Genomic DNA, 230,686 nt, shown 5'->3' with positions numbered 1-230,686 from the left:
TAAACTCCCATTGCATAAAAAATGAGGATAAAAATTATTTTTTGGAATCTAAGTCCTGAGAATAATCCATTTTTCGAACACGAACCTGAATATCCTCCAGAATTTTTCGATTTGCGGCAATCATATCCCCTTGTAATCCAATAACAAACGTCTGAAAGCCAATCATCATCAAAGTACTCGATAATATGAGAGACTGTATGTGTCCATTACCTGTTCCTTGAAAAAAGAAAAAGAGGAAGCGCAGACCAATTAATCCACCCACTGCAAAAATAATACCGCCTAATAATGAAAAAAATCTCAACGGTTTGTACATCATGAATGCACGTAAAATGGTTAACATGGATTTTTTTACATATCCAAACATACTCGAAAACAGTCTTGACGGTCTTAGCTCTGCGTTAGTTCTAATTGGGACTGAAGTTTGCGCAATTTTATTTCTACCAGCTTGGACAATAGTTTCAAGAGTATAAGTATACTCGTTAGCAACATTTAACTGTATAGCGGCATTTCGACTATATGCCCTAAAACCACTTGGCGCGTCAGGAATATCCGAGTTAGATGCTTTTCGTACAACCCAACTCCCAAACTTCTGTAATCGTTTTTTCAAAGGAGAAAAATGTTCAGTATCCATAATTGGTCGTTCACCAATAACAATATCAGATTTTCCATCTAAAATTGGTCGCACAAGTTTTTCAATATCTTCTCCAGCATACTGATTATCTGCATCGGTATTAACAATGATATCTGCTCCATTCCTCAAGGCTGCATCTATCCCTGCCATAAATCCTTTAGCTAAACCTTTATTTCGTTTGAAATTAACAACATAGTTTACGCCCCAGTTTTTTGCTACCTCAACCGTATTATCTTTACTACCGTCATTAATAATAAGTACTTCTATTTCATCAATACCGTCTATTTTTTTGGGAAGATCATTTAACGCAATTTCCAATGTTTCGGCTTCATTATAACAAGGTATTTGAATAATTAACTTCATTTTATAAAACTCCTCTTTTAACATCTCAAATCCAATCAACGCAAGGACACTTTGATTATCGTTCTTATAACAACTCGTTCTGCTTATCAAATTCAGAATAGCATTGAACAACTACAACAAAGCCTATCGACCAATTACAGTAAAAGGTGCTGCATTTAAGGAGAAGTTTTCATTATACGCAGGATCGTGCAACAATTCTTCTCCATATCTTACTTGCATCTTTTCTATTTCTCGATTGAAGCGTTTCACCTTTTCTGGTGTATCCTCATAACCTCTAGACTTTGATTCATAATGATACAATTCAGCATCATGTGCCCAAACATTATCTCTTCCAAGTGCTTTTACTCGTAAGCATAAATCAATATCATTAAACGCAACTTCAAGAGTTTCATCAAAACCGTTAACGAGATTGAAATCTGATTTACTAATCATTAAACACGCAGCTGTAACTGCAGAATAATTATAATCTGTATAAAGCCTACTAAAATAACCAGGATTATCTTTTCCTGCATTTAGGAAAGTATGTCCAGCGACACCCCCTAAACCAACTATCACCCCACCATGTTGAATAGTATCATCCATATACCAAAGTTTAGCACCCACACAACCAACTCTGTCAAATTGACAAAAACCAAGCATCGTCTCAATCCAGTCCGAACTAATAATTGATGTATCGTTATTTAGAAACAACAGATACTTTCCAGATGATGCTTCTACTGCAAGATTATTAATACGTGAGTAATTAAATGGCATATCTAAAAGAACATTCTTGAATCGACTTCCCAATAATTCACGATATGAAGCAAACAATTCTTGCATTTTAGGATCATCACTCCCGTTATCTGCTATGATAATTTCATAGTTTGGATATGATGATTTATTGATAATGGAATCCACACATGTTTTCAAATCTTCATAACCATTCCGAGTAGGAATGACTATTGAAACTTTTGCTTCTTCCACTAAATCATACTTCACATCGTAAACCCCAGGATACCTACCTTTTTTGACAACAGCGTTAATCTTTCTTCTTTTTAGTGCTTCTTGAACAGATTTAACACCAATATCGTAAGCATAATTTTTCTCTCCAGAAGCTAAAGCCGTAGATCCAGTAATTGCACGCCAATGATATAAAATCTTTGGAATATGGGCAATTTCGTTACGATTAATTTTTTCAACAAACCTAAGCAAGAAATCGTGATCTTGAGCTCCTTCAAACCCTTTTCTAAATCCATTAATTTCTCGTGCAATAGAGGTTCTATAAATACCAAGGTGAGAAACATAATTTTGATTTAAAATTAAATCTGGAGACCAATCTGGTTTAAAGTGCGGATCAAAACGTTCACCATATTCATCGATTTTGTCTTCATCAGAATATATTAAAGATAAGTCTTGGTTCTCATTAAGTATTTTTACTACTTCGTATAGAGCATTTGCTGGAAGTTCATCATCATTGTCCACCAAAGCGATAAACTCACCTTTAGCTAAAGCTAAAGCAGAATTGGTAGCTTCAGAAATATGTCCGTTTTCTTTTCTAAATACAACTTTAATTCTATTGTCCAAATTTTGAAGCTGTTTCAGAGTTTCTTTCGTTTCTTTTTTTGTAGAGCAATCATCTGCCAGACAGATCTCCCAATTTTTGTACCATTGATTTTGTATCGATTCTACACATTTGTTAAGCCACTCTTTTTCAACATTATAAACGGGAATTAAAATAGAAATCAAAGGCTCATATGCAAGCTTGGTTAAATCTTTTCGATCTCCAGATACATCTCTAGACTCTCTATTTACAATCCAATCTTTATAGCTACTATCTCTTTCAACTTGCTTATTTTTAATCTTATTGATTACGCCTTTAGTCCCGGAAACTCGATATACACGAACGACCTTATCAATATATTGTTTTGAAAGCTTCAATACTCTGACAGGAGCTGTTAGCGCCCGTCCTACTTTCCATGTTTTTGATCGCATAATATCCGCGTATTGATTTTCGATGTTAAAAATATGAGTATCTTTATCCTCTATCATCATTTCCTTGACACGAACAGTCTTTTCTTTTAATTTTAATTCCTTTAATTGTTCTTCTATTTTTTTTGATTGTTCTTCTATTTTTTTTGATTGTTCTTCTATTTTTTTTGATTGTTCTTCTATTTCTTTTTGTAATAAATCATTAATTCGATTCAACTTGTCAGATTTTTCTTGCAGGAAAGAATGCTGAATGGACAATTCATCCAGTTGATTCTTATTTTGATTACTTTCTTCGACTTTATGCTCATATTGATTGTTAAGTTCCCGATACCAACTACCCATATGGGTTGTTTGATTATTTAAATATTCTGGGTACTTTTGAATAATATAGTTATAAACTTCAATCCACTTGATTCTTTTTAAACGATCATCACCGCGATTTCCTTGAGAGTTATCTAATACTCGGTAATTTAAGTAAAGATTCGGTACTTTCGTGGCTTTAGCTCCAGAGTGTATTAAGCTTAAAAAGAAATCATAGTCTTGCATAAACAGCCGATTTAGTTCTGGATCGAAGCGGTGACTACCAAGAATCCCCTTCTTGAAAAGAGAACAGGTATCAATAAAGTTTACTGTTATTAACCGTCCCAGTGAAAAATCTGGTGCTTCGATTAAAACTTCTCCCGTGTCAGAGTTTTTTAAAGAACAGTATACAATATCAGAATCTGATTCAAGTAGGGTGTTTAAAGATTTTTCGATATGGTTTGGCTCTAAATAATTATCTCCATCGACAATTAAAATATATTCTCCAACTGCCCAATCTAACCCAATATTTCTCGACAAACAGGCTCCTAAATTTTTCTGATTAACATAATCCGTTTTTTTGAAAGGGGACTTCTCTATCGTCTTACGAATAATTTCATCCGATTCATCCGTCGAACCGTCATTAATCACCAATAACTCAATGGTTTGTATTGACTGGTTAAAGATGCTCTCAATACATTGCTTTATAAATGGAGCTTTATTATAACATGTCACAATAACTGAAACTGTATTCATCATTCTCTCCTAACTTCTGTAAATGATTATTTCGCTGTCCATTGTCCATTTTTCTTGATAACGCCACTACTTGCAATTCTTTCACTTTTAGTCATATTTGCTTTCGGCGAAATTATAAGCACTGGTGAATTTTCTGTATCAGAAAAAATCATTGGTTCATCTTCGTCATTTCGAACGGCCACATTTAATTTTAGTTTGCATTTGTTAAGTTCAGACAAGTGACAGGTATAGCGGAAAAGTTTTTCCCCAGCTTTAGAAGTTTTGAAATCATACGAATTATCATTGTAAATCCACACGTTACGGTCGATATCTACCATGGAAAACGCAATATAAGTAGGAATATCTTCTAAAACGTTATAAGAAATTTCAAATTCTACCACTCTATCTGAATCCTCCAACAACTTTTTAGAAAGTAACCTAACTTTTAAATCACGAACAGGAGAAAGGTTTTCCTTTTGGTTTTGGACATTATTTATCCTTTCTTCAACTTCCTCGATTGGCTCAGGAGTGTTTTGAGTGACGACCTCTTCAATAACAGTCGCAGATCCTTTTTGTGTAACATTATCTAAAGAATATTGATTGGCTACTTCGTCAGGAGACCCAATCACTTTTATTTCTCCTTTATCGATTAATATTGCTCGGTTGCAATACTTACGGACAGAATCCATATCATGGGTAACCAAAATAATTGTTTTTTTGTCACGTTTCGCATTCAAAAAATAATCGTTACATTTCCGTTGAAACGCTTCATCACCCACAGCTAAGACCTCGTCTAAAACCAAAATGTCACTTTTTGCTTGAATAGCCACTGCAAAAGCTAGTCGGACTTGCATACCACTAGAGTAATTTTTTAGTTTTTGGTGCATGAAATCTTCTAATTCGGCAAACGCAACAATATCTCCATACATTTCATCAATTTCTTTTTCAGGAAACCCCAGCATCGCGCCATTCAAGTAAACATTTTCTTTTCCAGTCAGCTCAGGATTAAAGCCTACTCCCAACTCAATAAAAGATACTAATTTTCCATTAACTTCTACAGTGCCACGCTCTGGAAAATAAATTTGTGAAATGATTTTTAATAAGGTAGACTTACCACTACCATTACGTCCTACAATTCCAAAAAAATCTCCTTGATTCACTTCAAAGGAAATGCCTCTCAAAACTTTTTGATCTCGGTAGCCTTTTATCCCCTTAAAATAGTTAACAATTGTCCTTTTTAAACTGGTACTATTATCAGTTGGTAAATGAAAAGTCTTGCTCACATTACTTACTTTTACTGCTACGTTATTCTTCATTTAAATAATCTCCGCAAATTTCTTAGAATTTCTATTGAATATTAAAAATCCAACAATCAATAATACAAAGGGTAAAATATAAGGAAACGCAACTAACGCTTTATTTCCCACAAGCTGCCACACAGTGAGATTTATCGTGCTAGTAAGCCCATGACGAGCATCTTGAATAATTTGTGCCAAAGGATTCATCATCAATATTTTTGCTATCTTAGGGCTCATATTAATTACAAGAGTTATCGGATAAATAATTGGTGTCAAATACATCCCAGCTTGCAATAAGACTTCCCAAATTGGACCAATATCACGAAATCTGACGTAAACTGTAGCTAATATGAATGCTACCCCCAAAGAAAATGCATACAACTCTACTAGTAAAAACGGGAGAATCATCGCAAACTTCGTTATTTCAACCCCATTTATCAAACCAAAAATAAAAACAATAATCAAATTAATTACCAGGTTTATCAGAGCATTGATTGAAACAGAAACCACGACAATATGAGAAGGAAAACTCAGTTTTCTAAGTAAATCCCCCCGAATTACAATTGATTGCATTCCTTGGCTTGTAGTTTCTGTAAAAAATTGCCATAAGACCATTCCTAAAAGTAAAGCCACAGCAAAATGAGGAACATCGTCCCCAAACCTTAGGAAGTAGATAAACACCACATACATAACTGCAAAAAGCATGAGTGGCTTCAAAACGGACCATAGATACCCAATCACACTACCTTGATAACGCAATTTAAAATCCGTCTTTACAAGTTCCCGCAGTAAAATACGATTTTTTTTCTCAAACACAGAATTGACACTCCTATTCATTAACCTGAAATTTTAATTTGTATAATTTCAGCATTATTTCCAAAATGACTAACTCTCCAAATCAAATTGGTACATCAGCTATCAAGAATTTTTTACAGCTATGTATTAGTATTTTCTAAAAGGATAATTGCTGGAGCTTTGGTTATTGCCCCAGCAATTACAAAAAAGCCAAGTTTTTTTCAAACCAAGAGGACTGCATCGAATATAATTACTCAACTATTAATCTCGTCGAAAAATATCACGGGTGTACACTTTATCCATCACATCAGATAAAGATTCTTCATATCGATTAGAAACAATTACATCTGAAATATCTTTAAATTCATCTAAATCTTTCAAGACTTTAGAATTAAAAAAGGTATCTTCTGATAAAGTTGGCTCATAAACCACTACTTCAATTCCTTTTGCCTTTATTCGTTTCATAACGCCTTGAATTGAAGAATATCTAAAATTATCGGAATTAGATTTCATTGTCAATCGATAGATTCCAACAACTTTTGGATTTTTTTCTAGAATTTGTTCAGCAATAAAGTCTTTTCTAGTAACATTGGCATCCACGATTGCACCAATGATATTGTTTGGCACATCTTCGAAATTAGCACGTAGTTGTTTAGTATCTTTTGGTAAGCAGTAACCACCATACCCAAAGGAAGGGTTGTTATAATGGGAACCAATGCGAGGATCTAAGCCAACACCTTCAATTATTTGACCAGAGTTTAAATCCCGGACTGCTGCATAAGTATCAAGCTCATTGAAGAAAGCTACTCGTAAAGCTAGATAAGTATTGGAAAATAATTTAATCGCTTCAGCTTCAGTAGAGTGCGTCAACAATACCGGAATCTCATTATCTACCGCGTTTTCCTTAAACAAATCAGCTATTTGTTGCCCACGGTCAGAACACTCACCAATTACGATTCTTGTTGGATGCAAATTATCATACAGTGCTTTTCCTTCACGTAAAAACTCTGGTGAAAAAACAATATTTTCTGTTTTGAATTTTTCTTTTATCTGATTTGTATAACCAACCGGCACAGTCGATTTGATAATAAAAGTTGCATCTGGACGAATTTCTAATGCTTTCGAAATAACATCCTCTACAGTAGAAGTATCAAAATAATTTTTTTTCTCATCGTAATCAGTTGGGGTTGCAACAATCAAATAATCAGCAAATTGTACAGCTTCCAAGAACGATTTCGTAAAATGAATATTCAAATCTTCTCTTAGTAAAAATTTATGGATTTCCGCATCTTCAATAGGCGATTTTCGATCATTCAACATATCTACTTTTTCGCCAACAATATCATACGCTGTGACATTCTCATTCTGAGAGAGTAGCAATGCGTTTGCGAGCCCAACATATCCTAATCCAAAAACGGAAATTTTTGTCATCTGAATTCTTCTTTCTAGCAATCGCTATTTATTTTCCTTGCGCCAACATTTGCGCCAATGCTTCTTCCCAAGTCGGGATTTCAAAGCCCAACGCCTTAGTCTTACTCAAGTCCATGACTGCATATTGAGGGCGTATAGCTTTTTGAGGATATTGTTCTGAAGTCACTGGTTGAACATCTACATCTGTATCTTTTAAAATTTCTTTGGCAAATTCGTACCACGAACAACTGTTGTCATTAGACAAATGATACACGCCATAAGGCGCTTGTTTTTCTACCGCAAAAGTCATGAATTCTGCCAATGTCCGCGTCCAAGTTGGTCGACCAAATTGATCGTTGACCACTGTTAATTTCGGATGAGTTTCCGCCAAGCTTTGCATGGTGAAGACAAAGTTGTGCCCGTATTGACCAAAGACCCAAGAAGTCCGGATGATGTAATAGCGCTCCATGATCTCTTCCACCGCTTGTTCTCCGAGTAATTTCGTCCGACCATATTCGTTTAACGGATTCGTCGGCGCATCCACAGCATATTCCCCGTCTTTCAACTTTCCATCAAAGACATAGTCGGTACTAACGTAAACCAACAATGCATCCACCGCTTTTGCTGCTAAGGCAACATTACGGGTGCCATCCACATTAATTTTTTCGTCTAGTTCTTTGCCTTCTTCTTCGGCTTTGTCCACCGCAGTATAGGCCGCACAATGATAAATAATCGTCGGCTGAAGTTTTTGGATGTACTCCATGGTCGCTTCAGCATTCGTAATATCTAATTCTTTCACGTCTGTGGCCACGAATTCTTGACCTTGTTCGTTTAGTAGATGTTGGAGTTCTGTGCCTAGTTGACCGTTGCCCCCTGTTAGTAAAATCATTTCGTTGCCTCCATTATTCAGACTGTCTCCTGCCCCAAACTTGCCCAACTAGTTTAACTCAGTTGGGCAAGTGGACAGAATTTATTGACCGTTTTCAGCATATTTGGCTTCCACAGCAGCTTTTTCTGCTTGCCACCAGTCTTCGTGCTCCGTATACCACTCGATGGTATGGGCCAAGCCGTCTTTAAAGTTAGTGAACTCTGGTTGCCAACCTAATTCTTCTCTTAGGCGAGTGGAATCAATAGCGTAGCGCAAATCGTGCCCCGGACGGTCGTTCACATGATCGTAATCGTCCTTGTCTTTGCCCATCATTTCCAAGATTAATTCCAAGACAGTTTTATTGTCTTCTTCTCCATCGGCACCGATTAAGTACGTTTCGCCAATTTGGCCTTTAGTCAAAATCAACCACACTGCGGAAGAATGATCGTTGGTATGAATCCAGTCTCGGACATTTTTACCGTCACCGTATAATTTTGGCCGAATCCCACTGAGGATATTGGTAATTTGGCGTGGAATGAATTTTTCGATGTGTTGGTAAGGACCGTAGTTATTGGAACAGTTGGAGATCGTCGCTTGTAGGCCAAACGAACGAACCCACGCGCGCACCAACAAGTCCGAACTAGCTTTTGATGCAGAGTAAGGACTGGAAGGATTGTAAGGTGTTTCTGCGGTGAATTTCTCGCCGGGGCCTTCCCCATGACCTGGCAAGTCTTCTCGTAGTGGTAAGTCCCCATACACTTCATCCGTGGAGACGTGGTGGTAACGCACGTTGTATTTCCGGCACGCTTCTAATAACGTAAACGTCCCGACAATATTGGTTTGAATAAAAGGAGATGGATCTTGCAAGGAATTGTCATTGTGAGATTCCGCTGCGTAATGGACCACCGCATCCGTGTCTTTCACTAAGCTTTCCACGAGTTCGGCATCGGCAATGTCCCCAACCACTAATTTCACGCGATCTTCTGGAAGGCCATCTAAGTTGGCCCGGTTGCCTGCGTAAGTTAATTTATCTAAAACCGTCACGTGGACTTCTGGATGATGATTTACCACATAATGTACAAAGTTTGAGCCGATAAAGCCGGCACCACCAGTTACAATAATCTTTTTCATGAGTTTTCTCCTTAAATTTCACCATAGACGAAAGGATTTTCCGCTGAAAATTCTTTCAAGGTTGGATGATGTTGGTCTTTTTCAGAAAGAATAGCTTTTTTGATATTAATCGGCCAGTCAATGGCCAAATCAGGGTCGTCAAAGGCGATGCCACCGTCTGCTTCCGCATTATAGTAGTTGTCACACTTGTACAAGAAGTTGACATTATCTGTCAAGGTCACAAAGCCATGGGCAAAACCTTTAGGTACCAACAGCTGACGATGATTGGCTTCGGATAAGATGTAGCCTTCCCATTTGCCATAAGTTGGACTACCTTTTCTGATGTCCACGATTACGTCTAAAACAGCTCCAGTGACCACTCGAATCAATTTTGTTTGCGCCGCTGCCCCTTTTTGGAAGTGTAAGCCGCGCAAAACGCCGGCTTGGCTGGACAAGGAATGGTTATCTTGCACAAAGTTCGCAGTAATTCCTGCTGCTTTAAAGTCTTCTTCAGAATAGCTTTCCGTGAAAAAGCCTCGGTGATCCCCAAAGACTGCGGGTTCCACGATAAGTACATCGGTTAAGTTGGTTTTTGTTACGTTAATTTGTCCCATTTTCTTACGCCTCTTCTGCTAAACGGAGCAAATATTGCCCGTATTGATTTTTCTTTAGTGGTTGTGCTAATTCCAACAATTTGGCTTGATCGATATAGCCCATGCGATAGGCAATCTCTTCTAAGCACGCGACTTTTAAGTTTTGTCGTTTTTCAATGGTTTCGATAAAGGTGGACGCTTCCAGTAATGACTCATGGGTGCCCGTATCTAACCAGGCAAAGCCTCGACCCATGACTTCTACTGCCAGTTTGCCCCGCTCCAAGTAAGCTTGGTTCACATCTGTGATTTCCAATTCCCCTCGAGGAGAAGGCTTGATGTTTTTCGCAATTTCTACCACGTCATTGTCGTAGAAATACAATCCGGTAACCGCATAATTGGATTTAGGTTCCGTTGGTTTTTCTTCAATGGAAACAGCATTCATGTCATTATCAAATTCCACCACACCAAAGCGTTCTGGATCATTTACATGGTAGCCGAAAACGGTCGCGCCACTTTCTTTCGCCGCCGCCCGTTGGAGCATTTTAGACAAGCCACCACCGTAGTAGATATTGTCCCCTAGAATCAAGCAGACACTGTCATTACCGATAAAGTCTGCTCCTAGGATAAAGGCTTGCGCCAAGCCATCTGGACTTTCTTGGACCGCATATTCAATGGATAAGCCTAAATCAGAGCCATCCCCGAATAGTTCTTCAAACCGTGGCGTATCTTGTGGAGTGGAAATGATTAAGATTTCCTTGATTCCCGCCAACATTAATGTAGACATCGGGTAATAAATCATGGGTTTGTCATAAATGGGCATCAGTTGTTTTGATGTCGCTTTGGTTAATGGATACAGACGGGTGCCACTGCCCCCGGCTAAAATGATTCCTTTCATAGAACCGCTCCTTTTAAAAGGTATTTTAAAGCACACTTCCGTATTATCTCATGAAGCTTTTTATTTGTCACAACTTAATGCATTTTGAAATATAACTGTAATGAACAAAAGGCTTTCATAATCCATGTTTTAAGCTATTGCGAATAAGACTCATGATTAAATCCAGGCGCCAGATAAATTTTTGATAAAAGCTACTAGTAGATTGAATTTCACTGGCGTTTTCATTATGTCGGCGATAAAGTGTTAGCTGTTTCTTTACAAAAACTACTTTGTTGCGTGCTAACAAACCAATCCACATATCATGCATTGGTAATTTCTCAGGAAAAGGCAAAATTTTCTTTTTTAAATTACTACGAAACGCCATTCCCGCTCCGATATAGCCATTGCGTAGCAAATTATGAAAAAAGCCAATTTTCACTTGTCGATAATCAAAATACGAAGGTTCAATTGTCTCCAACTGGCTATCTACAATAGTTAAATCTGAAACAACTACTAAAGTATCAGGAGACTCAGTAAAAACTCGCACCATTTCTTCTACCTTATCTGGTAACCAAACATCATCTTGATCTGCTAAAAAGATCATGTCTCCCTTAGCATGAGCAATAGCCGATTCAAAATTTTTCACTACACCCAATCCTGGACCGGGATAGACCTTTACAATAGGATTATCTGAATAAGACGCCAAAATGTGACTAGTGTCATCTTTTGACCCATCATCCGAAATAATCAGCTCATCTTCAAGAGTTAATTGAGGCAAAATGCTATCAATTTGCTGACGAATATAGGCTTCTCCATTATAAGAAGCAAGACAAACTGAAATCATCTTTTTCCTCCTATTAAGTGCCACCATTCGATAATCGTACATCTCCAAAAACGTCGATTAGTGACAGTTAAAAATTGTTTTAGCGCACGTTTCAGCAAATGTCGACGATGCTGCTTTTTTAATGTCACAGCATATTCCCCATAAAACAAACGTTCCGCAGCTAAAATGGATTGGTAACGTGTAAACTTCAAGGTAGTATAATCGAGAACCGACAAACTATGCTGAATTTTTACTGGTAAAATTTGTACTTTTTTCCCGACATCGTTAATTTTCCAATACAACCAATGATCAAGAAAATCTAGAGGAAACTCTTCATTGAAGCCCCCGATTTCTTTTAAAAAACTCACTCGAAGAACGGATGCTGAGTTAATCGCCATTATTTCAGAGTATGAGCCTTCTTTAGGATAGATAGATTTTTTTGAAACATACTGATTAGAAAACACAGGCGAAATTTGCCGGTTACCAGAAAGAATTTGTGGAACCAATGAAACTACTTGGTCTGTAGGCTGCGCTTTTGCTATCTCATAAAAGAAAGACGAGGACAGCTTAGTATCTTGATCTAAGAGAACTAGCCATTCGAAGTCCTTAGCAAAAGATAAAGCTTGATTGTAGGCCGACGCCAGTCCGGGGTTCATGCTATCATGAATGTAAGTCACAGATTGTTCTTCAAAAAAAGATACCGTTTGTTCTTCTGGACTATTGTCGTAAATGAGCATTTCTACAGCATCCCGATGAACTAGGTTTTCTATACAATCACGGCTGGGAATATCAACCCATTTTTGCTTGTACAATACAATTACAATGTAAATTTTTTTGCCCATTAAAAAAAACGCCATCCCCACTTATTAAAGAATTTGATCATCGACTGAATAAAAATGACAAATAGTTTAAAACTACGGTGAGACCCCTTTCCATAATGATGCACAATTTTAGCTGAAGGTACATAAAGTAGAGAATCACCATCTGAAGCCAAGCGCAAGCATAAATCATTATCCTCAAAATACATAAAAAATCGCTCATCAAAACCACCAATTTTTTTGTATTTTTCTAGATCAACTAACATCAAACACCCAGATCCCATCTTAATAGCCGTATCTTCTGTATTAGATAAATTTCGACATTCAAAATCGCTCAACCGTTTTTCAAAGATTCGTTTAAGAGTTTTGCTAGGTAAAAACCGAAGAAGGTAATCAAAGACCGCTAATCGCTTTCGAATCAAATATTGCGGTGTGCCATCGGAATTATAAACACTCGGAAAGGCTGCCACCGTATTCGGTGTTTCCTCGATTTTTTGTAGCAGTACTTGAAGATCAGCTTCCTCGATAACAATATCGGGGTTACAAATCAAAGCATACTTTCCTCTTTGGTGTAAGAGAATTTCATTGTGCCCATGACCGAATCCAGTATTCTCACTACCTTCTATAATGTTTGCAAATTTGAATGACTTGAGTTTCTCAACATAAGCCGACTCCGAATGATTATCATAAACAAACAGTTCAAAGCGATCGTTCTTTTCCACAATACTTTGAAACTGATTCAAGGTCTCGAAAGCATCCGGACTATTATAAGTGACAATACTGATGATTATTTTATCCATCTACTTCTTCCTTATTTCAATCTCGTCGTTCAACAAGGGCTATTATACCATACTCATTCTTGTAGTAAATAAAGGCCACGAAATCACAAGTAAAAGCATAAGTTTTTCCTAATTTCCTTCTTTAGAATCAAAAAAGCCTGCAAGTAACCACTTGCAGGCCACGTAATAATTTAAAAGTAAACCTAGTAATAAATATGAACCGGTGTGTTATATGGCATATTGTAATAGAACCACTTCGCATCTGGAACCGATAAACGGATACAGCCATGAGAGGCCCGTTGTCCTAATTTTGCTGCTTCACGCAAATTAAAGACTGTTGTTCCCGGAGTAGCAATCGGAACCGTATGAAATAGATACACACCATGTCCATGGAAAGATCGATAAAAAGCTCCTCCAGATCCAGAATTCCAGAAATAGCTTCCTTTTTCAGCCTGAATTCTAAAATTGCCGTATGGCGTGCTATTTGTACTTGGCCATAAATTCATACCGGTCGAGCACAGCATCGTATACAAAGTCCTTGATCCTGAACGAATACGTACTCGCTGTTGACTAACCGAAACTGAAATATTTAGATTTGAAACATTCAAAGATGGGTATGGGCCATCTGTATTATACATCCAAAAGTTACTTTGAACATTTTCTGTTTCACTCGCTTTAACCCATCCTAAGTTTCCTCCAGGTGCCACAAGGAAGTAATAGCGTCCGCTTGTAGTATCAGCTTCTTTTATCGCTCGTCCCATATACCCCCGAAAGCGTGCCACACTAGCATTTTTGGTAGAAAATGGAGTTGGTTCATTGGAAAAAGCTGAATTACTGTTGTTATAGACCCTCACATAACGGCTAACTGCCTTAATGCTATTTATTTTATGAGTTACATAGCTTTGACTATTTTGAACAAGATTTGACCTTCCCTTCAAGAATAATACAACTTGAAGCCCTTCCGCTTGGTAGCGCATCCCTGTAGTTCCAGCATGCTCACCATTTTTAGCCCAACCTAGCCAACCTAGATTTTCAGTGTGAATACGGTAATAAACATCAAAATGCTTCGCAACTTCACCAGTCAACCGGATGTTCACCGCCTCAACTCTCAAACCTTGTCCAGTAGTACCAGCAATTTCTCCATTTTTTCGATAAGTTTGCCAACCATAATTAGCTCCATGAACGCGATACTCAACTCCTCCAGACATCGGCAAGTTATCTACAGACATTTTTAAAGCTTCAATTCTTTTGCCTCGACCAGTCGTGCCTGCAATATTTCCGTTAGTTTGGGTGCCTAAAGTCCAACCATAATCTTGCACATGAGCACTGTATCTGATATTCGGCTGTTTAAAAATGACATTTGGACGTGTCGTCGTGCCTGGAGCTATTCCTGTTTTTTCAACTAATCTAACTTCATAAGCTTCAATCCGATAATTAAAGCCTGTTGTTCCAGCAATCACATCATTTTTAGCCCAATCCAACCAACCAAAGTCTTTCACGTGAACTCGATAATAGACATCGTATAATTGTGCTACTTCACCTACTAAGCGAATTTGTAAGGCCTCCAGCTGCAACTTTCTACCGGTAGTCCCAGAAATTGCTCCGTCTCTACTATAGGAAGACCACCCTAAATTCTCAATGTGACTGCGATATTCTATATCACCTGTAATACCAACTAAAGATAAATTTAGCTTTATCGCTTCTATCCGTCTAGCAACTCCTGTTGTCCCAGCAGTTGCACCATCTTTCACAGTATTTTGCCAACCAACAGACTCCACATGAGCTTGATACTGTACACTAGCGGAAATTTCTTGAATCGTCGCAGTATTTTTCACAGCAACTTGTTCGACAAAGGAATCCTTTCCGTTAGTCGGTGCTTCTTCAGATGCTGGTAGAATACAGATATTAATCTTTTCAATCCCACAACCGTATCCCATTGAACCAGCTATCTCGCCATTTTTTGCCCAGCCTAACCAGCTAAACTCCGAAGTGTAAACTTGATAGTAAACTGAATATTCTTCCCTTAGATTTTCTTTTAAGCGTAAAGCAAACGCCTCTAGAACATGCGTTTGATTGATTGGCTCTGAAAAAATAGCTTCATCACTGAATCCTTCCGCGTTCCAACCTATTTCACTGTAATGTCCCCGAAATTCCAGAATTGACTCTTCGCTACCTGCTTCCTGGTCGATTCCTCGCAACTTTAAACCTTTTATTGCTTCGCCATGATTATCAATATTCAATTGATTTTCTATTGCGTAATGCCAAATTTCATCCTCTAACTGATAAGCTAGTTGAAATCTAGTTTCATTTAGAGGCGAATCTTCAGAAGAACCCTGTGCTTCATTTTCTACTGATTCGCTACTAACTTGCGATCCATTACCAACTGGGGGGGTGATGGTATCCTTACTTGAGCTACTTTCCACAGCTTCGTTTGTGATAATGCTACTAGTTTCATTTTCTTTTTTTTCAATAGATGAGTCGGCCTTTGAAAAAATCTCCGAGCTCTCCTCCTGTAACTTTTCATCTGTAGCCCCTAACACAGGTACCACACCTTGCATCATGACCAAAAAGACTGCTAACCAACTAATTAACCTAATCCCTCTTTTCATCATTAATCCTCCTATCTGGAATACTCACTCATTTTCCGCAGAAACCCCTTTCACTTAATTATAAACGATAATAACTTATTTCAAAAACAATGAGAGTATTCTTTCTTCTAAATTACTTCTTTTTCTGCAAAAAAAACCCCTCAGCCAAAGCTAAGGGTTCTACTACACACTTTATTAAGGATAAATCCGGTTCAACAAGCGTGGGAATGGAATGGCTTCCCGCACATGTTCAATACCGGCTAACCACGTAACCGTACGTTCTAAGCCTAGACCGAAACCGGCGTGAGGAACGGAACCGTATTTCCGCAAGTCCAAATACCATGCGTATTCTTCTGGATCTAAGCCATGGGTTTTGATTTGTTCCAAAAGGTACTCATAATCCGTAGCCCGTTCGCTACCGCCGATGATTTCGCCGTAACCTTCTGGGGCAATCATATCCGCACAAATTACTACATCTTCTCTCGTTGGATGTGGTTTCATGTAAAACGGCTTGATTGCTTTTGGATAGTTCAAGATGAACACTGGGCGATCGAAGGAGTTAGCGATAAAGGTTTCATGTGGGGAACCAAAGTCATCGCCCCATTCAATTCCCTCAAACCCATTTTTCTTCAATAGTTCAATGGCATCATCATAGGAAATTCGTGGGAATGGCAACTGGGTGTATTTTTCGAGCACGTTGCGATCTCGTTCCAAAACATGTAGCGCATAGTCGCAGTTGTCTAAGACGCTTTGGACTAAGAATGCCACATACTGTTCTTGGACTTCTAGACTTTCTTCTTGATGAGCAAAAGCCATTTCTGGTTCAATCATCCAGAATTCAATCAAGTGACGACGAGTCTTGGATTTTTCAGCCCGGAATGTTGGACCAAAGGAGAAGACCTTGCCAAAAGCCATAGCCGCAGCTTCCATGTAAAGCTGACCAGATTGAGAAAGATAGGCTTTTTGATCAAAGTAGTTGGTTTCAAATAGGTCGGTGGTGCCTTCTGGAGCAGAGCCGGTTAAGATTGGGGGATCGATTTTCACAAAACCGTTTTGATTGAAGAATTCGTAAGTTGCCCGAATCAATTCGTTACGAATTTGCATAATCGCGTGTTGTTTTGAAGAACGCAACCACAGATGACGGTGATCCATCAAAAAGTCGGTCCCGTGTTCTTTTGGTGTAATCGGATATTCGTGGCTTTCCCCTACGACTTCAATACCGGCAATACCGATTTCGTAGCCGAATTTAGAACGGGTGTCTTCCCGAATTTCACCGGTGATTAGCACAGCGGTTTCTTGGTTTAAGTTTTTAGCTAATTGGAAGGTTTCTTCCGCTACTTCACTTTTTACCACTACCCCTTGGAAATAAGCGGTACCGTCTCGTAATTGGAGAAATGCGATTTTCCCACTGGAGCGTTTATTCGCCACCCAGGCACCGATTTGCACGGTTTGGCCTACGTGGTTCTTGGCATCAATAATTTGAATTCTTTCCACAGTTGTCTCTCCTGTCTTTTTGTTATCAAAATCGATTGTAATCGTTTCGCGGCTATTTTTCAACAACCAGTCCTTTTTTCTTCAGGATAAACCGGGGATTTTCCTCTTTGCTTCCTATTCCTACAAAAAAACCGCCAACTATTTTGGCGGTTAACAAGATACGTTATTTCAAGCGTTTTTTCTCGACAAAGGCAGTAATGCGACGAACGGCCTCTTCCAAGGTATCCCAGTCTGCAGCGTAGCTAATCCGGAGATTTTCCGGAGCGCCAAAGCCGGCCCCGGTTACGGTAGCCACCAGTGCATCTTCCAACAAATCATTGACGAAGGTCGTGACATTGTCATAGCCACACAGTTCCATCGTCCCTGCCATATTGGGGAAGAGATAAAAAGCGCCTTGTGGCTTGGTCAATTTCACCCCAGGAATCGCCGCTACCAGTGGATAGAGTTTATTCAATCGTTCTTCAAAGGCTTGTCGCATGAGTTCCACGGAGTCTTGCTCTCCTGTTAAGGCTTCTAAAGCCGCGTACTGACTGGCAGCTGTTGGATTACTAGTAGATTGGGATGTGATTTTAGCCATGGCGGCGATGATTTCTTTATTCCCAATAGCAAAGCCAATCCGCCAACCGGTCATGGCATAGGTCTTAGAGACCCCATTAATGACGATGGTATTTTTGCGAATCTCCCGGCTAACTGTGGCCATTGGTGTAAAAGTATTGCCGTTATAAACCAAACGACCGTAAATATCGTCGGCGATAATCAACAAGCCGTGCTCCACAGCCCATTCTCCAATCGCTCGCAGTTCGTCCTTCGTATAAATCATCCCCGTGGGATTTGATGGAGAATTCAATAAAACTGCCACGGTTTTTTCGGTACGAGCCGCTTCAAGCTGGGGCACAGTGACTTTAAAATCTGCTTCTTGCAGACCTTCCACAAAAACCGGCACCCCTTCTGCCAACTTAACTTGTTCCGCGTAGCTGACCCAGTATGGCACCGGGATAATCACTTCGTCTCCTTTATCCAAAATAGCTTGGAACAAAGCATACAAAGCGAACTTAGCCCCATCCGTCACGATAGTTTCTTCAATCCCGTAATCCAAACCGTAATAGGTCTTCATGTAATCGACCACCGCCCGACGCAATTCGGGAATCCCGGCAGCTTGCGTATAAAAGCTTGCTTCCCCGCTGCGAATGGCTGTCACAGCTGCTTCGCGAATGTTTTCCGGCGTCGGAAAGTCCGGCTCTCCCACAGTCAGGCTCAAGACGTCATAGCCCTCTGATTTTAATTGTTTGGCTTTCGCTGCTGCTGCCAAAGTGACCGATGGTTCCAATTGCATTGCCCGTTTGGATAATTTCATGAAGATCCTCTCCCTTTTAGATATCGCTGACTTTCTTGATTTCTTCACCTTTATCAAAAGATACTAACACGTAATTTACCTTCCCAGAATCAGAAGTCGTGGTGACTTCCCAGACGGGGGCTTCTTTGTAAATCCCTAATTTGGCTTGTTTGACCTTTTCTTTTGGATAAGCTTTAGCCACATTTTGCATAGCGGCTAACTCACTAACACCATCTTTTTGGTTTAAAACGGTGACTTTATTGCCGTCTTTGGGCACGATGACCGCAATCTCATTGCCCTTTTTGTCTGCTCCCAACAAACTAAAATACGTCTCATCTCGAGTAAACCAATAAAAATCCGAAACTTTCGTTAAATCGGTGTACTTCTTGGCAATAGCCGTCGCCTCTTCTTCTGCTTGGGCATAGGGGCGATTGCTGCGGTACATCACTGTGACGAAACCGACAATCAAAGCTAGTAACACCAAGATTAGTGTCACCAAGCCCCATTCTAAACGACGATCCTTCTTTTCTGTTGTTGTCATCTAAATTCTCCTGACTACTGGCAAAAGCCTGAGAAAACACGAACATTATTTCGAAAACAAATTATTTCAGCCGTATTTTCAGGTGATTTCATTATACCAGATTTTTTTGCATATTTACTCATTTTTTTCGCTGTCGGTAGCTTTTTTTAACCAAGATAGCTTTTCTTCTAGCTGTTTGATGGAGCATTCTTGAGCTTTGACCTTCTTAGGAAAGGCCTTCGTCAAGCGGTGCCCATAATAACTGGTGACCAACCGGCGATCCAAAACAATCATCACACCACGATCCTGAGGGCTGCGTACCAAGCGTCCATATGCTTGGCGTAAACGCAGAGCCGCCTGAGGGAGTGCAACTTGACTAAAAGGATTCAAGCCTTGTTCTTCCAAATAACGATTGCGGGCTGCCACCAAAGGCCGCTTAGGATTTTCAAAGGGGAGTCTGGTCACAACCAATACTTCCAGTTGCTCTCCCGGCAAATCCACCCCTTCCCAAAAACTATCCGCACCTAACAGGACACTGTCTTTGGAACGACTGAAGCGTCGCAACAGTTTTTCCCGACTGCCTCCCATACCTTGGGCCAAAATCTCCCGTCCTTCCACAAGAAACTGTTTGTGTAACGCACTGTACACCTTTTGCAAAACATCGTGAGCGGTAAAGAGGATCAAAATTGGTCGAGACACACTGCGAATCAGTCCTTCAATGGTTCGAATCAAGTACGCGTCGTATTCTTCTGGGCTTTGTTCATTGATGAGTGGTCCTTCTGCAGGCACCAATAGCTGAGTTTGTGTTCCATAATCAAAAGGTGCCGGTACCACTTTTAAAGGCGCCTCCGGGATGCCCAAACGACGACTGATATAGTGCTGATTGCCACTGACTTTCAAGGTACCCCCAACGTACAGAATCTTTTCATATCGAGGATACCACTTAGTGCGTGGCAACAAAGGAGCGGCCAAGTCCAAAAGCTGACACTCCCCTGTCAGACGATTTTTATCCGGTACTAAAAAGTGAACAAGTTCTTGCCGCCAGTCTGTTAACCAGTTTTTCATCATCAGTCCTTGCTCATTGACACTAGCCAGGTACTCCTGAAAGTCAGTCACGAGTAATTCTTCAGTAGTGGTCATGGTCAGCTCGGCATTTTGACTGGCTTTGCGTAGTTCTCGGCTCAACCAAGCCGCTTCTTCGTAATACAACAAGATTTTACTCTTGGCTTTTTGAGCTTCTAAAGGCAGCGACATCATTTGCTCTTGGGTGATTACGATTTCCTCAGAGGTAGTCGTTTCCTCCAGTAATGCGGTTAAGAGGATTTCTTGATTTTCCACTAAACCTTGTAACTCTTGGGCGTAAATTCCCAAGTGAGATAGAAACTGCGGTTGGCTTTCAAAAAGTGCCGCCACTTGTTCAAATAAGCCCTTTTCCGCGGTCACTTGATGCATACTTTTGCGAAATGCCCCCGTGGCCACGCACTGGCGCTCTGCTTGCTCACAACTTGTGGCCAAGTGATGGGCCTCGTCGATAATCAAATAGCGACTTTGGGGTAAAAAGGGTTCCTTGCGCAAGGATTCCCGAGCTAAAAAGGCATGATTGACGATTAATAAATTACTAGCTTTCATGCGTTTACTTAAAAAACGCAGAAAATCATGGGCATAAAAAGGACTGTCCTTTTCCAAACTAGCCAATCCACGATGACAGACATCTTGAAAGAAAGGATGTTTCAAGGAAACGAGGTTTAACTCATCAAAATCCCCTGTGGTCGTTTGGGTCAACCAAACCAAAGTTGCCATTTGATACAATTGATACTGTTTTTGTTGGGGAGCCGTTGTGAGCTTGGCTTGAAAGCGAGCCAAGTCTAAGTAATGCCGCTGCCCTTTAATCACCGTACCTACTAAAGGCTGCGGTAAGACGGCATTGACCTTAGGCACATCTTGGGTCAGCAGTTGATCTTGCAATAACAAAGAGGCCGTGCTGACAACTAAAGGTTGCTCTGGTGTCGCCAAATACGCCAAGGGCAACAGATAGCCGATAGTCTTCCCCATTCCGGTAGCAGCTTCAATCAAGAGATCCTTTTGCGTCGGCTTTTTATCTGGCGTATCACTTGCAGGGGCTACTTCAGGGGCAAAATGCCGGTACACCAAGTTCATCAAGCGAGCTTGTTCCTTATAAAATACCAACTTGTCTCCAAATAGTTTTTCTTTGCCTCGCTTTTTCAGAGGAAAGTTTTTTTCATATAGATTATAGGAAAAAAACGGCACGGTTTTCCTCTTTAATGCAATCCCAGAAACAACCATCAACTCCTCAGGTAACGGTGTCGTCAACTGGCGCATCTCTTGGGTGACTTTTTTAATAAAGGTTCCCGTCTGCATCCCCATATGACTGGCAAGGCGTGCAATCTGCTCCATGGTCACCAAAGGCAATGAGCGCATAACGGACTCGATATACAGGAGCAACATAGCCGTCACTTCCGCATCACTATCGGCTTGGTGGGGATTTTCATGGGTCAAGCCGAAACGATTGGCCAAGTCCATTAAGCGAAAGCTCGGTTCTTTCGGCAAAAAAATCTGGGCCAATTCCACCGTATCAATGCCGGGAATCGTAAGTTTCGGCATCCCACAGCGCAAAAGCTCATGGTTCAAAAATTGATAATCAAAATAAATATTGTGGGCCACAAAGACCGTATCCGCTAAAAGGTTTGATAAAGTCGGAGCGATATCTTCAAAATACGGCGCCCGTTGCACTCGGGCATTGGTGATTTTCGTTAAATTTTGAATCTGTTTGGGAATCATCTTATTGGGATTCACATCGGTGGCAAAGCGATTGATGATCTCCCCATTTTTTACCAAAACGCAGCCAAATTGAATGATCCGATCCGTTTGTGGATCTGTTCCGGTAGTCTCAATGTCTACCACCGCATAGATTTGATCATTTTTCACGATTGGCCACCTCACTTTCACATCGAGGAAAATTATACTACAGCATGTTGGCTACAAGCAACCAATGGTCCAACTGCTCGCCCGCAAATCCGGGGCAAATAAAAAAAGCCTGACGGGAAAAAACCGCCAGACTCATGATTGACAAATAAAATTACGCTTTAACAACGTTTGTTGCTTGAGGGCCACGTTGACCTTCTTCAACATCGAAAGTCACTGCTTGACCTTCTTCTAAAGTTTTGAATCCGTCGCCTTGGATAGCTGAGAAGTGAACGAATACATCGTTGCCGTCTTCCGCAGTGATAAATCCGAAGCCTTTGTCAGCGTTGAACCATTTTACAGTACCTGTTTGCATGTTAAGTATCCTCCTGGTGGGGTTTTCCCACGTTTTGATTGTGCAATTTCATGTATCGGGTGTTCATGGGAAAGATGTTTACCAAACAAACCTACCATAAGATCCCTTAACAAAAACTACAACTCATATTGTACCATAGAAAATAGTCCCTGCCCAATCTTTTTGCACTTCCTTAAAAAGCTAGCCCGAGAAACAAGTTCTCGGGCTAGCTCAAAAGTGACTTTTTAGTAACGGAGAATAGCTGTTAGGCTCTTTTCATCCGGCGCATCTTTTTGCGCTAAGAGATGGGCTTCCCCACCGTTTTTCAAAGTATTGATAACCAACGTATTCAACACTTGCCGGCGGTCGTACTCCGTATCGGGATCTTCCCCGAAGCCATCCACCAAGTTCGATGTGGCAATAAATAAATTAGCCACCCGCCCTTCTTTAGAAGCCGGTAAAATATCCACCAACTGATCCATGAATTTCTTATCCAAAAGTTTTTGATAACCCGCTACTTCTTTTTCAGCCAATTGCTTACTAATTTCTGCAATCACTTTTTCCCAGTCGCCATTACTGATGTTAGCCGGAGAACTATCAACGGCCGCGTCGGTACTAAAGAACGGTGCTTTGGCATACTTTTTAAACATGGTTTGGTTTTCCGGTAAAGCAAAGAGGTACAAAGGGTAACCGGCAGCATTGTCCAAGTCTTCTCGTAAGAAGGTGTCGACAGCTTGGTAGTAATTCTTCCAGTCGATTTCCACCTCTTCATCTTTGGCATTCACCCCGTGATAAGCCGCTTCTTGGGCGCTATTTTGCCCCCCTTGGGAACGATAATTCAAGTTGCCTCCAGTGATTTCTTCCCCTAAAGCCGTGGGTACATCCACCGGTGCCCCTTCTGGTAAGTCCACTGAATGAATTTGACCATTGTCCACGAAGTACAAGGCCATGGAGTCACGATTTAAAGCCAAAAGATAATAGGTATAGTTAAACTGGGCATTGCGAATCGCCCCTAAAACATAAGGCGTATCCCCCACATAGTATTGATCATCAATCGGGATTTGCAAGCGATGAATCCAAGTATCTTGCGCCGTCACAAAGACCGCTACACTTTTAGAAGCACTGCGCCAGAAGGATTGGTCAGCTAAAATGGCATCGAGCTTCGTCTGATAGTTGTTCCAGTCTTCAGCGGGATACTTTTTCTCAAAACGCTTTTTCGCTTCTTTTGCAAAATTCTTAAACTTGATCTGATCTTTTTCCACATCTTGATGGGCCACGTGGGTGTTGAGCATGATTGACACAAACGGTCCCAATGTATCTGCTCCGGTCAGTTCTGCCAGTAATTCTTTGCCTACTTTCGTCATAAGCGATTCCCTCCTATTGTGGATACTCTCAGGTGAGCCACTTCCTCTATCAAGCAAGAAAGCCTCACGCTAATTAAAGTTTAACACGCTTACATTTTTCAAGAAAGCAAAACGATTAGCGCCAATCAATCAGCCACTTTTCAATGCTTTCCTTGTGTTTCCTGAGATTTTTTCCCACTGTTCGCTTTACAGAACAAACATACGTTCGTATAATAAACCCAGAGGCTTAGTTAACTAAGAAAGGAGGTTATGGGAATTGTTGAATTTCGACTACGAAAAAGAGCCCTTGCGCGACATCCTCTTTGTAGACGTGAAATCTTTTTACGCCACCGTGGAGTGTGCGGTTCGCGGCCTTGATCCCTTAACAACGATGTTAGTGGTAATGAGCACGGCGGACAATACCGGTAAAGGACTGATTCTTGCTTCTTCTCCCGCTGCCAAAGAACGCTTAGGCATTTCCAATGTCACTCGGGCAAACAACCTGCCCAATCATCCCGATTTATGGCAAGTTCCCCCGCGGATGAATCTCTATATCCAAGAAAATGTCAAATTCAATCAATTGCTCAAAGAATACGTGGCAGAAGAAGACCACCTCGTCTACTCCATCGATGAAAGTTTGATTGATGTGACCGACTCCATGCAACTGTTCTTTCCAGATACCGGCTTAAGTCGCCAAGAAAAACGCTGGCGCTTTGCCAAACGCATTCAAAAAGAAGCAGAAGAAAAGCTGGGTTTAGTGCTTTCCGTAGGCATCGGGGACAATCCGCTTTTGGCCAAATTAGCTTTGGACAACGGCGCCAAGCACAATCCTAAATTCCGAGCCCAGTGGCAATACCAAGACATCCCGGAAACCGTCTGGAAAATTCCGAGAATGCAAGATTTTTGGGGTATCGGTTCCCGGATGGAAAAGAACTTCTACCGCATGGGCATCGACACCATCTGGCAATTAGCCCATACCGAGCCCGAGCTACTCTACCAAAAATTCGGCGTCATGGGCCAGCAGCATTACTACCACGCCAATGGTATCGATCGCACCATTCTCTCTGAAGCGTCCCCTGTGGCCAAAGAAAAATCCTACAGCAACAGCCAAGTTTTACCCCGTAACTACACCGATGCTAGTGAAATCGAGTTGGTAGTCCGAGAGATGGCGGAACAAGTCGCCGCTCGCATTCGCCGCCACGGCTGTTTAACCCAGTGTGTCAGTCTTTTTATCGGCGGCGCCATGGGCGAAAAAAGTGGTTTTTCCCATCAGATGAAAATTCCCGCCACGGACAATACCAAGAAATTAATGAACTATTGCCTGCAACTCTTTCGCAAATACTACACCGGCCAAGTCGTTCGCCACGTGGGCATTAGTTATTCCCGCCTGATTTTTACCCAGAGCCGGCAATTGGATCTCTTTTCCTCGCCAGAAGAAAGTGCCAAGGAGGAGCATCTGGATCAGATTATCGATCGCATTCGCGAAAAATACGGCTTCACCGCAATCGTCCACGCAACAAGTAAAGTCAATGGCGCCCGTAGCATCAAGCGAGCCGGCTTGGTTGGCGGTCATGCCGGGGGCGGCCCAGGAGGATTGGATGGTTTATGAAAAATGAATTGCACCCTTATCAAGATCGCAAAAAATTAAAATGGAACGGCTTCTACCTTTCCGAACACACTAGCCAATTGACCAAAGAAAAAAAAGAACAAGCCGTGCTTTGGCCCCAAAAACCATTGATGATGCAAGGAGAGATCAACCAAATTTTGACCACCGCTTTAACGAAGAATCAACCGATTACTTTGCAAAAAGAAGAATTGGATCAAGAAGGTCATTATTTGCCCAATATCGTCGGCGTAATCCAGGCCTATGATGAGCTGGGACTCTTTATCGCCGGGGAGAAAGTTCATTACGATGAAATTCGCCACGTGGCTTTAGGACGAGCAGTAAAATGGAGTGATTTGACCTAACCAAAAGCGCCTAAGACACTTTTTCCTCAAGTCACAAAAAACCGCCTGACAACCTTTTGTCAGACGGCTTTTTTAGTTTTTCCTTTTTTAAAATTCAATCAAGCTGAAATTAGCGGTTCACGGATTGCGCACAACGGTATAAGGTATGGCGCATCCCCCGAATGGCGATTGACATTTCAAAGATGTTTTCCGCTGGTGCTAAACCACCGTACCCGGCATCCCCAATATGCTGAATATCCACCCCGCACGTTTTCGCGGTTAAAGCGATTTGGCGCAACGTCTCCGGCCGAGCACTTTCTTGACTCGTACCGATGGCAGTCATCGTCAATAAACCCCGTTCTTTCGCAAACTTCACGGCCTCAATTAAATCACTTTCCAAAAAGCCTTGAATCGTCCCTACAGCTGGCAGCAGTAAAACATCCGCTCCGGCATTAACATAGGCTTCAATCGCTTCTTTGGTCACCACTGGTTCACTGGAGCCGGCACTGTGCATCTTCCCAGCGATAATCAAACCAGAAAAATGTTCCTTTGCCGTCTTCACGGCTTGGGCGATTGCTTCATTTGTCACACCGGTTCCTGGATTCCCCGTAAAGCAAATAAAATCCACGCCCATTTCTTCTGCTTTTTGAATCGTTGCCACAGAACTGGTACGACCGGCAGAGATCACCACTTGTTCACTCATTAAGTCACTGTTTTCTGCCACAGGTTCCAAATTGATCCCAATCGGCCGACCGGTTAAGTGCTTCAAAATCGGAATTGGATTTTCGATTTCTTCTTCTGGTCCCAACACACGATCAAAAGGAATTCCTGGAACCCCCATCACAATCGGCCGGAAACAATCGAAGCCATTTAACAAGATCAAGTCCGCACCAAAAGCTTTGGCCACTTCTGCATTGGTTAAATCCCCTGATTGGGGCATTGCACCTACTACATTTTCCACACAGATGGTTCGTCCTTCACTGGCTTTAATCGCTTGCTTCAATTCTGAACCATTCATCTTCGCCACATCACTGGGATTGGCGCTAATCAATCGTTTTACCATAAAAAAATTCCTCCAATAGCTTGCTAAAGCATTTTAATCACGTTAAAATGAGTAAAGTGTAAAAATAATCGTTGTTGTCCTCGTACCTCAGTAGGATAGAGGGTTCGCCTCCTAAGCGAAACGTCGCTGGTTCGATTCCAGTCGGGGACGTTTGTGACGCCTTTTTATCAAAAAAGGCGTCTTTTTTGTATTCATTTTTGCTTAGAAGTAATCCTCTAAGATCGGTTTTTCTGTTGGCAGAATGGCTTTGAAGTCTGTTAAAAGCTTTTCATCCGTCTTTAAAAAGTCATAAGCCACTAAAGTTTCCGGTGTCAAATAGCCCATAAACAACTGGGTAAAATGCTGAATCGTCATGCGTAATACTGGTAGCTCCGTACTTTCTACCATCTCTACCTGAACCGTATCCCCTTGTTTTTGCAACTGGAAAATGCCATTATTCCACGGTGCATAATGGTCATCATGAATTTCAATAGCCAGACTTGCAGGAAGGCTTTGAACCTTTTTAGAGTTTTTTAGAAAACTTTCCACATCTACCACTCGGGCCATCATTTCTGGACGTACACAGTACGCTTCCATGGGATTGGCAGCTAAAAATTGTAAATTGTGTCCATCGAAGCCCACATCGTAACTGATTTTGGCCACGGATCCTTTATGGGAAGCTACAAAGCGATTCAACCCTCGATAAGCGTCTCCTGTTAGCCATGTCCACTCCGCAATGGTCAATAGACCGGGTTCCAAAAGATAGACCAGATACCCTTGAGGTACTCCTTGTTCATCGTAGTACACTGCATATTGGTAGTCTTTACGCAATGGAAACTTGAACGCTTCCCACCAAGCTGCTCGCACTAAGCCACCTTTGTGATGCCGAGGTGCTTTTTGATAAAGCTCGTGCAGTACTTCTTGGGCACTCTCCCATAAAAGACGACGGGTTGTCCCAGGAACTTTAAGCGAATCCGGCCATTCCATAGCAGGCACTTCATAGACTGCTCGCTCAAAGGTCAACTCATAGCCATAACGGCGATAAAAGGAATAGGAAAACGGCGCTAAGTAAGAAAGTGTGACTCCTTCCTTGCGACAGTCCGCCAATAATTGCTTCATGATACGATCAATCCGCCCTTGGCTCCGGTATTCCGGATAAGTCGCCACAAAGCCAATTCCTGCCATAGTGTGTTGGTCTCCAAACAAGTCTACTTGAAAAGGAGTAGCCATCACTTGACTGGCTAGCTTCCCCTCTTCATCAAAGGAACCATAGTTCCAAGAATTTGCCGCTAAAGACGTAAAGCGTTGTACATTTCGCTCAGAAAGCTGCCACTGAAAAGCGTAAGCCACGATATTCAGCATGTCTCGTAGGGATTCTGTTCCCATTTGTCTAATCTCTGACATCACATTTCACCTCACAAAAAAATAAAAAAAGGCGTCATTACGACCCCTTTAGTAAGATTGTTCAATCATAGTCAACATTTTCTTGAAATGCCGCCGTTTAAACATCCCCACGACGATTCCCAGGACCATGTCATTCATCTGTTGCATAAAACCAAAGGACTTCATCGTTTCGGTGTAAGATACCTTACAGCTAGAGTCGGTCAACGGTTCAATGTCATAACGAGCAACGAAGTCATTCTTGGTCGTGGACGTTTTGAATTGATAGGTTTGATTTTCAACGACCTCATCGATCTTGATTTTCGCCCGGCTGTTTTTTGAAAAAGTCTTCACATATTCAAAATTTTTCAGCTGTTTGCGAGTAAGGTCTTTTCCGGTTGCTTGACGCACATCAAAGATTACCGAATCGATTACCTTGTTGTAAAAAAACTCGGCGGGTATATTCAATGTTTTTTCGATTTTCATGATGATTTTCCTCCATCTTTTAACTTCGCTTTTTTGGCACTCTTACGAACCATTACAATTCCTGCCACAATAAAGGTGATTCCAGTCACCAGACTAAGGAAATCCCAATTCATATTCGTTGCATCTGTACTGAGTAATGTAATCAACAACCCCACACTACACAATCCTAGCCCCCATTTATCCATTGTCATCATTCCTATCTTTCAAAAGTTACGCTGGGACGGATTGGAAATACAAGACAGAACCCCAAGGTTGCGCTTTGATCAACGCTTTTGCTTTCGCTGCTGCTGCCTCTGGATCTCCAGTTACTTCAAAAAACATTTTAATTCCTTTTTTTTCTTTAAAGCTGTAGGTAAAGTCCCCTTCGCCATAGCCTTCTAATAATTCTTTAATTGCATCTTGTTGCATTGCACTTGAAATTGAAATCATGATACTTCCTCCTTTTATGGTACGTTCACTACAATCTAGTATAAACGAAATTAGAAAAGAAAGAAACCGCTCCCGCCTCAAAGGACGGGGCAGTTTCTAAAAGGTGCTTATTCGCCTTCTTGGATCTTATTCGCAGAGATAACGAATGGTACCCAGATGAAGAACGCCACAACCATACACACAATCGTAACGATTGGTGCCCGCCAGTCCATTGTTGCCAAGAATGACATCAAGATTGGAGGAACTACCCAAACTACTTGTTGTGTTACTGGCGCTACCAAGTGAGCGGTAGTTGCAAAGTAACCAATAGCAGTTGTTACAAGTGGTGCTACGATGAATGGAATTACCATGATCGCATTCAATACGATTGGCAAACCAAACATAACTGGTTCGTTAATGTTGAAGATACCAGGTCCAATTGACAATTTCGCAACGGTCAAGTAATCAGCCCGTTTTGAGAAGAAGAAGATTGCCAACAAGAGTACCATGGTACCACCGGAACCACCAAACATGGTGTATACGTCGAAGGAACCACGTACCCAGTAGTAAGCTTTGCCGTCTTCAATAGCGGCATAGATTGCATCCAAACCTTTCAAGCCATCGTAACCATTTTGGTAAATGTTTACGTTAGACAATTGGGCAACACCCCAGATACCTTCTAGAACCGGTGCCATTACGTTGGTACCGTGAATCCCGAAGAACCAGAAGATTTGAATAAACAACTGAACGATAACCAATGCTCCGAAACCTTGAGATAGGTTCAAGAATGGTTCCGCGATGAATTTTTGAATCAAGTCGATCAACAATTGACCGTCTGAAAGTTTACCTACGATGAAGTTAATGATTGCTACTACATACAAAGCAATTGCTGCTGGTAAGATAGCGGCAAAGGCTTTTGATACTGCAGGTGGCACTGAATCTGGCATTTTGATGGTAATGTTTGCCAACATCAATTTTGCGTAAATGATTGTTGCCAAAGCACCGATGATCATGATGGTGAAGTAAGCATTCGCATCCAAGTGACCAAGTTTCAACCAGCCCCAACCGCCGACAGTCAAACCGTCAACTGTTGCAGACCAACCAGTGTCAGCAGAACCAGCATTGATTGTATCTACTACACTTTGAGGAACTTCTGTTGCCAAAGTGTTCGTGTAAGAGAATGCAACCCCTTGCAAGAACGCAGCCAAGGCAACGATACCACCGGCTAAGTCATTTACTTTGTAAGCCCGGGCTAAGTTGTAACCCCAAGAAAAAGCAAAGATCAATCCGGCTACGGCTAATGTACCATTCCATACATAACCGTTGACACCAATAATTTCACGAATAACTGGAATCGAATTTCCATCGTACCCGTCAATAAACTGTGTCGGTAAATCACGAATAATTGCATTGATCATTACGGCGACCGCACCGGCCATTGTTGCTGGCATTGTACCGATAAAGGCGTCACGGAGTGCAACTAAATGTTTTTGCGCACCGATTTTCGCAGCTACCGGAAGGATGTGTTTCTCCATCCAAGCTGTTAATCCATCCATTTTTATCCTCCTATGAAACATATTTTTTATATGAAAGAATTACTTCTTCATATCAACCTTTAAAACACGAAGACCAACAATCGTGTTTTTGTACTGCTTTTCATTATTCTGCGTCGATACGACGGTACAGATCAATGATTTCTTTTGCCAAATCAGTAAAAGCGATAGATGTCATCAAGTGGTCTTGGCTGTGAACAGTCAAAAGTGTCACTTGTACGTGATCTCCTTGCGCTTCTTGGGTCAACATCCCCGTTTGCGCATGGTGCGCTTCAGTCAATGACTTTTCAGCGTCCGCAATTTTTTGATCTGCTAATGCAAAATCACCTTGCTTAGCTGCTTGAATCGCTTCCATTGCATCACTTTTGGCATTGCCACCATACATGATTAAGCCCATGATGGCTTCTAAATTTTGTTGATCTTCCACGAATACTTCCTCCTCTAGCGCTTGATTTGGCTATTATTTATCGCCAATCAATTTTTCGGCTTGTTCCAAAACTTTTTCCCCGTTCATCATGCCGTAATCGGCCATATTGATGACATCCAAAGGAATTCCTTTTGGCGCCAATTTTTGTTCGAACTGAGCTTTCATAAAGCGGACTTGTGGGCCTAAAAGCAAAACATCCACATTTTTCTCTTCTAAGCTGTTGTCTGCATCTGATGCGGATACCGCAAAGATATCAGTCTCAAGACCTTTCTCTTCTGCAGCTTTTTGCATCTTTGTTACCAACAAACTGGTACTCATCCCCGCCGAACAAACCAACATAATTGTTTTTTTCGCCATTTCTTCCTCACTCCTCTCTAATATTTTTTACACTTAATTATAATGCAAGAAGCGTGCCAACTTTTTTATGACAAAAAAAAGAGCAAAACCCTCATAAAACAAGGTTTTGCTCTAGACCTTTTGATTACACACTAGATTTTCGGTGTTTACACACTAGTTTTCTGTGTAAACGTTATCGCGGATTGCAGTTTATTTTCCAAAAACATCTGGGTAATAAAGGCAATTTCGTCTTCCGGGATAACAATCTGGTATTCTTTTTCCAAAGGCATCAGATGTGTCGTGACCACATCGTTTTCAATCCGATATTTTTTGCTAAAGGCACCTAAGTCCGCAAAGGTCCGGGTAGCCTCTCCTTTTAATAATCCTTCTATTAAAAAGGCGATGTGAATCAGCATGCCCCCTTCAACGTTTGGTTCGACGATGGCGTGAATTTGATCTTGAATCGAACGTAGACTCTTTTGCAAACGATACAGCAAGCTGTTGACGTCCTCGATTTCCGTTAACGTATTGCTTAGAGATGCCGCAATTTTGTTAATCGGTACTTCATCGGAAATCACCCGTTGCACCAATTTAATGCCTTCATTGTCAAAGACTTCGTAAGCGGAGAAGAAGGGAATATTCTGATACTGAATTTCCACTGTGCCACAAATCGCCTTGATTTCATACTCATCTAGGAGTTCATCAATATGTTGGATAAAGACTCCCCGTTCGATGAATTGCATCTGAATAATTTCCACCTCGGCTTGATTGACAATGGGCTCGATTCGTTGGAATAGCTTGTGGGCTACCCCTTCGCCGGTAAAGCAAGTCACCACTACCGCTTTTTTCAACTTAGTCGTGCTCTGATGCAATTGGCCATTTTCTTTGATAATCGCCCGAAACGACTGGCGGATGTTTTGATAGATGTCTTCTAAGCTACGGCCAGCATCCGCCATCCGCAATGCTTCCACCACAATCATGGTACTGGTCATGGAAATGGCCTTCGTGCGGATACCGGTTTCTTTGTAAATTAAATCGGCAAAGGAATTTAAAGAGCCCATATCCGTTAATAGTAGCAATCCGTTTTGCAAGTGCTCTTTTTCTGATAAAACATAGTCCAGTAACAAGCGATACATCTCTTGCACTTCCATGTCCAAGCGCATGTTCATCCCCACGCCACTGGTCGTTTCCAATAATTCTTGGGCGGCTTCCAGCATACTTGTAGCGGTCAGTTTCCCGTGCATTAAGACCACCACTTCGACTCCTTTGTCGGCGGGTTTATCCGCCTCCGATACTTGAATCGATAAAAACATACTGATAAAGCCGATTTCATCAAAGGGAATCTCCACATGACATTCCTCTTCTAAAATCGTGGACAAATCTAAGGCGACTTGAAATTCTTTCTTTAAGTTTTTCCGCACATTGTTTAAATCCGGGTGGACGATGGTATGCCCGTCTTTTAAACGCTCCAATGTACTCTGCAAGTGCAACGCAAAAGCAAAGCGGGCTTTGGCATTGAAATGTCGCTCTAAGCGTTTTTCCGCTAGGTCATAGAGTTGATTGGTCAAACGCCATAAATCTGGTGGCAACAAATCCTTGTGAATCGAGTGTTCCGCCAGTTGCTCCACGTAAGTTTCAAAATACGCACTAACGTCTTTTAAAATCAGATTTTCCAAATCGATACTGGCCACACCTGTTTCACTAAGGTTGGTGACTTTTTCTTCAATGGCATTGTAGACTTGCATATTACGCTCCGGATCCTGGGACCAGACGACTTCCCGCTCCCCAGGTTCAAAGCTTAAGTACTCCCCTTTACCGGCTAAAAACTGCTCCAAACGGTCGGACTGTTCTTTGACTTTTAAAAGCCCCTTTTGGACTTGCAAAGTACAGTCTTCCTTACGAATCAGTAATTCTCGCTCCTTGTGCGTCCGATAGTGTAAAAAAGCTTTGGCACAGACGAGTTTGAGATCACGCTTCACCTGGCCGATATTGCCTTCTGCATCATAGAGCATAAAGGCGATAATGGCATCTTTTTCCACTTGAATCCGTTGATTTAAACGATTGGCTTCTTGTTTGATAAACAAAGTGATGATTTCGTAACGCTCGTCTAGCATTCGCTCGGACAAGCTTGGTAAAGTCACCGAAACGGGAATCCTGCGTTTAAAGGTCGCTAGAAAATTATCCGAAGATTCCGTAGTCGCTCCGATGATCTGAACGGAGGCCTCGTAGGTCTGAACACTTTCCCCTAAAGGACGATAGCTTCCCTTGTCGATAAAGGTAAAAAGCATTTCTTGACCTTCTGGGGGGAGGCGGTGAATTTCATCTAGGAACAAAATGCCCCCGTCTGCTTCCGCCATCAAGCCGGGTTGATCGGCTTCCGCTCCGGTATAGGCACCTTTTTTGACACCGAAGATATGCCCAAAAAGCAATTGAGGGTTTTGTGCATAGTCCGCACAGTTAAATGACACAAAAGGCGCATCCGGGGCAATCGAATGGGAACTCAAGGCAAATTGATACATACACTCGGCAAAAAGTGATTTACCCGTCCCTGTCTCCCCAAAAATAATCGTATGTAAACCGCGGGGTGGATACAAAATCGCCGCTTTCGCTTGTTGCACGGCAACCTTCAAGGAACCATTCTCCCCAACCAGACTGTCAAAGGACACGGCAGAAGACACGTCTACGTGGACTTCTTCTTCCGTTAATGGTTCGTAGATGACTGGCCGACCATTGAGCTTCTTAATCCGGCGTTCCTTGGCAAGTTCATTGAGATGACGGCTCACATTGCTGCGGGCAACCCCTAGCAATTCGCTGATTTGAACCGCTGTCATTCCTTGCTTCCGGGATTCTAACGTATGCAAGATCTCTTCTTTCCGGGAATTCATGATGGCTTTCTCCTCATTCCTTTAACTTCGTACAGTAATTTTAACACAAAAAAAGGCGCTTAGGAGCGCCTTTTCTGTTTTGTTTTTGGCTTTCTTTTGGTTGTTTTTTTAAGTTTTTTTCGTGGTTTATCCTGTGACGCAATGGTCTGGTTGCGGTTCTTTTTAGGACGTTTCTCAGAGATCTTGTCCTGATGGGACACAGGCGTAGTTTCAGGATTTTCTTTTTGAAAATGGCCTGCATATAAAAAGACTTCTTCACCGACAACGCCGGCGGTCTTCAATAGTTTTTTGTATTCTTTTTCCTGATGATCCCCGATAATCGTCACCACGCTACCGGTTTTTCCCATACGACCGACGCGACCTGCCCGATGAAGATAGCTAGCCGCATCCACAGGCAATTCTGCATTCACCACTAAGGATAGGCCGTCAATGTCTAATCCTCGGGCAGCCACATCGGTACTCAATAGGCTACACTTGCCCTCTCTAAAAGCACCTAAGGCTTGTTTCCGCAACAGTTTCCCTTGGTCACTGGCTAAAGAAGCCACTGGCAGGCCATGGTACAGCAGTTTTTCTTCCGCCGCACCTAATTCGGCCACTTGATTAAAGAAAATCAAACAAGGTTGGGCTTCTTGATTTAAAATTCGCCGCAGGGCATCGACTTTCCGGCGCAAAGGATACCGCAAAAAGTAATGATTGGTGACCCCTTTACTGCGGTCTTCCGTGGTGACATCTATCACCGTCACAGGTTTTGGCGACAACTTTTCAATCTGAGCCAAAACATTCGTTGCCGTAGCTGAGAAAAAGTTTAACTGGCAGTCCCGGTTCAAGTGCTTCAATAGACGTAGGAGTAACGCTTCGCCCCCTTGACCGAGAATCTGGTCCACTTCATCCACGACTACACTTTGAATCTGGTGGGCTTTTAGCTTGCGACTGTCCATGAGCTCCACCAAGCGCCCAGGGGTTCCGACCACCACTTCTGGATGGCTTTTTAATTTCTCTTGTTGGCGTTTGAGATTGGCCCCACCGATTAAGGAAACAGTGCTCAAGCCTAAATCCTGTCCCCATTCCCGAGCTACCGTTGCTACTTGCATGGCCAATTCTTGGGAAGACGTGACGATTAAAAGCTGACTGCCCTCTTTCGGTTTGACCTGGGTCAACAATGGCAATAAATACGCAATCGTCTTGCCGGTACCGGTTGGAGAAATTCCCACCACATGGGCTTGTTTGCGCAAAGGTTCAAAAACCGCTTCTTGGATGGCTGTGGGAGTAGTAAATTTCTGCTGCCAGCGCTGTTGCCAGCTCTCAGAAAATTCTGTTACGTTCATAGTTTTCCTCATTCTTCATTCGTAGTATCTGCGTCAAAAACCACATGGGCTTGTTTGCGCAGTTGATAGATGACCTCATTGACATTCCGAGACAATTCCACCCACTCTTCATAGCGTAAGCCGAGTTCTGGGTCTTTGGGATGGTTCATTATTTTAGCAAAGTCTAGGGCTTCTTCAATCATCGGATTAGCCGCTTGCATGATATCCAAAGGCCGCTTTTCCCCGGAATCTCGGTCATAAAAAGTCGCTTCTTCAAAGGAATTAATCCCGCTTAAAAGTAAAGTCCCATTTTCCAAATAAATCTCGGAAGGCAAGAAGGAATCTGCAATCTTTCCTTGTTGGATGGTAACATCAAACAAATCGTAACGCAAGATGATCGTGCCAATCCCATCTACTCCAGTGGCGATTTTCCGCGCAAAATAATGAACTTCTTCTGGCATACCAAACCAGCCCAAAGCCGCATACAAGGTATAAATGCCTAAATCCTGCAAAGAGCCTCCGGAAAAATGCGGAGAAAAGATATTCGGTTCTCCCCCAGCCAAAACCTGGTCGTAACGAGAAGAGTACTTCATATAGGTGAAGTTGGCTCCTAGGATGGCTTCTTGTACCGGGAGAAAGTCCCCCACTTTGCGGAAAGCTTTTTCATGTAGATTGCGGGCGGCTTCAAAGTAAAACAAACCTTGTTGATTCGCCAGCTCGATGATTGCAGCCATTTCTTGCGGATTGGAAAAGGCTGGCTTTTCTACAATGACGTGTTTGCCTGCTAGTAAAGCCGCTTTAGCCTGAGCAAAATGCAAACTATTAGGCGAAGCGATGTACACCACGTCAAACTCTCGGGCAAAGAATTTCTCCAAGTCCGTCTCGTAAAAACACTCGCCCTCGTATTTTCCACCGAATTCTTCTGCAGTGGCTAATTTCCGGGAATACACCCCTTTTAATTGATACTTGCCACTGGCCAATGCCGCCTCTACAAATTGATGACTGATCCAGTTGGTTCCAATTACACCTAATGCTAGCATTTTGGTCACTTCCTTTTTTTATTTTTATTGATTAGGATCTACAAAAGGATAATCCAAATCAAAAGGTATTGCTTCTTTTACGGTGACACATTCCGGGGTCACTTGACAATTATATGCTAAGACCTGCACCCCACTTTTTTGAGCTGCGTCAAGGGCATCTCGCAAACTTGGCTGCATCTCACTGTGAATCGTGGCTAGTTGCAAATGCTCAAATTGCACGATAAACAAGACATAGCTTTTAAAGCCGGCTTTTTGGCTGTCCGTTAATTCTAAAACGTGTTTTTGCCCTCGTAATGTAGGTGCATCGGGAAACGCGCCAATGCCTAAGTTTTCCAAGGTCAGACCTTTCACTTCCACAAAGCCTTTTTCTTCTTGATCCGTTTCATAATACAGATCAAAACGAGACGTTTCGTATTTGACTTCTGGCTTTAAAAGCGTCAAACTCCCTTTAATTCCCGGTAGCGCAATTTTGCCTGACTTTAAACCTTCATAAGCCAAGTGATTGGGTAGCTGTGAATCAAGATTGATCCACTGATTGCCCTTTTTCACGGCTACTAAATCATAATCCGTCTTACGCTTTGGGCTGGGACAGTAATTTAAGCTGACCCAAGCATCCGGTAGCAATACTTCTTTTCCGCGACCGGTATTCTTCACATGAACGACGACTTCTTTGCCATCTGCTAGCCGAGCCCGGGCCACAAACCGATTGTCCCGATTGACAAAACGCGCCAACACACAATTTTGATACTTCATTTGCTCACCTTTTTCCTCATAGCCCTATCATCCCGTAAAAAACTTTTAAAATCAACCCTAAGACCGAGGAAGTCCCCACTGCCTCATGCTATACTGATTAGCAAGTAAGGAGTTGAGGTGACGATCATGAAAAAAAGAGTGCCAATTTTCTTAGGACTGTCTTTACTCACCGGTGCCATCGGTTCAATCGTTTTGAAACGCCGGCAGCCAGCGGTGAAAGATTACTACAAACAATACGTTGGTCAATGGGCCTATCAAAAAAAGCCCCATCAACGACCGGTAATGATTACAGTAACCCCGGAGTACAAATTGCTCTTTCAAGATCGCCAAGAACCGGTTTCCATTGTGGAATTAAGTCCCCAACGACTGGTTTTCTTGGATCGTCTCGGGTACTCCATTATTTTTGAATACAAAGGCGAGCAGCTCACCTTCTATGATGAAACCGAGGGTACTAGCTATCCTTTGAATTCGGCAGAAGAATAAAATACCTTTTGTTCGTTTCTTTTGTCCATAACTGCTACAATAGTTTTGTAGAGTTGTATTTCGTCACTTAGTCAAAATCAGTCGCCAGTCATTTGCTGGTAAAAGGAGGTTTTTTCGATGTTTATGACATTTATCACGTTGTTCTCCCTGATTGGACTCTTGCTTGTTTTAGGGATTTCCACTTATGCGGTTTTCCAATACGTAAACAGTGAAAGCCAAATGGAGAAAGTTCCCGTACGAATCCGCGACGAACACCGCCGTTAATTTACTTTTTTTGAATCGTTTATGTCGAATCTGACTACCGCAATTTTCTGCGGTAGTTTTTTTATTTTTAAAGTCCCGGAGAAATGATTGAATGTGCCTTTGAACTTTGCTAAAATTTGTTGTTGAATGCACTACATGTCGATACTATTAAAGGAGCTTCATTATGACAAAAAGATTTCGTTTTTTGATTACTACTCTACTGGCCTTGGCAATGACCATCGGCGCTCTCTTACCAATGCAAGAGGTACACGCTGCCGAAACGGATTTCAAGGTAGCCAGTAAAGCTGCTCTTTCCGTTGATTTCGAAACCGGAAAGATTTTTTATGAACAAGACGCCGACACTCCCATGGGCATCGCTTCGGTGACGAAGATCATCGGATTATATATTGTAGAAGAAAAAATTAAAAACGGCGAACTTTCCTGGGATGATCCCGTAACGATTTCCCAAGCCGCCGCCGACCTCTCTGTGACCCCTGACCTTTCCAACGTGGCCTTAAACGTAGGCGAAGATTACACGGTCAAAGAACTCTTCCACGCGAGTTTGATTGCTTCTGGGAATGCAGCGATTATGGCTCTCGGGGAAAAAGTTGCCGGTAGCGAACCGAAATTCGTGGACATGATGCGGGAACAAGTCAAAAAATGGGGCATTACCGATGCCACTTTGGTAAACTCTTCTGGTTTGAATAACTCCTACCTAGGAGACAACATCTATCCTGGAACTGCTAAAGATGATGAAAACTTGATGTCTGCCAAAGATGTAGCCATCGTGGCTCGTCATTTGATCAAAGACTTCCCTGATATTTTAGAAATCAGTAGCACTCCTACCGAAACGTTCGCCGCTGGTACCACTTCAGAAGTGGAAATGGTCAACTGGAACTGGATGCTGCCTGGCTTCTTGAATTACAAAGAAGGCGTGGATGGCTTGAAGACAGGGACGACGGATTTAGCTGGTGCTTGTTTTGTAGGTACCATGGTAAAAGACGGGCAACGAATCATCACCGTAGTTTTAAATGCTACAAATCATGCAGAAGACCCTAGTGCTCGCTTCGTGGAAACTAGCAAATTGATGGACTATACATTCGACAACTGGAAACAAGAAGAAGTCGTCGCAGCCGATAGTCAGATTCCTGACTTGAAGACCTTGGCAGTTAAAGACGGCAAAGAGCTCACTGTTAAAGTTGCGTTAAAAGATCCCGTAAAACTGTGGGTTCGCAGCGACATGGATAAGAGCAAGGTCACCATTACCCCTGAATTAAATAAAAACGCCAAGGACAAAGAATTAACCGCACCGGTGGAAAAGAACACCGAAGTCGGTACCGCCACTGTAGCTTTGACTGAAGATGACTTAGGCTACTTGGAAGAAAGCGACAATACCGCTTCTACCAGTGCTATCGAAACTACTGCTAGCGTGGAAAAAGCCAACTTCTTCGTCATCGCCGGCCGTAGTATCAAAAACTTTTTCCAAGGATTATTCTCATAAACCAAAAAGGTTCTGCGCTTCCTGCGCAGAACCTTTTTTTACTCTTTAGCAATAGGAAAGTATAACACGACTTCTCCGGGGCCGAAGTCTGCTTCGTAGTACTCTTGCACTGCCGCTACTAGTTCCAGATTATTTTCCGGCAATACTTTGGTAAACATCAACTCCATGGTCTCTCCTAGTTTGTCAACGTCAGTTTTGACGGTTAAGTATTCCATAGATGGCATTTCCCAGCGAATCCAGCCTTCTGGCGTTGGCGTATCTCCAGGGACTTCCAGCCCGGCTAAGTATCGCCCGACTTCTTGCCAAGGAGCCAACCAACTGGATTGATCACTCATTAAGCCCCAAAGATGAAACGTCGGTACGCCATCTTCCTTAACTACACTGGCCAGTTCTTCAAAATGCTCATTGGCTAACTGCCACAAAGGCGGCACCCAAGAAGGCCCGTCTTCCGCTAATCCTTCCCCCAATTTGCCGATTACGGTAAATGCTGGGTAATGAACTCTTTTAACCTCATCAAACTCCATGTCATCTCACCTTTTCTTACATTTTCTTCTATTGTACCCGAAAAAATGCAAATCAGACACCGAGAGCCGTTTTTCCAGTGAGCAAAAGCCAGAAGTTTGTTATACTAGGAACAGATTCTTACACAATCCTGCCAAAGGAGTTTTTTTCATGACCAATTTCATACCTGCTATTCTTTTTATCCTTCTTTTTTTTATCGGCCTGATACTAGTGCTAAAGTGGCGCAAGGGTCAAGATGATCCAGACCGTTTCTTTTTCAGCATGATTTGGGCGCTAATCAGTCTTTCCGTGTATTTGCTGATTTTGGAAATTATGCACGGCTCCTGCTTTATCCTCATCCCTTTAGGCTATCTGACTTTTGTTTTATGGATGTACTTCAGAGACAAGACACGCCTGGTTAACGGATTTTTATTCAACAGTTTTGTCGTGGTTTTTGGAACTTACTTAGTTTACAACGTTTCGGTTACTAGCGACCCGATTGCATTTGGTTTGTTGATTGGCGCCCTGGCGCTATTTTTGCTCTTTGGATTCTTCGGCATCTTCAGCTTAATGATTTTCCTATATTGGAATGCCGCCGTTGTCCTAAAGAAAGAACGCCGCTCCCTGCCGAATCTTTTGACCTTACTGTTGGCCATTTTCTTGACCGTAGTTTTAATTTACGATCTCTTTATCGCCCAAAACTTGCCCACTTGGGTTACAAGCTTATTTTCTGGACTGCCGCTCATCATGCTCTACTTTGCCGTGGCCTTTTTAAACTTCTTAACGGTATCGGTTCTGTATCAATTCAACCATCCTCGTTACCGGCAAGACTACATCATCGCTTTAGGAGCAGGCTTAATCGATGGAGAACGCGTAACCCCACTACTGGCTCGTAGAATTGATACAGCCATTAGTTTTTACCGGCGACAGTTGGCAAAAACTAAAAAAGAAGCCAAACTGCTCATGTCTGGAGGCCAAGGGTCAGATGAAAAAATCAGTGAAGCTCAAGCCATGAAAAATTATGCCTTAAGTCAAGGCGTTCCAGAAGGAGACATCTTACTGGAAGACAAATCCACCAATACCTTGGAAAATATGCGCTTTTCAAAAGCCATTATGGAACAGCGCAGTCCTGAAGGCTATCAAGCCATTTTCACATCGAATAATTACCATATTTTTCGGGCGGGGATGTACGCCCGAGAAGCGGGGCTAAAGGCGGATGGTCTAGGCGCTAAGACCGCTTTTTATTACCTCCCTAATGCCTTTTTACGGGAATACATCGCCATCTTAATGCTACACAAAAGACGCCACTTAGTCGTGGTTACACTGATTATGGCCGTTAGTGTGTTAAGTTCGATTATCATGTTCTTCAATTAAACGAAAAACGCCTGAAACGAAATCGTTCCAGGCGTTTTTTAATTATTAGACGGATTGTTTCTTAGAAAACCAGTGGTGCCATTTGTTTCGTACAGAAGCAGAGAATGGCTCTGAGGCTTCTTTAATCGCACAGTACTTGTCCACCATGGTAACGATGTAACTTTCCTTGTACTTTGGTGGGTTGATTGTTGCCCCCCACATGTGCTTCAAAATGATGTCCCGTTCCAAATCAGAAAGCTCGGTAATCTTTTCGGCATTCTTCACAGCAATCCGGGGATGCATGTAGGCATGGCTACCTTCGTCAAACTTCGTCGTGCGCCAATCATAGTAAAACAAATCGTGCAAAAGGCCAGCGCGGGCTGTTGCCCGGGCATTGCAACCCCATTTTTTTGCTAATTTGTAACTATAATAGGATACGCTTAGAGAATGCTCCAAGCGGGTAGAATTTACGTGTTGTGTGTAATTGGCTAATTTTTGAACAGCTTCCGTTGCTAATAAATCTTCAACATAGCTTAAATACTCCGGATCCTTTTCCCATTTTTCGGTCATATACTTATAAGCCACCTTTTTAGGTTGAATGTTCTCCTGTAACTGGATACAGTATAGCACCTGTCTTCCAGGAAAAGACAACGCTTGCGCAGGATTTAACAATAACTTTAAAACTTAGCTACGAAAGTGATACATCAAGATGCCCGCGGCCACGCCTACGTTTAAAGATTCCGCTTGGCCGTAAATGGGAATATACAGGTTTTGATCCGTTAAAGCTAGGATTTCTGAGGCGACCCCTTGGCCTTCGTTGCCCATGACCAATGCCACATTAGCCGTTGGGGCTACCTCTTGAAACCCTTTGGCCGCTTCGTTTAACTCGGTACCGTATACCGGGATTTTTTGGCTGCGGAAAGCTTCAATGACTTCTGGCAAGGCTCGCTGCACCACAGGAAGATGAAACTGACTTCCTTGGGTGCTACGCAAGACCTTCGTGCTGTACAAATCTGCACAGCCATGACCTAAGACGACGCCATCAAAGCCTGCCGCATCCGCCGTGCGTACCATGGTTCCCACATTGCCGGGATCTTGCACCCGGTCTAAAAGCAACCAACGCCCTGTAAAGTCCACTTTCCCCGCTTCTGTTTTGGTCAAGATTCCCATGATTCCAGGAGGGGTAGGTAAATCTGAAAGGCTCTTCATCACCTCATCACTGACTAAATACCGGGTGACGGACTGCTGGTCTAGCCACTCGCCCCACTCAGCTAAGCCCTTATGTGTTACTAAAAGCAATTCAACCGGAGCCTTGGCCCTTAGTGCTTCTTCCACCAAGTGAAAGCCTTCCATTAAGTAGCGGCCTTCTTTTTCCCGGTATTTCTTTTGTTGCAATTTCCGTAGTTCTTTGATCAATGGGTTTTTCACCCCTTGTATTTCTTTCATGGCGATTCTCCTGTCTTCAGACTTCTGCCAAATTATAGCACAGAACAAGGGAGCACTCTTGTTGGAAAGTAAAAAAAACGGTATCATGAAAGAAATCACACCATTAAAAAGGAGGTTTTTCCCATGAGAAGTGTCCGCTTGACTGTAAAAGGTCGCGTGCAAGGGGTCGGTTTTCGTTACTTGACCAAGATGGTGGCCGATCGCTTAGGCGTTTTAGGTCGGGTTTGGAATGAAGCAGACGGCTCCGTAACCATTGAAGCCCAAGGACCTGAGAAAATAATGGCAGATTTTATCGCGGAAATTCGCAAGTCCCCCTCTCCTCAAGGCAAAGTGACCAGCTTGTCCATTGAAGAAATTCCCGCCTTTTCCGCCACCCGTTTCCAAGTCACCTACCGCTAATCCTAGCCAGAAACCCACTACCCAGTTTTTGACTTTTTCGTGAAGCCGTTGAAATCTCGGGGCTTTTTTAGTATGATTGTTCTTGTGTAAAATTTACTTAAGCAAAGGAAGAAATCCATGAAAAAAATCAAGAATTGGCTGCTGGGTTCCGGTATGCTGATGTTATTGCTCTTTTTGTCCGGCTGTGTCAAGATGAAATCCGATGGCACCCCGGATACCGGGAGTTTTATGTACAAAATCTTAGTCGCACCCTTAAATAGTTTATTGGGAATGCTGGCGGATTTGGTCGGTGGTGTCAATCAGTACGGTTGGGCGATTATCTTAGTCACTTTGATCGTACGCTTCATCATCTTGCCTTTGGGGATTCACCAATCCCGACAAAGTTTGACCCAATCAGAAAAGATGCAGTACATCAAACCTCAGCTAGATGCGGTTCAAGCCAAATTAAAAGCGGCGACTACCCAAGAAGAACAAATGGCAGCACAACAAGAAATGAACGCGGTCTACAAAGAAAATGGCGTTAGCATGTTTGGGGGCATGGGTTGTCTCCCACTCCTGATTCAAATGCCGATTTTCTCGGCCCTGTACACCACGGCTCGTTACTCGCCACTCTTACAAAACGCGACTTTCTTTGGCATCGACCTAGGTCATCCAAACATGATCTTCGTGATTATTTCCGGTGTTTTGTACGCCTTGCAAAGTATCATCAGCATGATTGGTGTGCCGGAAGAGCAAAAGAAACAAATGCGCATGATGTCCTTTGCTTCTCCTTTGATGATCGTGATGTTCTCCATTAACGCCCCTGCAGGTGTTACCTTGTACTGGGTGGTCGGTGGTCTGATTGCTTGCTTGCAAACGTACATCACCAACGTCATCATGAAACCACGAATCAAAGCGCAAATCCAAGCGGAGATGAAACAAAACCCACCAAAAGTCGTCGTCACTGCACCGAAAAAAGCGGTTGAGCCAAAAGATGTGACCCCGACAAACAAACCAGCAAATCGCAATCGTAACACTAATGGCAATGGCGCTGGTCGCAATGCCGGCAAACAAACCGGTAAGAAATAACTTTTTGACCTCCTGTGATGCCGCAAGTCACAGGAGGTTTTCTTTTTGACTTTGGTTAATCATAAAGACAGATAGGAGACTGCCCCGTGCTACAAGCGTATATTAATATTTTTGCCATTTTTGCCTTGATGTTTCTCGGCTATTTTCTTTCTTACAAACAGTGGTTCAACAATCAAGTCGCCGACGCCTTTTCCAAATTGGTGCTGAATCTCGCACTGCCCTTCAATATGTTTTTAAACATGACCGAAAATTTCTCCCGAGATGAGTTTCTCTCCTTGTTTTCCGGGATGATTATTCCTTTGCTGTCCATGGCAGCGACTTTTTTGATCAGTCTACTCTACCGCCGGCTCTTTCATATTTCAAAGACACGGCAAGGAACGTTTTCTACCATGTTTACTTGCTCCAATACGATTTTTATCGGCCTGCCGATTAATCTGGCCGTCTTCGGGGAAAAAGCGATTCCTTACGTTTTGCTGTATTACATCGTCAACACCACTTTCTTTTGGACCATCGGTATTTATACCATGGCCCAAGACAACCCAGAAATCGAGCAACAACGACTTTCTTTTCACCCTGTGGTCTTGCTAAAAAAAGTTCTGACACCAGCCTTAATGGGCTTTATCATTGGTCTTTTGTGGGTGATGACCACGCGCCCGGTACCGAGCTTCTTGCAAAACTTCGGTGGTTATTTAGCCGATTTGACCACCCCTTTGTCCATGTTTATCATCGGCATCATCGTCTACAGTAACGGCTTAGCCAATTTAAAATTCAACAAAGACATCCTAGGGGTGCTAATCGGTCGCTTTGTCATCTCCCCATTGATTGTCTGGGGACTAGGCTTTGTCTTCCCAGTACCAGCATTGATGCTCAGTGTCTTTATGATTCAGTCTTCCATGCCCGTGCAAAATTCGATTCCGATTTTGGCTCGGAACTATCAAGCAGACGAAGATTATGCCGCTTCTAGCTTAGGTTATTCCGTCTTGTTGTACATGATTTACATTCCGATCTTATTGAAGATTATTTTATAAGCACCTCTACTGTCCCTGTTAGGTGTCAGTAGCCACATAGTGTTATCGTGATTTCTACAAGCAAAGAGCCGCCCAAGGAGAAATTCCCTTGGACGGCTCTTTTACTTATGAATTTTTTTATTTCGTTAGCAATTCATCTAGACTAGCAAAAGCAAGCGCCATTTTGGCGATGATTTGCAATTGGTTCAAACGATTGCGGCGAATGCGTTCGTCATCCACCATGACCATGGTGGCATCGAAGTAGGCTTCGATAACCGGACGTAGGTCCATCAACCCTTGGTAGTTTTCTTCCATGGTTTGCCGTGGGAATTTTTGTTCCAAATCGGCTACCGCATCGAACAAAGCTTGTTCCGATTCGTTTTCAAAGAGATTTGGATCCACGTGGCCACTGTTGGCTTCATTTTTCTTCGCCAAGTTTATCGCCCGGGTCAAAGCTTCCACGGAAGTCTTAAAGTTGTCGTCTTGTAGGTGACGATTCAAGATGTTCGCCGCTTTAAAGAGTTTGGTTACGTCTTCTTGTTCAGAATTAACCACTGCATCGATGACATCGTGACGCGTGTCTTCACTGTGTAGCCGTTGTCGTAAGCGAGCTTTGAAGAAGTCCGCTACTTCTTTTTGACCACTAGCCAGTTGAATCCCGAAACGTGCTTCATCGCTATTGATCTTTTTGCCGATAGCTTGTTGCAGTTTAATCAATGGGAAGTACCAGCTCTTGGCTTCGATAATCCGTACGATTCCATAAGTTTGTCGGCGTAAAGCATATGGGTCATTGGAACCAGATGGCAACATTCCAGCAGCAAAGAAAGTTTGCAAGCTGTCCATCTTATCTGCAATGGCTAAAACCGCCCCAATATTGGACTCAGGCAACTCCCCTTCACTGGAAATCGGCAAGTAATGCTCCCGAATCGCTTGGGCTACTGCTGGTTTTTCCCCTTGCAAGAGGGTGTATTTTTCACCCATGATGCCTTGTAGTTCTGGGAATTCGCCGACCATATTGGTCACAAGGTCAAATTTGTAAATCTCGGAAGCCCGTTTCAAGTCTTCCAATTCCTCATTGGTTAAGCCCACGGTTTCCCCGATGATTTGTGCGGAGACGCCAACCCGTTGCATCTTTTCATACATACTTCCGATTTTTTCGTGGAAGGTAACATTTTTCAGTTTTTCCACTAATTCATCGATGGTCAGCTTCTTGTCTTCATTGTAGAAGAATTCCGCATCTTCCAAACGAGCGGTTAAAACTTTTTCATTCCCTTTTGCCACATTTTCCAACTTCACATTGTTCCCGTTACGCACGGAGATAAAGTGAGGAAGTAAAAGGCCTTCTTGATTGCGCACGTCGAAGTAGCGTTGGTGTTCTTTCATGGACGTCACCAAAACTTCTTCCGGCACTGCCAAGTATTTATCCGCAAAATTCCCCACAAAAGCCGTTGGGTATTCCACTAGATTGTTGACTTCTTCTAACAAGTCCACATCTAAGTTCACCACGAAATTTTCTTTAGCAGCGATTTCCGCAATTTGTTCGGTAATCATTTCTTGCCGTTTCATAGGATCCGCGATGACAAATTCCGTCGCTAGTTTTTCTTCGTATTCTTTCGCTGTGGCAAAAGTTAAATCATTGCCTAAGAAGCGATGACCCCGAGAAGCGCGACCACTTTTTACGTCTAAAATCTGCAAAGGAATAATCTCTTCATCAAGTAATGCTACAATCCAGTGAATCGGGCGGATGTACTCAAAATCGTATTGGTTCCAGTGCATGGTCACCGGGAATGTCAAAGAAGTGATGACCTGGGTTAAGTCGGTTAAAACTTCTTCGGCAGGTTTTCCAGGGATATACTTGGTCACGTAGACGTATTCTTCCCCTTTTAATTCCTTAAACGTGATATCATCTGTGGTCACGCCTTGACCCCGGACAAAGCCTTGGGCCGCTTTGGACCAGTTGCCTTCTTGATCTAGGGCGATTTTTTTTGAGGGACCTTTGACTTCTTCTTGGATGTCTTCTTGTTTGTCCACGATTTCTGAAACCAACACTGCCAAACGACGAGGGGTGGAGTATGCCTTAATCGAGCTGAAACTCAAGCGATTGTCGTCTAAAAAGGCGGTGATTTTTGTTTCTAATTGTTTCATGCTTGGCGTTACCACATGGGCGGGCATTTCTTCCAAGCCGATTTCTAATAATAAATCTTTTGCCATCTTATTTTTCCTCCTCTAACAATGCTGCCGCTGCGGCGGGATCAAGCAATGGATACCCCAATTTAGCCCGTTCTGCCACAAAGAGTTTCGCTACCGCCCGAGCCATGTTTCGAATTCGCGCAAGATACCCTGCCCGCTCTGTCACAGACACGGCACCTCTAGCATCCAATAGGTTAAAGGTATGGCTGCATTTTAAAATATAGTCATAGGCCGGATGTACCAAATCTTGGTCGATACAGCGTTTGGCTTCTGCTTCGAAACGATCGAAGTTTGACAAGAGGAAGTCTTGGTCGCTGACTTCAAAAGAATACTTGGAGTGTTCGTACTCCGGTTGACGGAAGATTTCCCCGTATTTAACCCCATCGGTCCATTCCAAATCAAAGACACTTTCCACTTCTTGGATGTAAGAAGCCAAGCGCTCCAAGCCATAGGTAATCTCGGAAGTCACCGGTTTACAATTTAGCCCCCCTACTTGTTGGAAGTAGGTAAACTGGGTGATTTCCATCCCATCTAACCAGACTTCCCAACCAAGGCCGGCACAGCCCATGGAAGGATTTTCCCAGTTGTCTTCCACAAAACGGATATCGTGTTCCAATGGTTCGATACCTAAAAGTTGCAAACTTTCCAAGTACAGTTCTTGGATATTTTCTGGAGAAGGTTTCATTACCACTTGGAATTGGTGGTGTTGATACAGACGATTCGGGTTTTCACCGTAACGGCCATCTGCTGGACGTCGTGAAGGTTCCACGTAAGCGGCATTCCAAGGTTCTGGTCCAATGGCCCGTAAGAAAGTATAAGGGCTCATGGTTCCCGCACCTTTTTCCGTGTCGTAGGCTTGCATTAACATACAGCCATTTTCCGACCAGAATTTTTGCAAGGTTTGAATAATGTTTTGGACGGTCATTTTTTTGGTCATGGTATTGCTCCTTTCAAATTTCCGGTTTCCCGGTAAACAAAAAGTCTCTACGTCTGCCTACTCAAATAGACAAACGTAGAGACGAAATATCCGCGGTCCCACTCTACTTTCAGAGCCTATTGCTCTGACAACTTTCATTCTTTGATGCTCCCAAATGCCCCGAAAATGTGCCCAAATCCGGCTTCCACCCTCCCGGAATCGCTTCGTTGTTTTGCATTTTCATCTTTTGTTCCACGCATCTCTTCAATTACTTATTATAATAGCGACAAACCCTAAGACTTGTCAATGAAAAGCTTCAAAGATTTTCATCCGGCGTTTCCGAATCCTTCCGCAAAATCCCAGACCAGTTTTGCATTTGATCCAAGAAACGCTTGCTCTTTAAATGCAAACCAACGTATTCGTCGTACAAAGCGTCTAAAAAGCGCCGTAAGCCTTCTTTAGTGGCAGGCTTGACTTCAATGCGATTGATCTGTTCAAAGGAAATATTTTGAAACAAACGAGCAAAATAAATGGCTTTGGGATCTGCGTGGTAGCGATGAAGATCTTGATCAAAGTGCCTTTCACACAAGACGCCTCCGTATTTCGAGGAGTAGTCAAAGACCCCCTCCTGTCGCCCACAAATACTACAGTGATCCAATTGTGGGGTCACCCCAAAACGTTGCAACAGTTGCAGTTCAAAGATATTGGTGATGATCTCAGGATCTCGTCCTTGCTCTAATTGGGTCAATGCTTGGCGGGTAAAGTCATAGAGATGAGGATCGTACACCCGGTCTTCAATGGCCGCATCCACCAGATTCAATAAATAAGTCCCATAAGCGGTTAAGAAGATATCCTGCTGAATAGCGCGAAAAGGCTGCACCTCTTTTGCCCCATTCAAGAAAGACAAGCCCTCAGGATGAATGGCACCAAAATAAACGGCCTCCGTGAAGTTCATCAAAGCAGGCGTCAAAGGATTGTTCTTCCGGTGGGCGTTTTTTACGAAAAACATCTGCTTGCCATAACTCTCGGTAAAAATCTTGACTAACTTGTCTTTTTCCTTATGATCCCGAGAAAACAAAATCAGCCCTTTGGTTTCCGTCACTTCCACTGCGCTCACCTCCTAGTTGAAAAAAGGCTGGGTCAACGTGTGACCCGGCCCTTTTTTAATAATCTTCTTTTTTATAGCCGTAATCCGTTAAGTAGGTTTGTTTGTCCCGCCAATCTTTTTGGACTTTCACCCACAGTTCCAAATACACTTTGTCCCCTAGTAAGGTTTCGATGTCTCGTCGGGCTTTGGTGCCGATGTCTTTTAGCATCTTCCCACCTTTGCCGATGATGATGCCTTTTTGTGAATCTCGTTCCACGATAATCGTAGCTTGAATATGGACTTTGTCGTTTTCATTGCGCTTCATAGAGTCCACCACTACCGCCACGGAATGAGGCACCTCGTCCCGGGTTAAGAGCAAGACTTTTTCTCGAATCAATTCGGAAACGATGAAGTATTCCGGATGGTCCGTAATTTGATCGTCAGGGAAATACTGAGGCCCTTCTGGCATTTGATCCACCAAAGTCGTCATCAGTGTGTCGAAATTGTTCCCTTCCGTAGCAGAGATCGGAATGATTTCTTTAAAGTCCATCTGTTGGCGATAGTCTTCAATGATCCCTAATAAATCATCTGGATGAACTTTGTCGATTTTATTAATCACGAGATAAACCGGGGAATGGCTATCTTTCAAACGCTCGATGATAAAGTCGTCCCCTTTACCCCGTTTTTGATCCGCGGCGATCATGAATAAAACGGCGTCCACTTCCCGAATGGCACTATAAGCTGTTTCCACCATGAAATCCCCCAGGCGATGCCGTGGTTTATGGATTCCTGGAGTATCAATAAAGATCAACTGAGCCTCTGGTGTCGTGTAAACCCCTTGAATTTTATTCCGGGTAGTTTGTGCTTTGTCGCTCATAATGGCGATTTTTTGTCCGACAATCCGGTTGAGTAACGTGGATTTTCCCACATTTGGTCGGCCAACAATGGCTACAAAGCCTGATTTGTGTTCTGTCATGTTTTTCCTCTTTTCTTAATCTCACCCTACCAAAAATTGATAGAGCTTTGGCAAAAACAAAAAGGCTGCGATTAGTAAAGCAAACAGCGAAGTCAAAAGGACGCTGCCCGCAGCCATGTCTTTGATTTTCTTACCTAAAGGATGAAAGTGTCCTTCCGTGAACATGTCCACGACATTTTCAAAGATGGTATTGATGATTTCTGTGAGCCACACGAGAAAGACGGCTAATAATAACCACAACCATTCCAATCGTCCCAGTTGAAAGATCAAGCCAGCCAAAATCGCCAGCGCTCCTAAAACAGCGTGTTTACGCATATTGCGCTCGTCTTTGAAGACCGTCTTCACTCCCGTCCAAGCAAACTCCACGGACGTGATGAAATCCTTGTTCTTCTTTGTATTTCTATCTCTTGAGTCCATAAGCATCAAGAATTTCCTTTTGTAAAGTAAACATCTCTTTTTCGTCTTCTGGGGTCATGTGGTCATAGCCATTAATGTGTAAAAAGCCATGCAAGGCCAGAAAACCTAATTCCCGATCAAAAGTATGACCGTATTCTTCCGCTTGTTCCTTGGCTCGTTCTACGGAAATCATTAAGTCGCCCAACTCTCGAGGAAACGGATTTTCTCCTTCGTCAAAGACCACTGGGACTTCTCCCTCCCCACTTTCTTCCAGTGCAAAACTAATCACATCTGTGGGGGCGTCTTTGCCACGATAGTCCCGATTGATTTCTTGAATCGCTGCATTGTCCATAAAAGTCACGGACATTTCAATGGGTTCTTGTAATTGGAGCTGCGTTGCCGCAAATTGCAACAGGTCATCGATTGCCTGTATTTTATCTGGCGACAAGCTATGGGTTTCGTCAACAAACATAATGTCCATTAGGCTTCGCTTCTTTCTTGTTCTTCTTTCATCTTCTCGGCTTCGGATTTCATCTTTGGATACTTAATCCGGGAATGGAAGGTACTACACAAGCCATTCACCAAGGATTTTTCCACGATGCGAATTTCTTTCATCGTCAAACCACTGTCATCCAATTGACCATCGATAATCCGATCGACAATTAGATTATGCACGAATTTTTGAATTTTGTCATTTGTCGGGTGGTCCATGGCTCGCACGGCTGCTTCACAACTATCCGCGATGCTGACCACACCGGCTTCTCTAGTTTGGGGTTTAGGCCCAGGATAACGGAAATCTGCTTCCGTTACTTCAGAATTGCGTTCTTTGGCTTTCGCATAGAAGAATTTCATCAAGGTCGTACCGTGATGTTGGTAGCAAATATCGACTACCATCCGCGGCATTTTATAGTCTTCTAAAATCTTCGCTCCATCGGTCACGTGACCGAAGATGATCTGCTTACTGTCTTCTGGTAATAAGAAGTTGTGGGGATTTTCCGCCCCTGTTGGTAGATTTTCCACAAAGAAATTGGCGTGCTTCAACTTGCCAATATCATGGTAGTAACAAGCTACTCGCGTCATCAAGGAACGTCCGCCGATATCCGCTACTGCATTGGCGGAAAGATTGGCCACCATCATACTGTGGTGATAAGTCCCCGGGGCTTCTTCTAAGAGTTTCTTCAATAGTGGATGGTTCGGATTACTCAATTCATTTAAGACAATCGCCGAATCATCCGTCACCAATAACTCGATGTATTGGTGTAAGCCCATGGTCAATAAGAACCCTAAGACGTTGCCGGCCACACCACAGATCAAAGTCAACCACGTACTTCCCTCGTAAAAACTCAGGCCTTGGAAGATTACCAAGACGAGGTTCATCAAACTTGGAAAAACGATCAACCACATGACCGCCGGGAAGCCCTGATAGGCGATTCGTTGCCGTTTCACAATCGTGCCCATTAAACCGGCAAATAAGTACGTGACCAAAATCGTGGTCAACAAGTTGGTCCCGATGGAATCGTAATAGACGAAAATCGCCGCCACTACTTGGAACAAGGCGGATAAAATCCCCGACCGCCGATTCATAAAGAGATTCAACACTAAAGGCACAAAGGCTGCTGGGAAGAACAAGGGAATATACTGAATCTGTTCACTTTGAAACAACTGGAAGAATTTCATCATGGCCACACTTAAAAACATGGCAAAGCTATAAAAGGAATAAAACTCTTGTCGTTTGTCTCTCGTAGAAAGTTGCCGACCAAAATACAGCAACACCATAATTTGTAACAAGACGGCAATCGCCATGGCTAACACTGGGAAAATCGAGCCATTTTGACTCGTCAAACCTAGAAGTCGTAGCTTTTCAATGGCGCTAGCGTCAATCTGGGAACCTTCTCTGACGATGATTTCCCCTTGGTAGATCATCACCGGTTGCACCGCAGAACGAGCCGTCTGCCGTTTTTCTTCCGTAACTTTTTCATTTAGGAACTCGTTGACCACGATTCCCGTATTAACCAAGTCGGTAATGACGCTTTTCGCTGTATCCCCAATCGCCATTTGATCAACTTGTTTGATGCCGTCGTCTTTCACATCCGTCAAATTGCTTTCACGAATGTGTTGCTCCATGATGTCTCCTAAAAGTGACAAGGCTCGATTCCGTGTATTGGTCAAATCAGTTGCAGACAGGGAAAAGAGATTTTGATAGAAATCATTGGAAAACTGTTGGTAAAAATTAACGTCGTCCACGTCTAACTTCTCGAATTTCTTCTTCAAAGCCGCCACGTGTTCTTCCACGGAAGGAGCCGCGATGGTCGCATCATCGGCCTTTTTCTTTTCTTCGTATTCTTTCTTTAAATCACTGTTAACCGTCGTAACCAAGTCAAACAAGCGCTTCACCCGGTCAAACTGGGTGGTGGCAATGTCTTCTTGAAAGGTATACTCCGGGGTCACTGCCTCGGCCGCCAACTTACGCTTTTGCTCCGTGGCCGCCGTATTCTCAACGGTTTTATTGGCCCGAATATTTTCATTGACCACTTGGCCTTCCTGATAGTCCACCTTTTGCTGGCGCACACTAGGATAGACAATCCCGAATACTCCTAGGAAAAACAGGATAAAAAGCAGTGGTGTATAGTAACGACCCAATTTGGCTCGTATCTTACTTAAGGGTTGGATGATCATGGTGTCACCTCCAATATTTGACTAGGTAGTTTACCCGTCTTTACGTAAACTGGCTTTCTCATAGGCTTCAATAATCTCTGCCACCACGGGATGCCGGACCACGTCACTAGCTTCGAAATTCACAAAGCCAATCTGCTTGATGTTTTGCAACGTTCGTTCCGCATGGACTAAACCACTCATGGTTCCTTTTGGCAAGTCGATTTGGCTCGTATCCCCATTGACAATCATCTTCGAATTGTAGCCAAGCCGGGTTAAAAACATCTTCATTTGCGCTATCGTAGTGTTTTGCGCTTCGTCTAAAATCACGAAAGCATCTTCCAAGGTCCGTCCGCGCATATAAGCCAAGGGCGCAATCTCAATAACCCCCCGCTCCATTAAGCGGTTGGTATGGTCTGTGCCGAAGATTTGATACAACGCATCATACACCGGTCGCAAATAAGGATCAACTTTTTCTTTTAAATCCCCCGGTAAGAAGCCGAGATTTTCCCCTGCTTCCACTGCCGGTCTAGTCAAAATGATTTTTTGGACTTGTCCTTTTTTCAGCGCAGCAATGGCTAAGACCACCGCTAAAAAGGTCTTCCCAGTACCAGCTGGGCCGATACCAAAAACCACATCATGATTTTTCACACTGGATACATATTGTTTTTGACCGGCATTTTTCACCCGAATCGGTTTGCCATTCCGATCTTTGACGATTTCTTCTTCATACATATCCACAAAAAAAGCCAAACGATCACTTTTGGCCATCTTCAATGCAGAGACGATATCCGGTGCACTGATATTGATCCCCCGGCGAATCAGCTCTTGCAATGCTTCGATGACCCCGGTTACCAAAGCGGCGTTTTCTTCTGTGCCTTCGATCTCTAGCACTTCGCCTCTCGTGCGGATAATGGTACTCGTATGCTCTTCAATTAGTTTAATATTTTTGTCATGAGCCCCAAACAACATGGAAAGGTCGTCGGACTCATTTAGTTTCAGTTGCATTCTCTGACGTTCATCTGCCAAGCAATACATCCCCCTCATTGTCATTACCCACCCATTTTACCATACCCCGGAAGAAAAGAAAAAAGCTCTTTCTTAGGCATTGCAGAAATAAAATGCTTGCAAAGCATACTCAAAAAAGCCACGGAATAATCCGTGGCTTTCAGTCAATTATTGGAGTAACTCTTTTACAATCGCGTTTACTTGGTTGCCGTCTGCTTTGCCTTTAACTTTCGGCATAACAGCACCCATTACCTTGCCAAACTCCTTAGCAGAAGTGGCACCGGTGTCCGTGATTGCCTGAGCAACGATTTGACGAATTTCTTCGTCTGTCAGTTGTGCAGGAAGATAATTTTCAACAATTGCGATTTCGATTTTAACTTTTTCAGAGAGATCTTCACGACCAGCTTTTTCGAATTCTGCTAATGAGTCGCGACGTTGTTTCATCTCCCGGGATAAAATCGTCAATTCTTCGTCAGCATTCAATTCGTGTCCGACCTTGATCTCTTCGTTCTGAAGGGATGCTTTCAACATACGAATCACCGCCAAGCGTTCCTTATCCTTGGCTCTCATCGCTGTCTTCATATCCGTATTCAGTGTACTTAGTAGCGTCACACTACCAGCTCCAATCCTTGTGCGCCAAAATTAGAATTTCTTACGTTTTCTGGCTGCTTCAGATTTCTTCTTGCGTTTCACACTAGGTTTTTCATAGAATTCACGTTTGCGAGATTCTTGCAAAGTACCGGATTTTGACACGGAACGTTTGAAGCGACGAAGAGCATCGTCAAGAGATTCATTTTTACGAACCACTGTTTTTGACATGTAGATTCCCTCCCTCCGAGCTTAAAAAGTAACCGTTTTTGTTCAATGAAATATTTTTCAAAGAACAATACTGTCCTTTTAATATTATAGCTAATGCGAATTTTCACGTCAAGGTATACTCTTAAAAAAAAACAGAGAAAAGCCGAAAGAGGATTTTCTCTGTTTTCCATCAATTATTTTGTTTCATTATAACTATCGGTGAACTCGTCAATAATCGCTTGTCCCCCAGAAGCCAAGAAGTTGTCAACGGCTTCATCAAAGCCATCCATTTCGATTTCTCCCATCATATATAGATAGTAAGCGTCTTCGATTGGTTCAATCAATGTGGACCACTCCAAATCATAGGTTTCAGAAGACAAGGACTGTGCTGGATTGATAATCGCATAGTCCGCGTTTTCCGCGATTTTTTCAGTGGAAAGGTTGGACAATTCGCTTGTGGTCTTAAAGTCTTTCACCAACTCAGACGGGCGAGAACCAGCAAATGGCTGTACTTCTTGCGTCCATTTTGTGTCGTCGATTCGTTTGTAAGCTCCATCCTCGGTGATTTCATAGTGAACGCCTTCTACCCCTTGGGTCATCAACGTAAACGGTTCTTCATCAGAAAGATCGTTGATAAATTGAAGTACCACTTTCAAATCTTCCTCGGTTTTCACGTAGGATTTCGGAATGGCTAACCAGCCTCCCATACCACCATTGGTATCAGAAACAGCTCGTCGTTCGCCTCCATCAACGGTGATATCATTAATCAACGCCCATTCTTGATCTTCTTCTTCCGTACCCATAGCAGCTGTCTTATAGTTATTGCCATCAAACAAACCAGAGATTACGATACCACCTTTTCCTTGGACGATATAATCTTTTTGATCATTTTTAGACATAACCGTAAAGTCAGAGTTCATCCAACCATTGGCATAGATTTCACGATACCACTCCATCGCGTCTTTAAATTCGTCTTGCATAAAGGATGGAGTAATTTTTCCATCTACCACGTCGAAGAGATTTCCCGCGCCGAAGTTCACTGTCATCGCTTTGAACCCGACACTGTAAGATTCTTCCCGATCCACGAAACCAACCGTATCCTTCACACCGTTCCCATCTGGGTCGTTTTCAGTAAAGGCTTGGGCTACTTTCTTCAGATCATCGTAAGTCTTTGGTACTTCTAAACCAAGGTTGTCCAACCAGTCCTGCCGTACTAAGACTCCATAACGCGCCATTGGTTTTTGGAATGGCACGCCATAAATGTGGCCCCCTACCCGAGCAGACTCCAACGTACCCTCCGAGATTTTGGCTAAGTTCGGGTAATCGTCTAAGTATTCTTCCACATCCCAAAACATCCCCGAAGTCATCGCATTACGAACTGTAGTGCTGTTGATTTGTGTCAAAGATACGATATCGGCTAAGGAGTCCGAGGCTAAGGAAGCATTGATTTTTTCTTCCTTAGAAGCATCTGGTACCCAGTTGAATTCGATATCCATGCCCGTATATTCTTCTAATTGTTTTTCGATATCTCCACTAGGTGGGGCAGCCGTGTGCAGCATGGTCATCCAAGAAATCGAATCCTTGTCGCTTTTCGCCTCGGCACTGCCCTTACTCGCATCTTCCTTACCACCACAAGCTCCTAATACCAATGAAGCCATTAACAATGATCCCACAATCCCGACAAATTTCTTGTTCTTCATTAAAATCTCACTCCTAGCATTTTTTTACGCTTTTTAGAAAGCGCATTCATTATACAAATAACATTAGCTTACCAAATAAAAACTGTATATAATCATTTCTTTAGTTCTCAAAACCTTGATTCTTCTATGGGATAATAATCATTTCTTCAGATTTTGAAATTCCTTGATTTACTTGGGGTTTCGAATCTTTTCCCAGATAAGTAAATTCCTGGAAGTACGCTTTACTCCCCGCTTTTAAGTCCAAATCATGGACTGCTACGCCGATAAAATTACCGGTGAAGCCCCCAGAAAGAAATAACGTATCTTCCAATTGACCAAAGGATTGCCAAGAACCAGATTCTCGATAATAAAATTGAGCTTGTCCAGCATTGTCCACAACTTTTAGGGAAAGCTCTTGCTCACTTAAAGGCACACATATTGGAGTGACTACCCCTTCTCCTTGGCAGCGCATAAAGCGTAATACTTTGCCTTTTTCTTCATCATAGGTGACAAACGCATAAAGGTAAGCATCCTCATTCAAGTACAACATTAAGCCAGCCATTTGATTATACGTTGTGGGATTAAAAGAAAAGCGCGTGGTAACTTCATAGGACTGATCTTTTTGTCGCAAAGCCAACAAGTGATGATTAAAGCGAGATTGTGGGGATTCACCAGAAGTCATACACAAGCCCTCTGGTCCTGTTTGAACCCAACTTTCCGCCGGCATAATCCGGGGACTATTCCACTCTTTTTCCAAGGGACCCCGAAAATCCGTCGCAAAATCCGTCGTAATTTGCTGGATCACCGGCTCTTTGGTGTAGACAATCGTTTCTTGTTGTGGCCCATTACCACCACTGGCTAAAGCCAACCAGTCATCCTCTGTCCAATATACCTCTTGAATAGCAGTTTCCCGGCCAAGAATGGCATGACCTTGAAGTGGACGCGTGGTCAAGTAAACCATGTACCATTTCCCAAAAGCACCTTCCACTAGACTGCCGTGTCCACTACATTGCAATGGGGACTCCGGTTTATCTGCTGCCGTTAGAATAGGCGAATTAGGGGCTAATTCGTAAGGTCCCGTGATCTGCTTGCTTCGGCAAATCGTCACAGCATGACCAGTCCCAGTCCCTCCTTCAGCGGTTATCAAGTAGTAGTAGCCATTTTTTTGATACAGGTGGGGTGCTTCCGTCTTGGCCAAATGCGTCCCTCTGAAGATATCATACCGGGGGCCTACAAGACACTGTTTTTTGTCATCGTATTCTTGCATAACAATCCCTGCTGATTTATTCCCCGTAGTCATACGGTAATCCCAAATTTCATTGAGTAGCCAGCTCCGGCCATCTTCATCATGGAATAAAGAAGGATCAAAGCCACTGGAATTTAAATAGACCGGCTCACTCCAAGGACCTTTGATGCTGGAAGCGGTAATCAAATAATTGTGACAGTCTTTGAACGGGCGACTGCTACTTTTTACATCAGTATAAATACAATAATAACGTCCAGCATGATAGCTGATCTGGGGCGCCCAAATGCTACAATTTTTCGGATTCCCTTGTAAATGAACTTGATCAGTTAAAATATCGGTTTCGTGTGCCCAATTCACTAAGTCTTGTGAGGCATACACTCGAATACCAGGTAACCATTCAAAAGAAGATACCGCGATATAGTAAGTGTCTTCCACCTTAAGGATGTTTGGATCCGGGTTGAACCCCCGCAAAATCGGATTGCTAATACTCGTCTTGTACACGTACTTGCTCCTTTCGCATAAGCGCGAGACCACCTGCTACGAAAAAGAAAAACGCAATGGGGAAAGCCACAAGTTGGCTACCAAATAAAGTAATCACCCCAGCTGCCACCAAGAGTCCTCCGGCAATTTTTCGATGACCTTTTAATAAAGGCCACGCCACCGCCGTTAAAATCAAAACCAACATCAGTGTCACGGCAAACCAAGCGCCTAAAGTCTGAAACAAGGTCACAGCTTCTTGATCGGTGAGTTGTTGCAAACTACTTTGGAAAACCGGCTTAATGGTAGTTTGATATTGTTTTAAGGTTAGATGGTTAGCAATTACTGCAAAGCCCCCTAAAAAGAAGACAGTGAGAAGTGCAGCAAGCAAGGCCAAGATTTTTTCTGCTTTTCTTTTCATAACAGATAAACTCCTTATTCATTATTGATGCCTATTTAGACCTAAAGTTGGTCTTGTAAAAATTGTTGCCAAATCATACGCATTTCCCGAGTCTCTTGGTGTCCTCCCGTAAGAATATGGGAAACCCAGTGTTCTTGTGACTCCGCTTTTTGATAGACAACTTGCAAGTGTTTGCGGAGTTTTTTCACTCCAAGAACAGGGCACAGTGGGTCGTCTTTACCAGTCAAGCTCAAGCGCGCCCTAGGAGAAATCAGGCTTTGAATTTCTTCTAGAGAAGTTTCCTTTAAGAGCTTGGGCACATATAAGTAAAAACCATGATGATCCAAGCCTCGCTCCTTAATCAAAGTTTCCAGATCCGCCTGTCCGGCAAGGTCAACGCAGACTTTCATTCGTTCATCCAAGGCAGCCAGCCACCAACTCATCATGCCTCCCATGGACATGCCTATGGTTCCTATGCGCTTTGGGTCGACTTCTTCTCTGGTTACTAGATAGTCCACTAAGGCCAAGTCGTCATAAAGACGCATGCCCCACAAGGTCCGGCCAGTTAATAAAGCTTCTTTTACCAATTCACTTTCGGCTTTGCCTCGGCGTTCTCCGAAACCCCACATATCAATGGCCGCTACACAGTAGCCTAAGGAAAGCAAGGTTTCAAAAAATGGTTCTTGTAAATAGGCTGCACCTTGTAGTCCTTCATCTTTTCCCATAGTAAAGTCTCCTCCATGGGAATGGTTGTAAATCACTACTGGACAATTCTTAGCTCCAGTAGGATAAGCAAAATAAGCGGGTACGGTTTCGTAGCGGTTCAGTGTCAACTGCAAGCTTTCTAGCACATAGCCGGCTTTTTCCGCTTTAACTAGCAAGCGGCTTTGAATTTTCTCACTCCTTGTGTCTTCGCCTAATAAATCAAAGAGTTTCCGTCTCAAGGGTGACCACTTCCTGCTCATAGACTAAAGGCGCCTGATCCCGCGGTGCCAGTGACTGGCATTCAACAAAACGTAAGTCTTTACAGCCTTCTTGTGTAAACGCCGGACCTTCATGATTGCGAATGCTGACATTTTTAAACAATAGATTGTCCCCGAAGCCGATGTAAAAGCCCCGTCTTTGCATATCCTCAATGCCAGACATCATCGCTGGGCGTCCAGCTACAGCCTCTTCTGCCATTTCGATGGCAATATTATCAAAGCTCACTTCTTCAATGTGTTGCTCCGCTAATCCGTAAATAAAGCCGGCTGCCGCGTGGACATTGCGAGCAGTGATATTGGCGAAATGAATGCGACGAAAACGCGGAGTTTCTTCAGTGACCGGGTACGGTGTTTTGTCCCAAACGTAGCGTTCTTTGCCCCGAGGTCCACAGAAATAGTAGAGATTCAAGATAAACGGACACAAGACCCGCTCCATGACTAGGTTGTCAATCCGGATATCCTCGATAAACCCGCCCCGACCGCGACGAGATTTTAGCCGAATGCCTCGATCCGTATCTTGGAAAACACAGTTCGTAATGGTGACGTTTTTGATGCCACCACTCATTTCACTACCTAAGACGACGCCTCCATGACCGTGAACCATCGTACAGTTGGTAATGGTGATGTTTTCACAAGAAATCCGTTGAGGCGTATCTTCTGTCCCGGCTTTAATGGCGATACAATCGTCTCCCACATCGATATTACAGTTGGCAATCCGCACGTTTTGGCACGATTCTGGATCGATACCATCCGTATTGGGAGAGTCTGCGGGATTGTGAATGTTCAGATTGTCGATGGTCACATTGCGACAGCATTGGGGATGAATCGTCCAGCTTGGGGAGTTGATACACGTAAAGTCTTTCAGCGTTACCCGCTCGCACCCTTCAAAGCTTACTAACATGGGACGGGGATAAGCGAGTTTTTCCCGTTCATGGCGAAATACTTGCCACCATTTTTCCCCATTTCCATCTAAGGTACCAAAACCGGTTACCGCGATATTCTTGGCGTCAAAGGCATAGAGGCATGCGGCATAGACGGCTCGCTCTACTCCTTCCCAGCGTGAAGTCACCACTGGATAATCCTTTTGATCATCGGAGAATTGTAAAACTGCTCCCGGTAGTAAATGTAGTTCAATATTGTCCTTTAGCTGCAATGCTCCTGTGATAAACCGACCAGCAGGAACGATCACCCGCCCCCCTCCAGCAGCGGCAGCTTGATCGATGACCTTTTGGATTTCTTTGGTGACGATATTTTCTTCGGCCACAATGCCAAAATCGGTAATGACATACTCAGACATGAAGTGCCTTCCTTTCTACTTGTTCCATCATAATCACGGCCTGTAAAAATGCCCCTAAACCTTTAAAATCATTTGTAACAATTGGCTCACTTACGTAGTAAACAAAGCTGCCATCCCGTTGATCTGCGCCCCCTAACCCGGCCACTTCACAGTTATGAATCAAATGAACGCCCGGATCATTGCCAAGCAGGACAAATTCTTCTACCAACCCGGTATAACTTTCTTCTAGGCGCGCTTGCCACTCTTCTGTGAACACTCCGAGCACAAGACCTTTAGCTAAACCGTATACAATCATGCTGGACCCAGAGGCTTCCAGATAATTTCCATGGCGCGTACCTTCATCTAAGACTTGGTACCAAACTTTTGTCACAGGGTCTTGTACTTTAAACAGTGCATCCATCACTGCTAGAAGGATTTTTGCCAAACGTTGCCGGTAGTCTCCTACTGGTAAAAGTTCAATCACATCAACTAAGGCCATGACGTACCAGCCCATAGAACGGCCCCAAAAATGTGGTGAGCATCCGGTTTCGGGATCAGCCCAAGGTTGTTTTCTCGCCGAATCCCACGCGTGGTACAGTAAACCAGTTTGCGGATCCCGGGCGTGTTCGAAGCACAGTTCGAATTGCCGTACCACGTCTTCTAGCCCAGCGCCGCCTTTGAAACGTACCAGATACTCCGCATAAAATGGTGCGCCCATGTAGAGACCATCCAGCCACATTTGTTCTGGATAAATCTTTTTGTGCCAAAAACCACCTTCTGGCGTCCGGGGCATCGCTTCTAATTGAGCAAATAACTGATCCAAAGCCAGTTTGTATTTTTCTTGGCCCGTTTTTTCATAAAGTAAAAATAAGAGCTTACCGTTATTAACATAGTCGATATTCATCGCCTCGAAGCGATAATTTTTAATACCCCCATCTTCTTGAATAAAATAGTCCATGGTTTGTTGGATATAATCAAAGTATTCCCGCTTTCCTGTTTGCCGATACTCCTCTTGAAAGCCCCGTAAGACGACGCCAAAATCGTAGGACCATTTTCCGCGATAATTTTTGGCCTCAGCAAGCACCGGATACCCTTGTAAAAAGCTTGCCAAGACTCGCTCTTTTAGTTGTGCCATTTTTTTTCTTTCCTCCTCTAGTATTTAGATTGTGCCATTTACTTTTTCAAGCTCTCCCAGAACTAGTTTTGACGCCGTTCCTAGGAAAAATCCGGTTAAGGCGATGCCAAATAGAAACAACGCCGCCGGAGCAAACTTGGCCAGGAGTAAATAACTGCCGATAATCCCGGTCCAAGCAAGAATCGTGTAATGCAAATACCCAAAGCCTAATACAGTAGTCACTTTAAAAACCGACAGAACTCTTTCTGCTGGCAAAACACCTAAAAGCGAAAAGACATGGGTAAAAGAAATCAACAAAATCACTAGAATCAATACATTGCCCGCCAAAAGATACCAATTTTTCAACAGAAATAAATTGCCTAAAATCACCGCGAACATTAACTCGTAAATCAAACCGATGATCAAAGAGCGTTTAAAATCTCTCTTCAAAAAGCGCCAATAACTGCGAAAAACCGGTAACTCTTCTTTTTTTCGCAACCAACGATCGTAGTAATGCAACATGGCCGCACAAGCCGGACCAAATGTTAACCCTAGCCCACAGACAACTGTCACTAGCCACAAAAGATTAAGATAGGCCAACTTTAAGACCCCGATTAGTAACTCATTGAGCCGATTGATCTTTTCTAAAGTCATGTTAATTCCTCGTTTCTTTGCTTAGTAAACCCCGTCTTCGCCGACTTTCTTCGCTAATTTATTAGCTAAGACCACTAAAATCAACCCGACTAACCCTTTGAAGAGTCCCACCGCAGTAGAGTAGGAGAATTGCCCATTCTTAATCCCTGAAGTGTAGACAAAGGTATCAAAAATTTGCGCCACATCCCGGTTCATGGAATTCATCAATAAGAACATATGCTCAAAACCAAGTTCCAAGACATCCCCGATTTTCAAAATCAATAACGTTACAATCGTCGGACGAATGCATGGGAGAGTAATGTGCCACATTTTCCGTAATTTCGAAGCCCCATCCATGTCGGCCGCTTCGTAGAGTTGCTCATCCACATTGGTAATCGCCGCTAAATACACGATGGTCCCCCAGCCGGCCCCTTTCCAAATCTCTTGGAAGATGTACATAGGTCGCAACCAAGCTTTACTAGTCAGAAACGAAATCTTCTCCCCACCGAATGATTCGATGATATTGTTGATAACCCCACCTTCTGTCGTCAACAAGATGTAAAACACGGAAACCACGATTACCCAAGACATGAAGTGGGGCAAGTAAATAATCGTTTGTACGGCTTTTTTCAGTTTGCTACTACGTAATTCGTTGATCATCAGAGCAAGGATAATCGGAAATGGAAATGAAAAAACGATATTCATGCCGAAGATAATCAAAGTATTCTTCATCAATAATAGAAACGTATCGGTACTAAACAAACGGATAAAGTGTTTCAAGCCCACAAAAGGACTGCCGAGGATTCCTAAGAAAGGCTGATAGTCTTGAAAGGAAATTACCAATCCCCCCATGGGAATGTATTTAAAGACAATAAAATAAAGAACTCCAGGTAGTAGCATAAAATATAGTGCTTTGTTACTTTTAATCTGTGCCCAGCGTTTTGCTCGCTTTTTCTTGGCCACTTCTTTTGTTGTCATCGAATTGATTGGATAAGTTGACTCCATTAATACGACCTCCATTCGTTTTTATGTAACGTCTTATCATGACCCTATGGTAACGATTACAACGAATTACGTATATAATCATTTCTTCGGTTGTGTAAGCGTAATCAAAACCATTCCCTGTGTTATCTGATCAAAAGCCTGAGAGAGTAGGGTTTTTCTCGCAAAAAAAATGGAACAGCGTTTTTCTTAGGTAAATGGGCACCGCCAATGAGAAATGATTTTGAAACATATTTTTTCAACAACTGAGAATCTGATTATATACGTTATTTGGTAGAGATGATAAAGTCGATATGTAAACGTTTTATCATTATCATATTCAATCTAGCATTCATCACTCAAGGAGGTTTCATCATGGAAGCAACAGCCAAGCTCAAAACAAAAAAGAAAGTCAGTAAAAGTGAACAGATTTTGCAAGTTATCATTGTTTTGTTTCTATTAACATTTTCTGCCATGTGTTTGTTACCCTTTTTAAATATTCTCGGAAGTTCTTTTGCCACCTCGGCGGAAATTTCCACTCGGCCATTTATTTTAATTCCGAAAACCTTTACTTTAGATGCCTATCGTTACATCTTATCTACACCTACGATTTTCCGTAGTGTGGGCGTCTCCATCGTCATCACCGTACTAGGGACCTTTGTCAGCATGACGGTAACTTCCTTTATGGCCTATGCCCTATCCCGAAAATATTTGCATGGTCGGCGCTTTTTTAACTTCTTAGTAGTTTTCACCATGCTCTTTTCCGGTGGGATGATTCCTGGCTTCCTCTTAGTGAAACAATTAGGCTTAATCGACTCCATCTGGTCTTTGATTTTGCCTGGGACCGTCAGTGCGTACAATATGATTATCATGCGCAATTTCTTCCAAGGAATTCCTGATAGTTTAGAAGAATCAGCCAAAATGGACGGATGCAGCAATCTAGGAGTCTTTTTTAGAATCGTCCTTCCGTTATCCTTACCTTCTATTGCCACCATTTCACTTTTCTATGCCGTGGCTTACTGGAACTCCTATTCTGGTGCCATTTTGTACATCAATACCCCAGACAAATGGCCGATTCAATTGTTACTACGGCAAATCGTAATCGTCTCCAGTGGGATGAACGCCGATGCTTCTGCCGTAGATGTAGTGCCACCAGCTCAATCTATTAAGATGGCGGTTATCATGATCTCTACTTTACCAATGCTCATTGTCTATCCATTCGTACAAAAATACTTTGTCAAAGGGGCCATGGTGGGTTCTGTTAAAGGGTAAACATTTTTCAAGCATGGACTACGTTTTAGAAACAAAGAAATACGGCTAGGTCATAAGGACCCGGCCGTATTTTTTTGACATGCTCTTTATTGATGGGCTTTTCGATATTCCCCAGGAGTCATGCCTTCTTTCTTTTTAAAGAAACGGATAAAGTTTTGCGGATTATTGTATTGCAGACGCTCAGAAATTTCTTTAATCGTCATTTTCGACTCCACTAACCAGCGTTTCGCCACAGAAAGACGGTAGCTTAAGACATAATCACCAAAATTACTGCCATATTCCCGTTTAAAGATGCCACTGAGGTAATTCGGATTGTAGTGTAGCTGGTCGGCAATCGCTTCTAAAGAAAGATCCTGATCGTAAGACTGATGCACGATTTGCAACATCTTATCCGTCAGACTCTTCATTTCATGGTCCGTAGTATTTTGAATCGAATCAATAATCGGTAAAATCAACTGATTGTATAAGACTTTCGTGATGTCTTTCGGATGATCCAGTTGCAAGACGTGATAATAAATACTGCGATTTTGGTGGAATAAATTCAAATCGGCTCCCAACAACTGACCCAATTGAATAATATGATTACTTAAATTTAATATCACCATCTCAATTGCTAACGGTTGATGATTTTGCTGGAATATCTCTTGGATAACTTGAGGAAAGAGTTTATCTACTAATTGACGATCTCCTGCGCGAATGGCATCGATCAACTGCTCTTCCCCTTGAGGATAGCGGACGGCTTCCGTCTTGTTCTTCCCTTGGGCAATTTCCTCGTAGAAAATAATCCCCCCACTGCCGAGATTAATGCGGAAATGAAGTGCTTCTGTAGCCTCTTGCACGGCACTATGACTTGTCGTTAATTGAGCATAGCGCTTCGAAAGACCGAAACTCACAGTTACCCGTAAAAATTCCTCGATGGCCTGCTGAATCTTTTGACAGTATTCACGAATCATCACTTCTCCAGTTTGTGTCTTAGGAATACGGAAAATCGTCGCCTGAGTTTCAGAATCTGTCACAATCGGATGCAACCGTGCTTCTCTCGGGACCAGTTCTTCGACCATTTTACTAATGGCCAACAAAATAACCTCGGTCTCTTCCGGCTTCCGGTCCCCCATATCATCGATTTTCAACAAGGCCAAAAGATAATCTACCGGCTCCACATTGGCATAACCGAACTGTTTTAATCGCTTTTCGATATCTTGCGTGTGAGTCTGCTTACGGAATAAATCCAGCATAAAGAGCGTCTTTAAGGCGGGCTGTTGCGTACGAACCGTGGTTGCCATGATTTCATTTTGCGATTTTATGGTGTCAATCCCGTTTAAAATCGCACCTAATTCCAACTGCTCATCGCTATCTTGAGACAATCGCCCTTTGATTTCACGAATCGGTCGCACGGAACGCTCAGCCAAGATATACGCACACCAAGACAATAAGACTAACATCAACAAAACTAAGACCACTAGACCAATCCGAAGATTTAAAAGCGAAGCCGCAATCGTTTCCCTTGTGATATTTGTCACATAAATCCAGTGATTGTAGTCCGATTTTACATACGGATAGAGGTCACCGTTCTTGGCGGTAATCATTCCCTCTGCTTGTGTTTCCTCCGTATCGGCCAAGGCATTTTTGACCTCAGACGGCAACTTTCCTTGGTGTTGGTACAAAGATTCTCCATCACTATCCAACAGATAAAATGCACCTTCTGCGGTCTCGGTTGCTTGTGCCAAAAAGTGTTGATTCAACTCGGCGACGCCTAACCCATTTCGAGTCTGCTCAAAGACCGGTAAGCTGACCAACATGGTAATGCCCTTTTTCGTCGGCAACCAACGCAAGTAGGTACTCGACTTACTCACCAGATCCTTATACTCTTGGACTTCTTCTGAGTCTAGCTGAGAAAAGCCACTGTCTGAAATCTCCCACCCTTGTTGCAAACTAATAATGCTGTAATGCCCAGAATCGATCCCAATGGACTGAATATAGGACAGTTCTTCTTTTAATTGATGAACCAAATCATACTTTCGATAATCCAAATCTTCCTTCACCGCTTGTTTAAAGCTGTCGGTGGTACTGTATGCACTAAAGGAATACTCAATGGTTTTCACTTGTTGCTCCAAATGATTGCGAATATAGATTCCATTACTCTTTTGAGTATTAACCAAATTTTGAAAAATGGTATCGTAAGTGGACTGGTAAATATAACCTGCAAATCCTAAAATCAATACCATGCCAATCAAAAATATCGGTAAAAAAATGCCATAAAAGAATTTTGACTTACGTAACTTATGTACTTGTCTCATGACTTGCCTCCTATGAACGAATCATTTCATCGAAGAAAGATAAAATCACACAGGGTGATAATCTCGGTAAATAATTCTAATTGCCCATTGATTTTTGCACACGTTTACATTATGCTATAAATCAGAAAAAGACGCAAATAGATTTTTGCCTTTTTTCCACTACTCCTTGATAGAAGCAGTTTAAACAAAACAAAAGGAAACAGTTAGGAGAATTGATTATGACCACTATTTTTATCGCCGGTGATTCCACTGCGGCAAAAAAAGAAACCGACAAACGCCCAGAAGCCGGCTGGGGGGAATACTTGGAAGCATATCTTGCCCCAGGTTACCACGTTAGCAACCACGCCATGAACGGGCGTTCTACAAAATCCTTTATCGAAGAAGGTCGCCTGGATGCAATCGACAAAGCCTTGAAGCCAGGAGATTTTCTCTTCATCCAATTTGGTCACAACGATCAAAAAGTCACCGAAGACCGCGGAACTCAACCAGATGGTGAATACCAAAGCTATTTGGCACAATATGTTGATGTAGCAAAAAAACACGATGCCCAAGCGGTTCTTTTGACATCGGTAACTCGTCGGGACTTTTACGAAGGTCAATTAAACCAAGCTACGTTAGGTGCTTATCCTCAAGCAATGAGCGAATTTGCAAAAGAACAGCAACTACCGCTTTTAGACATGTACCAAATAACCCAAGACCTCTATCAAAACCTAGGCTACGAAGAAACAAAAGCGCTGCACTTACAACTTGCTCCGGGAGAACATCCGAATTATCCAGAAGGTGTCACGGACAATACACACTTTAACGAAACTGGCGCCAAACAAATTGCCCAACTTGTAGCGAAAGCCATTAAAGACGCTGGGCTATTGCCCACAACGGTCTAAGCTTTTCATACTAGTGGCAAAAACCCGACATTAAATCCTAGTAATAAGCAGATAACACAAAGAAACAGCCGCGCCCTCTCTTTTCTTAAGAGGCGTGGCTGTTTCTTTTGTTTTTCTCTACTGACAGTCTTCACAGCGACCGAGAATTTCAAAGCGATGGCCTTCAATCACACAACCAGGTAGCTGTTCTTCAAAGAAATCCATAGGACACAGGTCCAGTTCCTTGGTTTTTCCGCAGACGGTACAGATGAAATGATGGTGATGATGCTCCCCCGGCTCCAAGCAACAGTGGAAACGAAACTTCATTTCCCCATTCAAGTCGGTTTCCTCTAAAAGATTTAGCGCCGCAAAATCATGGAGATTGCGATAAATCGTGTCGTAGCTCACTCCAGGAAAGCTTTGATTCATAAAATGATGGACCTCTTTGGCGGTGACGTAGCGATTCCGCCGCACCAGATAATCCAGCATCACTTCTCGCTTCTTCGTATGTTTGTATCCTTGTTCTTTCAAAGTTGTCAAGGCATGTTGCAACCGAGTTTGACTCACTTTTTCCACCCCACAAATCAGAATGATTCCGAATTATAACTTCCTTCCGTATGGTATAATAAACGGGAACAAAAGACAAGGGGAGTTGTTAGTTTAATGAATGATGAAACCAATATCTTAACCATTTACGTGATTTCTGATTCCGCCGGCGAAACCGCCACCAAACTCGCTCAAGCGACGATGGCCCAGTTTCCTACGGTGGAATTCAACTTGTATCGCAAGACTTTCGTCAATGACAAAGAAGTCTTGATCAAAGGCCTAGCCGAAGCAAAAAAACACGACGCCATGATTCTTTTCACCATGATCAACGAAGAACTATCTACTTTAATCAGTGATTTTTGTGAAGAAAGTGGCCTCTTTAGTTTTGATGTCCTCTCTTCTACCATCTCGGAAATCGAACGTCGCAGTGGAGTTGCCGCCACTAGAGAACCCGGAGCCTTGCATCACTTAAACAAAAATTACTTCAAGCGTATTAAAGCTATGGAATTCGCCGTGAAATACGATGACGGCAAAGATCCCCGGGGCTTTTTGGAAGCCGACGTCGTTTTGTTAGGCGTTTCGCGGACTTCTAAGACCCCTTTAAGCCTCTTTTTGGCAAATAAAAATCTTAAAGTGGCCAACTTACCCCTGGTCCCCCAAGCCCACATTCCAAAGCAATTATGGGAAGTAGACCCTAGCAAGATTGTCGGACTAACCAATGACCCGGATATTTTAAACAGCATCCGCAAAGAACGCATGTTGGCTTACGGCCTGAATCCTGATACCGCCTATTCCGATATCGAGAAAATCAAAGCCGAGCTCGCTTTTGCCAAGGACCTCTATGAAAAGCTAGGCTGTGTCGTGATCAACGTGGCGTCTCTTTCCATTGAAGAGACTGCATCCATGATTATGAACGCCTTAAAATTAGAAGACCACAGCTACTACACCACCGAGGAAGAAGAATAAGTACAAAAAAAGGCGATCCTATACGGAATCGCCTTTTTTCATACGCATTTTTTGCATCTGAGGGATTTCATCCAGCGCAAAAGGAGTGATTTGATACACGTCATTTAGCCAATTGTGGTACAGCAAATGAGCGTGGGCCCGCCAGCGATTGCAGATTCCTTGCTGGGGATCATCTTGCACATAGTAATGCACCGGGGCTTTTGTCTCCAATCCTTTTGCCTGATCACGCTGATACTCCTTGTCCAAGGTTTCGGTGTCATACTCAAAATGACCGAGAATAAACAAATCATGGCCGTCTTTTGAAATCAATAGATTGGGCCCAATGTCAGGATCTTGGGATAAAATCTGCAAGCGCTCAGGATCAATCATTGCAGCATCAATCCCCGTATAACGAGACTGAGGTGCCCAGAAAATATCATCAAAACCACGACACAGACGGTGATTGCCCAGCTTTGTTTGACTAAAGATACCAAAAAGCTTCTCTTTGTAAGGGACTTTGGCCACACCGTAATGATGATACAAACCGGCCTGAGCTCCCCAGCAAATGTGAATCACACTGGTTACATTGTTCTGAGACCAGTCCATGATATCCACAAGCTCCTGCCAGTAATCCACCTCTTCAAAGGCCAATTGTTCCACAGGCGCCCCAGTGATAATCAGGCCATCATAACAGTGGTCTTTCACTTGCTCAAACTCCAAATAGAATTTTTTCAAATGAGTCACGCTAGTGTTTTTATGCTCATGGGTGGTGATTTTCAAAAAGTCCACATCGATTTGCAAAGGACTCTGAGAAATCAGCCGCAATAGTTGAATCTCCGTGTCAATTTTATTGGGCATCAAGTTTAAAATCAAGAGACGCAAGGGTCGAATGTCTTGATGAGCCGCTCGCTCATTGTCGATGGCAAAGACGTCTTCTCCCAACAAGACACTTACAGCGGGTAAATCTTCCGCAATTTTAATCGGCATCCTTATCCCTCCAATTTTTGAAAGGCTTGTGCCAAATCACTAAGAATATCGGCGCTATTTTCAATCCCGCATGACAAGCGAATCGTCCCTGGCGAAATTCCCGCCGCTAGCAGTTCTTCATCGGACATTTGCCGATGGGTGGAAGTCGCCGGATGCAAAGCGCAGGTGCGGATATCCGCCACATGGACTTCAAGCGACACCAAATCTAAAGCATCCAACCATTTGGCTGCCGCCGCTCGCCCCGCTGCGATTTCAAAAGTAATCACACCACAGAGCCCATTAGGCAGGTATCGCTCTTTTAAAGCAAAATTCGGGTCTTCCGGTAAGCCTGGGTAAGTAATCTGCGCCACACTAGGTTGATTTTGGATAAATTCTGCTACTTTTAGTGCATTTTCGTAATGCCGATCCATGCGTAAAGGCAGTGTTTCCAATCCCAGATTCAAATAAAAAGAATTTTGCGGGGCTGGCGTGGCTCCTAAATCCCGCATGAGCTGTACTCGGGCCTTGGTAATGTAAGCCGCCTTACCAAACGTTTCCGTGTAGACGATTCCGTGATAGGTTTCATCTGGCTCTGCTAATTGAGGAAACTTGCCATTCGCCCAATCAAAACGTCCCCCATCGATGATTACACCCCCGGTTGCCACCGCATGGCCGTCTAAATATTTCGTAGTGGAATGAATCACAATGTCCGCCCCGTGTTGGAAAGGCTGGCAAAAATACGGAGTCGCAAAGGTGTTATCCACGAAGAACGGTATCTTATGTTCGTGAGCCAACTGAGCAAACTTGGCAAAATCCAAGACATGCATGGCCGGATTGGCAATGGTTTCTCCAAAAACGGCTTTGGTATTTGGGCGGATGGCCTTTTTCAGCTCTTCCAATGGCGCAAACTGATCCACGAAGGTCACATCGATCCCCATTTTTTTGAACGTATGAGCAAATAAATTGTAAGTTCCCCCATAAATATAAGAAGAAGAGATAAAATGATCGCCACTTTCCAAGATATTTAACAAGGCATAGAAAGTAGCGGACTGCCCAGACGCGGTGCACAGAGCACCCACACCGCCTTCCAAGGCCGCTAGTTTTTCCTCCACGGCACTGGTCGTGGGATTGGCTAAGCGAGTATAGAAAAAGCCAGACTCTTCCAAATCAAAAAGCTTTCCAATGGATTCTGTCGAGTCATAAGTATAGGTGGTACTCTGAACGATGGGCAAAACCCGAGGGTCCCCATTGCCCGGGGTATAGCCAGCATGTAGACACTTTGTTTCAAACTCCATTTTACTCCTCCATTCTTTGCAAAAAAGGACGAGGGCCCATAAGCCGCTCATCCTTTCTTCTTAAAATACCTGGGCACCTTCCCGATCGATGCTTAATAATTCAACGGTAGCATCTTGTTCCAGTGCTTGCAACAGTTGCACAATATGTTCTGCTCGAGACTCTGGCGCCAACATGATTACCGTGGGACCAGCACCGCTTAAATAGCAGCCGTATGCCCCTTCTTCATGCCCAATTTCACGAATCATGTTCAAATGCGGTACCAAGTCCTGCCGATAAGTTTCGTGGAAGCGATCTTGTTCCATAAGTTTGCCGGCCACTGGTAAATTGCCAGTAATCAAGGCTGCTACCATAACATTGGCCACCGAACTTGCCGCCACCGCTTCTTTGTAATCAAGGGTTTGTGGCAACACTTGGCGGCTAGCCACCGTACTCAAAGCCGTCCTTGGAATATAGGCGATTACCGCACAGTCTGGAAAATAATGCCGCACATAATGCAGTTGATCGTCTACGGCACTGGCAACGACCAAGTCACCACAAATCGCCGGTGCCACATTGTCTGGATGGCCTTCGATTTTCGTCGCAATCGTGACTTTTTCGTTTTCTGATAGATTCAAATTGCCTAAACGGTTAGCCAACTCAATACCGGCAACAATCACGGAAGAACTACTTCCCAGTCCCCGAGTCACCGGAATATCAGAAGTCATCCGCAAATGCTTCGGTGTCAAATCCGGGGCTACTCGCAAGGCAGTCTGAATCAAGAGATTTTCTTCGTCAGTAGGAATTTCCGGTCCCAATTCATGAGTCACCAGCCATTCAAAGCTGTCCTCAATGACGTCCACTACTAAATAGCGGTCAAGAGCGATGCCACAAGAATCAAAACCCGGGCCTAAGTTTGCACTAGTGGCGGGTACGCGAATCCTCATAGCTGTGCCACACCTTCCCGTAAGTGCAGACGCATTTCTTCCAAATCACTCATCTTGTGAATTTCCACGTTGGCTTCGTGAATGGCCGTATCGGGATCTTTCAAACCATTACCGGTAAAGACTGTCACCACGGTTTCCCCTGGTTTGATCTTGCCGGCTTTCACGTGTTGAATCACGCCAGCTAGTGAAGCAGCTGAGCCCGGTTCCACAAAGACGCCATCCATAGCTGCCACTTTACGATAAGCATCCAAAATTTCTTCATCGGTGACGGCATCGATATAACCTTGGGATTCGTCTCTTGCCGCTTCGGCTAATTTCCAGCTAGCCGGATTCCCAATACGAATCGCCGTAGCTACAGTTTCCGGTGCTTCGATTACTTCTCCTCGAACAATCGCAGCCGCACCTTCCGCTTCAAAGCCGTGCATCCGGGGCAAAGCGGTTTGTTTCACTTCATGCCATTCTTTGAACCCTTTCCAGTAAGCTGAGATGTTCCCCGCGTTCCCCACTGGAATCGCCAAGACATCCGGGGCTTGACCTAACTGCTCGCAAACTTCAAAGGCCGCGGTTTTCTGCCCTTCTAAACGATAGGGGTTAACTGAGTTTACCAAAGCCACGGCTTCGGTTTTCGCAATGTCTCGCACGGCTTTTAGTGCTTCATCAAAGTTACCTGGAATGGAGATAATATCGGCCCCATAAGCAATTGCTTGGGCCAATTTTCCCATGGCGATTTTCCCGTCTGGAATTACCACATACGCTTTAACTCCAGCCCGGGTCGCATAAGCAGCCGCTGCAGCACTGGTATTTCCCGTGGAAGCACAGACGATGGCTTTGGCCCCTTCTTCCACGGCTTTGGCCACTGCCATTACCATGCCCCGATCCTTAAAGGAACCAGTAGGATTCAGACCTTCGTATTTCCCATACAGGGTAATCCCTAATTCTTTGGAAAGATTGTTCAAGGGAATCAAAGGGGTATTGCCTTCACAAAGACTAATCATAGGGGTGGCATCGGTGATTGGTAAATACTCCCGATATTGTTTTAACAGACCTTCATACATATGCTACTCCTCCATTACTTTCATTATTTGACTCACATTGCTTGCTTCCAATTGATTGACACTGGTCACAAACTGGTGTTTTTGCACTTCGTTAATAGCCTCGGTCAGTAAAACGAGACGTCGGCTTTCAGAACCTTGTTCATCGGCAACCACCCGGTACACAATGCCATAAGCCTCCGCCAACTTTTGAATCTCCGGCCATAAGGACTGTTCATCTGCTAATGCCAAGGCGATAAAATACCCATAAGAAACATCATTAGGATTGGCAAAGGCTTTTTTCGTTTCATAGGTACAAAATTGTGGTGCTGGCTTGTTGTCACTTTGATTTTCCGCAATCACGGCTAAATCGGTGACTACACTGGTAGCAGTCGGCAAGGATCCCGCTCCCGGCCCATAATACATGGACTGGCCGATACCACGACTGCGAACAAAGACACCATTAAATTCATTGCGAATGGATGCGAGTGGATGATGTTTTGGCACCAAAGCCGGAGCGACTTCCGCAAAAATCCCTTCCCCCACTTTTTTCGTCAGACCAATCAATTTTACCTCATAACCTAAGGACTGGGCCAAAGCGATGTCTTCCAAATCAATTCCGCGAATGCCTTTTACCACAAAATCGTCAATGGCGATGTCTAAGCCATAAGCAAAGCGGGTCAAAATCACGGTCTTATAAGCGGCATCGATACCGTCTACGTCATTTTTTGGATTGGATTCGGCAAAGCCTAGCGCTTGGGCCTGAGCCAAAGCATCCTCATAGGTCATCTGCTGTTCCACCATCTGAGTCAACATATAGTTAGTGGTGCCGTTGATGATACCTAAAACTTCCGTGATTTCATCTGCCACAAAGGAATTTGCTAGCACTCGTAAAATCGGAATGCCACCTGCCACACTGGCTTCATAGTACAAGGATACATGATTTTCAATCGCTGTTTGCACTAGCTGAGTTCCTTTTTGGGCTAATAAATCCTTGTTGGCGGTGACCACGTGTTTGCCTTGCTCCAAGGCCTCGGTGATAAATTCATAAGCGGGATGAATTTTCCCCATAACTTCTACGACCACGTCGATATCCGGATCTTCCGTGATGTCTTTGCTGTCATAGACCAATTGAAACCCTTGGGCAGCCGCCAAAGCGGACTTGTCTTCTCCCGGTCTGACGAGAGCTTTCGTAATGAGTAGGTCAACCCCGGTTTTTTGCTTGATTTTCTTGCGTTCCTGGTTGACGATTTCTACCACGCCGGTACCAACCACGCCTAGGCCTAAAATCCCAATTTGCAATCGTTTTCGCATGCGTCTCCCACCATCCCCTATTGATTACTTTTTCAAGATATTTCTCTTAGCATACCAAAATTCTTGTGAAAAAAAAAGAACTTTCCGAAAAATTGGAAAGTTCTTACAAGCCCAAACAATTTCAGCGATGCTCGATGTGTTCAAAGGTCTCTTGCAAGATATCAATCACGTGCTTATCATCCAAACTATACAGGATAGCTTTGCCTTCACGACGGGATTTCACCACGCGATTTTCCCGTAAGAGCTTCAATTGATGAGACACCGCGGATTGTTCCATGGCTACCGCGGCTGCTATGGAAGTCACATTCTTCTCCCCTTCACGCAAGGTCAAAAGAATCTTCAGCCGCGTAGGATCAGACAAGACTTTAAAAAGCTGACTGACTTGCTCGATTTCTTCACTTGATCTCATCATCAGACAGCACTCCTTTCTCTAGCAGCTAAGCAGTAAAGGAAAAGAGGCCTCTTCTTTTGACAACAGGCCACTTTTCTCTCAAAGCACTTGCTTACTCTGCAGTGATTTCGTTAATCGCCGCTTCTAATTCTGCCACTCGGTCATCCGCTGCTTTTTGGTTCGCGCCTTTGACACCGATGTAGAATTTGATTTTCGGTTCTGTACCGGATGGGCGTACTGCTACCCAGCTTTCATCTGCCATTTGATATTTCAAGACATCAGATGGTGGTGTGGTTATCTTCGTAACGGTTCCGTCCACATTTACACAAGTCAATTCCTTGAAGTCTTCCGTTTGAACGACCGACACATTTCCCAGTGTCTTCGGTGCTTCATTGCGGAATTTCGCCATGATGGCTTTGATTTTACTTGGACCTTCCAAACCGCTTAATGTCACGGAAATGGTTTTTTCTTCGTAGTAACCGTATTCGGCAAAGATGTCTTGCAACCCATCATACAAGGTTTTCCCTTGTTTCTTGTAGAAAGCGGCCACTTCGGCAATTAACACCAAAGCTTGAATGGCATCTTTATCCCGGACAAATGGTTTCACCAAGTAGCCATAGCTTTCTTCAAAGCCAAACATAAAGCTGTGACTGTGATCTTCTTCAAACTGCTGAATCTTTTCGGCGATAAATTTAAAGCCGGTTAAAACGTTAAACATCGTTGCGCCGTAAGATTTCGCAATGGCTGTTGGCAATTCACTGGAAACAATCGACTTCAAAACAGCGGCATTTGTTGGCAGTGTACCGGCGTTTTTATGAGCTTCCAAAATGTATTTTACCATGAGAGCCCCGATTTGGTTGCCGGAAAGCACTTGGTAGCTCCCATTCGGCAAGCGTACAGCCGCACCTAAACGGTCTGCGTCTGGGTCGGTGGCTACTAATAAGTCCGCCCCTTCCTTTTCACCTAATTGAATCGCGTATTCAAAGGCAGAGTGCTCTTCTGGATTTGGTGATTTTACAGTGCTGAAGTTGGGATCGGCTACGGCTTGTTCTGGTACTAAGACGAATTTTTCAAAACCGGCTTGTTTCAAAGCCCGTTCCCCGAGCATTTTCCCGGTTCCGTGAAGTGGCGTGTAAACCAATTTCAAGTCTTTGCCCATTTCATTGACTAAGTCTTGGTCGATGGTTACGGTTTTGACATTTTCCAAGTATGGCAGATCTATGTCTTCTCCAATAATGTGCAATAAACCACTGTGTTTGACTTCTTCTTCGGTTAAGACTTCGATTTTTAAAGGATTTTCGATACTGCGCACATAGCGAGTCAAAGCATCCGCATCCGCCGGTGGCATTTGGCCCCCGTCTTCCCCATAAACTTTATACCCATTGTAAGCTGCCGGATTGTGAGACGCGGTGATCATGATCCCAGTAAAGGTCTTTAGATAACGCACAGCGAAGGAAAGCTCTGGTGTTGGTCGCAGACTTTCAAAGACAAACGAGGGAATATCATGTTTGGCCAAAGTTTTTGCGGCTTCCATGGCAAATTCAGGTGAAAAATGGCGAGAATCATAGGCAATCGCTACCCCCCGGCGACGGGTTTCTGGATCTTGTTCTTCCATAAAGCGCGCCAAGCCTTCTGTCGCTTGACGAACCGTGTAAATATTCATCCGATTGATACCGGCTCCCAGAATTCCCCGCATCCCCGCAGTCCCAAACTCTAGGGGTGCATAGAAAGCATCTTCTAATTTTTCTGGATCATCCTCTAAATCGGCTAATTGTTTTTTTAGATTTTCTTCAAGATTTGCATCGTTCTTCCATTGCTCGTAAACTTCTTCCCAAGACATGAAAATAACACCTCTCCCAATTTTTAATCGTTTCTATTCCAGTATAGCACTCCCAAAAGGATGCGCCAACAAACAACCACAAAAAAAGGCCAAATCGCAAATCCGACTTGGCTTTTTTTTCTGATTATTTTGTGACTGCTTCTTTTTGGTCTTCCAAATACAAGAAGACTTGTTGGCCGGCGATACCGCCTTCCCCCACGGCTGTAGTGATTTGTCGCAAACCTTTTTCACGGCCATCCCCCACAGCAAAAATCCCAGGGATTGCGGTTTTCATGTTTTCATCGGTTAAAATCCAACCAGCTTCATTGGTGATTCCCAAGTTTTCAAAAGGTGCAGAAAGTGGATCCAGCCCCACATAAATGAAGATACCACCGCAAGCTTCTGAGTGGACTTCTCCGGTTTTGACATTTTTAATCTGAGCGTTCGTGACCACCATGTCATTGCCTTCAATACTTTCCACCACTGAATCCCACAAGAAACTGATTTTTTCATTGGCAAAAGCCCGGTCTTGGATGATTTTTTGCGCCCGGAGTGCATCCCGACGATGAACCACTACGACTTCAGAAGCAAATTGGGTCAAGTAGATGGCTTCTTCTAAGGCCGAGTCGCCGCCACCGATCACCAAGAGTTTCTTGTTCCGGAAGAAGGCTCCATCACAAACAGCACAGTAAGATACCCCGCGTCCGGCAAAGACTTCTTCGCCTGGCACGCCTAATTTCCGGTGTACACAGCCTGTAGCGATAATCACTGATTTGCCTTGGTAGCTTTTTTCTTCCGTAAAGACTTCTTTGTAGTCTTCGTGGTTTTCCACCTTAGTGACGATGCCGTATTCATTTTTCACACCGAAACGGCTAGTGCCTTCGTACATTTTCATGGCTAATTCTGGTCCCATAATGGAGTCAAATCCTGGGTAGTTTTCGATTTCTGCCGTGTTGTTTAACTGGCCTCCTGGTGCGCCCCGTTCGATTAACAACACGGATAAATTGGACCGAGAAGCATACAAAGCCGCTGTCATACCGGCAGGGCCTGCGCCTATTACGATCACGTCATACATCATTTCCGTTGTTTCCATATGTTTTCTTATCCCTCCAAAAACTTTCCTGGTATATGTAGTACCTAGTGCAATACAATCCTATTTCAAAGCCTGACTTCTGTCTACTAATCTGCCCAGCCGAATTTTTTTCTTAACATTGCGAAAACTTATTGCATTTTTCTGTTTTTTTTGTAAAATCAGTGAGGCATCTATTTCCAACAGTTGCACTTATTATAGTAGAAAGAAGGCCTTTATACAATTGTCTAAAAAAAGAATCTTAAATCTCTCCGACAGAGAACTGTTATTTTTGAGTTGGCCCATCTTCATCGAACTCTTTTTGCGAGTAATCATCGGCAATATCAATGTCTGGATGATCAGTCATTATTCCGAACCTGCTGTAGCCGCCGTCAGTGCTGCCAATCAGCTGCTTAACCTCAGCGTCTTTATTTATGGGTTTATCACCGTGGGCACGCAAATCATCATCGCCCAATTAATCGGTGCCAAACGGCAAAAAGAAATCCCTACAGTGATTAACACCGCCCTTTTTGCCTCACTTGCAATCGGCCTGTTAATCAGCCTAAGCTTTTTCTGCTTTGCAGATCCCCTCTTACAAATCATGGGCTTGGATCATACCTTAGTCGAAATCGGTCGTAGCTACTTGCAAATCTATGGGGGCAGCTTGTTTATCTCTTCTTTGATTGCTGTGATTGTCGCCATTATGCGTAGCCACGGCTACACTCAGCCAGCCTTGTTGATTCCCATGACGGCTAGCATTCTTGCCGTGATTGGCAACTACTTCGTCCTGTACAGTCCCTTTGGCTTGCCCAACTTTGGGGTGACCGGTTTGGCGGTTTCCAGCGTTTTTGGCAATACCATTGGCTTGATCATCGCCATTTTCTTATTGAAACGCCACGTGCGCTTTTCTGTGGCTAGTTGTTCCTTTAAGAAAATCTCCCAAGATTACTTGAAGAAGATTTTGACCTATGGCATGCCTTCTTCCGGCGAATCTCTTTCTTATCAAGGAGCACAAATCGTCGTAACTATGATTGTCGCTTCCCTAGGCACTAGCGTCCTCGTAGCGAAGTCTTACGTTACCGCTATTAGCCAGTTTGTCTATTTGATTGCCAACGCCATCGGTCAAGGAAATCAGATCATGATTGGACGCAATGTAGGTGCCGGAGAATTCGACCGGGCGGCAAAGCGGGGCATGCGTACCACGGTAATTGCCGTGATTGCCACGATTATTATCTGTCTCTTAACCTTTCTTTTCATCGAACCGATTATGGGAATCTTCACCGCCAATCGTGAAGTCATCGAAATTTCCCGGGGCGTCTTTTTAGTGGAAATCCTGCTGGAAACCGTGCGGGCGATTAACATCATCCTCGTAGGGTCCCTAAATGCCTCTGGTGATGTGAAATATCCGCTCTTATGTAGCTTGCTGGTACTTTGGATTATCAGCTTGCCATTTTCTTATACACTGGCCATCCCCGCTCACTTAGGCCTAATCGGCGTCTGGATTGCCTACGCCATTGATGAAGCCTTGCGTAGTCTCCTTATGATCAAACGCTGGAAAAGCGGTGTTTGGCAACAAAAAGCCGTGGTGGCTCAACCAGAAGAACCTCTCCCAGAAACCGCAGCACCATAAACAAAAGCCCTTCACTTTTTTATTCGTGAAGGGCTTTTTTGATTTAGTCTCGGGTCAGAATCATCTCTACGGAAAACTCGTCATAGCGATGAACGGAAATCGAATACTCAAAAGCAATTCCCGTATCGAAATACGCGATTTGTTCTGCCACGGCGACAGGGTCACCCGGCTGCAAGTCCAGGTATTCCACTTCCGTTTCATTGGCTTTGCGCACGGAAATCTGACGGTGAGCGCTTTGGATCCTCAAGCCCAGCTCGTCTTCAATATAGCCATAAATCGAGCCTTCGATATTGGCCTTTTTCAAGCCGGGTATTTGATCAATGGGCATATAGGTCTTCTCCATCACGTGAGGCTGACCGTCAATGTAGCGGGCCCGATAGATATCATAAACAAAACTTCCCGGACTCAGATTCAGCTTATTGATCACCACAGCCGGTGCTTCGATTACAGAAAAAGCCAACACTTTACTTTTGACCTCTTTACCAGGATTCAACGCCGTCGTTCCCCGGAATTGGTTGGCCACGGTGATCCGCTCGATTTCGTCAATGGACAAATCTTTGACAAACGTCCCAGAGCCCCGGCGTTTGATGATCAACCCTTCCGAAACCAAGATGTCCAAGGCTTTTTTCACGGTCATCTTACTAGCCTCATACTGCACGCACAAGTCCTTTTCAAAGGGCAATTGCTCATTGGCGGAATAAGTGCCGGCTAAGATTTTATTGCGAATATCATTTGAGATATAGATATATTTTTGCATAGGTGTACTCCTCTATCGGTCTTCAATCATCCCTTTAATTTTAGCTTGAAATCCGAACTTTGTCTATTCTTGTTTGCTTTTCATTCTTTTAAGCAACTTAAAAGACGGAGGGCCCACGGGTCCCTCCGTCTACTGCAACAAGCTTTATTTGTTGGCTAAATCTTCTCCGTTACTTTGGATTACTTGTTGATACCAATGGAATGATTTTTTCCGACTACGAGCCAGGCTCCCGTTACCTTCATCGTCTAAGTCCACGTAGATAAAGCCATAACGCTTCTTCATCTCCCCGGTTCCCGCCGACACTAGATCGATACAACCCCAAGGCGTGTAGCCCATTAAGTCTACTCCATCCAATTCCACGGCGTCTTTCATGGCTTGAATGTGTTTTTGGAAATAATCAATGCGGTAATCATCGTGAATCTCCCCTTCTGCCATCACTTGATCCAAAGCACCAAATCCATTTTCTACAATAAAGAGCGGTACTTGGTAACGATCATAGAGCTGGCACAACGAAATCCGTAAGCCCAAAGGATCCACGGCCCATCCCCAATCAGACTCTTCCAAGTAAGGATTTTTCACAGCGGGTTGCTGGTTGCCCCCTACATATTTGACTTGCTCCGGATTGGCAGAAGCAGCCGTGGACATGTAGTAGCTAAAGCCAATGTAATCCACACAACCTTTTTTAAGCCAGTTTTCATCCTCTGCTTCTTGTTGGATTTCAATCTGTTCTCTTTCAAAATACTTCAACAAGTGGGCTGGATACTGCCCTTTTACCTGAACATCGATAAAGGTCTCTTGTTGCCGATTAAATTGCAACGCCGCCAGCACATCTTCTGGGTTGGCGGTCATCGGATAGCTAGGAATATAGGCTATCATCATACCGATTTGATTGTTCGGGTCAATTTCATGACCTAGAACCACCGCTTTGGCGCTAGCCACAAACAAGTGATGACGGGCTTGCCACAAAGTTTGCGGATCGTTTTGATGGATACCGATTTGTGTCCAACTGCGCAAAAAGTTAATCTCGTTGAAGGTCATCCAGTGAGTCACTTTGCCTTTGTAGCGCTTAAAAATCGTCTCGCAGAAGAATAAGAAATAATCGATGACCTCACGATCACTCCAGCCGTCGTAATGATCCGCCAAGTACATAGGAATGTCGAAGTGATTGATCGTTACCACCGGTTGGATGCCATATTTTAAGAGTTCATCAAAGATTCGTTCATAGAAGACAAGTCCTTCTTCATTGACTTCTTCGTTTCCTTTGGGACAAATCCGCGCCCAGGAAATGGACATGCGAAAACACTTGAAACCCATTTCCGCAAACAAAGCAATGTCTTCTTGCCAATGATGGTAAAAATCCGTCGCCACATGACTAGGATAATACTGGTCGGCTTCCACAAAGCCCGTGGCCCCTTCAGGTAGGCTCGCATCACGGTTTACTCGCTCGATCTGGCCTTCTTTTGTCCGATAAGTAATCATCCGGGGATGATCCTTGCTACCACCGGTAATGGCATCTAGCGTGCTTAAGCCTTTGCCACCGGACAGATAGCCCCCTTCGTATTGATTGGCCGCCGTTGCGCCACCCCACAAAAAATTCTCTGGAAATCCCATACGTTCCCTTCTTTCTCTTGACTGAAAAGAGAGGCAGGACTAGGCCCACCTCCATTTTTTTATTTAATTACTCAGATCTTCTCCGTTTGTGGCAATGACTTTTTTGTACCAGTCGAAGGATTTTTTCTTGCTACGCTTCAAGGTACCGTTGCCTTCATTGTCCCGATCCACGTAGATGAACCCGTACCGTTTCTTCATTTCCCCGGTTCCTGCTGAAACCAAGTCGATACAGCCCCAAGTGGTGTATCCTAAAAGATCCACGCCATCGATTTCCACCGCATCCTTCATAGCTTGCACGTGTTCAGCCAAGTAACTGATGCGATAATCGTCTGCCACGTAGCCATTTTCATCCGGCACATCCACCGCACCAAGACCATTTTCCACCACGAACAATGGTTTTTGGTAGCGATCGTAAATGTCGTTTAATGTAATCCGGAAGCCGAGAGGATCGATTTGCCAACCCCATTCGCTAGCTTCCAAGTATGGATTTTTCACGGAAGCGAAGATATTTCCTTGGGTTTGTTCCAAGAGTTTTGGATCTGTGGTAGCCACCCGAGAAGAATAGTAAGAGAAGGAAATAAAGTCCACGGTATGAGCTTTCAGTAATTCCAAATCCCCTTCTGCCATTTCCAACTGGATACCGGCGCGTTCCATTTTCTTCAAAGCATAAGCCGGGTATTCCCCGCGAGATTGTACATCGATGAAGAAGTAATTTTCCCGGTCTTCTTGGCGAGATGCCCAGACATCTTCTGGTTTACAGCTGTATGGATAGTACGCTCCGGCAGCAAGCATACAACCTACTTTGTTTTCTGGGTCCACTTCATGGGCGATTTTTGTGGCAATGGCTGAAGCCAACAACTCATGGTGGGCTGCTTGGTATTTGATCTGCTCTTTATTGTCTCCCGGTTCAAAATTCAAGCCGGCTCCCATAAATGGCGCATGCAAAATCATGTTGATTTCATTGAAAGTCAGCCAGTATTTCACCAAGCCTTTGTAACGGTTAAAGATCACTTTGCAGAGATTTTCGTAAAAACCGACTAATTCCCGACTGCGCCAAGCCCCGTATTTTTCAATCAAATGAATCGGACAATCGAAGTGAGTAATGGTCACCAAGGGTTCGATGCCGTATTTTTGGCACTCTTTAAAGATGTCTTCATAAAATTGCAAGCCTGCTTCATTGGGTTCTTTTTCATCCCCCATAGGAAAAATCCGTGACCAAGCAATGGACATGCGGTAAGTCTTGAAGCCCATTTCCGCAAACAAAGCGATGTCTTCTTTCCAATGATGGTACATATCGATGGCCACTTTGGCTGGATAAAAATGTTGGTCATCGAAATCTAGCATCTTCATATCCCCAGAAATCACTGGGAAGCGATCTTTGCCAATGGGCACCACATCCACGTTGGCCAGTCCACGACCGCCTTCGTTGTAACCTCCTTCACATTGATTGGCAGCCGTTGCCCCACCCCATAAAAAGTCTTTACGAAATCCCATTTGTATACGCTCCTTGTGTTTGATTGATTATAGTAAGTCAAAATATTCGAAGGCATGCCAGATGCCATCTTCATTTACATCTTTGGTAATAAAATCCGCCATGGCTTGAATTTCCGGGCCGCCATTGCCCATGGCCACCCCGACACCTGCCACATCTAGCATGGGAATGTCCACCTTGGCATCCCCAAAAGCCAGACTGTCTTTCGCATTGATTCCCAGATGAGCTAGTAGTTCGCTAACGGCGTTTCCTTTGTTGATATTGCCCCGGGCCACATCCCCAAATAACGCTTCTTCACCGACACCACCCCACGTCCCTAACTTCATCTCAGGAAAGGCCAGACAAGCATCTAAGTAGTCTTGGTAACTGTCTAGGATAAAGCTGATTTTGTTGATATCACTCCGATAAAGATCGGCTCCTAGAATCAATTCTGGAAAAGCTTCTTTGACTGTAGTAATTTCTTTGCCTTTGCTTTTTGAGTAAGCTTGCATGGTAGGCTGGCCGCGTTTTTCAAAATTACGGCTGCCATACAAGCCACTATTGGCCTCCAGGTAAAATTCCAACTGTCGGGCTTCTAACCAGTCCACGATGGCTTTCGTTTCCTCATAGGATAGGGTTTCTTCTTTAACGACTTGGTCTGCCACTTCGATATAGCTACCATTGCCGCCAATATAGCCGTCATAGGCTACCTGGCTGATCTCCCCGTAAAGTTCGGCTTTGCTTCGTCCGGTGGCTAAATAGATCAAGTGCCCGGCCTTACGCGCTTTTTCCAAAGCACGTAAGGCGGAGTGTGGCAGTCGATTCTCATAGTCCACTAACGTACCATCTACGTCTAAAAAGATAATCTTTTGTCCCATTTTCAACTCCTATCCAGCGGTTACGAGCGAAAGATCCCGAGCGATTTCGTCTTGTACCGTCACGCCCTCTGCTTCTAATTTGGCAATCGTTTCAGCAAAGTTTGGTAAAAATTCTTTATGGGCGATAAACAATTCATCCATAACCCGTTTACCCGTTGCCCCGGAAACAATCAATGGATTCAAAGTGAATGCTTGTAGTGCGGTGCCGTAATCCCCAGTCACCGCCGCTTCAATCGTCAATAGTTCCATGGCTTTCATAACTTGCAGCCAGCCCCGCTCTGCGGTAGGCAATGGACCAAAGGCAACATTTCGCGCTCCTTGTGCACCAATGTAAGCCGTGACTTCCACTACACAATCTGCCGGCAGATCCGGTACCGCCCCTTCATTTTTCGTGGATACCACGATTTGAGTTTCTTTATTTGCATAGATTGACGCGATGGTTTCACAAGCCGCATCGGAATAGTACGCCCCACCTCTTTGCAAGAGTTGCTCGGGTTTATAGTTCAAGTTTGGATCTTTGTACAGTTCGAAAAGTTCATTTTCCGTTTGCTTCACTTGCTGTCCCCGCGTGCCAATCGTTTGATACTCTTCTAAAGCATGGGCCAACATCTCTTCTTCTTGGTAGTAATAACGATGATATGCACATGGAATCATCTTCATTTGCTCCAATAAATCCCGCTCGAAAGGAATATCATAGATGTTTTTCGGCAAGCCATTGTCTTCTTGATACATCTTGTCGATTAAGTCCAACGTCACATCTTGACCGTGATTGTCCGCTACTTTATGCCAATGGAAGTGATTGAGACCGGCAAACTTGTAAATCAATTCATCGGTTTCTTTGCCAATCAATCCAGGTTCCAACATCGTCGCCATGACCGGCACGTTGCACAGGCCGATGACTTTATCCCATTTACCGTAACGCACCACCGCTTCTGTCACCATGCCGCTAGGGTTCGCAAAGTTCACCAGCCAAGCATCGGGACAGTAACGCTTCATGTCTTCCACGATATCCAAAATTACCGGAATCGTGCGAAAGGCTTTAAACATGCCCCCAGCACCATTGGTTTCTTGGCCTAACATGCCATAGTAAGCCGGGATCCGTTCGTCTTTAATCCGGGCTTCCAGTAACCCTACACGAAATTGAGTCGTGACAAAGTCTGCACCTTGTAAGGCTTCTTTGCGATCCATGGTCAGATGTACTTTCACTTTATAAGGAGAAGCATCCCACATTCGTTGGGCCATTGCTCCTACGATTTCCAGTTTTTCTCGGCCGGCTTCCACATCCACCAACCAAATCTCACGAATCGGTAACTCCTCGTACCGTTTAATAAAGCCCTCCATTAATTCCGGTGTGTAGCTAGAACCTCCGCCGATTGTTGCAATTTTTACTCCTGTCATAAATCCGCCTCCTCTTCTCATATTGATTATCTCTTTTGTAAATCAAATTCACTAGGGAATTACCTGTTTTTCCATAAGCGTTTACAAAACTCCCCATTTTTTTCGCTCATCTTGTAAATGCTCGTAAATGAAACCCTTCTCATTTGTTCTTTTTCTATTAAGCAGCCTTTTTCCTCTGTTTTATCGTTTACAAAAAAGCTATACTATTCGTAAACGATACAAAAGGAGTTGCTTATGCTAATTCGTGAACGTATGCAAGCCACCCATTTTTCTAGCGCCGAACAACAGCTGGTGGATGACATCCTTCAACACAACCAAGTCTTGCAAGAATTAACCGTGCAACAAATCGCCCAACGGAACTTTGTCCATCCCTCTACTTTGATTCGCGTGGCCAAAAAATTAGGTTTCAGCGGTTGGGTGGAACTAAAAGAAGCTTTTGCCAAAGAAGAACAATACTTAACCGGTCACTTTCAAGAAATCGATGCAAATCTTCCCTTTGCCCCCACCGATGGCATTACCACCATCGCCCAGAAACTGACACGCTTGGAGCAGTCCACCTTGGAGGATACGTTGTCTTTGGTGCATCACGATGAATTAAATACCGCCAAGCAACTGCTGCTTGCCGCTGACCAGATCAAGGTTTTCGGTAGCAATGCCAATCGCCTAATCTCTCAGGATTTTCTCTTGAAAATGAACCGCATTGGCAAAATGACCTCCCAGGCCACTCCGGGAGAGGCCGCTTACGAATCCTTAAATATGCCTCCCAAAAGTTGTGCCATCTTAATTTCCTATACCGGCGAAAACCAAGAATTGCGTCAAATCGCCAAACTCTTACAGCAAGAACAGATTCCCTTTATCGCCATTACCAGTATCGGTGACAACGAAATCGCTCGTCGGGCTACTTGCCGTTTGAATATGACTACTAGGGAACGGTTGTATTCCAAAATCGGCAATTTTTCTATCAATACTTCGGTGACCTACCTCTTGAACTTACTTTACTGCTGTGTCTTTAGCGAGCATTATCAGGCAAATTTAGCCCATTTGATCAAAACCGGTGCTTTGATTGACAAGCGTCCTTCCACTGTGGCAATCATGGAAGAACCTCCTTTGTCGGACATTCAAATTCAAGATTCTTTTTTGCCAAACTAACTCTGTAGTCGAAAAAAAGGTCAAAAGAAGGCTGGATTCAATCGTGAACCCGGCCTATTTTTTGCTATTTTCTTAAGCTAATGCGGTGATCAGTTCGTCTGTACAAGTCACATTGGCTTTGTCGCTTTCAATGATATCCAAATAATCCCCACTGTTCGTAATGATTACTGGTGTTTCTACGCTGAAGCCGGCAGCTTGAATCGCTGGAATGTCAAAGCTTACGAGTTTTTGGCCCCGTTTCACCTTGTCACCTTGTTTCACGTGAGCGGTAAAATGCTCCCCATCTAGCTGCACCGTATCTAGTCCAATATGAATCAAAAGTTCCAAACCATTGTCAGAAATCAACCCAATCGCATGTTTTGTCGGGAATAAAGTCATCACGGTACCATCAAATGGTGCGACTACTTCGCCTTTTTCCGGTTGAATCACGACCCCTTTCCCCAAAACTCCTTGAGCAAACGCTTCATCTTTTGAAGACGCTAATGGCATGATCGTTCCTTGAACTGGGGTAGTAACTACTTCTTTACGCAAAATCGTAGTCGCAACGTCTTGTTCTTCTGCAACTTCTTCGTCTTTCCAGAAGAAGAAAGTCAAGGCAAAGCTGATTCCCATTGCTACTAACACGGCAAGGATAGCCGTCATTGCTCCAGATGCATTTCCTTCAGGAGAGATGTAGCTTACGATTCCGAAGACTCCTAAGCCACCCATTTGATAAGCCGTTGCCCCTTGCATCATCATAATGACACCACCAACTGCAGCACCGATCATTGAATAGATAAATGGTTTTTTCTTCGGCAAGGACAAACCGTAAATCGCCGGTTCCGTTACCCCACAGATCCCTGAAATAATAGCTGGGATTGCCAAAGTTTTTAACTTCTTGTCTTTTAGTTTGAAGAACATTGCTACGATAACTGCCGTTTGTGCGAAACTTGCGGCAAATGAACCTGCTAATACTTGGCTCATACCGTATTCGGTAATTTGCATGATTGCTAAAGGAATAACGGACCAGTGTAACCCAAAGATTACCAAGACTTGCCAGAATGCCCCTAGTAATAAGCCATACAAAGCTGGTGAGAAGGCCATTAGTGAGTTGAACCCTTGACCCAATAGATCAGTAGCAAAGCCGATGATTGGCCCGATTGCTAAGAAGCCGATTGGCAATGCAATCAATAGAACAAAGAATGGTACGAAGAACGTTTGCACGATTTCTGGGATCACTTTTTTCGCTAGCTTTTGGATTTGTGCGGCAAAAGCTACGATAAAGATTACCGGCATAACAGAGCTAGTATAGTTGCCGGCTACCCAAGGAATCCCTAAGAAGGTCTCGTATGCAGGGAGTCCCAACAAGGAATGGGCTGCCCCATCAGGGAAGGCTGCACTCATTGCATTCAACTGAATCGATGGGTAACATAAGGCTGCCCCAATCACGATTCCCACCATGGTATTCAAACCGAATTTCCGAGCTGCAGTATAGCCTAGAATCACCGGCATGAAGAAGAAAATCGAGTCCCCGATGGCATTGAGCATTTGGTACGTACCCCCGGTTGCGGTATAAGTAAACCAACCAAACTGTGTGCTGAGAAAGACCAGTAAGGCATTTACCCCTTTGATCATCCCGGCCGCACTTAAGGCTCCCAAGAAGGGTTGGAAACAGCCGCTTAAAATGTCAATGATTCGGTTAAAAATACTGCCTCCAGAAGCTTGGCCCCCATCGTCGGCGGACAAGCCGGTAGTTTTTAAAACATCCTCATAAACTGCTGGCACATGGTTACCGATAACGACTTGGTACTGCCCGCCGGATTTCATAACGGTTACCACACCGTCCATATTTTTCAGGATGTCGTCATTGGCTTTGCCTTCATCTTTTAACTTGAAGCGCAAGCGCGTGATACAGTGTGTCAGACTATTGATATTTTCTTTGCCACCAACATTTGCTACGATTTTTTCAGCTAATTCTTGATATTTTCCCACGTGATTCCCTCCTCAGTATAAGTAGCTTGTTTCTATCTTTTGGCGAAGAAGCCCTCGCCTTTGTTCATTGACTTGCCTTTTGAACCAAACGTGCTAGATGAATCGTCAGATAAAGTTTTTCATCATTAGTCATGCCATAAGAGTATTTTTGTTGAATGTAGCTTTCGATTTTTAACACACATTGATAGGCATTGTGGTATTTCACTTGAATAATTTGTAATAATTCCTCGTCTGTCTCATCCACCAGTTGCTTGCCACTCATAATCCGAGCTGCAAAAAAGCGCAAGTGAGTAGAAAAGCGATAAAAGTAAACCGAATCTTCATCAAAAGGTGTCTTAAAATAATAGCTAGCAATCTGGGTGATCTCTTGCATTAACTCCGTCAGTTCATAAACGTCTTGTTGACCTTTATGAGTTTGTGCGTTTACTAAGTGTAACGCGATAAAACCCGCTTCATCTTCTCCAAGGTCTAAACGATACTGCTCAAAAATCTTGTCTTGAGCCTTCTTCCCAATGGCAAATTCATCAGGATAAAAGCGTTTGATGTCCCAGAGAAGGATATTGCGTACCCGAATGCCACTTTTCACTCGCTGAATGGCCGTGTAAAGGTGATCCGTCACGGAAATGTAAATCGAATCACTCAGTGGCGTCTGCAAGGTTTCCTTGGCGTAATCGATAATCGCCGTAGCCAGCTCCAGATATTTCAAAGGAACATCTACCAATAATTCCTGAAACTGACGGGAAATCTCATCCTCTAGCTGGTAACGCTTGTCGATGCGGCTCTCTTCTAGGAAATCTCCGGCTCTTTTTTGAAAAGCCAGACCTCGCCCCATTAGAATGACCTCGTTATCTTTCTCATCCTTGGAAAGCACCACGTTGTTATTTAGAACCTTGACAATTTTCATGTCAGTGTCACCGACCTCCCTATCTCATAACACATTCACCATTTACTAATCACGTTGTAGTTTTATAATAACGAACAACAATCGTAATGTAAGCGTTTTCTAATTATTTTTTTGTGGTATTTCTTTTCCCCCTCCTTCAAAAGCACAGAAAAAACCTAACGAAAGCACAGGTATCCCTGCGAATTCATTAGGTTTAGCTTGTTTGCACAATCACTATCCATCTGTCTGCCTATTCAATTAACACGTTCATCATAGCAACAATAGAAAGCGCTGTCAACACTCTTTGAAAAACTTTTTTAATTTTTTGAGTGAAAATCGTTTTGTTCATTAGAGATTCCCTATAAAAATGAGGGACTATCAAAAAAACCCACCCAGTCCTAAGACTGCTAACACAGTCTCGGTCTGGGTGGATCGTATAACTTAAATATAAGCACTTTTATTCTTCAGAACTTTGTAGCTTGTACATATCACCGTAAAGGCCGCCTTTGGCCAAAAGTTCTTGGTGAGTGCCTTCTTCTACAATGCGACCTTTGTCCAAAACCAAAATCAAGTTAGCATCGCGAATAGTGGACAAGCGGTGAGCGATGGCAATCGTCGTCCGGCCTTGGCGCATATTGGCCAAGCCTTCTTGAATCAGCCCTTCCGTCTCCGTGTCGATATTGGCGGTGGCTTCGTCTAGGATCAATATTTTTGGTTTCGTGACCATGGTCCGGGCAAAGGACAAAAGTTGTCGTTGACCGCTAGAATAGCTGGCTCCACGCTCGATTACTTTGGCGTGATAGCCCCCGGGTAATTCCCGAATAAAGTGATCTGCTTGGACAAACTCGGCAGCCTCTTTTATTTCTGCTTGGGTAATGTCTTTGTTTAACAGGCGGATATTGTCGCTAATATCACCGTAAAACATAAATGCATCTTGTAAGACAAGGCCTAATTTTCGCCGCAGTTCTTCAATGGGAAAATCTCGAATGTCTTGGTCGTCAATCAAAATCTGCCCGCGTCCAAACTCATAAAAACGCATAAGCACATTGATAATGGAACTCTTGCCGCTACCCGTATGACCCACTAAAGCCACGGTTTCTCCGGGATTGGCCACAAAGGAAATGTTTTTTAAGACATCGTGTTTGCCATCATAGGAAAAGCTGACGTTGCGAAACTCGATTTTGCCTTCCTTTACTTGTTGATTTGCTCCGGGATTTTGTTGGGGTGTGACTTCTTCTTCATTCATGATTTTCAAAATCCGACTTGCCGCCACTAACCCATCGGTAAAGACGGAAAGGTAGTCCATCATCTGGTTCATGGGATTAAAGAATCCTTGCACATAGGTGGTAAAGGCGTAAATCATCCCCACTTCCACCGGCGAACTCAAGGCATCGTAGCCAAACAAAGTCAAACTCATAGCTACCGCTAATGCATAGAGCAGATTAATAATCGGTGCCAGTAACAAGGAGTTGGTTTTAATCATGGCATAGCGGGTGCGTAGGTAGTCTTCGTTGATTGCTTCAAATTCTGCATTCACCCGAGCTTCTTGTCGAAATTGCTGAATAATGGTCATGCCAGAAATCGACTCGTTTAACTTCGTGTTCAACTGACTAAGCTTTTCTCGCATATTCCGATAGATTACGGAACTGAATTTTTGATAGTACCAAATCACAACTAGTAAAATCGGCAGAAAAACCAGATTAATCATGGCGATGTGAGGGGCAATCAAAAACATGGCGACAAAGGATGAGCCTACCGCAAAAACGCCGGTTAATAGCATCAAAAAGACATGCCAAAAGTCAAAGAGGGTTTCCGTGTCATTGGATACCCGAGAGACGATGGAACCGGCGGGAGTCTGATCGAAGTAGCGCATGCCCAAGGTGTGCAGTTTTTCAAAGAGCAACACGCGAATGTGCTGGAAAGTCTTTAAAGAAGCCATGGAATACAAGAACCACTGGAAAAACCAAATAACGGCTTTGACCAAGACCCCGAAGAAATACAAAGCCCCAAAAAAGAAGATTACGGATTGAGTCGCGGTTTTTGGTGTCAAGTAATTGTCCATAAAGGTTTGGATAATCCGAGGCATTAAAATATTGACCACAGAAAGCAACAAGGCAAAGAAAATCGCGGCAAAGAAGGTCTTCCGGAAAGGTTTCGCAAAGGTAAACATCCGTTTAATGATCACTTTTTGTTCGGCAAAAGGAATGGACTTGCTCCATTCAGACTGATGTTTTTCCATTAGTTGACCCCTCCTTCGATTTTGGCTTCTAATTGTTGTCGGTCCCACATGCGCTTGTACCAGCCTTCTAAAACCAGTAATTCCTCATGGGTGCCTCGTTCGATGACCTGACCGCCGTCTAAAACGATGATTTCTTTGGCATGCATCACAGAACTTAAACGATGGGCAGAAATAATCGTAGTTTTATCAGCCCGGACTTGCTTCAAGCCACTGAGAATCGCTTCTTCCGTAGTCGCATCCACCGCGGACAAGGCATCATCTAAAATCAAAAGTTCTGGTTCCACTAAGAGCGCCCGAGCGATGGATACCCGTTGCTTTTGGCCTCCGGATAGTGAGACGCCGCGTTCCCCTACCATGGTGTCATAACCTTCTGGTAAGGCTTCGATATCTTCATGAATGGCAGCTAAGCGCGCAGCCATTTCCACTTGCTCTTGGGTTGCTTGGGGATTGGCAAAGCGGATATTGTCTCGAATCGTCATGGAAAAGAGAAAATGATCCTGAGGCACATACCCAATGGAGTGCAGCAAAGCATCTAACGTGTAGTCTTTAATATCGATGTTGCCATAGGTAATCTTGCCTTGGTAATCATCGTATTGCCGTAGCAAAAGTTTCATCAAGGTTGTTTTACCGGCACCAGTCCGCCCGACAATCCCGATGGTTTCCCCTGCTGCCATGGCGAATTTCACTTGTTGCAAGACGGGACTTTGGTCATCTGGGTATTGGAATTCGGCAATTTCCACATTCAAACTTCCTTGAGCCGGGGTCGTAATGGCTTCAGGATTTTGCTTGATATGTGTCTTTTGCTCCAACAACTCGGCAACCCGGTCGTAACTGGCATTGCCTCGTTCCAAAACATTAAACAAGCGTCCAATGGCAAACATCGGCCACACCAACATACCGATATAACTAATAAAAGAAACCAACTGCCCAATGGTAATAACATCTTCCATGATGAAGTTCCCGCCAACGATAATCGTCAGCACGTAACTCAACCCGATAACCACCGTGATAAAGGGATCAAAAAGTGCGTCTAAGAAATTCACCCGGCGATTCTTGACGATGGCACTGTCGATTTTCCCTTGAAAATCTGCCAAGTCTTCTTTTTCTTGGCCAAAAGTTTTGATCACTTTGATTCCGGTGATGCTTTCTTGGGTCTTATCGTTAATATCCGAAAAAGCGGCTTGGGAATCCCGGAAAGCGTCATGCAAGCGCGAGCCCAAAACCCGGGAAGTCAAAGCCAACAATGGTAGTGGAATCAAGGCAATCAAGGTCAAACGCCAATCTACGAAAACTAGCATGGCCACCACCGTAGCCCCACCGGTAATAAAGGAATCCACAAAGGTCAAAATCCCCGCTCCCGCCACGTTTTGAATGGCATTTAAGTCATTGGTAGCGTGGGCCATTAAATCCCCAGTACGATGCTCTTGATAAAACACGTGATCCATGCGGGTAAAGTGATCAAAAAGCTGCCGGCGCAAGTCTTTTTCTAAGCGCGCAGCACTTCCCCAAATATGGGTCCGCCAAATAAAACGAAAGACGTATTGTCCCACAGCAGCTAAAACTAAGATCACCACCCAAAACAAGACGGATTGAATCTGTAGCTTGCCAGCTGCAATGGTATCGATGATGATTCCGATAACTTTAGGCGGGATCAACTGCAAAAAAGCCACGACAATCAGTGCGGTAATACCAATGGTGTAGGAACGTTTTTCTTGCTTAAAAAACCAACCTAACTTACGAAATATGGACATGATTCCCTCACTTTCATTTTCTTCCAACAAAAAAACGGACCAAAAACCGGCCCGTTTTACGCAAGATGAAAACAGCTTACTTCTTCTTAGAAGTGTTGTTTTGAGTTTTCATCTGCTGCATCATTTGACGAATCTTTTTCTCTGAAGGCTTTTGCCCCATTGACATCATCATTGTGCGTAACATGTCCTCATTAACGGGAGGATTTTTTTCAAAATAATCTTGCATATATTTACGGGCAAGGAAAAAGCCGCCCACTGCGCCTAATAATGCACCAATTACAACAAATACAACTACAAGAGGTGTTGAAACCATAGCAATCGCTCCTTTCACATAAGTCTAGTCCGAATCCGTGTCCAGACCACATTCCAATTAGTAATTCTACTAGAAAAAGTGGCAAAAGAAAAGGTATTTCACCAAATTCCTAGGAATCTAGTGAAATACCTGCCCCTTAGCTTAAGGCAACGTCTCGGGCGCTGAAAATCCAATTGGCAAAAAAGTAGAACAACACCCCATACACGCTAAGTGCGCCTAGAGATTGCCAGAAATCCAACGTGAAGTATGGGTCTAGTTTCACCCCGGCCAATTGTGGCAACGTCTCCCGAATGTTCAATGTGTTGAAAAGATTCCACTTAAGCCAAGGATACTTGCGGATTCCCATGGCCATGAAACTATTGATCAAAGAGCTACCGAAAAGTACCCCTACGCCTAAGCCCACCGCCATGGCCTGAGAGCGCATAGTAGCGGAGATGAACATGGTAATGGTCACATACAATACTACTAAAAGAAGGTTTACTAAGGCGGTCATCAATGCCACTTGAAGTGCGGACCAACCACCAAACTCGGCTACCTGCTCAAAAGGAGACTGACTTTTTAATAAGAGATTTGCCGATAGAAAGCTCACAATACCTAAAATCACTGTACCAAGTAGAGCAAACAACAGGGAATTGATAAACTTTGCAGCAAAGATTTGCGTCCGAGAATAAGGACGGATCAACAGAAACTTAATCGTTCCCCGAGAAAATTCCTCCGCGATGGAAGATGCCGCCACCACTACTACAAATAAATTGAGAAATGAGGTCATATCCGTTAAGCTGGCGAATAAATCATTGGCCCCCATGGGTTCGGTATTCACCATTTTAATCAGTAAGGTAATCCCCACAGTTAAAATGGCTAAAATCCCCAACATAATCCAAGTGGAATTTTTCTTGGCAAGTTTGATCCACTCATTTTTAATCAATTGCAACATGTTATAATCCTCCTTCTTCGGTCCACTCTAGGAAGACATCTTCCAGTGAATTTTGCTTCATGGACAATTCCAACAAACCTAAACCACCATTCACAATGACTTGGGCAATGGTTGCCCGTGCGTCTTGGGCACTAGTGATAAACAAACCAGCTGTCGTTGTTTGAATGTGTTCGAAACCCGCTTGATTCAATAATTGAACAGCGGCTTCGTTGTCTGTGGTCATGACGCAAATCACATTGCCCTGTCCTTGATGGACTTCTGCCATGGCAACTTTATGAGTGACCTCGCCTTTTTGCAAGATGACTAGATGATCCGCAATCAACTCGATATCGCTAAGTTGGTGACTGGAAATCAACACGCCAATGCCTTGATCTCGCAGTTCTAAGATCATCTCTCGAAACTCCCGCATCCCTTTTGGATCCAGGCCGTTCATCGGCTCATCAAGTACTAATAGTGAAGGTCGGTGTAACAATGCTTGGGCCACCCCAAGCCGTTGGCGCATCCCAAGGGAATAGGTTTTCACCTTTTGTTGGATATTGTTTTCCAAATGGACGGCTTTGACCACTTCATCGATTTGCTCCGGGGAGATTTCTTGGTGGGCCATGCGCACGTATTGCATTAAATTATCGTAGCCGCTCATGTAATTGTAAAACTCCGGATTTTCCACAATGGCCCCCACGTGTTGGATGGCTTCTTTGTAGTTTTTCGTCAAAGATTCTCCGGCAATCATGATATTCCCTTGGTCCAACTGCATCAAGGCCACAATCACACGAATCAACGTGGTTTTACCGGCACCATTGGGACCCAATAAGCCCACCACTTGTCCTTTGCCCACCGAAAAAGCGACATTTTTAATAATCATTTTTTTCCCAATGCGTTTCCAAATATTGGAAAGCTCTAACACATTTTGTTCCTCAACCATGCTCTTTCCTACTTTCTGCTTCTGTATAGTGTTGCAAAAGATAAATACTAAAGGTAATGATCAACCCCAGGAAGATCAACGTAAAAATAAACTCAAAGGGCGTGCTCCACAACCAACGATAGCTATCTGTTTTGGGGGTAATTGGTGCATCTAAACGGCGTCCAATGCTCGTGATAAAGGAATCCACAGTGCTGATTAACACAAAACAACCGATGCCAATCACCGGGCGCAGTTTGGGAAAGACGTGTTGACTGACGTTAAGCATCAACATCACCGCACTTTGCCACAAGACCGTAAGATTCACAGCAAAATTGACCATCCCCAAGGCAAATTCCCCTAAGGAAGCGAAAGTCGGCCAATCAAACATAGGTAAAAAGAGCTTGGCCCACAAAAGCCAGCCAAAAACTACCCCGGCAAAAAATACGAGCTGGTTAAAAATGGCAAATACGACATTGACAAAATACAGCTGCGTGGCTGGTACGGGCAACATTCGATAACGGGAGTTCGTCCAAAGCTTCATGATGCCGAGATTTTCCACCACGACGAGTACAAACAAACACAAAACAAAGAGCACTTGTAATGTTGGAGGCTTCAGTTCAATCACGGTGGCTACCTTGCCAAATTTTTCCCGTAGCAATATGACTAAGCCAAGCTGGGCTAATAAAATAAGCAAAAAGCTTACCAAATATTGGCGCAAGTGTTCAAAAACCAATTGACGAAATAGTTTGTGGCTCATAGTTTACCTCCTTTCCCCGAGCATGGTTTGACGATACAACTCTTCAAGGCCAATGCCCTCTTCTTCTCGGACAGACTCAAAATCCGCGTGCAGAGCAATCGTACCGTCTTTTAAAATCAAGACTTGATCCACGATATTCTCGATTTCCGAAAGCTGATGTGTGGTAATCACCAAAAGGCTTTCCTCATCAAACCAGCGCACCAAGGATTGGATGATTTTTTCCCGAGACAATAAATCAATGCCACTTAATGGTTCATCCAGGAGATAGACTTGGGCTTTGCGACTTAAGGTCAAAAGCAAGGCCAATTTTTCACGATTTCCCCGGGAAAGATTCTTCAGCTGCTCTTCTTCACCTAGTTCCATAAACGTCAAAAGCTGCCGGGCTTTGCCTAAATCGAAATCTGCATACATGGTTTCATAGAAGGCCACCACTTGTTCAATGGAAAAATCGCTGGGAAAGTCATTGATATCGGCTAAGAGAGCCACGAAAGCTTTCGTCTTGGTCCCTACCTTTTCTTGAGCAATTGTAATCGTTCCTTGCCAGCGTAAAGCCAGACCGGCTAACAAACGGATAATCGTAGTTTTCCCGGAACCATTCTCCCCTAAAAGGGCCACGATTTTTCCCGGTTCCAATTGAAAATTCACGTCATTGACGATTTGTTTGCGTCCCTTCCCATAGGACACATTTTTGACTTCTACTAGACTCATGAATTTCCCCCCTCGATATAAGTTTGCAACTGTCGTAAGGCTGCTTTTGGTTCAATGCCGATCTCTTGCATTTTTTTTAAGTACTCTTCCATTAATTCCTGTCGCTGATTGGCGGCTAACCGGGCCAAAAGCTCTTGATTTTCGGTAACAAATCGCCCTTTGCCCCGCTGTGTGTACAAAATCGTTTCCCGCTCCAACTCTTGTAGTGCCCGTTGCACGGTATTCGGATTGGTTTCAAGTTCTAAGGCTAAGCTACGAACGGCGGGAATCTTGGCTCCGGGAAGCAACTGTTTTGAAAGAATTTGTTGAATGATCAAATCCATAATCTGCAAATAGATCGGTCGTTCATTGGAGAACTCCATTTGGCTCCCTCCTTCTTACCAGCTTCACTAGCTAGTGTATGAGTTAAATAGTACACTTGTACATAAAAGCTGTCAATCCTCTTTGATTACTTTTTTTAAAACTAACGGAAGCTATTTTAATGTATTCGTTTTCAACAATTTCAATTCATGGTAAGCTAGTAATAGACAAAGGGGGGCGTACCATGACAGAGCAAACACTTGTAATCATCAAACCAGATGGAGTCCGACACAATTTAATCGGCCGCATCCTACAGCGTTTTGAAGACCGGCGGCTGGTCATCAGCCATATGCGTTTAGACACCATGACCGAGGAACTTGCTAGAAAACACTATGCTCATTTGCAAGATCGACCATTTTTCCAAGAAATCTTGGACTACATGACCAGTGGTCCCGTGGTCTACCTCGTCTTAGAAGGTGAGAATATCATCCAGTTGGTACGCACTATGGTAGGCGTAACGGATGGTGCCAAAGCGGCTCCTGGTACGATTCGAGGCGATTTTGCCACGAATAAATCAGAAAACATCATCCACGCTTCCGATAGTCCCGAAGCAGCCCGTGCCGAAATCGAGCGCTTCTTCGGCAAAGTTCCGGCAATCATCGAATGTGTCAGTTAAAAAAAAGACCTGTCTTTCCCCGAAAAATCGGAGTAAGACAGGTCTTTTTGCTTTCACTTCTTATGCCATAATCTTTGTCAGCAAGTCTGGATCGAAGGTTTGCTCTTTTAGCATGGCGATTTCAAAGCCATAAGGCGCCCGTTTATTTTTCTTGTCCTCCCCGACATAGGGGGTTTCCAAGATTTTTGACAAGCCTTGCAACTGGGGATGATGCACCACATAGTTCAACGCGTCAAAACCAATGGTGCCAAACCCGATATTGGCGTGGCGGTCCTTATGAGAACCTTGGGGATTTTTCGAGTCATTCACATGGACGACCTTTAAGCGATCCAAACCAATGATTTGGTCGAATTCATTTAGCACCCCATCAAAGTCTTCTTTGATATTGTAGCCCGCATCATGGGTGTGACAGGTATCTAAGGTTACTGAGAGTTTTTCATTTAAAGTAACCCCGTCGATAATTCTAGCCAACTCTTCAAAGGTCCGGCCTAGTTCCGTTCCTTTGCCTGCCATGGTTTCCAAGGCAATTTGTGGAGTTTGCTCTTTCATCAAGACTTCGTTTAACCCTTTAATGATCTGGGCAATCCCCGCATCCACCCCAGCGCCCACATGAGCGCCAGGATGCAAGGTGATTTGAGTCGCTCCCAGTGCTTGAGCCCGACGAATCTCTTCTTGGAGAAATGCCACCGCAAAGCCAAAATTTTCCGGCTTAATGGTATTGCCTAGATTGATAATGTATGGCGCGTGAACTACGATATTACACAAGCCCGCTTCTTGCATCAGCGCTTGGCCGGCTTCAATATTCAATTCCTCAATGGGTTTGCGACGGGTGTTTTGCGGTGCCCCCGTATAGATCATAAAAGTACTGGCTCCGTAACTTGCTGCTTCTTCCGCTGCTCCCAACAACATTTTCTTACCGCTCATAGATACGTGTGAACCTAGTAACATCAAAAATCGCCTCCTATTTTTTCTTTTTCTTCATTTTTTAAATTCCAAAGACCAATACGACTGCCATCATCAAAGGCAGGCTCAAAAGAAAACTCATGGATGAAAAGAAGCCCACCGTTTCTTCTGTGGCCCCGGCTAAAACAGCATTGATCGTATTAAAAATCGGCATAGGGGAAACCGCCGCTAATGCTAAGACCACTTTCATCAAAGACGGCAATGGTAAGAAGTACAATACCGTCACCAACACCAAGCCAATCCCGTAACGCAAAAGCAAACTGCGACCTACAACGCCCATGGCTTTTCTTGGCAAGCGCAATTCTAGATATAAGCCAATCATTAACATGGACAAAAAGCCATTACTAGCAGCGATTGGGCTAATCATGGTCACCAAAGTTTGGGGCAAAGAAATGTCCAATAAACGCAAGGTCAGCATGACCAAATAAGTGGTAAAAGCCGGATTGCGAAACAAACGCTTTAAGATTTGGCCAAAAGAGGTTTTTTCGGCTTTTCCAGACAAGTGGTCCACGGCAATCGTGGTACCCCCGGCTAACATGATACTATTACCCACATCAAAAAGGGAAATCGCCGGAATCCCCGCAACAAAGAAACTTTGTAAAAAAGGCAAGATAAAATTGCCCACATTGTAGCCGGAGACACCGTACATGAAAAACGCCTGAATTTCTTTGGACTCTTTGCGACTGAAATACTTTCCTAAAAAGATTTGCAAAAGCGTCAAAACAATCGCAATGGGAATCAACCATAAATAATACCCTTCAATCGGCAAGTCTGCCAGATTTACAATAATCACGGCGGGCAAAGTCAAGTTCAAGATGATGACGGATAGTGACGTCCCATCAGCCTTCCCCAACAAACCAAACCGTTTTAACAAATACCCTAAAACAATAATGAGAAACAGCGCAATGCCGTTAACAACCATCTGACCCACATGCATAATCTCCTATCGCAACTAATTTCGGTCGATAGACAAAGGCCTATCCTACTTATTATTCGCCATCTGGCCCAGATTGTCAAAAACGAGGCCACCGGTTAGATGGCCTCGTTTGTTTACTGTGGGTATTTCTTAAAAGATTAAAAGGAAGTATTTCTTCTTGCCACGACGAATTACCGTGTAACGTCCGCCTAATTTGTCGGATTCAGTCAGGCTATCCGTTAGTTCTTGGCGGCGTTCCCCATTGACGGAAATCGCTCCGTTTTGGATATCTTCCCGGGCTTGGCGTTTTGAAGACTCGATACCGGCTGTTACCAAGATTTCCACTAGATTCAAATCATCCGCTTCTTGAACTTGGTAGCTTGGCACGCCTTTAAATCCTTGGGCGACTTCATCGGCAGAAAGGTCTTTGATATTGCCACTGAACAAGGCTTCAGAAATGTGGACAGCTTGTTCGTACGCTGCTTTTCCGTGAACCAGTGTGGTCACTTCTTTGGCCAAAGCTTTTTGCGCTTGACGGCCTTCTGGAGCTGCTGTGAATTCTTTTTCGATAGCGTCAATTTCTTGTAAGCTTAAGAAAGTGAAGTATTTCAAGAATTTCACGGCATCCCGGTCATCGGTATTGATCCAGAATTGGTAAAATTCGTAAGGTGTCGTTTTTTCAGGATCCAACCAGACTGCATTGCCTTCTGTTTTCCCAAATTTTGTGCCATCTGCTTTGGTAATCAATGGCATGGTCAACCCAAAGCCTTGAACTTCTTTTTCCCGACGCAAGAGTTCAATCCCGGAAGTGATATTCCCCCATTGATCAGAACCGCCTAACTGTAACAAGCACCCTTCTTGTTCGTATAAGTTCAAGAAGTCGTATGCTTGTAGCAACTGGTAAGCAAACTCGGTGTAGGAAATCCCTGACTCGATCCGGCGTTTGACGCTTTCTTTACTCATCATGTAGTTAATGGTGAAGTTTTTCCCCACATCCCGCAAGAAGTCGATTAATTTCAACTCCCCTAACCAGTCGTAGTTATTGGCCAAGATTGCCGGATTGGTTGCATCATCAAAATCAATAAAGCGAGAAAGCTGATTTTTAATACTTTGGGACCAGTCTTTTACCGTATCTAATGTATTTAATTGCCGCTCTTGATCTTTAAAGGATGGATCGCCAATCATCCCTGTCCCGCCACCAACTAAGGCAATGGGCACATGGCCGTTTTGTTGGAAACGACGCAACATCAAGATTGGTAACAAATGACCAATATGAAGGCTGTCTGCCGTTGGGTCGAAGCCGATATACAACTTCACAGACTCTTCGTTTAATTGTTTTTCTAGTGCTGTTTCATCGGTCACTTGGTGGACCAGGCCGCGGGCTTTTAGTTCCTCAAAAAATGCAGAACCCATGATATTACCTCCCATATAAATTCGTTCTTCCCCATCTTAACTGAAATACTAGGTAAAGAAAAGTCTTAGCCGGGGAAATGTTTACGCTTTTCTCATGTTTTCTGGAAGTCTCCGGGGTTTTCTACCCATCTTCCAGGAATTTTGCTATAATAACACGTGATTGTTTCCATATTAATAATGAGGTGAAAAGAGTGCCCCAAAAACCTACACATAAACGTTCAACCAAAACGCCGGCCAGAAAAGTCCAGGTTTCGACTTTCAACGTCGTCCTTCGCGTCCTCCACTCCCTTTTTCTTGTGGCGGTTTCTTTTTTGATTCTCGGTGGTGCCTTAGCTGCCGGCATCGGCGTAGGTTACTTCGCCTATCTGGTAGAAGATACCCAAACCCCGACGAAAAAAGATTTGCAAAAGACCTTGGGAGAATACTCCGAGACATCGAAGCTCGTCTATGCGGACAATAGCAATATCGCTACCATCCGATCCGATTTAATGCGGACCGCAGTCGATACAAAAGACATCTCGGATCTTTTGAAAAAAGCCATTATCTCCACCGAAGATGAATACTTCTACGAACACAAAGGGGTAGTTCCAAAAGCCGTCGTTCGAGCCCTTCTTTCAGAAGCAACTGGTTTTGGTGGTGGCGGTGGGTCCACCTTGACCCAACAGTTGGTCAAACAACAAGTCTTGACCAATGAAACGACTTTTAAACGCAAAGCCAATGAAATCTTACTGGCCATGGAAGTAGAGAAATTCTTCTCCAAAGACGAAATCGTCACCATGTACTTAAACGTCTCTCCTTTTGGTCGAAATAATCGAGGCCAAAACATCGCCGGTGTCCAAGAAGCGGCGAAAGGGATTTTCGGCATTAATGCCAGTGACGTGAATTTAGCGCAAGCGGCTTATATCGCCGGCCTACCCCAAAGCCCAATCGTGTACAGTCCTTATGACAATACCGGACAGATTAAAGAAAATCTCAGCGCCGGTTTGAAGCGAAAAGATTTCGTCTTGTTCAGTATGTACCGAGCTCATGCGATTACGAAGAAAGAATACGAAGAAGCCAAAGCCTATGATTTGACCAAGGACTTCATCCCGCAACAAGCCCAAGACAACAGCGATCACGGTTTCTTGTATTACACCGTGCTCAATGAAGCCAAAGATATCATGGCGAACAAACTGGCAGAAGAAGACAAGGTCAGCGCCAAAGAGTACCAAAAAGATGACGTCAAAGCAGAATACTTGGCTAAGGCCGAGGATGAGTTGGTTTCCGGTGGTTACACCGTGAAGTCTACCATTGACAAAAACATTTACGATGCCATGCAACAAGCCGTGGCAGACTACGGCTACATCCTCGACACTCCTGCAGGGGATACTGTGGAAGTCGGTAATGTCTTAATGGAAAATGGCACCGGTAAGATTCTCGGCTTTATCGGTAGTCGTGATTTTAATTCCAATCAGAACAACCACGTCTTCGATACGGCTCGACCTGCGGGTTCTTCCATTAAACCCCTCTTGGTTTATGGACCGGCCATTGACCAAGGGCTCATCGGCTCGGAAAGCATGATTTCCGACTACCCGACTACTTGGAAAGCCGGCGATGATGCTGGCGGCAAAATCGTCAATGCTACCAATGAAGGAACCAAAACCTTTGAAACCGTGCGGGATGCCTTGAACATCTCCTCTAATATTCCAGCCTATCATGTGTACCAAGAACTAATGGAAGAAAAAGGGCAGAAAATTGCCTATGAAAATTACTTATCCAAGATGAACTTCCCTGCTCAGGATGATTGGTATGCAGAGTCCGCACCACTGGGACCAATGGATGTCAGCACCTTACAAGAGACCAACGGCTTCCAAACCTTGGCCAATGGCGGGGTCTACCAAGAAGGCTACCTGATTGAAAGCATTACGGACAATGAAGGCAATACCCTTTACCAACACGAATCCAAACCTGTACAAGTCTTTACAAAAGAAACAGCTTCGATTATGAATGATTTAATGCGAGACATTATCAACAATGGGCTGACCAGTCCCTTCAAGAGTGTCTTAAACGGGGTCAACTGGTACTTAGGCCAAGCAGACTGGGTCGGCAAAACCGGATCATCCGACGGCTACAAGGACTCCTGGTTGATCGTCTCCACTCCTTCCATTACCGTGGGCAGTTGGTCCGGGATTGAAAACAACCAAGTGGAAAATGACCGAGGTGCTAGCACCCGTACCGGGACCTACATGGCCTATTTGATCAATCGCATCTACAATGCCAATCCAGATATCTTTGCTTTAAACGATACCTTTGAGTTAGCCGATGGCGTCAAACAAGTGGAAGTCGCCACCGCAACCGGTGAATTACCTGGCAAGGTCAAAATCAACGGCAAGGAACAAACCGTACCGACCCAAACCGCTACTTCGCTTTGGTCCACTGGAGAACCAGCCAAGAGCACGTATAAATTTGGGATTGGTGGTACCGATGATGATTACAAAGATTACTGGGGCAAGATTTTCGGTAACGGTACAAAAAATAGCAGTGAGAAAACCGATAACAAAACGGACAAAGAAGAAGCGGATGAAAAGGACAAAGAGACTGACGGTGATTCCAGCTCTAGTTCCAGCAGCAAAGACAATGACGAAAAAACGACACCAAGTAGCGAAGCAGACGAAAAAGCAGCAGAGGATTAATCCTTTGCTGCCGGTGTAAAATGGCAAAAAAGCTCCCGGGATTTTATCCCGGGAGCTTTTTTTTGAAATTATTTGGTAGAGCCTTTTTTGTCGATGCCATAAGGTAGGACGATGGTTTTTTCGTCTACTTCTTCTTTGTTCATCATCTTTGTCAAAAGACGCATGGAAACCGCACCGATATCATACAAAGGTTGGGTAATGGAAGACAACCGTGGTCGCGCCACATCCGTTAACAAGGAGTTGTTGCTGGTGATGATTTCGAAGTCTTCTGGAACCTTTACCCCAGCGTCGGTTAAGCCGTCTAAGATCCCAATGGCTAATTCATCATCTGTCACAAAAGCGGCAGTTGCACCACTGTTCAAAATCCGATCCACTAAAGACAAACCGTCTTTAAAGGTGTATTTCGCTTCGAAGACCAAGCCTTCGTTGTAATCCAAGTCATTTGCTTTCAAAGCTTCTTTGTAGCCTTTCAAGCGATTTTGGCCGTTGATTGGGTCGATTAAGGCACCGCTGACAAAGGCGATTTTCTTGTTGCCGTTTTGTGCCAACAAGCTCACTGCATCTTTGGTTGCTTCCGCATAGTCGATATTGACAGAACCCACTTGTTCATCGGGATCGATGGAACCAGCTAAGACCACTGGTGTTTTTGAGCGGGAGAATTCCCCACGGATTTCGTCGGTGATGTGGTGCCCCATAAAGATGACCCCATCCACTTGTTTTGCTAACAAGTTGTTCAACACGTTGACTTCTTTTTGGCTGTCGCCGTCAGAGTTGGCCAAGATGATGTTGTATTTGTACATCGTAGCCACGTCGTCAATCCCCCGTGCCAATGATGCAAAGAACATATTGCTCACGTCAGGAATGATAACCCCAACTGTTGTCGTTTTTTTGCTGGCCAAACCACGAGCCACGGCATTTGGGCGGTAGTCTAAGCGGTCGATGACTTCCAAGACTTTCTTACGGGTTGTTGGCTTCACATTCGGATTGCCATTGACTACCCGTGATACGGTGGCCATGGAAACATTTGCTTCCCGGGCAACATCATAAATCGTAATTGTTTGTTTATCCATCTTACTACTCCTCTATTTTTGCATTTTCAGAAAATACGCTTTACATTTCTTAGCTAGAATAGCATGATATTTCACAAAATGCAACCGTTTTATTATCCCTTTCATGAAAATTATCTGTTTCTTTCAGGTATTTTTAAGAACGTGGTATAATGATAGTAATTTAAAGAAAAGAGGCTTTCCAGATGAATCAAACAAAGATTACGGAACTACAAGCATCCTTGCAACAAAGTGGCGCAGATCTCGCATACGTGGCAGATCCTGGCCGTATCGCTTATCTCAGCGGTTATACTAGTGATCCTCACGAACGTATCTTGGCCTTGTTCATTCCCGCTAATGGCGATCCTTTCCTTTTCACTCCTGCTTTGGAAATCGAAGACGCGGAAAACAGCAGCTGGGCTTACGATGTCCTAGGCTACTTAGATAGCGAAAATCCTTGGGAAATGATTAAAGCTGCCATTTTGGCCCGTTACCCTGCACCAAAAAAAATCGCCTTGGAAAAAAATGCCCTGACCCTAGACCGTTTTGAAATCCTACAAGGTCTATTTCCCGGCTGTGACTTCTCCTTGGATATCACTCCAGTTTTGCAACGCTTGATGTTGCTTAAAACCGATAGCGAAATCAAAACCATGTTAGAAGCCGGCGCTTGGGCAGACGAAGCCTTCCGCATTGGCTTTAATGCGATTAAAGCCGGCGTCCCAGAAGCTGAAATCGTCGCTGAAATCGAATACCAATTGAAGCGCCAAGGAGTTTCCCAAATGAGCTTTGACACCATCGTCTTAGCCGGTGCCAACGCGGCTAGTCCTCACGGTGTGCCAGGCAAGAACCAAATCAAAGAAAATGAATTGGTTCTCTTTGACTTAGGTGTTGTTTGGAAAGGTTACTGTAGTGATGCCACTCGAACCGTAGCCTACAAAGAACCAACTGCTTTCCAAAAAGAAATCTACAACTTGACTCTCTTGGCGCAAGAAACGGCTCAAAAAGCAGTTCGTCCTGGAGTTACTGCGGCTGAGTTGGATGCCATTGCCCGTGGCGTCATTACAGAAGCAGGCTACGGGGAGTACTTTAACCACCGCCTAGGTCACGGCATCGGTACTACCGTTCACGAATTCCCTTCATTAGTAGAAGGCAATGATTTGGTTATCGAAAAAGGCATGTGCTTCTCCATCGAACCCGGCATTTACATTCCAGGAAAAGTCGGCGTCCGCATTGAAGACTGTGTCTACGTAACCGAAGACGGCTGTGTGCCATTTACCAAGACACCAAAAGAATTGCAAATTATCGACTAGATTTCGTGCAATCATTACCACCCGTCTAACGGGTGGTTTGCTCTGCGGGTGTAACCCCTTGTTGCTATGGCTACGCCTAAAGACGTTATCCTTCACTTTGTTCAGGCTCAATGCCCTTGGCACTTTCACTTACCGGTCAAACCGGTTTATTTTTTTCTGAAGCCACCATCTGAAAATGGGTCTTCATATTCTCGTACACTCAATTTATCGAGTGCGATATCGTGTGATTCCTGTTCCCGAATATACTTTGCGATTGTTTTTTCGTTTAATCCCACGGTACTAACATAATATCCTTCTGCCCAAAATTTTCGATTGCCATACTTATATTTCAAGTTGGCATGACGATCAAAAATTTGTAAGGCACTTTTGCTCTTTAAATAGCCAACAAATGAAGAGATACTAATTTTGGGTGGAATACTTACCAATATATGAACATGATCTGGCATCATATGTCCTTCGATAATTTCGACTCCTTTGTACTTGCACAAGAGTTGGAAGATCTCAATTAAATCTCGCCTTACTTGATTGTAAATTACTTTCCGTCTATACTTTGGTGTAAATACAATATGATACTTACACATCCATTTTGTATGCGCTAAGCTGTTTGTTTTATTTGCCAAAAATCCCATTCCTTTCAATTGAGCCTGAACAACCCAATTGTACGACAGGAATGGGATTTTTGGTGGCATAGCCACTGATTCTCTACCCGCATAGCGGGTAGTTTTTTGTTTCGGACGCTGTGCGACCTCAACAGGGCTCCACGCCCAACTAATAAAAAAACACCTGCTGACCAAAAGAGTCAGCGGGTGTTTTTACTTACCAATCAGTTTTATTCTTTTTCTTTCAAGCTTTCGCCTGCTTCTACCACTTGGTCTTTCACGTCTTCAGTGGCTTCAATGGCATTGTCTACCAAATCTTCGGCTGCGGGTTGCACTTCATCCAGAGCACTTTCTGCTTCTGATTTCATCTCGGTAGCGGCTTCTTTGGCTTCGATGATGATGTCTGCTTGGGCATCATCCACGTCGGCTAATAAGTCAGCGCTTTGATCTTTCACATCTTCGGCGGATTTTTTAAAACGTTTGGTCAAATCCCCGGTTTGTTTTTTCAAATTGGCCAATAAATCCTCTGAGGAATCGGCCAAATCGCCAGTGGAATCACTGGCTTTTTGTTTTAAATTATCCGTTAAATCTTCGGCTTGTTGGCTTAATTTATGTCCTTGTTCTTTGGCAACTTCGGTTAAGTCGGCGCTTTTTTCTTTCAAAACATCGGCGTAATCGCTAACTGCGTCCAATAAGTCATCGGCTCTTTCAGCCAGTTTTTCCCGCATTTCTTTCCCAGATTCAGGGGCTAATAAAACTGCTGCTACGGCTGCCGCACTGGCGCCCACAACTGCACCTAATAAGAAACTACTCGTTTTACTCATCTTAATCCCTCCATTATTGATTACGTTGTTTAAAGAATTTCATTGCTGTTTGGCCAACCTTGCCGGCGACGGTCGCTTGGGCCGTAGTCTTCGTGACCGCTCCTAATTTGGAAATTGCTTGTTTCCCAGAACGATTCAAATCAGAAACACTTTCACTTAAGTCTGCCACTGCGGTAAACAGCGGATCGATGGTCGCTACCTTGCCATTTACGTCGTTTAGCAACGCATTGGTTTTGACCAAAAGTCCCTCGACTTCGCTGGATAGCACATCCACATCCTTGGTTACCACCCGGATTGTAGTATTGGCTTCATCCACCGTTTGATTGACTTTGGTCACTGTTTTGGAAACTTGTAATAGCAGTCGCACTATAAACACAACCAAAATGGCAAATGCCACGGCTGCGATCAAGGCTGCGATCTCTCCTCCACTCATGTACACGACGCCTCCTTCATCCATTTTCGTACTAATCTAAGCATATCATTACCGCTTTTGAAGCACAAATGAAAACACACCTTTCTAAAGCTCTAACAGCTAAAAGCCCAAAAAAATTCGAACATCCCCAGGAGTAGGTCTCACTCAATTTGTGCGACCTGTGACGCCGAGGCATCTTTCCTGCTGAATGTTCGAATCGATTCGCTAGCTTTCACTAGTCACTGGACTAGTCTGCGTTTTTTTCGGCTTTCTTCGGAGCGTTTTTCGCATCTTCAGCCCGGAGTTCTTCTCCTAATTCTTCGATGAACTGCCGTAATTGGTCTTTCACCTCAGGATGGCCTAACCCATACTCGATACTAGTTTTCAAAAAGCCAAACTTATCTCCCACGTCATAGCGTTTACCAGTAAACTCTTGGGCAAACACGCGTTGGGTTTTATTCAATGTATCAATGGCATCGGTTAATTGGATTTCATCCCCGGCACCGGGCGCTTGGTTTTCCAAGATTTCGAAGATTTCCGGAGTCAATAAGTAACGACCGATAATCGCCAAATCACTAGGGGCATCAGCTGGATTTGGTTTTTCTACGAAGTTGCGCACGTTGTACAAACCGGGAGCTACTTCTGCTTCTGGATCAATGATACCGTATTTTGACGTGTCTTCATGAGGCACTTTCATTACGGCAATCGTGGAAGCATGAGTCTTTTCATAGTCATTGATCAATTGTTTCGTCAAAGGAATCTCGTCTTCCATCAAGTCATCCCCAAGCATGACCACAAAGGGTTCATTTCCCACAAAAGCTTTTGCTTGCAAGACCGCATGGCCCAATCCCCGGGGATGAGACTGACGGATAAAGTGTAAGTTTACATCCGTGGTTTCTTCCACTAATTTCAAGAGTTCCGTCTTGCCTTTTTCCCGCAAGTTGGTTTCCAATTCAATATTGGAATCGAAATGGTCTTCAATCGGGCGTTTGGCTTTTCCGGTAACGATCAAAATGTCTTCAATCCCGGATTTTAACGCTTCTTCTACGATAAATTGGATAGTTGGCTTGTCCACAATGGGCAACATTTCCTTGGCCATCGCTTTTGTGGCAGGTAAAAATCGCGTTCCTAACCCCGCAGCTGGAATCACCGCTTTTTTGACTTTCATACAAGTTTTCCTCCCTATTCCCTCTTTAAAATTCATTTTCTTCCCGCGCATCCCGGAGCATGATTTCTTTGGCTGCGACGTTAATGTCTTTGCCTTCATATAAAACATCGTAAATTGCTTGGGTAATCGGCATTTCCACGTGAAGTTTTTGCGCAAGCTCCCTAGCTGCTTTTGTGGTGGAGACCCCTTCTACGATCATCCCCATGTTTTCCAAAACTTCCTCTAGCTTGTGGCCTTTACCTAAAAGGTTCCCCGCCCGCCAGTTTCGCGAGTGCACACTCGTACAGGTGACGATCAAGTCTCCCACACCGCTTAACCCGATAAAGGTCAATGGATTGGCGCCCATCGCGACTCCTAAGCGACTGATTTCCGCTAGTCCCCGAGTCATAATCGCCGCTTTTGCATCATCCCCAAAGCCTAGACCGTGAATCGCTCCGGCACCAATGGCGATGATATTTTTCAAAGCCGCTCCGGTTTCCACACCGATTACATCGGTATTGGTGTAAATCCGGAAGTAATCATTCATAAATAAATCTTGCACATAGCGCGCCGCCTCTAAATCGGTACTAGCTGCGGTAATCGTAGTGATGTCGTGATTGATCACTTCTTCGGCATGACTAGGACCAGAAAGAACAGCTACCGCTTGGCGATGCGTTTCAGGAATTTCTTCTAACAAGACTTCCGAAATCCGCTTATGGGTATCTTGCTCCAATCCTTTTGAAGCATGGATAATCACTGGTTTATTTTGAACCGTTGCCGCAAATTGTTGGGCCACAGAGCGCATGGCTTTTGTCGGTACTACGAACAAAATCGCATCACAATCTGCAATCGCTTCTGCTAAATCCGTATAAGCCACGATACTATCGGGAATCTTATTGTCCGGTAAATAGTGACGATTCGTATGATACGTATTGATTTCATTAATTTGAGCGGGTAAATTTCCCCAAATACGCACGTCATGACCATTTTCTGCCAAGACTTGTGCCAAAGCCGTGCCCCAAGAACCGGGACCTAAGACTGCAATTTTTTGTTTCACTTGTCTTCCTCCTTTGCGAACCTGCGTACTAAGCATACGTCAGGGCGCAACTATTATCAAATATCAAAGAATCTTTTGGTCATTGCCTAGTGTACGATCGTAGTCCTTCACCCCTTGGCGTCGCCGTAGCAAAGCCAGTGCGATTGCTCCTACAAAAAGCACCACGGACAAGAGCTGGGATACCCGGATACTACCGATGTACAAGCTATCTTCCCGCAAGCCCTCAATCCAAAAGCGACCGAAGCTATACCAAGCCACATAGGCTAGGAAAACTTCCCCTTGTTTGAAGAACTTTTGCTTTCGTAACAAGATCAAGACGATAAACCCTAAGAAATTCCAGCTGGATTCATAAAGGAAAGTCGGTTGCCGGTACGCTCCATCGATGTGCATATTGTCGATAATAAATTGCGGCAAATGCAATTTTCCCAAGAAAGCCAAGCTGGTTTTCGGTCCATAGGCTTCATGATTCATAAAGTTGCCCCAACGCCCGATTCCTTGGGCTAGGATAACTGTGGGCGCCGCAATATCGAGAAACGTCCACATATTGATAAACTTATAACGACAAAAGAAAAAGAGCCAAATAATCGCCGCAATCAGCCCGCCGTAAATCGCTAAGCCTCCGGATCGGACATTAAAAATTTGAATCGGATCTTGGAGATACGGTTCCAAATCAAAGAGAATGTAATACAAACGAGCGCCCACTAGCGCCAAGGGCAAGCCTACTAACATAAAGTCCGTCACATCATCGGCTTTTAAGCCTACACGCACGGCTTCTCTTGAGGCCAACCACATGGCTAAGATAACCGCCGAGACGATAATCAAGGCATACCAGTAAATCTCTAAGCCAAACAAGCGAAATGCCACACGATCAATCATTCCTACCATCTGCATCCTCCTACTCATCCGAATTCTGAGCGATGAGTTGGGTCAAGCGCTCTTCAAATGTTTTTGTGGCATCATAGCCCATGGCTTTGGCCCGGAAGTTCATCGCCGCAACTTCAATGATAATCGCCACATTGCGCCCGGTTTTCACAGGAATCTTGATTTGGGGCACATCCACTTCGGCAATTTCAATGGTAGTATCCGCCGTACCTAAACGATCATATTTCTTGTCTTTCGCCCAAGCTTCCAAATATACCGCCAATTGTACTTGCATACTGCCTCGCACCGCGGAAGCCCCGAATAGATTCATCACATCGATAATTCCGATACCGCGAATTTCGATTAAGTGTTGCAAAATTGCTGGGGGCTCCCCGACTAGAGTCAATTCATCTTGTTGGTAGACATCCACCCGATCGTCGGCGATTAAGCGATGCCCACGCTTGATTAATTCCAAAGCCGTTTCACTTTTCCCGATACCGCTATCCCCTTGAATCAAGACCCCTAGTCCATAAACATCCACCAACACGCCGTGGACACTGGTTCGTGGTGCTAAGAAGCCCCCGAGATAACTCGTCATTTCCCCTAGAAGACGAGAACTACCAATAGGCGAGCGCAAAATTGGCACATCGTGTTCCTCACAAGCTTCCAACATTTCTTCTGGCACGGACAAGCCTCGAGAAATAACAAAAGCTGGGGTATCCGGCGTACACATCCGGCGCAAGACCATCAAGCGTTCTTCCGGCATCATCCGCTGGGCAAACGTCATCTCCTTGGAACCAAAAAGTTGAATCCGGTCATGGGAGTAATAGTTGAAGTAGCCTGTTAACTCCAAACCTGGCCGGGAAATATCCGCAATCGTAATCGCACGTTCTAAGCCTTCTGAGGAACCAGATACGACTTCTAAATTTAATTTTTGAACCATTTGGCTAACCGTTACAAATTCCGCCATCGGTTTCCCTCATTTCTTCTTTTCATTTTTCATTCACTGTTTTATTCTACCCTATCTCTCAAAAAAAAACACGCTTTTGCGGTGGAAACCCTAGAGAAAGACTGCCGAAAATCCCCCCTTTGTGCTATCATTTGGATAATGGATTCTGCCATGGTCGTATGCACCGTGACCAGGGGCTAGAATCAAGTAAAAAGGAGGTTTTTCTCGCATGAAATTTTCTGAATATTCTTATCAGCGACCTGATTTTGACAGCTACCAAAAAGAGTATCTCACTTGGGTAAAAAAACTGGACACGACGGATGTGTCCGAAGCAATCCAGGCCATGGATCACTTAAATGAACTCCGCCGACAAGTGGACACGGCCATGAATTTAGCAAGCATCCGCTATTCCATTGATACCAAAGATGCCTTTTACGAAGCAGAAGACGACTGGTGGAACGAGTACTTGCCCCATTTTGAATCGCTGGATTTCCAGTTTTATCAAGCCTTATTAAGCGCGCCAACTGTGGCCGAGTTACGGGAAAAATATCCTGAAACACTTTTCTTATTTGCCGAAAGCCGGGTGAAACTCTTTGATGAAAAACTGATTCCTTTATTTCAAAAGGAAAACCAGCTGGCTTCTGCTTACAGCAAATTAGTAGCTTCTGCGCAGATTGACTTTGAAGGTGAACTACGGACGATTCCGCAAATGACGCCCTTTAGTCAGTCCACCGATCGTAGCGTCCGCAAAGCCGCTCAGTTGGCCGTAACCGACTTTTTCGTCACTCATGAAGCGGAGTTCGATGCCATTTACGACGAGATGGTGAAAGTCAGAGACAGGATTGCCAAAAGTCTCGGTTTTGCCAACTACGGCGAATTCGCCGATGTGAAGATGAATCGCTGGGACTACAACCGTTCCATGATTGAGACCTATCGCAAAGAAATCTTGGAAAAAGTCGTACCGGCAACCAAAGTCCTTTACGATCGCCAAGCCAAACGGAATCACCTAACCAAATTGAAAAATTATGATTTGAGTCTAGTTTACCCTACTGGCAATGCGAAACCTCAAGGCACCCCGGAAGAATTGGTAGCCGCAGCCCAAAAGATGTACCAAGAGATGTCCCCGGAAACCGGCACGTTCTTTGACTTCATGAAAGATCAAGACCTTTTAGACCTTTTAAGTAAACCTGGGAAACAAACCGGGGGCTACTGTACCTATATCGCTGACTACCAAGCCCCTTTCATCTTTGCCAATTTTAACGGCACCTCTGGAGATGTGGATGTCTTGACTCATGAAGCCGGCCATGCCTTCCAATGTTTCGAATCCCGCTGGATCAAGGAGCCGGAAATCGTCTTTCCGAATTTCGAGTCCTGCGAGATTCACTCCATGTCCATGGAATTCATCGCTTGGCCTTGGATGGAGCATTTCTTTAAAGAACAAACGCAAAAATATAAGTTTGCTCATTTAAGTGATGCGTTGGAGTTCTTACCTTATGGGGTTTTGGTGGATCATTTCCAACAAGAAGTCTACGAACATCCTGAATGGACACCAGCAGAACGGAAAGCTTGCTGGCGCAAATTAGAACGGCAATATTGTCCAGAGCGTGACTATTCAGAAGATGAAAACCTAGACCGCGGCTTGTATTGGTTCCGCCAAGGTCATATCTTCCAAGATCCTTTCTACTATATCGACTACACCTTGGCGCAAGTCTGTGCGTTCCAATTCTGGAAGAGATTCCAAGTGGACCATGACGAAACCGCTTGGGCGGATTACTTGGCTATTTGCCAAGTGGGAGGTACCAAAACCTTCTTGGAAATTTTGGACATTGCCCACTTGCGTTCCCCATTTGAAGCTGGAGCTTTAGACGAAACCATCAAAGCTGTAGCCGAATACTTGCAAGAAGTTCCCGAAGACGCACTAGGATAAACTAAAAGAGAGCCCACCGACAAAGGGTAGGCTCTCTTTTAGTTACAACTTACTCCTTACTGCTCTTTTTTCACTGGAAATAATTTGGTCAACGCTTTGGCGGCTAAATAAATGATAAACAAAACAAGGAAGACGCCTCCCCAGCCTAAGACCAATAATTCAAACCCTTTGCTTAAATCGGTTAGATTCACCATGGTTTTTCCTCCTTATTAAGTCAACAACGCTAGTAGCAAGCCCCCGGCAATCACGGAAGCAATCTGACCGGAAACATTGGCTCCCGCTGCATGCATGAGAATAAAGTTTTGTGGATCGGCTTCCGTGGCCATCTTTTGAATCACCCGACTGGACATAGGAAAGGCCGAAATTCCCGCTGCCCCCACCATGGGATTGATTTTTTCTTTCCGAAAGAGATTCAGCAGTTTGGCAAACAACACGCCTCCCACCGAATCCATAATAAACGCGATTAAGCCTAAGAAGATAACCAAGAGTGTGTCGACTTTCAAAAAGTCCTCGTAGTGCATACTCACAGAAATCGACAAGCCCAACAGAATACTGACCAAGTTCACCAGTTCATTTTGTGCGGAGATCGATAACCGGTCCAAAACACCACATTCTCGCAACAAGTTTCCAAACATCAAGAATCCCACTAAGGGCAGTGAGACTGGTGCAATCAAGCCCGCCACACAGGAAATCACAATGGGAAATAAAATCTTCGCCGTTTTCGAGACTTCTCCTGCGCGATAGGTCATGCGAATTTGCCGTTCTTTTTTCGTGGTGACGGCTTTAATCGCCACCGGCTGAATAATCGGCACCAAGGCCATATACGAATAAGCCGCCACCATAATGGCTCCCATGTACTGGGAATTCAACGTATTGGCCACAAAAATCGACGTCGGCCCATCCGCCGCACCGATAATACCGATAGACGCCGCATCATTTAAATCAAAACCTAATAAAATTGCTAAAATCACGGTAAAAAAGATTCCGAATTGGGCTGCAGCCCCAAATAAGAGCATGAAGGGATTTTGCAAAAGGGGTCCAAAGTCAATCATTGCCCCAATCCCGATAAATAATAGCAAGGGAAAGAGCTCGGTTTTAATCCCCGCATCGAATAAAATCTGAAAGGCGCCAGGCTCTCCTGCGGCACTCAACACCCCGGAATCGGGAAAGTTCACCAAAATCGTTCCTAAGCCCATGGGTACCAGTAAAGTAGGCTCGTACTCCTTCTTAATGCCCAGATACAACAGCAAGCCCCCGATTAGCATCATCACTAGACGTCCGGGTTCTTGCCCCATCCCCACTACCCCTTCAATCAATGTCTCCATGTCATCACGATCCTCTTCTCCTGATTTTTCTGTAAAATACCATCATTTTTTAATCAAAACATTTCGAGTAAAATAGCTAGCCTTTCGCTAAACAAGCGTTGCTCCTTTCCTGATTTTTTCTGATCGTTTTGTTTTTCTAAAACTTTCCTCATAATAATTGTATCATGTTTTGATTTGAATGGTTACGAAAAACCAAAAAACCTCCTCTCACTAGGAGAAGAGGTTTAGTCGTTGTTGTACTTATCTAAGGCGTGTTCGGTGACGATCACATTTACGATGGACATGATTACCGCGACCAATAAAGCCGACCCAAAGGAAGCAAAACCAAAGCTGTTTGCTCCTACTAAGGACGAGGTCAGGCTCAACATGGCGCCGTTGATCACAAAGGTGAACAAGCCTAAACTTAAGACGTTCAACGGTAATGACAGGATGACTAAGATGGGACGTACAATCCCGTTTAGAATCGAAAGCACAAAGGCCGCAATGAGCGCCGTCAAAAGGCTTGCCACGTGAAACTGGCTAGGCATAAGCACCGTCAAGGCGATAAACGTCACCGTGTTTACCACTAAACGTTGGAAGTACGTCATTAGAAGTCACTCCAGTCATCGTCATCGATTTTTTCGACTTCTTTTGGCGGCTCTTGGCGAAATTGCTTGTAGCTACCTTTTGAGCCAGAATGATAAGGATTCCCGGATGATGGGCGACGTCCGCCTTTACCAGAAGGAATCACTAACGCCATGACGATGTACAACAGGACACCAGGAAAACCAGTTGTCACTAAGGACAAGAAGACATAGACCACACGAATGATTGTGGCATCGATGCCAATAAATTCGGCAATCCCGCCTAAAGTACCTGTTAATACGACGTTATCTGGAGATTTTGTTAAATTCTTTCGCATAATTGCTCACCTCTATCCTGTCAAATTTTACCGTATTTCAAAGGATTTTTCATCCTTTTTCTTGTTGCATCAATCAGATTTTACTGAGCTAGGCTTAGGGCAACTTTGACTGTCTCATCAAAGTCACCCCTGCCCTTTCAGCTTATTGATCCGTATCTTTAATTAAAACGTTCCCAGTAGTAGTTGCTAGTTCGATTTGTGCCCAGCTATCTTCAGCCACTCGGCGGAATTGCAACAATTGGTTCATCTTCGCTTTTTTCTCCCGAATCACTTCATAGTCGCTCATGCGTGAATTGATCTTCCCGAGGCTCGTCTTAGCAGTACCTTCCAAGCCTAAAGTCGGCGCAAAGGCTGCTTTCACCGTGCCGTTTACGGAGCTGGCGTCAACTTTTTTCAAGTTCGTGCCGGCAAAGGTCAAGCGAATGTCTCCATTGACTAAGGAAGCACCGATGGTTTGAGGAGTCGTCTTCACGGTGATATTCCCATTCACGTTTTCGATGATGGTATCCCGCACATCCCCACTAGCCACGGTAATGTTCCCGTTGACACCGTTGATTTCCAACATCGTGGCATCGATTTCTTTAAAGTCCATGTTCCCATTAGTTGATTGGGTGTAGACATCTTTGGCTTCTAATTTCTTCACTACGACGTTCCCGTTTAGCAGTTTTAGTGCCACATGGTCATACACTTGAGTTGGTAGGTAGAAAGTCAAATCTGCCCGGACCCGTTTATTTGGTACGTGGAAGAGGATATGATCATCGTCGACTTCCATGCGACTGCGGGCATTGAAAGCATCTAGTGGCGTTGCGCCATCCATCTTGCCGTAAAGCGTGATTTTGGCGTCCACTTTCACGTGATCTTCTTCCCAAACATCAAATTCCACATTCCCATTCGCAACTTTTACATCGAGAATCGTTGCTTCACTCGCATCGAATTCAAAGGTATGGTCGAACTTGGTGTTAGCCACTCCCGGCACTCTCATGTTAATGTCTTTCCATTCCACATTGTCATTCAACGTTTGAGACACGGTGGAGAAAGTTTGCTTCAATAGTTTGCCGATTTGGCTACCGGCTTCGGCCATTTTTTCTCCAGCTTGGTTCAACGCATCGGAAGCTTGATCTTTCCATTCGTCGTTGAATTTGCTGCGGAAATCGTCTTTCATTTGAGACCATTGATCTTTCTTGACACCCTTTAAGTGGGATTCAAGATTTTCTTTTTCCGCTTCTAAGTCTTCTTGGGAGAGTTCCAAAGCTTTCAATTCTGCTTCTAATTCTTTTCTTTCGGCCAATTCTTCATCGGATAAAATATCCAATTCTTCCTTGGTGTTCAACTCCATCAGTTTGCTTTGTGCTTCTGCCAATTGGCTGGCCACACCGGCTAGTTCCACATTGACTTCGTCTAATTCCACAGAAGTTCGATTTGCTTCGGTCGCCAAGTCGTCTAACAGACTATCGAGGGTTTTCTTATCCTCGGCTTCTTGATCTTGGATATCTTGGGCAAAATCTTTATCTTCTGGATCTTCTAATAGACGATCGACAGCGTCTTTCTTCTCAGCAATTACTTCTTCATTGGCCTTTTGAATATGTTTTTCGCCTTTTTCCTTGGCTAGGCCTTCCAATAGGTCTAAGGCTTCTTCCGTTGAGAGTACACCTTTTTTTACTAAGTCCAATACTCGTTCTCGTTCATTCATGGAAAATGAGCCTCCTTGATTGTATTTTTTTGCAAGTTCATCTTACATTGCTATTATGCCAAGAAAAGAAAGAAATGTCATAGGACTAAAGACCGAACTTTGCCCCAACTTCAGACGGATTCTCTGGCAAAGGAATTTTCCAACAAAAAATACCCATCCTTAAAGGACAGGTATCTTGTTTAAGTCAGGCTTACACCATTTCATCATGGTTGGAGTTCAACTCGGTAATTTTACCGGTAGCCAAGTAGACGATCCACTCGCAGATATTGGTCACATAATCTCCAATGCGTTCCAAATATTGGGCTACGGATAGATAGTCACTCCCGCTAATGACGGTCGCCGGATTTTCCTGCATGGACTTAATGGCTTCATGATAGATTTCTGAATAGTAGTCATTAATCCGGGTATCCATATCCGCAATCAAGCGGGCATCTTTTTCGTTGGTTTTCACGTAGGCAATCAACACATTGTCCACCATTTTTTTCACGTAATCACTCATATCAGAAATTTGCTTTTCGATTTCCGGAATCCGAGTTTCCCCTTTCACTCGGATAGTCGACTTGGCAATGGATACCGCGTGATCTGCCATACGCTCTAAGTCGGAGCTGGCTTTCATGACAGTGATGATCATCCGCAAGTCGGTGGTCACCGGCTGTTGCAAAGCAATCATTTCAAAGCTTTTCTTCTCCAAACGGACTTCCATATCATTGATCTCGATATCGTGATCGATCACTGATCGGGCTAATTCCTTATCGTGCTTAATATAAGCTTTTACCGATTTATGCACGGCATTACTTACCATCATCCCCATTTCGTAAAACTGATTGTGGAGATTGAGCAATTCCTCTTCAAACTGTGTCCGCAACATAACCTTTACTCCTCGCTTTCTCCTCACTATTAGCCAAAACGGCCAGAAATGTAATCCTCTGTTTCTTTTTTCTTTGGTTCTAGGAAAATCTTCTTGGTATCGTCAAATTCGATTAAATTGCCGTCTAAGAAAAAGGCAGTCTTATCGGATATCCGAGAGGCTTGGGACATATTGTGCGTCACGATGATCATGGTGTAGCGCTCTTTCAGATGAAACAGCGTGTTCTCGATCTTCCCGGAAGAAATCGGGTCTAAGGCACTGGTCGGTTCATCTAAAAGGATGATTTTCGGATCCACCGCCAACACCCGAGCGATACAAACCCGCTGTTGTTGGCCACCGGATAGTGACAGGGCACTGGTGTGAAGCTTGTCTTTCACGTCATCCCAAACAGATGCCGCCTTGAGACTTTCTTCTACCACTTGGTCCAGTTTCTCTTTGTCCTTTTCTCCTTTTAATTTTAACCCATAGATGACATTTTCGTAAATGGAAAATGGAAAAGGATTCGGTTGTTGGAAGACCATGCCGATTTCTTTGCGCAACTCGACGATGTCTTGTTTCGGACTGTAAATGTCGTTGCCTTTGTATTGGACATTGCCCGTAATGGTCACTCCGGGAATCAAGTCATTCATCCGGTTCAAAGTCCGCAAGTAAGTCGACTTGCCACAGCCGGAAGGACCGATCAATGCCGTAATATGATTTTCTTCAAAGCCCATGGTAATACCCTTTAAGGCTTCTTTTTTACCGTAATACAAATGTAAATCTTGTGATGAAATCAATGATTCAGACATGCCGCTTCCTCCTTAGCCAAAGTGCCCTGATACGTAATCTTCCGTGGCCTTGATCTTCGGCCGGGTAAAGATTTTTCGGGTTTCATCGTATTCCAATACACTGCCCATATAGAAAAAGGCGGTGTAATCGCTAATCCGAGCGGCTTGTTGCATATTGTGAGTCACAATGATAATCGTATAGTTTTCTTTCAAATTGACTAAGGTTTCTTCCACGGTCCCGGTGGAAATCGGATCCAGAGCAGAAGCCGGTTCATCCAAAAGCAAGATATCTGGTTTCATGGCAATCGCCCGGGCGATACACAGGCGTTGTTGCTGTCCCCCGGATAATGCCAATGCGCTTTTATGCAAATTGTCTTTCACTTGCTCCCACAAAGCGGCTTGCTTCAAGCTTGATTCCACGATTTCGTCCAACTTTTGTTTGTCCCGCTCCCCGTGGCGCTTTAGGGCAAAAGTGATATTTTCATAAATCGACTTACTAAAAGGATTTGGCCGTTGAAACACCATGCCAATGCGTTTGCGCATTTCGTAGACATCGATGTCTTTGCGATTGACATCTACATCTTTGTACATGATTTTCCCAGTAACGTTAGTGCCAGAGATTCCATCATTCATCCGGTTCAAAGACCGCAAGTAAGTTGATTTCCCGGAACCAGAAGGCCCAATCAAAGCCGTGATACAATTTTTTTCAAATTCTAAGTCCACCCCATGGATGGCTTCGTTTTGCCCGTACCAGACCTTTAAGTCTTCCGTGTACAAGGCAACCTTGTCATCTTTATCAAAGGTGATCAAATGGCGATCATTCATATCGTAACTCATCGTTTTGCTCCAATCTATGCGGAAGTCATTTTCTTATACAAGCGTTTGCCCACAGCCCGAGCTGCGAAGTTAAACAAGAGCACGGCAATGATCAGCACGGCAGAGGCACCGGCAGAAACTGCTGCGCCATCTGGCATCGTGCCCTCGGTATTGATCTTCCAAATATGCACGGCCAAAGTTTCCGCTTGCCGGAAGATGCTAATGGGACTCGACACACTTAGTGGATTCCAGTTGGAGAAATCCAAAGCCGGTGCGCTTTGCCCGGCAGTGTAGATCAGCGCTGCGGCTTCCCCAAAAATTCGGCCAGAGCTTAAGATAATCCCGGTTAAAATCCCTGGAGTAGCTTCCGGCACTACGATTCGCAAAACCGTCTCCCACCGGGACAAACCTAGTGCTAAGCCGGCTTCCCGTTGCGTGTAGTGGATTGCCCGTAAAGATTCTTCCACGTTTCTAGTTAACAGTGGCAGATTGAAAAAGGTTAAAGCCAAGGCGCCAGAGATAATGGAAAAGCCGTAGCCAAACTGAATTACGAAAACTAAGAAACCAAACAGCCCCACTACGACAGAAGGCAAGGAACTTAAGATTTCAATGGAAGTGCGAATCACGTCTGTCAGCCAATTTTTCTTGGCGTATTCAGACAAATAAATTCCCGCCCCTAAAGAAATGGGAAAACTGATAATCATGGTGATCAACAGCAAGTAAAAGGAGTTAAACAACTGGATGCCAATCCCACCGCCTTCTTGATAGGCTTTGGAAGGAGCGGTCAAGAACTCCCAAGAAATATGGGGTACCCCCCGCACCAAGATGTACAACAGCAAGGCAGCTAAGATTAAAACGATAGTCCCTGAAACGGCATAAAGCACTCCAGTGGCGATTTTATCCGAACGTTTCGCATTCATTTGCTAAAGGCCCCCTTTTTGCCAATCAAGCGGATGATGATATTGAAGAGTAGTGACATTAGTAAGAGAATCAAGGCTAAGGACCACAGTACGTTGTTTTCTACCGTACCCATAATCGTATTCCCGATACCCATGGTCAAAATCGAAGTCAAAGTAGAGGCCGGAGTTACCAAGGAATTTGGCATTAAAGCCGCGTTCCCGATTACCATTTGGATAGCCAACGCTTCCCCAAAGGCCCGAGCCATACCGAAGACCACCGCGGTTAAAATACCCGGAACGGCCGCCCGCAAGACCACTTTATAAATCGTCTGCCAGCGGGTCGCTCCTAAGGCCAAGGACGCTTCCCGATAATGCCGAGGCACAGCTTTTAAAGCATCCACGGTCATAGTGGTCACCGTGGGCAAAATCATGATGAACAAGACAAAGGTTCCGGCTAAAATCCCGAAGCCGGTGCCACCAAATACAGAGCGCACGGCCGGGACAATCACGGATAGACCGATAAACCCATAAACTACTGAAGGAATCCCCACCAGTAATTCGATAACCGGTTGTAAGATTTTTTGTCCTTGTTTAGGAGAGATTTCCGTCATAAAGACTGCCGCCCCAATAGCAAAAGGCGTCGCTACAATGGCGGAAAGGAACGTTACGATAAAGGAGCCGGCAATCATGGGCAAAGCCCCCACTTGAGGCTTTCCATCCGGTCCTAGCTGGCTCGGATTCCAGTCCGTTCCAAAAAGAAAGGAGAATACATTGACCTTATCCTTAAAAAACGTCGCCAAACCCTTGCTGGCAACAAAGTAAAAGATGGAGACAACCACCGCCACGATTAGGGCGATACACAAAAAACTAATCAGTTTTCCTCGTTGTTCCATGCGAGCGCGCTTGGATTTTGTTAATAGCGCTTTTTTCACATCTTCGTCCAAAACAATTCCTCCTTCATTTCCCCACTGAAGCGACCTGGGGCATAAAAGCTTTTGCAAACGGCAAAGCCAGACCTGAAAAAAGCAGCAGACCTCGCCTCTTCACGCCCCTGGCGGAGAAGAACGCGCCCTGTCTCCCTGCTTTTTTCATCCTATTTTATTTTAGGAGAGCAACGTCAATTTCCTATAAACTTATTGTAAAGTTTATGTAAAGTTTAGTCGATTACATTGCCTTGCCAATCCCGTTCGACCTGCATAGCAGAAACCGGGATATAACCTAATTCCCCTACGATTTTTTCTTGAACTTCATCAGAAAGAATGTACGCTAAGAATTCCTTTGTCAATGCATCCGGATTTTCCTTAGTATACATGTGTTCATAAGCCCAAATCGGCCATTGATTCGTGGTCACATTTTCATCCGTTGGTGCGACACCTTCTAGTTTTAACGTCATCACATCATCGGTCACATAGGAAAACGCCACGTAGCTAATGGCCCCGGGTGTATCAGAAACGATTTGACGCACCATGCCACTGGAGTCTTGTTCCTGAGCAGGAATCGCTGTTTCTCCGTCTAGAACCCATTTTTCAAAGGTTCCCCGGGTTCCAGAACCGGCCGCCCGGTTTAGCACGACGATCTTCTGGTCCACGCCGCCGACGTCTTTCCAGTTGGTAATCTCTCCTAGAAAAATGCCTTTTAGCTGGTCCATGGTTAAGTTGGTGACCCCGACTTTTTTATTGACGATGGGGGTGATGCCCACTACGGCCACTTTATGATCCAAAAGTTCATCCGCGCGAATCCCACTTTTTTCTTCTGCAAACAAGTCCGAATTGCCGATTTCCACCGCACCGGATTGGACTTGGCTCAAACCAGTCCCACTACCGCCCCCTTGGACGTTGATAAATTTCCCTGGATTTTTGGTTTGGTATTCTTCAGCCACGGTTTCCACTAAAGGTTGCAAGGCGGAAGACCCCACCGCGGTGATGGACTCTCCTCGGTCGATCCATTTGGCACAGCCACTAAGGAGGAGAACCATGGATAAGCCCAAGGCGATTACGATTTTTTTCATTTCATTGCTCCTTCACGCATCTTACCTGTTTCATGACAGGCGATTAATTGTCCGCGGTATGCCACAAACAAGTTCATTCTACCAAAAAGTCAGGCTCCTGCAAATTGCAATTATTTCCGAAAGACAAAAATTCCCTAAAGTAATGGCGAAATCAAACGGGCCAAACCTTCTTTTAATTTGATGATTACCCCTCGCTGTTGATAGCGTTCTTCCGTCAGTGGCTGACACAAGCGCTGGTCTCTAAAGAATGCTTGACGGACTTCTTGGGCCATTTTCGCATCATAGAGGATGCAGTTAACTTCAAAATCCAAGCGGAAGGACCGCACGTCGATATTCGCCGAGCCTACGGAAGCAATGCCCCCGTCGATAACCATGGTCTTGGCATGAATAAAGCCATTTTCATAAGTGGCCACCTCTGCTCCATAAGCCAAGAGTTCCGCCGCAAAGGAATAAGTAGCCCAGTACACTAGGGGATGATCCGGTTTATTGGGAATCTGTAACTCCACTCGCACTCCAGAAAGCAATGCTAATTTCAAGGCCTCGTGAATGGAGCCATCGGGAATGTAGTAAGGCGTTTGAATCAAGATTTCTTTTTTCGCCATATTGATCATCTTTAAATAAGTCATCTTAATCTGCTGATAATCCGAATCCGGGCCACTGGTCACCACTTGCATGGCGACTTGCCCGGTTTCTTCCAGCTCAGGGAAATATTTCTTGGCATAGGAGATTTCATCTTGATGCTGGGAGTTCCAGTCCATCAAAAACCGGTTTTGCAAACTGTAAATCGCCGGCCCGGCAATCCGCAGATGGTTGTCCCGCCAATAGCCAAATTTTTCGACCAAACCTAAGTATTCATCCCCTACATTGAAGCCCCCGGTATACCCAATCTGACCGTCGATCACCACGATTTTCCGGTGGTTTCGGTAGTTAATCCGAGGATTCAAATACGGCACAAACAGGGGAAAGAAAAAAGTAACTTCTCCGCCCACGGCTTTCAATGGCTCAAAGAAATGACCGGCCACCCCGTTAGAACCCCAGGCGTCTAACAAGAGCCGGACCTTAACCCCTTTTTTAGCGGCGGCGACTAAGGCTGCCAAGAGTTCCTGCCCCAAGTGGTCCCCGCGAAAAATATAGTATTCCATGTGAATGTGATTTTTAGCTTTGGCGATATCTGCCAGCAAGGCGTCGAATTTTTCACGCCCATCGGTAAATAGCTGTACCTGATTGGTCGTGGTGTACAAAGCTCGTTCATAAACCGTCAGCATGTAAATCAGTTGTTTGGCATCTACTCGAGCCGTGGGAGGTTGTGGGAAAAGGTCACGCTGCAAAGCTTGCTGCTGCTCTTCGATTTCCACATTCATCCCGATTTTTCCTTGCATCTTTAAGTCAAAAATCTTATCTTTGGAGATTCCGCGACCAAAGAAGAAATACAAAACAAATCCCACCACAGGAATAAAATTCAAAACCAACAACCACGCCCAGGTCTGCGCCGTATCCCGACGTTCCCGAAACACGATGATAAAGGACAGCAAGATATTTGCCACCAGTATAATCGTAACCAAATTATTTGTAATTACCGTCATTTTCCGTCCCCCGACCGCTTTCTTACAATTAGCATAACGAACTTACGAAAACTTGTAAAGCTACAGCCTAAGCGCCAAAAGCAAAAAAAGAACCCTGCCAAAAAGCAAGATTCTTTTAGGATTTAGGCTTTTAAGAAACGACGCATGGATAGAACAGAACCCAATGAACCGATGACGAAGCCCACGGCCACTAAGACCAAGGAAATCTGCAAGCTAAAGTCCCCAGGTTTTACCATGCTGTAATTGGAACGCAGAAGAATCGGGTTCAGGATTTCGTAGACTTTTTGATAGCCAAAGACCATTAATGCTACGGGAATCAAGGAACCAATCAAACCGATCCAACCACCTTCTAGGAAGAATGGCCAACGAATGTAGCCGTTTTTTGCCCCCACGAGACGCATGATTTGAATTTCTCGTTGACGAGAAATAATCGTAATTCGAATCGTATTGGAAATCAAGAACATCGCCACAAAAAGCAAGAGTGCCGCTGCTGCTAGTCCCCAAGTCTTGACTACTTCGGAAATTTTGAAGATCTTTTCAGATTCCAAACCACCGTAATCGGCCTTGTAGACATTTTCCAACTCCCCGGCTTCCTTCGCTACGTGTTTGGTCTGCTTCGGATCTGTGGTGCTGACCACAAAAACGTCGTAAAGCGGGTTACTATCTTCATCAAAGAGATCCCATTTAGGTCCCATGGATTTCTTGATTTTTTCTAGTTCGGCATCAGCGCTGGAAAATTTAACACCTTTCACATCGTCTAAGCCTTTTAGTTCTTTCTCTAAAGCATCGATTTCCGGCTGTTTCGTGCCGTATTCGATAAAGACAGAGACATCTACGTTACTTTCGATGTCTTCTGCAAGCTTGGTGGCATTGATAATCACAGCCATGAAGACCCCCACCAATGACAAGGTAATGGTCACGGCACTTACTGAAGCCACCGTCATCCAGCCATTACGCTTGAGACTCTTAATACTTTCCAACAAATGACGGAAAAAAGTTCTAATCATCGTATCCGTATTCCCCTTCCGCTTGGTCGCGAATAATGCGTCCATTTTCAATCGCAATTACCCGGTGACGGATTGTGTTTACAATCGTGGAATTATGAGTTGCCATTACCACGGTTGTTCCTTGGGCATTGATCCGATCCAAGAGCTTCATGATTTCCCAAGAGTTTTCTGGATCCAAGTTCCCGGTCGGTTCATCGGCAATCATGACTTTCGGTGTGTTAACAATAGCCCGAGCAATAGAGACCCGTTGTTGTTCCCCACCGGAAAGTTCACTAGGGAAAACCCGGACTTTGTGCTTCAAGCCCACTAAGTCCAGCACTTCCATAACTCGTTTCTTGATATCCCGCGGTTTACGTCCGATAACTTGCATGGCATAGGCCACGTTTTCATACACGGTCTTCTTTGGTAATAATTTATAATCCTGAAAGACGACGCCGATTTCCCGGCGCAACAGGGGAACATCACGGTTTTTGATTTTCACCAGGTCGTAACCAGCAACATTTAAAACACCTTTTGTCGCTTTTTCTTCCCGATACATCAACTTGATAAAGGTGGACTTGCCGGCACCAGAAGGCCCGACCACGTAAACAAACTCACCTTGATCGATGTTGACGGTAATATTACGGATGGCAGTCGTACCATTGGAGTACTTCTTCATTACATCCTTCATTTCAATCATGGCTATCTCTCCATCTTACTAGTTTTCAATACTCACGTAGTATAGCATACGAATATTGCATCTTGCTTTCAACAGGTTACATTTACATTTCATTTCATAGGTTCTTTACTCGTGATTCAATTTCAACTTCAAATAAGCGTCGATAAAGCCATCGAGATCCCCATCCATGACTGCTTGGACATTGCCGGTTTCGTGATTGGTGCGATGATCTTTCACCATGGAATAAGGATGGAAGACATAGGAGCGAATTTGTGATCCCCAGCCGATTTCCAACTGTTCTCCTCGAAGTGCTGCCGCTTCTTGTTCTTGTTTTTCCAATTCCAATTGATAAAGTTTGGCTTTCAACATACTCATGGCAGTGTCCCGGTTTTGGAATTGGGAGCGTTGAGCCTGACTGGAAACCACGATTCCCGTTGGTTCATGGGTAATCCGAACCGCAGAAGAGGTCTTGTTAATGTGCTGACCCCCAGCCCCACTCGCCCGGAAAACATCTACGCGAATGTCGTCAGGATTGACTTCAATGTCGATATTGCCGTCTAATTCTGGCATCACATCCACAGAACAAAATGATGTATGTCGCCGTTTCGCCGAATCAAAAGGTGAAATCCGCACTAGTCGGTGAACCCCTTTTTCCGATTTCAAATACCCATAGGCATTGTAGCCTTTGATCAATAAGGTCACACTTTTAATGCCGGCTTCATCCCCGGCTTGGTAATCCAAGGTTTCCACTTGATAACCGTGTTGTTCCGACCAGCGAGTGTACATGCGTAGCAGCATGCTCCCCCAGTCTTGTGATTCCGTGCCCCCAGCCCCCGGATGCAATTCCAAAATCGCATTGTTGTGATCGTAAGGCTCGTCTAGTAGCATGGACAATTCATAAGACTTCATCTGTTCTGACAAGGTGTGAAGGCGTTCGACTAATTCTTCTTCCAAGTCTGGATCTGGTTCTTCTGCCACCATTTCCGTTAGCATATTCAGTTCATCCACTTCTTCTGCTAACTTCTGGAATGAATCATAGGCCGCTTTGTTGGCGTTGTTTTCATTGATCACGGCTTGGGCGGCTTCTCCATCGTCCCAAAAGCCCGGTTCGGCCATTTTGTGTTCGGCTTCGGCAATGTCTTCTTCCAACTGATCTAAGTCAAAGAGACCCCCTGAAGCTGTTGATTTTGGTTTGCATTTCTTCTAAGGTATTGCGGATTTCTGCTAATTCCATCACAATCGCTCCTTTTATTTCATTCATCAAAACGAGGTGGAGACATCCGTCCCCACCTCGTCGATATCCTATGATATTGTGCCAGTTTTTTGGACTTTTGTCAAAATTAGAAAGATTTTCCCTTGCCGTGACAGTTTTTGTACTTCTTACCACTCCCACAAGGACAAGGATCATTACGGCCAACTTTTTCCACGTGAACCGGACGTTGTTGTCCTGCACTGGTTTCAGCAGCCTGTTCTGGCGTTTGTTCTGGTTCTCCTTGGGCTACTTGTTCCCGTTGAACATTTTGACGGATTTCCGCTTTCATGAAGAGGCGCGTCGCATCGTATTCAATGGCACCAATCATGTCTTCAAACATGTTGTAACCTTCTGTTTGGTATTCCACTAATGGATTGTTTTGGCCGTACGCCCGTAAACCAATAGACTGACGCAATTGGTCCATGGCATCGATATGATCGGTCCATTTTGAGTCCACCACTCGCAAGATGACAACTTTTTCAAATTCCAATAATTGTTCTGGACTGTTTAGTTGTTCACTCTTTTGTTGGAAGATTTCTTCTGCACGACTGTAAAGGTAGTCCTTGATCCCTTGAGCATCCTTGCCTTTTAAGTCGTCTACCGAAATCGTGTCTTCATGAACCAGAGCATTGCCTGCAAAGTCCACGATACCATCTAGCTTCCACTCGCTTTGTTCCAAAAGCGTATGGGCGTCTACTACCCGATCAATCGTGCGTTTTACCATGTTCATCATGGTCTTGGAAAGATCATTTTCTTCCATGATCACGGCTTGTCGTTGACCATACATGACTTCCCGCTGTTCCCGCATTACGTCATCGTATTGCAAGACGTTTTTCCGGGTATCGTAGTTGTTTCCTTCCACGCGTTTTTGCGCGGTTTCCACTTGACGAGTGATCATCTTGGATTGGATCACTTGGTCTTCTTCTGCCACATTCAAACGTTCCATAAAGGCTTTAATCCGATCGGAGCCAAAACGCTTCATCAAATCGTCTTCTAAGGAAAGGTAGAATTGAGACACACCTGGATCCCCTTGACGACCGGAACGTCCTCGCAACTGATTGTCAATCCGGCGAGATTCATGACGTTCGGTACCAATAACGGCCAAACCGCCAAGTTCGGCAACACCGAGACCCAACTTAATATCGGTTCCTCGACCGGCCATATTGGTCGCAATGGTAACAGCGCCTTTTTGACCGGCATTTAAGATGATTTCCGCTTCTTTAAAGTGGTTTTTCGCATTCAAAACTTCGTGTGGAACTTGTTCTTTGTTCAATAAATTCGACAAGAGTTCGGAGGTTTCCACGGCCACAGTCCCCACTAGGATTGGTTGGCCTTTCCGATGACGGTCTTTAATGTCTTGTACCACGGCTTTAAACTTGCTGTCTAAGCTTGGGTACAAAAGATCCGCCCGGTCATCCCGGACAATTGGCCGGTTTGTCGGAATTTGGATAACTTGCATGTTGTAGATTTCCCGGAACTCTTCTTCTTCCGTCTTCGCTGTACCAGTCATCCCGGCAAGCTTTTTGTACATCCGGAAGTAGTTCTGGAAGGTAATCGTCGCCATGGTCTTGGTTTCGTCTTCAATCTCCACGCCTTCTTTGGCTTCGATGGCTTGGTGCAACCCATCGGAGTAACGACGACCATCCATGATCCGCCCCGTAAATTGGTCTACAATCAGAACTTTGCCTTCTTGGACTACATAGTCGATGTCTCGCAACATGATGTAGTTTGCACGCAATGCTTGATCCATGTGGTGGGTCAATGGCGTATTTTCGATATCGTACAAGTTTTCTAAGTTAAAGGTTTCTTCTGCCTTTTCAATCCCGGCCTCGGTTAAGCCAATCGTCTTGGATTGAATGTCAATCTTGTAGTCTTCCTCTTCTTTTAGACGCTTCACAAAATTGTCCGTGCGAGTGTACAAAGCAGTGGATTTTTCCGCTTGACCAGAGATGATCAACGGAGTCCGGGCTTCATCGATTAAGATTGAGTCCACTTCATCCACCAATGCGAAGTTCAATGGCCGTTGAACCATTTGATTGCGGTAAACAACCATGTTGTCTCGCAAGTAGTCAAAGCCTAGTTCGTTATTGGTGTTGTAGGTGATATCGCAAGCGTAGGCCGCCCGTTTTTCTTCTGGTGACATGGAGTTTAAATTCAAGCCCACAGTCAAACCTAAGAAATTGTACAATTCACCCATTTCCGTGGAGTCCCGGGTAGCTAAGTATTCATTCACGGTAACTACGTGAACCCCTTCGCCACTTAGCGCGTTCAAGTAAACCGGCATGGTCGCAGTCAAGGTTTTCCCTTCACCGGTACGCATTTCCGAGATATTCCCATCGTGAAGCACAATCCCACCCATGATCTGTACATGGTATGGATACAGGCCTAAGACCCGGCGTGCCCCTTCACGAACCACGGCGAAGGCTTCTGGTAAGATATCATCCAAGGTTTTGCCTTGTTTCAACTGTTCCCGAAATTCTACCGATTTATCCCGCAGCTGTTCGTCGGATAATGCTTCCATAGCAGAAGCGTAACTTTCTACTTGATTCGCGATATTGTCTAATCGTTTTAATTCTTTTTTGTCGCTCTCAATAATTTTACGTAAAAAATTGGCCATTTATAGATGACTCTCCTTCAAATCAAATTGTTTCAAAGTAAAAACTCTCCAATCTATTCTATCATTACTTTTCCCCAAAGGAAATAGTTAGAAGGCCCATAGAGCAAGAATTAAAAAAAGCGTTACCTGTTTTTACAAAGGGGCTAGATTCGAGCCTTTTTACCATTCAAAAAACATTCGCTCACGGTTGCTAGTTAGCTAAACACAAAAAAAGCGGAGGGCTTGCCTCCGCTTACAATCATCAGTCGGTTTCGATTAAACCGTATTTACCATCTTTCCGACGATATACGATGCTTGTTCCATTGGTTTCAGCATCTTCAAAGATGAAGAAGTTGTGTCCCAACATGTTCATTTGCAAGACCGCTTCTTCGCTGTCCATTGGTTTCAATGACAGTCGTTTCGTCCGGACAATGTCCAAGTCGGTGCCATTTTCTTCTTCGCCGGCTTCATTGTTAAACAAAACCATTGCGTCGGAATCTGGTAGTGCTGTCTCCCGAGATTTACGATTAATTTTCGTTTTGAACTTGCGGATTTGGCGTTCCAATTTGTCGACCACCAAGTCGATACTTGCGTAAAGATCTGGTGAAGTTTCTTCTGCTCGCAACACCAAGTATGGCAATGGAATCGTTACTTCAACCTTTGCAGTTTTTTCGGTGTACACTTTTAAATTCACATGTGCAGTCGCTTCTGGCACATCGGTAAAGTAGCGTTCCAATTTGCTGACTTTCTTCTCCACATAGTCACGAATTGCCTCGGTAACCTCTATATTTTCTCCCCGTACATTGTATCTGAACATAGCAATTGCCCCTTTCGTCTACCACTAAAGAAAGAGCAAGGACCACTCTCGCTCCCTCTTCTTACTTTTATTATAGCGAACTCTAACCTTTTTGCAAACTGAAACGCTACCAAATTCAGCAGATTCTTAGGATATTATCGAGCCAAGGAAAAAGTGCGAATTTGGGCCGGGTGAGCCGTCAGCAAAATCCGGGCAGCATGAAATAAAGTTCGACCGGTCGTATACACGTCATCCACCAATAAAATCTTTTTCCCATAAATCTTTTCCGGCGAGACCGCCAGACGATAAGGCTGTGCCAGGCGTAAGCGTTCCTCTCGTGTTTTTTTGGATTGAGGAAGATCTTGTTTTGTCCGGTGCAATAACTCCTGATAGCTACTTCCGGCTGCTTGTAAAAAGCCCGTAGTCTGATTAAAGCCTCGCTCTTGCCAGCGCTCTTTTGCCAGAGGGATGGGGCAAAGGATAAATCCCGGATACTTTTTCAACGCTTGCCGGACTTCTTGGGCAAAGGTCCACCGAAGACGATAATCCCCGGTAAATTTATACATTGCTAACCACTGGGCAAAGCTATCTTCATAAGCAAAAAGTGCTTCGTGAGCGAATTCGTAGTCAGGGTACTGTCGTTGCCAAGCCTGACAATCCAGGCAAAAGCTCGCTGCTTGTCGCATACAGCCGGGACAGCTTCCCGCCTTTTTTAAGGGCACAAAAGACTTGCGGCAATCATCGCAAAGTTCACTAATAGGTAGCGTCCAAGGAAAAAGGATTTCTTTGACTTTGAGATTTCTGACAATCGGCTTTTGACAATAGTTACAATGCATCTTCTTGCCCCCTTTTGCGATTAATGGCTTTGATCTCAACGATGGCCTGACGAAGAGGATAAGTCTGCTCCTGGTAGCAAAAGACCACTCGTCCGTGTCGATATTCCCCGAGACGATCCACCCGTCCGGCAATCTGAATCAATACACTTTTCGTAAAAACTTCATGATCTGCTCCCAAAACAACTACCGAGACATTGGCAAAGGTCACCCCGCGCTCCAGAACCGTACTTGTAAGCAACACGTCCCATTCCCCTTCTCGCATTCCTTGAATCTTTTCCTGACGCTTTTCATCCCGGGCGGAGACACTGGTTACCCGCCACTGGGCAAGATAAGGTTGCAGAGCTTGCTCTAGTCGTTTTAAGTAGTCGATTTGCGGACAAAATAGCAACAGCCGGTTGTCCTTTAACAATGTTTCACAAAGCCGGGCCAGCTTTTTTAGTCCTCTTTTTCTCTCCGGCAACTTGTGCCAATTTTCCATAAAGCATAATTCCGGCACGACTAAAGGGCGCTTATGATACCGCTGAAACAACGTTAACAAGCACCAGTTTTCCTTTTCTCGCTTCTGTTTTAATTCCCGACTAGGGGTAGCCGTCAAATGTACCGTAATCCCCTGTTCTTTCACCGCTAAGCGACTGGCCTGGTGCAACACAGGATTGTCCACATAAGGAAAAGCGTCACTTTCATCGATGATCAACAAGTCAAACGCCCGATAAAAATGCAAGAGCTGATGAGTGGTAGCCACGAGCAATTGAAAATCTCCCCATTCTTCCCCTTGACTGTGACGCAATAAAATTCCTCCACTAGGAAAGGCTTGCCGCAATCGTGGGTAGACCTCGTTGCACACATCGATTCGTGGTGTGGCATAAGCAACTTGCAATCCTTCTTGAAAAGCCTGTTCCAGCATGGGAAACAGCATCTCCGTCTTCCCCGAGCCCGTCACCGCCCATAACAACGCATTTTGTCTTTTGTCTAAACACTCTTTTAAGGCTATGGCCACGACTGCTTGTTTTGCAGTCAAAGTCCCTGACCAGACACACGGGACTACTTCTTTCGGTCTTGCGATCGGCGTTACATCGGTCACCAGCTCATGAAACTCCGTCACGCGACCTAATAACAGGCACCCGGGGCAAAAGTAAGCACCATTTTCCAGACGACAATTCTCGGCGATCCAAGTGCCACAGCGCTGACACTGAGGGCGCCCTTTATAAAAAGCGATTCCTGGTCTTGTGTGGGCATCTTTTGGCCCCGTGCCTTTTGGATAAAGCTCTTGTTTGCCCTGCATATCTTGACCTCCTTTTTTAAGGAGATACGTACTTTAGCCGCTTTTCAAGCACAAAAAAAGACACCCTTTGGTAAGGATGTCTTTTGTGGAAATTTTTGGATTTTAGCCTTCGATTAGGGAAATTGCTTGTTTCAAAACGTTTTCCCCGTTCATCATGCCGTAGTCCGCCATGTTGATGATGTCTAAAGGAATGTTTTTCCCAGCCAAGCGTTTTTCAAAGTCACCCTTCATAAAACGAACTTGGGGGCCTAAAAGCAAAACATCAACTGGTTTCGCTTCCAAATTGTTGTCTGCGTCAGAAGCAGATACTGCGAAGATATCAGCGTCTATGCCTTGTGCTTCCGCTGCTTTTTGCATCTTCGTTACTAATAGACTGGTACTCATACCAGCAGAACATACTAACATGATTGTTTTCTTTGCCATCATAATCGCCCCTTTATATTTATGGGATAATCCCTTATACCCTACTTCATTATAGTTTATCTGTTATATTTGTCAACGATTCCATTTTTTAAGAACCCATTAACCAGTTGCTTTTAAGCAACTTATTAAAAACCACATATTCTTTTTCTAAATTGACATGGACTACCTCATAGCCGGCATTAATCCACGCATACGCGCCATTTTGTGGATTGTTATGGTCATTAGCCCACCAATCCTTTTGGTGCCGCGCGGTCTTTGGCAAGCCACTGGCGGGAAACAAGAGCTCATCAAACTGCGTGAACGTCAATGTCACTTGACTCCCGTTATTCTTCTTTAAGTATTGGGTGATGATATCGTATTTCTTTTTCCGCTGGGACATGGGAACACCTCTTTTCACCATTATCCCAATTTTTCACACAACTGACAAGTATTGCCGTTGCCTCACAGCCAAAAAATCCCTATACTAAAGCTAATAAAGAGAGGGTGAGAAGATGCAGGCAACTTATAAAACGATTAAAACCGATGGCCTGGCGGAGACTGAAATCAAAAAATCCCGCTTTCTCTGTCACCTGAAACGAGTGACCAGTGAAGAAGAAGCCAAAGTATTTATCCAAGGTATCAAAAAAGAACATTGGAAAGCCAACCACAACTGTAGCGCCTACCTTATTGGTGAACACAGTGAAATTCAGCGTTCCAGTGACGATGGCGAACCGAGCGGAACAGCCGGCGTCCCGATGCTGGAAGTCTTGAAAAAAAATGACCTAATCAATGTCTGCGTGGTAGTCACCCGTTATTTCGGCGGAATTAAGCTCGGCGCCGGGGGGCTGATTCGGGCTTATTCCCATGCCGTCTCCCATGGATTGCAGACTGTGGGCTTAGTTATGGGTAAACTCCAACAAGAAATCAGTTTAGACTTGGATTACAGCTTACTGGGCAAACTGCAAAACAGTCTGCCAGAAACCACCATTAAAGAAACGATCTTCGCCGAAAAAGTCACGGTAATCTGTCGAGTAGACGAAGAGCAAGTGGAAAATTTTGAAGCTGAAATCATCGACCTCTTACAAGGACAAGTGACCATCACCCGAGGCGCAACCGGTTATGAAGAAATTCCTATTGAATAGAAAAAAGCCCGGAAATCCATGGATTTCCGGGCTTTTTTGGGTAAAGTTCTTAATGAATTTCGCCAATCAAACGACGAATCGGTTTGCGAATCATGTAAAGTAAAATACCGGCTACGACTGCTACCCCACCGACAACGGCAAAGTACATGCCTTCTGTGCTTGGTGTGTAGAAACGCGCGATTTGGGCATTGATTGCTTGTGAAGACGCATCTGCCAACAACCAAATGGCAATGGTTTGTGCTTCAAAGGCTTTTGGCGCTAATTTCGTAGTGACGGAAAGCCCCACTGGAGAAAGACACATTTCCCCGACAATCATGATGAAGAAGCTAGCGACTAACCACATTGGGCTAACCCGTTGATCCACGCCGAAGAACAAGCTTGGGAACATTAAAAGTACGAAAGACAATCCGGCAAAGATTAAGCCTAGTGCAAATTTGACTTCGGTAGTTGGTTGTTTTTTACCCATTTTCGTCCACAACCAGACAAAGACTGGTGTCAGTAAGACAACAAATAATGGGTTCAAGGTTTGGTACATACTAGCAGGGATGTTGATACCAAACAAAGTCGCTTGGGTCCGCTCTGCTGCAAACAAGGCCAAAATTGAGGAGCCTTGTTCTTCCAATGACCAAAAGACAATGGCAGAAAGGAACAATGGGATATAAGCCCGAACCTTTTGTTTTTCATCCGCTGTTACGTCTTTTGAACGCAACATGGAAGTGAAATAATAAACCGGCAACAGAATTCCTAGAACACTGATGCAGTTAATGAAGAAGTCAACGGTTAATTGACCTAAAAGAGCTGCTCCACCGAACAAAACGATAACCAAGACGATTGCCACGGCAAACCGTTTGAAGAAGGCTGTTTTTTCAGCACCAACTAAAGGATTGGTAACTTGCGTGCCGATATTGTGCAAAGTTTTTTTGCCTTGGAAGTAATATTGCAACAAACCAAAGAACATCCCGATAGCGGCAATGGAGAACCCTAAATGATAATTGACATTTTGACCTAAAGCTCCAACGATAATCGGTGCAATCAAGCTCCCGATATTAATCCCCATGTAGAAAATAGAGAAACCGGCATCCCGGCGCAAATCATTTTGGCTGTACAAATGTCCTACCATGCTAGAAACGTTGGATTTCAACATCCCGGTTCCGATAACGATCAAAATCATGGAAACAAACAAAGCTGGCAAACCAAACGGCGTGGCTAGCACAATGTGTCCAAACATGATGAAGACCCCACCGAAGAACACGGTTTTGTGGGAACCTAACAAACGGTCGGAAATCCATCCGCCGACGATACTGGACATATACACTAAGGAACCATAGATTGACATAATCGCAACTGCGGTGGCTTTCTCCAAGCCCAACCCGCCGTTGACCACGGCATCGTACATATAGTAAAGCAAAATCGCTCGCATGCCGTAATAACTGAATCGTTCCCACATTTCCGTAAAGAAGAGTGTGGATAGTCCTCTAGGCTGTCCCATAAAAGTTTTTTCTTTTTCCATCTTACTACTACTCCTAACTCCATCGAAAGAGAAATTTTTCTGAAAATTCACATTAGCTAGTTTATTCCTGTTATTCACAAAGTTCAAGAATAATTCACTAAGAGCTTAGGGATTTATGCAAGAAGAATCTCATTTCATAAAGGGATTTTTTTTATTTTTATCCCGGGTTATTCTAAAATCAATGTTCCTCCTTGTTTGTTTTATGAGAAGAATTTTCATTTCTTATCAGAGAAAAAATCAGCTGTTCGTGGTTTCTTTCCCCAAAAAAGGGTTTCCTCTCGTGCACTGCTACACAAAAATTCTTCAAGTATAAAGCACGGAGCAAGCGATCAAAAAAAGCCCCGCTAGCTTTGTTTGAGAAAATCCATCAGATTTCCCCAGACAAAACTGGCTGGGCTAGTTTCTATTTTTATATTGATAGAGGTCTTATTTTTCCAAGTAGAACTCGAAGCGATTGCCTACGTATTGAGTGCGCACGTATTCAAATGGAGTGCCGTCTTCGAAGTAAGAGACTTGGCGCATGCGCAAAATCGCATCTCCCCGCTTGATTTGCAAGTAGTCGGCAATTTGCTCAGAAGCAAGCATAGCAGAAATCGTCTGATTGGCCCCACCGATTTTTTGTTGGCCTTTTTCCGCCAAGGTTTTATACAAAGAAGTGGTGACTTCCCCTTTGCTAAAGTCTTTGATTAAGTGTTCGGGAATACTGGCCACCTCGAAACAAATCGGCACATCATCCGCATAGCGAATCCGTTCCATGCGCAAGATTTGTTCATCCGGTTGTAGTCGCAACTTCTCCATCTCGGAAGAACTAGGGGCAGTGTAAAAGTACGACACTACTTTACTGGACGGAGTGCGCCCTTGAGAGAGCATAATTTCTGTGAAGCTAGTAGTACCGGACATGCGCTCTTGGACTTTTTGACGAGCGACATACGTACCAGAGCCGATTTTCCGCTCCAAGATTCCTTCATCCGCCAAAGTTTGAATCGCTTGACGCAAGGTCATCCGACTGACGCCAAACTGCAAAGAAAGGTCTCGTTCTGAAGGCAAACGATCCCCGATTTTCCAAAAACCACTCTCGATTTTGCTTTTGATCTGATCATGTATCTGAATATAAATTGGTAAATTATCCGCCATCCGGATCCGCTCCTTCCTCTTTAATGAAATTATAACTGGTATATACCTTATTGGCAAATGTTATTGAAGAAATTTAAATATTGTCCTAAAAAGCAGGTGCAGCCTTATTAGACCGCACCTGCTTAGACGTACTATTTATTTGCGTAGACCACAAAATCCCCTTTTGGTACACCTCAAACTCCTAAAGTTTCTTCTTTTAAGGTTTTGTTAGCCGTAGCCATCATCAAACGAATCCGGTTCAACTGGTTGACCAGAGACACTCCGGGATCGTAGTCGATTGCTGCAATATTGGCTTTCGGGTATTGATGACGCAATTCTTTAATGACCCCTTTACCCACCACGTGGTTCGGTAGACAGCCAAAAGGTTGCATGCAGACGATATTGTGCACATCGGTCTTCAAGAGGTCGATCATTTCCCCGGTTAGGAACCAACCTTCCCCGGTATGATTCCCAATGGAGAGGATTTGACTAGCGTCGTCAGCCAACTGATAAATGGAGTGTAACCCTTCAAACCGCTTCGATGCTCGTAGCGCTTTGTCCATTGGTTTTTCCACCATTTCAATAATGCGAATGGCCAATTCTGCCAAGACCTTACTCTTCTTGGCCATACCTAAATTTTCGTACTTCCAGATTTGGTTGTACAAGGAATAGTTCATAAAGCCGATAATATCTGGCACCACGGCTTCGGCACCTTCTGCTTCCAAAAGACGTACAATGTCGTTATTGGCGGTTGGGGAGTATTTCACGAGAATTTCTCCTACCACTCCCACACGTGGTTTTCGTTCATCGGACAATGGTACTTGGTCAAAGTCCTTGATAATGGCTTTCATGTTCCGATTGAATTGAGTCAATGAACCGTTCTTCACATTTTTTGCGACTTTTTGTAGCCATTCTTCATGAAGACGGTCGATTTGGCCTTTTTCCAATTCATAAGGCCGAGTGCGGTACACCACCCGTTCGAAGAGGTCCCCGTACAAGAAAGCTACCACGATGCGTTTTAACATAGGTAACGTGAACTTAAAGCCTGGATTTTGTTCGACCCCTTTGTTCCCCATGGAAACGGACACCACTGGTATTTGAGGGAAGCCCGCGTCATTTAAGGCCTTTCGAAGCAATGGAATGTAGTTCGTTGCCCGACAGCCCCCACCGGTTTGGGTCATCATTACACTAGTGTTGTTTAAATCATACTTGCCACTTTGCAACGCTTCTACCAATTGGCCGATGGAAATAATCGCTGGATAGCAAGCATCGTTGTTCACGTATTTCAAGCCTACGTTGACCGCTTCTTTGTCTTCTGCGGGCAAGCAGACTACATCGTAGCCAGAAGCTTTCAGAGCCAAGTCTACTAAGCCTTCTTGGTGAATTGGGCTTAGCATCGGCATGAGCAAGGTATGGCGTTTGCGCATTTCTTTGGTAAAGACGATCTTTTCTGGTTCCTCGTAGCGTTTCGTTGGGATGAAATTAATCTTCTCCCGTTCGTTTACGGCAGCTTTTAGTGAACGCAGACGAATACGAATCGCCCCAAGGTTAGAACCCTCATCGATTTTCAGCACCGTGTAAATCTTGCCGTACTGATCCATGATTTCTTCCACTTGGTCTGTCGTTACAGCATCCAGTCCACACCCAAAGGAATTTAATTGAACTAGTTCCAACTGTTTGGACTTGGCAACTACTCGCGCTGCCGCATAAAGGCGAGAATGATACACCCATTGATTGACCACTCGCAGATTGCCCACATCTCCTAAATGGGAAATGGAATCTTCCGTTAATACGTGGAAGCCTTCTTGGGTGATCACATCGGCAATCCCGTGATTGATTTCCGGATCCAAATGATATGGACGACCGGAGACCACCACACCCCGTTGATTTTTCGCCGTCAACATCGCCAGGGTTTCTTCCCCTTTTTGACGGATTTTTTCTTTAAAGTTTTCCAGTTCTTCATATCCGTGATGCAAAGCTTGGGTGATCTCTGCTTGGGTAATGCCTAAATCGCTAAAGGTCCGCCCTAAAACTTCCGCCACGGAGGCTTCATCGGATAAGTTGATAAATGGATTGCGATAATCCACTTTCCCTTCTCTGATTTCATCCACGTTGTTACGGATCACATCCGGATAGCTTTGAACGATTGGACAGTTAAAGTGATTGTCGGCCTCGGCAGACTCTTGCCGCTCAAAGACTACCCCGGGGTAGAAAATCAAAGGCACTTGTTGGTCGATTAAAGACTGGATATGCCCGTGGGCGATTTTTGCCGGATAGCAAGCAGTATCACTAGGAATCGTGTCCATGCCTTTTTCATAGAGATCTTTGTTCGACCGTGGAGATAGTTGTACCCGGAAGCCAAGATCCGTAAAGAAGGTATGCCACAATGGGTAATTTTCGTACATATTCAAGACTCGGGGAATTCCCACGATCCCTCTTGGGGCGTCTTTTTCTTTCAAAGAACGATATTTAAAGAGGCGTTTGTATTTGTAATCCACTAGATTGACTTTGCGGTCTTTCCGGTCGATTTTAATGCGGGCGCCTTTTTCACAACGGTTCCCAGTGATAAATTGGCGGCCGTCAGAAAAGATGGACACGGTCAACATACAGTTATTTTCGCAAAGATTACAGTGGGTGAATTCTTTTTCCGTGGAGAATTCGGCTAAGTCTTCTAAAGACAACAAGGTGCTTTCTTCTCCTAATTCACTGTTTTCTAAGGCGATGATGGCTGCACCATAAGCACCCATTAAACCAGCGATGGATGGACGCACGACTTCTCGACCACTGATCTGCTCAAAGGCTCGTAAGACGGACTCATTGTAGAAAGTGCCCCCTTGGCAGACGATTTTTTCCCCTAATTCTTCGGGACGGCGAATCTTGATCACTTTATAAATGGCATTTTTAATCACAGAATAAGACAACCCGGCAGAAATGTCCGCCACGGTAGCGCCTTCTTTTTGCACTTGTTTCACTTTGGAGTTCATAAAGACGGTACAACGTGAACCTAAATCCACTGGTTGCCGTGATTTCGTGGCTTCTAAAGCAAATTCTTTCACGTCATAGTTCAAGGATTTGGCAAAGGTTTCAATAAAGGACCCACAGCCAGAAGAGCAAGCTTCATTCAACTGAATAGAAGACAAAACGCCTTCTTTAATGGTCATAGCCTTCATGTCTTGGCCACCGATGTCTAGGATGAAGTCTACCCCCGGTTGGAAGTGATTGGCCGCTTTGTAGTGTGCCATGGTTTCCACTTCCCCGATGTCCACCTTCAACGCATTTTTAATCAAATGCTCTCCATAACCGGTAATTGCGGATTTGGCGATGTAGACATCTGCTGGCATCTTGTCGTATAAGTCTTCCAACACCGCAATGGTGGTTTCCAAAGGCTGGCCTTCATTATTGCCATAGTGAGAATACAAAATACGATAGGCATCGTCCATTAGGATAACTTTCGTGGTGGTAGATCCCGCATCGATGCCTAAAAAGGCTGCCCCGTGATGACTCGCCAGTGGTTTTTCTTGGGCCGTAGCTTGCGCGTGACGGTTGCGGAATTCCGCTAGTTCCTCTTCATTGTGAAACAATGGTTCCAATGTATCACTGGGTGCCAAGCGGTTTTGATCCCCATGATCCAAGGCTAAAAGCAAATCTGCTAAGGTTTGTTCTTCTTGTTCTTCGGCAAAAATCGCCGCTCCCATGGCCACGAAAAGCTGGGGATTTTCCGGGAAAACCACATCTTCCGGTGCAATATCCAAGGTTTCGATAAACCGTTTCCGCAACTCGGACATAAAGAACAACGGCCCCCCTAAAAAGGCCACCTTGCCTTTAATTTTCCGGCCGGCAGCTAGCCCGGCGATGGTTTGATTCACCACGGCTTGGAAAATACTCGCAGCGATATCTTCTTTAGCGGCCCCTTCATTGATCAAAGGTTGTACATCCGTTTTCGCAAACACGCCACAGCGAGAAGCGATTGGATAGAGTTGAGTATAGCCCTTAGCCAGTTCATTGACCCCATTGGCATCGGTTTTCAAGAGAACTGCCATTTGGTCGATAAAAGCCCCAGTCCCCCCAGCACAGCTCCCGTTCATCCGCTGTTCCAAAGCCCCCTCGAAAAAGGTTATTTTGGCATCTTCCCCACCGAGTTCAATTACCACATCCGTTTCCGGAATGATTTCTTCTACTGTGCGGGTACAGGCGATGACTTCTTGCACAAAGGGAATGTCCAAGACTTCGGCTAAACCCATGCCCCCAGAACCGGTAATTGTCAGTGCGAGTTTTTGATCCCCCACGACGGCTTGGGCTTCTTTAAAAACCTTCTTTGTGGCGGTTTTCACATCAGAAAAGTGCCGTTCATATTTTGCAAAAATTGTTTGGTTGTTTTCGTCCAGAATGACTAATTTGACGGTAGTTGAACCTACGTCGATCCCAGCTCTTAATTTCATTTTATTCATCCTTTTTCCCACACTGTGTTGAATATCCTACGTGACGTTTGATATAATACTCACAACTATTTTAATGACTTCGTGAACGTTTGACAATACACAATCCCCTTCAAAGCGTAAGATAAGCAACACTTTGTTAGATTGTGTTGGAAAGAAGAGGATAAAAATGAAAAAAACCGACTTACGGGTGCGCCGGACCAATAAAATGATTATCGAAGCTTTCATCCAACTGGTAGAAGAAAAAGGCTATGATCAGATTACTGTTCAGGACATCTCTCAACGGGCGATGATTAACCGGGCGACCTTTTATGCCCATTACAAAGACAAGCAAGACCTTTACGATACCATTTTCGACTTCGCCATTGAGGCCTTCACCTCGGTGCTCTCCCCGAAAGATTTGGTCCAAGGCAATCGCTTGCGGGTGAAGCAAATCGAAGTCTTGCTGACCCATATTTACAAGAACATCCAGCGCAATCGGCGCTTTTACTTGACCATTATGGATGGTGCCGCTATGGAAACCTTGCGGAAAAAAATCGCGGACATTCTCGATGCGGAGTATGCCCATATTTTTAACCGCCTAAAGATTACGGAAAATGATATCGAAGTCCCCATGGATTTTATCATCGAATACATGACCTCGATTTTTATCGGAACTTTGCACTGGTGGCTAACCACGGACTCCCCCATGGCCCCAGAAGATTTAGCAAAATTGGTGATCAAATTAATCGGCAATGGCCATCTGACCGTACTAGGCATCGAAATCGAAAACTAAAGGCTAATTGGCCGGCTTTTTAGTTGCCGGAAACCCTACAGTAAGATAGGATTAAAGAAAAAGGAGGCGGCGACATGAAGATTACCGAAGTGATTCGCGAAACCGCAGAAGGCTTGCGGGACCGCATGAAAGAAAGCCAGTACGCCATTAACGTGGACAAAAAAGGCGTAGCAGTCAAAAAACTACGCCCAACTAAGCACACCATCAAATGGCGGTCAAAAAATCATTAAAAAAACTTCTCGAAGCAGCCCAGATTAGACTGCTTCGAGAAGTTTTTATTTTGCTTTAAGACAACGCAAGGCATTGAGGACGGCTAGTAAGGTCACGCCCACATCGGCAAAGACGGCGGCGGCCATTGAGGCATAGCCTAATGTCCCTAGGAGCATCACCAAGCTTTTGACAATCAAAGCAAACAGGATATTTTGTTTGACGATTTTCAGTGTCTTCCGGGAAATCTTCATTCCTTGTACCAATTTGGAAGGTTGGTCGTTCATGATGACCACATCCGCTGCTTCAATGGCGGCGTCACTTCCTACGCCTCCCATGGCCACGCCCACATCGGCTGTGACTAAAACCGGTGCGTCATTGATACCATCCCCCACAAAAGCCACTTTTCCTTGGGCTTCTTTGGTAAGAGCTTCCACGTGATGAACCTTGTCTTCGGGTAATAACCCAGCAAAGAATTTGGTCAAGCCGAGTTTTTTAGCTACAGATTGCGCGACTTGCGGATTATCCCCTGTAAGCATTACCGTAGTTTTCACGCCGTTTTGACCCAAAGCTTGAATCGTTTCTTTGGCATCCGGTTTAATTTGGTCATTGATTACAATTTGTCCTGCGTACTTACCGGCAACTGCCACGTACAAGACAGTCCCCACCCCAACTGGCTCAGGAGCTGTAATACCTAATGATTGGAGCAATTTTTGATTGCCAATCGCCGCTTGCACACCTTGAACGCTTCCGGTAATCCCGTGACCGGCTACTTCTTGAACCTCGGTCACAGCTTGGGGAGTTCCTTGATAAGCTTTTAAAATCGATTGAGCAATCGGGTGACTGGAATGTTGTTCTAGCGCCGCTGCATAGGCCAAAATTTCATTTTCAGGTAATGGTCCACTGACTTCATCCACGCCGAATTTGCCTTCTGTCAAAGTACCGGTTTTGTCAAAAACTACCGTGTCAACTTTCGCCAAAGTTTCCAAATGATTGGAGCCTTTGATTAAGACACCGGCTTTGCTGGCGCCACCGATCCCTGCAAAGAAACTCAAAGGCACGGAAATCACCAAAGCACAAGGACAAGAGATTACTAAGAAAGTTAATCCCCGATAAAGCCACTCATGGAAGTCGCCCCCAAAGAACAGCGTAGGTACCGCCACGATTAACAGGGCCAACAAGACTACGGCCGGCGTGTAATAGCGGGCAAATTTCGTAATGAATTTTTCTGCTGGAGCTTTTTGACTGCTGGCATTTTCCACTAGTTCCAAGATTTTTGACACGGTGGAAGCGCCGTAGTCTTTCGTCGTCTCGATGACCAAGCGTCCGGCTTGATTAATCATTCCGCTGAGGATTTCATCCCCGGCTACCACATCTTTAGGTAGGGATTCTCCCGTAAGCGCGGAAGTGTCCAAAGAACTCTTGCCTTCTTTTATGACACCATCTAAGGGAATCTTTTCCCCGGGATTGACTACTACCAGACTCCCCACTGTAACAGCGGCGGGATCCATGATTTGTTCCTGTCCGCCTACTAAAACCCGAGCGCTATCCGGGCGCACATCCATTAATTCCTTGATGTTTTTCCGGGAGCGATCTACCGCAAAGTCTTGCAAAAATTCACCGATTTGATACAAGAACATCACCAAAACCGCTTCAGGGTATTCCCCAATAAACAACGCGCCCACAGTGGCAATGGTCATCAGGAAGTTTTCATCAAAGACTTCCCCTTGAAACAAATTGGTAACTGCTCGTTTTACGATGTCCCCACCGATTAGTAAATAAACTAGCACGTATGAAACGATGCGTACCAAACCTGTAGGCTGCCACAAGACTAATGCCAGTAAAGCCACAGCGGTTACGATAATCCGCACCAAATCCCAATGGTCTTGCAGTTGCGTCCAGAAACTTGGTTGCGGAGTGTTTTGATTCTGCTGGGTTTCGTGATGGTGCGCATCTCCTTCACAAGAACCATCGCAACTAGTTTTCACCGGTGTACCGCTGGGGCTTGTGGAGACTTCCACATCTGGTTCCAACTGCGCAATTTTTTGCATTGCCACAGCTTCTGCCTCGGCTGTTTCGTCTTGATAGGTAACGGCTAATTTTTGATTCATAAAATCCACATTGGCCTCTGCTACGCCAGGTAATCCTTGAACCCCCCGTTCAATCTTCGCCGCACAATTCGCACAATCTAAACCTTTTAAATAGTAAATTTTTTCCATTATTTCTCACTCCTTTGAAACTGAATACATGAACCATTCCTCATTTGTATTATATATGAACATTCATTCATGTGTCAACTAAAAAAAGAAGAAACGCGCCGAAAAGACGCTTTTCTTCAAAAAAGGATGGTTAAGCAGATTTACGCCAAGGCATGACGCCTTTAGCCAAAAGATCCAACGCCACAAATAAGACTAAACCTAGCAGACTTAAGATCAAAATAGCAGCGTACATGGCGGGATAATCCATGCGCATCCACGCATCCATAATAAAATACCCCATACCAAATTCCGTACCGTAATTCTCGGTGAAAAATAGAATCGAAATCGCCGTGCCCAAAGAAACCCGTGACGTACTAAAAATCGCCGGTAAGGTTGCTGGAAACGTGATTTTTCCGAAACGTTGCCAAGAAGAAGCCCCAATCACCCGATACACATCGTAATAATGTTCCGGGATTTCTTCAATGGCGTCTCTGACTGCCACCAATACTTGCGGCGTCACAATCAGCACAATCATAATCACCTTGGATAAATCCCCTAAGCCTCCTAAAAGCATAACAATCGGCAACAGTGCCATTTTCGGAATCGGATAAGTCAAATATACCAAAGGATCAAAAAAGTTCTTCCAGCGCGGCAGACTGGCGATTAACAGTCCTAATAAAAATCCTAAAAGGACCGCTAAGACCATCCCTAAGGTAATCCGCCACAGGCTAGCTCCTAAATGATGAAATAAATCTCGCTGCACCAAATCAGGAATCGCTTGAAAAACCGTCACCGGACTAGGCAACAATGTTTTTGCCAGGAGCATACTGGCTACTTGCCAAATCGCTAATAAGAAAATTCCGGCTCCGGTAAAAGAAAGAATTCGTCGTTTCATGCTAATTCCCTCCTTAACTGGCTGGCACTTTGTTCTAATATGCCGCTGTCCAAAGCCCCGGCTAAGTTTCTTTTGTCTTGCAAAGGCGAGGAGAAGACTTCTTTAATCTGACCGGGATTTTTCCCCATAACGATTACTTGATGGCCGATCAACAGTGCCTCGGTAACATCATGGGTAATCAAAACCGTCCGGGTAGGATGTTTCATCCAGTTGGTAATAAACAACTCTTGGGCCCGGCCACGACTTAAGGCATCCAAGGCCGAAAACGGCTCGTCCATTAACAATAGCTCACTTTCGCAAGCAAAAGCGCGGGTAATGGCAACTCTTTGGCGCTGACCACCGGAGAGCTGACTCGGGTAGCGATTTTGTTCTTCCACAAAATCCATATCTAAAAAGAGTTGGTCCATAACTTTTTGATCTGAGGGGGTCAAACTGCCTTTACTGATCTTCATAGCACTGGCCACTGCCTTTCTAGCCGTCTGCCAAGGCAGCAAACCATAGTCTTGGGGAACCAAAGCAATGCGATGATCTTGAGGCCGATAGTCCACCTCCCCTAAAGTCAACGCGCCAGATGTGGGGGTCAGTAACCCGGCTAAGATTCGAAGCAAGGTGGTCTTCCCTGCTCCAGATGGACCGATAACGGTATAGATTTGATTGGCGGTCAAATCGAGAGTAACATCCCGTAAAATTTCCTTTTCCTGGCGATAGGCCAATTGTCGTATTTGCAATGTGGCTGTATTGGTCATAAAGTGCCTCCTTACAAGAAATCATCTGCTATTGTAACACTTCTCACAAAGAAAAGAAAAAGCTCCTTAAAAAAGCTCTGACCACTAAAGGTCAGAGCTTAACTACGCTTGTCAATCACTTATTTATTTTTATGCCGCTCAGAGCGAGTAGCATAAGTTGGGGCTTTCGGGGTTGAAGCTTCTTTCTTTCCATCCTCTGGTTCGCCGGATTCTGGCGCTTCAGTCGTTTCCTTTTGTTCCGGTGTTTTTTCGGCAGTTTTGACATCTACCGCGGCTTTATTTGCTGCCAAAGACTCTTTTAAACGTTGCAAGAGTTCTTCATTGTTAAATTCTTTCGTATTGCCTAGTTCATCTGGTTCATGAACTTTTTCTTCAGGTAGCGAGTCCGCTGGTTCATCCGCCTTTTCCCGGTGCAAGACTTCATTTCGGTATTGGCGGTTGCCGACGAATTTCAACATGGTGATCAAAGGCTGACGGTTCTCTCCTACCAGACCGATGACTTCAATAAAGAGTTCCAAGCCCACCATAGTGGCGATAATCAAAAGAATCATCGCCGTGGTGCTGGCATAGTTCATCAATAAGGCGATAAAAGAGAAAACTAAGGCCAAGGCATAAATGGTCAAGACAGCCCCTCGATGAGTAAACCCAATGGAAATCAGACGATGATGCAAGTGCATCTTATCCGCCGAAGAAATCTTTTGCTTGTTAAATTTCCGACGAATCATGGCGTAAACCGTATCCGTAATCGGCACTCCTAAAATCAACATGGGGGTCATAATGGAGATAAAGGTGGCGTTTTTTAAGCCGGTCATGGAAACGATAGAAATCATATAGCCGAGAAACAGCGCCCCGGTATCCCCGAGATAAATCGAAGCCGGGAAAAAATTATAAGGGAAAAAGCCGGCAATAGCCGCCACTAAAGTGAAGATGATAATCGTGGTATACAGACTGTCATTCGGTAGCAAGAAGAAAAAGGAGATAATCCCCAAAGTGGTCAAGCCAATAATGGAAACCCCTGCTGCCAAACCGTCTAAGCCGTCGATTAAGTTCACCGCATTGGTCAAAGCCAAAATCCACAAAATCGTCACCGGCAGACTTAACCAGCCCAGCTCCCATTTTCCAAAGAAAGGAAAGCTGATACTATCCATCTCAATCCCGGCCACAAAAAAGGCCTCCAAAGCCGCTAGCGTAATGCCAATCAGCTTTTGCCAAGGCTTTAGTTCAAAAATATCATCTAACAGCCCAGTAACCACCACGATTGCCCCACCTAAAACGATAGGCCAGGTAACTTTAAAGAGCTCAATTTCCCGAAAGCCAAACAAAACCGAGACAGAAAAGGCCGTAAAAATGGCCAATCCCCCGGCAGAAGGCATGGGTTTCTTATTAATGCGCCGGGCATTTGGCATGTCCACGGCGCCAATTTTACAAGCCAAGACTTTGACAAGCGGCGTCAAAACCAAAGACAAGATTAATGTTATGAAAAATTGCAAAATAAATGTAAAGGCAAAATAAGGCACAATCATGTCTCACTTTCTACTCTTCTTTTGAAGGGGTGTCTTTGGTCAAGCGCTTTTTAAGCTTGGTAGTCATCCGACTAAGGGGCCCGTGGCGTTTTTCCACACTACCGCCACCCTTATATGTCGCGATAATCGCATTAACGATGCCCCCAAACAGCGTGATTCCCGCCGCCAAATTCAGCCAGATCATCAGCACAATAAAACTCCCAATGATTTGATACCCACTGACTCGAGCAGCAAAAAAACGGGTATACAACCCGAAAAGTTGTCCTAGTAATAACCAACCAATCGTGGCGATAACCGCTCCTGGAAAAGCAGCGAAAACTCGCACCCGAGCATTGGGTACCAGCCAATAAATGACCGTCATGATCAATAACAATGCCAGAATTGTCGCGGGCCATTTCAAAGTCTGGAAGGTTTTGATGATTTCTCCGGAAAAGCCAAAAATCGGTTGTAAGGCATCTAAAACCGCCTTGCCGACCCCTAGAACAATCGTCGCCCCTAAGCCCCCGGCTAACAGCAAGAGCAAAATCAACACTGAAACAATCCGGACAATGATGAAATTTTCCCGATTCGGTACTCCGTAAGCCTTGTTCATGGCCCCTTGCAAAGCATTGATACTTTGACTAGCAGACCAAACCGCCGCAATAGCGGAGATGGAAAGCAAGCCCCCGGAACTTTGCGTCAACAAACTGTGAATCGCTGGTCCTAGGAAGCTATAAATTTCCGCCGGCATAACATTTTCCAAATAAGGCAAAATACCATTGGGATCAATCCGAAAAAAGGGCAACAAGTTGCCAATGGCGATTAATAAGGGGAATAAGGACAGCAGCAAGTAATAAGCTACCACTACGCTGCTGTTCCCTAATTCTGCGTCACTAAAGCGTTGTTTGCCAATGGCTAACAGCCTTTTAAGGGACTCATTGTTCCTTAGTTTCTGTAACCATTTCATAGACATCCTCCACTCATTTTCGGATCCAACTTTAATAAGTGCCTTCTTCGCCTTGAGAAGTCAACAAGACTGGCCCTTCTTTTGTGATGGCGATGGTGTGTTCATACTGACAGCTCAAGCCACCGTCTAAGGTGTACGCCGTCCAACCATTGGGATCCATTTTCATTTTCCATGTTCCAGTGTTCACCATGGGTTCAATGGTGATCACCATGCCTTCTTTCAAACGCAAGCCTTTGCCCGCTTCCCCGTAATGAGGAACGGCTGGTTCTTCATGAATGGTTGGGCCGACACCGTGACCGATAAAGTCTCGGACTACTGCCAGATTTTCCCCTTCTACATAAGTTTGAATAGCATGGCCAATATCGCCAATTCGATTGCCAACTTGGGCTTGTTCAATTCCTAAATACAAAGCTTTTTTCGTAACGGCCATCAAATTGTCGATTTCTGGTGTGCTTTCTCCTACCACATAAGCCCAACAAGAGTCGGAAATGCCGCCTTTTAGATCGATACACATGTCGACTTTAACCAAATCACCACTTTTTAGTGGTTTCTTCCGAGGAAAGCCGTGACAGATTTCGTCGTTGATACTGATACAAGTGGCATATTCATAGCCTTCAAAGCCAATTTGAGCCGCAATGCCCCCGTGGCTTTCAATATAGTCTCTTACAAAGACTTCGATATCCCAGCTAGTGATACCTGGTTTGATAAAGTCCCGCAACTGTTTATGAACATCTGCTAATAGTTCACCGGATTCCCGCATCGTTTCGATTTCCCGTGGTGATTTTAATGTTATCATATTTACCTCATTCTCCTCTTATAAAATCGTTCTTATTCTATCATAGGCAAGGAATTTACGCCAATCTCCCTTGCTTGAAGTTTAAGAAATGAGGTGTTTTTACAAAAAGGTCACCGCTGTACCGGAGCAAGTCACCATTAACATGCCATTATCTGAACCCAAAACTTCGTAGTCCATCTTCATGCCGATAATCGCATCCGCCCCTAATTCTTGGGCCCGTTGTTTCATCTCTTCAATGGCTTCTTCTCGGGCTAGGGTCAACTCTTCTTCATAGGATTTCGAACGTCCCCCAAAGAAATTGCGCATCCCCGCACCCAGGTCTTTTAACACGTTAATTCCGGTGATGACTTCCCCAAAAACAATTCCTTGATAGCTTTCTACTTGTTTGCCTTGTACGCCGTTCGTTGTCGTAACAATCATGAAAACTCCTCCTTTTTTGTTGAAAAAGTGTGAAAAAAAGCCTGTACCAAAAGTCTTAAAAACAAATGAACCCGCCAAACAAACGCCATTGAGTCCGCCTTTTCACCAGTCGTGAAAAGCAGAATGGCTCATTTGGAAAAATCAGCTTGTTTTGACTTCTGTCACAGGCCACAAATGCCGGTTAAGAAAGTTGAATTGGTTCTTTACGGGCTAAAATACTGTCCATGGTTTCATCTACCAAACGGACAATCTGCTCTTCTGTCGGTTGAATGATCCCAGAAGACATCAACGTCGCAATCCCCGTTGCCACGATCCAAGTCCCCATGTGCAAGGAATTGATCTGTTCTTCTGACAAATCTTTAAAGCGCGGTTCTGCTTGAACCAATGATTTGTAGTAGTTTGAAGAAAACTCTTGCATCTCTTGGCCGCCACCGTACTCTTCCAAGTACATCGCCCGGTACAAGCGCCGTTCTTTCGTCGCAAAGCCTACGTAATTTAACACCAAATCATTGACTTTGTTCCCAGTGTGCACCACAGGGAAAATATCATTTGCCAAGTGTTCGTAAACTTTTTTAATCAAAGCCATCTTTAAGTCTTCCATGTTCTGGAATTCTAAATAAATCGGTTGCGTGGAGCAGTTCATCTTCGCCGCAATATTCCGAGCAGTAAAACGAGAAAAGCCTTCTGTAGAAACAACGGTATACGCTGCGTCTAAAATTTGATCCCTTGTTATTGTCTTCTTTCTTGCCATAATCGTTCTCCCTATCGTTTATGTACTTCTGTCGCACTTCTTTGCTATAAATATTGTACCATGTTTTTTTTTCAAACTCAAAAACAGTTTGAGATTTTCGTCATTTAATTTCCCTGGATGGTGTTATCTTGTCTTTTAGAAAGCCTTTTTTTGACAAAATGACTTTGTGGAGCCTGCCAGTTGTTTCTAGCCAGTGAGGATGTTATCATAATTGTGTTTATAATAATGATTCTTTGGAGGGATTTCATGTCAGACAACCGCTTTGAGCAAAACCTAGAAAAATACGCCCAATTGATTGTTGAAGTCGGCGTAAATGTGGAAAAAAGCCACACCGTGGTGTTATCCATCGCTGTAGACCAAGCACCATTGGCACGCTTGATCACCAAAAAAGCTTACGAACTCGGCGCCGCAGAGGTCATCTTACAATGGACCGATGATGCGATTAACAAGGACTTCTTCTTATATGCTGCAGAAGACCGCCTGACTGAGCTACCTCAATACATTGTGGACCGCGGGGATGATTGGTTAGCCAAAGGAGCCAGCCGCATTAGCGTGGTTTCTTCTAGCCCAGACGCCTTAGCCGGCACCGATGCCGATCGAGTGGCGAGCTACCAACAAGCTTCTGGTAAAGCCTTAGCCAATATTCGCAAAGCAACCCAAGCAAACAAAATCAGCTGGACCGTGGTAGCCGCAGCCGGCCAAGAATGGGCCCAAAAAGTCTTCCCTGACTTAGAGCCAGCTGCCGCACAAGAAAAACTCTGGGACGAGATCTTCAAGACTACGCGGATTTATAGTGATGATCCGGTAGCCGCATGGAAAGCCCATGATGCAAAATTAGCGGAAAAAGCCGCGGAATTGAACAAAGAACAATTCGTCAGCTTGCACTACACCGCTCCAGGCACCGACATCGTAATCGGCTTGCCGGAAAACCACCTGTGGGAAGGCGCCGGTAGCTTCAACAGCCGGGGCGAAAAATTCATGGCCAATATGCCTACAGAAGAAGTCTTCACCGCTCCTGACAGTCGGCGGGTGGACGGAGTTATCTCCAGCACCAAACCACTGAGCTACGCCGGCAATATCATCTCCGGAATGAAGTTTACTTTTAAAGATGGGAAAGTAGTCGACTTCTCAGCCGAACAAGGGGAAGAAGTCTTGGCGAAATTGCTGGACACAGACGAAGGCGCCAAACACTTAGGGGAAGTCGCTTTAGTCCCTGATCCTTCTCCAATTTCTCAATCCGGCATTATTTTCTTCAATACATTATTTGACGAAAATGCCTCTAACCACTTGGCTTTTGGTTCCGCCTATGCCTTTAATTTACAAGGTGGTACGGAAATGAGTGAAGAAGAACTGGATGCGGCCGGGCTAAATCGTAGCCATACCCACGTGGACTTCATGGTAGGGTCTGATCAGATGGATATCGACGGCATCAAAGCAGACGGCACCGTGATTCCAGTCTTCCGCAATGGCGACTGGGCCTAAGCTAATTGAATGGGCGCACGAAAAAACGAGTCTTTCCTTTAGGGAAGGCTCGTTTCCTACGTTTATTGCCTAAACTCAGTAAGTACGGTCAGGATAATTAGCCACCGTCTGTTTTTTTTGGTAGAATTGACAGTGTCGACTGCGAGCTTTTAGCGAGGTTTTTCCAGCTTTCTCTCGTTAGTCTCATTGGAAAGGAATGAGGTCTGTGACACCCAATCGAGAAGATTATTTGAAACTGATTCTAGAATTAGGGGGAGACCAGCAAAAAATCAACAACAAACAAATCGTAGCCGGCCTATCTGTATCCGCCGCTTCGGTTAGCGAAATGTTGACCAAGCTAGTCAAAGAAGGCCTAGTCGCCCACACCGCCTATCAAGGAGTACAGCTGACCGAAGCAGGTCTCGTCTCCGCCAGCAATCTCTTGCGCAAACACCGACTTTGGGAAGTCTTTCTAGTGGAACACTTGAATTACTCTTGGAATGAGGTTCACGACGATGCCGAGGTCTTAGAACACGTGACCTCAGAAAAACTCGCCCAAAATCTAGCGGACTACTTAGGGGATCCTAAACAATGCCCACACGGTGGCGTCATTCCAGGGGCAAAAGAAAAAGTCCAAGAAGTCAAACGCATGACCTTAGCCGATTACCAAGTAGGGGATCGGATTCGCATCGCCCGGGTCTTGGATGAAAAAGAATTGTTGGATTACCTAGTTTCTTTAGGTATCGGCATTGGCGATTGTTACACCATTACAGATTGTGCCGCATACGAAGGTCCAATTACGATTGAAAATGAAACACAAAGTTGTTCGGTTAGCCATAAGGCGGCCATGACCATCTTTGTGGATCAAATATAAAGGAGCTGTTGGATTCCATGACTGAAAAGAAAGTTTTACTGACCATTTTTGGCGCCACGGGGGATTTGGCTTACCGCAAACTCTACCCTTCCCTCTTCCGGCTCTTTCGCAAGGGCTCTTTGCAAAATAACTTCGCCATCATCGGCACCGCTAGAAGAGAATGGAGCGATGAGCATTTCCGCGCCGTTGTCCAAAAATCCATTAGTGATTTAGACCCGACTAGTGCAGAAGCGCAAAGCTTTGCTAGTCACTTCTACTACCAGTCCCATGATGTACAAGATCCTGAGCATTACATCACGCTGAAAAAACTCAGCGATACCTTAGATGCAAAATACGACTTAGCAGGCAATCGCCTCTTCTACTTAGCCATGTCTCCGAGCTTTTTTGGGGTCATCGTAAAAGAGCTAAAAGCCCAAGGGATGACTGATACCAAAGGCTTCCACCGGGTGGTAATCGAAAAACCATTTGGCTCAGATTTAGCCAGTGCTACCACCTTGAATCAAGCGATTACTGCAACCTTTGACGAGTCCGAGATTTACCGCATCGATCATTATCTCGGGAAAGAAATGATTCAAAACATTTCCGCCATTCGCTTTGGGAACAACCTCTTTGAATCCTTGTGGAACAACCGCTACATCGCCAATGTGCAGATCAACTTAGCGGAAAGCCTCGGCGTGGAAGATCGCGGTGGCTACTACGACAAGAGTGGCGCCTTAAAAGACATGGTACAAAACCATATCTTGCAAATTCTTTCCTTGTTGTTAATGGAACCACCGGCAGCCTTTTGCGACGAAGAGATTCGGACGGAAAAAATCAAAGCTTTAAACGCCGTGCGGATTTACACTCCAGAAGAAGTCAATCGCTATTTCGTCCGAGGGCAATACGCCCCAGGGCGCATTAACGGCAGCGACTATGTTGGGTATCGAGAAGAAGCCAATGTGGCTCCTGACTCCACCACAGAAACCTTCGTAGCCGGCCGCTTTACCGTGGACAATTTCCGCTGGTCCGGAGTCCCAATTTACATCCGTACTGGTAAACGTCTGACAGAAAAAGGCACTCGAATCAACATCGTCTTTAAACAAGTGCCGATTAACCTCTTTAAAACCGATGTGCATAAAGATTGCCCAGAACGGGAATTACCAGAAAACGTCTTGACGATTTACATCCAACCCACAGAAGGTTTCAGCTTGACCTTAAATGGCAAGGAAATCGGCGCAGACTTTAAGACCACACCGGTGAAACTGGACTACCGTCACAGTGCCGAAACCGTAGAAAATAGCCCGGAAGCTTACGAACGGCTGATTTTAGATGTCTTAAACGGCGACTCCACCAACTTCACCCACTGGGATGAAGTCGCCCAATCATGGCGCATTGTGGACGCTATTCGCCACACTTGGGATGATGAAACGCCAGACTTTCCAAATTACCCAGCCGGTACCATGGGTCCTAAAGCCGCTTTTGAATTAGTGGAAAAAGATGGCTTTAACTGGATTTGGGAACCGGAAGAATGGTATCGCAATCGAGGATTGTTGTAAAAATAAAAAAGCGAGGGAACCACTGAGATTCAGTAGGTTCCCCGCTTTTTAGTTTGCACAAATTCTTACTGATAAATCAACGACCGCAGTGAAGCGTCGACTTTTTCCGCGGCTTTACGGCCTTCGCGAATGCCCCAGATTACGAGGCTCGGCCCTCGTTTGGCATCCCCGGCTACCAAGACCCGTTCGTTGTTTGTGGTGTAATCGGTCAAGATTTCCTTCACATTGAAAGCTTCAAACAAGGCTTGTTCCGCTCCAGTAAAGCCCATAGCTAAGAGTATGACATCGGCTTTGAAGACTGCTTCCGTTCCCGGAATGGGTTGGAAATGATTGTCGACTTCAACGGTTTCCACACCGATAACTTGCCCCCGTTCGGCACCGATAAAGCCAGTGGTGCTACGGCTGTACAAAGAAATCGGCTCCCCGAAGACCGCTTGCGCTTCTTCTTGCCCATAGCCTAGTTTGTTCACAAAGGGATATTCCGGCCAAGGATTACTACTTTGGCGCTGATTCGGTAGAGCCGGCGTGATTTCAAGCTGACGGACACTTTTCGCTCCTTGGCGAATGGCCGCCCCCACGCAGTCATTTCCCGTATCGCCGCCACCGATCACAATCACATTTTTTCCGGCAAGTTTCTGAGACGTGGCATCTTTTCCGTGCTTCAAGACGTCTTTGGTCACTTCCGTCAGATAGTCCACCGCAAAGCGAATTCCTTGTAATTGCCGCCCTGGAACGGGCAAGTCCCGGGGCACACTAGCTCCGGTAGCTAAGATTACCCGATCATAGGCTTGGCATAATTCCGCTGCTTCAATATCCACGCCGATTTCGGTATTGGCCACAAAACTAATTCCCAGCTCTTTCATCAACTGAATCCGGCGCTCTACAATGCCTTTATCCAGTTTCATATTGGGAATCCCGTACATTAAAAGGCCGCCGAAACGATCGCTGCGTTCATAGACCGTCACTTGATGGCCCAATTGATTTAAGCGCCAAGCCGCCGACAAACCCGCGGGACCAGAACCCACGATGGCGACTTTAAAGCCGGTGGATTCCCCCGGCTGACCTTCTTCTTTGACCCAACCTTCTTCAAAGGCTTTGTCGATGATGTAGCGCTCATTGTCATGGATCGCCACCCCGTCACCGTTTAGGGACTCGGTACAGCCTTTCTCACAAGGAGCAGGACAGACCCGGCCAGTCATTTCCGGTAAAGGATTGGTTTTGGCTAAACGCTCAAAGGCCGCTTTGTCTTGGCCTTGATAGATTAAGTCGTTCCATTCCGGGATTAAGTTGTCATTGGGACAGCCGGAGACCGCCCGCTGTTCCCCATAAAAACTCCCGGAGTGACAAAAAGGAATCCCACAGTTCATACAGCGCGCCGCTTGCTCCCGACGCTCGTCTTCTGCCAGGGGTACTTGCAATTCCCGCCAGTCACTAATGCGCTCGGTCACTTCCCGATACGGATTGTCTTTTCGGGGGTATTTCAAAAAGCCAAAAGGATCTGCCATCTTATCGTCCCTCCTTGCCAGCGGCCAAAACCGTTTGCCCGCTGACCTTTTCAAATGCTTTTGTCACTTGTTCCAATCCGGTAAATCCAGCTTTTTCGTATTCTGCCATAGCGTCGTGGACCGCGTGGTATTCCCGAGGGTAGACTTTGACAAATTCCTTTTGCGCCACTTCCCAGTTGTCCAATAGTGCTTTGGCCTTTGTGGAACCAGTAAACGCAAAGTGTTGGCTCAAAAGTTCTTCGAGAATGTCGTCCCCCGCTGTTTCATCAAAAGCGTAGAGGTCCACCATTTCCAGATTGCATTTTGTAGCAAAAGTCTGCTCCGGATCATGAACATAAGCCACACCACCACTCATGCCGGCGCCAAAATTGCGCCCGACTTGGCCTAGAATCACGGCCACGCCCCCGGTCATGTACTCGCAACCATTGTCCCCGACGCCTTCTACTACGACTTTGGCGCCACTATTGCGGACGCAAAAACGCTCCCCGGCCAGACCTCTAAAGAAAGCCTCCCCGCGACTTGCCCCAAAGCAGGCTACGTTCCCCACAATCGGTGAGTGCTCCACATCATACGCGGCATTTTCCGGTGGCACGATGATTAGCCGGCCCCCGCTCAAACCTTTGCCCACATAGTCATTGGCTTCCCCAATCAGTTTTAACTGCATCCCTTGCACGGTAAAAGCACCGAAACTCTGCCCGGCAATCCCGCGATAGGTATAGTTCAACAAGCCTTGATCCAAGCGATAATTGCCAAAGCGCTCTGCGACCCAGCCGGCTACGCGAGCTCCTACCGAACGCTGAACGTTGTTAATGTCTTCTGTCACCGTGACCGCTTGTTTTTCTTCAATGGCCCCTTTGGCAAAAGCATCCAACTCCGGCCATTGGCGTTTTTCTAAGAAAGGATCTTGGGTCTTGCGCTCAATCCCAATCGTCGTGCCGAGAATTTTTGAGAAGTCCAAGGATTTGGCCTTGCCTTTCGCCACAAAACGAGGTTTCAAGACTTCCGTATGGCCCACCATTTCGTCAATGGTCTTAAAGCCTAATTCCGCCATGACTTCTCGCAAGTCTTCTGCCAAAAAGTGCATCATGTTTACCACGTATTCCGGCTTGCCGGCAAAGAACTTGCGCAACTTGGGATCTTGCGTGGCAATGCCCACAGGACACGTGTTCAAACTACAGACTCGTATCATCACACAGCCAATGGCCACCAAAGCCAAGGTAGCAAAGCTGTACTCTTCGGCCCCAAGTAAAGTCGCAATGGCAATGTCGCGACCGGTCATTAATTTTCCATCGGTTTCTAAGGTCACCCGCTGACGTAAGTTGTTCAAAGCCAAAGTCTGGTGGGCCTCCGCCAAGCCCATTTCTAAAGGCAGGCCTGCATCTCGCACGGAATTTCGTGGAGAAGCCCCTGTTCCGCCATCGTAGCCTGCGATTACTACCACATCCGCCCCGGCTTTCACGACTCCCGTAGCAATGGTTCCGACTCCGGTAGAAGAGACTAATTTCACATTGATTCGGGCGTAAGGATTGACAGCTTTCAAGTCATAAATCAACTGGGCCAAGTCCTCAATGGAATAAATATCATGATGAGGTGGTGGGGAAATCAAACGCACTCCAGGCGTGGAGCCTCGGATTTCTGCCACCCAAGGAAAGACTTTATTCCCGGGCAATTGGCCTCCTTCTCCCGGTTTCGCACCTTGGGCAACTTTGATTTGCAATTCTTCGGCGCTCATTAAGTATTCCGTATTGACCCCAAAGCGTCCGGAAGCTACTTGTTTGATTTTACTGTTAAAGTTGCGGCCGTCTTTCGTTGGCTTGAAGCGGTTGGGATTTTCCCCACCTTCCCCGGAGTTGGATTTCGCCCCGATGGAATTCATCGCTTCGGCCAGACACTTGTGGGCCTCCTCGCTTAAGGACCCATAGGACATGGCCCCTACCTTAAAGCGTTTGACAATGCTACTAGCCGGTTCTACTTCACTTAGCGGAATCTTTTGTCCTCCGGTAAACTCCCACATGCTCCGCAAAGTCGTGGGGGTCGCCAGCATTTCTTCATTCATTTCAGTGGCGTACTTACGATAAAGAGCATAGTCTCCACTGCGCACGGCTTTTTGGAAATTGTAAATCGTCTTTGGATTGTACAGATGATGCTCTCCATCGGCCTTGTACTGGAAACTCCCCCCAGAAGGCAAGAAGTCTTTGGCAAAACTCCCATAGGCCGCTTCATAGCGTCGGTCGTACTCCCCTTCAATCTGAGTCAAGTTCAAGCCACCGATTCGAGAAGCCGTCCCGGTGAAATACTGCTCCGTGACCTGGCTAGCAATCCCTAGAGCTTCAAAGAGCTGTGCCCCTTGATATCCTGCCACGGTGGAAATCCCCATGCGAGACATGACTTTTACAAGACCTTTTTCGCAGGCTTTCCGATAGTTTTCTACCTTATCGCTTAAACCGTATACATCTAAGGTAGCGTAGGCCAAGTACGGATGAATCCCACTGGCCCCATAGCCGATTAGTAAAGCACAGTGATGCACTTCGCAGACTTCGCCAGAGTCCACCACTAAAGAAACCAAAGAACCTTTCCCTTGTCGCACCAAATAATTATAGAGACCGGACACCGCTAATAAAATCGGAATCGCCACATCCCCTTTTTTCCGTTGCCGATCCGTTAAGACAAGAATCGAGACACCGGCATCCACTTGGGCTTCTGCTTCTTTGCACAAGACTTCCATGGCTTGTTGGAGACTGTTGGGATTGTCTACATCCCGTTTGTACAAAATCGACTGAACCGCCGTTTTTTGCTGACCATCATCTAAAGCTAGTAATTTCTCAAAGTCATCCGTGGACAAAAGCGGACTGTTGACTTTCAGTTTGCGGCAGTTTTCCGCCACGTCTTTGCGAATATCCCCATCCCGACCTAAGAACAATTCCGTGCCGATGACCACTTCTTCTCTAATCGCATCGATTGGCGGATTGGTGACTTGGGCAAACTGTTGTTTAAAGTAGGTAAATAAGGACTGGGGCTGTTCACTTAAAACCGCTAAAGGTGCATCGTACCCCATGGAAATCACGGGCTCTTCCCCTTTTTCTGCCATGGGAGCAATCACTGTGCGCGTCATTTCTTCCGTGTAGCCGTTAAGTTTCCATAGGCGTTCCAATTCTGCTTTTTCAAAATGTCGCTGTACGGGGATTTGTTCGGTCAATTCCCCGAGTTCTAGACGGTTTTCTGCCAACCAGATTTCATAAGGCTGAGCCTTGGCATACTGATCTTTAATTTCTGCATTGCGGAAGATTTGACCGCTGCGGGTATCCACCAAAAAGAGATTCGCCGGACCTAAGACACCTTTTTCAATGACCGTTTCCGGAGGCAAGTCCACGACGCCACTTTCCGAAGCCACAATGATAAAGCCGTCTTTTGTAATGGAATAACGGGAAGGCCGCAAACCATTACGATCCAAAGCTGCCCCTACGATGTCACCGTCTGTAAAGCACAAAGCAGCCGGTCCATCCCAAGGCGTCATAAAGCTTGCGTTGTATTCATGAAATGCGGTCAATTCTGCCGAGAGTTTCGTCTCTTTGGACCAGGCTTCCGGCACGAGCATCATCAAAGCATGGGGAATGTCCCGGCCATTGCGATACAAGTATTCCAGACAGTTTTCCAACTTGGCTGAGTCGGAATTGTCCTCGTTGTAGACTTCGATATTGTGGCTGTGCATCCAGTTTTCGGCGCCCCGGAGAGTGTTGATTTCCCCATTATGAGCCAAGAAACGAAAAGGTTGGGCCCGATCCCAACTAGGAAAAGTATTAGTGGAAAAACGTGAGTGAGTCAATGCGATACTCGTCGCCATGGACGGATCGACTAAGTCCGGGAAGAACTCCGCCACTTGATAGGCGTGAAGCATCCCTTTGTAAACGATGGTTTTAGAGGAGAGACTGCACAGGGAAACTTCATTGGCATCATAGCTTTTTTCCAGTTTCCGGCGCAGATAAAAGAGGTGATCTTCAAAATCTCGCCCAGTCTGCATATCCAAGGGCTTTTCGATAAAAATCTGTAAAAAGCTCGGCATCACCGCCTGAGCACCAGGACCACAATTGTAAAAATTATAAGGCACATCCCGGGTCCATAAGACATCAAAACCTGACGCAAGGATGTCTGTGACCAGGGCCTTTTGCAACTCCACTTTTTTCTTTTGTTCTTTCGGTAAAAAGAGCATCCCCACGGCATACTCACCTTTGGCTGGTAATTCAATTCCGGCTTCTTGGGCTTTCTCTTGAAAGAAAGTATCCGGTAAAGCCATTAAAATCCCGGCTCCATCGCCAGTATCCGGTTCTGCCCCAGTACCTCCCCGATGATTCATGCGGGCCAACATGGTCAAAGCCCGTTCTACTAATAAATGCGAGCTTTTGCCATCTTTTTGGGCGATAAAACCCATTCCACAGGCATCTTTTTCAAAAGCTGGATCGTATAATAACGCTTCGTCCGCTAGTTTTTTTCTCATCCTGACACCTCGATTTCTAATAGTCTGAAAATTCTAATTTTCAACAGTGTACTAGCTTTAAGAAACGTTGTAAATCTTTTTTCACTGGGAACGAAAAGTTTTAAAGCCGAATGTTCGGAAACAAGCAAAAATCTAACACACCGATGCAAAGATAACGCTCGATTTCCTAACATGACATGTGAAAAATAGGCTTTCGTTCCGATATGGTGCTTAAACCAAACACGCTGGCCTCATCAGACCCACCTTTTTTAAACATGATGCCACCTGCTTTTTCCGGACAAAAAAGCCCTGTTGCAAACGTGCTTGTTTGCAACAGGGCCGCTTAGCTAGCGTAATACTTTTATTTTGTTTCAAAACCTTCTGCTACAGCTTCGGGATAGTTGGCTTCCACGATTTCACTACAGCTTGCGCAAAGGGTTGGCAATTTTTCGTCGCTACCTACGTCTTTTTTGACTTGACGGCAACGTTCGCAAACTTCCCCTTCTGCTTTTTCCACTAATAAAGCCACGTCTTCAAATTTCATCGCTGCTTCTGGTGCAACAGTTCCCGCTGGATAAACGGTTAAGAAATCAGGAGAGACGATCAATAATTGGGCCAAATCACTGTCCACAGCCCGCAAGAGATCCGCCACTTGTTCAGATGGATAGACGCTTAATTTTGCTTCAAGGGAGCGGCCGATAAGTTTTTCATTCCGAGCGGCTTCCAAAGCTTTCAAGACTTCATCCCGGAAGTCCATAAAAGCACTCCAAGTATCCAACAATTCTTCTTGGTTAGCGAAAGTTTGATACGCTGGGAATTCCGCTAATTGCACGTATTCCTCTTCTTCTTTCAAGTAGCTCCAGATTTCTTCCGCTGTATGAGGCAAGATTGGCGTCAACAGTTTCGTCAAAGCCACTGCGGTTTGGTAGAAGACCGTTTGCATGCTACGACGAGCAGGGGCATCTTCTGATTCGATATACACCACATCTTTGGCAAAGTCCAAGTAGAAGGAAGACAATTCCACCGTTAAGAAGTTCAAGATCGTTTTGTAGATCGTCACGAAGTCATACTTGTCATAGCCTTTGTCCCGTACGGTTTGGATCGTTTGATTCAAACGGATTAACATGTACTTGTCGACTGGACGCAAGTCTTCGTAGGCTACTGTATCTGTGGCAGGTTCAAAGTCGGTGGTATTTGCCAAAAGGAAACGCATGGTATTGCGGATCTTCCGGTATACTTCGGCGACTTGATTCAAGTTTTCCATAGATACCCGCACATCGGCTTCCGTATCCACACTGGTCACCCACAAGCGCAAGATATCCGCACCCATTTGTTTGATGACTTTATCTGGGGCAATCGTATTGCCTAAAGACTTACTCATCTTGCGACCTTCCCCGTCCAAAGTGAAGCCTTGGGACAAGACCGCTTTGTAAGGTGCTACGCCGTTAATGGCAACACTGGTCGTGATGGAAGAGTTGAACCAGCCCCGGTATTGGTCAGAGCCTTCCAAGTAAAGGTCTGCTGGGAAGTGAAGTTCCGGACGATTGCGCAAGACTGCTTCATGGGATGAACCAGAGTCGAACCACACGTCCATGATGTCTTTTTCTTTGGTGAATTCGCCATTTGGTGAACCTGGATGGGTGAAGCCCGCTGGCAATAATTGTTTGGCTTCTTTTTCAAACCAGATATTTGAACCGTGCTCTTCAAACAATTGTGCCACGTGTTCGATGGTTTCCGGTGTTAAGATTGCATCGCCATTTTCCGCATAGAAGATTGGCAATGGTACGCCCCACGCCCGTTGACGAGAAATTACCCAGTCGCCGCGATCCCGGATCATATTGTACAATCGGGTTTTCCCCCAAGGAATGACCCAATCGACTTTTTCCACTTCGTCTAAGATGTCTTGGCGGAATTTATCGATGGAAGCAAACCACTGTGGCGTTGCCCGGTAGATTACCGGTTTCTTCGTCCGCCAGTCATGAGGGTAGCTATGGGTGAAGAAGTCTAGTTTCAACAATGCGCCTTTTTCTTTTAGTAAGTCGGTAATCATCGGATTAGCCTTGTCGTAGAAGATACCTTCAAAGCCTGGTGCTTCTTCCGTGAAGACCCCACGAGAGTCCACAGGAGACAAGATGTCTAAGCCGTATTTCTTCCCGATGATGTAGTCATCTTCCCCGTGTCCTGGCGCAGTATGAACCAAGCCAGTCCCGGCATCGAGTGTTACGTGATCCCCCACCATTACAAGAGAAGTCCGGTCATAGAAAGGATGTTGAGCCGTCATGTTTTCCATGGCTGTCCCAGGGAATTCTTTCAAGACTTTCACATCAGCCCAGCCGATTGCTTCTTTCACAGTGTCCAATAGATCTTTAGCGACCACATATTTTTGGCCATCTGCTTCGATTTGTACATAGGTAAAATCAGGGTTCACAGAGATCCCTAAGTTTGCAGGAATGGTCCAAGGAGTAGTCGTCCAGATGATCAATGACGTATCTTGATCCAAGACCTCTTTGCCATCCACGACTTTAAAGGCCACGTAAATCGAGGGTGATTTCACATCTTTGTACTCGATTTCCGCTTCCGCCAATGAAGACTCAGAAGACGGGGACCAATAGATTGGTTTCAACCCTTTGTAGATATAGCCTTTTTCCGCCATTTTCCCGAACACACGGATTTCAGCCGCTTCATATTCCGCATCCAAAGTCACGTAAGGGTGATCCCAGTCACCGGCAACCCCTAGACGCTTAAAGTCATTGCGTTGCATGTCCACTTGGGTCAAGGCATACTCTTTACATTTTTCCCGGTATTCCTCCATGGACATTTCCTTGCGTTTGATCCCTTTATTGGCCAAAACTTGTTCGATTGGCAAACCATGGGTATCCCAACCAGGAACATAAGGCGCTCTAAAGCCAGACATGGATTTGGAGCGGATGATGATATCCTTGGAAATTTTGTTCAAAGAATGGCCTAAATGGATATTCCCATTCGCATAAGGAGGTCCATCGTGGAGGATAAAGGTCGGTTTCCCTTCGTTTAGCTTTTGACGGCGTCCGTAAATGTCCGCCTCTTCCCATTCTTTTTGCCACTGAGCTTCGCGGGTCGGCAAGTTGCCGCGCATGGGAAATCCTGTTTTCCCAAGATGCAAGGTTTCTTTCATCTTCATCTGTTTTTCTTCCTTTCCAAAGTACAGTCAATCAGTCTAGGAGCACAAAAAAACACGATCTCCCTAAAAGGGACGATCGTGTCGTGGTACCACCCAAATTCGAGGTCGTAAAACCTCCTTGTGTGATGGGTAACGACATCAACCGTGGCAGACTACTCACTTGCGCTTCGCCTACCAAGAGCAGTAAAGGATCTTTTCAATCGCAGAGCTTGACCGGACTTTCACCTGCTTCCGGCTCGCTGACAAGGTGCCATTGACTTTTCTGTTTTACTTGCTTGATTATTTGTCCATTTTATCCAAGAGTTTCTTGGCATCTTCTAAATCTTTGACCTCAGTGTCCTCATCGGTTAGCTCCACGACTTTCTTGGAGGCTTCCACGACTTCCACTGGACTTGTTGTTTCTGCTTCCGAGTTTACTTCAGGTTCCGCTTCATTGTCAAGGTCTTTTGCCACTAGCTCTTTGAAAACTTCGTGACCATCTTGCACATAGCTGTTAAATGGTTTCAAGATTTCATCCCATTCAGGGCTCTTCACCATTTCCAATTGTGATTGCAACATCAAGGAAAGGTTTTGGTGGAAGACCCGGGTCTTCGTCTTCAAATCATTGGTTTCAGTCGCCAATTGACGAGCGTTAACCGTTGCGTCATTTAAGATTTCTTTAGCCTTAGCTTCTGCTGCGGCAGTCAATTCATTGGCCCGTTTTTCTGCAGTAGAAACTAGGTCATCCGCTTTGTTTTGCGCAGATGTAATCATTACTTCTGATTCTTTGGAAGCAGAAGTTTTTACTTTATCCGCAGTATCTTGTGCCACAATAATGGATTGATTCAAAGCGTCTTTCAACTCATTGAAGTATTCCAATTTTTCTTCTGCATGTTTCAGTGCTTTTTCTAGTTCACGATTTTTGGTGACCGCTTCTTCATAGTCACGGCCGACTAAGTCCATGAAATCATCCACTTCATCTTGGCTATAGCCGCGCATTTTAGTGGAGAAACTTTTATTGTTAATATCTAGTGGTGTTAATGCCATTGTTGTTACCGCCTTTTTTTGTTTATTTACGCAGGACACCTAAGACCAAACGTATCTTTTCTTTTTTCGTCTGCCCTTCCAGTCCTTGGAGCTGTATGCGACCAAAGCCTCTAATGGACACAATATCCAACAAATCCAACAAAAAATCCGGTCGGGTTTCTTCCCGCCAATTGACCTTAATTTTCCCCGACTCGATTAACTGCTTCGAGCGTTGCCGAGAAATATTATAGACGCTAGAAATTACCGTATCCAACCGCAGGGAACTCACGGTGAGTTTTTCCGTGGTCCAAGCATCGATTGGTAGCAAAATATCCGTGTAATTGCGCTCTTCCAAGCGAACGGTGACATTGCCGATTTTTTCAACCTGTAGTTTGACATAGCTTGCGACTTCTTTTGCCACAAAGACTTGCCAACGTTGACCATCACTGATGATGTCCCCAAAGTATTCCCTTTTCACCCCACTGTTGACCAGTGTGCCTAAGACTCGCCCGTGCCCTAAGGTAGCAAATTTCACAGGATAGTGAATTTCGAATAATTGAATGTCGAATTCATCCAAGGTTGGTTCATAGTAATCTGGATAAATCAAACACCGCACTCGTTCTGCCGCCTGATAGCCACCTTGAAACTGAAATTTCAGCTCCGTTTCTTGGCGAATCATCGTTTCTACAATATAAGCCTGACGCGGATCAAGAAAATCCGTCAAATAAGGCGCATACTGCATTTGGACTTGTTCAATCCAATCAGCCACACCATCAATAAAGGGGCGTTCTTCCTGACGAAAATGTTGGTACACATTCGCATTCATGAACTCATTTCCCCTTTCCCCCGTTTAATACAACAGTCGCACAGCCAGATTCCACAACAACTGGTAAATAATCCGGCCACCAAAATTCAATGCCAAAATGGCAATCATAATGCTAAAGTCTACTGGCCCAAAAGACAGTGGCAATTTGCGAAAGAGATTTAAGAATGGTTCACAAATCTTTGCCAATAGCCGGCCAATACCAGATTCATATCCTCCAGGCATCCAGGACAAAAGCGCATAAATCACTAAAACCATGGAGTACAAATCCACAAGTTTAATAAATAAGTTCAACAGTTGAAAGATGATTGTTGACTCCCCCTTAGTTAGACCTCAAAGGCCACTTGTTCATCATAGAGTGCTTGCACACCTTCTACGGCCACATCTTTTGGCGTACAAAGGAAGATTTCGTCTCCTACCCGGGTGATGTCCCCGTCTTGGGCGTACACAGTCCCCGTCAAAAAGTCCACGATGCGTCTTGCTTGATCTTCTTCCACCTTATGGAAATTAATCAAAACCGCTTCATTGTTCAACAAGCGTTTGGCAATGCTCTGAATCTCGTTGTAGTTCCGTGGTTCCAAGATGGAAATCTTTACCACGGGCTCGCCTTTGACTCTTTGCGTAACCTTTTTTTGTTGAACAGGTCGTGGATTTTGATGAATGGACACGACTTTTTCTTCTTGTACCGGTGCTGCTTTTTGATAACTTGTTTGAGGTTCACTAATTGTGACTTTCTTCTTAGGGGTTACTTGGGGAGTTGGTTGGACTGTCCGGGCTGGCGCCACTGCTTCCACTTCATACTCCATGTCTTCCTCTTCAGACAAGCCAAAAAAATCAGTGAACTTGCTTAAAATGTTCATTGGGTTTCCTCCTTTATTCCTCCTGAAACAATGCGCTACCGACACGAACAAACGTCGCTCCTGCTTCGATTGCCACGGGGTAATCATTGCTCATGCCCATGCTTAGCTCATGACATGGGGCCCAGGAAAGTGCTTTACTCTGAATTTGATCTCGTAACAAGGCCAATTGCGTGAAAACGTCTCGCTGTTCGGCTGCTGTCGAGGCAAAAGGTGCCATCGTCATCAAACCAACTACTTTTATCTTATCATAACCTGCCAAAGCAGCGATAAAGTCCTCGAATTCTGCAACGGGGATTCCTTGTTTTGATTCCTCTCCAGAAACATTGACTTCCACAAAACACTTTAGTTCTTTATGCGCCCTTTTTTGAATTTCTCCAGCCAAGGATAAGTTATCTAAAGAGTGCAGATAATCAATCTCATCCACTATCGATTTTACCTTTCTCCGTTGTAAATTACCAATGAAATGCCATGTGAGGTCGGGAAAATCTGCCAATGCTTGTTTTTTTAATAAAAACTTATCCGCGCGATTTTCACCTAGATGCCGAACCCCGGCATTGATCAATTCTTTGGTTTGCTCCAGAGAAGCATATTTGGTAACGCCCACTAGCGTAACCGAAGCTGTGGGGCGTGCAACAAGAGCACATGACTTCTGTATCTCTTGTCGGACCTCCCGCAAGTTTTCAGAAATCATGTGCTCTGCCTCCAATTTTTCTTATCGTTTGCGACGGAAGAATGGTGGTGTGCTTAATTCGTCATCATCATTTGATTTCACTTCGTCACGGTTAAAGGTTTCGAAGTCTTTTTTTTCGATCGTATCAAATTGTGCATCGTCGATTTTTTGACGAACCGGTTGATCTTTGCGAATATCCCAGTCGCCAAAAGCATTGTCTTCATCGGATTGTGGTTTTGCTTGATCCATGTCCAAGACTGGTTTTTGGGGGATGCTGTGGATTTGACTTTGACGAGAACGTCCTTTTGGTTCTTTGTTTGTTGGATCGATTCCCGTAGCAATTACAGTTACGCGGATTTCGTCTCCAAGTTCTTCATTGATTGAAGTACCTAAGATGATGTTTACGTCGCCAGTTGCTGCATTGGCTACAATATCAGATGCATCTTGTGCTTCAAACAAGGTCATATCCAAACCACCCGTGATGTTTAACAAGACTTGTTCCGCACCATCGATAGAAGTTTCCAACAATGGAGAAGAGATAGCTTTCTTCGTAGCTTCGATAACCCGTTCTTCACCGGAAGCAACCCCGATACCCATCAATGCAGTCCCTTGGTTTTCCATGACGGTCTTCACATCGGCGAAGTCCAAGTTCACGTAACCTGGGGCAGTAATCAAATCAGAAATACCTTGTACCCCTTGACGCAATACGTTATCGGCTTCACGGAAGGCTTCTAACATCGGTGTCTTCTTGTCAACCACTTCCAGCAAACGGTTGTTGGAGATGATTAGTAAAGTATCCACGTTTTCTTTTAATTTGGCAATTCCTTCAGCAGCGAAACGGCCACGTTTTGGTCCTTCAAAGGTGAATGGACGAGTTACTACGCCTACGGTCAATGCGCCTAAGTCTTTGGCGATTTTGGCTACGATTGGAGCAGCACCGGTACCGGTACCCCCACCCATGCCGGCAGTGATAAAGATCATATCTGCGCCTTCTAGGGATTCGCGGATTGCTTCTTCACTTTCTTCTGCGGCTTTGGCACCCACTTCTGGTTGAGAACCTGCGCCTAACCCACGAGTATATTTAGGGCCTAATTGAATTACAGTTTCAGCTTTTGAGTTTTTTAATGCTTGGACGTCCGTGTTAGCGGCGATGAATTCCACGCCTTTCACGTTTTCTTCGATCATCCGGTTGATGGCATTGCCACCGCCACCGCCTACACCGATAACTTTGATCACGGCGCCTTCATTGATGTTATTATCGATTGAAAATTCCATAATGTCTATTCCTCCTGGGTAGATTAATCAAAAATATTGGAAAAGAAGTCTTTCACACGGTCTTTTACGCTTTCGCCAGCGGGTTGTTCCGGTTCATCATGGTACTCTTCTTCCTCTACGGATGTATCTTCGTAGTGAATTTCTTTAGAAACCGCTGCTTCTTGCCGCGCTTGTGGCGCAACTTTTTCCCCGGTAACCGCGGATTTTGCTAATTGGTAGACTTCGTTTAAGTTTGCAGAATAATCAACGATACTGATGACATTCGTAAAGACTGGATTCCGCAAGCCCATGTGGTTTGGTACATACAATTTCACGTTGGTTTCAAAGATTTCTTGAGCCAAATCAACGACGCCTGGTAGACTCGCTGCGCCCCCAGTTAATACTACACCACCAGGTAAACTCAACGCATCGATTTCGTCCAAGACTTCTTTGGATTTGCCAAAGATTTGTTCCATACGAGCTTCGATGATTTCAGCCAAGTAGCGTTCGTCTACTTTTACTGGTTCCGATTTGCCAATGACATCCACTGGAAATTCTTCACTAGCCGAAGTCCGTTCTGGATAGGCATCCCCGTAGTTGATTTTCAACGCTTCCGCATTGTTAAAGGAAGTGTTTAAAACAGTGGAGATGTCTTTGGTGACATACTCGCCACCTTCTTGGTTCACATGGGTGAATTTCAGTTGTTTGTCATGCATGACCGCCGTGGTAGTTTGGCCACCACCGATGTCGATGACAATCGTTCCGAAATCTCTTTCCCCATCGGAAAGAATCGTTTCCGTCAATGCCAATGGTGTAATCACCATTTCATTAATGGTCAAGCCCGCTTTTTCCACACATTTGCGGATATTATGGATGATGGTTTTGGGTCCAGTGAAGACCAAACCAAACATTTCCAAACGAACACCGATCATGCCGCGAGGATCTTTAATTCCTTCAAAGCCATCCACCGTAAATTCTTGAGGCAAGATGGTCACGATTTGACGTTCTGGTGGTACCGAACGAACTAACGCTGCCGATGCCACGTTCCGCACGTCTTCATCTGTGATTTCTTTGGAATCATTGTTAACGGCAATCATGCCTTGGCAATTTTCAACTTCCAACAGATTGGCTGGTACTCCCACGCTGACACTGCGGATTTGAATGCCGGCTTTTTCTTCTGCTTGACGTACAGCTCTTTGAATCGCTTGCACTGTTTTTTCAATATCGACGATGATTCCTCGGTTGATCCCTTCCGACTTCGCATTGCCGACACCAATGATATTCATTTGGTTCTCTACATATTCGGAGACGACCACTTTGACAGAAGTCGTACCGATATCAAGGCCTACATACATTCCCGTTTTTGCCATGAATGGGATTCCCTCCTACAGTTATATCTAGAAAAAAGGCAGCTTTTCTACCCATTTCGATATATGATTTGCATATTAGTTCACTGCTATCCATGATAACATAGATTGGCGCTTTTTAGAATTACGTTATAAAAAATATTTGACTTTTTTTATTCCTCAGGTGTTGTTCCATCGCCTTCTACGGAGCTTGATGTGGTGGTCTCCTCGTCACTTCCCGTGGTGGCTTCTTCTTTTTCATAAGGATAAGAGAAGATTCCCACTTCCATGTCGATTACCCCTTTTTCCGACATTTCCTTTGCTACCTGTGCATAATATTTCATTTGGGACTTCATGTTGGAAATATTGACGATGACTTGATTGCCATCGTTCATGTACAACAATAAAAGTTCCTTATTGCTACTGGTAGGAGTGTACTTAATCTGCGAAATCGCTTCTTGCAACTCTTCGGAAAGACTTTGGTATGCATTTAGCACATTGATGATAGTCGCTTGCTTGGTAAAGTTTTCCAGGATCGGTAGTTTTTCCGTGGGGTTTTCCATGGTTTCCGACAAAGTATAACCATTGGCTAAAATCGGTGAATAAGTATTGTCATGAGCCAAAACGGCGATCTCTTGGTACTCTTCCACTTGGATTTTGAAGTGATTTAAGTGATCGATGCCCAAGGAAACTTTTTTTATGCGCGGATTGCTCGCTTTGATTTGTTTCAGTTCTTCGCCTTTAGAAAAGTACTGTGGCCAAAGTGCACCATCCATTTGAAAATCCGCGGCTTTGACGATATCCGTAGCCGCTACCGCTTGATTGCCCACTACCGTAACACCAGAGAGCTTGGCAAGTGGTGACACGTAGTAAATCACGGCTAAAAGAGGCACTAACAACAAGAGAATAATCGTCACCATGCGCCGATACAAGAGGGATTGTCGTTGGTATTTCACCTTAGGCAAACGTTCGGAAAAGCTTGCCGGTTCCGCGTCTTCCGGCCGTTGACCCAACTCTTCTTGATCTACTTCTTGATCTACTTTTTGCTCTTGAGTTTCTTTCTCGTTCACTTCTTCTGGATCTGCTTGAGGTCCTTCGATTACTGTTGGTGACCATCCAGGTTCTTGTCCTCGTTGTTGCGTGTATTCCAAATTTGCCTTCTGCCAAGGAGTTAATTGCTCGTCGACTGGCGTTTTTGGCTGCTGGTTTTCAGGAGGATTGTTTGATTCTTTTTTGGTAATGGTCATCACCGCCTTTACTGTTCCTGTATCTTATTTTTTCGTCAGCTCGTTAACCAAAGCATGCAAGCGCTGACTAGCATCGGGAATTCCTTCTTTTTTCGATGCTTGGGCCATTTGCTTACGAAGCGGGTCATCTTGCATAATCTCGTCGATTGTATCTACGAGTAATTTACCATTCAGTTCGGCATCCGTCAGCATTTTCACTGCGCCAGCTTTTACCAAACTTTGCGCATTTTTGGTTTGTTGGTCATTGGTCACGTGAGGACTAGGAATCAAAATTGCCGGCAAGCCCAATGCGGTAAATTCCGCAATGGATGTCGCTCCTGCCCGGCCGATTAGCAGTTGGCAATTAATCATGACTTCTGCCATTTTGTCAATGTACGGTTGTACGCTGACATTTGGCAACTGACTCCAGTCAATTTTTTGCTCTTTGATCTCTGCATAATAGCGATCTCCGGAGGCATAAAGCACTTGGTAATCCTTTCCGTGAAATAGCGGGAAAGCTTCCAACATCGCTTGATTTAAACGATAAGCTCCTTGGCTGCCCCCAAAAATTAAGACGGTAGGTTTTTGCGGGTCCAATTGATAGTCCCTAAGAATTTCAGAAGGAGTCACGGTTACCACAGAGGTTGCCCGGGGATTTCCCACTAATGCAGTTTTCTCTTTAGGAAAATGCCCCGCCGCGTCAGGAAAAGCTACGGCAATTTTATTAACGAAGCGACTCAAAAACTTATTGGTCACACCAGGCACACTGTTTTGTTCATGGATAATCGTCGGAATCTTCAACTTGGCCGCCGCATAGACCACCGCGCCAGAGGCATAGCCCCCAGTACCAATCACCACGTCAGGAGCAAACTCTTTGACGATGGCTTTGGCTTCTTGAATGCTCTTTAAGAAAAGCTGCACGGTTTTTAAATTGTCCTTTGTAGCAGCTAAGTTCAAGCTCCGTTTAAACCCTTGAATCTCCAATGTTTTAAAAGGAATGCCCGTTGGTGGCAGAATTTTATTTTCCAACCCCCGCTTGGCCCCCACGTACATGAATTCCGCCGTGGGATCGCTTTGTTTCACATAATCTACATAGGCCAAAGCGGGATAAATATGCCCACCTGTGCCGCCTCCGGTTACTAAAATTTTCACATTACTCGCTCATTTCTACAAAGTATTCGTAGGCATATGTCTTATGACAAAGCCCGGACTGCTGCCATGTAACGATCCCCGCGGATTTCAAAATTCTTGTATTGATCCCAAGAGGCATTGGCTGGTGATAATAAAATTGCATCTCCAGGTTGGCTGATTTCATAAGCCACCGGTACAGCGGTTTCCGCATTTTCCGTGAAGTGAATTTCGGTAATGCCCGCTTTTTGCGCCGCATCCGCTAATTTTTCTTTTGTTTCCCCAAAGAGAATCACTGCTTTCACGCCTTCCAAAGAAGGAATTAAATCATCAAAGGAATTTCCTCGGTCCAATCCCCCGGCTAACAAAATCAACTTACTTGGGTCGAAACCACCTAAAGCCATTTCCGTTGCCAAAATATTGGTCGCTTTGGAGTCATTGTAAAACAGGCGTTCATTGATTTTTGCCACAAATTGTGTGCGGTGAGGAACCCCGGTGAAGCTAGTTAAAGCCGCCACAATGGCCTCATTTGCAATTCCTTGGGTTTTCGCCACACAAATTGCTGCCAAGGCATTTTCAATATTGTGAACCCCCGGCACACCTAGTTCACTGGCGGGCATTAAGACTTCTTCTTTAAAGCAGAGGTTGCCATCTAGTAAGTAGGCCCCGGCTACTTTCTCTTCAGAAGAAAATGGCAAGACTTGAGCTTTAGTCTGTTCAGCTAATGACCGTAATTCCGCTTGTTTCCAATTTAGAATCAAAGTATCTTCTGAGGTCATATTTTGTTGAATGTGCCATTTCGCTTTCACGTACTCTTCTCGGCTACCGTGATAGTCTAAATGAGCGGAAAACAGGTTGGTAATCACAGCCACTTTAGGATGGAAGGTTTGGATGCCCATTAGTTGGAAACTAGACAGCTCCATAACCAATTTGTCCTCTGGTTGCGCTTCTTGAGCCACCGAACTAGCAGGAAAGCCGATATTACCGGAAAGGCGCGCTTGCCCTTCTTTCATGCCTCGGTTCAAGATTTCTGCAATCATCGTGGTGGTAGTAGTTTTCCCATTAGTACCGGTGATACCGATAATCGGGCATTCGGCGATTTCATAGGCCAACTCCACTTCGGTGATCACGGGAATGCCTTTTTCCAACGCTTTTTTGACTAAAGGTTGGTCGTAAGGAATCCCGGGATTTTTCACCATCAAGGAAAAGTCCTCGTCCAATAATTCAATCGGATGACTACCGGTAATGACTTTAACCCCTAACGACAAAAGATCCTGTGCCATAGGATTTTCTTCGAAGGGTTTGCCGTCATTGACGGTCACCAGTGCGCCCAAATCATGTAATAATTTGGCCGCACTGAATCCACTCTTCGCTAATCCTAGCACAAGAACTTTTTGGTTTTGGTATTTGGTAATTTGTTTCATTCTCTATTCAGCTCCTACAAGACGATTAACAGTGTGATCACGGCAGTGGCACAAGCGATTAGCCAGAAAGTGATATCGATCTTCCACTCACTCCAGCCGCTCATTTCAAAGTGATGATGAATCGGCGACATTTTAAACAGGCGTTTTCCCGTCAGTTTAAAGGAAGTCACTTGAAGCATTACACTGGCGGTTTCACAAACATAGATCAAACCGATTAACAGTAAGGTCCACTCTTGATGAAGCAAGATGGAAATGGCCGCTAACAGTCCCCCTAAAGCTAGGGAGCCTACATCCCCCATAAAGATTTTTGCCGGTTTGTGGTTGTAAGGGAAAAAGCCCAAGAGACCACCGATCACACTTAAGCAAATCAATAATACGTCAAATTGTTGCTGATGAAAAGCGATAATGCCATAGGTGGCAAAGGAGATGATCCCCAGACCAGACATCAACCCGTCGATGCCATCAGTAAGGTTAGTAGCGTTGGAAAACCCGACTACCCAAAACAGAACAAACAAACCATAGACATAAGACAGATGTAAGTCAAAACCGAAGACATTCAGGGAATTGCTATTGCCATCCATGACGTAGACGATGTAAAAGATAACACCACCAATGATTTGGCCAATCAATTTTTGTCGGGAAGTCAGCCCTTCATTTTGCTTTTTAAAGATTTTAATAAAATCATCGGCAAAGCCTAGAGCACCGTATAGACCCATGATGAACAGCAGGATAAACAACGTTGGCGTCAATTGATTTTGCCAAGCTGCTACCCAAATACCGGTTAATAAAGTTGCCACTAGGAAGACAACGCCTCCCATGGTCGGGGTACCGGCTTTTGCATTGTGCCATTTCGGTCCTTCCTCACGAATTTCTTGACCGAATTGCTTCATCCGAAAATACCCGATAAATAGCGGCATTACGGAAAAGGTCATCGCAAAACTACTCACTACGGGGATGATCATCTTTGTCCATTCCATTTTTTCAAAACTCCTCAATAATTTACTTCTATTCTAAGGTGAAAGTCAGCGGGGTGTCGGAAAGTGCTTCGTAAGGTTTCAGACTCTGACTGACGCAGTAGCCCTCCCCTTCAAATTTCACTTCCACATTAAACAACTTGCCCAACTTCATTAAATCAGCCTTGGACCAACCGGTGACATCTGGCATATAGAACTGGTCGCCATCGGTTTTTAACAATAATTTTTCAGACGGTAACAACTGGGTACCATGAGCGGTAGACTGTTCTGCCACCTTATCCCCAGTACCGATAACCACAGGCATTAATCCAGAGCGAGCGGCGTCTGCTGCCGCAGTATCCACTTCTAACTCGCGATAGTCTGCTACCGTAATCTGCTCTTCTTCTTTGTCATCAGGAGTCGCCGCTTCGTTTTCCTTTAAGTCCATCGCTCGTTTCAACAATGGGTTTCCGATATTTCCTAGGGCTTTTTGACTCCACTCTTCCGGTTTCTTAATCGTCATGTACAAGATGTACTCAGGCTCTTCCGCCGGAATCATCTCCACGATGGAGTACAAGTAGTCGGTACCACTGGAAGAATAAGTACCTGTGCTTTCATCATAAATCTGAGCGGTACCGGTTTTGGCACTGATATTGTAGTCATCTACGGAGTAAACGCCATAAGCAGAACCGTAATTCGGACTTTGAGTGACATCCACCATGTATTCCCGCACTTTTTGCGCGGCGCTAGCAGAGACGGGATTGCCCACCACTTCACTTTGGAAGACTTTTTCTTTGTTGGTTTCAGTGTTCACAATTTTGGAAATGTATTGAGGTTGCAGCATTTTGCCGTCGTTGGCAATCGCTGTAAAGGCCCGCATCATTTGGAAATTGGTCACGTTCACCGCTTGACCAAAGGAACTCATGGCTTGGTCCACTGAATTGTCGGTCGGTAAACTACCGGCATTTTCCCCATATAGACCAGAGTAAGTGCTTTGACCAAAGCCAAATTGTTGCAAATACTGAGGCCAAACTTTCTTCATCCGTTGTTGTAAGGTTACCATCCCCACGTTGGAAGACCAAGACAGAGCTTGTCGCATGGTCAAGATACCTTTTTCCCCTAAGTCGTGGTCACGAATGGTGGTATCACCGATTTTAATCGAGCCGGAGACGAAGGTTTCATTTTCATCAAAGATTCCTTCATCAATCGCCGCAGCCGTAGTCATTAATTTCATAGTGGAACCTGGCTCGTAATGATCTTCGACTAAGAGGTTCATCCAAGTGGAGCTATCGTCCAAGCCTTCCTTGGTTTCCGGGTTAAAAGTTGGGCGCTGTGCCATGGAGAGGATTTCTCCAGTTTTCGCTTCCACCAACATGGCGGTCATGTCTTCTGGTTTGTATTCCTCAAAAGTAGCATCCATTAGAGTTTCCAAATAAGACTGCAAGCGACTGTCCAAAGTGGTGTAAATGTCCTGACCATCTTTGGCCGGAGTCTCTTCTGCCACCGTTCCTGGCAATGGATTTTGGAAATTGTCTTGTTGGTAGACGATCTTTCCATCTGTCCCTTTTAAGATATCATCGTAAGCAGCCTCTAAGCCCATTTTCCCTACTAGGCTTTCGGAGCCGTCCTTCGTATCCGTATCGGTGTACCCGATAAAGTGGGAAGAAAAGACCCCGTTTGGATAAATCCGATTAGGATGCTCATTGAAATAAAGACCAGCCAGTCCTTTTTTCTCAAAGATCTGTTCTAAGTTTTGCTTAGCTTCTAAAGTCAGATTTTTCGTCTCACTGCTAAACTCCACTTGAAAGGCTTTGTTTTTAACGCCGTTTTCTAAAACCTTTACCACGTTTTCTTTTTTCGAGCCTAACTCAGAAGCAAAGACTTCCCCAATGGTTTCGAAGTCTTTTTCCTGAGCGTAGAGTTTTTTCTTGCCGGAGACATAGGTATCACTCAAGACGATAAAGATCGAATAGGAAGTAGCATCTTCAGCGATTACTACGCCATTGCGATCGTAAATCGTGCCTCGTTTTGCTTGGACCACTTTCGATCCTTGATAGAGATCATCGGTCCATTCCTTTAACGATTCCTCCCCAATCTGTCCGCCAAACACGATATAACCCAAGCGAATGGCAAACAAAAAGAGCAATCCAAAACTCGTAGCAAAGAGAAGAATCCCTACTTTTTTGCGATTGCCCTTGGGTGTGGAATTTTTTTTGCGAAAATAATTTCTGATTCGGTTAAAACGCATTTACTTCACTGTCCTCAAATTGTCATCGTTGATTTTTAAGCCTTGCTTTTCGGCAATCTCTTTGATGCGCTCTGTCTTGGAAAGTTCGGCCTTTTCTTGCTCCAAACGGACTTTTTCTTCCGCTTTTTGGCCAGATTCGGCTTCGATTTGAGAAATCTCGTGTTCCAATTGACTGATATCCGTGCGCACGTAAATCGTTAAAACAGCAAGAGCAATCATCGCTACTACGAGTAAGCTACCAATCAGTTTTTCTAAACGACTAACTCGCTTTAAGCGCCTAGCAGGTGAAGCGGGAATGCGAACAATGTCCGGACGCTTCGGTGGCGTTTCAAAGGGCAGGTCCTGTTTTGGGTCTGCTTCGTAGTGATAGTCATACTCTTGAATCTTTACTTCTGCCATGTGACGACGCTCCCTCTCACTGCTCTTTTACCTTTTCCGCTACTCGCAACTTGGCACTGCGAGAACGGTTGTTTTCCTCAAGCTCCCCTTCACTGGCGACCAGGGGCTTGCGGTTGATTACTTTCAATATTGGTTGATACTCCTCAGGGACCACAGGCAAGCCCGGTGGTAAATCTTGAGGGGTACTGTATTCTTTAAAAATTGTTTTGACGATGCGGTCTTCCAAGGAATGGAAGGTAATCACACTAATGCGTCCGCCAACAGCCAAAAGCTCAATGGCCTCGACTAAGGAATCTTCCACCGCACCTAGTTCATCGTTCACCGCAATCCGCACGGCTTGAAAAATCCGTTTGGCCGGGTGCCCCCCCTTACGTCTTGCCGGAGCAGGAATGGCTTCTTTGATGATTTCCACCAATTCCCCGGTAGTTTCAATGGGGCGATTTTTCCGATGTTCTTCAATTTTCCGAGCGATTTGCTTAGAAAACTTCTCTTCTCCATAACGGAAGAAGATTTTGACTAATTGGTGGTACTCATAGTCATTAATCACATCGTAAGCGGAAAAATCCGCACTTTGATCCATGCGCATATCCAAAGGGGCGTCTTGGTGGTAGCTAAAGCCCCGTTCGGCTTCGTCTAATTGAGGAGAGGAAACTCCTAAATCATACATGATACCATCGACTTTGGTGACCCCATACGCGCTTAAAGCTTCCTTTAAATAGCGAAAGTTGCTTTTAACGAACGTCACTTGTCCAGATTCCACATATTTTGCCAGACGAACTTTGGCATGGTCGATGGCCTTTTGATCTTGATCAAAGGCATACAGATGACCATCCGCATCCAACTGGCTGAGGAGGTATTCGCTGTGTCCGCCGCCGCCTAAAGTACAGTCCACATAAACGCCTGAAGGTTTTACATTCAGCCCTGCCACTGTTTCTTTTAGCATCACGGTATAGTGTTGAAAATCCTCGCTCATTGCTATGTGCCTCTTTCTAGTTTACAAACCAAAATCTATCATGGATTCAGCAATCGCATCGAAGTTTGCTTCAGCTTCGACAGCAAACGATTGCCATTTTTCTTCGTCCCAAATTTCTATGCGATTGGCTACGCCGGTGATCACACAGTTTTTGGTCAAGTTTGCGTGGGTACGCAAGGTCTGGGGAATATTGATTCGGCCCTGTTTGTCGATTTCGCACTCGGTCGCCGCAGAGTAAAAGTAACGCACGAAAGTTCGCGCATCCTTTTTTGCCAAGGGCATCTCATTGAGCTTTTCCTCGAGCTTCTCCCACTCGGATAAGGGATAACCAAACAAACAGCCGTCTAAGCCTCGGGTCACGACGAACTTCTCGCCTAGTTGTTCCCGCAGTTTAGATGGCACAATCAGACGGCCTTTGGCATCTATCGTATGTTGAAATTCACCCATAAACATCGACAAATAACCTCCCGTCTCCACCAGATATACACAGTCTACCACAATCCCCCACTTTCTACCACTTTTTCTATAAATGACAAGGGGAACTTGTTTGACTTTTTTTAACCATCTGGGAAATCGGGACTGTTGCAGGCTTTTAAAAGACTTTTTAAAGCCTTTTCCTACAGATAAAGGACAATATCCATAATAATCAGCAGTCCATACGTTAACATGGTGAACAAAAACGTTAAGCGCCAAAACATCTTAAAGAAACGCTTGTAAGTAATCTCACCATAATAGTAGGCTTGGAAAACCACCAAAAGGATGCCTAAAAACAGGATAGATATGATCAAATAAGGTAAAATGGACAGTGAGAAGGCAGCTTGAGAGAGCTGATGCATCCCAAACCACAAAAAAGGAACAGCCACGTCCGGCCCTTTCAGTTGGAACTTTTTGTTCAGGGATAAGGCCGAGACCAAAAAGACACTGGCAAAAAGGACGATGATGGGAAATACATACCAAAGGAGCAAAATGGGTGAAAATGTTGTCATGGTTGGTTCCTTTCCAACGAAAGCGCTAGGCATCGTTTTCAAACTAGATTTACTATACTGCATTATCATTACACCATTGTTTCAGTTCTTTTAAAAGTTTATACCGTTCGAAGCTTGATTTAAAGAGTTTTTTTGCGACTCTCACGTTTTTCTTAAGGAGTAAAAATACACGAAGGAGGAAAATCATGATTGATTATTATGCCTTAGACGGCAATTACTTGCGAAAAGCCCCCCATGACGGGGAAGAAGTCACGTGGATTCACTTGGAAAACCCCACCCCGCAGGAGATTGAAGCCGCCTCTGCTACCTACCACTTGCCCACGGATTATTTGACCGCTGTCTTGGACGATGTGGAAACTGCCCGGATGGAAGGTGGCCAAAGCCAGCCGACCAAACGCCCATTGCTTTTGGTCTTAGAATTTCCCTTTGTCACCACTAGCGCCAGTGGGTATTTGCAGTACAATACCTATCCTTTGTCCTTGATTCTTTTGCCGGATAAAAAGCTGATCACCGTGGCCAAGCACCAGCCCCCCTTTTTCGAAAAGGTCCTGACCACACCGATTAAGGAAAATGATCTGATCCCTCGGGTTAATATCTTTTTGACCCTCTTATGGGAGTTGACCTATAGTTACAACCGGCATTTAGAAGAAATCGACCAACAAGTCAACCGGCTGGAATCCCAGATCAAAGTTGCCACGGAAAACCAAAGTCTCTATCAAGTAATGGATATCCAAAAGAGCTTGGTCTTTTTCGAGGAGTCCACCACTGCCAATCACGAAGTTCTAAAAGAACTCTATGATGCGGATCATCTTAACAAACTGCACAGTTACCGCAATCACCTGCACGATATTCTCGTGGAAACCGGTCAGTCCATGACCACTTCCCGGATTTATCTAAAGTTGGTCAGCCAGATGACCGACACGTTTTCCGCCATTGTTTCGAACAACTTGAACAATATCATGAAAATCTTGACCTCTTTAACCATCGTCTTGACGATTCCCACGATTATCGGGGGGCTTTACGGGATGAATGTAAAGATTCCCTTGGCAGATCAAGATGGCGCCTTTTTATTAATTACGCTAGGAATTTTAGTCTTGTGTCTCATAACGGTGCATTATTTAAGAAAAAAGAATCTTTTGTGATTTTTTCAGCCGGGTGCTTGCAGGATTCTATGAATGCGGGTACACTGATACTTGCAATCACGGACAAAGGATGGATGGCTCAATGAACGAAAAGAAAAGTAGCACGTTTTCAAAAATCACGAAGATCGTCATTTGGATGATGCTCATCTTAACAATCGGTAGTGTAGTCTTAACCGCCGTCATGAGCATTATGTAATCAGGGAAATTTTTTTCCTCTCAAACATTAAAGCAACCGACTAATTGTCAGGAAAGGCTCGCTTGCAACACTTGACAGTCAGGCGGCGACAAAGAAAAAGGCTGTTTTGCATCTTACGCAAAACAGCCTTTTTTTATGCTTTTGGTAAATGTCCGGCCATGCTCAAAAGCTCTTTAGCATGTTCAATGGTCAATGGCGTGACTTCTGCACCGGAGAGCATCCGGGCGATTTCGTTCACCCGTTTTTCCGGGGTCAAAGGTTGCACCTTGGTATGCGTCCGGCCTTTGTCCACTTCTTTTTCGATTTCGTATTGATAATCGGCCACCGCTGCCACTTGGGGCAAATGGGTGATACAAAGGACTTGGGAATTTTTCGCAATTTGGGCGATTTTTTCAGCAATCGCTTGGGCCACTCGACCACTGACCCCCGTATCCACTTCATCAAAGATAATACTGGTAATCCCTTGGTTTTGGGAGAAGGTCGTCTTTAGCGCCAGTAAAATCCGGGACAGCTCGCCTCCAGAAGCAACTTTGACCAAGGGCCGTAATGGTTCTCCCGGATTAGCGGAAAGGTAAAAAGCGACTTCGTCAAAGCCGTTTTCCGTCAAATGACGACTTTTTTGGAAGGAAACGGCAAACTGAGTATTTTCCATATAGAGTTCTTTTAATTCTTTTAAGATGACTTGTTCTAAGGAATGGGCCAGCTTTTTGCGTTTTTTGTGCAACTGTTCCGCTTGTTGGACAAGGTGTTGTTCTTGTTTATCCAGCTCTTGTTGCAACTGTTCCAATTGATTGTCAGAATTCGTATAATCTGCTAGCTCTGCGGAAATCTTCTCGTAATAGCGCAAAATCTTCTCGATGGAATCGCCGTATTTGCGCTTCAATTGACGAATGAGTTCCAAACGCTGGGTAACAGTCTCCAAGCGTTCTTCGTCCAATTCTAAAAAGTCCAACTGGCGGGAAATCCCTCCACTGGCATCTTGCAATAAGTAATAGGCACTTTGAAGATTTTCCAAAATATCCCCGTATTCCCCATCTAAGTATGCGACTTCTTCCAATAACCCAATCACCGCCCCCACTTGATCCACAGGCGTATTGTCGCTTTCCCCTAAGATCTGGTGGCTTTGCCCTAAAGAGTCCACGATTTTTTGGTAATTAGCTAACTTCGAACGCTCTTCTTCTAAGGTCTGCTCTTCTTCTGGTACCAGTTGAGCTTGGGCGATTTCTTCTTGTTGAAACCGCAACATATCCAAGCGCTGCACAAAAGACTGCTCGTTGGTTTGAATCTTATGGACCCGCTTTTCCAATTCACGAAAAGCGACATAATCTTGGCGGTACTGGTCTAATAATTTTTGGAACGAGGTATCCCCAAAGGCATCGATTAACGACAAGTGCTGTTCTTCTTGCAAAAGCTCCTGATGCTCATTTTGCCCTTGAATGTCCACCAAAAAATTACCGATGCGGCGCAGATTGGCTAGGTTCATACTACGACCGTTGACCCGGCAGATGTTTTTACCACTGAGCAAAATATCCCGTTGCAAAATCAAAGGATCTCCTGGCTCACTTTCTACCCCTAACTCATCTAAAAGCAGGCGCAGTTCCGGTTGCTCTGGCAAATCAAAGATGCCCTCCAACCGACAGCGTTCTGCTCCTTGACGAATGTAGTCCACAGAACCTCGAGAACCTGCCAAAAGGCCCATGGCATCGATGATAATCGATTTCCCCGCCCCGGTTTCCCCGGTTAAAGCGGTCATCCCCTGGTGAAAATTCAAATGTAGGCTTGCGATAATCGCAAAATTTTCAATGGTTAATTCCAGTAACATTTCACCCCTCCTTAAAATGCTTGATAGGGCTGAAACGTAGCGGCTAACTCTTGGGCGCCGGCTTCCGTTTTGGCGATCATCAAAATCGAATCATCGTCATTTAAAATGGCGAAAAGTTGTTCTTTGTAGCGACGATCTAATAGATTGCCAATGGCCGCGGCGTTTCCGGGTAAGGTCTTCAAAATGACAAACTTATCCATTACATCCACGGAGACAAAGGCATCCTTTAGCAATTTCGTCAATTTAGCGCTGACATCTTCACTGGTTTCAGCGGGTAAGCTGTAGCGATAGCCACCATCAAAGGGGACTTTGATTAATTTTAGTTCTTTGATATCCCGAGAAATGGTCGCTTGAGTCACCATGATCCCCCGTTGCCGCAACAAGTCCACAAAGTCCTCTTGCTTTTGGATATTCTTTTCATTCAATAAACGGGTAATCAAGCGATGACGCTCTTTTTTTCTCATGTCCATTACTCCTATTCAATAACTATTCACGAACTACCTTATCATAACTTATTTTTATTCACAAAGAAAGCCACCAGACAATCTGATGGCTTTAGAAAACAATAAAATTTTAAGTCAGTGAATCATGGGCTTTTTTCACCGTCTCGTGAATATCCACTCCTGATGCCAAGGTCCCGGTTTCCTCCGCTTTTTGCATCAATAAGAGAAACTCGATGTTTCCTTCGCCTCCGGTAATTGGCGAAAAGCTCAAATCTTTCACATCAAATCCCGTTGCCAAAGCAAACGCCGTGATGTCTTCTAAGACCTTCTCATGGGTTGTCGCCTCGCGCACGATACCGTGTTTGCCTACTAGCTCTTTTCCCGCTTCAAACTGGGGTTTCACAAGAGCCATGGCAAAGCCCCCCGGAACCAAAATTTCATGTAAAGGAGGTAAAATCAACTTCAATGAAATAAAGGAAACATCCATGGTCGCCACCTCTGGCAAGCCTTCTGTGAAATCACTTGGTTTGCTGTAACGGAAATTTTGGCGCTCCATTACGACAACTCGAGGATCTTGTCGCAATTTCCAGGCCAATTGATTGTAACCCACGTCTAAGGCATAGCTCATCTTTGCCCCGTTTTGCAAGGCTACGTCCGTAAAGCCTCCAGTGGAAGCCCCAATATCCAATAAAATCTTGTCTTGCACAGTGAAATCAAACTCTTTCAACGCCTTGGCCAGTTTCAGCCCCCCACGGGAAACGTAAGGCATCACTTCCCCTTTGACCCGCAATGCCGTATCTGCTGGGATTTTTTCTCCCGGTTTATCCAGACGCAAATTGTTCTTTTCCATCACTACCAAGCCAGCCATTACGCCCCGCTTGGCTTTTTCTCGTGTTTCAAACAGCCCTTGTTGCACTGCTAAAACATCTACACGTTCTTTTTTCATGGTTTTCCTCACATTTCAAACTTAGCTAAAAGCTCTTGTAACAGCTCTGGTGCAAAGTTGTATTCCTCTGCCAAAATCGCAAGTTGCGCTTTGGCTCCGGTCAGCTCCCGGTCTAATGCGGCTTTAGCCCCGGTCACACCTAAAAGTGCAGGATAGGTATTCTTGCCGGCCTCAGCATCCTGGCCCGCGGTTTTGCCCAGCTCTTCGGTTGTTGCTAAAACATCCAACAGGTCGTCGCGAATTTGGAAAGCTAGTCCCACATGGTGGGAGAAGACTTCTAAAGTAGTAAGAACCGCCGGCGTTTGGCAAGCCAAAATCCCCCCTGCCACTAAAGCAAAGGTCAATAGGTCCCCGGTTTTCCGTTGGTGAATCCCTGCTAAAGCCGCCAAATCCAACTGTTGGCCCTCTCCTTTAATGTCCGCCACTTGGCCGGCCACCATGCCTTTAGCACCGGCTTTTTCTGCCAAAAGTTGGAGCAATAAGAGTTTTTCTTCGCCGTTTAATTGCGCCCGGCTTAAAAGGTGAAAGGCTTCTGTCAAAAGGCCATCTCCGGCTAAAATCGCCAAACCTTCGCCATAAACCACGTGATTCGTGGGTTTGCCCCGACGCAAATCATCGTCATCCATGGCCGGTAGATCGTCATGAATCAAAGAATACGTATGGATCATTTCTAGCGCGGCGGCAGTTTGATACACACCGGTAGTCAATTCATGATGAAACCCCGCCACCACCGCCAAAAGAAACAATGGACGAATGCGTTTGCCCCCGGCCTTCACCGAGTAGCTCATAGCTTCCAGAAGTTCCTTTTCGCTCGTTTGCTCCGTCAAAAAATGTAAGAGTTCGGCTTCCACCAAAGGCAAATGCTCTGCTTGAAACGCGGCCAGTGACATCATGCACCCGCCTCTTCAAAAGGAACTTCTTGATTGTTTTCATCCATCATCTTCGTTAATGTCTGCTCCGCTTTCGTCAAAGTTTCTTGGCATTGTTTGCTTAAGGCCATTCCCTTTTGAAAAGCTTCTAGTGCGTCCTCTAACGGTACGTCTCCTTTTTCCAAGCGGGTCACGATTTGTTCTAATTCTTGCAATGATTCTTCAAAAGTTGGTTCTGTCATTTTGTTCACTCCTGATTTTCTGGAATAAGCCCTTGGGCGGAAAACTCGGTCACTTGGGCACGAACTTGCCCATCTGCAAAATGAATGGTTAATTCATCTCCCAGTGCGACTTGTTCTCGGCTCTTAAGTACTTGCTCGTCCTTTGTGGTAAAGGTATAGCCGCGGCTCATGATTTTTAAAGGACTCAGCAAGTCCAGCGATTGTACCGTATTGGCAAATGCCGTCTGCTTATTTTCCAACAGCCGTTGAGTAGCTTGCCGCAGTTGCTTCGTCAAATAGGTGGTATCCTGTTGAGCCCGATGAACATTTGCCAAAGGACTCGCTTGTTGCAAGCGACTGGCCCATTTTTGCTGATACCGCTCCGCTTCATACAAACGCTGTTGGCTTGCTTGTAGCAAACGTTGGGTCAATTGATCCAATTTTAACGACTGGGCTTCATACAGACGGTTGGGATCACGAAAGACATAGGACGCCAAAGCACGTTGGTAACGTTCATTTTTCCGTTGCAATTGTAGGGAAAAAGCTTGCTCTAAGCGAGTATCTTGCTGTTTTAGTCGCAAAAGTTCTTCAGATAAAACCGGCACGGCCAGTTCGGCAGCAGCAGTAGGCGTCGCTGCCCGAACATCCGCCACCAAATCTGCAATGGTTGTATCGGTTTCATGACCTACAGAAGAAATCACAGGAATCTTCATGGCAAATAACGCTCGGGCGACACTTTCCTCATTGAAGGGCCACAGATCCTCAATGGAGCCGCCCCCTCGACCGAGGATTACCGTGTCAAAATCCCCTTGGGCTTGCACGCGGTCTAAATTGCGAATAATATCCGGGGCCGCTTTATCCCCTTGAACTACTGTAGGAAATAAAACCAGTTGGGCAATCGGATACCGTCGGCGCACCGTGGTAATGATATCACGAATCACCGCGCCACTAGGACTAGTGATTACCGCGATTTTCTTTGGATACCGAGGCAAAGGTTTTTTCGGCGCAGAAAAGAGGCCTTCTTTAGCCAGCTTTTCCTTCAATTGCTCATAAGCTTGATAAAGAGCCCCTACCCCGTCTGGTTGCATTTGCTCCACGTAAATTTGATAATTTCCGCTGGCTTCAAAGAGGGAAATGCGCCCTACTACTAAGACTTTCATGCCTTCTTCCGGGCGGAATTTCACTTTGCTAAAAGCACTTTTGAACATTACCGCCGAAATCTTGGCTCCGTCATCTTTCAAGCTAAAGTACTGATGATTTGGCCGCAAGCGGAAATTAGAGATCTCACCCGTTAGAAAGACTCGCTCCAAATAAGGATCCGCATCGAATTTTCGCTTTAAATACTTGGTCAAGGCGGTTACGCTCAAATATTCTTGCGTCAAAAAAGTTCACCTGATTTCTTTATTCTTGTGTTGCACTACTGATGGTTTGGTACATCAGCATGGTGATAGTCATAGGCCCTACGCCACCTGGGACTGGAGTAATGTAGCTAGCTAAAGGGCTGACCTCGTCGAATTTCACATCCCCGATTAACTTGCCATTTTCATCTCGGTTCATGCCCACGTCGATTACCACGGCCCCTTCTTTCACAAATTCCTTGGTCACAAAATTACCTTGGCCAATTGCCACCACTAAAATATCTGCTTGGCGGCAAATTTCTGGCAAGTTCTTCGTTTTCGAATGGGTCACAGTCACCGTGGCATTTTGTCCTAATAACAAATGTGCCATAGGTTTGCCCACGATATTACTCCGGCCAATAACCACCGCATTTTTTCCGGTTAAATCAATCTCATAATACTCAAACATCTTCATGATTCCGTAAGGCGTACAAGGAATCTTGGTTGGCTTGCCGACAAAAAGCGCTCCTAAATTCAAGGGATGAAACCCATCCACATCTTTTTTCGGATCAATCGCCAAGAGCACTTTGTTTTCATCGATTTGTTTTGGTAAAGGCAATTGTACCAAAATACCGTGGAAAGCAGGATCTTCATTGTAACGCTGAATTTCGGCTAAAAGTTCTGCTTCCGTAATCGTATCCGGGTAGCGTTCCACCTTGGAATGAATGCCGATTTTAGCAGCCACCCGATCTTTGTTACGCACATAGACTTGACTGGCGGTATCTTCGCCCACTAATAGTACGACCAAACCCGGAGTAATTCCCCGTTCTTTCAATTGTGCAACTTCTTCTTTCATCTGTTCTTGCATCAGATTTGCCAGTTGTTTGCCATCGATTAATTTTGCCACCAAAAACACCCTTTCCTTCCACCAAACGGTAGTTTTCATTTTTACTTATTCTAGCACAGGGGGCTCTTTTACGAAACTCTCCCAACTGGACTGGGAAAAAGAAAGCGAGCTTCCTTCGTCTTTTGGCGCAAAAAAAGAACCCGGATAGCCGGGCTCATTTTTTACGCTTCTTGTTCTTGGTTGATTTTTGACAACAAACCGTTGATGAATTTCCGAGACTGATCATCGCTAAAGGTTTTTGCTAGTTCAATCGCTTCGTTCATCGCTACTTTGTTAGGCACGCTTTCTTCAAAGAGCATTTCGTACAAGGCAATGCGCAAAATAGCCAAGTCCATCTTGGACAGACGACTTAAGCTCCAGCCTTTTTTTAAATGGCTTTGGATCAATTCGTCCAGTTGGCCTTTGTGCAAGCATACCCCTGCTACCAAACGGTCTAAGTACTCGGGCACAAAATTTTCTTGTTCTTCATCCAGCATGTCTTGGTGTTCTAATTCGATGGCATGACGGATGGCGTCTTGTTTAGACAAGTCCGCATTAAAATCCAAAGGAAATAGTGCCTGCAAGGCCATCTGCCGCATCATATGGCGGGAAATCTCTTTACTCATGTTCTTCCTCATCTTCTCCAAATAATTCATCTAAGTCTGGGGTTGCCAATTTTTCTGGTACGACAGCCACCACGTGGACGTTGACTTCGGTCAAAGCCACATCGGTCATGAACAAGACTTGTTCTTTCACTCGTTCTTGAATGCTCATGGCCACTTTTGGTACGGAAACGCCATATTTAATATAGCAATACAAGTCTGCCTTCACGCCGGCTTCATCAATGGTTAGATAAACCCCTTTGCCGTGAGCGGAACGACCTAATAATTCAGTTACATTGTTAGCAAATGTCCCTTGCATTTCATAAACTCCATCAACTTTTGATGCAGCAATACCGATAATCACTTCAATGACTTCCGGTGCAATGACGATTTCCCCTAATTCATGATTGGTTTCCAATACCAGATTTTTTTCATCTGCCACTAGGAATTCCTCCATTTCTATGCGCGGGATACATATGATCCGTCTGCGGTATTTACAATTAATTTGTCACCAGGATTGACAAAGAAAGGTACGTTGACAATCAAGCCAGTTTCCATGGTAGCTGGTTTTGAGCCACCGGAAGACGTATCCCCTTTGATATTCGGGTCGGTGGCTTCCACCGTTAAGACTACCGTATTCGGCAAGTCTACCCCGAGAATCTCGGAACCATACATGATGATATTGACTTCCATGTTTTCCAACATGTATTTCAATTCTTCTTCGATTTGTTCCCCAGGAATTTCGATTTGTTCGTAGCTTGCCATGTCCATAAAGACATAGTTGCCACCACTTTCGTACAAGTATTGCATCTTGCGGTTGTCAATTTGTGCTTTGGCAACTTTTTCCCCAGCGCGGAAGGTTTTTTCTTGGACCCCACCGGTTCGCAAGTTTTTTAATTTTGAACGAACGAAGGCCGCTCCCTTCCCGGGTTTTACGTGTTGAAAGTCCACCACGCGCCAAATGTCGCCATCTACCTCGATGGTCAAGCCTGTTTTAAAATCATTTACCGAAATCATGGCCATCCTCCTTATTTCCATAATCAGTACCTAGACGTAGGTTTTCTACGTCTTAGTTTATCATTCTTTTGCCACTTAGGCTATACAAAACCACTCATGGTAAAAAGAGGCAAAAGATAAGAGGCCCTAAGTTCAGGCCTCTTCCTACTTACAAGATAATCAATTCTTTCGTAGCCGAAGTCAAGACACGATTGCCATCAGGTGTGATCAACAAATCGTCTTCGATTCGGACACCGCCAATGCCTGGCAAGTAAATCCCTGGTTCATCGGTAATCACATTGCCCACGACAAATTGTTTGTCCGCTCGGAAGGAAACGTTTGGTCCTTCATGGATTTCTAGCCCGATGCCGTGACCGGTAGAATGCCCAAAGGCTTCCCCGTACCCTGCAGCAGTGATGTGATCTCGTGCCACTGCGTCTAGTTGAATTCCGGTTAAACCTGGTTTAGCCGCCTCTAAGACTTTCAATTGGGCTTCTAAAACAATTTGGTAAATCTCTTTTAATTGACTGCCCGGATCCCCGATAGCAAAAGTCCGCGTCATATCCGAAACATAGCCATCGTAGTAGCAACCAAAGTCCAAGGTAATCAAATCCCCTTGTTCGATGACTTTATCAGAAGCAACTCCGTGAGGCATTGCTGAACGCAAACCAGAAGCCACAATGGTATCAAAGGAAACACTTGTCGCCCCTAATGAACGCATGAAGAAGTCCAATTGATTGGCCACTTCGATTTCGGTCATGCCAGGTTTGATCATTTTCAATACATGCTCGTAACCTTGATCGGCAATGGCACAAGCTTTTTCGATAATGGCAATCTCTGCATCATCTTTGACTTCCCGTAAGTTTTCAATCATGCCACTCACAGGAACCAGTGGTGTTTCTTCGATGATTTCTTCTAAAACAGAATACTCGGCAAAGCTTACATAGCTTTCTTCAAAAGCCAAATCATTGATTTCTTCTTGTTGGCAAATTTTGGCCACTTCATCGAAAATTGGTCCAACGTTTTTCACGATTTCAAAGCCTTGTGCTTGGGCCGCTGCTTGCTCGGTATAGCGAAAATCAGTGACAAAAAAGGCTTTGTCCAAGGTGATCACCGCAAGTCCTGTCGTGCCGGTAAAGTTCGTCAAGTAACGCAAGTTGTAAGGACTGGTAACTAAAAAGCCATCCAACTGATCCTTTTTCATTTGTGCTCGTAATTTTTCGACTCGTAACATCATGGAAAGGTTCCTTCTTTCTACTTCGTTTTCGTATTCATTCATTATAGCAAATCACCCCCACTTTTGTGAGGGAAAAATCTTTTGTCTGCGTCTTTAGCGACTGCGACCGAAGAAAAAACTAATAACGGCGACAAAGATCACTGCGCCTAAAATCGATGGGATGACCGCCATCCCTGCTAGTTGTGGACCCCAGCTGTCAAAGAGACTTTGACCGATAAAAGATCCTACCAGTCCAGCCACAATGTTAAACAGGCAGCCTCGCTTTTCTCCGGTAATACTACCGGCAATGGCGCCGATTACGGCCCCGATAATTAATGTCCAAAGCATTGCCTTCACTCCTTTGTTTAAGGATAACACAGCTTTTCAGTCAAGGACACGGGAAGGCTCAAAATGGATAGGCTACAATAAACTAGACAGAAAAGATAAGGTGTGTAAACTATAAGAAAACACACTGGAGGAATCATTTTATGTCGCAAAGAAGAGAACGCAGAACCTATACGCAAGAATTTAAACAACAAATGGTCGATTTACTAAACTCTGGAAAACCAAGGGCCGACATCATCAGAGAATATGAACTAACACCATCGTCTTTTGACAAATGGGTCCGTCTGGCAAAAAAGACAGGTTCATTCAAAGAAGCCGATAATCTGACCCCAACGGAAAAAGAGCTTATAGCCTTACGCAAACAAAACCAACAACTTGAGATGGAGAATGATATTTTAAAGCAAGCAGCGCTGATATTCGGACGAAAAGACAAGTGATTGATGCAAACAAGCATACATATTCCATATCAGCGATGTGTAAATTATTAAATATTTCCCGTCAAACCTATTACTACAAAACAAAGGAAAAGCCGAGTGAAGCTGCGCTTGAAGCCGCCGTAACAGAAGAATTCAATCGCAGCCGCAAGAACTATGGTACGCGGAAAATCAAAGCTGCTCTGGCAAAACGTGATATCCTAGTTAGCCGTCGCAAAATCAGTCAAATCATGAACAGACGAGGCTTGAAATCAAATTATACAAAGGCAAATTATCGAAAGCATACATCGAATGTAAATCACTCCGATATTGAAAATACCTTGGATCGTGCTTTCACTGAACGAGAACCTTTGGAAGCAATCATCACGGATCTGACCTATGTAAGAGTTGGCACAACGTGGTGTTATGTTTGTTTCATTATTGATTTATTCAATCGTGAGATCATTGGTCATTCCTGTGGTCCGAACAAAGATGCACCGTTGGTCAAAAGTGCTTTCCAAACTATCTCCCATCCTTTGACTGAAGTAAAAATCTTCCATACAGATCGTGGGAAAGAATTTGATAATAAACTGATTGATACGATCTTAGAGACATTTGACATCGAACGATCACTGAGCAAGAAAGGCTGTCCTTATGACAATGCAGTGGCAGAGTCAACCTATAAATCATTTAAAGTAGAATTTGTTTATCCGAATACATTTGACACATTGAATCAACTCAAACTGCAATTATTTGATTACGTCAATTGGTGGAATTATCTTCGGTTACATGGTTCTTTGGGATATGAGACACCAATCGGCATTCGAAATCTGAGATTGGCGGAGCGAATCCTTGATAATGAGCATGGATGTGGTAGCGTTGCGTAGTGGACGATACATTTAATCGTTGCTTCGCCATGGTTGTTCCACGTCCATGGTGGCTCGTTGTCAAGGACAATCGGATTAGATAACAAGTACCTGTTTTTTACACTTTATAATTTTTGTCAAAAAAAGGGTTGCCATTCCAAAATCATTACCACCCGTCTAACGGGTGGTTTGCTCTGCGGGTGTAACCCCTTGTTGCTATGGCTACGCCTAAAGACGTTATCCTTCACTTTGTTCAGGCTCAATGCCCTTGGCACTTTCACTTACCGGTCAAACCGGTTTATTTTTTTCTGAAGCCACCATCTGAAAATGGGTCTTCATATTCTCGTACACTCAATTTATCGAGTGCGATATCGTGTGATTCCTGTTCCCGAATATACTTTGCGATTGTTTTTTCGTTTAATCCCACGGTACTAACATAATATCCTTCTGCCCAAAATTTTCGATTGCCATACTTATATTTCAAGTTGGCATGACGATCAAAAATTTGTAAGGCACTTTTGCTCTTTAAATAGCCAACAAATGAAGAGATACTAATTTTGGGTGGAATACTTACCAATATATGAACATGATCTGGCATCATATGTCCTTCGATAATTTCGACTCCTTTGTACTTGCACAAGAGTTGGAAGATCTCAATTAAATCTCGCCGTACTTGATTGTAAATTAGTTTCCGTCTATACTTTGGTGTAAATACAATATGATACTTACACATCCATTTTGTATGCGCTAAGCTGTTTGTTTTATTTGCCAAAAATCCCATTCCTTTCAATTGAGCCTGAACAACCCAATTGTACGACAGGAATGGGATTTTTGGTGGCATAGCCTCTGATTCTCTACCCGCATAGCGGGTAGTTTTTTGTTTCGGACGCTGTGCGACCTCAACAGGGCTCCACGCCCAACTTAAAAAAAGCAGGCAGCTATTTGCTGCCTGCGAATTTGGCTTTCACACCTCGTTTGATAACTTGGAAGAAAGACAAGGAGCGAACCAAGCGTTCTTCTGGGATATACTCGCGAATCGCTCGCAAGACTTTTTTCGGTTCTTTCGATGAAAAAGTAAAAGTCCCATTTTTCTTAGTACGAATGGCGTAACGAGGAATCCATTTGCCCCCAAACATCACCGAAGCGATCACCACGTCGACTTCTTCCCAGGGAATCTGAATGTATTTTTCAGCGGAGCGATTATTGTAAAATTCAAAGGCGTGATCGCCCACCATAATTTTGCCGTATTCACTTAACCCCATAAACGAGGTAGCATCGATACTTAAATCGACTTTGGTATTTAACGATTCAACCATTGGGCGTTCCCCCTTTTTTTATCAGTATACGTTTTTTGACGATTTTTGTCACGAAACCTATGTAAAAGGAGGCCACAAACGGCCTCCTAAAAAGTGCAGCTTACATCAAGCCGATTACGTGGAAGACAACGCCGACTACGAACAAGCCCAAGATGATGATGATTGGAGAAACTTTTTTCTTCAACAACCACATGCAAAGGAAAGTCAATAGCAATGCTGCCAAACCAGGAATCAAGGAATCCAAGTTGTCTTGCAAGGTCTTTGTTTGCACATCGCTTAGTGACAAACCACCAGCGAAGTCAGAGATTGCTTGACGAATTCCAGCTGTTCCTGAAGGCAATTTATCCCAATCGATATACGCACCTTCTGAAAGTTTAACTTCAGAAACCACTGGCGTGAATTTCACGTTTACCCAGCGTTCTACTAAGGCTCCCAATACGAACATCCCTAAGATGGATGCACCTTTTGTTACGTCTTGCAACAAGCCACCGGACAAGTCATCGGTAATTTTAGAACCAGCTTTGTAGCCAAATTCTTGTGTGTACCACATGAAAGCCCAACGAATGATATTCCAAGCTAAGAAGAAGATGATTGGTCCTAAGATACTACCGGTTAATGCCAAGGAAGCACCTAGGGCACCTAACATTGGCCGTACAGTAAACCAGAACACGGGATCGCCGACACCGGCCAAAGGTCCCATCATCCCAACTTTAACCCCTTGAATCGCTACATCATCAACTGGTGCACCATTGGCCCGTTCTTCTTCCAAAGCCAAGGTAACCCCCATGATTGGAGAAGCGATGTATGGGTGAGTGTTAAAGAATTCCAAGTGACGTTTTAAAGCCGCTGACCGATCTTCTTTGGTTGTGTATAATTTTTTAATCGCAGGAATGATGGCATAACACCAACCACCATTTTGCATCCGCTCATAGTTCCAAGAACCTTGAATGAAGGTAGAGCGCCATGCTACGGCCATACGATCTTTTTTCGATAAAGTAATCTTTTCTGCCATTGTTTTTCTCCTCCTTCAAGATTAATAGTCGTTCAAAATGTCGCCTAATGGGTCACCAGTGTTGCCGCCGGAATTGTTTGAACCAGAACCGCCACCAGATTTAGACAAGTTCAAGTAAATGAAGGCCAAAGCAACAGCGATGGTACCTAAAGCGATCAATGTCAATTCAGAAATTGCGGCTAGCGCAAACCCGATTGCAAAGAATGGCCAAACTTCTTTTGTAGCCATCATGTTGATAACCATTGCATAACCAACGGCTACGACCATCCCACCACCGATTGCCATACCATCTGTTAACCAAGCAGGCATCGCTTGTAGGAAGTTTTGAACTGTTTGAGCTGGGATGAACAAAAGTAAACCAGCTGGCAAAGCAATCCGCACACCTTGCATGATGATGGCGATTACGTGCCATAATTCAATTTTACGATAGTCGCCTTCTTCAGCAGCTTTGTCCATAATGTGAACGATTGGCACAGCCAAAGTACGAACGACCATGGTCAAAGCCAAACCAGCAACGGCTAGGGGAACAGCTACGGCAATCGCAGAAGGAATACCCGCTTCCCCTTGACCACCTAATACTAAAATAATTGCAGAAGCAACGGATGCCAATGCAGCATCTGGTGCTACGGCTGCCCCGATATTTGCCCAACCTAAGGCGATCATTTGCAAGGAACCACCAAGCATGATACCTGCTGTCAAGTTACCTGTTACCAAACCAATTAATGTACAAGCCACTAGTGGTTGATGGAATTGGAATTCATCCAAAATCCCTTCCATACCAGCTAGAAAGGCTACTAGAATTACCAATATCACCTGAATCACGTTTAAATCACTCATGATATGTCTACCTCCTATTTGATTATTTTGCTGCTAATTCTGCTTTTGCTTTTTTCAAGATTTCGTCCATATTGTCCTTGGAATCATTTGGCACTTTCCGTACATCAAAGGTTACTCCACGGTCTTTCATGGTTTCGAAGGCTTTCACGTCTTCATCCCCCATGGACAATACTTTACTTACAACGACTTTCCCAACTGAGTGAGCCATGGAACCAACGTTGACTTCTTTAATGTCTACGCCGCCTTCCATTGCACGCACAACGTCTTCCGGATTTTCAAACAAAAGCAAAGCTCGCGTATCACCAAATCGAGGATCTTTTGCGACTTCGATCATCTTGTCTACAGGAATTACGTTTGCTTTCACACCTGGAGGAGCAGCCTGTTCGATTAATTTCTTCCGTAAGTCATCTTTTGCTACCGCATCGGATACGACGATGATCCGAGATGGGTTCACCGATTTTGTCCAAGCAGTGGCAACTTGACCGTGCAACAGACGAGAGTCAATCCGGGCCAAGACATATTTGATATGGCCATCCCCTAAAACAGTTCCCGGTGCAATTGCTCCTTGATGAACGGGAGCAGCAGTAGCAGCTGGTGCAGCTTCAGCAGGTTCTAGAGATTCCGGTTTAATCCGTACCCCTTCTTTTGCTGTTTCCAAGATGTGGGCCGCAATTTCTTGGGCTTTTTCCATGGAAAAGCGAGACGCATAAGCTTCGATCACCATTGGTAAGTTCATACCGGCAACGATTGCCCATGTATCCTTGTGCTCTTCAAACAGACTATTTGCCTGGTTGAACGGTGTACCGCCCCACAAGTCCACTAAAAACAGGACTTCATTCTGGTCATCGAAAGTGGCGATTGCATCTTGCATTTTGGCTTTGATGTCATCGGGACCTTCTGAGGGCATCAAAGTGACCGCTTTGACGTTTTCTTGTTCCCCAAAAATCATGGATCCGGATTGCAAGATACCTTCAGCAAATTCCCCGTGACTAGCTAGGATAATTCCTACCATTTGTCTACCTCCTATATCATATTTTCATTAAAAATAGTCCGCAGAAATGAATAATAATGGCAACTACGAGACTATTGTAATGACGACTTGGTCTTGTCCTTGTCCAACAACTCGATCAGATTCACCTGACGATCACTGGGTACTTTTCGTACATCCAGGATGATTCCTTGGTTGACAAGGTAGTAAAACGTTTGAATGTCCGCTTCATCTAAAGAGATGAAATTCGTGATCATTCGTTTGCCGGCGATAAAACGCATCCCTCCGATATTCACCGAGGTCAACGTGACGCCTTTTCTGACTAATGCAGCCACATCTTGCGGCCGAGTGAACAAAAGCATCACTTTTTCATTCGCCAGTAGATTAGAAAAGAACAATTGAATCATTTTGTCTACGGTTAGTACATTCACCGTAATGCCGGGAGGTGCTGCTTCTCTTAGCAGAAAGCGACGTAAAGGGTCCGCGGCTACTTCGTCACTCACCACGAGAATACGGTTGATTGCCGTCTGTTTTGACCAGACCGTGGCAACTTGTCCATGAATCAGCCGATCATCGATACGCGCTAACCGGATATCCATTCCCATACGATCCCCCCTATCTTGCTCCCATATATTTAAAAGCAAAAACCGTGCCAACTTTCAAATGATACACTACCGTCAGTACCTCTTTTTTCTCGCTACAAAAAAATACACTTACCGACACAGTGTGTTTTACTGTATCGATAAGTGTATTGTTAGTTGAAGAAATCATGGGCTGGTACTTCTTCTTGATGGGTTTTCAAATTCAAGATTTCCAAGAGGTAGTACTCTTCTGCCAAAGGAATTTCTAAGCGTAACAGGCGCTCAAAGGATTGTACATGGAGATGCAAGCGAGAATAAAACTCATCGAGAAGAGTTTCTTCTGCTTGTTTTGACGTAATGGTCAATGGTTCTCGCAATAATACTCGCTCCACCATGCCCCCCACGTGCATCGCTAAGTTAATCGCCAATGGTTTGGTATTCCCTTGAGGCCCATAGGCTTCAATCAGTTCGTTTACAAAATCCCAAATCACTGGAAAAAGCTTCGGCACATTTAAGAAGGTAAAGTTTTCTTCCATATACGCCATGGCCGTTTCCTGAATCCCTTGCTCTTTTTTCGGCTCGTCTGCTACTAGTAGATCACTACCGGTCAGCAAGCGATTGATCAATTCTCCCACATCCGTCGTCAAAAACTGATCCAAAGGAATAAAAGGTGCCGCCAGTTTCGGATCTAAAATTCCCGTGGAAGCAATGATTTGATACTCTCCTTCTAATTGGGGCAATTGAGACTGCAAATCTACCACGGATTCCGTTAAAATTGTCAACTCTTGCAATTGACGTTTCGTCAAAGCTCGCTGAATAATCTCTTTGATCCGCACCGCCGTTCCTTCACCTGAAGCACAAATAGCCAAAATGGCTTGTGGCTTCTTAAGCAATGGAGCAGGTGGCGTTTGTACCACTTCCCCGCTACCATAGCCATTAAAAGAACGAAGGCTTTCATAAATGCTCTCCAAGTCACTGCCTAAAACCGAGGCTTTGCGCACCGCCTCTAAAACCAAGGCGGTAGTTACCATATCAATGGTGCGCACGGCAATTCCTGTGTTTCGAGTGATGGTCTCACTAAATGTCGCCAGGGAGCCCATATCTACCAAAAGTAAGACGCCGCCACCTTCTGCAACTTCCGTGACCGCATGTTGGATTTTTTCTAAGGCGATTTGCGGAGGCATATCTAAAGGCATGTCCACCCCTTGCACATGGTCCGCGCCTAACAGCTGGGTGACCACCCGCACCATACTCGTCGCCGTGGAGTCCCCGTGGGCCGCCACTACCACGCCGATTTTGCCTTCTTTTTGATTGGCCGCTAAAGAAATCAAGAGCACCGCCAAATAATAATCTTCACTGGCAGGAATCGTCACTTGAAAGACTTCGGCCAAATAAGCGCGAATCTTTTGGGCAATGGCAAACTCTTCGGGATAATCCGCCACCATTTGGCGAATGTTGTCATTGGTGTGGCGCTCTTCTCCCGTAGCCAGTTTTTTCAAAAAAGAGCTAATGTGTAAGCTCATGGCATAGAGAAAATTCTGCTGCAGCTCATAGTTCAAATGACCACTGACCATGTCGTAAATCCGATTGGTGGTCTCTATGATCCGCTCATCCACAAACTCAGCTAGTTTATTGTCCGCATTAAAGGTAAAACCGTGATCTTTATAGAAGGATTTCAAATGAATATTGATATCCGTGGAGATAAATTGATTAATCGCTTCTTGGTCCAAACCATCCGCTTTGAGTAAGGATGCTTTATCCCCAATGATGTCGTATAGATTGTAAGGCAATTCATAGGAATCAATCGAAATCTCCGAAGCACCGACCCGAGGATCAATGGACAGCTTCGGCTCCAAAATTTTTGAAAGCTCGGCATTTTTCTCCCGATCCTGGGTTACGGTAATCACTCCGGAACGAATCCCTTCTGGAATGTCCTCAAAATTAATCGAGATTTCCTCGCTATTCATGTGATTCAAAAAGCCTCGGGCACAAACTAGCTGGATATTTGATTTTAGCTGGCCAACATTCCCATAACTGACACTGCCAATCAGTGCTTTCACCACGTCTTGAGTGACGACGATGCGCCGCTGGATCCGTCCGGCTTCTTGGGCAATCATCATCTTCACTAGATCCACTTGTTCCACCGGTGGCCGCTGACTAAAAGCTGGCATACCGATGCTAATGGGAATCCGTCGCACAAAAGTAGCTAAGAGACTGGAATTAGGATCTTCTGTGGTTGCCCCAATAATGCGCACATCCGCTTGGTGATTTTTCGTGCTCTCTCCTAGACGGCTATAGGTGCCGTGATCCATAAAGTAAAAGATCATCTCTTGTCCTTCCGGTGGCAAGCGATGGATTTCATCCAAGAAGAGCATGCCCCCATCGGCCTGGTCGATAATCCCTAGTTTGTCTGCATCTGCACCGGTAAAAGCTCCTTTGACGTAACCAAATAAATGGCTCATTAGCAACTCTGGATTGTTGGCATAATCGGCACAGTTAAAGACGATTAACTCTCGGTCCGGGGCAATCATTCCGCTGTTCACAGCAAAACGAAACATCGCATGGGCAAAATAAGTCTTCCCAGAGCCAGTGGGACCAGTAATCAAGCAATTCAACCCCCGGGGCGGATAGAGGATCGCCGCTTTGGCTTGTTCGATGGAACTGCGCATGCTCCCGTGTTTGCCAATGATCCGATCAAAAATATCCAGTTCATTTTGAGCCGGGATATGCTGAACCGGGCGCTGATTTTCCCGAACATAAGGACTATCCGGGGACTCTTTGTAACTCATCACATAGTGTTTTTCCGGTAAATCAAGGTCATTATCATAAAGAGGCTTGTGCCGTGGCAAGGCATCTTTGACCCCTAATGGCAAATAGCGCACCGGGCGCCCATCCGTCTTTTGGATCTTTCCACCTCGGACTAAGGCATTTAGGTCTTTACTGGCATTACTCCGCTGAATCCCTAAAGCTTCCGCCACATCCGTTGTGGTCAGCCCTGCTTCTAAGCCTTCTCCAATTTCTTGTTCCAGAACATATCGATACACTCGTTCTAAACGCTTCATGTATCCGCTCCTTTCCCCCAACACATTTCAACGACAACGGGCAATCTTCCAAATAAAAAATTCTGTTTACAAGTAGCTGATTTTTTTCAGCACAAATCTTTAAAAAAAGAAACCGTACCTAATGAAAGATACGGTCTCAAAAGTCAAAATAGCCTGTACGGGATTCGAACCCGTGCCTCCACGCTGAGAACGTGGCGTCTTAACCCCTTGACTAACAGGTCATCTACATCATTATCATAGCACTTTCTGAAAAAATGTAAACTGATTTGACTTTACCGTTCATTGAGAAAACCATTACTACCAGACCTTTTCCGTCGCTTTTAAGAGAGGATAAGGTATAAAAGCCGAGGGATTTTCCGGAGGTGTTCCCAATTGTTTCTGAAACCACAAGACGTCTTGCCAAGCACCAAATTTGTAACCCAAGTGCTCAAAGGAAGCTACTTGGTGATACCCCCATTTTTGATGAAAGGCGACACTGGCTTCATTTCCCGCTGTGATACAAGCCGCTAGCGTGCAAATCCCCTGCTTAGCCAATAACGCTTCTAGGCGACGATACAGTGCACTCCCGACACCTCGGGCTTTACCTTTTTGTTTCACATAAACGGTGACTTCACAACTCCAGTCATAGGCTTCCCGTGGTTTGTAAACACTGGCATAGGCATAGCCTAAAACTTCACCGGCCGCTTCCGCTACCAAATAAGGATAGCGAGTTAGCGTCTCTTGAATCCTTTTAGCAAATTCATCTTCTGTGGGCACTTGGTATTCAAAGGTAATCGTGGTTTTTTCCACGTAAGGTCGATAAATAGCCAATAAAACTGGAGCATCCATCACCTGAGCTTCCCGAATTACTATTTCCGCCATTGACACACCTCCGACTCTACTTACTTTGAGCCATTTTTACATAGAATGCCCACCTTGTAAAGAGCACTACCGCTTTTTCGGTAATTCCTTCATTACAGTCAAGAGCAGCTCCCGACTATCAGTCGTTTCCTTTTGTCCCCCATACAGGCTGCTTTCATAGCGCCGGGTTAATTCCATCAAGTCTGCTAGTTCTGGCCATTGTGCTACGACTTTTTCACTATAAGCGAGCAATGTTTCCCCAGACTTGCGAGGGATGCGCCGCTCTAAGTGACGCAATAAATACGGGTACCCCTTTGCCAAAGGCTGAGTAGTAAAACGGCAGAGTAACCACATTCCCCAGTACACACCATAACGATACACTACTAAAGCACCGATTACTAAAAGCAGTCCTAGTACCAACCAGCTAATTTTGCGATTTGTAGTGGCTGTTGAATCCTCAGCGTCTTGTTCGTTTTGTACTTGGCTAGTTTCACTGGTACTCCCTTGACTTTCCGAACTTTGAGTCGTGGTAGTCGTCGTACTCACTTCGGTAACCTCACTGGAGGCAACGCTGGAACTTGTCACTTCTTCCTCCGGTGTCCCCGGGCGAGCCGGATTCGTAAAGGACGGTGTGGGTTCAAAAGGAATCCAGCCGTAACCGGCAAAATAGACTTCCGGCCACGAATGAGCATTGAGATTTTTGATTTCGTAGGTTTTCCGCTCCTCAAAACTCGGAATAGCCGTACCCGGGCTAAAGCCCTTAGCCCAGCGTGCGGGTATGCCTAACGTCCGTAACATTACCACCATAGCCGTGGAAAAATTATCACAATACCCTACTTTGCTTTCAAATAGAAACTGATCCACATAGTCCTGGTCTAGTAATGGCGCCACCACATCTACCTTGGAATAGCGAAACTCCGGGGAACTATTGAGGTAGCTTTCGATGGCATTCACCTTGTCATACATTGTCACGGCATCTTGCGTCAACTCTTTTGCCAGATCTGCCACCCGCTGCGGCAACGAGCCCGGTAAGCGCAAATAGTTATCAAAGTCTTCGCCTTGGGTAACCCCCACTTGTTGCAAAGCAGATACTGGAAACTCCGGTACCGCAGAAAGCATGGATAGCTGCCGTGTTTCTTCTTCGTTTACCAACAAATTGACCCGTTGGCTATTTTCAAAGTAGACAAACCCAGAAAAGCCACTATTCAAGGTAATCTGGGAATTGCCATAAGGTAGTGGCAAGTAAGTGTCCAGGCTTTCAAAGGTGAGCTCAATTTCTTGTCTGTGCAAAAAATTCTCCGTTTCACTATGGGTCACCGTAAAATTAGCACCTTCGATTACTTGGGGCTGATCCGTGGTGTGCTGCAACCAGCCTTTTCCCGTGTACTGGTCCTTACTGTCCACTCGCCAATAATGAGGCGAATCTTGAGTCGCCCGAAAGAGGACCGTGGAATCATCCACTAAGGCGCCCCCTAAAACCTCGTCGTCTTCTCCAAATCCCGTACGAGTATTGCCCCCAACACCCACTTCCGCCACAAAATTGTACAATCCGGCTTCATTTAAGCGATTGCGCAAGGTGACACTGTGACTGGCCAAGGGATCCCGTACCCAAGCATCGGGAAGATTGACCGCGGCAAAATACAATAAACCTAAAAGTCCCCCACCTAAAAGGACATACCGCAACCATGCAGTACCGCCCACAGAACGAAAATGGCGAAAGCCTGCAGCGAGCAACCCACAAAGTACAATGATTAAACTTTCCGGCAGCACCTCTAAGTGATTGAAAATCGACAAAAGTAAAAAATAGCCAAGCAAACTGAGATAACTCAAGCTGAACACTTCATATTCAATCCCTAAGACCGCAATCAAACATACCGCCAAAAATACCAAACTAAAGGCCAATAAGGAAGGTGTCCGGCCAAAGCCTTCTTCTCGAACCATGGTCAATAGTGGTCGCAACTGACGCCAAAGAGCTGCTAGCCACGCCCCCCCTAAGGACTGCCCTAAAGGAAAATAATGATACAAGGTCACAGCGTAAATGCCGATGCTGCCAATAAACCGTAAGCTCCAATGAGGTAAAACCCACAAGAATAAACACAAGAAACCCACCATTCCTAGAGCAAAGCCCTGGTCCGTAAAGTGGTAGATTCCCAAAAATTGCCGTAATGCGATTAATAAGGCCACCAACATAGTAAAGGTCAACGGTCCTTTGTCTTTGATTCGTCTCATGGCATCACCTGCTTTCCATGATGGGCCGAAGAACTAGTGCTTGGCTTGTCTTCTATCAAAGGATACAAGGTCACCCGATTTTGCTTGCGCCATTCTGTGACTTTTCCTTGCAATTGGGCATCCATCTTAGGATAAAAAACAAGTAAATCCTGATTTTTCCAAGTAGGAGTAGTCGGCACTTCAGTGAAGCCGGTAAATTCCGCAAACAAGCGCTCCGTCTCCACCAATTGCACAGTCTGCCCTAATAGATACTGAGGTGTTCCTAAAGGGAGTTCTTTTTGCATGGAGTAGTAGCGACTTAACGCCACCTCAAAATCCGGTCCCTCTTGCCCCCAAAAGAGCAAAATCGGTCGAATTTCTTGGCCTACTTCTTGTTCTCGAATCGTCAAGGAGCGCTGGCGAGCACTGATTTTCCAATCCACTTGCCGTCGACTATCGCCAAAACGATACTCCCGATACCCTTTAATTTGGGGCAAAACCTCACCGAAAAGCTGATTGGTCAACTGTTGTTGCACTTTTCGCCCGATTTTTTTCCCTTGAGAATCTTCTTTAGGTAACACGTAAAGAGTACTAGGAAGACGGCGCGTCTGCTCTTTCAAAATCATTCCAAATAAGTCTCCGCCAGATAGTACCAAGGGTGGCTTTTCAAAACGCCCTCGCTGATTTAAAACCAGCGGAAAGTGCAACTGCAGCTTTTGTCCATGGTAAAAAAAGAACTGCTGCCCTTGAGCATAATCTTCTCGAAGACTCACTTGAAAAAATGGTAACCAAAACCGGCGGGCCTTGATCTCCACCGGCAACGTAAATACCTGACCCGCCTGACCGTAATGCACACTAGCCGTCTTTAGTTGAACTCGTTTTAAAGAGGGTGCAGCACTGAGTAAGGTCACCAAAAGAAACCCGCTGTAAAAAAGAAACAGCCCCCACCCTGTGGTGTTGTTGAACACAAGGGCATTGGCCGTTAACAAAAGCCAACCGATTACTAACAAGACTAGTTTTGCAATCCGGCGTAATCTTTTCATGACTTCTTCCTCACCGGCACGGGAACCTGATCGATTAATTCTTGAAGCAAACCTTCTTTGTCCGCCCCATAATTCAACAACAAGCGATGGCCAAAAACTGGCCCCAAAACTTTTTGGAGATCCTCCGGGGTTACAAAATTTCGTCCTTGAACCAAGGCATAAGCCTGAGCTCCCCGTAAAAAAGCGATTCCCCCTCGAGGACTGATGCCCAGTAAAATTCCAGGATGCTCCCGACTGGCACGAATCAAATCCAAAGCGTAGCGACTAATCTGATCCGTGACGGTCACGGCATCTACTTGCGCTTTCAAAGCGCGCAACTCTGCCTCACTGACCACCGGCTGCACCTGAGCCAATGCCCGCTCTTGTCCTCCTAATAATAAGACCAACTCATCTTCGTAGACTGGATAGCCAATGGTCAAACGAAACAGGAAACGGTCCAACTGAGCTTCCGGTAAAGGATACGTCCCTTCATATTCCACCGGATTTTGGGTAGCCAAAACAAAGAAGTGTTCATCTAGAGTATAAGTCTGATTGTCGATGGTGACACTTCCTTCAGACATGGCCTCCAATAAGGCCGCTTGCGTTCTCGGGGGCGTCCGATTGATCTCATCTGCCAATAAAACCCGGGTAAAAATCGGCCCGGGCCGAAATTCAAAAGCCCGACTTTGTTCATTGTAAATCGAAATCCCCGTAATATCGCTAGGTTGCAAATCCGGCGTAAACTGCACCCGGGAAAACGCTCCATGAATCGCCTTGGCCAACGTCTTGACTAACACCGTCTTCCCCACTCCCGGGATATCTTCAAATAAGACATGGCCTCCTGCTAAGAGCGCGGCCACCGTCATTTCAATCACTTCTCGCTTGCCAATCACCACTTTTTCCATCTCGGCAATCAGCTTTTGAATCGATTGATGCTGTCCTTGTTCCATGGTATCAACCGCCTTTCCTTCTTTCTTCATTGTACCGAGATTTTCGGGTCGTGGCAAAGCATTGAGGTGAATCACAGGCATTTATTTAGGGAAATGAATCATTACCACCCGTCTAACGGGTGGTTTGCTCTGCGGGTGTAACCCCTCGTTGCTATGGCTACGCCTAAAGACGTTATCCTTCACTTTGTTCAGGCTCAATGCCCTTGGCACTTTCACTTACCGGTCAAACCGGTTTATTTTTTTCTGAAGCCACCATCTGAAAATGGGTCTTCATATTCTCGTACACTCAATTTATCGAGTGCGATATCGTGTGATTCCTGTTCCCGAATATACTTTGCGATTGTTTTTTCGTTTAATCCCACGGTACTAACATAATATTCTTCTGCCCAAAATTTTCGATTGCCATACTTATATTTCAAGTTGGCATGACGATCAAAAATTTGTAAGGCACTTTTGCTCTTTAAATAGCCAACAAATGAAGAGATACTAATTTTGGGTGGAATACTTACCAATATATGAACATGATCTGGCATCATATGTCCTTCGATAATTTCGACTCCTTTGTACTTGCACAAGAGTTGGAAGATCTCAATTAAATCTCGCCGTACTTGATTGTAAATTAGTTTCCGTCTATACTTTGGTGTAAATACAATATGATACTTACACATCCATTTTGTATGCGCTAAGCTGTTTGTTTTATTTGCCAAAAATCCCATTCCTTTCAATTGAGCCTGAACAACCCAATTGTACGACAGGAATGGGATTTTTGGTGGCATAGCCTCTGATTCTCTACCCGCATAGCGGGTAGTTTTTTGTTTCGGACGCTGTGCGACCTCAACAGGGCTCCACGCCCAATAACGAAAAAAGTCCGAACCCTTAAAAAGGATTCGGACTTTTGCGATTAAGCTTATGCTTCAGCAGCTACCGGATAAACGGAAACTTGCTTTTTGTCACGGCCTTTACGTTCGAAACGTACAACGCCGTCGCATTTTGCGAACAATGTGTCATCGCCACCGATACCAACGTTCACACCTGGATAAATCTTAGTGCCCCGTTGACGGTAAAGGATGGATCCACCTGTAACAGTTTGACCGTCCGCACGTTTAGCACCTAAACGTTTGGATTCTGAGTCACGGCCGTTGGAAGTAGAACCGCCCCCTTTTTTGTGGGCGAAGAATTGTAAATTCATTTTCAACAACATGGAATGCACCTCCTGTAATAAACTTTATTTCGTGATGGTTTTCAATTGCAGATATTTTCCATATTCCGCTTGAACTGCTTGCAATCCCAACAAGAGATTTTCCAGCAGTATCTGAGTGATATTAGTCTGCTCCTGGGTTGAATCTTCCGGTAGCTCAATGTAAAGATAGCCACCTTCTTCTTCATTGGCGTCAATAATTGGTTTGACACCGGCTAAAGCATCGATACCGTTCACACAACTAATGGCCAAAGCCGATACAGCTGCACAAACGAGATCCTTCCCATACTCACCAGATTGAGCGTGGCCAGTCAGTTCAAAGGAAATGATCCGACCAGAGTCATTGCGTTTGAATGTCCCGATGATCAAGATTTTCACCTGCTTTATGAAAATTATGCGTTGATAGCGTCAATGACAACTTTAGTGTAAGGTTGACGATGACCTTGTTTGCGGTGAGTGTGTTTTTTAGGTTTGTATTTGTAAGTCACGACTTTCTTTTGCTTGCCGTGTTTTTCAACCGTACCTGCAACAGTTGCGCCTGCGATTGTTGGGTTCCCAACTTTCGTAGATTCGCCACCTACCAAGATTACTTCGTCAAAAGTAACCTTTTCGCCAGCTTCAACGTCTAGTTTTTCAACGTAGATTGCTTGACCGACTTCCACTTTGACTTGTTTGCCACCAGTTTTAATGATTGCGTACATGCTTTGAAGCACCTCCTTTGTTAGACTTAGACTCGCCATCCCCAGTGATCGAATCAAAGAGAAACGATGCTTACTACTGGTTCTGTGCGGTTGTAGCTGTGGTGCCCACAATTACAACAATACTACTTTAGCAAAAAAAGACTGCCCCGTCAACAACTTGTTTTCAAGGATTTGCAAAACTTTTCAAAGTCGTACCAACGGCTTATACTAAGGAAAAAGGAGGGATGTTGATGAACTACCCCGACTGGTTAACAAAATCCGTGGCAAACCGTTCCCAGGGCTTTTTATTAGAAGGCTTTGTGCCGGGAGCAGGCCCGAAAGATGCCCGCCTGGTGATTTTAGGTGAAGCGCCAGGACGCAAAGAAATCGCAAGCTTGGTTCCTTTTTCTGGTGCAGCCGGCGTGGAATTGGATAAAAATCTGACATTAGCTGGCTTAAAACGGGAGCAAATCTATATTACCAGTGCCGTGCGCAGCCGCCCCTATCGCATCCAACAAGGAATCAACCGCAAAACCGGTGTAGCAGAAACCAAATACCCTAATCGCACGCCCACAAAAAAAGAAGTCCTCGCTCACGCTCCGATTACCGATTATGAATTACAAACAATTCAACCGGAAATCATCATCCCCTTGGGCAATATCGGCTTGCACCGATTGCTAGGTCCGAAGCACTCCATCACACAAGACCACGGACAGATCATCACGAGCCCCGTTTTGGAGCTAAACGCTGACCAAGATGGCTACCAATGGGGCAATCATGTCTACACCCTCGTGCCCATGTTTCATCCGGCAGCCATTTTTTACAATCGCAAACTTGCTCCTTTAATCGAGCAAGACTGGACTAACTTAGGCGAATTGCTCCACACAAAAAGCTGAACGCGTGAAGCGTTCAGCTTTTTAGTATGCTTTTATGGTTGGACTTCCCGGCTGTCCGGTGCTAACTCCAATTGTTTGCCTTGGGCTAAATCTGTGTAAAAACGATACCAGATTTTTGCCACATTATCTTCTGAATAATGTTCCGCAGCTTTGGCAGACAAGTCTGCATAGTGTGCCAATTGGCTAGGGTCGGCGGCTAACTCCCGCAGTTTTGCCCCCATTTCTGCGCGGTCCTCGGTGCCTAAATAATACCCAGAAATCACGGATTCGTATAATTCTAGATTTCGCACCATTACCGGTGTGTGACAACTGAAAGCTTCCAAGATACTCATAGGAAACAGTTCGTTGTAAGAAGGCAAAAGGAAAACATCCACCATATTATAGTAGTCAACCAGTTCACTGCGATCTAAAATCCCGGTGAATGTTAGGTTTGCCGGAGGATTTTCGTAGACTTCCCGGTACTCGTCATAGCCATCGGTCAATTTACCAAAGGAAAAGCCCCCTGCCCAGACAAACTGCAAATCAGGATTGTCTTTGGCGAGCTGGATAAAGTCATCCACTCCTTTGCGTTTTTGCACTTGCCCCACACCTAAGACGATAAAATCATCTTGGGAAAAACCGAGACGTTGTCGAGTCGCAACTTTTTCTGTCGGTGCTTGGGGATAAAAGTCTTCTCGGGAAACAAAATTTGGAATGTAACAAATCTTGTCTTCTGGAATCCCTGCGGCCACTAATTCCGGGATAAAACTCGGATTCACCACGACCAAAAGATCCATCCGTCGGTAAAAGGACATCACGTACCAATTAAAAACCTTTTGAAAAGGTGGAAAAAGATCGATACTCCCCTTCAGTGTTTCCGGCAAAAAGTGAACATAGCCCACCCGAACCCCACGGCTTTTTTTCGAAAAAGTCGAGAGGTAAAACTCTGGGTTAATCGTATGATAATGAGAGACATCTGCCTTTGAAGTCGTATTGATTTCAATATGAAACTCAGAGGAGAAGCGCTCCTTCAACATTTTCACTAATTCATCGTAGGCACTGCCCACGCCTTGGCCTTTCACCGTATCTGCCCGAGACAACATGGTAATTCTAATCATAGTAAATCCTTTCCCAATCCAAATTCATTTCATAGAATTTATTATAGCATAAGCCTTTCATTCTCACATCAGACCATAGACCCAGCTTTCCCTCGGGCTTTTTCTAGGGCTTAAGCCGGTGATATGATAAACTAATACTATGTGAAAGGAGTTGGGAAAAATGAATGCAACTAAAATCAAGCGCGGTTTAACCGTCTTCGGGATTCTCGTGCTATTTTTCAACATTTACGAATACATCGTGGAGCTCTCTCCCCGTTCGGAAATGCGGGTGGTAATCCTAGAGTGTCTTTTGGGGATTGGTCTGATTTTTCTTCCAGATTTAATCAAGCGGTTCTTTAAAATATTGATTCCAGAACCGATTCAGTATTTTTACTGGTTCTTTCTCTTTATTTCCGTTTTTCTAGGCACTTGCCTTCACTTGATTCGCATCATTAACGGCTGGGATAAATTGCTTCACACCATTAGCCCGATGCTACTAACCGCGATTGGCTACGGTTTAATTGCCATTTTTTTGAAAAATGCCGCTAGTAAAGACGTTTCCATTTGGCTCTTCCTGCTCTTCGGTTTCGCCTTTTCCGGAGTTTGCGGTGTCTTTTGGGAATTTTGGGAATTCATCTGCGACAGCGTAGCCAACCTAAACTTGCAACGCTACATCAGCCATGGTCAAGAACTCGTGGGTAGAGCCGCATTGATGGACACCATGGGAGATTTGTTTACCAATACCGCCGGAGCTATCATTATGGGCATCTATGCTTTTGCCAAAAGCAACCGGCGCCCGGAATACTTTGAAAGCTATCGCATTCGCAAAATCAAATAATAACGAAACACCCAAGACAAAAATCACAGTCTTGGGTGTCTTTTTTCCCTGTGTTTTCCTTAGAAAAAGGTTTGACAAGCACCTGGGCTTTTTCTATAATGAAACATGTCGAGTTTTTGTTCCAGTAGCTCAGCTGGATAGAGCATCCGCCTTCTAAGCGGACGGTCGGGGGTTCGAATCCCTCCTGGAGCGTCACAATTCATAAAAACCCTCTGGAGTCCTTTCTCCAGAGGGTTTTTGTTATTCAAAGGCTTTGGAATAATGCACCATGCCACTAACACCAGTAAGACCATCAGGTGTGATTTCTTTGATCAAAAAGGCTTCATCGGGAACGGGAAACGGCGCTTGAATTTGAAAGCGTGAAGCAGGTACATAACCAAAGCGAGGATAGTAATCCGGATGCCCTAAGATGCTGATAAAAGGATAGTCTAATTCCTTGGCTCGCTTTTCCAGTTCTTTAAGCAACTGACCGCCGACTCCTTGATTTTGGGCGGTCGGAGCCACGGCTAAAGGTACCAAGACTAAGCCAGTAAAACTCATTGTTTCATTAACAATGGCAACTTCACTTAACAGGCCATGTCCTAAAAGTTCGTCATTTTGTTCGTCTAGCGCCACAACTTCTAGTTCAGGATGGTAGCTCGGCTCCTGACGAATGTTCGTCACAATGGCGACTTCTCCTTGATAGCCGTGTTCCGACTGTTGAAAAGCTTCCCTGACTAATTGGGCCACTGCGGGATAATCGGTTGGTTGGATGCTACGAATTTTCATCTTCTTCACCTCTTTCATAGAGTAACAAGCCTTCCCCTTTTTGCAAAGCACTTTCTTCCAACTAAAAAAACTAGCGCGCAAAAAGCGCACTAGTTTTTTTCTTAAACTCTTGCCAATTGGCACTGGTTAGCCAAAAAGGTTTCGTATGCTTCCACGATTGTTTGGGCATCTGGATTGCTTGGTTCATAGGTGTGCAAATCAAAAGAAGCTCGCACCGCTTTTCGGGCAGAGGCCAAATCCCCAAAGCCGCTAGTCGCTACCATTTGCACAACTAAATTTCCGATAGCCGTCGCTTCTCCAGGACCGGCTTCTACGGTAACATTGCAAGCGTCCGCCGTTAATTGATTCAACAGGCGGTTGTTCGAACCCCCACCTACAATGTGCAATTTGTTAATCTTGCGGCCGGTGATGGCTTGCAAGTTTTTCAATTCCACCGCATAACACAAGGCCAAATTGTCATAGACACAGCGGGCAATTTCTCCTGGGGTTTCCGGTACCTTCTGGCCGGTTTCACGACAATACGCTTGAAACTCTTCAATCATATTCGCTGGATTTAAGAAGCGGTCGTCGTTTACATTGACGAATTGTTGGTATGGCGCTTCTTTGGCCGCCATATCGGCTAATTCTGCATAGGAGTATTGGTAGTCTTGCATGCGAGCGACTTCTTGAATCAACCACATGCCCATAATGTTTTTTAAGAAACGGATACTCCCGGCCACGCCCCATTCATTTGTGAAGTTGGCATCGTAGGCCACCGGGGTAGCAATCCCGTCTTTTAATTCCGCCCCCATTAGTGACCACGTCCCGGAACTAATATAAGCCCAGTCTTCTCCGGCTCCCGGAGTCCCTACCACAGCGGATGCGGTATCGTGACTGGCAATGGTAATAAAGGTCGCCTTTGGTAAATCATATTCTGGAAAACGCGCTTGTTGCAATTCGCCTAAAATACTACCCGGCTCGACTAATGGCGGGAAGAGTTCTTCCGAAACTTCCAAGGTCGCTAAAATCTCACTATCGATTTTTCGTGTGGTTAAGTTTAACAACTGCATAGTGGATGCATTGGTTTTTTCCAAGACCTGGTTGCCGGTAAAGACATAGCCTAAATAGTCCGGAATCAACAACAAGGAGCTCGCCTTCGCCAATTTTTCCTTGTCTTCAACTAATAATTGGAAGACGGTATTAAAATTCATCAGTTGAATCCCTGTGCGTTGGTACAATTCCGTCAGGGGCATTTTTTCATCGAAGTCAGCCATTGCCTCTTGGGTTCGTTTATCCCGATAAGCAATCGGTGCTTCCATCAACTCGCCAGCTTCATCTAACAAGCAATAGTCCACACCCCACGTATCGATGCCCACGTAACATTCTTCAATGCCCGCTGCTTTGACTTTTGCCAAACCTTTCAGGATTTCGGTGGTCAAATGCTGAATCTGCCAACGATCCGCGCCGGCCGTTTCGCTAAAACCATTTTTGAAGCGATGAATTTCTGTTAAACTCATCTTGCCCTCTTCATCTAGGGAAGACAACATCAGACGACCACTGGAGGCACCGATATCCACTGCAATATATTTTGTCATTTTAAATTCTCCTTCGAATTAGACAGGCGACTCGCTGAAGTGCCTGGGGATTTTTCTTAAGAATAGCGTGACAGCCCTTTCAAAACAATACTGAAATGTTACTCTTCGGGTATCAAAATTACAGAACCCTCCACCTGTCCCTAGAAAACAAAAAAAAGCCTTCCGCCCCATGGATTCCGTACTCGAAAAGAGCTGAAGAACCCACGGATGGGGGAAGACTTATTCCTAACTATTTTTGTTTTTCAGTGTTTTATTGTCCTAAAGATACAACAAAGGTGTCATTATAACGGCTAGAACCACCTTACTTTGACTGGGGTAGCTCGATTTCGTCTGCTTCTTTGGTGATCAAAATCACGCCATCTCCTAAAGGTACCAAGGTCGATGTCAGTTGCGGATGAGTCATCACCACGTCTAAAAATTCATTGAGCTTCCGGTGGATGGCCCGGTTTTTCCGCGGAATTTCTTCCAAAGGATCCAATATTGTCCCCGCTTGGAAGACATCGTCTACCATTAAGACACCCCCTTTACGCAACAAGCGCAAACACTCCGGCAAAAACTCGATGTATTTCGACTTCGCACTATCCATAAAAATAAAATCATAAGGACCACTCAAAGTTGGCAAAATCTCCGCTGCCTGGCCTTCCAAAAGAGTCACTTTGTCCGCTACACCTAAGCGTTGGAAGTTTTCTTTAGCTTCTTTGATCATCACCTCATAGCGATCGATTGTCGTTACATGGCCGTCTTCAGCCAAGTATGCCGTCATAAGACTTGCCGAAAAACCGATTGCGGTACCGATTTCCAAGACTTCTTTTGGGCGCAATTGCCCCAATAAAAACTGTAAGAAGACCACGGTTTCATGGGGAATCACTGGCACGCCGCGCTTATGGGCATCCCCTTCGAGAGCACCTAACCCGCCTGTTAAAGCCTTTTGCTTCTCCCGCATAAATTCTACCAGTTCCGGTTTCACCACTGGCCGGTGCATCATTTCATTTCGCATCGTCTTTGCTCCTTTGTATTTCAAGACTAGCCGGACTAGTCTAAAGTACCGAAAAAAACTGCCGTGAAATCACGACAGCCTCATTATACGCTATTTTTTTTATTAGGTGCAATCCTGGACTAAAATTCCTGCTCTTCCCAGCCAGTCGGCGCCTTTTTTTGCAGTCGAACCGTTCTCGTCAAAGTCCAGCCGGAATACAAGGTCAAGCCCCCGGCGATAAGCCAAAAGATCATTTGAGCATAGTGAACAAAATCAGCCGTGGCCAAAAAGCCCAAGTAAGGCAAGTGAAAAACCGGTTGACCGAGTAAATTGCGTTTGGTGACTTTGCCTTCTTCGCTTTGTGCTAGCTTGTCCCCTTTTGTATAAAAGACTTCCGCATCTGCATCTTTTGCCACCACCCGTCGCGTCATGACCTCTTCCCCTTGATCCACGTAATAGGTGATGATCTCCCCAACGTTGATCTCCTTCACCGCTTGCTGGCGCACGAAAACTAAACTGCCGTTGGGGTAGGTGCTTTGCATGGCATCGTCGCGAATAACCGCAATCGTCAGCCCAAGTAAATGAGGTAAAAGGGTGATGATGATTGCAAGGGCCATCATTACTACCAAAATTAAGGAACCTAATGCATTAATCCTCGTCAATTGCTTCATTCCCTCTCACTCCTCTCATCATTATAATATTATTAAAATCAGTTACAATCAACAGGAACTTAAGTTATTATATACAACAATAAAATAACTTTCATTCTAGATTAAAACTCAAAAACAAACTGATGAATCATGTTGACTTATCTCTTTAAAAAAAATATCCTAAAGTATAACATACGAGAGGTGATTATTTAATGTATTTAAAAAAAAACCTTAGTCATAAAAAATCAAAAGTCAACTTGCGCTGGTTATTAGTCTTTTTTATCCTCTCGGCTTTTTTGGCCATCGTTGGCTTTTTTTGCTACGCCTTTACCCATCCTTTCAATAAAACGCAAATGGCGAAAATCAAAGAAACCTGGGTTTACTCCTCCCGGGAAGATCCGGACACTACTTTTAAAAGCCAATACGTCAAGCGCATGGACAGTATCGAAGCAAACGAAACCATGATTATGTCCCGCACCATGGCTCGCAAGGTGGACAACCCCGTACTACTGGTCCAGGGAAATCATCAGTGGTTTTCCCTATGGCTAGACGATGAATTGATCTACGACTACTCCCCTCGCAATCAAGGAAAAGACAACAGTGACAATCCTGGCAAGATCACCAAAGAAATCCTCTTGCCACCGGATTATATCGGTCGCAATTTGCGCATTGAAGTCAGCACCCCTTATGAGAATTACAGTGGCTTGCCGATTCGCGTCTTTGTAGGCGAGGCTAATTCGGTAATGTCCTACGTGGTGGCCGTTACTATGCCCTTGGTGTTAATGGTGGTGCTCTCATTGGCGATTAGTATCGCACTGTTGGCCTTTATCATTCGCAAGCTGGCGCGGCAAAAAAAGTTGGACTTAGAGCTCTTACTCTTAGCCTGTTTTGGTCTTTCTTTAGCCATTGAAGCTGCCGCTGAAAACAGCATTGCCGGTTTATTTTTCAGCCCGATTGTCAATTCCCTTTTGGCAACCTTCTTTGCCATTTTGACGCCCCTTTTATTGATTTCCTATTATTGCTGCAAAATGGAACGATTCCAACACACTTACAAATTATGGGCCTTTCCTTATCTCGCCTTTAGCGGTGTCATCGTTCTTGGCGCCTTATTAACCAATGTAGACCTGCCCGTAGTGAAACCTTGGCTGGATACCTTGAATATCTTTGGGACTTTGGTCACTTCCTATGCTGCCATTCGCGAGAGCCAAAACAACAATCGCTTCTATCTGTTTTGTACCCCTTGGATTGTTTTGGTCGCCTCGGCTCACTGCTTCTTGTACATCATGAGCTCCGTGGGGACGGAATACAGCACGCTGAATATCACCGCGTTGTTCTACGCTATTATTCTTCTGGTTATCTTTTGTTATACCGTGACTGATTTCCTTCAAAAAGAAGAACAAACCAATCGCCAGATGAACTTCTTAGAAATCAAGACCTCCCTTTTGGAAGACAGTCTCGAAGAAATGCGTCAACACCTTTTAGAAGTAGAAAACATGAAGCAAGCTTTTGCCAAACAGCTGCAAATGATGCAGTTTTTAGTTGAAGATGAGAATTTAAGCGGGGTCAAAGAACACATTGAAAAATTGCAGCAAGATGCCCAATTACTAGATGGCATGTCCACGGTCACCGGGCACCCTTTGGCCAATCTGATCTTATCTCGCTATCAAAAAATTGCCCAAGAACGCAATATCACCGTGGAATTTGCCGTGGAACTGCCAAATACCTTACCCATTAGCGACAGCGACTTAACCAATTTATTCGCCCATTTACTGGAGCATGCCGTGCGGGAAGCCTATGCCATCACGGACCCTAGTCAACGAAAAATCACCTTGACCATCCGTTACCAAGAAGAACAGCTTTACATCACTTGTGAACACACGGCCAATTACCATGAAAATATCTTTGACAAAGGGATCACCGCCGAATTACCGGAACAAGAAGAGTTCGACTTACGGATTCTTGAGTCTATTTCGAAAAAGTATGCCGGTCACGTTACCAAGTACAACACTGCCAAAACCGACACCGTCCGCATTCATCTGGAAATGTAAACCATTCAAAAGTTTCCATCAGGCAACTTTTTAAGCAAGCAAGGTTGACAAATGGCAACTTTTGCTTGCTTTTTTCTTTATTTACCAGTAGCATAAAGGCAGTTGGAATAGTACTAGTAGGATATGGTTTAAGAGAGTCGCCTCTTGGCTGCAAAGGCGACACCCACTATCGACTAGGAACCTACCCAAAACCAAAGATCGCCAAAAACGATCGGTGTGGAGCCCCTTACCGCTCCCTTAAGTGGATCGATACGATCAACAAAGGTGGTACCGCGAAGTCACGCATTTCGTCCTTTTTATAGGATGAAGTGCGTTTTTTTATTTTTACGCCATTACCGCTGACAAATTATGAAGGAGGAACCAGCATGAGCAACACACAAAGCAATGATTTTACAGAATGGTACATTCAAACCATTACCAAAGCCGAATTAATGTCTTATTCTCCAGTCAGAGGGTCGATCATCTTCCGTCCTGACGGCTACGAACTATGGGAGCACATTCAAGAGCGTTTCAATCTTTACCTAAAAAGTGAAGGCATCCGCAACGCATACTTCCCAATGCTAATTCCACGGAACTTCTTCATGAAAGAAGCCGATCACATCGAAGGCTTTGCCCCTGAACTTCCTTGGGTAACAGAAGTCGGCGATGAAAAATTGGAAGAACCTTTAGCCCTTCGTCCAACCTCTGAAACGATGATTGGTTCTGCCTTTTCCGACTGGATCAATTCTTACCGGGACCTACCTTATGAAATCAATCAATGGGCCAACGTCTTCCGCTGGGAGAAAAAGACGCTACCGTTCATGCGTACTTCCGAATTTCTTTGGCAAGAAGGCCACACCGCCCACGCCGATGAAGCAGATGCGCGCCGGCGGACGTTACATGTCTTAGACGAATACGAAAAAGTAGCGGAAGAATTCCTGTCTATCCCAGTCTACAAAGGACAAAAGACTCCATCTGAACGCTTTGCCGGTGCGATGGATACTTACTCCATCGAAGCCATGATGAAAGACGGAAAAGCCGTACAAGCAGGTACTTCTCACTACATGGGAACAAAATTTGCCGAAGCCTTCGATATTACTTACTTGACCAAGGAAAATCAACACACCCACGCTTTCACCACTTCTTGGGGGATTTCCACTCGATTGTTAGGGGCTTTGATCATGACTCACGGAGACGACAAAGGCTTGGTCTTCCCACCAACCGTAGCTCCAACCCAAATCGTCTTAATGCCAGTGGGCCCATGGAAGAAAAATCCAGCCATTATGGAAAAATTAACTGGCTTGTATGAAGGGTTCAAAGCAGCCGGCTTCCGCGTTCGCTTAGACGATAGCGACAATTCCCCTGGTTACAAATTTAACGAATGGGAATTAAAAGGCGCTTGCCTACGCATCGAATGCGGCCCACGGGACTTGGAAAATGGCCACGCTATGGTGAAAGCTCGGGACTTAGACGACAAAGTTGCCGTACCTTTCGAAGAGTTGGCTGGCTACGTGAAAGAACAGTTAGACAGCATGCCAAAACGGCTTTTAGATGCTGCCCGGGCGCGCAACAAGGCCAATGAACACTTCGACATCGATACTTTGGCAGACTTAAAAGCCCATATCGAAACTTGTAAAAAAGAAAATCGCCCAACAGGATTTGTTTTAGTCGGTTGGGATGGTACTGAAGAAACCGAAGCCAAAATCAAAGAAGAAACCGGCTTTACCACACGTAATATTCCTTTTGAAGCACCTATGCAAAAAACAGTGGATATCGTTAGTGGCAAGCCAGCCAAATACACCCTATGGATTGCCCGGGCTTATTAAAGAAGGGATTCTAAGGACAAAAAAGAGGTTGAGCAAATGCTCAACCTCTTTTGTTAATTCAAATCAGCAAGTCTAAAAACTCATGGGCTTCAATGGCTCCAAAGTATTTTTTCATATCAATGGTATCCACGACTTTGGCCAAATCGTCTCTTTCATAGCGAGTCCCAATCAAAGCGTCTTCCACATCCTTGATTTCGCCTAGGCCGAAGAAATCGCCGTAAATCTTCGCATCCGTGATTTTCCCGGATTGTACTTTTAAGCGTACTTCAATAGATCCAATTGGGAAACGATGCCGGCGTTCGATATCGAAATCTGGGGACTTGCCGTAGTTCCAATCCCAGTTCCGGTAATATTCATCGGCAATCTCATTGATCTTTTGCCAGTCTGCCTCGGTCAGCTCATAAGTCTTCACTTGATCTTCAGACTCCACACCAAAGATTTTCAACAAAATCGCTTGACGGAAATCTTTCGTCGTCATATTCTGTTTGTCTTTTGGCAAGAAGGGTTTAACATTGGTCACGCGAGAACGGATGGATTTGATCCCTTTGGACTGAATCTTGTCCGGGCGCACTTTCAAAGCGTTCACCACTTCATTAATATCCGAATCAAACATAATCGTTCCGTGGGCAAACATCCGACCATTTGTCGCATACATAGCATTGCCGGAGAATTTCTGATCATTAATCACCAAATCATTGCGGCCCTTTAATTGCGCTTCTTCGACGCCTAACTCTTGCAAAGCCTTAACGATTGGCTTAGTGAGTTTTTCGAAGTCCCGGAAAGAATTGCCGTCATCTGGCATGATAAAACTAAAATTCAAATTACCGAAATCATGATAAACCGCCCCACCACCGGATAAGCGGCGCACCACGTGAATGCCTTTTTCCGTCACGTAGTCTTGGTTGATTTCTTCAATGGTATTTTGATTGCGACCGATGATAATGGAAGGCTCATTGATGTAAAAGAGCAAAATCGGCTCGTCCAAAGGCATTTCCTTCAGTAAAAATGTTTCGATAGCCAGGTTTACTCGGGGGTCCGTCAATTCATTTGGTACAAAAATCATGGAAATCGTCTCCTCTTCATTCGTCTTCGTTACATGTCAAACACTTTCCCCACCGCTGCCAACTCGACAGGTATTTCCCCTGCTGCCGCTTGGGCTTCATTTTGCAGTTGTTTTAAGTCACCAAACTGTGGCAAGTGCGTGAGGACCAAGCGTTTGGCTTGAGCATCTTTGGCGAAAGTTCCGGCTTCCAGACTCGTAAAATGAGCTTGATGGTGTTCATTGCCTTGGAAAAGATAGGTATCCGCCAAAAACAAGTCGCAATCCTTGGCAAACTCGGTAAAGCCCGCTAAATAACCGGAATCACCGGTAAAGACAAAGACCTTTCCCGTGGCTTTTTCCACAAAGCGCATGGCAAAACAAGGAACCGGATGTATCGTCTTCATAAATGTAACAGAAAAAGGACCAAATTCCAACAGTTCTGTCTCGTGGTACGCCACCCCTTTGGTGACATTCGGCAAGGTTAGCTCTTGAAAGTGAGTCTCGTCTAAAGTATGCCCGTAAATCGGCAGGATTTTCTCTGGATCTCGCTCTGGATGTAATTGCCAGTAGTACTGTAAAACACCTAAATCGGCAATGTGATCATGGTGATAGTGAGTCAGAATCACGGCATCCAAATCTAAGGGATCAAAAATTTTCTCCAGTTGCACCAAGGTGGTACTACCACAATCTAGTAATACAGAAAAGCCTCCTGATTGCAACAGATAACCCGTGGTTCCTTGGCCATCATAAGGATAAGCGCCGAGACAGCCTAGTACGGTTAGTTTCATAGGGATTCCTTCTTTCGTAGTTTCTTTCACTCTAGCATAAAAGCAGTGCCCTCACAATTTGAAGGCACTGCTTTTTCTTTTGCAATAAACGCTCAGTCGTCTTTTAATAGCTGCGTAAAGCTGCTACGGTTTCATCGTCTAAACGACGGACCACTTCCGTCACTAATTTCACCGTATTTAAGTAATCATCTTCGTGAATCACCGATGTATGCGAGTGTAAGTAGCGCACAGGCACGGTAATGGCAATCGATGGTACTCCGTTACGAGTCAAGTGCATTTGTCCCGCGTCGGTTCCACCACCGGCGATTACAGTGTATTGGAATGGAATTTCCAAGTCTTCTGCTACCTTGGTCACAAAGTTCAACAATTTCTTATGGGGCACCATGGAAGCATCAAAGATCAAGACTTGCGGTCCTTTACCTAAAACGGAATCGGCTTCTTTTTTGGTCATTCCCGGGGTATCTCCAGCGGTCCCGGTATCTAAAGCAATGGCGATATCAGGATTCACCAAGTGAGTGCTAGTACGCGCTCCTCGTAAGCCCACTTCTTCCATAACATCACTGCCGGCAAACAGACAGTTTGGATGACCTTCTTGGGCCAAGTTTTCTAAAACTCGCAAGGAAACGGCAGTCCCTACCCGATTGTCCCAGGCTTTGGCTAGTAAGAATTTGCTGTCGTTTAGACGTTTGTATTGAATATAAGGCGTGACCATATCTCCAGGACGCACACCCCAGCTTTTGGCTTCTGCTTCACTGGAAGCACCGATATCGATAAACATGTCCTTAATATCGTAAGGTTTATTCCGCGCTTCTGGGCTCAAAACATGAGGTGGCTTGCAGCCGGTAACCCCATGGATCAACTTTCCTTCTTGGGTTTTGATTTCCACTTGTTGCGCCAGCATAACTTGGCTCCACCAGCCGCCAAGGGTTTGGAATTCGATAAAACCTTTTTCGGTAATCCCCGTCACCATAAAGCCCACTTCATCCATGTGACCAGAAATAAAGATCTTTGGTCCGCCTCCGGTCCCTACGTGTTTGGCAACCACACTGCCTAAACCGTCGAAGAAGATGTCTTCTGCAAAGGGTTTGGCATAGGCTTTGAAGATTTCCCGGACCTCCTCTTCATTGCCGGGCACGCCCCGAGCACTAGTCAAGTCAATCAATAGTTGTTCCTCTTTTTTATCAAGCATTGGCTGTTTGCTCCTTTGTGTTTAGTCAAGGGTCATTATACCACTTCCCTTGACTTCTTCCACCAGTGAAGGTCGAACTTTCACCAAAAACTAGGAAAACTTTTTTCGAAAAATTCACCTCAAAAAGAAGTCGTGATTTTTCCATTTTTCCTTTGCTTTTTTTGCTGTTATTTGAGATGATAGAACTCGTGATAAAACCTGATGGCGACTGTTTGCATCAGGTTTTTTATCGTATCTAGCACACTATATATTGTGTCTTGATAGTTTAAAACTAAAAAATGACACAAGATATAGGTTGCTAGTTCTTTTGTTTTCCGCTATGATATTACATGAAGCAAGTTTTCAATTGCAACAGTATTTAAGGAGTGAATGCCCGATGATGGAGATCAAAAAAGAGGCAACAACCGCCTCAGCTTTACCGCGCCTGAGTCAAATGAAAATCATCAAACGCGACGGTCGTACGGTGGACTTTGACGATCAAAAAATTTACGACGCCCTAGTGAAAGCCAAACGGGAATCGGTCAATGACCAACCTTTGTCCCCACTGGATCATGAACGGATTTTGGATATCGTGGAACGGGTAGACGCAGAAATTGCCCAACGCTTCACGGAAAATGTCAAAATCTACGAAATCCAAAACATTGTGGAACACACGCTTTTGGAAAAGAACGAATACGAATTGGCGGAAGCGTATATCAGTTATCGGACACAGCGGGATTTTGCTCGCAGTCGGGCGACAGATATCAACTTCACCATTGGCAAACTGATCAATAAAGACCGTACCGTAGTCAATGAAAATGCCAATAAAGACAGTGATGTTTTCAATACGCAACGGGATTTAACCGCCGGAATCGTAGGTAAGTCCATCGGCTTGAAGATGTTACCTCCTCATGTGGCCAACGCTCATCAAAAAGGCGACATTCACTACCATGATTTGGACTACCATCCCTATACGCCAATGACCAACTGCTGTTTAATCGACTTTAAAGGCATGTTAAACAACGGCTTTAAAATTGGCAATGCGGAAGTGGAATCACCAAAATCAATCCAAACGGCCACAGCTCAAATCTCCCAAATCATCGCCAATGTGGCTTCTAGCCAATACGGAGGCTGTTCGGCAGACCGCACGGATGAACTTTTGGCACCATTTGCGGAATTAAACTACGAAAAACACATGAAAGACGCCGAACGCTGGATTGAATCCCCTGCGAAACGGGAAGAATACGCCAAGGAAAAGACTCGCAAAGACATTTACGATGCCATGCAAAGTTTGGAGTACGAAATCAATACTTTGTTTACTTCTAACGGTCAAACGCCTTTCACTTCCTTAGGCTTCGGTCTGGGTACTACTTGGTTTGAACGGGAAATCCAACGGGCCATTTTGCAAATCCGGATTAACGGTTTAGGTAGCGAAAAACGCACCGCAATCTTCCCTAAACTGATTTTCAGCATTAAAAAAGGCGTCAACTCCGATGCCACAGATCCAAACTACGACATCAAACAATTGGCTTTGGAATGTGCGACTAAGCGCATGTATCCGGATATCTTGAACTACGACAAAATCGTGGAATTGACCGGGAGCTTCAAAGTACCTATGGGTTGCCGCTCCTTCTTACAAGGCTGGCGAGACGAAAACGGCGAAGAAATCAACGTGGGCCGGATGAATCTTGGCGTTGTCACCTTGAACTTGCCTCGGATCGCCTTAGAAGCCGCTGGGGACAAGGACAAATTCTGGAGTTTATTGGAAGAACGCTTAGGTATCGCTAAGGACGCTTTGGTTTACCGGGTGGAACGCTGTAAAGAAGCCATCCCTGCCAATGCACCGATCCTATACATGTACGGCGCTTTTGGCAAACGTCTGAGCCGCACGGATGCGGTTAATGAACTCTTTAAAAACAAACGGGCGACGGTTTCCTTAGGCTATATCGGTCTGTACGAAGTCGCATCTGCCTTTTACGGTGGGGAATGGGAAAACAATCCCGAAGCCAAGGAATTCACTTTGGCCATCGTGAAAGAACTAAAAGCGCACACGGATCTTTGGGGCAACGAGTACGGCTATCACTTTAGCGTCTACTCCACTCCATCTGAAAGTCTGACCGATCGTTTCTGCCGTTTGGATACCGAAAAATTCGGCATCGTCAAAGACATTACCGATAAAGAATACTACACCAACAGTTTCCACTATGATGTGCGGAAAAATCCGACACCATTTGAAAAACTGGACTTTGAAAAAGACTATCCGAAATACTGTTCCGGTGGTTTTATCCACTACTGTGAGTACCCAATCTTGCAACAAAACCCGAAAGCTTTAGAAGCCGTTTGGGATTATTCCTACGATAAGATTGGCTACCTTGGAACCAATACCCCTATCGATCACTGTTACGAATGTGGCTACGAAGGCGACTTCACCCCAACCGAACGGGGCTTCGAATGCCCACAATGTGGCAATCACGATCCGAAAACTTGTGACGTGGTCAAACGAACTTGCGGCTACTTGGGCAACCCTCAAGCTCGCCCAATGGTTCATGGTCGTCACAAAGAAATCTCTAGCCGAGTAAAACACATGAAATAAAAGCTGAACCACGTTTTTGGCCAGCATTGCTAGACTAGGAGTACAAAAGCCGGGGTCTACTCCCCGGCTTTTTGTTGCTCTAGTGAATTTTCCAGAAAGAAAGTGACCCTATGCGAAATCCCCAACCTCAAGAATGGCATGCCGAAAAGTTCAGCAAGCAAAAGATTGCAGACTACAAAGCCTTTAATTTTGTCGACGGCGAGGGCGTCCGTTGTAGCCTGTACGTCTCCGGCTGCTTATTTGCTTGTGAAGGCTGCTTTAACAAAGCCGTGCAAAATTTCAACTACGGCCAAGATTTCACTCCAGAGCTGATGGAACAAATATTAGTCGACCTAGACCATGACTATGTGCAAGGGTTGACCCTTTTAGGCGGGGAACCTTTCCTGAATACCCAAGTCTGTCTGGAAGTAGTGGCTAAGGTGCGGGAGCGTTTTGGTGACAGCAAGGACATTTGGAGCTGGACGGGCTATACCTTTGAAGAACTCTTACTGGAAACTCCAGACAAGCTTGCTCTTTTGGAACAAGTAGATGTCTTGGTGGACGGCCGCTTCGAGTTAGCCAAGCGCAATTTAAACTTGCAGTTTCGCGGTAGTAGTAACCAACGAATTCTGGATGTTAAAAAATCCTTGGACCAGCAAAAAGCGGTAATTTGGGACAAATGCGTCGACGGTAAACAGACCTTTGAACAACTAGACAAACAAAAATTAATCTAAAAAAAAAAGCGGAGTAAGCGTACCGATACGCTTACTCCGTTTTTTTCTCCCAAAGGGGCAACAAGATATTTTCATAGCTGATGGGATCTAAATTGGTCACTGTAATGCCTAAGAGGCGGATGCCTTTTTCCAAGCCAAGTACGTCTTCCCAGATCAAACTAGCCTGGGAAAAAATCTGATCCTTGTCCCGAATGTATTGATTCAACGTCTGACGTTTGGTAATCGTGGTGTAGTCGGCATAGCGAACCTTTAAGACGATGGTTTGGCCGTGCTTAGCCACCCGTCGCAAACTCTTGTCCACTTCTTCAGCCAAGCGACGCAACTGAGCCAACACTTGGTTTTCCGTGGTTAAGGGATTGCCATAGGTGTGCTCTTTGCCCACGGACTTGCGATCTCGGGTCACATTCACCGGGGAATCGTGAATGCCCCGAACTTTGCGATACAAAGAATAGCCCATCTTACCAAACTGAGAAATCAACTCCATTTCCCCAAGCTGATAGAGATCCATGCCGGTAAAAATCCCCAGCTCATGCATTTTCGGCGAGGTTTTCTTCCCTACCCCATGGAATTTCTCAATTGGCAAAGCTTGCATAAACGCCAAAGCTTCATCGGGAGCTACCAGTGTCAGTCCGGCCGGTTTGTGGTAATCCGAGGCTAGCTTCGCCAAAAATTTATTGTAGCTGACCCCTGCCGAACAGGTCAGTCGAACTTCTTGCCAAATTTCCTGTTGAATCAAGCGAGCCACTTTCACCGCCGACTGGATATTTTGCTTGTTGTGGGTCACATCTAAGTAAGCCTCATCAATGGAAACCGGCTCGATGATATCTGTGTATTTTGCGAAGATTTCCCGGACTTGGTGGGAAATCTCTCGGTACTTTTCGTGATTGCCGGGCATAAAGACGGCTTTCGGGCAAAGTTCATAAGCCTTCTGAGCGCTCATGGCGGAATGAATGCCATACTGCCGGGCTTTGTAATTGGCCGTGGTCACCACGCCTCGGCCTCCTGTGTCGTGGGGATGGCGGGCAATCACCAAGGGATGCAAGGCCAACTCCGGATTGTCCCGCTCTTCCACGGAAGCAAAAAAAGCATCCATATCGATGTGAATGATCTTGCGACTGGTATCGTTTTTTAGGGGAAATTGCAATTCGCTCATAGCACCCCTCCTTTCCACCAATTATACCCAAACAAACGTTCTGAAACAAGTCAGCCGAGGGGCAACCACCTCCCCTCGGCTATTTTTTATTCATTTCCTAAAAGATCTTGATAGGCTTGTTCGTTGTGCAAAGCATGATCCAAGCCCTTTTCCTCTTGGGATGAAGAAACCCGAATCGGCATGAATTTTTTAATCACCATAATCAGAATAAAACTCACTCCTCCGGCAAAAAGAATGGTAAAGAGAATGCTCAGAATTTGGGCCACAAACAGGTCCACTCCGCCGAAGAAGAGCCCGGTTTCCCCACCGATGGCAGGATCGGCCAAAAGCCCGGTGATCAGTCCACCGAAAATCCCTCCTAGCCCGTGACAGCCAAAAGCATCTAGGGCATCGTCGCAGCCCAGTTTTTCTTTTACAAAGCGCGTCCCGTAAAAGCAAATCGGTGAAACCAATAAGCCGGCAATCAAAGCCGAACCGATAGAGACAAAGCCAGCCCCGGGAGTAATCGCCACTAAACCGACCACCGCCCCCGTACAAGAACCTACGATACTAGGTTTACCTTTTACGAGCCATTCCAACATCATCCAAGACATCATCCCGGCAGCTGCTGCGGTATTAGTCGTTAACAATGCGTGTACAGCCAAGCCATCCGCCGCAAGTGCTGAGCCAGCATTAAAGCCAAACCAACCTAACCACAAAAGACCGGTACCTAAAACAACAAAAGGGACGTTGTGGGGTGTGAAACTTTCATTTTCCTTCCGCTTGCGCTGACCCAGAACCATGGCCAAAACTAAACCGGAAATCCCGGAGCTAATATGCACCACATTGCCCCCGGCGAAGTCGACAGAACCAATCTGATCCAAGAAGCCCCCGCCCCAAACCATGTGGGCAATGGGCGCATAGACCAAGATGATCCAGCCACTTAAGAATATTAATAAAGCGGAAAAACGCATGCGCCCAGCCACGGCCCCGGTGAGAATCGCCGTAGTAATCAGCACAAACATCATCTGAAAGGCTGCAAACAACCCTTCTGGTAAACCGGAAGAAGACTCGCTGGAAACACCATTGAAAAATACCTTGTCCAAATTACCGATAAAAGAATTGCCCCCACTAAAGGCCAAACTGTAGCCGATAATAATCCACAGCAAGGAAGCCAGTCCCATGGTGACGATCACCATCATCATGGTGTTTAACAAGTGCTTCTTTTGCGAAAGCCCCCCATAGAAAAATGCCAAAGCCGGCGTCATCACAAAAACCAAACCTGTACAAAGAATCATAAACCCAATATTTCCCGTGTCCATCAAAATTCCTCCTTTATTTTGACCTGTGTCCAAGCAGGTCGGTTTGTTATGGAAGAAATGGTAACACGGATTTTTGGTGATTTCTAGAATTTTCGCCTATTTTTCAAAACTTTCTGAAAATTCGTCTCCTTTGGCGTGAGCTTTTCTCACATCCTCTTCGCAAGTAATAGAAAAGCCCCGGCCAAGGCCGAGGCTTTTACTACACCAAATCATGGTATTCTTGATAAATTTCTTGTTTCTTACGGGAGCGGCGTTGCGCCACGGTTTTAATCGCCGCATTGGGTTTCATCCCTTGATCCACCAATGCTTGAACTTCTTCTTTCACGCTGACTGCCACTTCGGCTACCGGCGCTTCTGGTTCTTGATTTCCTGCCACTAGCAGGCAACACTCCCCTTTTAATTCTTTTTCACTCAAGTAATCGATCAGCTCGTTAAAATCCCCCCGCAGATATTCTTCATGGAGTTTGGTTAACTCCCGACAGATAACTGCCTGACGAGGACCAAAAACCGCTGCCAGGTTCATCAAGGTGTCTTTAATACGGTGGGGAGATTCGTAAAAGATCAACGTCGCTTCTTGACTGGCCAAACTTTGCAAAACAGCCTTCTGTTCATTTTTCTTCCGAGGCAAAAAGCCATAGAAGTAATTCGGCTGAGGACTCAATCCCGAAGCCAATAAAGCCGTTAATCCTGCAGTCGGCCCTGGCAGTGCCACTACTTTGATCTTCTCTTCCAAACAAGCCAAAACCAACTCGTGACCTGGATCGCTAATGGAGGGCATCCCCGCATCCGAAACCTGGGCGATGGACTTGCCACTGCGCAAGAACTCCAAAAGTTGAGGAATCCGTTCCTTATAATTGTGCTCATGGAGACTTTTTTGGGGCGTAGTAATCTCAAAGTGATTCAGTAATTTCTGAGTATTCCGGGTATCTTCTGCGGCAATCAAGTCCGCTGCTTGCAAGGTTTTCACCCCGCGGACGCTCATGTCGTCCAGATTGCCAATCGGGGTGGGCACCAAGTAAAGGCTCCCGGTTTGCGTTGTCCCTTTAAAACTCTGTTGGATTTCCATGGTTTTCCCTCTTTTCAAAAAAAGAGCCGCCACCAAATCGTGGGACTCTCCTGGTTAATTTTGACTTTCTCGATACAAGACTTCCAGACAAAAGACACACTGCTCGTCATTTTCCCGGCGAGCCCCGTAAGACTCCCGACAAATGTGGAAGCCATCTTCGTAGATTTTACCCAAATTCATCCGGGACTTGGACATCTCTTGCTTGGTTTCACTCGGAACCGGTGCGGCTTCTCGCTCCAATTCCTGTAAATATTCTCGCAACTTTTGATTCTCTAATTCCAAAGTCGTATTCTTTTCCACGATTTCTTGGAGGGCAGCCTTCATTTCTGACAGCTGGCCCAAAGAATTTTTCAAGTCTTCTTCAAGGTTTGACAAGCCATCGTAAAGTTCCCGTTTATCCATGGACTTCACCCACTTTGGCTTGTTCTTTAAAAGCTTGTAGTTCACTGTAGAGATATTCCACCGGAGTTTCCCGACCGACTAAGCGCACGCGAACGATCCGGTTCAAAAGATTCAAGCCCACCACGCGGCCTTTGCCGTCTGGGGTTAGGATTTCTTTACCATAGTCCGGCATTTCTTTTTTGGCAGTTTCGTACTCGGCGTTTTCATACTTCAAACAGCACATTAAACGCCCACAAAGGCCAGAAATCTTCGTCGGATTCAAAGACAAACCTTGATCCTTGGCCATTTTAATCGACACGGGAATAAAGTCCCCTAAAAAAGTGGCGCAACACAACGGTCGTCCACAAGGTCCCAGTCCCCCTAAGAGTTTGGCCTCATCTCTGACTCCGATTTGCCGCAATTCGATCCGGGTGCGGAATTCTCCCGCCAAATCTTTGACCAATTCTCGGAAATCCACCCGGCCATCTGCCGTGAAGTAGAAAATCATCCGGCTGCGGTCCAAGGTGTACTCCACTCCCACGAGCTTCATTTCCAGATTCCGTGAGCGGATTTTCTTCTTGCCAATCCCCATGGCTGCCTGAGCGTCTGCTTCGTTGCGTTGGGCTTTTTGAATCTCCTGCTCTCCGGCTTTATGTAAAATCGGTAAGACCTCTTTAGGTAAATCGCTTTTGTCGATATCTATTTTGGGAATCGCCACTTTTGCCAACATTTTTGCTTGTTGTGACTCCACGATTACGCGCTCGTCATAGTGATACTCCGCTTTTCCTGGTGCATAGTAATAGATGTGTCCGGAATCCCGAAAACGCACACCAACGACTTCCATCGGCAAATCCCCCCTATCTGATTAATCCTGATGAATCATTCGCAATACTAGCTGTTCGCAAACATTTTGAAAAGAAACATTGGCCCCGAGTTTTTGCTCCGCTTCTAACAACAGCTCAATCCGCCGAGTATTCTCTTTTAACGCTAGTACGTCCCCATTTAAAAGCTTACTTCTGGCTTGGCGAAAGTGTTGCATCAGCATTTGTAATAATAACTGCTGGCGCTCTTTTTCTTTGGCCAATGTAGTGAGTTTTTTCTGCACGTAGACAAAGGCCATCAAATCATTGTTTGCTAAATAAAGGTACCATTGACTAACGGCAGCCTTAGCCTCATTAAACCATTCCTCTTGTGAGATTTCAACCGCTTTTTGGTAACTATTGGTCAGAGCCGCTAAGAGTGTCGCCGATTCTGTGCCAGTTCCCGTTTGAACTAGTTTTGCCACCAACGCCTGCGTATTCAAAGGAGCAAAATGCAAAATCTGGCAGCGAGACTGAATCGTGGGCAAAATCTTCCCAGGACTGTAGGTTTCTAAAATTGCCACAAAACTCCCAGCAGGCTCTTCCAAAAATTTTAACAGGCTATTGGCGGCACTGGCATTCATCTTATCCGCATGGGAAATGGTGAAAAACTGCAAGCGGGACTCAAAGCCCGAGCGGACAAATTCTTGTTGTAACTGACGAATCTGATCGACTTTAATCGACTGCCCGTCCGGCTTAATCTGCCATAAGTTTGGATGCTCTCCCGCTGCAATTCGCAGGCAGTTATTACACTTATTACAGGGTTCATTGTCCACCACTTGGGTACAAAACAAGCGCTTGGCCAGCCACAGACTCAGTTCGTGCTTGCCGACACCTTGGTCCCCTTCAAAAAGATAAGCATGGGCCAAACGCCCATGCTCCACACTTTTTTTGATTTGTGAGTAAACCAAGGGCTGATTTTGGGCTAAAAATGTATCCATGACGCCCTCCTCTTAGTATTGATGGAATCCTTCCACCGGTAATACGAAGACGGTTGCCCCGCCGACTTCGACTTCCACAGGATATGGCACTTGCCCGTCCAAGGAAATATCCAAGGACATAGGAGTCGAAACGTATTGCTTTCTGGATTGACAGGTTTTCT

Annotated in this window: 214 protein-coding genes, 3 tRNA genes and 1 other annotated feature (1 of these 218 running past the window's edge); of the genes, 35 read left to right on the top strand and 182 right to left on the bottom strand. The window is 44.7% G+C overall.

The window, feature by feature from the left end; all coding sequences use genetic code 11:
* Nucleotides 1-34: 34 nt before the first annotated feature.
* The 19 genes from I579_RS08760 to I579_RS08670 all read right to left on the bottom strand — a co-directional run bounded on the left by I579_RS08760 (nucleotide 35) and on the right by I579_RS08670 (nucleotide 23,941).
* Nucleotides 35-994, bottom strand: a complete 960-nt coding sequence (locus tag I579_RS08760; protein ID WP_010753965.1) for a glycosyltransferase family 2 protein — start codon at nucleotides 992-994, stop codon at nucleotides 35-37.
* 123 nt (nucleotides 995-1,117) lie between these two features.
* The gene (locus tag I579_RS13125; RefSeq protein ID WP_010753966.1) at nucleotides 1,118-4,018 is read right to left on the bottom strand and encodes a glycosyltransferase; all 2,901 of its coding nucleotides are present in this window, start codon (nucleotides 4,016-4,018) and stop codon (nucleotides 1,118-1,120) included.
* Nucleotides 4,019-4,044: 26 nt separating this feature from the next.
* The gene (locus tag I579_RS08750) at nucleotides 4,045-5,313 is read right to left on the bottom strand and encodes an ABC transporter ATP-binding protein (protein WP_010753967.1); all 1,269 of its coding nucleotides are present in this window, start codon (nucleotides 5,311-5,313) and stop codon (nucleotides 4,045-4,047) included.
* Nucleotides 5,314-6,132 (bottom strand): ABC transporter permease, encoded by an 819-nt coding sequence (locus tag I579_RS08745; protein WP_034810439.1) that lies wholly within the window; start codon nucleotides 6,130-6,132, stop codon nucleotides 5,314-5,316.
* A gap of 219 nt (nucleotides 6,133-6,351) precedes the next feature.
* Complete coding sequence (locus tag I579_RS08740; RefSeq protein ID WP_010753969.1) at nucleotides 6,352-7,521, bottom strand: nucleotide sugar dehydrogenase; 1,170 nt, start codon at nucleotides 7,519-7,521, stop codon at nucleotides 6,352-6,354.
* A gap of 28 nt (nucleotides 7,522-7,549) precedes the next feature.
* Nucleotides 7,550-8,389, bottom strand: a complete 840-nt coding sequence (gene rfbD / locus I579_RS08735) for a dTDP-4-dehydrorhamnose reductase (RefSeq protein ID WP_010753970.1) — start codon at nucleotides 8,387-8,389, stop codon at nucleotides 7,550-7,552.
* 81 nt (nucleotides 8,390-8,470) lie between these two features.
* A complete protein-coding gene (rfbB, locus tag I579_RS08730) occupies nucleotides 8,471-9,499 on the bottom strand; it encodes a dTDP-glucose 4,6-dehydratase (RefSeq protein ID WP_010753971.1) in 1,029 nt (342 codons plus the stop codon).
* Between the two features lie 11 nt (nucleotides 9,500-9,510).
* Complete coding sequence (rfbC, locus tag I579_RS08725; RefSeq protein WP_010753972.1) at nucleotides 9,511-10,092, bottom strand: dTDP-4-dehydrorhamnose 3,5-epimerase; 582 nt, start codon at nucleotides 10,090-10,092, stop codon at nucleotides 9,511-9,513.
* Between the two features lie 4 nt (nucleotides 10,093-10,096).
* Nucleotides 10,097-10,966, bottom strand: coding sequence for a glucose-1-phosphate thymidylyltransferase RfbA (rfbA, locus tag I579_RS08720; protein WP_010753973.1), 870 nt, complete (start codon nucleotides 10,964-10,966; stop codon nucleotides 10,097-10,099).
* Between the two features lie 115 nt (nucleotides 10,967-11,081).
* Complete coding sequence (locus I579_RS08715) at nucleotides 11,082-11,789, bottom strand: glycosyltransferase family 2 protein (RefSeq protein WP_010753974.1); 708 nt, start codon at nucleotides 11,787-11,789, stop codon at nucleotides 11,082-11,084.
* Nucleotides 11,786-12,625, bottom strand: coding sequence for a glycosyltransferase (locus I579_RS08710; RefSeq protein ID WP_233419263.1), 840 nt, complete (start codon nucleotides 12,623-12,625; stop codon nucleotides 11,786-11,788). Before I579_RS08710 ends, I579_RS08715 begins: the two co-directional genes overlap by 4 nt.
* Nucleotides 12,610-13,386 carry a glycosyltransferase family 2 protein gene (locus I579_RS08705; RefSeq protein ID WP_010753976.1) on the bottom strand — a complete coding sequence of 259 codons (777 nt, stop codon included), beginning with the start codon at nucleotides 13,384-13,386 and terminating at the stop codon, nucleotides 12,610-12,612. Before I579_RS08705 ends, I579_RS08710 begins: the two co-directional genes overlap by 16 nt.
* A 182-nt stretch (nucleotides 13,387-13,568) precedes the next feature.
* A complete protein-coding gene (locus I579_RS12560; protein ID WP_010753977.1) occupies nucleotides 13,569-15,974 on the bottom strand; it encodes a L,D-transpeptidase family protein in 2,406 nt (801 codons plus the stop codon).
* 174 nt (nucleotides 15,975-16,148) lie between these two features.
* The gene (gene asnS, locus I579_RS08695) at nucleotides 16,149-17,447 is read right to left on the bottom strand and encodes an asparagine--tRNA ligase (protein ID WP_010753978.1); all 1,299 of its coding nucleotides are present in this window, start codon (nucleotides 17,445-17,447) and stop codon (nucleotides 16,149-16,151) included.
* 163 nt (nucleotides 17,448-17,610) lie between these two features.
* A complete protein-coding gene (locus tag I579_RS08690; protein ID WP_010753979.1) occupies nucleotides 17,611-18,801 on the bottom strand; it encodes a pyridoxal phosphate-dependent aminotransferase in 1,191 nt (396 codons plus the stop codon).
* 16 nt (nucleotides 18,802-18,817) lie between these two features.
* Nucleotides 18,818-19,321 (bottom strand): cell wall elongation regulator TseB-like domain-containing protein, encoded by a 504-nt coding sequence (locus tag I579_RS08685; protein ID WP_010753980.1) that lies wholly within the window; start codon nucleotides 19,319-19,321, stop codon nucleotides 18,818-18,820.
* Nucleotides 19,322-19,435: 114 nt separating this feature from the next.
* Nucleotides 19,436-22,246: a helicase C-terminal domain-containing protein gene (locus I579_RS08680; RefSeq protein ID WP_010753981.1), complete on the bottom strand. Its 2,811-nt coding sequence runs from the start codon at nucleotides 22,244-22,246 to the stop codon at nucleotides 19,436-19,438.
* A gap of 151 nt (nucleotides 22,247-22,397) precedes the next feature.
* Complete coding sequence (locus I579_RS08675) at nucleotides 22,398-22,598, bottom strand: cold-shock protein (protein ID WP_010753982.1); 201 nt, start codon at nucleotides 22,596-22,598, stop codon at nucleotides 22,398-22,400.
* Nucleotides 22,599-22,822: 224 nt separating this feature from the next.
* A complete protein-coding gene (locus I579_RS08670) occupies nucleotides 22,823-23,941 on the bottom strand; it encodes a baeRF6 domain-containing protein (RefSeq protein ID WP_010753983.1) in 1,119 nt (372 codons plus the stop codon).
* 256 nt (nucleotides 23,942-24,197) lie between these two features.
* On the opposite strand from I579_RS08670, the gene I579_RS08665 reads away from it, so the two are divergent.
* Nucleotides 24,198-25,529 (top strand): Y-family DNA polymerase, encoded by a 1,332-nt coding sequence (locus I579_RS08665; RefSeq protein WP_010753984.1) that lies wholly within the window; start codon nucleotides 24,198-24,200, stop codon nucleotides 25,527-25,529.
* Entirely contained in the window at nucleotides 25,526-25,888 is a 363-nt protein-coding gene (locus tag I579_RS08660; RefSeq protein WP_010753985.1) for a hypothetical protein, read from the top strand. Before I579_RS08665 ends, I579_RS08660 begins: the two co-directional genes overlap by 4 nt.
* A 109-nt stretch (nucleotides 25,889-25,997) precedes the next feature.
* Here I579_RS08660 and I579_RS08655 read toward each other — a convergent pair whose 3' ends face one another.
* A complete protein-coding gene (locus tag I579_RS08655; protein ID WP_010753986.1) occupies nucleotides 25,998-26,930 on the bottom strand; it encodes a DUF7916 family protein in 933 nt (310 codons plus the stop codon).
* A gap of 76 nt (nucleotides 26,931-27,006) precedes the next feature.
* Here I579_RS08655 and I579_RS08650 point away from each other — a divergent pair.
* A tRNA-Arg gene (locus I579_RS08650) sits at nucleotides 27,007-27,080 on the top strand.
* Nucleotides 27,081-27,131: 51 nt separating this feature from the next.
* Here I579_RS08650 and I579_RS08645 read toward each other — a convergent pair.
* From I579_RS08645 to sfsA, 11 genes are all read right to left on the bottom strand, one after another.
* Nucleotides 27,132-28,313, bottom strand: coding sequence for a GNAT family N-acetyltransferase (locus I579_RS08645; protein WP_010753987.1), 1,182 nt, complete (start codon nucleotides 28,311-28,313; stop codon nucleotides 27,132-27,134).
* Between the two features lie 48 nt (nucleotides 28,314-28,361).
* Complete coding sequence (locus tag I579_RS08640) at nucleotides 28,362-28,775, bottom strand: DUF3284 domain-containing protein (protein WP_010753988.1); 414 nt, start codon at nucleotides 28,773-28,775, stop codon at nucleotides 28,362-28,364.
* Nucleotides 28,772-28,969, bottom strand: coding sequence for a DUF3188 domain-containing protein (locus tag I579_RS08635; RefSeq protein WP_118340473.1), 198 nt, complete (start codon nucleotides 28,967-28,969; stop codon nucleotides 28,772-28,774). The genes I579_RS08640 and I579_RS08635 overlap by 4 nt, the downstream gene beginning before the upstream one ends.
* 16 nt (nucleotides 28,970-28,985) lie before the next feature.
* Nucleotides 28,986-29,204, bottom strand: a complete 219-nt coding sequence (locus I579_RS08630; RefSeq protein WP_010753990.1) for a hypothetical protein — start codon at nucleotides 29,202-29,204, stop codon at nucleotides 28,986-28,988.
* Nucleotides 29,205-29,311: 107 nt separating this feature from the next.
* Complete coding sequence (locus I579_RS08625) at nucleotides 29,312-30,739, bottom strand: PTS sugar transporter subunit IIC (protein ID WP_010753991.1); 1,428 nt, start codon at nucleotides 30,737-30,739, stop codon at nucleotides 29,312-29,314.
* A 103-nt stretch (nucleotides 30,740-30,842) separates the two neighbouring features.
* Nucleotides 30,843-31,163, bottom strand: coding sequence for a PTS lactose/cellobiose transporter subunit IIA (locus tag I579_RS08620; RefSeq protein ID WP_010753992.1), 321 nt, complete (start codon nucleotides 31,161-31,163; stop codon nucleotides 30,843-30,845).
* 33 nt (nucleotides 31,164-31,196) lie between these two features.
* Entirely contained in the window at nucleotides 31,197-31,520 is a 324-nt protein-coding gene (locus I579_RS08615) for a PTS sugar transporter subunit IIB (RefSeq protein WP_010753993.1), read from the bottom strand.
* Between the two features lie 146 nt (nucleotides 31,521-31,666).
* Nucleotides 31,667-34,384 carry a sigma-54-dependent transcriptional regulator gene (locus I579_RS08610; RefSeq protein WP_010753994.1) on the bottom strand — a complete coding sequence of 906 codons (2,718 nt, stop codon included), beginning with the start codon at nucleotides 34,382-34,384 and terminating at the stop codon, nucleotides 31,667-31,669.
* Nucleotides 34,385-34,443: 59 nt separating this feature from the next.
* Complete coding sequence (locus I579_RS08605; RefSeq protein WP_010753995.1) at nucleotides 34,444-35,709, bottom strand: DEAD/DEAH box helicase; 1,266 nt, start codon at nucleotides 35,707-35,709, stop codon at nucleotides 34,444-34,446.
* Nucleotides 35,710-35,717: 8 nt separating this feature from the next.
* A complete protein-coding gene (locus I579_RS08600; protein ID WP_010753996.1) occupies nucleotides 35,718-36,728 on the bottom strand; it encodes a Gfo/Idh/MocA family protein in 1,011 nt (336 codons plus the stop codon).
* A 24-nt stretch (nucleotides 36,729-36,752) separates the two neighbouring features.
* Entirely contained in the window at nucleotides 36,753-37,481 is a 729-nt protein-coding gene (sfsA, locus tag I579_RS08595; RefSeq protein WP_010753997.1) for a DNA/RNA nuclease SfsA, read from the bottom strand.
* A 126-nt stretch (nucleotides 37,482-37,607) separates the two neighbouring features.
* Between sfsA and I579_RS08590 the strand changes: the two genes are divergently transcribed.
* From I579_RS08590 to I579_RS08585, 3 genes are all read left to right on the top strand, one after another.
* On the top strand, nucleotides 37,608-37,964 hold the full coding sequence (locus I579_RS08590; RefSeq protein WP_010753998.1) for a DUF4828 domain-containing protein: 357 nt from the start codon (nucleotides 37,608-37,610) through the stop codon (nucleotides 37,962-37,964).
* 117 nt (nucleotides 37,965-38,081) lie between these two features.
* Entirely contained in the window at nucleotides 38,082-38,228 is a 147-nt protein-coding gene (locus I579_RS12910; protein WP_010753999.1) for a hypothetical protein, read from the top strand.
* Nucleotides 38,229-38,391: 163 nt separating this feature from the next.
* Nucleotides 38,392-39,708, top strand: a complete 1,317-nt coding sequence (locus I579_RS08585; RefSeq protein WP_010754000.1) for a serine hydrolase — start codon at nucleotides 38,392-38,394, stop codon at nucleotides 39,706-39,708.
* 38 nt (nucleotides 39,709-39,746) lie between these two features.
* Here the strand turns inward: I579_RS08585 and I579_RS08580 are convergent, their stop codons facing one another.
* Nucleotides 39,747-40,232, bottom strand: coding sequence for a GyrI-like domain-containing protein (locus tag I579_RS08580; RefSeq protein WP_010754001.1), 486 nt, complete (start codon nucleotides 40,230-40,232; stop codon nucleotides 39,747-39,749).
* 148 nt (nucleotides 40,233-40,380) lie between these two features.
* Between I579_RS08580 and I579_RS08575 the strand changes: the two genes are divergently transcribed.
* Entirely contained in the window at nucleotides 40,381-41,583 is a 1,203-nt protein-coding gene (locus I579_RS08575; RefSeq protein WP_010754002.1) for a YdcF family protein, read from the top strand.
* A gap of 45 nt (nucleotides 41,584-41,628) precedes the next feature.
* Here I579_RS08575 and I579_RS08570 read toward each other — a convergent pair whose 3' ends face one another.
* Together I579_RS08570 and I579_RS08565 are read right to left on the bottom strand one after the other, a co-directional pair.
* Nucleotides 41,629-42,132: an HD domain-containing protein gene (locus tag I579_RS08570; protein ID WP_010754003.1), complete on the bottom strand. Its 504-nt coding sequence runs from the start codon at nucleotides 42,130-42,132 to the stop codon at nucleotides 41,629-41,631.
* A gap of 114 nt (nucleotides 42,133-42,246) precedes the next feature.
* Complete coding sequence (locus tag I579_RS08565; RefSeq protein ID WP_010754004.1) at nucleotides 42,247-43,008, bottom strand: TrmH family RNA methyltransferase; 762 nt, start codon at nucleotides 43,006-43,008, stop codon at nucleotides 42,247-42,249.
* A 123-nt stretch (nucleotides 43,009-43,131) separates the two neighbouring features.
* Here I579_RS08565 and I579_RS08560 point away from each other — a divergent pair, with 123 nt between their 5' ends.
* From I579_RS08560 to I579_RS08550, 3 genes are all read left to right on the top strand, one after another.
* Complete coding sequence (locus I579_RS08560) at nucleotides 43,132-43,407, top strand: acylphosphatase (protein ID WP_010754005.1); 276 nt, start codon at nucleotides 43,132-43,134, stop codon at nucleotides 43,405-43,407.
* A 117-nt stretch (nucleotides 43,408-43,524) separates the two neighbouring features.
* The gene (yidC, locus tag I579_RS08555; protein WP_010754006.1) at nucleotides 43,525-44,475 is read left to right on the top strand and encodes a membrane protein insertase YidC; all 951 of its coding nucleotides are present in this window, start codon (nucleotides 43,525-43,527) and stop codon (nucleotides 44,473-44,475) included.
* A gap of 86 nt (nucleotides 44,476-44,561) precedes the next feature.
* Nucleotides 44,562-45,503, top strand: coding sequence for an AEC family transporter (locus tag I579_RS08550; protein ID WP_010754007.1), 942 nt, complete (start codon nucleotides 44,562-44,564; stop codon nucleotides 45,501-45,503).
* A gap of 117 nt (nucleotides 45,504-45,620) precedes the next feature.
* On the opposite strand, the gene glyS is transcribed toward I579_RS08550, so the two are convergent.
* The 18 genes from glyS to I579_RS08460 form a co-directional block, all read right to left on the bottom strand.
* On the bottom strand, nucleotides 45,621-47,693 hold the full coding sequence (gene glyS, locus I579_RS08545) for a glycine--tRNA ligase subunit beta (RefSeq protein ID WP_010754008.1): 2,073 nt from the start codon (nucleotides 47,691-47,693) through the stop codon (nucleotides 45,621-45,623).
* 1 nt (nucleotide 47,694) lies between these two features.
* On the bottom strand, nucleotides 47,695-48,609 hold the full coding sequence (gene glyQ, locus I579_RS08540; protein ID WP_010754009.1) for a glycine--tRNA ligase subunit alpha: 915 nt from the start codon (nucleotides 48,607-48,609) through the stop codon (nucleotides 47,695-47,697).
* Between the two features lie 295 nt (nucleotides 48,610-48,904).
* Nucleotides 48,905-49,696, bottom strand: coding sequence for a DNA repair protein RecO (gene recO / locus I579_RS08535; protein ID WP_010754010.1), 792 nt, complete (start codon nucleotides 49,694-49,696; stop codon nucleotides 48,905-48,907).
* 55 nt (nucleotides 49,697-49,751) lie between these two features.
* Nucleotides 49,752-50,651 (bottom strand): GTPase Era, encoded by a 900-nt coding sequence (gene era, locus I579_RS08530; protein WP_010754011.1) that lies wholly within the window; start codon nucleotides 50,649-50,651, stop codon nucleotides 49,752-49,754.
* Between the two features lie 21 nt (nucleotides 50,652-50,672).
* Nucleotides 50,673-51,068, bottom strand: a complete 396-nt coding sequence (locus I579_RS08525; RefSeq protein ID WP_174270009.1) for a diacylglycerol kinase family protein — start codon at nucleotides 51,066-51,068, stop codon at nucleotides 50,673-50,675.
* Nucleotides 51,052-51,528, bottom strand: a complete 477-nt coding sequence (gene ybeY / locus I579_RS08520) for an rRNA maturation RNase YbeY (RefSeq protein WP_010754013.1) — start codon at nucleotides 51,526-51,528, stop codon at nucleotides 51,052-51,054. The genes I579_RS08525 and ybeY overlap by 17 nt, the downstream gene beginning before the upstream one ends.
* Nucleotides 51,528-53,723 (bottom strand): HD family phosphohydrolase, encoded by a 2,196-nt coding sequence (locus tag I579_RS08515; protein ID WP_010754014.1) that lies wholly within the window; start codon nucleotides 53,721-53,723, stop codon nucleotides 51,528-51,530. The genes ybeY and I579_RS08515 overlap by 1 nt, the downstream gene beginning before the upstream one ends.
* A 30-nt stretch (nucleotides 53,724-53,753) precedes the next feature.
* The gene (locus I579_RS08510; RefSeq protein ID WP_174270010.1) at nucleotides 53,754-54,707 is read right to left on the bottom strand and encodes a PhoH family protein; all 954 of its coding nucleotides are present in this window, start codon (nucleotides 54,705-54,707) and stop codon (nucleotides 53,754-53,756) included.
* 168 nt (nucleotides 54,708-54,875) lie between these two features.
* Nucleotides 54,876-55,319, bottom strand: a complete 444-nt coding sequence (locus I579_RS08505) for a GatB/YqeY domain-containing protein (RefSeq protein WP_010754016.1) — start codon at nucleotides 55,317-55,319, stop codon at nucleotides 54,876-54,878.
* 30 nt (nucleotides 55,320-55,349) lie between these two features.
* The gene (gene rpsU / locus I579_RS08500; RefSeq protein ID WP_010754017.1) at nucleotides 55,350-55,526 is read right to left on the bottom strand and encodes a 30S ribosomal protein S21; all 177 of its coding nucleotides are present in this window, start codon (nucleotides 55,524-55,526) and stop codon (nucleotides 55,350-55,352) included.
* Nucleotides 55,527-55,699: 173 nt separating this feature from the next.
* Complete coding sequence (locus I579_RS08495; protein ID WP_010754018.1) at nucleotides 55,700-57,205, bottom strand: extracellular solute-binding protein; 1,506 nt, start codon at nucleotides 57,203-57,205, stop codon at nucleotides 55,700-55,702.
* 124 nt (nucleotides 57,206-57,329) lie between these two features.
* The gene (locus I579_RS08490; RefSeq protein ID WP_010754019.1) at nucleotides 57,330-58,931 is read right to left on the bottom strand and encodes a glycoside hydrolase family 43 protein; all 1,602 of its coding nucleotides are present in this window, start codon (nucleotides 58,929-58,931) and stop codon (nucleotides 57,330-57,332) included.
* Nucleotides 58,912-59,328 carry a DUF4064 domain-containing protein gene (locus tag I579_RS08485; RefSeq protein ID WP_010754020.1) on the bottom strand — a complete coding sequence of 139 codons (417 nt, stop codon included), beginning with the start codon at nucleotides 59,326-59,328 and terminating at the stop codon, nucleotides 58,912-58,914. The genes I579_RS08490 and I579_RS08485 overlap by 20 nt, the downstream gene beginning before the upstream one ends.
* Before the next feature lie 41 nt (nucleotides 59,329-59,369).
* On the bottom strand, nucleotides 59,370-60,272 hold the full coding sequence (locus tag I579_RS08480) for an alpha/beta hydrolase family protein (RefSeq protein ID WP_034810440.1): 903 nt from the start codon (nucleotides 60,270-60,272) through the stop codon (nucleotides 59,370-59,372).
* Complete coding sequence (locus tag I579_RS08475) at nucleotides 60,232-61,587, bottom strand: glycoside hydrolase family 28 protein (RefSeq protein ID WP_010754022.1); 1,356 nt, start codon at nucleotides 61,585-61,587, stop codon at nucleotides 60,232-60,234. Before I579_RS08475 ends, I579_RS08480 begins: the two co-directional genes overlap by 41 nt.
* Nucleotides 61,580-62,701, bottom strand: coding sequence for a glycoside hydrolase family 88/105 protein (locus I579_RS08470; RefSeq protein WP_010754023.1), 1,122 nt, complete (start codon nucleotides 62,699-62,701; stop codon nucleotides 61,580-61,582). Before I579_RS08470 ends, I579_RS08475 begins: the two co-directional genes overlap by 8 nt.
* A 24-nt stretch (nucleotides 62,702-62,725) precedes the next feature.
* Nucleotides 62,726-63,334 (bottom strand): YesL family protein, encoded by a 609-nt coding sequence (locus I579_RS08465; RefSeq protein ID WP_010754024.1) that lies wholly within the window; start codon nucleotides 63,332-63,334, stop codon nucleotides 62,726-62,728.
* A 21-nt stretch (nucleotides 63,335-63,355) separates the two neighbouring features.
* Nucleotides 63,356-64,333: an ABC transporter permease gene (locus I579_RS08460; RefSeq protein ID WP_051091750.1), complete on the bottom strand. Its 978-nt coding sequence runs from the start codon at nucleotides 64,331-64,333 to the stop codon at nucleotides 63,356-63,358.
* Nucleotides 64,334-64,669: 336 nt separating this feature from the next.
* Between I579_RS08460 and I579_RS08455 the strand changes: the two genes are divergently transcribed.
* Nucleotides 64,670-65,566, top strand: coding sequence for a carbohydrate ABC transporter permease (locus I579_RS08455; protein ID WP_010754026.1), 897 nt, complete (start codon nucleotides 64,670-64,672; stop codon nucleotides 65,564-65,566).
* An 86-nt stretch (nucleotides 65,567-65,652) separates the two neighbouring features.
* Here the strand turns inward: I579_RS08455 and I579_RS08450 are convergent, their stop codons facing one another.
* Entirely contained in the window at nucleotides 65,653-67,863 is a 2,211-nt protein-coding gene (locus I579_RS08450) for a helix-turn-helix domain-containing protein (protein ID WP_010754027.1), read from the bottom strand.
* Nucleotides 67,864-68,081: 218 nt separating this feature from the next.
* Between I579_RS08450 and I579_RS08445 the strand changes: the two genes are divergently transcribed.
* Nucleotides 68,082-68,747, top strand: a complete 666-nt coding sequence (locus I579_RS08445) for a rhamnogalacturonan acetylesterase (protein ID WP_010754028.1) — start codon at nucleotides 68,082-68,084, stop codon at nucleotides 68,745-68,747.
* Between the two features lie 117 nt (nucleotides 68,748-68,864).
* On the opposite strand, the gene I579_RS08440 is transcribed toward I579_RS08445, so the two are convergent.
* Nucleotides 68,865-69,293 (bottom strand): Fur family transcriptional regulator, encoded by a 429-nt coding sequence (locus tag I579_RS08440; protein ID WP_010754029.1) that lies wholly within the window; start codon nucleotides 69,291-69,293, stop codon nucleotides 68,865-68,867.
* Between the two features lie 96 nt (nucleotides 69,294-69,389).
* Here I579_RS08440 and I579_RS08435 point away from each other — a divergent pair, with 96 nt between their 5' ends.
* Nucleotides 69,390-70,238: a pyruvate, water dikinase regulatory protein gene (locus tag I579_RS08435; protein ID WP_010754030.1), complete on the top strand. Its 849-nt coding sequence runs from the start codon at nucleotides 69,390-69,392 to the stop codon at nucleotides 70,236-70,238.
* 18 nt (nucleotides 70,239-70,256) lie between these two features.
* Here I579_RS08435 and I579_RS08430 read toward each other — a convergent pair whose 3' ends face one another.
* From I579_RS08430 to trxB, 8 genes are all read right to left on the bottom strand, one after another.
* The gene (locus I579_RS08430; RefSeq protein ID WP_010754031.1) at nucleotides 70,257-71,204 is read right to left on the bottom strand and encodes a homoserine O-succinyltransferase; all 948 of its coding nucleotides are present in this window, start codon (nucleotides 71,202-71,204) and stop codon (nucleotides 70,257-70,259) included.
* Nucleotides 71,205-71,206: 2 nt separating this feature from the next.
* Entirely contained in the window at nucleotides 71,207-72,478 is a 1,272-nt protein-coding gene (locus tag I579_RS08425) for an O-acetylhomoserine aminocarboxypropyltransferase/cysteine synthase family protein (RefSeq protein ID WP_010754032.1), read from the bottom strand.
* Between the two features lie 60 nt (nucleotides 72,479-72,538).
* On the bottom strand, nucleotides 72,539-73,402 hold the full coding sequence (thrB, locus tag I579_RS08420) for a homoserine kinase (RefSeq protein WP_010754033.1): 864 nt from the start codon (nucleotides 73,400-73,402) through the stop codon (nucleotides 72,539-72,541).
* Nucleotides 73,399-74,457: a threonine synthase gene (thrC, locus tag I579_RS08415; RefSeq protein WP_010754034.1), complete on the bottom strand. Its 1,059-nt coding sequence runs from the start codon at nucleotides 74,455-74,457 to the stop codon at nucleotides 73,399-73,401. The genes thrB and thrC overlap by 4 nt, the downstream gene beginning before the upstream one ends.
* 3 nt (nucleotides 74,458-74,460) lie before the next feature.
* Nucleotides 74,461-75,747, bottom strand: a complete 1,287-nt coding sequence (locus I579_RS08410) for a homoserine dehydrogenase (RefSeq protein WP_010754035.1) — start codon at nucleotides 75,745-75,747, stop codon at nucleotides 74,461-74,463.
* A 121-nt stretch (nucleotides 75,748-75,868) separates the two neighbouring features.
* The gene (locus I579_RS08405) at nucleotides 75,869-76,159 is read right to left on the bottom strand and encodes an ArsR/SmtB family transcription factor (RefSeq protein WP_010754036.1); all 291 of its coding nucleotides are present in this window, start codon (nucleotides 76,157-76,159) and stop codon (nucleotides 75,869-75,871) included.
* Between the two features lie 91 nt (nucleotides 76,160-76,250).
* Nucleotides 76,251-77,978, bottom strand: a complete 1,728-nt coding sequence (locus I579_RS08400) for a phospho-sugar mutase (protein WP_010754037.1) — start codon at nucleotides 77,976-77,978, stop codon at nucleotides 76,251-76,253.
* Nucleotides 77,979-78,102: 124 nt separating this feature from the next.
* On the bottom strand, nucleotides 78,103-79,032 hold the full coding sequence (gene trxB / locus I579_RS08395; protein WP_034810588.1) for a thioredoxin-disulfide reductase: 930 nt from the start codon (nucleotides 79,030-79,032) through the stop codon (nucleotides 78,103-78,105).
* A 238-nt stretch (nucleotides 79,033-79,270) separates the two neighbouring features.
* Between trxB and I579_RS08390 the strand changes: the two genes are divergently transcribed.
* A complete protein-coding gene (locus tag I579_RS08390) occupies nucleotides 79,271-80,656 on the top strand; it encodes an MATE family efflux transporter (RefSeq protein ID WP_010754039.1) in 1,386 nt (461 codons plus the stop codon).
* Nucleotides 80,657-80,699: 43 nt separating this feature from the next.
* On the opposite strand, the gene I579_RS08385 is transcribed toward I579_RS08390, so the two are convergent.
* The 5 genes from I579_RS08385 to I579_RS08365 form a co-directional block, all read right to left on the bottom strand.
* Nucleotides 80,700-81,413, bottom strand: coding sequence for a GntR family transcriptional regulator (locus I579_RS08385; RefSeq protein ID WP_010754040.1), 714 nt, complete (start codon nucleotides 81,411-81,413; stop codon nucleotides 80,700-80,702).
* A gap of 144 nt (nucleotides 81,414-81,557) precedes the next feature.
* Complete coding sequence (locus I579_RS08380; protein ID WP_010754041.1) at nucleotides 81,558-83,024, bottom strand: family 1 glycosylhydrolase; 1,467 nt, start codon at nucleotides 83,022-83,024, stop codon at nucleotides 81,558-81,560.
* A 63-nt stretch (nucleotides 83,025-83,087) separates the two neighbouring features.
* A complete protein-coding gene (locus I579_RS08375) occupies nucleotides 83,088-84,518 on the bottom strand; it encodes a 6-phospho-beta-glucosidase (RefSeq protein WP_010754042.1) in 1,431 nt (476 codons plus the stop codon).
* A gap of 27 nt (nucleotides 84,519-84,545) precedes the next feature.
* Entirely contained in the window at nucleotides 84,546-85,373 is an 828-nt protein-coding gene (locus I579_RS08370) for a Cof-type HAD-IIB family hydrolase (protein ID WP_010754043.1), read from the bottom strand.
* Between the two features lie 9 nt (nucleotides 85,374-85,382).
* Nucleotides 85,383-86,771 (bottom strand): 6-phospho-beta-glucosidase, encoded by a 1,389-nt coding sequence (locus tag I579_RS08365; RefSeq protein WP_010754044.1) that lies wholly within the window; start codon nucleotides 86,769-86,771, stop codon nucleotides 85,383-85,385.
* Nucleotides 86,772-87,005: 234 nt separating this feature from the next.
* Between I579_RS08365 and I579_RS08360 the strand changes: the two genes are divergently transcribed.
* Nucleotides 87,006-87,920: a MurR/RpiR family transcriptional regulator gene (locus I579_RS08360; RefSeq protein WP_010754045.1), complete on the top strand. Its 915-nt coding sequence runs from the start codon at nucleotides 87,006-87,008 to the stop codon at nucleotides 87,918-87,920.
* A gap of 72 nt (nucleotides 87,921-87,992) precedes the next feature.
* On the opposite strand, the gene I579_RS08355 is transcribed toward I579_RS08360, so the two are convergent.
* The 10 genes from I579_RS08355 to I579_RS08310 form a co-directional block, all read right to left on the bottom strand.
* On the bottom strand, nucleotides 87,993-89,891 hold the full coding sequence (locus tag I579_RS08355; protein WP_010754046.1) for a beta-glucoside-specific PTS transporter subunit IIABC: 1,899 nt from the start codon (nucleotides 89,889-89,891) through the stop codon (nucleotides 87,993-87,995).
* 64 nt (nucleotides 89,892-89,955) lie between these two features.
* Nucleotides 89,956-90,795: a BglG family transcription antiterminator LicT gene (gene licT, locus I579_RS08350; RefSeq protein ID WP_010754047.1), complete on the bottom strand. Its 840-nt coding sequence runs from the start codon at nucleotides 90,793-90,795 to the stop codon at nucleotides 89,956-89,958.
* A 436-nt stretch (nucleotides 90,796-91,231) separates the two neighbouring features.
* Complete coding sequence (locus tag I579_RS08345; protein ID WP_010754048.1) at nucleotides 91,232-93,013, bottom strand: ABC transporter ATP-binding protein; 1,782 nt, start codon at nucleotides 93,011-93,013, stop codon at nucleotides 91,232-91,234.
* Complete coding sequence (locus I579_RS08340; RefSeq protein WP_010754049.1) at nucleotides 93,013-94,764, bottom strand: ABC transporter ATP-binding protein; 1,752 nt, start codon at nucleotides 94,762-94,764, stop codon at nucleotides 93,013-93,015. Before I579_RS08340 ends, I579_RS08345 begins: the two co-directional genes overlap by 1 nt.
* Nucleotides 94,765-94,840: 76 nt before the next feature.
* Nucleotides 94,841-95,077, bottom strand: coding sequence for a YneF family protein (locus I579_RS08335; RefSeq protein ID WP_010754050.1), 237 nt, complete (start codon nucleotides 95,075-95,077; stop codon nucleotides 94,841-94,843).
* A 136-nt stretch (nucleotides 95,078-95,213) separates the two neighbouring features.
* Entirely contained in the window at nucleotides 95,214-96,011 is a 798-nt protein-coding gene (locus I579_RS08330; protein WP_010754051.1) for an ABC transporter permease, read from the bottom strand.
* 1 nt (nucleotide 96,012) lies between these two features.
* Nucleotides 96,013-96,933, bottom strand: a complete 921-nt coding sequence (locus I579_RS08325) for an ABC transporter ATP-binding protein (RefSeq protein ID WP_010754052.1) — start codon at nucleotides 96,931-96,933, stop codon at nucleotides 96,013-96,015.
* Nucleotides 96,926-97,669, bottom strand: coding sequence for a hypothetical protein (locus tag I579_RS08320; RefSeq protein WP_010754053.1), 744 nt, complete (start codon nucleotides 97,667-97,669; stop codon nucleotides 96,926-96,928). The genes I579_RS08325 and I579_RS08320 overlap by 8 nt, the downstream gene beginning before the upstream one ends.
* 3 nt (nucleotides 97,670-97,672) lie before the next feature.
* Entirely contained in the window at nucleotides 97,673-98,377 is a 705-nt protein-coding gene (locus I579_RS08315) for an ATP-binding cassette domain-containing protein (RefSeq protein ID WP_010754054.1), read from the bottom strand.
* Nucleotides 98,374-98,739 carry a GntR family transcriptional regulator gene (locus I579_RS08310; protein WP_010754055.1) on the bottom strand — a complete coding sequence of 122 codons (366 nt, stop codon included), beginning with the start codon at nucleotides 98,737-98,739 and terminating at the stop codon, nucleotides 98,374-98,376. Before I579_RS08310 ends, I579_RS08315 begins: the two co-directional genes overlap by 4 nt.
* 182 nt (nucleotides 98,740-98,921) lie before the next feature.
* Here I579_RS08310 and ndk point away from each other — a divergent pair, with 182 nt between their 5' ends.
* On the top strand, nucleotides 98,922-99,353 hold the full coding sequence (gene ndk / locus I579_RS08305) for a nucleoside-diphosphate kinase (protein WP_010754056.1): 432 nt from the start codon (nucleotides 98,922-98,924) through the stop codon (nucleotides 99,351-99,353).
* A gap of 60 nt (nucleotides 99,354-99,413) precedes the next feature.
* On the opposite strand, the gene I579_RS08300 is transcribed toward ndk, so the two are convergent.
* The 3 genes from I579_RS08300 to tyrS form a co-directional block, all read right to left on the bottom strand.
* Nucleotides 99,414-100,301, bottom strand: a complete 888-nt coding sequence (locus I579_RS08300) for a deoxyribonuclease IV (RefSeq protein ID WP_010754057.1) — start codon at nucleotides 100,299-100,301, stop codon at nucleotides 99,414-99,416.
* Between the two features lie 37 nt (nucleotides 100,302-100,338).
* On the bottom strand, nucleotides 100,339-101,247 hold the full coding sequence (locus tag I579_RS08295; RefSeq protein ID WP_010754058.1) for an AEC family transporter: 909 nt from the start codon (nucleotides 101,245-101,247) through the stop codon (nucleotides 100,339-100,341).
* Nucleotides 101,248-101,382: 135 nt separating this feature from the next.
* Nucleotides 101,383-102,645 carry a tyrosine--tRNA ligase gene (gene tyrS, locus I579_RS08290; RefSeq protein ID WP_010754059.1) on the bottom strand — a complete coding sequence of 421 codons (1,263 nt, stop codon included), beginning with the start codon at nucleotides 102,643-102,645 and terminating at the stop codon, nucleotides 101,383-101,385.
* A gap of 191 nt (nucleotides 102,646-102,836) precedes the next feature.
* Between tyrS and I579_RS08285 the strand changes: the two genes are divergently transcribed.
* Nucleotides 102,837-105,317, top strand: coding sequence for a transglycosylase domain-containing protein (locus tag I579_RS08285; RefSeq protein ID WP_010754060.1), 2,481 nt, complete (start codon nucleotides 102,837-102,839; stop codon nucleotides 105,315-105,317).
* Between the two features lie 68 nt (nucleotides 105,318-105,385).
* Here the strand turns inward: I579_RS08285 and ccpA are convergent, their stop codons facing one another.
* Nucleotides 105,386-106,387: a catabolite control protein A gene (gene ccpA / locus I579_RS08280; RefSeq protein ID WP_010754061.1), complete on the bottom strand. Its 1,002-nt coding sequence runs from the start codon at nucleotides 106,385-106,387 to the stop codon at nucleotides 105,386-105,388.
* A 182-nt stretch (nucleotides 106,388-106,569) separates the two neighbouring features.
* On the opposite strand from ccpA, the gene I579_RS08275 reads away from it, so the two are divergent.
* Nucleotides 106,570-107,673 (top strand): aminopeptidase P family protein, encoded by a 1,104-nt coding sequence (locus I579_RS08275; RefSeq protein ID WP_010754062.1) that lies wholly within the window; start codon nucleotides 106,570-106,572, stop codon nucleotides 107,671-107,673.
* Between the two features lie 146 nt (nucleotides 107,674-107,819).
* Here the strand turns inward: I579_RS08275 and tnpA (I579_RS08270) are convergent, their stop codons facing one another.
* The 7 genes from tnpA (I579_RS08270) to hprK all read right to left on the bottom strand — a co-directional run bounded on the left by tnpA (I579_RS08270) (nucleotide 107,820) and on the right by hprK (nucleotide 113,543).
* Nucleotides 107,820-108,302 carry an IS200/IS605 family transposase gene (gene tnpA, locus I579_RS08270; protein WP_169337957.1) on the bottom strand — a complete coding sequence of 161 codons (483 nt, stop codon included), beginning with the start codon at nucleotides 108,300-108,302 and terminating at the stop codon, nucleotides 107,820-107,822.
* Nucleotides 108,303-108,502: 200 nt separating this feature from the next.
* Nucleotides 108,503-109,096 carry a YtxH domain-containing protein gene (locus I579_RS08265; RefSeq protein WP_010754064.1) on the bottom strand — a complete coding sequence of 198 codons (594 nt, stop codon included), beginning with the start codon at nucleotides 109,094-109,096 and terminating at the stop codon, nucleotides 108,503-108,505.
* 13 nt (nucleotides 109,097-109,109) lie between these two features.
* Nucleotides 109,110-109,529, bottom strand: coding sequence for a DUF948 domain-containing protein (locus I579_RS08260; protein ID WP_010754065.1), 420 nt, complete (start codon nucleotides 109,527-109,529; stop codon nucleotides 109,110-109,112).
* A 226-nt stretch (nucleotides 109,530-109,755) separates the two neighbouring features.
* Entirely contained in the window at nucleotides 109,756-110,676 is a 921-nt protein-coding gene (gene galU, locus I579_RS08255; protein ID WP_010754066.1) for a UTP--glucose-1-phosphate uridylyltransferase GalU, read from the bottom strand.
* Between the two features lie 25 nt (nucleotides 110,677-110,701).
* Nucleotides 110,702-111,712, bottom strand: a complete 1,011-nt coding sequence (locus tag I579_RS08250; RefSeq protein WP_010754067.1) for an NAD(P)H-dependent glycerol-3-phosphate dehydrogenase — start codon at nucleotides 111,710-111,712, stop codon at nucleotides 110,702-110,704.
* Nucleotides 111,713-111,775: 63 nt separating this feature from the next.
* Nucleotides 111,776-112,597 (bottom strand): prolipoprotein diacylglyceryl transferase, encoded by an 822-nt coding sequence (gene lgt, locus I579_RS08245; RefSeq protein ID WP_010754068.1) that lies wholly within the window; start codon nucleotides 112,595-112,597, stop codon nucleotides 111,776-111,778.
* A 10-nt stretch (nucleotides 112,598-112,607) separates the two neighbouring features.
* The gene (hprK, locus tag I579_RS08240) at nucleotides 112,608-113,543 is read right to left on the bottom strand and encodes an HPr(Ser) kinase/phosphatase (RefSeq protein ID WP_010754069.1); all 936 of its coding nucleotides are present in this window, start codon (nucleotides 113,541-113,543) and stop codon (nucleotides 112,608-112,610) included.
* A gap of 208 nt (nucleotides 113,544-113,751) precedes the next feature.
* Here hprK and I579_RS08235 point away from each other — a divergent pair, with 208 nt between their 5' ends.
* Nucleotides 113,752-115,449: a M3 family oligoendopeptidase gene (locus tag I579_RS08235; RefSeq protein ID WP_010754070.1), complete on the top strand. Its 1,698-nt coding sequence runs from the start codon at nucleotides 113,752-113,754 to the stop codon at nucleotides 115,447-115,449.
* 56 nt (nucleotides 115,450-115,505) lie between these two features.
* On the opposite strand, the gene I579_RS12905 is transcribed toward I579_RS08235, so the two are convergent.
* The 21 genes from I579_RS12905 to I579_RS08135 form a co-directional block, all read right to left on the bottom strand.
* Complete coding sequence (locus I579_RS12905; RefSeq protein WP_010754071.1) at nucleotides 115,506-115,643, bottom strand: OadG-related small transporter subunit; 138 nt, start codon at nucleotides 115,641-115,643, stop codon at nucleotides 115,506-115,508.
* 15 nt (nucleotides 115,644-115,658) lie between these two features.
* Entirely contained in the window at nucleotides 115,659-116,774 is a 1,116-nt protein-coding gene (locus I579_RS08230; protein ID WP_010754072.1) for a sodium ion-translocating decarboxylase subunit beta, read from the bottom strand.
* A 224-nt stretch (nucleotides 116,775-116,998) separates the two neighbouring features.
* A complete protein-coding gene (locus tag I579_RS08225; RefSeq protein WP_010754073.1) occupies nucleotides 116,999-117,361 on the bottom strand; it encodes a phage holin family protein in 363 nt (120 codons plus the stop codon).
* A complete protein-coding gene (locus I579_RS08220) occupies nucleotides 117,361-117,675 on the bottom strand; it encodes a PspC domain-containing protein (RefSeq protein ID WP_010754074.1) in 315 nt (104 codons plus the stop codon). Before I579_RS08220 ends, I579_RS08225 begins: the two co-directional genes overlap by 1 nt.
* 142 nt (nucleotides 117,676-117,817) lie before the next feature.
* On the bottom strand, nucleotides 117,818-119,365 hold the full coding sequence (gene liaX, locus I579_RS08215) for a daptomycin-sensing surface protein LiaX (protein WP_010754075.1): 1,548 nt from the start codon (nucleotides 119,363-119,365) through the stop codon (nucleotides 117,818-117,820).
* A gap of 190 nt (nucleotides 119,366-119,555) precedes the next feature.
* Complete coding sequence (phoU, locus tag I579_RS08210; RefSeq protein ID WP_010754076.1) at nucleotides 119,556-120,233, bottom strand: phosphate signaling complex protein PhoU; 678 nt, start codon at nucleotides 120,231-120,233, stop codon at nucleotides 119,556-119,558.
* Nucleotides 120,234-120,262: 29 nt separating this feature from the next.
* Nucleotides 120,263-121,021: a phosphate ABC transporter ATP-binding protein PstB gene (pstB, locus tag I579_RS08205; protein WP_010754077.1), complete on the bottom strand. Its 759-nt coding sequence runs from the start codon at nucleotides 121,019-121,021 to the stop codon at nucleotides 120,263-120,265.
* Between the two features lie 12 nt (nucleotides 121,022-121,033).
* Nucleotides 121,034-121,837 (bottom strand): phosphate ABC transporter ATP-binding protein PstB, encoded by an 804-nt coding sequence (pstB, locus tag I579_RS08200; RefSeq protein ID WP_010754078.1) that lies wholly within the window; start codon nucleotides 121,835-121,837, stop codon nucleotides 121,034-121,036.
* A gap of 14 nt (nucleotides 121,838-121,851) precedes the next feature.
* A complete protein-coding gene (gene pstA / locus I579_RS08195) occupies nucleotides 121,852-122,736 on the bottom strand; it encodes a phosphate ABC transporter permease PstA (RefSeq protein ID WP_010754079.1) in 885 nt (294 codons plus the stop codon).
* Entirely contained in the window at nucleotides 122,733-123,608 is an 876-nt protein-coding gene (gene pstC, locus I579_RS08190; RefSeq protein WP_051091764.1) for a phosphate ABC transporter permease subunit PstC, read from the bottom strand. The genes pstA and pstC overlap by 4 nt, the downstream gene beginning before the upstream one ends.
* 263 nt (nucleotides 123,609-123,871) lie before the next feature.
* Complete coding sequence (locus tag I579_RS08185) at nucleotides 123,872-124,723, bottom strand: phosphate ABC transporter substrate-binding protein PstS (protein ID WP_010754081.1); 852 nt, start codon at nucleotides 124,721-124,723, stop codon at nucleotides 123,872-123,874.
* Nucleotides 124,724-124,857: 134 nt separating this feature from the next.
* Nucleotides 124,858-126,306 carry a cardiolipin synthase gene (gene cls / locus I579_RS08180; protein ID WP_010754082.1) on the bottom strand — a complete coding sequence of 483 codons (1,449 nt, stop codon included), beginning with the start codon at nucleotides 126,304-126,306 and terminating at the stop codon, nucleotides 124,858-124,860.
* A 122-nt stretch (nucleotides 126,307-126,428) separates the two neighbouring features.
* Nucleotides 126,429-127,313 (bottom strand): permease-like cell division protein FtsX, encoded by an 885-nt coding sequence (gene ftsX, locus I579_RS08175; RefSeq protein WP_010754083.1) that lies wholly within the window; start codon nucleotides 127,311-127,313, stop codon nucleotides 126,429-126,431.
* A complete protein-coding gene (gene ftsE, locus I579_RS08170; protein ID WP_010754084.1) occupies nucleotides 127,306-127,992 on the bottom strand; it encodes a cell division ATP-binding protein FtsE in 687 nt (228 codons plus the stop codon). Before ftsE ends, ftsX begins: the two co-directional genes overlap by 8 nt.
* Before the next feature lie 105 nt (nucleotides 127,993-128,097).
* Nucleotides 128,098-129,205, bottom strand: a protein-coding gene (gene prfB, locus I579_RS08165; protein ID WP_143139873.1) for a peptide chain release factor 2 whose coding sequence is annotated in 2 segments (ribosomal slippage) — nucleotides 128,098-129,132 and nucleotides 129,134-129,205 — 1,107 coding nt in all. Because the reading frame shifts where the segments join, the coding sequence is not laid out codon by codon here.
* A gap of 106 nt (nucleotides 129,206-129,311) precedes the next feature.
* Nucleotides 129,312-131,840, bottom strand: coding sequence for a preprotein translocase subunit SecA (gene secA / locus I579_RS08160; protein ID WP_010754086.1), 2,529 nt, complete (start codon nucleotides 131,838-131,840; stop codon nucleotides 129,312-129,314).
* Nucleotides 131,841-132,081: 241 nt separating this feature from the next.
* Nucleotides 132,082-132,636 carry a ribosome hibernation-promoting factor, HPF/YfiA family gene (gene hpf, locus I579_RS08155; RefSeq protein ID WP_010754087.1) on the bottom strand — a complete coding sequence of 185 codons (555 nt, stop codon included), beginning with the start codon at nucleotides 132,634-132,636 and terminating at the stop codon, nucleotides 132,082-132,084.
* A gap of 134 nt (nucleotides 132,637-132,770) precedes the next feature.
* Nucleotides 132,771-133,451 carry a ComF family protein gene (locus I579_RS08150; RefSeq protein WP_010754088.1) on the bottom strand — a complete coding sequence of 227 codons (681 nt, stop codon included), beginning with the start codon at nucleotides 133,449-133,451 and terminating at the stop codon, nucleotides 132,771-132,773.
* A complete protein-coding gene (locus tag I579_RS08145; RefSeq protein WP_010754089.1) occupies nucleotides 133,441-134,733 on the bottom strand; it encodes a DEAD/DEAH box helicase in 1,293 nt (430 codons plus the stop codon). Before I579_RS08145 ends, I579_RS08150 begins: the two co-directional genes overlap by 11 nt.
* 102 nt (nucleotides 134,734-134,835) lie before the next feature.
* Nucleotides 134,836-135,156, bottom strand: coding sequence for a PTS sugar transporter subunit IIB (locus I579_RS08140; RefSeq protein ID WP_034810442.1), 321 nt, complete (start codon nucleotides 135,154-135,156; stop codon nucleotides 134,836-134,838).
* Nucleotides 135,157-135,244: 88 nt separating this feature from the next.
* The gene (locus I579_RS08135) at nucleotides 135,245-135,535 is read right to left on the bottom strand and encodes a DUF7662 domain-containing protein (protein ID WP_010754091.1); all 291 of its coding nucleotides are present in this window, start codon (nucleotides 135,533-135,535) and stop codon (nucleotides 135,245-135,247) included.
* Between the two features lie 112 nt (nucleotides 135,536-135,647).
* On the opposite strand from I579_RS08135, the gene I579_RS08130 reads away from it, so the two are divergent.
* Nucleotides 135,648-136,277 (top strand): YigZ family protein, encoded by a 630-nt coding sequence (locus tag I579_RS08130; RefSeq protein WP_010754092.1) that lies wholly within the window; start codon nucleotides 135,648-135,650, stop codon nucleotides 136,275-136,277.
* A 49-nt stretch (nucleotides 136,278-136,326) separates the two neighbouring features.
* Here the strand turns inward: I579_RS08130 and I579_RS08125 are convergent, their stop codons facing one another.
* The 3 genes from I579_RS08125 to I579_RS08115 form a co-directional block, all read right to left on the bottom strand.
* On the bottom strand, nucleotides 136,327-137,787 hold the full coding sequence (locus I579_RS08125; RefSeq protein ID WP_010754093.1) for a peptide MFS transporter: 1,461 nt from the start codon (nucleotides 137,785-137,787) through the stop codon (nucleotides 136,327-136,329).
* Between the two features lie 426 nt (nucleotides 137,788-138,213).
* Nucleotides 138,214-138,921 carry a GntR family transcriptional regulator gene (locus tag I579_RS08120; protein ID WP_010754094.1) on the bottom strand — a complete coding sequence of 236 codons (708 nt, stop codon included), beginning with the start codon at nucleotides 138,919-138,921 and terminating at the stop codon, nucleotides 138,214-138,216.
* 173 nt (nucleotides 138,922-139,094) lie between these two features.
* The gene (locus I579_RS08115) at nucleotides 139,095-143,339 is read right to left on the bottom strand and encodes a 2-hydroxyacyl-CoA dehydratase (protein ID WP_010754095.1); all 4,245 of its coding nucleotides are present in this window, start codon (nucleotides 143,337-143,339) and stop codon (nucleotides 139,095-139,097) included.
* Between the two features lie 166 nt (nucleotides 143,340-143,505).
* Here I579_RS08115 and I579_RS08110 point away from each other — a divergent pair, with 166 nt between their 5' ends.
* Nucleotides 143,506-144,111, top strand: coding sequence for a TetR/AcrR family transcriptional regulator (locus tag I579_RS08110; RefSeq protein ID WP_010754096.1), 606 nt, complete (start codon nucleotides 143,506-143,508; stop codon nucleotides 144,109-144,111).
* A gap of 74 nt (nucleotides 144,112-144,185) precedes the next feature.
* Nucleotides 144,186-144,341, top strand: a complete 156-nt coding sequence (locus tag I579_RS12900) for a hypothetical protein (protein WP_010754097.1) — start codon at nucleotides 144,186-144,188, stop codon at nucleotides 144,339-144,341.
* A gap of 45 nt (nucleotides 144,342-144,386) precedes the next feature.
* On the opposite strand, the gene I579_RS08105 is transcribed toward I579_RS12900, so the two are convergent.
* The 8 genes from I579_RS08105 to I579_RS08070 form a co-directional block, all read right to left on the bottom strand.
* Entirely contained in the window at nucleotides 144,387-146,537 is a 2,151-nt protein-coding gene (locus I579_RS08105) for a heavy metal translocating P-type ATPase (protein WP_010754098.1), read from the bottom strand.
* Between the two features lie 130 nt (nucleotides 146,538-146,667).
* Nucleotides 146,668-147,411, bottom strand: a complete 744-nt coding sequence (locus I579_RS08100) for an ABC transporter permease (protein ID WP_010754099.1) — start codon at nucleotides 147,409-147,411, stop codon at nucleotides 146,668-146,670.
* Nucleotides 147,408-148,157 (bottom strand): ABC transporter ATP-binding protein, encoded by a 750-nt coding sequence (locus I579_RS08095; RefSeq protein WP_010754100.1) that lies wholly within the window; start codon nucleotides 148,155-148,157, stop codon nucleotides 147,408-147,410. Before I579_RS08095 ends, I579_RS08100 begins: the two co-directional genes overlap by 4 nt.
* Before the next feature lie 119 nt (nucleotides 148,158-148,276).
* Nucleotides 148,277-149,680 (bottom strand): glycosyltransferase family 4 protein, encoded by a 1,404-nt coding sequence (locus tag I579_RS08090; RefSeq protein WP_010754101.1) that lies wholly within the window; start codon nucleotides 149,678-149,680, stop codon nucleotides 148,277-148,279.
* A 10-nt stretch (nucleotides 149,681-149,690) separates the two neighbouring features.
* The gene (locus I579_RS08085; protein WP_010754102.1) at nucleotides 149,691-150,626 is read right to left on the bottom strand and encodes a YihY/virulence factor BrkB family protein; all 936 of its coding nucleotides are present in this window, start codon (nucleotides 150,624-150,626) and stop codon (nucleotides 149,691-149,693) included.
* A gap of 31 nt (nucleotides 150,627-150,657) precedes the next feature.
* Entirely contained in the window at nucleotides 150,658-151,422 is a 765-nt protein-coding gene (gene map, locus I579_RS08080) for a type I methionyl aminopeptidase (protein ID WP_010754103.1), read from the bottom strand.
* Between the two features lie 99 nt (nucleotides 151,423-151,521).
* Nucleotides 151,522-151,842, bottom strand: coding sequence for a putative heavy metal-binding protein (locus I579_RS08075; protein ID WP_010754104.1), 321 nt, complete (start codon nucleotides 151,840-151,842; stop codon nucleotides 151,522-151,524).
* Between the two features lie 181 nt (nucleotides 151,843-152,023).
* Nucleotides 152,024-152,593, bottom strand: coding sequence for a TetR/AcrR family transcriptional regulator (locus I579_RS08070; RefSeq protein ID WP_010754105.1), 570 nt, complete (start codon nucleotides 152,591-152,593; stop codon nucleotides 152,024-152,026).
* A gap of 246 nt (nucleotides 152,594-152,839) precedes the next feature.
* Here I579_RS08070 and I579_RS08065 point away from each other — a divergent pair, with 246 nt between their 5' ends.
* From I579_RS08065 to zwf, 3 genes are all read left to right on the top strand, one after another.
* Nucleotides 152,840-154,075, top strand: coding sequence for an aminopeptidase (locus I579_RS08065; RefSeq protein WP_010754106.1), 1,236 nt, complete (start codon nucleotides 152,840-152,842; stop codon nucleotides 154,073-154,075).
* Between the two features lie 205 nt (nucleotides 154,076-154,280).
* Complete coding sequence (efaR, locus tag I579_RS08060) at nucleotides 154,281-154,928, top strand: transcriptional regulator EfaR (protein WP_010754107.1); 648 nt, start codon at nucleotides 154,281-154,283, stop codon at nucleotides 154,926-154,928.
* A gap of 17 nt (nucleotides 154,929-154,945) precedes the next feature.
* Nucleotides 154,946-156,463, top strand: a complete 1,518-nt coding sequence (zwf, locus tag I579_RS08055) for a glucose-6-phosphate dehydrogenase (RefSeq protein ID WP_010754108.1) — start codon at nucleotides 154,946-154,948, stop codon at nucleotides 156,461-156,463.
* Between the two features lie 65 nt (nucleotides 156,464-156,528).
* On the opposite strand, the gene I579_RS08050 is transcribed toward zwf, so the two are convergent.
* The 19 genes from I579_RS08050 to I579_RS07960 form a co-directional block, all read right to left on the bottom strand.
* The gene (locus tag I579_RS08050; RefSeq protein WP_010754109.1) at nucleotides 156,529-157,968 is read right to left on the bottom strand and encodes a glutamate synthase subunit beta; all 1,440 of its coding nucleotides are present in this window, start codon (nucleotides 157,966-157,968) and stop codon (nucleotides 156,529-156,531) included.
* 1 nt (nucleotide 157,969) lies between these two features.
* Nucleotides 157,970-162,460 carry a glutamate synthase large subunit gene (gene gltB / locus I579_RS08045; protein WP_010754110.1) on the bottom strand — a complete coding sequence of 1,497 codons (4,491 nt, stop codon included), beginning with the start codon at nucleotides 162,458-162,460 and terminating at the stop codon, nucleotides 157,970-157,972.
* Nucleotides 162,461-162,800: 340 nt separating this feature from the next.
* The gene (gene ileS, locus I579_RS08040) at nucleotides 162,801-165,599 is read right to left on the bottom strand and encodes an isoleucine--tRNA ligase (RefSeq protein ID WP_010754111.1); all 2,799 of its coding nucleotides are present in this window, start codon (nucleotides 165,597-165,599) and stop codon (nucleotides 162,801-162,803) included.
* Nucleotides 165,600-165,878: 279 nt separating this feature from the next.
* A complete protein-coding gene (locus I579_RS08035) occupies nucleotides 165,879-166,625 on the bottom strand; it encodes a DivIVA domain-containing protein (protein WP_010754112.1) in 747 nt (248 codons plus the stop codon).
* A 22-nt stretch (nucleotides 166,626-166,647) separates the two neighbouring features.
* On the bottom strand, nucleotides 166,648-167,430 hold the full coding sequence (locus tag I579_RS08030; RefSeq protein ID WP_010754113.1) for a YlmH family RNA-binding protein: 783 nt from the start codon (nucleotides 167,428-167,430) through the stop codon (nucleotides 166,648-166,650).
* Between the two features lie 24 nt (nucleotides 167,431-167,454).
* A complete protein-coding gene (locus I579_RS08025; RefSeq protein ID WP_034810443.1) occupies nucleotides 167,455-167,721 on the bottom strand; it encodes a YggT family protein in 267 nt (88 codons plus the stop codon).
* A gap of 32 nt (nucleotides 167,722-167,753) precedes the next feature.
* The gene (locus I579_RS08020; RefSeq protein ID WP_010754115.1) at nucleotides 167,754-168,287 is read right to left on the bottom strand and encodes a cell division protein SepF; all 534 of its coding nucleotides are present in this window, start codon (nucleotides 168,285-168,287) and stop codon (nucleotides 167,754-167,756) included.
* 13 nt (nucleotides 168,288-168,300) lie between these two features.
* On the bottom strand, nucleotides 168,301-168,978 hold the full coding sequence (locus I579_RS08015; protein WP_010754116.1) for a YggS family pyridoxal phosphate-dependent enzyme: 678 nt from the start codon (nucleotides 168,976-168,978) through the stop codon (nucleotides 168,301-168,303).
* A 21-nt stretch (nucleotides 168,979-168,999) separates the two neighbouring features.
* Nucleotides 169,000-170,232 (bottom strand): cell division protein FtsZ, encoded by a 1,233-nt coding sequence (ftsZ, locus tag I579_RS08010; protein WP_010754117.1) that lies wholly within the window; start codon nucleotides 170,230-170,232, stop codon nucleotides 169,000-169,002.
* A 23-nt stretch (nucleotides 170,233-170,255) separates the two neighbouring features.
* Nucleotides 170,256-171,581 (bottom strand): cell division protein FtsA, encoded by a 1,326-nt coding sequence (ftsA, locus tag I579_RS08005; RefSeq protein WP_010754118.1) that lies wholly within the window; start codon nucleotides 171,579-171,581, stop codon nucleotides 170,256-170,258.
* 149 nt (nucleotides 171,582-171,730) lie between these two features.
* Entirely contained in the window at nucleotides 171,731-172,804 is a 1,074-nt protein-coding gene (locus I579_RS08000; RefSeq protein ID WP_010754119.1) for a cell division protein FtsQ/DivIB, read from the bottom strand.
* Between the two features lie 24 nt (nucleotides 172,805-172,828).
* Nucleotides 172,829-173,935, bottom strand: coding sequence for an undecaprenyldiphospho-muramoylpentapeptide beta-N-acetylglucosaminyltransferase (gene murG, locus I579_RS07995; RefSeq protein WP_010754120.1), 1,107 nt, complete (start codon nucleotides 173,933-173,935; stop codon nucleotides 172,829-172,831).
* 41 nt (nucleotides 173,936-173,976) lie between these two features.
* A complete protein-coding gene (murD, locus tag I579_RS07990; protein ID WP_010754121.1) occupies nucleotides 173,977-175,335 on the bottom strand; it encodes a UDP-N-acetylmuramoyl-L-alanine--D-glutamate ligase in 1,359 nt (452 codons plus the stop codon).
* A gap of 14 nt (nucleotides 175,336-175,349) precedes the next feature.
* Nucleotides 175,350-176,312 carry a phospho-N-acetylmuramoyl-pentapeptide-transferase gene (gene mraY, locus I579_RS07985; RefSeq protein WP_010754122.1) on the bottom strand — a complete coding sequence of 321 codons (963 nt, stop codon included), beginning with the start codon at nucleotides 176,310-176,312 and terminating at the stop codon, nucleotides 175,350-175,352.
* Nucleotides 176,313-176,340: 28 nt separating this feature from the next.
* Entirely contained in the window at nucleotides 176,341-178,536 is a 2,196-nt protein-coding gene (locus I579_RS07980; protein WP_010754123.1) for a penicillin-binding transpeptidase domain-containing protein, read from the bottom strand.
* On the bottom strand, nucleotides 178,537-178,935 hold the full coding sequence (gene ftsL, locus I579_RS07975; RefSeq protein ID WP_010754124.1) for a cell division protein FtsL: 399 nt from the start codon (nucleotides 178,933-178,935) through the stop codon (nucleotides 178,537-178,539). It lies immediately after the preceding gene.
* A 16-nt stretch (nucleotides 178,936-178,951) separates the two neighbouring features.
* Nucleotides 178,952-179,908 carry a 16S rRNA (cytosine(1402)-N(4))-methyltransferase RsmH gene (rsmH, locus tag I579_RS07970; protein ID WP_010754125.1) on the bottom strand — a complete coding sequence of 319 codons (957 nt, stop codon included), beginning with the start codon at nucleotides 179,906-179,908 and terminating at the stop codon, nucleotides 178,952-178,954.
* 21 nt (nucleotides 179,909-179,929) lie between these two features.
* The gene (mraZ, locus tag I579_RS07965; protein ID WP_010754126.1) at nucleotides 179,930-180,361 is read right to left on the bottom strand and encodes a division/cell wall cluster transcriptional repressor MraZ; all 432 of its coding nucleotides are present in this window, start codon (nucleotides 180,359-180,361) and stop codon (nucleotides 179,930-179,932) included.
* Nucleotides 180,362-180,525: 164 nt separating this feature from the next.
* Nucleotides 180,526-180,894 (bottom strand): DUF3397 domain-containing protein, encoded by a 369-nt coding sequence (locus tag I579_RS07960; protein ID WP_010754127.1) that lies wholly within the window; start codon nucleotides 180,892-180,894, stop codon nucleotides 180,526-180,528.
* A gap of 185 nt (nucleotides 180,895-181,079) precedes the next feature.
* Between I579_RS07960 and I579_RS07955 the strand changes: the two genes are divergently transcribed.
* Both I579_RS07955 and I579_RS12695 read left to right on the top strand, forming a co-directional pair.
* Entirely contained in the window at nucleotides 181,080-182,036 is a 957-nt protein-coding gene (locus I579_RS07955; protein ID WP_010754128.1) for a magnesium transporter CorA family protein, read from the top strand.
* Between the two features lie 82 nt (nucleotides 182,037-182,118).
* Nucleotides 182,119-182,232: a DUF4044 domain-containing protein gene (locus I579_RS12695; RefSeq protein WP_071860539.1), complete on the top strand. Its 114-nt coding sequence runs from the start codon at nucleotides 182,119-182,121 to the stop codon at nucleotides 182,230-182,232.
* Between the two features lie 133 nt (nucleotides 182,233-182,365).
* On the opposite strand, the gene recN is transcribed toward I579_RS12695, so the two are convergent.
* The 12 genes from recN to I579_RS07895 all read right to left on the bottom strand — a co-directional run bounded on the left by recN (nucleotide 182,366) and on the right by I579_RS07895 (nucleotide 191,918).
* Entirely contained in the window at nucleotides 182,366-184,054 is a 1,689-nt protein-coding gene (gene recN, locus I579_RS07950; protein ID WP_010754129.1) for a DNA repair protein RecN, read from the bottom strand.
* Nucleotides 184,055-184,065: 11 nt separating this feature from the next.
* Complete coding sequence (locus I579_RS07945) at nucleotides 184,066-184,518, bottom strand: arginine repressor (RefSeq protein WP_010754130.1); 453 nt, start codon at nucleotides 184,516-184,518, stop codon at nucleotides 184,066-184,068.
* A 109-nt stretch (nucleotides 184,519-184,627) separates the two neighbouring features.
* Nucleotides 184,628-185,443 carry a TlyA family RNA methyltransferase gene (locus I579_RS07940; RefSeq protein WP_010754131.1) on the bottom strand — a complete coding sequence of 272 codons (816 nt, stop codon included), beginning with the start codon at nucleotides 185,441-185,443 and terminating at the stop codon, nucleotides 184,628-184,630.
* 8 nt (nucleotides 185,444-185,451) lie between these two features.
* A complete protein-coding gene (locus tag I579_RS07935) occupies nucleotides 185,452-186,336 on the bottom strand; it encodes a polyprenyl synthetase family protein (protein WP_034810444.1) in 885 nt (294 codons plus the stop codon).
* Nucleotides 186,333-186,554 (bottom strand): exodeoxyribonuclease VII small subunit, encoded by a 222-nt coding sequence (locus I579_RS07930; protein ID WP_010754133.1) that lies wholly within the window; start codon nucleotides 186,552-186,554, stop codon nucleotides 186,333-186,335. The genes I579_RS07935 and I579_RS07930 overlap by 4 nt, the downstream gene beginning before the upstream one ends.
* Before the next feature lie 5 nt (nucleotides 186,555-186,559).
* The gene (xseA, locus tag I579_RS07925) at nucleotides 186,560-187,915 is read right to left on the bottom strand and encodes an exodeoxyribonuclease VII large subunit (RefSeq protein ID WP_010754134.1); all 1,356 of its coding nucleotides are present in this window, start codon (nucleotides 187,913-187,915) and stop codon (nucleotides 186,560-186,562) included.
* A gap of 19 nt (nucleotides 187,916-187,934) precedes the next feature.
* Nucleotides 187,935-188,777, bottom strand: coding sequence for a bifunctional methylenetetrahydrofolate dehydrogenase/methenyltetrahydrofolate cyclohydrolase (locus I579_RS07920; RefSeq protein WP_034810599.1), 843 nt, complete (start codon nucleotides 188,775-188,777; stop codon nucleotides 187,935-187,937).
* Between the two features lie 161 nt (nucleotides 188,778-188,938).
* Nucleotides 188,939-189,382, bottom strand: a complete 444-nt coding sequence (gene nusB / locus I579_RS07915; RefSeq protein WP_010754136.1) for a transcription antitermination factor NusB — start codon at nucleotides 189,380-189,382, stop codon at nucleotides 188,939-188,941.
* Entirely contained in the window at nucleotides 189,375-189,800 is a 426-nt protein-coding gene (locus tag I579_RS07910; RefSeq protein WP_010754137.1) for an Asp23/Gls24 family envelope stress response protein, read from the bottom strand. Before I579_RS07910 ends, nusB begins: the two co-directional genes overlap by 8 nt.
* A 17-nt stretch (nucleotides 189,801-189,817) precedes the next feature.
* Nucleotides 189,818-190,375, bottom strand: coding sequence for an elongation factor P (gene efp / locus I579_RS07905; protein WP_010754138.1), 558 nt, complete (start codon nucleotides 190,373-190,375; stop codon nucleotides 189,818-189,820).
* A 148-nt stretch (nucleotides 190,376-190,523) separates the two neighbouring features.
* Complete coding sequence (locus I579_RS07900; RefSeq protein WP_010754139.1) at nucleotides 190,524-191,591, bottom strand: M24 family metallopeptidase; 1,068 nt, start codon at nucleotides 191,589-191,591, stop codon at nucleotides 190,524-190,526.
* A gap of 93 nt (nucleotides 191,592-191,684) precedes the next feature.
* Nucleotides 191,685-191,918 (bottom strand): GlsB/YeaQ/YmgE family stress response membrane protein, encoded by a 234-nt coding sequence (locus tag I579_RS07895; protein WP_010754140.1) that lies wholly within the window; start codon nucleotides 191,916-191,918, stop codon nucleotides 191,685-191,687.
* A 140-nt stretch (nucleotides 191,919-192,058) separates the two neighbouring features.
* On the opposite strand from I579_RS07895, the gene I579_RS07885 reads away from it, so the two are divergent.
* Nucleotides 192,059-193,215 (top strand): IS3 family transposase gene (locus tag I579_RS07885; RefSeq protein ID WP_143139874.1). Its coding sequence is split into 2 segments (ribosomal slippage): nucleotides 192,059-192,338 and nucleotides 192,338-193,215, totalling 1,158 coding nucleotides; the frame shifts between segments, so codons are not numbered across the junction.
* Nucleotides 193,216-193,492: 277 nt separating this feature from the next.
* Here the strand turns inward: I579_RS07885 and tnpA (I579_RS07880) are convergent.
* The 16 genes from tnpA (I579_RS07880) to rplU all read right to left on the bottom strand — a co-directional run bounded on the left by tnpA (I579_RS07880) (nucleotide 193,493) and on the right by rplU (nucleotide 207,909).
* Nucleotides 193,493-193,975, bottom strand: a complete 483-nt coding sequence (gene tnpA, locus I579_RS07880) for an IS200/IS605 family transposase (RefSeq protein ID WP_169337950.1) — start codon at nucleotides 193,973-193,975, stop codon at nucleotides 193,493-193,495.
* 157 nt (nucleotides 193,976-194,132) lie between these two features.
* Nucleotides 194,133-194,510, bottom strand: a complete 378-nt coding sequence (locus tag I579_RS07875) for a DUF956 family protein (protein ID WP_010754143.1) — start codon at nucleotides 194,508-194,510, stop codon at nucleotides 194,133-194,135.
* 100 nt (nucleotides 194,511-194,610) lie between these two features.
* Entirely contained in the window at nucleotides 194,611-195,522 is a 912-nt protein-coding gene (locus tag I579_RS07870; RefSeq protein WP_010754144.1) for a PTS system mannose/fructose/sorbose family transporter subunit IID, read from the bottom strand.
* A 21-nt stretch (nucleotides 195,523-195,543) separates the two neighbouring features.
* Nucleotides 195,544-196,359, bottom strand: coding sequence for a PTS mannose/fructose/sorbose transporter subunit IIC (locus I579_RS07865; protein WP_010754145.1), 816 nt, complete (start codon nucleotides 196,357-196,359; stop codon nucleotides 195,544-195,546).
* Nucleotides 196,360-196,381: 22 nt separating this feature from the next.
* Entirely contained in the window at nucleotides 196,382-197,371 is a 990-nt protein-coding gene (locus tag I579_RS07860; protein WP_010754146.1) for a mannose/fructose/sorbose PTS transporter subunit IIA, read from the bottom strand.
* 71 nt (nucleotides 197,372-197,442) lie between these two features.
* On the bottom strand, nucleotides 197,443-197,946 hold the full coding sequence (locus tag I579_RS07855; RefSeq protein WP_034810603.1) for a PTS sugar transporter subunit IIB: 504 nt from the start codon (nucleotides 197,944-197,946) through the stop codon (nucleotides 197,443-197,445).
* A gap of 155 nt (nucleotides 197,947-198,101) precedes the next feature.
* On the bottom strand, nucleotides 198,102-200,990 hold the full coding sequence (locus I579_RS07850) for a sigma-54-dependent transcriptional regulator (protein ID WP_010754148.1): 2,889 nt from the start codon (nucleotides 200,988-200,990) through the stop codon (nucleotides 198,102-198,104).
* A 149-nt stretch (nucleotides 200,991-201,139) separates the two neighbouring features.
* A tRNA-Glu gene (locus I579_RS07845) sits at nucleotides 201,140-201,211 on the bottom strand.
* Nucleotides 201,212-201,287: 76 nt separating this feature from the next.
* Nucleotides 201,288-201,851 carry a GNAT family N-acetyltransferase gene (locus I579_RS07840; protein ID WP_010754149.1) on the bottom strand — a complete coding sequence of 188 codons (564 nt, stop codon included), beginning with the start codon at nucleotides 201,849-201,851 and terminating at the stop codon, nucleotides 201,288-201,290.
* A 66-nt stretch (nucleotides 201,852-201,917) separates the two neighbouring features.
* On the bottom strand, nucleotides 201,918-204,059 hold the full coding sequence (locus tag I579_RS07835) for a DUF4129 domain-containing transglutaminase family protein (protein ID WP_010754150.1): 2,142 nt from the start codon (nucleotides 204,057-204,059) through the stop codon (nucleotides 201,918-201,920).
* Nucleotides 204,056-205,081 carry a DUF58 domain-containing protein gene (locus tag I579_RS07830; protein WP_010754151.1) on the bottom strand — a complete coding sequence of 342 codons (1,026 nt, stop codon included), beginning with the start codon at nucleotides 205,079-205,081 and terminating at the stop codon, nucleotides 204,056-204,058. Before I579_RS07830 ends, I579_RS07835 begins: the two co-directional genes overlap by 4 nt.
* Nucleotides 205,078-206,010: an AAA family ATPase gene (locus I579_RS07825; RefSeq protein ID WP_010754152.1), complete on the bottom strand. Its 933-nt coding sequence runs from the start codon at nucleotides 206,008-206,010 to the stop codon at nucleotides 205,078-205,080. Before I579_RS07825 ends, I579_RS07830 begins: the two co-directional genes overlap by 4 nt.
* 233 nt (nucleotides 206,011-206,243) lie before the next feature.
* Entirely contained in the window at nucleotides 206,244-206,726 is a 483-nt protein-coding gene (gene tnpA / locus I579_RS07820; RefSeq protein ID WP_169337956.1) for an IS200/IS605 family transposase, read from the bottom strand.
* Between the two features lie 191 nt (nucleotides 206,727-206,917).
* Entirely contained in the window at nucleotides 206,918-207,211 is a 294-nt protein-coding gene (gene rpmA / locus I579_RS07815) for a 50S ribosomal protein L27 (RefSeq protein WP_010754154.1), read from the bottom strand.
* A gap of 24 nt (nucleotides 207,212-207,235) precedes the next feature.
* Nucleotides 207,236-207,577 carry a ribosomal-processing cysteine protease Prp gene (locus tag I579_RS07810; protein ID WP_010754155.1) on the bottom strand — a complete coding sequence of 114 codons (342 nt, stop codon included), beginning with the start codon at nucleotides 207,575-207,577 and terminating at the stop codon, nucleotides 207,236-207,238.
* A gap of 23 nt (nucleotides 207,578-207,600) precedes the next feature.
* Nucleotides 207,601-207,909, bottom strand: coding sequence for a 50S ribosomal protein L21 (gene rplU / locus I579_RS07805; RefSeq protein ID WP_010754156.1), 309 nt, complete (start codon nucleotides 207,907-207,909; stop codon nucleotides 207,601-207,603).
* Nucleotides 207,910-207,927: 18 nt separating this feature from the next.
* Nucleotides 207,928-208,011: a sequence feature (ribosomal protein L21 leader region), on the bottom strand.
* Nucleotides 208,012-208,139: 128 nt separating this feature from the next.
* Here rplU and I579_RS07800 point away from each other — a divergent pair.
* Nucleotides 208,140-208,784, top strand: a complete 645-nt coding sequence (locus tag I579_RS07800; RefSeq protein WP_010754157.1) for a uracil-DNA glycosylase — start codon at nucleotides 208,140-208,142, stop codon at nucleotides 208,782-208,784.
* Between the two features lie 32 nt (nucleotides 208,785-208,816).
* Here I579_RS07800 and I579_RS07795 read toward each other — a convergent pair whose 3' ends face one another.
* The gene (locus tag I579_RS07795) at nucleotides 208,817-209,881 is read right to left on the bottom strand and encodes a glycosyltransferase family 4 protein (protein ID WP_010754158.1); all 1,065 of its coding nucleotides are present in this window, start codon (nucleotides 209,879-209,881) and stop codon (nucleotides 208,817-208,819) included.
* Nucleotides 209,882-210,041: 160 nt separating this feature from the next.
* Between I579_RS07795 and I579_RS07790 the strand changes: the two genes are divergently transcribed.
* Nucleotides 210,042-210,698, top strand: a complete 657-nt coding sequence (locus I579_RS07790) for a DUF2238 domain-containing protein (protein ID WP_010754159.1) — start codon at nucleotides 210,042-210,044, stop codon at nucleotides 210,696-210,698.
* Nucleotides 210,699-210,816: 118 nt separating this feature from the next.
* Nucleotides 210,817-210,890 (top strand) — tRNA-Arg (locus I579_RS07785).
* Nucleotides 210,891-210,938: 48 nt separating this feature from the next.
* On the opposite strand, the gene I579_RS07780 is transcribed toward I579_RS07785, so the two are convergent.
* From I579_RS07780 to I579_RS07765, 4 genes are all read right to left on the bottom strand, one after another.
* Nucleotides 210,939-211,466 carry a GNAT family N-acetyltransferase gene (locus tag I579_RS07780; RefSeq protein WP_010754160.1) on the bottom strand — a complete coding sequence of 176 codons (528 nt, stop codon included), beginning with the start codon at nucleotides 211,464-211,466 and terminating at the stop codon, nucleotides 210,939-210,941.
* 101 nt (nucleotides 211,467-211,567) lie between these two features.
* Nucleotides 211,568-213,040, bottom strand: a complete 1,473-nt coding sequence (gene rhaB / locus I579_RS07775) for a rhamnulokinase (RefSeq protein ID WP_010754161.1) — start codon at nucleotides 213,038-213,040, stop codon at nucleotides 211,568-211,570.
* Nucleotides 213,041-213,341: 301 nt separating this feature from the next.
* Nucleotides 213,342-214,037 carry an O-methyltransferase gene (locus tag I579_RS07770; RefSeq protein ID WP_010754162.1) on the bottom strand — a complete coding sequence of 232 codons (696 nt, stop codon included), beginning with the start codon at nucleotides 214,035-214,037 and terminating at the stop codon, nucleotides 213,342-213,344.
* Nucleotides 214,038-214,156: 119 nt separating this feature from the next.
* Nucleotides 214,157-214,687 (bottom strand): signal peptidase I, encoded by a 531-nt coding sequence (locus I579_RS07765; protein ID WP_010754163.1) that lies wholly within the window; start codon nucleotides 214,685-214,687, stop codon nucleotides 214,157-214,159.
* Between the two features lie 191 nt (nucleotides 214,688-214,878).
* On the opposite strand from I579_RS07765, the gene I579_RS07760 reads away from it, so the two are divergent.
* Both I579_RS07760 and proS read left to right on the top strand, forming a co-directional pair.
* A complete protein-coding gene (locus I579_RS07760; protein ID WP_010754164.1) occupies nucleotides 214,879-216,714 on the top strand; it encodes a GHKL domain-containing protein in 1,836 nt (611 codons plus the stop codon).
* A gap of 365 nt (nucleotides 216,715-217,079) precedes the next feature.
* On the top strand, nucleotides 217,080-218,519 hold the full coding sequence (gene proS, locus I579_RS07755) for a proline--tRNA ligase (protein ID WP_010754165.1): 1,440 nt from the start codon (nucleotides 217,080-217,082) through the stop codon (nucleotides 218,517-218,519).
* A gap of 58 nt (nucleotides 218,520-218,577) precedes the next feature.
* Here the strand turns inward: proS and I579_RS07750 are convergent, their stop codons facing one another.
* From I579_RS07750 to I579_RS07740, 3 genes are all read right to left on the bottom strand, one after another.
* Complete coding sequence (locus I579_RS07750) at nucleotides 218,578-219,582, bottom strand: lipoate--protein ligase (protein WP_010754166.1); 1,005 nt, start codon at nucleotides 219,580-219,582, stop codon at nucleotides 218,578-218,580.
* Nucleotides 219,583-219,611: 29 nt separating this feature from the next.
* Complete coding sequence (locus tag I579_RS07745) at nucleotides 219,612-220,349, bottom strand: MBL fold metallo-hydrolase (RefSeq protein WP_010754167.1); 738 nt, start codon at nucleotides 220,347-220,349, stop codon at nucleotides 219,612-219,614.
* A 103-nt stretch (nucleotides 220,350-220,452) separates the two neighbouring features.
* Nucleotides 220,453-221,538: a M42 family metallopeptidase gene (locus tag I579_RS07740; protein WP_010754168.1), complete on the bottom strand. Its 1,086-nt coding sequence runs from the start codon at nucleotides 221,536-221,538 to the stop codon at nucleotides 220,453-220,455.
* 376 nt (nucleotides 221,539-221,914) lie between these two features.
* Between I579_RS07740 and nrdD the strand changes: the two genes are divergently transcribed.
* Nucleotides 221,915-224,110 (top strand): anaerobic ribonucleoside-triphosphate reductase, encoded by a 2,196-nt coding sequence (nrdD, locus tag I579_RS07735; RefSeq protein ID WP_010754169.1) that lies wholly within the window; start codon nucleotides 221,915-221,917, stop codon nucleotides 224,108-224,110.
* Between the two features lie 110 nt (nucleotides 224,111-224,220).
* Nucleotides 224,221-224,823 carry an anaerobic ribonucleoside-triphosphate reductase activating protein gene (gene nrdG / locus I579_RS07730; RefSeq protein ID WP_010754170.1) on the top strand — a complete coding sequence of 201 codons (603 nt, stop codon included), beginning with the start codon at nucleotides 224,221-224,223 and terminating at the stop codon, nucleotides 224,821-224,823.
* 31 nt (nucleotides 224,824-224,854) lie between these two features.
* On the opposite strand, the gene dinB is transcribed toward nrdG, so the two are convergent.
* The 7 genes from dinB to I579_RS07695 all read right to left on the bottom strand — a co-directional run.
* Nucleotides 224,855-225,976 carry a DNA polymerase IV gene (gene dinB, locus I579_RS07725; protein WP_010754171.1) on the bottom strand — a complete coding sequence of 374 codons (1,122 nt, stop codon included), beginning with the start codon at nucleotides 225,974-225,976 and terminating at the stop codon, nucleotides 224,855-224,857.
* Between the two features lie 86 nt (nucleotides 225,977-226,062).
* A complete protein-coding gene (locus tag I579_RS07720; RefSeq protein WP_010754172.1) occupies nucleotides 226,063-227,277 on the bottom strand; it encodes an ammonium transporter in 1,215 nt (404 codons plus the stop codon).
* A gap of 199 nt (nucleotides 227,278-227,476) precedes the next feature.
* Nucleotides 227,477-228,343, bottom strand: coding sequence for a 16S rRNA (cytidine(1402)-2'-O)-methyltransferase (gene rsmI / locus I579_RS07715; protein WP_010754173.1), 867 nt, complete (start codon nucleotides 228,341-228,343; stop codon nucleotides 227,477-227,479).
* 54 nt (nucleotides 228,344-228,397) lie between these two features.
* Nucleotides 228,398-228,745, bottom strand: a complete 348-nt coding sequence (locus I579_RS07710; RefSeq protein ID WP_010754174.1) for a DNA replication initiation control protein YabA — start codon at nucleotides 228,743-228,745, stop codon at nucleotides 228,398-228,400.
* On the bottom strand, nucleotides 228,738-229,568 hold the full coding sequence (locus I579_RS07705; RefSeq protein ID WP_010754175.1) for a PSP1 domain-containing protein: 831 nt from the start codon (nucleotides 229,566-229,568) through the stop codon (nucleotides 228,738-228,740). Before I579_RS07705 ends, I579_RS07710 begins: the two co-directional genes overlap by 8 nt.
* 21 nt (nucleotides 229,569-229,589) lie before the next feature.
* Nucleotides 229,590-230,525, bottom strand: a complete 936-nt coding sequence (gene holB, locus I579_RS07700) for a DNA polymerase III subunit delta' (protein ID WP_010754176.1) — start codon at nucleotides 230,523-230,525, stop codon at nucleotides 229,590-229,592.
* 12 nt (nucleotides 230,526-230,537) lie between these two features.
* On the bottom strand, nucleotides 230,538-230,686 hold the 3' portion of the coding sequence (locus tag I579_RS07695) for a cyclic-di-AMP receptor (protein WP_010754177.1). The gene runs 181 nt beyond the window's last position; only the last 149 of its 330 coding nucleotides appear in the window; its start codon lies off the right edge, out of view; it ends in the stop codon at nucleotides 230,538-230,540.

This window comes from Enterococcus asini ATCC 700915, assembly GCF_000407365.1.
GTDB classification, from domain to species: Bacteria; Bacillota; Bacilli; order Lactobacillales; family Enterococcaceae; genus Enterococcus_C; species Enterococcus_C asini.
This window is presented reverse-complemented; position numbering and strand designations above follow the sequence as displayed.

What these genes read in the sequence shown, in the direction of transcription:
- I579_RS08740 (WP_010753969.1), bottom strand. Translation starts at nt 7,521, where the DNA reads ATGACAAAAATTTCCGTTTTTGGATTAGGATATGTTGGGCTCGCAAAC.
- I579_RS07860 (WP_010754146.1), bottom strand. Translation starts at nt 197,371, where the DNA reads ATGGTAGGAATTATCCTAGCTAGTCACGGGGAATTTGCTGAAGGTATC.
- pstA (WP_010754079.1), bottom strand. Translation starts at nt 122,736, where the DNA reads ATGAATGCGAAACGTTCGGATAAAATCGCCACTGGAGTGCTTTATGCC.
- I579_RS07930 (WP_010754133.1), bottom strand. Translation starts at nt 186,554, where the DNA reads ATGACAGAACCAACTTTTGAAGAATCATTGCAAGAATTAGAACAAATC.
- I579_RS07825 (WP_010754152.1), bottom strand. Translation starts at nt 206,010, where the DNA reads ATGGAACAAGGACAGCATCAATCGATTCAAAAGCTGATTGCCGAGATG.
- tyrS (WP_010754059.1), bottom strand. Translation starts at nt 102,645, where the DNA reads ATGGGTTCTGCATTTTTTGAGGAACTAAAAGCCCGCGGCCTGGTCCAC.
- I579_RS08685 (WP_010753980.1), bottom strand. Translation starts at nt 19,321, where the DNA reads ATGACAACAACAGAAAAGAAGGATCGTCGTTTAGAATGGGGCTTGGTG.
- I579_RS12560 (WP_010753977.1), bottom strand. Translation starts at nt 15,974, where the DNA reads ATGAAAAGAGGGATTAGGTTAATTAGTTGGTTAGCAGTCTTTTTGGTC.
- I579_RS07795 (WP_010754158.1), bottom strand. Translation starts at nt 209,881, where the DNA reads ATGATTAGAATTACCATGTTGTCTCGGGCAGATACGGTGAAAGGCCAA.
- I579_RS08220 (WP_010754074.1), bottom strand. Translation starts at nt 117,675, where the DNA reads ATGCGAAAGAATTTAACAAAATCTCCAGATAACGTCGTATTAACAGGT.
- I579_RS07935 (WP_034810444.1), bottom strand. Translation starts at nt 186,336, where the DNA reads ATGATGTCACTGGCCGCGTTTCAAGCAGAGCATTTGCCTTTGGTGGAA.
- I579_RS08525 (WP_174270009.1), bottom strand. Translation starts at nt 51,068, where the DNA reads ATGGACTCAAGAGATAGAAATACAAAGAAGAACAAGGATTTCATCACG.
- I579_RS07840 (WP_010754149.1), bottom strand. Translation starts at nt 201,851, where the DNA reads ATGGCGGAAATAGTAATTCGGGAAGCTCAGGTGATGGATGCTCCAGTT.
- I579_RS07830 (WP_010754151.1), bottom strand. Translation starts at nt 205,081, where the DNA reads ATGAAAAGATTACGCCGGATTGCAAAACTAGTCTTGTTAGTAATCGGT.
- rfbA (WP_010753973.1), bottom strand. Translation starts at nt 10,966, where the DNA reads ATGAAAGGAATCATTTTAGCCGGGGGCAGTGGCACCCGTCTGTATCCA.
- I579_RS08385 (WP_010754040.1), bottom strand. Translation starts at nt 81,413, where the DNA reads ATGCAAAAATATATCTATATCTCAAATGATATTCGCAATAAAATCTTA.
- ftsX (WP_010754083.1), bottom strand. Translation starts at nt 127,313, where the DNA reads ATGATTAGAACTTTTTTCCGTCATTTGTTGGAAAGTATTAAGAGTCTC.
- I579_RS08560 (WP_010754005.1), top strand. Translation starts at nt 43,132, where the DNA reads ATGAGAAGTGTCCGCTTGACTGTAAAAGGTCGCGTGCAAGGGGTCGGT.
- proS (WP_010754165.1), top strand. Translation starts at nt 217,080, where the DNA reads ATGAGCAACACACAAAGCAATGATTTTACAGAATGGTACATTCAAACC.
- I579_RS07710 (WP_010754174.1), bottom strand. Translation starts at nt 228,745, where the DNA reads ATGGATAAACGGGAACTTTACGATGGCTTGTCAAACCTTGAAGAAGAC.
- gltB (WP_010754110.1), bottom strand. Translation starts at nt 162,460, where the DNA reads ATGAGAAAAAAACTAGCGGACGAAGCGTTATTATACGATCCAGCTTTT.
- I579_RS08015 (WP_010754116.1), bottom strand. Translation starts at nt 168,978, where the DNA reads ATGATTTCTGAAAACTTGCGGGAGGTCCGACAAGAGATACAGAAGTCA.
- ybeY (WP_010754013.1), bottom strand. Translation starts at nt 51,528, where the DNA reads ATGGACATTATGTTTGTTGACGAAACCCATAGCTTGTCGCCAGATAAA.
- I579_RS08400 (WP_010754037.1), bottom strand. Translation starts at nt 77,978, where the DNA reads ATGTCTTGGGAAGAAGTTTACGAGCAATGGAAGAACGATGCAAATCTT.
- sfsA (WP_010753997.1), bottom strand. Translation starts at nt 37,481, where the DNA reads ATGAAGTATCAAAATTGTGTGTTGGCGCGTTTTGTCAATCGGGACAAT.
- rfbC (WP_010753972.1), bottom strand. Translation starts at nt 10,092, where the DNA reads ATGGGACAAATTAACGTAACAAAAACCAACTTAACCGATGTACTTATC.
- mraZ (WP_010754126.1), bottom strand. Translation starts at nt 180,361, where the DNA reads ATGTTTATGGGTGAATTTCAACATACGATAGATGCCAAAGGCCGTCTG.
- I579_RS08670 (WP_010753983.1), bottom strand. Translation starts at nt 23,941, where the DNA reads ATGACGAAAGTAGGCAAAGAATTACTGGCAGAACTGACCGGAGCAGAT.
- zwf (WP_010754108.1), top strand. Translation starts at nt 154,946, where the DNA reads ATGACTGAAAAGAAAGTTTTACTGACCATTTTTGGCGCCACGGGGGAT.
- I579_RS08125 (WP_010754093.1), bottom strand. Translation starts at nt 137,787, where the DNA reads ATGGAAAAAGAAAAAACTTTTATGGGACAGCCTAGAGGACTATCCACA.
- rhaB (WP_010754161.1), bottom strand. Translation starts at nt 213,040, where the DNA reads ATGACAAAATATATTGCAGTGGATATCGGTGCCTCCAGTGGTCGTCTG.
- ftsZ (WP_010754117.1), bottom strand. Translation starts at nt 170,232, where the DNA reads ATGGAATTTTCAATCGATAATAACATCAATGAAGGCGCCGTGATCAAA.
- I579_RS08020 (WP_010754115.1), bottom strand. Translation starts at nt 168,287, where the DNA reads ATGAACATTTTAAGCAAGTTCACTGATTTTTTTGGCTTGTCTGAAGAG.
- I579_RS08470 (WP_010754023.1), bottom strand. Translation starts at nt 62,701, where the DNA reads ATGGCACAACTAAAAGAGCGAGTCTTGGCAAGCTTTTTACAAGGGTAT.
- I579_RS08075 (WP_010754104.1), bottom strand. Translation starts at nt 151,842, where the DNA reads ATGATTGTTACGACAACGAACGGCGTACAAGGCAAACAAGTAGAAAGC.
- map (WP_010754103.1), bottom strand. Translation starts at nt 151,422, where the DNA reads ATGATAACATTAAAATCACCACGGGAAATCGAAACGATGCGGGAATCC.
- I579_RS08480 (WP_034810440.1), bottom strand. Translation starts at nt 60,272, where the DNA reads ATGAGCAGGAAGTGGTCACCCTTGAGACGGAAACTCTTTGATTTATTA.
- I579_RS08645 (WP_010753987.1), bottom strand. Translation starts at nt 28,313, where the DNA reads ATGTCAGAGATTAGACAAATGGGAACAGAATCCCTACGAGACATGCTG.
- I579_RS08405 (WP_010754036.1), bottom strand. Translation starts at nt 76,159, where the DNA reads ATGATGAGATCAAGTGAAGAAATCGAGCAAGTCAGTCAGCTTTTTAAA.
- I579_RS08635 (WP_118340473.1), bottom strand. Translation starts at nt 28,969, where the DNA reads ATGATGACAATGGATAAATGGGGGCTAGGATTGTGTAGTGTGGGGTTG.
- I579_RS08000 (WP_010754119.1), bottom strand. Translation starts at nt 172,804, where the DNA reads ATGACCATTACCAAAAAAGAATCAAACAATCCTCCTGAAAACCAGCAG.
- I579_RS08495 (WP_010754018.1), bottom strand. Translation starts at nt 57,205, where the DNA reads ATGAAGAACAAGAAATTTGTCGGGATTGTGGGATCATTGTTAATGGCT.
- I579_RS08425 (WP_010754032.1), bottom strand. Translation starts at nt 72,478, where the DNA reads ATGGAGTTTGAAACAAAGTGTCTACATGCTGGCTATACCCCGGGCAAT.
- I579_RS12900 (WP_010754097.1), top strand. Translation starts at nt 144,186, where the DNA reads ATGAAGATTACCGAAGTGATTCGCGAAACCGCAGAAGGCTTGCGGGAC.
- I579_RS08710 (WP_233419263.1), bottom strand. Translation starts at nt 12,625, where the DNA reads ATGGCGTTTTTTTTAATGGGCAAAAAAATTTACATTGTAATTGTATTG.
- thrC (WP_010754034.1), bottom strand. Translation starts at nt 74,457, where the DNA reads ATGTATGAAGGTCTGTTAAAACAATATCGGGAGTATTTACCAATCACC.
- I579_RS08135 (WP_010754091.1), bottom strand. Translation starts at nt 135,535, where the DNA reads ATGTCCCAGCGGAAAAAGAAATACGATATCATCACCCAATACTTAAAG.
- I579_RS12695 (WP_071860539.1), top strand. Translation starts at nt 182,119, where the DNA reads ATGAACGAAAAGAAAAGTAGCACGTTTTCAAAAATCACGAAGATCGTC.
- I579_RS08090 (WP_010754101.1), bottom strand. Translation starts at nt 149,680, where the DNA reads ATGATTGTGCCTTATTTTGCCTTTACATTTATTTTGCAATTTTTCATA.
- I579_RS08345 (WP_010754048.1), bottom strand. Translation starts at nt 93,013, where the DNA reads ATGGAAAAACATCAGTCTGAATGGAGCAAGTCCATTCCTTTTGCCGAA.
- I579_RS08655 (WP_010753986.1), bottom strand. Translation starts at nt 26,930, where the DNA reads ATGGTAAAACGATTGATTAGCGCCAATCCCAGTGATGTGGCGAAGATG.
- I579_RS08235 (WP_010754070.1), top strand. Translation starts at nt 113,752, where the DNA reads ATGAAATTTTCTGAATATTCTTATCAGCGACCTGATTTTGACAGCTAC.
- I579_RS07800 (WP_010754157.1), top strand. Translation starts at nt 208,140, where the DNA reads ATGAACTACCCCGACTGGTTAACAAAATCCGTGGCAAACCGTTCCCAG.
- I579_RS07720 (WP_010754172.1), bottom strand. Translation starts at nt 227,277, where the DNA reads ATGGACACGGGAAATATTGGGTTTATGATTCTTTGTACAGGTTTGGTT.
- I579_RS08660 (WP_010753985.1), top strand. Translation starts at nt 25,526, where the DNA reads ATGAAAAATGAATTGCACCCTTATCAAGATCGCAAAAAATTAAAATGG.
- I579_RS08065 (WP_010754106.1), top strand. Translation starts at nt 152,840, where the DNA reads ATGTCAGACAACCGCTTTGAGCAAAACCTAGAAAAATACGCCCAATTG.
- holB (WP_010754176.1), bottom strand. Translation starts at nt 230,525, where the DNA reads ATGGATACATTTTTAGCCCAAAATCAGCCCTTGGTTTACTCACAAATC.
- I579_RS08030 (WP_010754113.1), bottom strand. Translation starts at nt 167,430, where the DNA reads ATGAATGCGAATGTGTACCAACATTTTCGTCAGGAAGAACGCCCCTTT.
- rsmH (WP_010754125.1), bottom strand. Translation starts at nt 179,908, where the DNA reads ATGAGCGAGGATTTTCAACACTATACCGTGATGCTAAAAGAAACAGTG.
- I579_RS08315 (WP_010754054.1), bottom strand. Translation starts at nt 98,377, where the DNA reads ATGAGTCTAGTAGAAGTCAAAAATGTGTCCTATGGGAAGGGACGCAAA.
- nrdG (WP_010754170.1), top strand. Translation starts at nt 224,221, where the DNA reads ATGCGAAATCCCCAACCTCAAGAATGGCATGCCGAAAAGTTCAGCAAG.
- I579_RS08690 (WP_010753979.1), bottom strand. Translation starts at nt 18,801, where the DNA reads ATGAAATTATCCAAACGGGCAATGCAATTGGAACCATCGGTCACTTTG.
- I579_RS08605 (WP_010753995.1), bottom strand. Translation starts at nt 35,709, where the DNA reads ATGAACGTAACAGAATTTTCTGAGAGCTGGCAACAGCGCTGGCAGCAG.
- I579_RS07960 (WP_010754127.1), bottom strand. Translation starts at nt 180,894, where the DNA reads ATGACAACATTTTCACCCATTTTGCTCCTTTGGTATGTATTTCCCATC.
- rplU (WP_010754156.1), bottom strand. Translation starts at nt 207,909, where the DNA reads ATGTACGCAATCATTAAAACTGGTGGCAAACAAGTCAAAGTGGAAGTC.
- hpf (WP_010754087.1), bottom strand. Translation starts at nt 132,636, where the DNA reads ATGTTCAGATACAATGTACGGGGAGAAAATATAGAGGTTACCGAGGCA.
- I579_RS08450 (WP_010754027.1), bottom strand. Translation starts at nt 67,863, where the DNA reads ATGAGACAAGTACATAAGTTACGTAAGTCAAAATTCTTTTATGGCATT.
- I579_RS08585 (WP_010754000.1), top strand. Translation starts at nt 38,392, where the DNA reads ATGACAAAAAGATTTCGTTTTTTGATTACTACTCTACTGGCCTTGGCA.
- I579_RS08590 (WP_010753998.1), top strand. Translation starts at nt 37,608, where the DNA reads ATGAAAAAAAGAGTGCCAATTTTCTTAGGACTGTCTTTACTCACCGGT.
- I579_RS07865 (WP_010754145.1), bottom strand. Translation starts at nt 196,359, where the DNA reads ATGAGTGATTTAAACGTGATTCAGGTGATATTGGTAATTCTAGTAGCC.
- I579_RS08335 (WP_010754050.1), bottom strand. Translation starts at nt 95,077, where the DNA reads ATGGTTTCAACACCTCTTGTAGTTGTATTTGTTGTAATTGGTGCATTA.
- era (WP_010754011.1), bottom strand. Translation starts at nt 50,651, where the DNA reads ATGACAGAACACAAATCAGGCTTTGTAGCCATTGTTGGCCGACCAAAT.
- I579_RS08095 (WP_010754100.1), bottom strand. Translation starts at nt 148,157, where the DNA reads ATGACCAATACAGCCACATTGCAAATACGACAATTGGCCTATCGCCAG.
- I579_RS08705 (WP_010753976.1), bottom strand. Translation starts at nt 13,386, where the DNA reads ATGGATAAAATAATCATCAGTATTGTCACTTATAATAGTCCGGATGCT.
- hprK (WP_010754069.1), bottom strand. Translation starts at nt 113,543, where the DNA reads ATGGCGGAATTTGTAACGGTTAGCCAAATGGTTCAAAAATTAAATTTA.
- efp (WP_010754138.1), bottom strand. Translation starts at nt 190,375, where the DNA reads ATGATTTCGGTAAATGATTTTAAAACAGGCTTGACCATCGAGGTAGAT.
- I579_RS07980 (WP_010754123.1), bottom strand. Translation starts at nt 178,536, where the DNA reads ATGCGTTTTAACCGAATCAGAAATTATTTTCGCAAAAAAAATTCCACA.
- I579_RS07895 (WP_010754140.1), bottom strand. Translation starts at nt 191,918, where the DNA reads ATGCTTTGGACATTAATTATCGGGGCCGTAATCGGCGCCATTGCCGGT.
- I579_RS08460 (WP_051091750.1), bottom strand. Translation starts at nt 64,333, where the DNA reads ATGGAGGTCGTATTAATGGAGTCAACTTATCCAATCAATTCGATGACA.
- I579_RS07765 (WP_010754163.1), bottom strand. Translation starts at nt 214,687, where the DNA reads ATGAAGCAATTGACGAGGATTAATGCATTAGGTTCCTTAATTTTGGTA.
- tnpA (WP_169337957.1), bottom strand. Translation starts at nt 108,302, where the DNA reads ATGGGATTTTTGGCAAATAAAACAAACAGCTTAGCGCATACAAAATGG.
- rpmA (WP_010754154.1), bottom strand. Translation starts at nt 207,211, where the DNA reads ATGTTGTTGAAAATGAATTTACAATTCTTCGCCCACAAAAAAGGGGGC.
- I579_RS08570 (WP_010754003.1), bottom strand. Translation starts at nt 42,132, where the DNA reads ATGACCGAAAAATGGGAAAAGGATCCGGAGTATTTAAGCTATGTTGAA.
- I579_RS08475 (WP_010754022.1), bottom strand. Translation starts at nt 61,587, where the DNA reads ATGTCTGAGTATGTCATTACCGATTTTGGCATTGTGGCCGAAGAAAAT.
- glyS (WP_010754008.1), bottom strand. Translation starts at nt 47,693, where the DNA reads ATGGCAAAAGATTTATTATTAGAAATCGGCTTGGAAGAAATGCCCGCC.
- I579_RS08435 (WP_010754030.1), top strand. Translation starts at nt 69,390, where the DNA reads ATGAATGATGAAACCAATATCTTAACCATTTACGTGATTTCTGATTCC.
- I579_RS08105 (WP_010754098.1), bottom strand. Translation starts at nt 146,537, where the DNA reads ATGGAAAAAATTTACTATTTAAAAGGTTTAGATTGTGCGAATTGTGCG.
- I579_RS08230 (WP_010754072.1), bottom strand. Translation starts at nt 116,774, where the DNA reads ATGGAGACATTGATTGAAGGGGTAGTGGGGATGGGGCAAGAACCCGGA.
- I579_RS08140 (WP_034810442.1), bottom strand. Translation starts at nt 135,156, where the DNA reads ATGGCAAAGAAAACAATCATGTTAGTATGTTCTGCTGGTATGAGTACC.
- I579_RS08515 (WP_010754014.1), bottom strand. Translation starts at nt 53,723, where the DNA reads ATGATCATCCAACCCTTAAGTAAGATACGAGCCAAATTGGGTCGTTAC.
- I579_RS07955 (WP_010754128.1), top strand. Translation starts at nt 181,080, where the DNA reads ATGATTGATTATTATGCCTTAGACGGCAATTACTTGCGAAAAGCCCCC.
- I579_RS07790 (WP_010754159.1), top strand. Translation starts at nt 210,042, where the DNA reads ATGAATGCAACTAAAATCAAGCGCGGTTTAACCGTCTTCGGGATTCTC.
- ndk (WP_010754056.1), top strand. Translation starts at nt 98,922, where the DNA reads ATGACAGAGCAAACACTTGTAATCATCAAACCAGATGGAGTCCGACAC.
- I579_RS08610 (WP_010753994.1), bottom strand. Translation starts at nt 34,384, where the DNA reads ATGAATTCCCGGAAAGAAGAGATCTTGCATACGTTAGAATCCCGGAAG.
- I579_RS08275 (WP_010754062.1), top strand. Translation starts at nt 106,570, where the DNA reads ATGAATCAAACAAAGATTACGGAACTACAAGCATCCTTGCAACAAAGT.
- tnpA (WP_169337950.1), bottom strand. Translation starts at nt 193,975, where the DNA reads ATGGGATTTTTGGCAAATAAAACAAACAGCTTAGCGCATACAAAATGG.
- rpsU (WP_010754017.1), bottom strand. Translation starts at nt 55,526, where the DNA reads ATGTCAAAAACAGTGGTTCGTAAAAATGAATCTCTTGACGATGCTCTT.
- I579_RS08265 (WP_010754064.1), bottom strand. Translation starts at nt 109,096, where the DNA reads ATGAGTAAAACGAGTAGTTTCTTATTAGGTGCAGTTGTGGGCGCCAGT.
- I579_RS07855 (WP_034810603.1), bottom strand. Translation starts at nt 197,946, where the DNA reads ATGGATATCCGGTTAGCGCGTATCGATGATCGGCTGATTCATGGACAA.
- I579_RS07870 (WP_010754144.1), bottom strand. Translation starts at nt 195,522, where the DNA reads ATGGCAGAAAAGATTACTTTATCGAAAAAAGATCGTATGGCCGTAGCA.
- phoU (WP_010754076.1), bottom strand. Translation starts at nt 120,233, where the DNA reads ATGTTGCGGACACAGTTTGAAGAGGAATTGCTCAATCTCCACAATCAG.
- I579_RS08445 (WP_010754028.1), top strand. Translation starts at nt 68,082, where the DNA reads ATGACCACTATTTTTATCGCCGGTGATTCCACTGCGGCAAAAAAAGAA.
- pstB (WP_010754077.1), bottom strand. Translation starts at nt 121,021, where the DNA reads ATGTCTGAATCATTGATTTCATCACAAGATTTACATTTGTATTACGGT.
- I579_RS08260 (WP_010754065.1), bottom strand. Translation starts at nt 109,529, where the DNA reads ATGAGTGGAGGAGAGATCGCAGCCTTGATCGCAGCCGTGGCATTTGCC.
- glyQ (WP_010754009.1), bottom strand. Translation starts at nt 48,609, where the DNA reads ATGACCAAAAAAATGACCGTCCAAAACATTATTCAAACCTTGCAAAAA.
- I579_RS07850 (WP_010754148.1), bottom strand. Translation starts at nt 200,990, where the DNA reads ATGAAGCGTTTAGAACGAGTGTATCGATATGTTCTGGAACAAGAAATT.
- I579_RS08085 (WP_010754102.1), bottom strand. Translation starts at nt 150,626, where the DNA reads ATGAAATGGTTACAGAAACTAAGGAACAATGAGTCCCTTAAAAGGCTG.
- I579_RS08630 (WP_010753990.1), bottom strand. Translation starts at nt 29,204, where the DNA reads ATGATTTCAATTTCAAGTGCAATGCAACAAGATGCAATTAAAGAATTA.
- I579_RS07900 (WP_010754139.1), bottom strand. Translation starts at nt 191,591, where the DNA reads ATGATGTTACGAGTCGAAAAATTACGAGCACAAATGAAAAAGGATCAG.
- I579_RS08050 (WP_010754109.1), bottom strand. Translation starts at nt 157,968, where the DNA reads ATGGCAGATCCTTTTGGCTTTTTGAAATACCCCCGAAAAGACAATCCG.
- I579_RS08035 (WP_010754112.1), bottom strand. Translation starts at nt 166,625, where the DNA reads ATGGCATTAACACCACTAGATATTAACAATAAAAGTTTCTCCACTAAA.
- licT (WP_010754047.1), bottom strand. Translation starts at nt 90,795, where the DNA reads ATGAAAATTGTCAAGGTTCTAAATAACAACGTGGTGCTTTCCAAGGAT.
- ileS (WP_010754111.1), bottom strand. Translation starts at nt 165,599, where the DNA reads ATGAAGATGAAAGAAACCTTGCATCTTGGGAAAACAGGATTTCCCATG.
- lgt (WP_010754068.1), bottom strand. Translation starts at nt 112,597, where the DNA reads ATGGTAGGAATGATTGATCGTGTGGCATTTCGCTTGTTTGGCTTAGAG.
- I579_RS08675 (WP_010753982.1), bottom strand. Translation starts at nt 22,598, where the DNA reads ATGCAAACAGGTACTGTAAAATGGTTCAACGCTGACAAAGGCTTCGGA.
- ftsE (WP_010754084.1), bottom strand. Translation starts at nt 127,992, where the DNA reads ATGATTGAAATGAAGGATGTAATGAAGAAGTACTCCAATGGTACGACT.
- rfbD (WP_010753970.1), bottom strand. Translation starts at nt 8,389, where the DNA reads ATGATTTTACTAACAGGGGGCAACGGTCAACTAGGCACAGAACTCCAA.
- I579_RS08365 (WP_010754044.1), bottom strand. Translation starts at nt 86,771, where the DNA reads ATGACAGGAGTAAAAATTGCAACAATCGGCGGAGGTTCTAGCTACACA.
- ftsA (WP_010754118.1), bottom strand. Translation starts at nt 171,581, where the DNA reads ATGGCAAAAACGGGAATGTATGTAGGCCTTGATATCGGTACGACTTCT.
- I579_RS08375 (WP_010754042.1), bottom strand. Translation starts at nt 84,518, where the DNA reads ATGGGATTTCGTAAAGACTTTTTATGGGGTGGGGCAACGGCTGCCAAT.
- I579_RS08115 (WP_010754095.1), bottom strand. Translation starts at nt 143,339, where the DNA reads ATGAAATTAAGAGCTGGGATCGACGTAGGTTCAACTACCGTCAAATTA.
- I579_RS13125 (WP_010753966.1), bottom strand. Translation starts at nt 4,018, where the DNA reads ATGAATACAGTTTCAGTTATTGTGACATGTTATAATAAAGCTCCATTT.
- I579_RS08310 (WP_010754055.1), bottom strand. Translation starts at nt 98,739, where the DNA reads ATGGAGTTCTCCAATGAACGACCGATCTATTTGCAGATTATGGATTTG.
- I579_RS08330 (WP_010754051.1), bottom strand. Translation starts at nt 96,011, where the DNA reads ATGTTGCAATTGATTAAAAATGAGTGGATCAAACTTGCCAAGAAAAAT.
- I579_RS07945 (WP_010754130.1), bottom strand. Translation starts at nt 184,518, where the DNA reads ATGAGAAAAAAAGAGCGTCATCGCTTGATTACCCGTTTATTGAATGAA.
- rfbB (WP_010753971.1), bottom strand. Translation starts at nt 9,499, where the DNA reads ATGAAAAAGATTATTGTAACTGGTGGTGCCGGCTTTATCGGCTCAAAC.
- I579_RS08465 (WP_010754024.1), bottom strand. Translation starts at nt 63,334, where the DNA reads ATGACTTTAGAAAAGATCAATCGGCTCAATGAGTTACTAATCGGGGTC.
- mraY (WP_010754122.1), bottom strand. Translation starts at nt 176,312, where the DNA reads ATGGAATGGACAAAGATGATCATCCCCGTAGTGAGTAGTTTTGCGATG.
- I579_RS08380 (WP_010754041.1), bottom strand. Translation starts at nt 83,024, where the DNA reads ATGGGATTTCCAGAGAATTTTTTGTGGGGTGGCGCAACGGCGGCCAAT.
- liaX (WP_010754075.1), bottom strand. Translation starts at nt 119,365, where the DNA reads ATGAATGAACGAGAACGAGTATTGGACTTAGTAAAAAAAGGTGTACTC.
- yidC (WP_010754006.1), top strand. Translation starts at nt 43,525, where the DNA reads ATGAAAAAAATCAAGAATTGGCTGCTGGGTTCCGGTATGCTGATGTTA.
- I579_RS08325 (WP_010754052.1), bottom strand. Translation starts at nt 96,933, where the DNA reads ATGGTTGAGGAACAAAATGTGTTAGAGCTTTCCAATATTTGGAAACGC.
- I579_RS07740 (WP_010754168.1), bottom strand. Translation starts at nt 221,538, where the DNA reads ATGCTTGATAAAAAAGAGGAACAACTATTGATTGACTTGACTAGTGCT.
- I579_RS08760 (WP_010753965.1), bottom strand. Translation starts at nt 994, where the DNA reads ATGAAGTTAATTATTCAAATACCTTGTTATAATGAAGCCGAAACATTG.
- I579_RS12905 (WP_010754071.1), bottom strand. Translation starts at nt 115,643, where the DNA reads ATGGTGAATCTAACCGATTTAAGCAAAGGGTTTGAATTATTGGTCTTA.
- I579_RS07875 (WP_010754143.1), bottom strand. Translation starts at nt 194,510, where the DNA reads ATGGTTGAATCGTTAAATACCAAAGTCGATTTAAGTATCGATGCTACC.
- I579_RS07940 (WP_010754131.1), bottom strand. Translation starts at nt 185,443, where the DNA reads ATGAAAAAAGAACGTGTAGATGTTTTAGCAGTGCAACAAGGGCTGTTT.
- tnpA (WP_169337956.1), bottom strand. Translation starts at nt 206,726, where the DNA reads ATGGGATTTTTGGCAAATAAAACAAACAGCTTAGCGCATACAAAATGG.
- I579_RS08300 (WP_010754057.1), bottom strand. Translation starts at nt 100,301, where the DNA reads ATGTTACTAGGTTCACACGTATCTATGAGCGGTAAGAAAATGTTGTTG.
- secA (WP_010754086.1), bottom strand. Translation starts at nt 131,840, where the DNA reads ATGGCCAATTTTTTACGTAAAATTATTGAGAGCGACAAAAAAGAATTA.
- I579_RS08225 (WP_010754073.1), bottom strand. Translation starts at nt 117,361, where the DNA reads ATGACGTACTTCCAACGTTTAGTGGTAAACACGGTGACGTTTATCGCC.
- I579_RS07760 (WP_010754164.1), top strand. Translation starts at nt 214,879, where the DNA reads ATGTATTTAAAAAAAAACCTTAGTCATAAAAAATCAAAAGTCAACTTG.
- I579_RS08455 (WP_010754026.1), top strand. Translation starts at nt 64,670, where the DNA reads ATGGAAGCAACAGCCAAGCTCAAAACAAAAAAGAAAGTCAGTAAAAGT.
- I579_RS07750 (WP_010754166.1), bottom strand. Translation starts at nt 219,582, where the DNA reads ATGATTTTTGTACCAAATGAATTGACGGACCCCCGAGTAAACCTGGCT.
- I579_RS08580 (WP_010754001.1), bottom strand. Translation starts at nt 40,232, where the DNA reads ATGGAGTTTGATGAGGTTAAAAGAGTTCATTACCCAGCATTTACCGTA.
- I579_RS08070 (WP_010754105.1), bottom strand. Translation starts at nt 152,593, where the DNA reads ATGGCAAGAAAGAAGACAATAACAAGGGATCAAATTTTAGACGCAGCG.
- I579_RS08340 (WP_010754049.1), bottom strand. Translation starts at nt 94,764, where the DNA reads ATGTCCATATTTCGTAAGTTAGGTTGGTTTTTTAAGCAAGAAAAACGT.
- I579_RS08715 (WP_010753974.1), bottom strand. Translation starts at nt 11,789, where the DNA reads ATGATTTCAGTTTGTCTTGCTTCTTATAATGGAGAAGCCTATATTCGT.
- I579_RS08750 (WP_010753967.1), bottom strand. Translation starts at nt 5,313, where the DNA reads ATGAAGAATAACGTAGCAGTAAAAGTAAGTAATGTGAGCAAGACTTTT.
- I579_RS08510 (WP_174270010.1), bottom strand. Translation starts at nt 54,707, where the DNA reads ATGCAACTGAAACTAAATGAGTCCGACGACCTTTCCATGTTGTTTGGG.
- I579_RS07745 (WP_010754167.1), bottom strand. Translation starts at nt 220,349, where the DNA reads ATGAAACTAACCGTACTAGGCTGTCTCGGCGCTTATCCTTATGATGGC.
- I579_RS08145 (WP_010754089.1), bottom strand. Translation starts at nt 134,733, where the DNA reads ATGCAGGGCAAACAAGAGCTTTATCCAAAAGGCACGGGGCCAAAAGAT.
- I579_RS08410 (WP_010754035.1), bottom strand. Translation starts at nt 75,747, where the DNA reads ATGCGAAAACGATTGCAAATTGGGATTTTAGGCCTAGGCGTGGTTGGT.
- pstB (WP_010754078.1), bottom strand. Translation starts at nt 121,837, where the DNA reads ATGAGTTACGATATGAATGATCGCCATTTGATCACCTTTGATAAAGAT.
- I579_RS08430 (WP_010754031.1), bottom strand. Translation starts at nt 71,204, where the DNA reads ATGCCGATTAAAATTGCGGAAGATTTACCCGCTGTAAGTGTCTTGTTG.
- I579_RS08625 (WP_010753991.1), bottom strand. Translation starts at nt 30,739, where the DNA reads ATGGATGGATTAACAGCTTGGATGGAGAAACACATCCTTCCGGTAGCT.
- dinB (WP_010754171.1), bottom strand. Translation starts at nt 225,976, where the DNA reads ATGAGCGAATTGCAATTTCCCCTAAAAAACGATACCAGTCGCAAGATC.
- I579_RS08185 (WP_010754081.1), bottom strand. Translation starts at nt 124,723, where the DNA reads ATGAAAAAAATCGTAATCGCCTTGGGCTTATCCATGGTTCTCCTCCTT.
- nusB (WP_010754136.1), bottom strand. Translation starts at nt 189,382, where the DNA reads ATGAGTAAAGAGATTTCCCGCCATATGATGCGGCAGATGGCCTTGCAG.
- trxB (WP_034810588.1), bottom strand. Translation starts at nt 79,032, where the DNA reads ATGTATGACGTGATCGTAATAGGCGCAGGCCCTGCCGGTATGACAGCG.
- ftsL (WP_010754124.1), bottom strand. Translation starts at nt 178,935, where the DNA reads ATGGCAGAAGTAAAGATTCAAGAGTATGACTATCACTACGAAGCAGAC.
- I579_RS08640 (WP_010753988.1), bottom strand. Translation starts at nt 28,775, where the DNA reads ATGAAAATCGAAAAAACATTGAATATACCCGCCGAGTTTTTTTACAAC.
- cls (WP_010754082.1), bottom strand. Translation starts at nt 126,306, where the DNA reads ATGACGGTAATTACAAATAATTTGGTTACGATTATACTGGTGGCAAAT.
- I579_RS08565 (WP_010754004.1), bottom strand. Translation starts at nt 43,008, where the DNA reads ATGAAAGAAATACAAGGGGTGAAAAACCCATTGATCAAAGAACTACGG.
- thrB (WP_010754033.1), bottom strand. Translation starts at nt 73,402, where the DNA reads ATGAGGATTCGCGTACCCGCCACTAGTGCAAACTTAGGCCCGGGTTTT.
- I579_RS08615 (WP_010753993.1), bottom strand. Translation starts at nt 31,520, where the DNA reads ATGGCGAAAAAAACAATTATGTTGGTTTGTTCGGCGGGGATGAGTACC.
- I579_RS08320 (WP_010754053.1), bottom strand. Translation starts at nt 97,669, where the DNA reads ATGAGCCACAAACTATTTCGTCAATTGGTTTTTGAACACTTGCGCCAA.
- I579_RS08575 (WP_010754002.1), top strand. Translation starts at nt 40,381, where the DNA reads ATGACCAATTTCATACCTGCTATTCTTTTTATCCTTCTTTTTTTTATC.
- rsmI (WP_010754173.1), bottom strand. Translation starts at nt 228,343, where the DNA reads ATGGAAATCCAACAGAGTTTTAAAGGGACAACGCAAACCGGGAGCCTT.
- I579_RS07835 (WP_010754150.1), bottom strand. Translation starts at nt 204,059, where the DNA reads ATGAGACGAATCAAAGACAAAGGACCGTTGACCTTTACTATGTTGGTG.
- I579_RS07770 (WP_010754162.1), bottom strand. Translation starts at nt 214,037, where the DNA reads ATGCGAAATGAAATGATGCACCGGCCAGTGGTGAAACCGGAACTGGTA.
- I579_RS08100 (WP_010754099.1), bottom strand. Translation starts at nt 147,411, where the DNA reads ATGAAACGACGAATTCTTTCTTTTACCGGAGCCGGAATTTTCTTATTA.
- I579_RS08130 (WP_010754092.1), top strand. Translation starts at nt 135,648, where the DNA reads ATGCAGGCAACTTATAAAACGATTAAAACCGATGGCCTGGCGGAGACT.
- ccpA (WP_010754061.1), bottom strand. Translation starts at nt 106,387, where the DNA reads ATGGATAAACAAACAATTACGATTTATGATGTTGCCCGGGAAGCAAAT.
- I579_RS08360 (WP_010754045.1), top strand. Translation starts at nt 87,006, where the DNA reads ATGCTAATTCGTGAACGTATGCAAGCCACCCATTTTTCTAGCGCCGAA.
- I579_RS08150 (WP_010754088.1), bottom strand. Translation starts at nt 133,451, where the DNA reads ATGCATTGTAACTATTGTCAAAAGCCGATTGTCAGAAATCTCAAAGTC.
- I579_RS12910 (WP_010753999.1), top strand. Translation starts at nt 38,082, where the DNA reads ATGTTTATGACATTTATCACGTTGTTCTCCCTGATTGGACTCTTGCTT.
- galU (WP_010754066.1), bottom strand. Translation starts at nt 110,676, where the DNA reads ATGAAAGTCAAAAAAGCGGTGATTCCAGCTGCGGGGTTAGGAACGCGA.
- I579_RS08120 (WP_010754094.1), bottom strand. Translation starts at nt 138,921, where the DNA reads ATGGCGGATAATTTACCAATTTATATTCAGATACATGATCAGATCAAA.
- murD (WP_010754121.1), bottom strand. Translation starts at nt 175,335, where the DNA reads ATGAAACAAATTACCAAATACCAAAACCAAAAAGTTCTTGTGCTAGGA.
- I579_RS08600 (WP_010753996.1), bottom strand. Translation starts at nt 36,728, where the DNA reads ATGCTAGCATTAGGTGTAATTGGAACCAACTGGATCAGTCATCAATTT.
- recN (WP_010754129.1), bottom strand. Translation starts at nt 184,054, where the DNA reads ATGTTACTGGAATTAACCATTGAAAATTTTGCGATTATCGCAAGCCTA.
- I579_RS08110 (WP_010754096.1), top strand. Translation starts at nt 143,506, where the DNA reads ATGAAAAAAACCGACTTACGGGTGCGCCGGACCAATAAAATGATTATC.
- I579_RS07780 (WP_010754160.1), bottom strand. Translation starts at nt 211,466, where the DNA reads ATGAAAATTCGTAGCATCCAACCAACCGATTATCCCGCAGTGGCCCAA.
- I579_RS08745 (WP_034810439.1), bottom strand. Translation starts at nt 6,132, where the DNA reads ATGAATAGGAGTGTCAATTCTGTGTTTGAGAAAAAAAATCGTATTTTA.
- I579_RS08485 (WP_010754020.1), bottom strand. Translation starts at nt 59,328, where the DNA reads ATGAAAAGAAAAGCAGAAAAAATCTTGGCCTTGCTTGCTGCACTTCTC.
- I579_RS08370 (WP_010754043.1), bottom strand. Translation starts at nt 85,373, where the DNA reads ATGGGACAAAAGATTATCTTTTTAGACGTAGATGGTACGTTAGTGGAC.
- nrdD (WP_010754169.1), top strand. Translation starts at nt 221,915, where the DNA reads ATGATGGAGATCAAAAAAGAGGCAACAACCGCCTCAGCTTTACCGCGC.
- I579_RS07705 (WP_010754175.1), bottom strand. Translation starts at nt 229,568, where the DNA reads ATGGAAGTCGTTGGTGTGCGTTTTCGGGATTCCGGACACATCTATTAC.
- pstC (WP_051091764.1), bottom strand. Translation starts at nt 123,608, where the DNA reads ATGGAACAACGAGGAAAACTGATTAGTTTTTTGTGTATCGCCCTAATC.